General features: G+C 40.4%; 199 protein-coding genes, 1 tRNA gene and 1 pseudogene (1 of these 201 only partly in view). 117 read left to right on the top strand and 84 right to left on the bottom strand.

The window, feature by feature from the left end; genetic code table 11:
• The 3 genes from DCO56_RS29555 to DCO56_RS12045 all read left to right on the top strand — a co-directional run.
• Nucleotides 1-576: hypothetical protein (locus DCO56_RS29555; RefSeq protein ID WP_219929378.1), on the top strand; the 576-nt coding region annotated here is incomplete at its 5' end.
• A 13-nt stretch (nucleotides 577-589) separates the two neighbouring features.
• The gene (locus DCO56_RS12040) at nucleotides 590-1,207 is read left to right on the top strand and encodes a hypothetical protein (protein WP_219929379.1); all 618 of its coding nucleotides are present in this window, start codon (nucleotides 590-592) and stop codon (nucleotides 1,205-1,207) included.
• Complete coding sequence (locus tag DCO56_RS12045; RefSeq protein ID WP_108634022.1) at nucleotides 1,204-1,614, top strand: hypothetical protein; 411 nt, start codon at nucleotides 1,204-1,206, stop codon at nucleotides 1,612-1,614. The genes DCO56_RS12040 and DCO56_RS12045 overlap by 4 nt, the downstream gene beginning before the upstream one ends.
• 12 nt (nucleotides 1,615-1,626) lie before the next feature.
• Here the strand turns inward: DCO56_RS12045 and DCO56_RS12050 are convergent, their stop codons facing one another.
• The 7 genes from DCO56_RS12050 to DCO56_RS12080 all read right to left on the bottom strand — a co-directional run bounded on the left by DCO56_RS12050 (nucleotide 1,627) and on the right by DCO56_RS12080 (nucleotide 7,923).
• Complete coding sequence (locus DCO56_RS12050; protein WP_108634023.1) at nucleotides 1,627-2,403, bottom strand: DUF4241 domain-containing protein; 777 nt, start codon at nucleotides 2,401-2,403, stop codon at nucleotides 1,627-1,629.
• 346 nt (nucleotides 2,404-2,749) lie between these two features.
• Nucleotides 2,750-3,466, bottom strand: coding sequence for a GNAT family N-acetyltransferase (locus DCO56_RS12055; RefSeq protein ID WP_181390531.1), 717 nt, complete (start codon nucleotides 3,464-3,466; stop codon nucleotides 2,750-2,752).
• Between the two features lie 224 nt (nucleotides 3,467-3,690).
• A complete protein-coding gene (locus tag DCO56_RS12060) occupies nucleotides 3,691-4,236 on the bottom strand; it encodes an HAD family hydrolase (RefSeq protein WP_108634025.1) in 546 nt (181 codons plus the stop codon).
• A 36-nt stretch (nucleotides 4,237-4,272) separates the two neighbouring features.
• On the bottom strand, nucleotides 4,273-4,950 hold the full coding sequence (locus DCO56_RS12065; RefSeq protein WP_108634026.1) for an SMI1/KNR4 family protein: 678 nt from the start codon (nucleotides 4,948-4,950) through the stop codon (nucleotides 4,273-4,275).
• Nucleotides 4,951-5,026: 76 nt separating this feature from the next.
• Nucleotides 5,027-5,611, bottom strand: a complete 585-nt coding sequence (locus DCO56_RS12070; protein WP_108634027.1) for a hypothetical protein — start codon at nucleotides 5,609-5,611, stop codon at nucleotides 5,027-5,029.
• Between the two features lie 642 nt (nucleotides 5,612-6,253).
• The gene (locus DCO56_RS12075) at nucleotides 6,254-6,877 is read right to left on the bottom strand and encodes a riboflavin biosynthesis intermediates N-glycosidase (protein ID WP_219929380.1); all 624 of its coding nucleotides are present in this window, start codon (nucleotides 6,875-6,877) and stop codon (nucleotides 6,254-6,256) included.
• A gap of 5 nt (nucleotides 6,878-6,882) precedes the next feature.
• Complete coding sequence (locus DCO56_RS12080) at nucleotides 6,883-7,923, bottom strand: phosphoribosyltransferase-like anti-phage protein (RefSeq protein ID WP_146191043.1); 1,041 nt, start codon at nucleotides 7,921-7,923, stop codon at nucleotides 6,883-6,885.
• Nucleotides 7,924-8,227: 304 nt separating this feature from the next.
• Between DCO56_RS12080 and DCO56_RS12085 the strand changes: the two genes are divergently transcribed.
• From DCO56_RS12085 to DCO56_RS12115, 8 genes and pseudogenes are all read left to right on the top strand, one after another.
• Entirely contained in the window at nucleotides 8,228-8,485 is a 258-nt protein-coding gene (locus DCO56_RS12085; protein WP_108634030.1) for a heavy metal-binding domain-containing protein, read from the top strand.
• Nucleotides 8,463-9,248, top strand: coding sequence for a hypothetical protein (locus DCO56_RS12090; RefSeq protein ID WP_108634031.1), 786 nt, complete (start codon nucleotides 8,463-8,465; stop codon nucleotides 9,246-9,248). The genes DCO56_RS12085 and DCO56_RS12090 overlap by 23 nt, the downstream gene beginning before the upstream one ends.
• 184 nt (nucleotides 9,249-9,432) lie before the next feature.
• On the top strand, nucleotides 9,433-9,801 hold the full coding sequence (locus tag DCO56_RS12095; protein WP_108634032.1) for an SMI1/KNR4 family protein: 369 nt from the start codon (nucleotides 9,433-9,435) through the stop codon (nucleotides 9,799-9,801).
• Between the two features lie 33 nt (nucleotides 9,802-9,834).
• Nucleotides 9,835-9,882: pseudogene (locus tag DCO56_RS30170) on the top strand (hypothetical protein); the annotation flags it as partial.
• Between the two features lie 40 nt (nucleotides 9,883-9,922).
• On the top strand, nucleotides 9,923-10,546 hold the full coding sequence (locus DCO56_RS12100) for a hypothetical protein (protein WP_108634033.1): 624 nt from the start codon (nucleotides 9,923-9,925) through the stop codon (nucleotides 10,544-10,546).
• A gap of 765 nt (nucleotides 10,547-11,311) precedes the next feature.
• On the top strand, nucleotides 11,312-12,019 hold the full coding sequence (locus DCO56_RS12105; protein ID WP_108634034.1) for a DUF4304 domain-containing protein: 708 nt from the start codon (nucleotides 11,312-11,314) through the stop codon (nucleotides 12,017-12,019).
• A gap of 53 nt (nucleotides 12,020-12,072) precedes the next feature.
• Nucleotides 12,073-12,633 carry a hypothetical protein gene (locus tag DCO56_RS12110; RefSeq protein WP_108634035.1) on the top strand — a complete coding sequence of 187 codons (561 nt, stop codon included), beginning with the start codon at nucleotides 12,073-12,075 and terminating at the stop codon, nucleotides 12,631-12,633.
• Between the two features lie 115 nt (nucleotides 12,634-12,748).
• Entirely contained in the window at nucleotides 12,749-13,198 is a 450-nt protein-coding gene (locus tag DCO56_RS12115) for an ATP-binding protein (RefSeq protein WP_281259385.1), read from the top strand.
• A gap of 234 nt (nucleotides 13,199-13,432) precedes the next feature.
• On the opposite strand, the gene DCO56_RS12120 is transcribed toward DCO56_RS12115, so the two are convergent.
• The 4 genes from DCO56_RS12120 to DCO56_RS12135 form a co-directional block, all read right to left on the bottom strand.
• Entirely contained in the window at nucleotides 13,433-13,756 is a 324-nt protein-coding gene (locus DCO56_RS12120) for a WapI family immunity protein (RefSeq protein WP_108634037.1), read from the bottom strand.
• A gap of 30 nt (nucleotides 13,757-13,786) precedes the next feature.
• The gene (locus tag DCO56_RS12125) at nucleotides 13,787-14,026 is read right to left on the bottom strand and encodes a hypothetical protein (RefSeq protein WP_108634038.1); all 240 of its coding nucleotides are present in this window, start codon (nucleotides 14,024-14,026) and stop codon (nucleotides 13,787-13,789) included.
• Between the two features lie 262 nt (nucleotides 14,027-14,288).
• The gene (locus DCO56_RS12130; RefSeq protein WP_108634039.1) at nucleotides 14,289-14,903 is read right to left on the bottom strand and encodes a DUF4304 domain-containing protein; all 615 of its coding nucleotides are present in this window, start codon (nucleotides 14,901-14,903) and stop codon (nucleotides 14,289-14,291) included.
• A 54-nt stretch (nucleotides 14,904-14,957) separates the two neighbouring features.
• Nucleotides 14,958-15,752, bottom strand: coding sequence for a DUF2711 family protein (locus tag DCO56_RS12135; protein WP_108634040.1), 795 nt, complete (start codon nucleotides 15,750-15,752; stop codon nucleotides 14,958-14,960).
• 392 nt (nucleotides 15,753-16,144) lie between these two features.
• On the opposite strand from DCO56_RS12135, the gene DCO56_RS12140 reads away from it, so the two are divergent.
• From DCO56_RS12140 to DCO56_RS12155, 4 genes are all read left to right on the top strand, one after another.
• Nucleotides 16,145-17,035 carry a sce7726 family protein gene (locus tag DCO56_RS12140; RefSeq protein ID WP_108634041.1) on the top strand — a complete coding sequence of 297 codons (891 nt, stop codon included), beginning with the start codon at nucleotides 16,145-16,147 and terminating at the stop codon, nucleotides 17,033-17,035.
• 7 nt (nucleotides 17,036-17,042) lie between these two features.
• On the top strand, nucleotides 17,043-17,981 hold the full coding sequence (locus tag DCO56_RS12145; protein WP_108634042.1) for a sce7725 family protein: 939 nt from the start codon (nucleotides 17,043-17,045) through the stop codon (nucleotides 17,979-17,981).
• Nucleotides 17,982-17,991: 10 nt separating this feature from the next.
• Nucleotides 17,992-19,056 carry an RES family NAD+ phosphorylase gene (locus tag DCO56_RS12150; RefSeq protein WP_108634043.1) on the top strand — a complete coding sequence of 355 codons (1,065 nt, stop codon included), beginning with the start codon at nucleotides 17,992-17,994 and terminating at the stop codon, nucleotides 19,054-19,056.
• Between the two features lie 611 nt (nucleotides 19,057-19,667).
• Nucleotides 19,668-20,474 carry a hypothetical protein gene (locus DCO56_RS12155; protein WP_108634044.1) on the top strand — a complete coding sequence of 269 codons (807 nt, stop codon included), beginning with the start codon at nucleotides 19,668-19,670 and terminating at the stop codon, nucleotides 20,472-20,474.
• Between the two features lie 498 nt (nucleotides 20,475-20,972).
• On the opposite strand, the gene DCO56_RS12165 is transcribed toward DCO56_RS12155, so the two are convergent.
• From DCO56_RS12165 to DCO56_RS12180, 4 genes are all read right to left on the bottom strand, one after another.
• Complete coding sequence (locus DCO56_RS12165) at nucleotides 20,973-21,395, bottom strand: hypothetical protein (RefSeq protein WP_108634046.1); 423 nt, start codon at nucleotides 21,393-21,395, stop codon at nucleotides 20,973-20,975.
• A gap of 174 nt (nucleotides 21,396-21,569) precedes the next feature.
• Nucleotides 21,570-22,004 carry a hypothetical protein gene (locus tag DCO56_RS12170; protein ID WP_108634047.1) on the bottom strand — a complete coding sequence of 145 codons (435 nt, stop codon included), beginning with the start codon at nucleotides 22,002-22,004 and terminating at the stop codon, nucleotides 21,570-21,572.
• A gap of 144 nt (nucleotides 22,005-22,148) precedes the next feature.
• Nucleotides 22,149-22,331: an ATP-binding protein gene (locus DCO56_RS12175; protein WP_108634048.1), complete on the bottom strand. Its 183-nt coding sequence runs from the start codon at nucleotides 22,329-22,331 to the stop codon at nucleotides 22,149-22,151.
• Complete coding sequence (locus DCO56_RS12180; RefSeq protein ID WP_108634049.1) at nucleotides 22,304-22,789, bottom strand: hypothetical protein; 486 nt, start codon at nucleotides 22,787-22,789, stop codon at nucleotides 22,304-22,306. The genes DCO56_RS12175 and DCO56_RS12180 overlap by 28 nt, the downstream gene beginning before the upstream one ends.
• 214 nt (nucleotides 22,790-23,003) lie before the next feature.
• On the opposite strand from DCO56_RS12180, the gene DCO56_RS12185 reads away from it, so the two are divergent.
• The 3 genes from DCO56_RS12185 to DCO56_RS12195 all read left to right on the top strand — a co-directional run bounded on the left by DCO56_RS12185 (nucleotide 23,004) and on the right by DCO56_RS12195 (nucleotide 26,412).
• Entirely contained in the window at nucleotides 23,004-23,597 is a 594-nt protein-coding gene (locus DCO56_RS12185) for an SHOCT domain-containing protein (protein ID WP_108634050.1), read from the top strand.
• A 123-nt stretch (nucleotides 23,598-23,720) separates the two neighbouring features.
• Nucleotides 23,721-24,128: a hypothetical protein gene (locus DCO56_RS12190; protein WP_108634051.1), complete on the top strand. Its 408-nt coding sequence runs from the start codon at nucleotides 23,721-23,723 to the stop codon at nucleotides 24,126-24,128.
• Between the two features lie 289 nt (nucleotides 24,129-24,417).
• Entirely contained in the window at nucleotides 24,418-26,412 is a 1,995-nt protein-coding gene (locus DCO56_RS12195; RefSeq protein ID WP_108634052.1) for a glycosyl hydrolase family 28 protein, read from the top strand.
• A 47-nt stretch (nucleotides 26,413-26,459) separates the two neighbouring features.
• Here the strand turns inward: DCO56_RS12195 and DCO56_RS12200 are convergent, their stop codons facing one another.
• Nucleotides 26,460-30,398 carry a hybrid sensor histidine kinase/response regulator transcription factor gene (locus DCO56_RS12200; protein WP_181390532.1) on the bottom strand — a complete coding sequence of 1,313 codons (3,939 nt, stop codon included), beginning with the start codon at nucleotides 30,396-30,398 and terminating at the stop codon, nucleotides 26,460-26,462.
• A gap of 238 nt (nucleotides 30,399-30,636) precedes the next feature.
• On the opposite strand from DCO56_RS12200, the gene DCO56_RS12205 reads away from it, so the two are divergent.
• The 7 genes from DCO56_RS12205 (at nucleotide 30,637) to DCO56_RS12235 (ending at nucleotide 39,922) form a co-directional block, all read left to right on the top strand.
• Complete coding sequence (locus DCO56_RS12205; RefSeq protein ID WP_108634054.1) at nucleotides 30,637-33,753, top strand: SusC/RagA family TonB-linked outer membrane protein; 3,117 nt, start codon at nucleotides 30,637-30,639, stop codon at nucleotides 33,751-33,753.
• A gap of 10 nt (nucleotides 33,754-33,763) precedes the next feature.
• Nucleotides 33,764-35,362, top strand: a complete 1,599-nt coding sequence (locus DCO56_RS12210; RefSeq protein WP_108634055.1) for a RagB/SusD family nutrient uptake outer membrane protein — start codon at nucleotides 33,764-33,766, stop codon at nucleotides 35,360-35,362.
• A gap of 28 nt (nucleotides 35,363-35,390) precedes the next feature.
• Entirely contained in the window at nucleotides 35,391-36,470 is a 1,080-nt protein-coding gene (locus DCO56_RS12215) for a fibrobacter succinogenes major paralogous domain-containing protein (RefSeq protein ID WP_181390533.1), read from the top strand.
• 16 nt (nucleotides 36,471-36,486) lie between these two features.
• Entirely contained in the window at nucleotides 36,487-36,921 is a 435-nt protein-coding gene (locus DCO56_RS12220; protein WP_108634057.1) for a hypothetical protein, read from the top strand.
• Between the two features lie 20 nt (nucleotides 36,922-36,941).
• Nucleotides 36,942-37,577 (top strand): SGNH/GDSL hydrolase family protein, encoded by a 636-nt coding sequence (locus DCO56_RS12225; protein WP_181390534.1) that lies wholly within the window; start codon nucleotides 36,942-36,944, stop codon nucleotides 37,575-37,577.
• Between the two features lie 18 nt (nucleotides 37,578-37,595).
• Nucleotides 37,596-39,347 carry a right-handed parallel beta-helix repeat-containing protein gene (locus tag DCO56_RS12230; RefSeq protein ID WP_108634059.1) on the top strand — a complete coding sequence of 584 codons (1,752 nt, stop codon included), beginning with the start codon at nucleotides 37,596-37,598 and terminating at the stop codon, nucleotides 39,345-39,347.
• Between the two features lie 131 nt (nucleotides 39,348-39,478).
• Entirely contained in the window at nucleotides 39,479-39,922 is a 444-nt protein-coding gene (locus tag DCO56_RS12235; protein WP_108634532.1) for a GNAT family N-acetyltransferase, read from the top strand.
• A gap of 346 nt (nucleotides 39,923-40,268) precedes the next feature.
• Here DCO56_RS12235 and DCO56_RS12240 read toward each other — a convergent pair whose 3' ends face one another.
• Both DCO56_RS12240 and DCO56_RS12245 read right to left on the bottom strand, forming a co-directional pair.
• Nucleotides 40,269-41,615 carry an SWIM zinc finger family protein gene (locus DCO56_RS12240; protein WP_108634060.1) on the bottom strand — a complete coding sequence of 449 codons (1,347 nt, stop codon included), beginning with the start codon at nucleotides 41,613-41,615 and terminating at the stop codon, nucleotides 40,269-40,271.
• Nucleotides 41,612-44,278 (bottom strand): DUF6493 family protein, encoded by a 2,667-nt coding sequence (locus DCO56_RS12245; RefSeq protein ID WP_146191045.1) that lies wholly within the window; start codon nucleotides 44,276-44,278, stop codon nucleotides 41,612-41,614. The genes DCO56_RS12240 and DCO56_RS12245 overlap by 4 nt, the downstream gene beginning before the upstream one ends.
• Nucleotides 44,279-44,407: 129 nt before the next feature.
• On the opposite strand from DCO56_RS12245, the gene DCO56_RS12250 reads away from it, so the two are divergent.
• The 3 genes from DCO56_RS12250 to DCO56_RS12260 all read left to right on the top strand — a co-directional run bounded on the left by DCO56_RS12250 (nucleotide 44,408) and on the right by DCO56_RS12260 (nucleotide 46,158).
• Complete coding sequence (locus DCO56_RS12250) at nucleotides 44,408-44,686, top strand: integrase core domain-containing protein (RefSeq protein WP_181390535.1); 279 nt, start codon at nucleotides 44,408-44,410, stop codon at nucleotides 44,684-44,686.
• A gap of 271 nt (nucleotides 44,687-44,957) precedes the next feature.
• Entirely contained in the window at nucleotides 44,958-45,851 is an 894-nt protein-coding gene (locus DCO56_RS12255) for a hypothetical protein (RefSeq protein ID WP_108634063.1), read from the top strand.
• A 22-nt stretch (nucleotides 45,852-45,873) separates the two neighbouring features.
• Nucleotides 45,874-46,158, top strand: a complete 285-nt coding sequence (locus DCO56_RS12260) for a hypothetical protein (RefSeq protein WP_108634064.1) — start codon at nucleotides 45,874-45,876, stop codon at nucleotides 46,156-46,158.
• On the opposite strand, the gene DCO56_RS12265 is transcribed toward DCO56_RS12260, so the two are convergent.
• Nucleotides 46,144-46,875: an SMI1/KNR4 family protein gene (locus tag DCO56_RS12265; RefSeq protein ID WP_108634065.1), complete on the bottom strand. Its 732-nt coding sequence runs from the start codon at nucleotides 46,873-46,875 to the stop codon at nucleotides 46,144-46,146. The genes DCO56_RS12260 and DCO56_RS12265 overlap by 15 nt on opposite strands.
• Before the next feature lie 497 nt (nucleotides 46,876-47,372).
• Between DCO56_RS12265 and DCO56_RS12270 the strand changes: the two genes are divergently transcribed.
• On the top strand, nucleotides 47,373-48,083 hold the full coding sequence (locus DCO56_RS12270) for an SH3 domain-containing protein (protein ID WP_108634066.1): 711 nt from the start codon (nucleotides 47,373-47,375) through the stop codon (nucleotides 48,081-48,083).
• A gap of 82 nt (nucleotides 48,084-48,165) precedes the next feature.
• Here the strand turns inward: DCO56_RS12270 and DCO56_RS12275 are convergent, their stop codons facing one another.
• Entirely contained in the window at nucleotides 48,166-48,864 is a 699-nt protein-coding gene (locus DCO56_RS12275; RefSeq protein ID WP_108634067.1) for a DUF1963 domain-containing protein, read from the bottom strand.
• Nucleotides 48,865-49,190: 326 nt separating this feature from the next.
• Here DCO56_RS12275 and DCO56_RS12280 point away from each other — a divergent pair, with 326 nt between their 5' ends.
• The 3 genes from DCO56_RS12280 to DCO56_RS12290 all read left to right on the top strand — a co-directional run bounded on the left by DCO56_RS12280 (nucleotide 49,191) and on the right by DCO56_RS12290 (nucleotide 52,311).
• On the top strand, nucleotides 49,191-50,084 hold the full coding sequence (locus tag DCO56_RS12280) for a hypothetical protein (protein WP_108634068.1): 894 nt from the start codon (nucleotides 49,191-49,193) through the stop codon (nucleotides 50,082-50,084).
• Nucleotides 50,085-50,426: 342 nt separating this feature from the next.
• Nucleotides 50,427-51,398 (top strand): DUF6985 domain-containing protein, encoded by a 972-nt coding sequence (locus tag DCO56_RS29560; protein WP_219929381.1) that lies wholly within the window; start codon nucleotides 50,427-50,429, stop codon nucleotides 51,396-51,398.
• 463 nt (nucleotides 51,399-51,861) lie between these two features.
• Nucleotides 51,862-52,311: a GNAT family N-acetyltransferase gene (locus tag DCO56_RS12290; protein ID WP_108634069.1), complete on the top strand. Its 450-nt coding sequence runs from the start codon at nucleotides 51,862-51,864 to the stop codon at nucleotides 52,309-52,311.
• A 259-nt stretch (nucleotides 52,312-52,570) separates the two neighbouring features.
• Here DCO56_RS12290 and DCO56_RS12295 read toward each other — a convergent pair whose 3' ends face one another.
• Nucleotides 52,571-53,020, bottom strand: coding sequence for a GNAT family N-acetyltransferase (locus DCO56_RS12295; protein WP_219929382.1), 450 nt, complete (start codon nucleotides 53,018-53,020; stop codon nucleotides 52,571-52,573).
• A gap of 166 nt (nucleotides 53,021-53,186) precedes the next feature.
• Between DCO56_RS12295 and DCO56_RS12300 the strand changes: the two genes are divergently transcribed.
• Both DCO56_RS12300 and DCO56_RS12305 read left to right on the top strand, forming a co-directional pair.
• Complete coding sequence (locus DCO56_RS12300; protein ID WP_108634070.1) at nucleotides 53,187-53,429, top strand: hypothetical protein; 243 nt, start codon at nucleotides 53,187-53,189, stop codon at nucleotides 53,427-53,429.
• Nucleotides 53,408-54,157: an ATPase gene (locus tag DCO56_RS12305; RefSeq protein ID WP_108634071.1), complete on the top strand. Its 750-nt coding sequence runs from the start codon at nucleotides 53,408-53,410 to the stop codon at nucleotides 54,155-54,157. The genes DCO56_RS12300 and DCO56_RS12305 overlap by 22 nt, the downstream gene beginning before the upstream one ends.
• Nucleotides 54,158-54,243: 86 nt before the next feature.
• On the opposite strand, the gene DCO56_RS12310 is transcribed toward DCO56_RS12305, so the two are convergent.
• From DCO56_RS12310 to DCO56_RS12320, 3 genes are all read right to left on the bottom strand, one after another.
• Nucleotides 54,244-54,738 (bottom strand): GNAT family N-acetyltransferase, encoded by a 495-nt coding sequence (locus DCO56_RS12310; protein WP_108634072.1) that lies wholly within the window; start codon nucleotides 54,736-54,738, stop codon nucleotides 54,244-54,246.
• Nucleotides 54,739-54,961: 223 nt separating this feature from the next.
• On the bottom strand, nucleotides 54,962-55,678 hold the full coding sequence (locus DCO56_RS12315) for a LytR/AlgR family response regulator transcription factor (RefSeq protein ID WP_181390536.1): 717 nt from the start codon (nucleotides 55,676-55,678) through the stop codon (nucleotides 54,962-54,964).
• 1 nt (nucleotide 55,679) lies between these two features.
• A complete protein-coding gene (locus tag DCO56_RS12320) occupies nucleotides 55,680-56,687 on the bottom strand; it encodes a sensor histidine kinase (RefSeq protein WP_108634074.1) in 1,008 nt (335 codons plus the stop codon).
• A gap of 168 nt (nucleotides 56,688-56,855) precedes the next feature.
• On the opposite strand from DCO56_RS12320, the gene DCO56_RS12325 reads away from it, so the two are divergent.
• Nucleotides 56,856-59,288: an outer membrane beta-barrel family protein gene (locus DCO56_RS12325; RefSeq protein WP_108634075.1), complete on the top strand. Its 2,433-nt coding sequence runs from the start codon at nucleotides 56,856-56,858 to the stop codon at nucleotides 59,286-59,288.
• A gap of 364 nt (nucleotides 59,289-59,652) precedes the next feature.
• Entirely contained in the window at nucleotides 59,653-60,153 is a 501-nt protein-coding gene (locus DCO56_RS12330) for an HD domain-containing protein (RefSeq protein WP_245935829.1), read from the top strand.
• A gap of 9 nt (nucleotides 60,154-60,162) precedes the next feature.
• Here DCO56_RS12330 and DCO56_RS12335 read toward each other — a convergent pair whose 3' ends face one another.
• On the bottom strand, nucleotides 60,163-60,894 hold the full coding sequence (locus DCO56_RS12335; protein ID WP_108634076.1) for an MBL fold metallo-hydrolase: 732 nt from the start codon (nucleotides 60,892-60,894) through the stop codon (nucleotides 60,163-60,165).
• A gap of 298 nt (nucleotides 60,895-61,192) precedes the next feature.
• Between DCO56_RS12335 and DCO56_RS12340 the strand changes: the two genes are divergently transcribed.
• Complete coding sequence (locus tag DCO56_RS12340) at nucleotides 61,193-61,573, top strand: YbjQ family protein (protein ID WP_108634077.1); 381 nt, start codon at nucleotides 61,193-61,195, stop codon at nucleotides 61,571-61,573.
• Nucleotides 61,525-61,851, top strand: a complete 327-nt coding sequence (locus tag DCO56_RS12345; protein WP_425444073.1) for a transposase — start codon at nucleotides 61,525-61,527, stop codon at nucleotides 61,849-61,851. The genes DCO56_RS12340 and DCO56_RS12345 overlap by 49 nt, the downstream gene beginning before the upstream one ends.
• Before the next feature lie 49 nt (nucleotides 61,852-61,900).
• On the opposite strand, the gene DCO56_RS12350 is transcribed toward DCO56_RS12345, so the two are convergent.
• From DCO56_RS12350 to DCO56_RS12380, 7 genes are all read right to left on the bottom strand, one after another.
• The gene (locus DCO56_RS12350; protein ID WP_181390537.1) at nucleotides 61,901-63,310 is read right to left on the bottom strand and encodes a leucine-rich repeat domain-containing protein; all 1,410 of its coding nucleotides are present in this window, start codon (nucleotides 63,308-63,310) and stop codon (nucleotides 61,901-61,903) included.
• 13 nt (nucleotides 63,311-63,323) lie between these two features.
• A complete protein-coding gene (locus DCO56_RS12355) occupies nucleotides 63,324-64,103 on the bottom strand; it encodes a DUF4241 domain-containing protein (RefSeq protein ID WP_108634079.1) in 780 nt (259 codons plus the stop codon).
• Between the two features lie 24 nt (nucleotides 64,104-64,127).
• Nucleotides 64,128-64,676, bottom strand: coding sequence for a hypothetical protein (locus DCO56_RS12360; protein ID WP_245935830.1), 549 nt, complete (start codon nucleotides 64,674-64,676; stop codon nucleotides 64,128-64,130).
• 113 nt (nucleotides 64,677-64,789) lie between these two features.
• On the bottom strand, nucleotides 64,790-65,002 hold the full coding sequence (locus tag DCO56_RS12365) for a WapI family immunity protein (RefSeq protein WP_108634080.1): 213 nt from the start codon (nucleotides 65,000-65,002) through the stop codon (nucleotides 64,790-64,792).
• 30 nt (nucleotides 65,003-65,032) lie between these two features.
• Entirely contained in the window at nucleotides 65,033-65,422 is a 390-nt protein-coding gene (locus tag DCO56_RS12370) for a hypothetical protein (protein ID WP_108634081.1), read from the bottom strand.
• Nucleotides 65,423-65,434: 12 nt separating this feature from the next.
• Nucleotides 65,435-66,373: a hypothetical protein gene (locus DCO56_RS12375; protein ID WP_108634082.1), complete on the bottom strand. Its 939-nt coding sequence runs from the start codon at nucleotides 66,371-66,373 to the stop codon at nucleotides 65,435-65,437.
• Nucleotides 66,374-66,548: 175 nt separating this feature from the next.
• Entirely contained in the window at nucleotides 66,549-67,226 is a 678-nt protein-coding gene (locus DCO56_RS12380) for a DUF6904 family protein (protein WP_108634083.1), read from the bottom strand.
• Nucleotides 67,227-67,601: 375 nt separating this feature from the next.
• On the opposite strand from DCO56_RS12380, the gene DCO56_RS12385 reads away from it, so the two are divergent.
• The 9 genes from DCO56_RS12385 (at nucleotide 67,602) to DCO56_RS12425 (ending at nucleotide 75,097) form a co-directional block, all read left to right on the top strand.
• Nucleotides 67,602-68,663 carry a YbjQ family protein gene (locus DCO56_RS12385; protein WP_108634084.1) on the top strand — a complete coding sequence of 354 codons (1,062 nt, stop codon included), beginning with the start codon at nucleotides 67,602-67,604 and terminating at the stop codon, nucleotides 68,661-68,663.
• 96 nt (nucleotides 68,664-68,759) lie between these two features.
• Nucleotides 68,760-69,302, top strand: coding sequence for a toll/interleukin-1 receptor domain-containing protein (locus DCO56_RS12390; protein WP_108634085.1), 543 nt, complete (start codon nucleotides 68,760-68,762; stop codon nucleotides 69,300-69,302).
• Between the two features lie 2 nt (nucleotides 69,303-69,304).
• The gene (locus tag DCO56_RS12395) at nucleotides 69,305-70,765 is read left to right on the top strand and encodes an SIR2 family protein (protein ID WP_181390538.1); all 1,461 of its coding nucleotides are present in this window, start codon (nucleotides 69,305-69,307) and stop codon (nucleotides 70,763-70,765) included.
• 2 nt (nucleotides 70,766-70,767) lie between these two features.
• Nucleotides 70,768-71,454: a TIR domain-containing protein gene (locus DCO56_RS12400; RefSeq protein ID WP_108634087.1), complete on the top strand. Its 687-nt coding sequence runs from the start codon at nucleotides 70,768-70,770 to the stop codon at nucleotides 71,452-71,454.
• Nucleotides 71,455-71,640: 186 nt separating this feature from the next.
• Entirely contained in the window at nucleotides 71,641-72,228 is a 588-nt protein-coding gene (locus DCO56_RS12405; RefSeq protein ID WP_108634088.1) for a toll/interleukin-1 receptor domain-containing protein, read from the top strand.
• 8 nt (nucleotides 72,229-72,236) lie between these two features.
• A complete protein-coding gene (locus DCO56_RS12410; RefSeq protein WP_108634089.1) occupies nucleotides 72,237-73,397 on the top strand; it encodes a Thoeris type III anti-phage system protein ThcB4 in 1,161 nt (386 codons plus the stop codon).
• Nucleotides 73,379-73,975 (top strand): Thoeris type III anti-phage system protein ThcA, encoded by a 597-nt coding sequence (locus DCO56_RS12415; RefSeq protein ID WP_108634090.1) that lies wholly within the window; start codon nucleotides 73,379-73,381, stop codon nucleotides 73,973-73,975. Before DCO56_RS12410 ends, DCO56_RS12415 begins: the two co-directional genes overlap by 19 nt.
• Before the next feature lies 1 nt (nucleotide 73,976).
• Complete coding sequence (locus DCO56_RS12420; protein ID WP_108634091.1) at nucleotides 73,977-74,468, top strand: TIR domain-containing protein; 492 nt, start codon at nucleotides 73,977-73,979, stop codon at nucleotides 74,466-74,468.
• A 386-nt stretch (nucleotides 74,469-74,854) separates the two neighbouring features.
• Nucleotides 74,855-75,097 carry a hypothetical protein gene (locus DCO56_RS12425; RefSeq protein ID WP_146191046.1) on the top strand — a complete coding sequence of 81 codons (243 nt, stop codon included), beginning with the start codon at nucleotides 74,855-74,857 and terminating at the stop codon, nucleotides 75,095-75,097.
• A 482-nt stretch (nucleotides 75,098-75,579) separates the two neighbouring features.
• Here DCO56_RS12425 and DCO56_RS12430 read toward each other — a convergent pair whose 3' ends face one another.
• Together DCO56_RS12430 and DCO56_RS12435 are read right to left on the bottom strand one after the other, a co-directional pair.
• Nucleotides 75,580-76,671, bottom strand: a complete 1,092-nt coding sequence (locus DCO56_RS12430; RefSeq protein WP_108634093.1) for an RES domain-containing protein — start codon at nucleotides 76,669-76,671, stop codon at nucleotides 75,580-75,582.
• Nucleotides 76,672-76,781: 110 nt separating this feature from the next.
• Nucleotides 76,782-77,348 carry a hypothetical protein gene (locus DCO56_RS12435; RefSeq protein ID WP_108634094.1) on the bottom strand — a complete coding sequence of 189 codons (567 nt, stop codon included), beginning with the start codon at nucleotides 77,346-77,348 and terminating at the stop codon, nucleotides 76,782-76,784.
• Between the two features lie 564 nt (nucleotides 77,349-77,912).
• Between DCO56_RS12435 and DCO56_RS12440 the strand changes: the two genes are divergently transcribed.
• Genes DCO56_RS12440 through DCO56_RS12450 form a run of 3 tightly spaced genes read left to right on the top strand, consistent with a single transcriptional unit; the run spans nucleotide 77,913 to nucleotide 83,912 of the window.
• Nucleotides 77,913-81,299 (top strand): SusC/RagA family TonB-linked outer membrane protein, encoded by a 3,387-nt coding sequence (locus tag DCO56_RS12440; RefSeq protein ID WP_108634095.1) that lies wholly within the window; start codon nucleotides 77,913-77,915, stop codon nucleotides 81,297-81,299.
• A gap of 7 nt (nucleotides 81,300-81,306) precedes the next feature.
• Nucleotides 81,307-82,665, top strand: coding sequence for a RagB/SusD family nutrient uptake outer membrane protein (locus DCO56_RS12445; RefSeq protein WP_108634096.1), 1,359 nt, complete (start codon nucleotides 81,307-81,309; stop codon nucleotides 82,663-82,665).
• A gap of 2 nt (nucleotides 82,666-82,667) precedes the next feature.
• Complete coding sequence (locus tag DCO56_RS12450; protein WP_108634097.1) at nucleotides 82,668-83,912, top strand: TlpA family protein disulfide reductase; 1,245 nt, start codon at nucleotides 82,668-82,670, stop codon at nucleotides 83,910-83,912.
• A gap of 64 nt (nucleotides 83,913-83,976) precedes the next feature.
• Here the strand turns inward: DCO56_RS12450 and DCO56_RS12455 are convergent, their stop codons facing one another.
• From DCO56_RS12455 to DCO56_RS12470, 4 genes are all read right to left on the bottom strand, one after another.
• Nucleotides 83,977-84,198 (bottom strand): hypothetical protein, encoded by a 222-nt coding sequence (locus DCO56_RS12455; RefSeq protein WP_108634098.1) that lies wholly within the window; start codon nucleotides 84,196-84,198, stop codon nucleotides 83,977-83,979.
• A gap of 38 nt (nucleotides 84,199-84,236) precedes the next feature.
• Nucleotides 84,237-84,542, bottom strand: a complete 306-nt coding sequence (locus DCO56_RS12460) for a hypothetical protein (protein ID WP_108634099.1) — start codon at nucleotides 84,540-84,542, stop codon at nucleotides 84,237-84,239.
• Between the two features lie 91 nt (nucleotides 84,543-84,633).
• On the bottom strand, nucleotides 84,634-85,188 hold the full coding sequence (locus tag DCO56_RS12465) for a cyclic nucleotide-binding domain-containing protein (RefSeq protein WP_146191047.1): 555 nt from the start codon (nucleotides 85,186-85,188) through the stop codon (nucleotides 84,634-84,636).
• Between the two features lie 95 nt (nucleotides 85,189-85,283).
• Nucleotides 85,284-85,715 (bottom strand): hypothetical protein, encoded by a 432-nt coding sequence (locus DCO56_RS12470; RefSeq protein WP_108634101.1) that lies wholly within the window; start codon nucleotides 85,713-85,715, stop codon nucleotides 85,284-85,286.
• 516 nt (nucleotides 85,716-86,231) lie between these two features.
• Between DCO56_RS12470 and DCO56_RS12475 the strand changes: the two genes are divergently transcribed.
• A complete protein-coding gene (locus tag DCO56_RS12475; RefSeq protein WP_146191048.1) occupies nucleotides 86,232-87,098 on the top strand; it encodes a hypothetical protein in 867 nt (288 codons plus the stop codon).
• Nucleotides 87,099-87,147: 49 nt separating this feature from the next.
• On the opposite strand, the gene DCO56_RS12480 is transcribed toward DCO56_RS12475, so the two are convergent.
• Entirely contained in the window at nucleotides 87,148-87,342 is a 195-nt protein-coding gene (locus tag DCO56_RS12480; protein WP_108634103.1) for a hypothetical protein, read from the bottom strand.
• A gap of 598 nt (nucleotides 87,343-87,940) precedes the next feature.
• Here DCO56_RS12480 and DCO56_RS12485 point away from each other — a divergent pair.
• From DCO56_RS12485 to DCO56_RS29285, 4 genes are all read left to right on the top strand, one after another.
• On the top strand, nucleotides 87,941-88,696 hold the full coding sequence (locus tag DCO56_RS12485) for a hypothetical protein (protein WP_108634104.1): 756 nt from the start codon (nucleotides 87,941-87,943) through the stop codon (nucleotides 88,694-88,696).
• Nucleotides 88,697-88,703: 7 nt separating this feature from the next.
• Nucleotides 88,704-89,108 carry a DUF5675 family protein gene (locus DCO56_RS12490; protein WP_108634105.1) on the top strand — a complete coding sequence of 135 codons (405 nt, stop codon included), beginning with the start codon at nucleotides 88,704-88,706 and terminating at the stop codon, nucleotides 89,106-89,108.
• A gap of 371 nt (nucleotides 89,109-89,479) precedes the next feature.
• The gene (locus DCO56_RS12500; RefSeq protein WP_146191049.1) at nucleotides 89,480-89,707 is read left to right on the top strand and encodes a hypothetical protein; all 228 of its coding nucleotides are present in this window, start codon (nucleotides 89,480-89,482) and stop codon (nucleotides 89,705-89,707) included.
• A complete protein-coding gene (locus tag DCO56_RS29285; protein WP_165306949.1) occupies nucleotides 89,694-89,864 on the top strand; it encodes a hypothetical protein in 171 nt (56 codons plus the stop codon). The genes DCO56_RS12500 and DCO56_RS29285 overlap by 14 nt, the downstream gene beginning before the upstream one ends.
• Before the next feature lie 81 nt (nucleotides 89,865-89,945).
• Here DCO56_RS29285 and DCO56_RS12505 read toward each other — a convergent pair whose 3' ends face one another.
• A complete protein-coding gene (locus tag DCO56_RS12505; RefSeq protein WP_108634108.1) occupies nucleotides 89,946-90,314 on the bottom strand; it encodes a winged helix-turn-helix transcriptional regulator in 369 nt (122 codons plus the stop codon).
• A gap of 199 nt (nucleotides 90,315-90,513) precedes the next feature.
• Between DCO56_RS12505 and DCO56_RS12510 the strand changes: the two genes are divergently transcribed.
• Nucleotides 90,514-91,398, top strand: coding sequence for an NmrA family NAD(P)-binding protein (locus DCO56_RS12510; protein WP_165306948.1), 885 nt, complete (start codon nucleotides 90,514-90,516; stop codon nucleotides 91,396-91,398).
• Nucleotides 91,399-91,781: 383 nt separating this feature from the next.
• On the opposite strand, the gene DCO56_RS12515 is transcribed toward DCO56_RS12510, so the two are convergent.
• Nucleotides 91,782-92,102 (bottom strand): nucleoside triphosphate pyrophosphohydrolase family protein, encoded by a 321-nt coding sequence (locus tag DCO56_RS12515; protein ID WP_108634110.1) that lies wholly within the window; start codon nucleotides 92,100-92,102, stop codon nucleotides 91,782-91,784.
• A gap of 156 nt (nucleotides 92,103-92,258) precedes the next feature.
• Here DCO56_RS12515 and DCO56_RS12520 point away from each other — a divergent pair, with 156 nt between their 5' ends.
• Complete coding sequence (locus tag DCO56_RS12520; RefSeq protein WP_245935831.1) at nucleotides 92,259-93,263, top strand: Rpn family recombination-promoting nuclease/putative transposase; 1,005 nt, start codon at nucleotides 92,259-92,261, stop codon at nucleotides 93,261-93,263.
• Between the two features lie 74 nt (nucleotides 93,264-93,337).
• On the opposite strand, the gene DCO56_RS12525 is transcribed toward DCO56_RS12520, so the two are convergent.
• On the bottom strand, nucleotides 93,338-94,150 hold the full coding sequence (locus DCO56_RS12525) for a helix-turn-helix domain-containing protein (RefSeq protein WP_108634111.1): 813 nt from the start codon (nucleotides 94,148-94,150) through the stop codon (nucleotides 93,338-93,340).
• A gap of 124 nt (nucleotides 94,151-94,274) precedes the next feature.
• Nucleotides 94,275-95,267, bottom strand: a complete 993-nt coding sequence (locus DCO56_RS12530; RefSeq protein ID WP_108634112.1) for an SDR family NAD(P)-dependent oxidoreductase — start codon at nucleotides 95,265-95,267, stop codon at nucleotides 94,275-94,277.
• Between the two features lie 222 nt (nucleotides 95,268-95,489).
• Here DCO56_RS12530 and DCO56_RS12535 point away from each other — a divergent pair, with 222 nt between their 5' ends.
• Complete coding sequence (locus DCO56_RS12535) at nucleotides 95,490-96,326, top strand: SDR family NAD(P)-dependent oxidoreductase (protein ID WP_108634113.1); 837 nt, start codon at nucleotides 95,490-95,492, stop codon at nucleotides 96,324-96,326.
• A 95-nt stretch (nucleotides 96,327-96,421) separates the two neighbouring features.
• A complete protein-coding gene (locus tag DCO56_RS12540; protein WP_108634114.1) occupies nucleotides 96,422-97,372 on the top strand; it encodes a helix-turn-helix domain-containing protein in 951 nt (316 codons plus the stop codon).
• 60 nt (nucleotides 97,373-97,432) lie between these two features.
• Here DCO56_RS12540 and DCO56_RS12545 read toward each other — a convergent pair whose 3' ends face one another.
• Nucleotides 97,433-97,936: a hypothetical protein gene (locus tag DCO56_RS12545; protein WP_146191050.1), complete on the bottom strand. Its 504-nt coding sequence runs from the start codon at nucleotides 97,934-97,936 to the stop codon at nucleotides 97,433-97,435.
• A gap of 515 nt (nucleotides 97,937-98,451) precedes the next feature.
• On the opposite strand from DCO56_RS12545, the gene DCO56_RS12550 reads away from it, so the two are divergent.
• From DCO56_RS12550 to DCO56_RS12560, 3 genes are all read left to right on the top strand, one after another.
• A complete protein-coding gene (locus DCO56_RS12550) occupies nucleotides 98,452-101,445 on the top strand; it encodes a SusC/RagA family TonB-linked outer membrane protein (protein WP_245935832.1) in 2,994 nt (997 codons plus the stop codon).
• A gap of 11 nt (nucleotides 101,446-101,456) precedes the next feature.
• Nucleotides 101,457-103,088 carry a RagB/SusD family nutrient uptake outer membrane protein gene (locus DCO56_RS12555; RefSeq protein ID WP_108634116.1) on the top strand — a complete coding sequence of 544 codons (1,632 nt, stop codon included), beginning with the start codon at nucleotides 101,457-101,459 and terminating at the stop codon, nucleotides 103,086-103,088.
• Nucleotides 103,089-103,350: 262 nt separating this feature from the next.
• Nucleotides 103,351-106,290: a M16 family metallopeptidase gene (locus DCO56_RS12560; RefSeq protein WP_108634117.1), complete on the top strand. Its 2,940-nt coding sequence runs from the start codon at nucleotides 103,351-103,353 to the stop codon at nucleotides 106,288-106,290.
• A gap of 222 nt (nucleotides 106,291-106,512) precedes the next feature.
• Here DCO56_RS12560 and DCO56_RS12565 read toward each other — a convergent pair whose 3' ends face one another.
• Nucleotides 106,513-107,424, bottom strand: a complete 912-nt coding sequence (locus DCO56_RS12565; protein ID WP_108634118.1) for a helix-turn-helix domain-containing protein — start codon at nucleotides 107,422-107,424, stop codon at nucleotides 106,513-106,515.
• A 64-nt stretch (nucleotides 107,425-107,488) separates the two neighbouring features.
• Nucleotides 107,489-108,292 carry an SDR family oxidoreductase gene (locus DCO56_RS12570; protein WP_108634119.1) on the bottom strand — a complete coding sequence of 268 codons (804 nt, stop codon included), beginning with the start codon at nucleotides 108,290-108,292 and terminating at the stop codon, nucleotides 107,489-107,491.
• Nucleotides 108,293-108,547: 255 nt separating this feature from the next.
• On the opposite strand from DCO56_RS12570, the gene DCO56_RS12575 reads away from it, so the two are divergent.
• Nucleotides 108,548-108,808, top strand: coding sequence for a hypothetical protein (locus tag DCO56_RS12575; protein ID WP_108634120.1), 261 nt, complete (start codon nucleotides 108,548-108,550; stop codon nucleotides 108,806-108,808).
• Nucleotides 108,809-108,932: 124 nt separating this feature from the next.
• Here the strand turns inward: DCO56_RS12575 and DCO56_RS12580 are convergent, their stop codons facing one another.
• On the bottom strand, nucleotides 108,933-110,351 hold the full coding sequence (locus DCO56_RS12580; RefSeq protein ID WP_108634121.1) for an SDR family oxidoreductase: 1,419 nt from the start codon (nucleotides 110,349-110,351) through the stop codon (nucleotides 108,933-108,935).
• A gap of 268 nt (nucleotides 110,352-110,619) precedes the next feature.
• Between DCO56_RS12580 and DCO56_RS12585 the strand changes: the two genes are divergently transcribed.
• On the top strand, nucleotides 110,620-111,003 hold the full coding sequence (locus DCO56_RS12585; protein WP_108634538.1) for a YidH family protein: 384 nt from the start codon (nucleotides 110,620-110,622) through the stop codon (nucleotides 111,001-111,003).
• Nucleotides 111,004-111,147: 144 nt separating this feature from the next.
• Here DCO56_RS12585 and DCO56_RS12590 read toward each other — a convergent pair whose 3' ends face one another.
• Complete coding sequence (locus tag DCO56_RS12590; protein ID WP_108634122.1) at nucleotides 111,148-111,747, bottom strand: DUF4142 domain-containing protein; 600 nt, start codon at nucleotides 111,745-111,747, stop codon at nucleotides 111,148-111,150.
• Between the two features lie 147 nt (nucleotides 111,748-111,894).
• Nucleotides 111,895-113,094: an FAD-dependent monooxygenase gene (locus DCO56_RS12595; RefSeq protein WP_108634123.1), complete on the bottom strand. Its 1,200-nt coding sequence runs from the start codon at nucleotides 113,092-113,094 to the stop codon at nucleotides 111,895-111,897.
• Between the two features lie 87 nt (nucleotides 113,095-113,181).
• Between DCO56_RS12595 and DCO56_RS12600 the strand changes: the two genes are divergently transcribed.
• The 6 genes from DCO56_RS12600 to DCO56_RS12630 all read left to right on the top strand — a co-directional run bounded on the left by DCO56_RS12600 (nucleotide 113,182) and on the right by DCO56_RS12630 (nucleotide 121,641).
• Nucleotides 113,182-114,147: a helix-turn-helix domain-containing protein gene (locus DCO56_RS12600; protein ID WP_108634124.1), complete on the top strand. Its 966-nt coding sequence runs from the start codon at nucleotides 113,182-113,184 to the stop codon at nucleotides 114,145-114,147.
• 357 nt (nucleotides 114,148-114,504) lie between these two features.
• Nucleotides 114,505-115,155 (top strand): transcriptional regulator, encoded by a 651-nt coding sequence (locus DCO56_RS12605; protein WP_146191051.1) that lies wholly within the window; start codon nucleotides 114,505-114,507, stop codon nucleotides 115,153-115,155.
• Between the two features lie 358 nt (nucleotides 115,156-115,513).
• On the top strand, nucleotides 115,514-116,890 hold the full coding sequence (locus DCO56_RS12615; protein ID WP_108634126.1) for a L,D-transpeptidase family protein: 1,377 nt from the start codon (nucleotides 115,514-115,516) through the stop codon (nucleotides 116,888-116,890).
• A 371-nt stretch (nucleotides 116,891-117,261) separates the two neighbouring features.
• Nucleotides 117,262-118,647 carry an MBL fold metallo-hydrolase RNA specificity domain-containing protein gene (locus DCO56_RS12620; RefSeq protein WP_108634539.1) on the top strand — a complete coding sequence of 462 codons (1,386 nt, stop codon included), beginning with the start codon at nucleotides 117,262-117,264 and terminating at the stop codon, nucleotides 118,645-118,647.
• A 24-nt stretch (nucleotides 118,648-118,671) separates the two neighbouring features.
• A complete protein-coding gene (locus tag DCO56_RS12625; protein ID WP_108634127.1) occupies nucleotides 118,672-121,167 on the top strand; it encodes a cation-translocating P-type ATPase in 2,496 nt (831 codons plus the stop codon).
• Nucleotides 121,168-121,200: 33 nt separating this feature from the next.
• Nucleotides 121,201-121,641, top strand: a complete 441-nt coding sequence (locus tag DCO56_RS12630) for a pyridoxamine 5'-phosphate oxidase family protein (RefSeq protein ID WP_108634128.1) — start codon at nucleotides 121,201-121,203, stop codon at nucleotides 121,639-121,641.
• 12 nt (nucleotides 121,642-121,653) lie between these two features.
• Here DCO56_RS12630 and DCO56_RS12635 read toward each other — a convergent pair whose 3' ends face one another.
• Nucleotides 121,654-122,004 (bottom strand): winged helix-turn-helix transcriptional regulator, encoded by a 351-nt coding sequence (locus DCO56_RS12635; protein ID WP_108634129.1) that lies wholly within the window; start codon nucleotides 122,002-122,004, stop codon nucleotides 121,654-121,656.
• Between the two features lie 221 nt (nucleotides 122,005-122,225).
• Here DCO56_RS12635 and DCO56_RS12645 point away from each other — a divergent pair, with 221 nt between their 5' ends.
• The 10 genes from DCO56_RS12645 (at nucleotide 122,226) to DCO56_RS12690 (ending at nucleotide 144,406) form a co-directional block, all read left to right on the top strand.
• Nucleotides 122,226-123,023 (top strand): DNA alkylation repair protein, encoded by a 798-nt coding sequence (locus tag DCO56_RS12645; RefSeq protein ID WP_108634130.1) that lies wholly within the window; start codon nucleotides 122,226-122,228, stop codon nucleotides 123,021-123,023.
• Nucleotides 123,024-123,294: 271 nt separating this feature from the next.
• The gene (locus DCO56_RS12650) at nucleotides 123,295-124,158 is read left to right on the top strand and encodes a helix-turn-helix domain-containing protein (RefSeq protein WP_108634131.1); all 864 of its coding nucleotides are present in this window, start codon (nucleotides 123,295-123,297) and stop codon (nucleotides 124,156-124,158) included.
• A gap of 230 nt (nucleotides 124,159-124,388) precedes the next feature.
• Nucleotides 124,389-125,342 (top strand): cation diffusion facilitator family transporter, encoded by a 954-nt coding sequence (locus DCO56_RS12655; protein WP_108634132.1) that lies wholly within the window; start codon nucleotides 124,389-124,391, stop codon nucleotides 125,340-125,342.
• A gap of 390 nt (nucleotides 125,343-125,732) precedes the next feature.
• On the top strand, nucleotides 125,733-126,593 hold the full coding sequence (locus DCO56_RS12660; RefSeq protein ID WP_219929384.1) for a heavy metal-binding domain-containing protein: 861 nt from the start codon (nucleotides 125,733-125,735) through the stop codon (nucleotides 126,591-126,593).
• Between the two features lie 122 nt (nucleotides 126,594-126,715).
• On the top strand, nucleotides 126,716-127,447 hold the full coding sequence (locus tag DCO56_RS12665; RefSeq protein WP_108634133.1) for a LytR/AlgR family response regulator transcription factor: 732 nt from the start codon (nucleotides 126,716-126,718) through the stop codon (nucleotides 127,445-127,447).
• Between the two features lie 10 nt (nucleotides 127,448-127,457).
• Entirely contained in the window at nucleotides 127,458-130,685 is a 3,228-nt protein-coding gene (locus DCO56_RS12670; protein ID WP_181390539.1) for a sensor histidine kinase, read from the top strand.
• A gap of 178 nt (nucleotides 130,686-130,863) precedes the next feature.
• The gene (locus DCO56_RS12675; RefSeq protein WP_108634135.1) at nucleotides 130,864-132,435 is read left to right on the top strand and encodes a hypothetical protein; all 1,572 of its coding nucleotides are present in this window, start codon (nucleotides 130,864-130,866) and stop codon (nucleotides 132,433-132,435) included.
• Nucleotide 132,436: 1 nt separating this feature from the next.
• A complete protein-coding gene (locus DCO56_RS12680; RefSeq protein WP_146191052.1) occupies nucleotides 132,437-134,149 on the top strand; it encodes a hypothetical protein in 1,713 nt (570 codons plus the stop codon).
• A complete protein-coding gene (locus tag DCO56_RS12685) occupies nucleotides 134,146-142,425 on the top strand; it encodes a carboxypeptidase-like regulatory domain-containing protein (RefSeq protein ID WP_108634137.1) in 8,280 nt (2,759 codons plus the stop codon). The genes DCO56_RS12680 and DCO56_RS12685 overlap by 4 nt, the downstream gene beginning before the upstream one ends.
• A 10-nt stretch (nucleotides 142,426-142,435) precedes the next feature.
• Entirely contained in the window at nucleotides 142,436-144,406 is a 1,971-nt protein-coding gene (locus DCO56_RS12690; RefSeq protein WP_146191053.1) for a fibronectin type III domain-containing protein, read from the top strand.
• A 165-nt stretch (nucleotides 144,407-144,571) separates the two neighbouring features.
• Here the strand turns inward: DCO56_RS12690 and DCO56_RS12695 are convergent, their stop codons facing one another.
• The 5 genes from DCO56_RS12695 to DCO56_RS12715 form a co-directional block, all read right to left on the bottom strand.
• On the bottom strand, nucleotides 144,572-145,999 hold the full coding sequence (locus DCO56_RS12695) for an MFS transporter (protein WP_108634139.1): 1,428 nt from the start codon (nucleotides 145,997-145,999) through the stop codon (nucleotides 144,572-144,574).
• A gap of 34 nt (nucleotides 146,000-146,033) precedes the next feature.
• Nucleotides 146,034-147,386: a TolC family protein gene (locus tag DCO56_RS12700; RefSeq protein ID WP_108634140.1), complete on the bottom strand. Its 1,353-nt coding sequence runs from the start codon at nucleotides 147,384-147,386 to the stop codon at nucleotides 146,034-146,036.
• Nucleotides 147,387-147,410: 24 nt separating this feature from the next.
• Nucleotides 147,411-150,512 (bottom strand): efflux RND transporter permease subunit, encoded by a 3,102-nt coding sequence (locus tag DCO56_RS12705; protein WP_108634141.1) that lies wholly within the window; start codon nucleotides 150,510-150,512, stop codon nucleotides 147,411-147,413.
• Nucleotides 150,513-150,518: 6 nt separating this feature from the next.
• Nucleotides 150,519-151,592: an efflux RND transporter periplasmic adaptor subunit gene (locus tag DCO56_RS12710; protein ID WP_108634142.1), complete on the bottom strand. Its 1,074-nt coding sequence runs from the start codon at nucleotides 151,590-151,592 to the stop codon at nucleotides 150,519-150,521.
• Between the two features lie 331 nt (nucleotides 151,593-151,923).
• Nucleotides 151,924-152,499, bottom strand: coding sequence for a helix-turn-helix domain-containing protein (locus tag DCO56_RS12715; RefSeq protein ID WP_219929385.1), 576 nt, complete (start codon nucleotides 152,497-152,499; stop codon nucleotides 151,924-151,926).
• A 202-nt stretch (nucleotides 152,500-152,701) separates the two neighbouring features.
• Between DCO56_RS12715 and DCO56_RS12720 the strand changes: the two genes are divergently transcribed.
• Nucleotides 152,702-152,968 (top strand): hypothetical protein, encoded by a 267-nt coding sequence (locus tag DCO56_RS12720; RefSeq protein WP_108634143.1) that lies wholly within the window; start codon nucleotides 152,702-152,704, stop codon nucleotides 152,966-152,968.
• Between the two features lie 10 nt (nucleotides 152,969-152,978).
• Here DCO56_RS12720 and DCO56_RS12725 read toward each other — a convergent pair whose 3' ends face one another.
• The 5 genes from DCO56_RS12725 to DCO56_RS12745 all read right to left on the bottom strand — a co-directional run bounded on the left by DCO56_RS12725 (nucleotide 152,979) and on the right by DCO56_RS12745 (nucleotide 157,959).
• Nucleotides 152,979-154,049 (bottom strand): iron-sulfur cluster-binding domain-containing protein, encoded by a 1,071-nt coding sequence (locus DCO56_RS12725; RefSeq protein ID WP_108634144.1) that lies wholly within the window; start codon nucleotides 154,047-154,049, stop codon nucleotides 152,979-152,981.
• Nucleotides 154,050-154,091: 42 nt separating this feature from the next.
• Nucleotides 154,092-154,463, bottom strand: coding sequence for a helix-turn-helix domain-containing protein (locus DCO56_RS12730; RefSeq protein WP_181390540.1), 372 nt, complete (start codon nucleotides 154,461-154,463; stop codon nucleotides 154,092-154,094).
• A 123-nt stretch (nucleotides 154,464-154,586) separates the two neighbouring features.
• A complete protein-coding gene (locus DCO56_RS12735) occupies nucleotides 154,587-154,832 on the bottom strand; it encodes a heavy-metal-associated domain-containing protein (RefSeq protein ID WP_108634146.1) in 246 nt (81 codons plus the stop codon).
• Nucleotides 154,833-154,936: 104 nt separating this feature from the next.
• The gene (locus DCO56_RS12740; RefSeq protein WP_108634147.1) at nucleotides 154,937-155,431 is read right to left on the bottom strand and encodes a hypothetical protein; all 495 of its coding nucleotides are present in this window, start codon (nucleotides 155,429-155,431) and stop codon (nucleotides 154,937-154,939) included.
• Between the two features lie 209 nt (nucleotides 155,432-155,640).
• Nucleotides 155,641-157,959 carry a GAF domain-containing protein gene (locus tag DCO56_RS12745; protein WP_108634148.1) on the bottom strand — a complete coding sequence of 773 codons (2,319 nt, stop codon included), beginning with the start codon at nucleotides 157,957-157,959 and terminating at the stop codon, nucleotides 155,641-155,643.
• Nucleotides 157,960-158,104: 145 nt separating this feature from the next.
• On the opposite strand from DCO56_RS12745, the gene DCO56_RS12750 reads away from it, so the two are divergent.
• From DCO56_RS12750 to DCO56_RS12775, 6 genes are all read left to right on the top strand, one after another.
• Nucleotides 158,105-158,722: a hypothetical protein gene (locus tag DCO56_RS12750; protein WP_146191054.1), complete on the top strand. Its 618-nt coding sequence runs from the start codon at nucleotides 158,105-158,107 to the stop codon at nucleotides 158,720-158,722.
• Between the two features lie 127 nt (nucleotides 158,723-158,849).
• Nucleotides 158,850-159,296 (top strand): hypothetical protein, encoded by a 447-nt coding sequence (locus tag DCO56_RS12755; RefSeq protein WP_146191055.1) that lies wholly within the window; start codon nucleotides 158,850-158,852, stop codon nucleotides 159,294-159,296.
• A 165-nt stretch (nucleotides 159,297-159,461) separates the two neighbouring features.
• Nucleotides 159,462-161,678, top strand: a complete 2,217-nt coding sequence (locus DCO56_RS12760; protein ID WP_181390541.1) for a glycosyltransferase — start codon at nucleotides 159,462-159,464, stop codon at nucleotides 161,676-161,678.
• A 187-nt stretch (nucleotides 161,679-161,865) separates the two neighbouring features.
• The gene (locus DCO56_RS12765) at nucleotides 161,866-162,741 is read left to right on the top strand and encodes a helix-turn-helix domain-containing protein (protein ID WP_245935833.1); all 876 of its coding nucleotides are present in this window, start codon (nucleotides 161,866-161,868) and stop codon (nucleotides 162,739-162,741) included.
• Nucleotides 162,742-162,818: 77 nt separating this feature from the next.
• Entirely contained in the window at nucleotides 162,819-163,535 is a 717-nt protein-coding gene (locus DCO56_RS12770; protein WP_108634152.1) for an FAD-binding oxidoreductase, read from the top strand.
• 9 nt (nucleotides 163,536-163,544) lie between these two features.
• Nucleotides 163,545-163,901 carry a hypothetical protein gene (locus tag DCO56_RS12775; protein WP_108634153.1) on the top strand — a complete coding sequence of 119 codons (357 nt, stop codon included), beginning with the start codon at nucleotides 163,545-163,547 and terminating at the stop codon, nucleotides 163,899-163,901.
• A 69-nt stretch (nucleotides 163,902-163,970) separates the two neighbouring features.
• Here the strand turns inward: DCO56_RS12775 and DCO56_RS12780 are convergent, their stop codons facing one another.
• Entirely contained in the window at nucleotides 163,971-164,441 is a 471-nt protein-coding gene (locus DCO56_RS12780; RefSeq protein ID WP_108634154.1) for a hypothetical protein, read from the bottom strand.
• 464 nt (nucleotides 164,442-164,905) lie between these two features.
• Between DCO56_RS12780 and DCO56_RS12785 the strand changes: the two genes are divergently transcribed.
• Nucleotides 164,906-167,080, top strand: a complete 2,175-nt coding sequence (locus tag DCO56_RS12785) for an ATP-binding protein (RefSeq protein ID WP_108634155.1) — start codon at nucleotides 164,906-164,908, stop codon at nucleotides 167,078-167,080.
• A gap of 68 nt (nucleotides 167,081-167,148) precedes the next feature.
• Here DCO56_RS12785 and DCO56_RS12790 read toward each other — a convergent pair whose 3' ends face one another.
• On the bottom strand, nucleotides 167,149-167,511 hold the full coding sequence (locus tag DCO56_RS12790) for a response regulator (protein ID WP_108634156.1): 363 nt from the start codon (nucleotides 167,509-167,511) through the stop codon (nucleotides 167,149-167,151).
• 160 nt (nucleotides 167,512-167,671) lie between these two features.
• On the opposite strand from DCO56_RS12790, the gene DCO56_RS29290 reads away from it, so the two are divergent.
• Complete coding sequence (locus DCO56_RS29290; protein ID WP_165306893.1) at nucleotides 167,672-167,824, top strand: hypothetical protein; 153 nt, start codon at nucleotides 167,672-167,674, stop codon at nucleotides 167,822-167,824.
• 90 nt (nucleotides 167,825-167,914) lie between these two features.
• A complete protein-coding gene (locus tag DCO56_RS12795) occupies nucleotides 167,915-168,091 on the top strand; it encodes a histone H1 (RefSeq protein ID WP_108634157.1) in 177 nt (58 codons plus the stop codon).
• A gap of 97 nt (nucleotides 168,092-168,188) precedes the next feature.
• Here the strand turns inward: DCO56_RS12795 and DCO56_RS12800 are convergent, their stop codons facing one another.
• Together DCO56_RS12800 and DCO56_RS12805 are read right to left on the bottom strand one after the other, a co-directional pair.
• Nucleotides 168,189-168,884 (bottom strand): response regulator transcription factor, encoded by a 696-nt coding sequence (locus DCO56_RS12800; protein WP_108634158.1) that lies wholly within the window; start codon nucleotides 168,882-168,884, stop codon nucleotides 168,189-168,191.
• Between the two features lie 17 nt (nucleotides 168,885-168,901).
• Complete coding sequence (locus tag DCO56_RS12805; RefSeq protein WP_108634159.1) at nucleotides 168,902-170,566, bottom strand: sensor histidine kinase; 1,665 nt, start codon at nucleotides 170,564-170,566, stop codon at nucleotides 168,902-168,904.
• A gap of 186 nt (nucleotides 170,567-170,752) precedes the next feature.
• Here DCO56_RS12805 and DCO56_RS12810 point away from each other — a divergent pair, with 186 nt between their 5' ends.
• The 10 genes from DCO56_RS12810 to DCO56_RS12855 all read left to right on the top strand — a co-directional run bounded on the left by DCO56_RS12810 (nucleotide 170,753) and on the right by DCO56_RS12855 (nucleotide 191,762).
• On the top strand, nucleotides 170,753-171,598 hold the full coding sequence (locus DCO56_RS12810; protein ID WP_108634160.1) for a GLPGLI family protein: 846 nt from the start codon (nucleotides 170,753-170,755) through the stop codon (nucleotides 171,596-171,598).
• Nucleotides 171,599-171,606: 8 nt separating this feature from the next.
• On the top strand, nucleotides 171,607-174,234 hold the full coding sequence (locus DCO56_RS12815; RefSeq protein WP_108634161.1) for a peptidase associated/transthyretin-like domain-containing protein: 2,628 nt from the start codon (nucleotides 171,607-171,609) through the stop codon (nucleotides 174,232-174,234).
• Between the two features lie 181 nt (nucleotides 174,235-174,415).
• Nucleotides 174,416-174,991 carry a Crp/Fnr family transcriptional regulator gene (locus DCO56_RS12820; RefSeq protein WP_108634162.1) on the top strand — a complete coding sequence of 192 codons (576 nt, stop codon included), beginning with the start codon at nucleotides 174,416-174,418 and terminating at the stop codon, nucleotides 174,989-174,991.
• A gap of 64 nt (nucleotides 174,992-175,055) precedes the next feature.
• Entirely contained in the window at nucleotides 175,056-176,066 is a 1,011-nt protein-coding gene (locus DCO56_RS12825) for an NAD-dependent epimerase/dehydratase family protein (RefSeq protein ID WP_108634163.1), read from the top strand.
• Between the two features lie 244 nt (nucleotides 176,067-176,310).
• Nucleotides 176,311-180,321 (top strand): two-component regulator propeller domain-containing protein, encoded by a 4,011-nt coding sequence (locus tag DCO56_RS12830; protein WP_108634164.1) that lies wholly within the window; start codon nucleotides 176,311-176,313, stop codon nucleotides 180,319-180,321.
• A gap of 183 nt (nucleotides 180,322-180,504) precedes the next feature.
• Nucleotides 180,505-183,369, top strand: coding sequence for a glycoside hydrolase family 31 protein (locus DCO56_RS12835; protein ID WP_245935834.1), 2,865 nt, complete (start codon nucleotides 180,505-180,507; stop codon nucleotides 183,367-183,369).
• Between the two features lie 29 nt (nucleotides 183,370-183,398).
• A complete protein-coding gene (locus DCO56_RS12840; RefSeq protein WP_108634165.1) occupies nucleotides 183,399-186,536 on the top strand; it encodes a SusC/RagA family TonB-linked outer membrane protein in 3,138 nt (1,045 codons plus the stop codon).
• An 11-nt stretch (nucleotides 186,537-186,547) separates the two neighbouring features.
• Entirely contained in the window at nucleotides 186,548-188,176 is a 1,629-nt protein-coding gene (locus DCO56_RS12845; protein ID WP_108634166.1) for a RagB/SusD family nutrient uptake outer membrane protein, read from the top strand.
• Between the two features lie 52 nt (nucleotides 188,177-188,228).
• Nucleotides 188,229-189,164 carry a hypothetical protein gene (locus DCO56_RS12850; protein ID WP_146191056.1) on the top strand — a complete coding sequence of 312 codons (936 nt, stop codon included), beginning with the start codon at nucleotides 188,229-188,231 and terminating at the stop codon, nucleotides 189,162-189,164.
• Between the two features lie 192 nt (nucleotides 189,165-189,356).
• A complete protein-coding gene (locus tag DCO56_RS12855) occupies nucleotides 189,357-191,762 on the top strand; it encodes a glycoside hydrolase family 2 TIM barrel-domain containing protein (RefSeq protein ID WP_181390542.1) in 2,406 nt (801 codons plus the stop codon).
• A 91-nt stretch (nucleotides 191,763-191,853) separates the two neighbouring features.
• Here DCO56_RS12855 and DCO56_RS12860 read toward each other — a convergent pair whose 3' ends face one another.
• The 4 genes from DCO56_RS12860 to DCO56_RS12875 all read right to left on the bottom strand — a co-directional run bounded on the left by DCO56_RS12860 (nucleotide 191,854) and on the right by DCO56_RS12875 (nucleotide 195,843).
• The gene (locus DCO56_RS12860) at nucleotides 191,854-192,219 is read right to left on the bottom strand and encodes a response regulator (protein ID WP_108634169.1); all 366 of its coding nucleotides are present in this window, start codon (nucleotides 192,217-192,219) and stop codon (nucleotides 191,854-191,856) included.
• Nucleotides 192,209-193,774, bottom strand: a complete 1,566-nt coding sequence (locus DCO56_RS12865; protein ID WP_108634170.1) for a PAS domain-containing sensor histidine kinase — start codon at nucleotides 193,772-193,774, stop codon at nucleotides 192,209-192,211. The genes DCO56_RS12860 and DCO56_RS12865 overlap by 11 nt, the downstream gene beginning before the upstream one ends.
• 229 nt (nucleotides 193,775-194,003) lie before the next feature.
• Nucleotides 194,004-194,309, bottom strand: a complete 306-nt coding sequence (locus DCO56_RS12870; RefSeq protein WP_146191057.1) for a hypothetical protein — start codon at nucleotides 194,307-194,309, stop codon at nucleotides 194,004-194,006.
• Between the two features lie 181 nt (nucleotides 194,310-194,490).
• Entirely contained in the window at nucleotides 194,491-195,843 is a 1,353-nt protein-coding gene (locus DCO56_RS12875; RefSeq protein ID WP_108634172.1) for a DUF3472 domain-containing protein, read from the bottom strand.
• A gap of 235 nt (nucleotides 195,844-196,078) precedes the next feature.
• Between DCO56_RS12875 and DCO56_RS12880 the strand changes: the two genes are divergently transcribed.
• Together DCO56_RS12880 and DCO56_RS12885 are read left to right on the top strand one after the other, a co-directional pair.
• Nucleotides 196,079-196,537: a GNAT family N-acetyltransferase gene (locus tag DCO56_RS12880; protein ID WP_108634173.1), complete on the top strand. Its 459-nt coding sequence runs from the start codon at nucleotides 196,079-196,081 to the stop codon at nucleotides 196,535-196,537.
• A 115-nt stretch (nucleotides 196,538-196,652) separates the two neighbouring features.
• Entirely contained in the window at nucleotides 196,653-197,225 is a 573-nt protein-coding gene (locus tag DCO56_RS12885; RefSeq protein WP_108634174.1) for a hypothetical protein, read from the top strand.
• A 4-nt stretch (nucleotides 197,226-197,229) separates the two neighbouring features.
• Here the strand turns inward: DCO56_RS12885 and DCO56_RS12890 are convergent, their stop codons facing one another.
• Together DCO56_RS12890 and DCO56_RS12895 are read right to left on the bottom strand one after the other, a co-directional pair.
• Entirely contained in the window at nucleotides 197,230-198,588 is a 1,359-nt protein-coding gene (locus tag DCO56_RS12890; protein ID WP_108634175.1) for a hypothetical protein, read from the bottom strand.
• A gap of 170 nt (nucleotides 198,589-198,758) precedes the next feature.
• A complete protein-coding gene (locus DCO56_RS12895; protein ID WP_108634176.1) occupies nucleotides 198,759-199,478 on the bottom strand; it encodes a DUF3575 domain-containing protein in 720 nt (239 codons plus the stop codon).
• 380 nt (nucleotides 199,479-199,858) lie between these two features.
• Between DCO56_RS12895 and DCO56_RS12900 the strand changes: the two genes are divergently transcribed.
• The 4 genes from DCO56_RS12900 to DCO56_RS12915 all read left to right on the top strand — a co-directional run bounded on the left by DCO56_RS12900 (nucleotide 199,859) and on the right by DCO56_RS12915 (nucleotide 204,091).
• On the top strand, nucleotides 199,859-200,107 hold the full coding sequence (locus DCO56_RS12900) for a hypothetical protein (protein WP_108634177.1): 249 nt from the start codon (nucleotides 199,859-199,861) through the stop codon (nucleotides 200,105-200,107).
• Between the two features lie 89 nt (nucleotides 200,108-200,196).
• Nucleotides 200,197-201,438 (top strand): TolC family protein, encoded by a 1,242-nt coding sequence (locus DCO56_RS12905; RefSeq protein ID WP_181390543.1) that lies wholly within the window; start codon nucleotides 200,197-200,199, stop codon nucleotides 201,436-201,438.
• A 14-nt stretch (nucleotides 201,439-201,452) separates the two neighbouring features.
• Entirely contained in the window at nucleotides 201,453-202,499 is a 1,047-nt protein-coding gene (locus DCO56_RS12910; RefSeq protein WP_108634179.1) for an HlyD family secretion protein, read from the top strand.
• 2 nt (nucleotides 202,500-202,501) lie between these two features.
• Nucleotides 202,502-204,091: an MFS transporter gene (locus DCO56_RS12915; protein WP_108634180.1), complete on the top strand. Its 1,590-nt coding sequence runs from the start codon at nucleotides 202,502-202,504 to the stop codon at nucleotides 204,089-204,091.
• 12 nt (nucleotides 204,092-204,103) lie between these two features.
• Here DCO56_RS12915 and DCO56_RS12920 read toward each other — a convergent pair whose 3' ends face one another.
• Nucleotides 204,104-204,889, bottom strand: a complete 786-nt coding sequence (locus tag DCO56_RS12920; protein WP_108634181.1) for a helix-turn-helix domain-containing protein — start codon at nucleotides 204,887-204,889, stop codon at nucleotides 204,104-204,106.
• 496 nt (nucleotides 204,890-205,385) lie between these two features.
• On the opposite strand from DCO56_RS12920, the gene DCO56_RS12925 reads away from it, so the two are divergent.
• Nucleotides 205,386-205,886 carry an RNA polymerase sigma factor gene (locus DCO56_RS12925; RefSeq protein WP_108634182.1) on the top strand — a complete coding sequence of 167 codons (501 nt, stop codon included), beginning with the start codon at nucleotides 205,386-205,388 and terminating at the stop codon, nucleotides 205,884-205,886.
• A gap of 249 nt (nucleotides 205,887-206,135) precedes the next feature.
• On the opposite strand, the gene DCO56_RS12930 is transcribed toward DCO56_RS12925, so the two are convergent.
• On the bottom strand, nucleotides 206,136-207,020 hold the full coding sequence (locus DCO56_RS12930) for an SDR family oxidoreductase (protein ID WP_108634183.1): 885 nt from the start codon (nucleotides 207,018-207,020) through the stop codon (nucleotides 206,136-206,138).
• Nucleotides 207,021-207,482: 462 nt separating this feature from the next.
• Here DCO56_RS12930 and DCO56_RS12935 point away from each other — a divergent pair, with 462 nt between their 5' ends.
• Complete coding sequence (locus DCO56_RS12935; protein ID WP_108634184.1) at nucleotides 207,483-208,289, top strand: inorganic diphosphatase; 807 nt, start codon at nucleotides 207,483-207,485, stop codon at nucleotides 208,287-208,289.
• Nucleotides 208,290-208,401: 112 nt separating this feature from the next.
• On the opposite strand, the gene DCO56_RS12940 is transcribed toward DCO56_RS12935, so the two are convergent.
• The 4 genes from DCO56_RS12940 to DCO56_RS12955 all read right to left on the bottom strand — a co-directional run bounded on the left by DCO56_RS12940 (nucleotide 208,402) and on the right by DCO56_RS12955 (nucleotide 212,237).
• Complete coding sequence (locus DCO56_RS12940; RefSeq protein ID WP_108634185.1) at nucleotides 208,402-210,594, bottom strand: hypothetical protein; 2,193 nt, start codon at nucleotides 210,592-210,594, stop codon at nucleotides 208,402-208,404.
• 210 nt (nucleotides 210,595-210,804) lie between these two features.
• Nucleotides 210,805-211,194 (bottom strand): hypothetical protein, encoded by a 390-nt coding sequence (locus DCO56_RS12945; RefSeq protein WP_108634186.1) that lies wholly within the window; start codon nucleotides 211,192-211,194, stop codon nucleotides 210,805-210,807.
• A 59-nt stretch (nucleotides 211,195-211,253) separates the two neighbouring features.
• On the bottom strand, nucleotides 211,254-211,739 hold the full coding sequence (locus DCO56_RS12950) for an adenylyltransferase/cytidyltransferase family protein (RefSeq protein WP_108634187.1): 486 nt from the start codon (nucleotides 211,737-211,739) through the stop codon (nucleotides 211,254-211,256).
• A gap of 12 nt (nucleotides 211,740-211,751) precedes the next feature.
• Nucleotides 211,752-212,237 carry an adenylyltransferase/cytidyltransferase family protein gene (locus tag DCO56_RS12955; protein ID WP_206531947.1) on the bottom strand — a complete coding sequence of 162 codons (486 nt, stop codon included), beginning with the start codon at nucleotides 212,235-212,237 and terminating at the stop codon, nucleotides 211,752-211,754.
• Nucleotides 212,238-212,408: 171 nt separating this feature from the next.
• Here DCO56_RS12955 and treY point away from each other — a divergent pair, with 171 nt between their 5' ends.
• From treY to DCO56_RS12980, 5 genes are all read left to right on the top strand, one after another.
• On the top strand, nucleotides 212,409-216,638 hold the full coding sequence (gene treY / locus DCO56_RS12960) for a malto-oligosyltrehalose synthase (protein ID WP_108634189.1): 4,230 nt from the start codon (nucleotides 212,409-212,411) through the stop codon (nucleotides 216,636-216,638).
• A 6-nt stretch (nucleotides 216,639-216,644) separates the two neighbouring features.
• Nucleotides 216,645-218,762, top strand: a complete 2,118-nt coding sequence (glgX, locus tag DCO56_RS12965) for a glycogen debranching protein GlgX (RefSeq protein WP_108634190.1) — start codon at nucleotides 216,645-216,647, stop codon at nucleotides 218,760-218,762.
• Nucleotides 218,763-218,787: 25 nt separating this feature from the next.
• A complete protein-coding gene (gene treZ, locus DCO56_RS12970) occupies nucleotides 218,788-220,605 on the top strand; it encodes a malto-oligosyltrehalose trehalohydrolase (RefSeq protein ID WP_108634191.1) in 1,818 nt (605 codons plus the stop codon).
• 297 nt (nucleotides 220,606-220,902) lie between these two features.
• Nucleotides 220,903-221,451, top strand: a complete 549-nt coding sequence (locus DCO56_RS12975; protein WP_108634192.1) for a YciE/YciF ferroxidase family protein — start codon at nucleotides 220,903-220,905, stop codon at nucleotides 221,449-221,451.
• A 17-nt stretch (nucleotides 221,452-221,468) separates the two neighbouring features.
• Complete coding sequence (locus DCO56_RS12980) at nucleotides 221,469-223,658, top strand: catalase (RefSeq protein ID WP_108634193.1); 2,190 nt, start codon at nucleotides 221,469-221,471, stop codon at nucleotides 223,656-223,658.
• 55 nt (nucleotides 223,659-223,713) lie between these two features.
• Here the strand turns inward: DCO56_RS12980 and DCO56_RS12985 are convergent, their stop codons facing one another.
• The 4 genes from DCO56_RS12985 to DCO56_RS13000 all read right to left on the bottom strand — a co-directional run bounded on the left by DCO56_RS12985 (nucleotide 223,714) and on the right by DCO56_RS13000 (nucleotide 225,883).
• Nucleotides 223,714-224,202, bottom strand: coding sequence for an ankyrin repeat domain-containing protein (locus tag DCO56_RS12985; protein WP_108634194.1), 489 nt, complete (start codon nucleotides 224,200-224,202; stop codon nucleotides 223,714-223,716).
• Between the two features lie 142 nt (nucleotides 224,203-224,344).
• Nucleotides 224,345-224,863 (bottom strand): YciE/YciF ferroxidase family protein, encoded by a 519-nt coding sequence (locus DCO56_RS12990; RefSeq protein WP_108634195.1) that lies wholly within the window; start codon nucleotides 224,861-224,863, stop codon nucleotides 224,345-224,347.
• 72 nt (nucleotides 224,864-224,935) lie between these two features.
• Entirely contained in the window at nucleotides 224,936-225,664 is a 729-nt protein-coding gene (locus DCO56_RS12995; protein ID WP_108634196.1) for a DUF72 domain-containing protein, read from the bottom strand.
• Nucleotides 225,665-225,809: 145 nt separating this feature from the next.
• Nucleotides 225,810-225,883, bottom strand: a tRNA-His gene (locus DCO56_RS13000).
• Between the two features lie 201 nt (nucleotides 225,884-226,084).
• Between DCO56_RS13000 and DCO56_RS13005 the strand changes: the two genes are divergently transcribed.
• Nucleotides 226,085-226,645: a DUF4230 domain-containing protein gene (locus tag DCO56_RS13005; RefSeq protein ID WP_108634197.1), complete on the top strand. Its 561-nt coding sequence runs from the start codon at nucleotides 226,085-226,087 to the stop codon at nucleotides 226,643-226,645.
• A gap of 146 nt (nucleotides 226,646-226,791) precedes the next feature.
• Here the strand turns inward: DCO56_RS13005 and DCO56_RS13010 are convergent, their stop codons facing one another.
• Nucleotides 226,792-227,007, bottom strand: coding sequence for a hypothetical protein (locus DCO56_RS13010; RefSeq protein WP_108634198.1), 216 nt, complete (start codon nucleotides 227,005-227,007; stop codon nucleotides 226,792-226,794).
• 233 nt (nucleotides 227,008-227,240) lie between these two features.
• Here DCO56_RS13010 and DCO56_RS13015 point away from each other — a divergent pair, with 233 nt between their 5' ends.
• On the top strand, nucleotides 227,241-227,897 hold the full coding sequence (locus DCO56_RS13015) for a response regulator transcription factor (RefSeq protein ID WP_108634199.1): 657 nt from the start codon (nucleotides 227,241-227,243) through the stop codon (nucleotides 227,895-227,897).
• Between the two features lie 14 nt (nucleotides 227,898-227,911).
• On the top strand, nucleotides 227,912-228,115 hold the full coding sequence (locus DCO56_RS13020; RefSeq protein ID WP_108634200.1) for a hypothetical protein: 204 nt from the start codon (nucleotides 227,912-227,914) through the stop codon (nucleotides 228,113-228,115).
• Between the two features lie 39 nt (nucleotides 228,116-228,154).
• Here the strand turns inward: DCO56_RS13020 and DCO56_RS13025 are convergent, their stop codons facing one another.
• Nucleotides 228,155-228,403, bottom strand: a complete 249-nt coding sequence (locus tag DCO56_RS13025) for a Rho termination factor N-terminal domain-containing protein (RefSeq protein WP_108634201.1) — start codon at nucleotides 228,401-228,403, stop codon at nucleotides 228,155-228,157.
• A 107-nt stretch (nucleotides 228,404-228,510) separates the two neighbouring features.
• Nucleotides 228,511-229,050, bottom strand: a complete 540-nt coding sequence (locus tag DCO56_RS13030; protein ID WP_108634202.1) for a type 1 glutamine amidotransferase domain-containing protein — start codon at nucleotides 229,048-229,050, stop codon at nucleotides 228,511-228,513.
• Nucleotides 229,051-229,178: 128 nt separating this feature from the next.
• On the opposite strand from DCO56_RS13030, the gene DCO56_RS13035 reads away from it, so the two are divergent.
• Nucleotides 229,179-230,183, top strand: a complete 1,005-nt coding sequence (locus DCO56_RS13035) for a glycosyltransferase family 9 protein (RefSeq protein WP_108634203.1) — start codon at nucleotides 229,179-229,181, stop codon at nucleotides 230,181-230,183.
• Here the strand turns inward: DCO56_RS13035 and DCO56_RS13040 are convergent.
• Nucleotides 230,101-230,686, bottom strand: partial view of a glycosyltransferase family 9 protein gene (locus DCO56_RS13040; protein ID WP_108634204.1) — the 3' portion only. The gene runs 515 nt beyond the window's last position; the window shows 586 of its 1,101 coding nt (coding positions 516-1,101); the start codon falls outside the window, past its right edge; the stop codon is at nucleotides 230,101-230,103. The genes DCO56_RS13035 and DCO56_RS13040 overlap by 83 nt on opposite strands.

Genomic DNA, 230,686 nt, shown 5'->3' on the forward strand with positions numbered 1-230,686 from the left:
CTGAAGTTTATCACCATCAATAACTATAAGATTGATAGTAAAAATCTTGATGCATTAAAAAAGTATAAGGATAATTTAATAAATGTTAGCCATTTACATATTTGGAACATCAAACAAAATGATCTGGATTTAATTTCATTGTTTCCAAATTTGACACATTTATTCATTTCACATGTCAAAAAAGCTGACTTTTCATTTAACCGCTTAGACGAGCTAACGAATTTGAACACGCTTTGTCTTTTAAGTCTAAACAAAGTAGCAGACTTCAATTTCTTGCCAAACGCTACAAAATCTAGAATTAAAAACCTTTCGTTAACTTATACATCAAATCTTAAAAGTTTGAATGGGATTGATAAGTTCGAAAACCTTGAACACTTATCGCTCTTTGCATCAACAACAGAAAGTAACAAAAAAGTAAGCCTTGACGATTTATCAGGAATTGAAAACCTAGCAAAACTTAAAACATTTGAAATTGCTTATTTTCGGTTTGACAATAGGGAAATGGCCAATAGACTTTCGTTTTTAAAAGAATTAAAGGAGTTTGCAATTGATAATATCAAATATAAAAATAACTAACAAATACGTTTGAATGAAATTATTAGACTTTTTCAAAATATTTAAACGAAAGACAACAGCAAGAAGGAACCTTGAGGCAGACGGTTATTTACCACTTCTCTGGGAAGACGATTATTGTCAAGTTGTAATTGTTCCATTAGAAAATACAGCATATGTATTAAAATCGATCGCAGAAATAAAACCACTTTCTGAAGCGTCACGAACGGATTTTGGATTTACTGAAATATTTGAACATGGAGAAATGCCTATAACCACCATTTCAAAAGAAATCCGAGAAGAGTATTTAACGTGGCTATTAAAAGGTTTTGGATTTGAAAGAGCAACGCACATAGATTATAATTGCGATAAAATTATTGACTGCACAACAGGACAGACTAAAGCGTATGGTTTCTCAAACTTCACTCTTTTCTTTGAAACAGAAGGGGAGTTCGTCAAACACATTTGGATTTCGATTAGCACGCTAGTTTCATTAGCGGAAATTTCGGTAGAAAAATTTGAATTGATCAAGTCAGTTTTATATAGTTTAGGTGAAGAATGTGAAATGATTTTGGTCGATTGGAATAGGATGGAATTAATCGATTTGAGAAACCGAAATAAGATAAATAATTACTTAAGTTATTTTTGGAAATGATAGATAAATACGAAAATTGGGAAATTGATTTACCCCTGCCACAAGATCTATTTTTTTATAAAATGAATGTGGAGTATTATGAGATAATTATCCTGTTGAAGAGTTTGGTTGACCATACACAAATAGTTGAGATAAAATTTGAGTATTTTCTTTCCTATAAAGTCACGGTAGACTTGGCCTTAATGAAAATGGTTAACGATAATGCAGATTTTAGAGGTTTTGCCCGATCCACTTCTTCGAGTTATCTAAACTCAATCATTGAGGGAAGTTATGACATTTTAGAAAGGAAAAATATCGAACATTTTGTTATTTACAATTTAGACAATGCAATTGAGATACTATCAGATGAGCCAGCCACCTTTCGATGGCTTAGTAAGGATGAGGTTAGAAGTTTTGAAGATTCTTGACAGGTATGAATGCTACCTTGCAACATTCCGCCACAGTACAATATCAAAGTCAGTCAACAGCTGACAGATCTTACCGTCACTGTCTCTTCCGATGTAAGTAGCATAAAAACCATCTCCATACCCCGTGGAGAAAAAGACAGCATTGTGATTTTGAAAATCATAATTTAAATAATCCTTGAATTTTTCGGAGAATATATTGTCCCAATTTTTATCAAGAATATCATTTAAGCTATTCCTTGCTACTTGATCGACGAAGAGACCTAGTCCTGCATCTACTCCATATCCATATATTTCTTTGGATTTGATGGGAATTGGAGTCCGTCCCGGTAATAACGCAAACTCCCATTTACGGATAGGCTTATCTGAGAATTTTATTCGTGCAAATGCGATCCTTCGATCCTTATTGGCGTTGATATTTGCCATTGCCAATTCGACTGGGAACTCACCAACAGGAAAATTTTCGCTAAAAGCTATCGCATAATTTAACGTAACAGGATCGGTTGCGATAATCTTGCCCGATGATACTTTTAGATTTCCTACAGCTATCTTTTCAAAAGTTATCTCCGTGCCAAATTGCGCTACTTTTGTACCCTTCACGAAACTGCCCTCAAACAACTGTGGGAATGCCAGTGATGTGTCCTTAATGGTTATTTTCGGTATGGTATCTGTCAGATCAAATTCGGATGTTGGTACAATAAAGTCGTTAGTATTACCTGGAACTTTATTCTTCGAAGTACATGAAAATAGCACCACGACCATTATAAATATTGCTATTGTTCTTTTGTGCATATGGAATAATTTTCCTTGTCTAATTCATGACTCTACAGGATGACCTATTTCCTTAAAGAACTTTCGAAGCATTCCATAGGTGGTGTAATCCGCGACAACCTGATTGTAGCTATCCATTGCATTTCCAATACTTTTCATCGTTAAAACTGCACGACCATTTTTCTAAATATTAACAATAAAAGTATAAAAAAGGGTTAGTATTAACTAATAAAATTATAACAACTGTTATCAATTAGAATTTTAAGAAATCCGCTGAATTGTCCGTCTTACTTTTGGGCCATACATAAAATCATAATTTCTTTACTTCATTTTTCCTTTCAATAACTTTATGAATTACACGTTTAAATTAACCATAATTACCGCCAATTCTACTGAAGATTAGTTTTGGCTGCCACATTAAATCCTCTCCTAAAGTCATTCTTATAGCAGTTGTATTTTGTGTTTCAAAACCAATCCCAGACAAAAATTGAAGGCCGATGGTGTTATCCTTTGGTAAAACAGCTGAATCTATTGTGGAATATTTAAGTGCCATTAATCCTAAGCCTGCTTGTTCAGTCTTAGCATAAATCGGTCCATGCCCAAGCTTTGGAAGATAATAACCTTCAACCAGCTCGTCTTGTTCAAAAACTATGGCCTGTTTAAGATGACTTTTGATCAACGACTGTCGATTCTCACCAGTTATCTCCTGATCCAGTTTAATAATTTGTTGATAAAATGCAGGTTTGGCAGGCTTCAATTGCCCAGCTAAAGTTTTCGGTAACCAGTTTTGCTCTCTTTTCAGAAAATGATAAGAACTCACTACTCGAAAGCCAGCTTTTTTATAAACCGGAGCTCCTAGATCTGTTGCGATCAGATTTATGGACAATGCCCCCTTATTAGTTGCCGAATCTACTAGATATTTTACAATCTGATAGCCAATTCCTCTACCACGGTAGGATTCGTCAACAATGATGTGCGCTAACCAAGCCGAATTTTTATGTAAAATCAAAGCACCAATACCGATAATTTTGTTTTGCTCGACAACTTTGACAGGTTCACAAAAAGATTGAAGGCAATATTCCATCAGTGATACAGTTATATCTCCCCATCCTTGGGGCTGAATCCGTCTAGTAAAAGGTATGTCTTGTAGGAGCAAAGGCTGTATATTCATTCGAATTTCTAATATAGTATAACAATCCTTATTTAGTACTTATTTTAGCGGTTAAATGTCCAGATCCATTTTGCGACCACAAAAATAAAATTTCGCCTTAAGTTATAAAATTTTAAGTTAATCGTCATATTCCTAAATTAACTAGACCTCTCTTGATTCCTCCAATTTCTTTTGTCAATTTGTCGCACATTTTCAACATTTTTAAATTTCTCTAAATAAGATGCCAATAGGAGTAACTCATCGTCGTTGGCGTTCCCTGTGAATTCAGCGATTTGGATTGCGTTGCCATAGTTCAACATTGATTTTTCAGCGGTGTCATCTATTATAAGCGTGCTTTCCAATAGGAAGCCCTTCCGTTTTACTTTGGATAACCTTTTTACGTAATAGTATTCATCAGTTACACTTTTCCGTTTTTTTGTCGTGCGAGATCGCCCCCAGATAAACTCAAAATCGACAGCGACCGGTTTTATTTTACCAACGAGCTCTTCCACATATGCATCATCCGCGGAGCTCCAAATGGCCAGTTTAAAATCTTGCGCAACCCGTGATAAAAAATAGTCTAAATTTGGACGGACATATACATTATATGCTCCCACAACAAAGTCTTCCTGCTGTATCAGCTTTTCTTTTGTAGCGTACAGCAATGTCTCGTCCAGATCCAATACCAAAAGAGTTTTTTTCATATTATTTTTTACAGGTTCATTTGATGGATTTTGACTTTAATATCCAAATTCTTCAAAGTTGGCCCGGCCCATTTCTATCCAACCATCCCAATATGACCGACCAGTAGACCCAGCTCCGTCTGGATCGATAGTATAAAAGTCAGCGATTACTTCAAAATGTTTTCTTGTATTAGTTTCGTTTAGGAAATGAGTTAAGCATGCCAACATCTTGTTGAATGACGAAAAGATAATATCGCTCAATCCCTCAAGCTCGCCATCATATTCGTGGTCATACACTCTGATCGCATAATCATTTTTTTCGACGGAGCCTCTCGTATCAAATACCAGTGGTCCAGTATCATTGCCTTCACTCGCAAAAGGAATCAGGCCAAGGGGGATAAGTTGTTCAGCGATGTACGAGTCAAGATTGGATATTATTTCCGCTAGCGGTTGGGCAGGCAAGGAGTGAGGAAGTCTGGCTATTGAACAGTCACACTCAGCAAAGAAATAACGCTTATGCCATTCAATAAAGCTAACAGGCAACGAAGCACCAAATTCTGATTCGAGCTTTTTATAATCATCATCAGTCAATGATCCGGGGATAAGTTTCCATTCATACCAGCCATCTTCGTTTACCTCGGATGCCATCATTTCTTTTGGAACATCCTCTGTGTAAACTGAACTTACATCTCTGGTCAAATACGCATTAAAAAATTGTTCGATTTTGTCGGCCATTTGCAGTCAGTTTTATCGCTTTAAAAGTATCACTTTGCATTTAATATTAGTCAATTAAAAATTTGAAAAATGCAGTCTATTTAATCTGCGCAACATTAAAAAAATACTTGTCATCCTGGCGGGGATCTTTATATCCTTGAAATTCTTCAACATGGTCTAATGTAAATAAATAGCCGTAGTTCGGCTCAGGGAATTCTCTTTCAATGGTTCGTCTGTAGCCTTCGATCTTAACCGTGTATTTTCCGGAAGGGTAGTGGAACTTGAAACCCTGATAAAGCTTATTGCCATCCAAAGTTTCATAGGAAATGTTTTCCGCATTAAAACTCTCTTTAGCAAGATCGGATAGAAGACCTATACTGGCAATCCATAAACTATCTTCGACATTCAGGTTGAAACCTTGTTCTTCCACATTCTTTTCCCATTCATCCCCAAAAGCTTCGCCAAGGTTTGAAATTTTAATGCTGTACTTGGTTGAATCTATCGGTAAAATTGGAATCCAAACTCCTTTGGCTAGTGAATCGAGATATAATGTTTGATTTTCCTGAAAAAGTTTTAGGATTTTTTTGCTCCTGATTTTATTTTCCTTTAAAAATGCGTTTACTACATTTTCGGAAAGTAATGCTATACCATAACTCGAAACCGTAATTACCTTATCTGTCATTGTCTGTATTAAAAAAGTAAAATATCTAGTTTGTTATGGAGATTAATATAGTAAAATTCCATATTTCAGGAAAGCTTCTTCCACTTTTTATCTAACGTTTTAAGAATATTAAAAGCCATAAGAAAAAAATAGAAAACTCTTAAATTGCATTGAGTGCATTGGCTTTTCATCACAATAATTGGCTTAATTAAGTTGAAGCTAAACATATAGATTCCGATGTTGACCTGGGTTTCGCTGTAGAATAAGCAAGTGGATTTACAAAAGCATGAGATATTGAATCCATTATATCAGTAGAAGCTACATTAGCAGGATTAGAAATATACAATAGGATAAAACAAAAGTTAAAGAAACTGGGTGCAAATATAAAGCTTCTATATCCTGAACCTCAAAAGAAAATTAGTACATATATAGAATATCATTATAGTCATTGGAACCTGAAAAAGAATTTTTCTGGGCTATCTATAGAGAGCTTTTCTAAACAAGAATTATTACTTATTCATGAGCTTATACAAGGAGAATTATGGATTGAAGAAGAATCCTTTGACTTGGAATTAATGATAAATAAAGTAGTAAAGTCCTAATTTCAAAACAGCTTAGTTGATAAAACAAGGGTAGCCTTTTTGAAAGTATCCTTACCTAAAATCAGGCAAACAAATACAGCTGATCCTCTTCATCACTTAAAAAATGACCCTCATTGCAGATGGTGTCAATCTCAAAATCATATAATCTGAAACCAGCTATTTTTAACGGATCGACACATTCTAGCTTTTGATCTTTGAGAACATATTTTTCGCGGAGATCCATCCAAAGCCTACCAAGGTAATTGCTTCCGACAAGATCACCATTTCCCATATTCTTTACACCCCAATATTGATCCTTATGAGATAATTCTACAATTGACTTACCTGCTGTTTCCTTTAGAATTGGAGATAATTTATTCCAATGTTGAGAGAGCTTCACTTCTAAAACCCATCGCATTATCTTTAATTTAATCAAATCCCAGTCTTGTCTCGTATAATAAAGATATTTTTTGCTGATCATTTTAGCCGTCATAGGGCTTTTCTGAATTAAGATCTCATTTTGGGCCTTTGGAAATAAAGAATATCTCATGGCTTGATAGAGGGCCTCACTACTTGGAATAATGATATCATTAATAAAAAGAGGAAATTTGGAAGACATATTTGATAATTCCCCAAACTCTTCATTTGTTTTAGAAAACATAACCACACTATCGATGTGATAAGTATTATATTTATTTGATTCCATTGACATTATCGCACTCCTCTATTTTTTAAAACGAATAACGGTCTCCAATTATTATTTCCCCACCAAAATACTATAGGAGAATTATTGGGAATATTTCTATATGTGAAGAACAACGTTCCAAGGCCAAATGTTTTATGTGATTTCACAGTATAACCTAAAGGTCGGATTTGCTCTACTCTTAATTCTCCTACTCTGGAAAGGATTTCGATGCCTTTTGTCAAAAATAAGATTTCTAATCTATTTCTGGCAACAGTAGAAGAAAATAAATTTTCTTCATGGGGTTGAGTAGACAGACGAAACGCATGTTCCGATTTGCTAACAGCCTTAAGAGAATTCAAATACTCATGTATTACAGGGTCTTGATTATCAACGGGAATCATGTTGTTGAGTTTTGGGTTATATTGTTTAATATTATTTTCAATTATATAGTACGCCTGGATGTGGAGAATAGCTTCGACTTCAATGCCAATATTTTTGATTAATCCATATTTGGTATTATAAATACCCCAAGAGTGACCACACAGCAGGCATACATGAATTTTGATTTGCTTATCTTTGAGGTAATGAAAGTTAGTTTTCGTTTTGTCGAACTCATTTGATAAGTTAAACCATTCATTGAAGTTTCTACCAATAGTTTGACCAGTTGAAAGTACATCATCTAAATAGATGTATTGTTTGGCGACTAGTCCTGATGAGCCTAAATTACAATTATAGAATTTAACTAAGATTTCGTCCAATAAGTTCAACAATTCACACTGACTTTTATGATCTGGTTGGAGTTTAAGAAACACAGTTTCCGCAATAAAAGTGGGCACGTCGGGGTACTTAAAAACTTTAATCCATTGCTCAATATAAAGTTTTAAAATTTGTGCGCATTTGGCCTTGGAATAATATGTTTTTTGAAAAATATTTTGAAGTTCTTCCAATACAAAACCTTGATCGGGTGCATTAAATTGACTTACCCAATCCAAGACATGCTCACTTGTAAAGTGATTATTTTCATAATCAGACAAGATATTGGTTATATTTTGTGCAACATTTATCATAAATAGGAGCATAATGGCTGTATACAACTTATCTTTTTAAGTTATAAATATAAATATCGTGAAAAATCAGTAAACTTTATAACTCCTTTGACTGAATAAACTAATAATCTGTGTTAGATTTTAATTTTGGAAGTGTAATAGCAACTACGGTTTCCCGTAACCAATCTTTTTTATAAACCACTAGCTTAGCCTTACAAAGTGTGTAATAATCTAGATAGTTAATATTGACAAACATATTCATTCAGCATAAATAATGTATAATAGGTTTGGATATTAACCTTGCCCGATTGAAAAGAGTAAAGCCATGATAGTAACCACGACCAATTCCATCGAAGGGAGGGGGATTTCACGATATAATGATCCAATAGTAACCAATGTTGTCATCGGCACCACTGTCTTTAGCGATATAGCAGCGAGCTATGTGGATTTCTTTGACCGTCGCTCCACCAGCTATGAGAAGAAGATGCAGGAAATGTTTAAGCCATCACACTTATTTCAATGGAAATTTGGTAAGTTTAGAGCTAATAAAACAGCAACATATGCATCAGTTGTTTCTTTGTAAATTTAAAGGAGAAGAGTATGTATCAATCAGTAGCTTAGAAGATATGATGGCTATCGTGGAGCGTTATAAACCAGAAAACTGGAATGAATTTGAAAGATACCTACGACGTAATGATGCTCCAGGCTATAATGAGTATCTTGCTGAATTGTATGATGTAAGCTTGCCGTTCAATAAAAGAAATTTAAAAACATTAGTAATAGATCGTTATAAGGATAAGGTTTTTGATAATCGTTTGTTTGAACAGTTGAAGCGCCTTCAATTTCAAAAAATTAGCTTCTCAGAATCCTTACTGGATATTGAGCTGCCTAAGAACTTACTGGAGGTAAGACAACTCTACTGCAGTGGGAAATCGACAAAGGGAACCATCGATTTAGGCAAATATAGTATGCTAGAGGAAATCCATATTTTGGATTTTAATAAGAGCATTAAATTCGAAAATCACAGTAATTCTGTAAAGCATATTACATTATGGTATTTCAACCCTACAAGCAGATCCATTGAATGGATCGTGGATGCTTTTCCAAATGTGGAAGAAATATTGATCCATCATACTAATGTGCAAAGTTTGGAAGGTATCGAGAAGCTCAAAAATCTAAGAACACTTCGTATCGACTATGGAAGAAACTTACGATCTGTAAAGGAGGTAAACCAGTGTGAATTCATCGAAAAGGTTATTTTTAATAATTGTAGAAAAATAGAAGATTTTGAGCAGATCGAAAAGAGTCCAGGTCGAATTGTTCAACATGCCAGATTTTCCGGTTAATTTTATCAGTTTTGCACCTCCAATCTTTCGTCCAACTTTTTCCGTTCATCACTACCGGTCGTATGACATTGAAGTGGGATGAGTGCCAAAGCGGTAAATGCTGTACAACCTGGTTAATTATGCTCAGCATTCGCGATACACTAATTTTGGAATGATTTAATGAGATATACTAAACAATAAAACGATGGCAACGATTGATAGAAACATAGCCCCAATAAAGCAAGAAGTTGAAAATTTTTTGAAACAGATCGATTTTAAGCTTCCAGAGGGATTTATTGAATTTTTTAAGGATTCAAATGGTGCAGATATCAGTTCAGATGAGAACTATATAGTTTTATGGGCTTTAACGGATATGATACAACTTAATAGAGATTATAACGTTGACGAATATGCTCCTGATTTTTTTATTTTTGGTTCCAATGGTGGTGGTACAGCCTATGCAGTTAAAAAAAGCACAAGTGATATTTATGAAATACCATTTATTGGAATGTCAAATGAAGAAGCTGTTTTTAAAAATAAAACCTTTTCAGAATTTATTGAGGGGCTTACCTAATGTTTAGAAACAACTTAAAGTTTAGTTATATGGATAAATAGACATAAGTTAACAGGAGTTTTAACAGAATATCCAATTGACGAAGGAGTGTCCAACAATTTATTTCTGCAAAAAAGAGCTTATGAAAGAAATCAACAAACATCACAATATGCGCACGCTAGCCATTGCACTATTTTCGGTGGTATTTATTTTTTCGTGTATCTCTTGCACTTCCATATCGCCCAAGTATTTGGCCCAAACTGCTGCGGCACATAGCGTTTCGAAGGTAGAAATGAAGAAGACATACATCTTTGATAATTATCCCCAGAAGATAATAGGCCATAATCATGGCAGCCAGGAGAAGAGTGCAGCCTATAATGAATATTGTCTATGGAACTATATTGAACCTAATTATTATAAAACTGATAGTCTGCACTATCTTTACAAAACTTCATTGGAGCTCACCAAAAAAAATAAAATCCATTTCAAACTAATTGATACCTTGGGAAACGTCGTGCGTGAAAGGACGAGGAAAGTCAAGTCCGAACCGCAAAACTTTGTTTCTTTCAGAAATACAGACCTTGACATCTATGTATTGGTCAATAGATTCTTTACCCAAACTATTTGCTTTGCACTAGATAATCATGGGGATTTAGTCGTGCCGAGTGAGTCGACAGCAGGCGGTTTTCTTATTCTCTTTCCGCTCGCCAGCGCCCTTAACCATGATGTATATACTTATTGTCGTGTGGATACAGTGGCCAATTGAAAGGATATGTCTGAATTCCGTTCCAACTATTGTGGTGTTGTGCTCGATCTTATCGGGGACGGTAAAGACCTTTAAAAGCAGATAGAAGCAGGGGAGGACTGCCGGGCCTTTTATGAATGCGAAATGGCAAACCTTCAGGAGATGCAGTATCCCTATAAATCCCGTTTCAATCAAACCAATACCTTAGCTAAAGTTGTCATCGGCACCAATTTGAGTTGAATATAGGAGAATCCCTCCAAGCCATTATATACCCCATAAAGCAAATATAAATGTTAGGGCCAAGCTCCCATTGTTTTGATCTAAAGCATAGAGATAAAATTAAAGCAAAATGAGGTTTCTATTTTAACAGCTCATTTTTTGATTTTAAACCTCATAGGATAGAAGATAACGAAAAGTAATGAATACACTTTTCAAAGGCAATACAGGAAGCCAGTCAGACAGACTACGAAAAAGTTGTGGTGACCAGTAGGATTACGGAACACGATTCTATGATTCCGAAATCGGAAGATGGAATGTTGTTGATCCGTTGGTGGATATGGGAATGCAGAAGCCGATGACGGCTTTTCTCGAGACTATACTTACGAAGATGCGTTAACTTACCATCAACAAGAGGGAGGGAGCAGAACGCCATTTCAAAGACAATTTAGAGGTGGAACATTTGTAGCATTCTCCATAAAATCTATTTGTTAATTTGGTGAATTGCGTATATTTAAGAATTAGCGGTCAGGCTAAACAGACACTCCGTAACAAACAGAAAGAATAAAATTGGGACTACTTGATATTTTTAAACGACAAGACAAATCCAAAAGTGAAACTGAACAATCAGTAACACGGACAGATTTTAAAACTCAACTTGACATAGTTGAGAAAGATATTTATGCTAAACTAAAACCAGTCGGCTTTAAAAAAAACGGTAGGATGTTTAACAGACGGCTTGACGATGGAATAATTCAGGTAATCAATTTACAAAGTGGACAATATCCCATTGGTCAGGGGTATGAAATACCGGGGTTACGGGAGAATTTATACGGAAAGTTTGTTGTAAATCTTGGAGTATGTATCGAAAGCCTTTACAAATTTCAATCACCGACAGAAAACAAAAAGTATTACAAGGAATATGATTGCCAAATCAGGGACAGGCTTGGAACCTTATTAACAGGACAAGACTATTGGTGGACTATTACCGACGACAACAATAAAATCACACAAGAAATTATTGAAGGAATTGAAACGATAGCATTTAAGTGGTTTTCAGGTTTAGAAACGAAAGAAAAAATAATTTCTAATAATGGACATTTGCCGTATGACGCTACACCAAGAGCAAAGTTGGACATAGCACTAATTGTATGGTTTGACGATAAAGCGAAAGGTTCTAAATTATTCAAAGATTATTATCACAGCATTCAACCAGCGAAATCAGCACACAAAGAGTATGTCAGAGATTTAGCAAAAGAACTAAAAATTGAGCTTTGACGACAAAAGCCCAAACCGTTGTATGCAATTTTAAAAAGACTTCCCTATATTTTATGACTCTTGAAGAAATAATTAATCATCATAGAAATACCTACATCAATCAATTAATTTCCTTTTATGGAAACAGAGGTAATGGTGCAAAAGAAATATTACTAAAATTAAGTTCTGATGAAGAAACCTTATTATTTAATTTAACAAGACCTGATTTTTTGTCAAATAATGATGGAAATTATGGTATCGAAGAATTATACCCAGATACATTTTCAAATCATCAGCCTATAAATTTTGTATATAAAAATTTAAATATCGAATTACACCCTATATTTTGGCACGGAGTTGAATTTATTTTGGATACAAAATTTGCAGAATTTGAGTGGTTAAAAAGTTGGACTACTACAGCTCTGAAAGAGAACAATGATGAATCTACTAATGAATTAGATTTGCTTGAGGCTATACATAATGTATCTATTCCCAGTATTTCGGAAAAATCAACGATTTTCACAGTAGACTTTGGCACTTCAACATCCGAAACATTTTTCGCGTTGTTGGATACTATTAACGAAATTGGAGCTAAAAACATTATAATAAATTCCTTTGATTTAATTGAAGAATAAAAACTGCATACAACATTGTATTGGCAATTTCTAATTCTATTGGGCATTTGTTCAAGGTTCAACTTTCGTTGCGCTGGTACATAGGGACTATACCAAAGTTTCCAGTACCGTACACATTTCTATTTATTCGAATCGCATGGTTGTTTCCAATACGGGTACGCTTCCAGAAGGACTACGTATTGCAGATCTTAAAAGAGAGCATACTTCCATTTTGCGTAATCCGGACATTGCCCGTATATGTTTTGTACATGATCTAATTGAAATGCTAGGTAGTGGAACACAACGGATGGTGAAGGATTGTAAGACTTATGGCCTAGCAGATCCTAATTGGAAAGAAGACGGCGATCATCTTGTACTTGAGTTTCCAGGGCTTGGAATAGGTGAGGGTGTAAGCGAGGGTGTAAATGATATTGTTATAGATGGTGTAAGTGAGGGCGTAAATGGTGTTCTTAGCAAACTTATTACTCTTATAAGCGCTATACCTGGTATGAATGCAAAGCAACTTGCCATTGCTATCGGTAGAGGTCATTCCACTGTTGAACTTTATCTTAAGCTACTCCGATAAAATATGTTAATTGAATTTCGCGGTGCGCCAAAGGATGGGGGATATTTTATTTTAGATAAATAAATAGATCGAGGGAGGCTTTCTGTTATTGGACTTGGGTATTAACTATACAACAATTAGTATAAAACCGGATATTTATTTATAATGTTATTTAACTTCTGAACGATTGGCTTGATATAAGTCTGGTCAAAATTAAGTTCGAAATTCAACGTAGCAGCGTTGATTCCAGCATCATCAGCTTATTTCAGCATTGATGTTACCTAGCCCATTCCCTTTAATTTTCATACATAAATAACCTTCCAAATCTTTAAATTCAATCTCGGAATTTAAATTTTCATATAGCGAATTCAGATCCTGTTTAAAATTCTCAAAGTCAAATGTTGTTAGGTCTGCATCGTAGGTGCCACCGAAAGCGCCAGCCCGCACTGAGATTTTAGTCCTTAACCAATTCTTATCCCAGTTGCTAGCCGCATCAATAACTAATAATCCAATTACTGTAATTGAAATTGATTGGCCCCCTGAGTGCAATCCAATCGTAAAATCATCAAGCTCGTCCATTTGCGACTGTTAAATTATATTATCCATACATTACTTTGACTCCGATTCATTCCATTGTGGGATACCGATAAACATTTCATTTATAAATTGCTTAGTATATCGCTGCATCCCAGCTTCCTCCTTATCAAAGTAAGTCTTTATTTTTGAACAAACTTTAGCATTGTAGCAAAGTTTGACGCGGAGCTGTTCAACCCATTCCGCCCGGATTACAATCGTAATTAACCTTTTTGTGTCTCGGGCCAATCCAATTACCGTAATATCTTTGGTCATCCCTGCGAACCAATCGATAATATATACTTTGGCTCCAGGACTAAACTATTTCGTACCGATACGGGTTTGTCGTTTCCCTTCACCATAGCTAATTTCCCGTTTTATGTTAGCTACTAATGTCCATAATGGTGCAGGCTCCAAATGATTCATATCGATGCTAATTAATCCAAAGAGTAGACTGAATTTGCTTTTACGTAACCTTTGGACATATATAAATTAACCCTATAGTTATCTCAAATGTAATTGGATAATCCCTTTATTATTAAATTAAACCCTGCTTTTCTGCATATTCTTTGAGTCTTGCTATTTGATATTGATTATAATTTTCTTTTGATATTTTCCTGTATTCAGTTCTGGCTTTATCCAGGAGCTTTAGCTCTGCGAAAAATGTCATTTTAGCGGCGGTGTGCAGTAAGGTATGTTCGGAAGTTTCCAGTTCGTTGATAAGCTTTTGTTCGGTGTTTAATTTTTCCAAGAATGGTAAAATAAAGCTTGAAATATTGTATTTCATTTCGACAATTAGTTCTTCAACATCTGTTGTCGTTGTTATATTATACCAAGTATCAGGTAGACCTCTCATACAGCCAATTCTTTCTCTTATCATACATTCAGGTTCAGTGGGAAATGCCGGAACATCTTTGTTACTATAGTTAAAGCGCGCTAACCAATACTCGGGTGAAAATATCCCGACATTTATGGTGAAACGGATATCGTCTTTGGTGCTATAGTAACTTTTTTGAATATTTATGATGTGACCGATTTTATCAAGCGGCAGATAAAAGTTGTTGGCCTTCTTTTTAAAACCAAGCGGTTTTAAGATTTCAATAAAACTTTCTTTTATGATTCTGTCAAATTTTTCCTGGGTTTCTGTTTTCATATATGACTGTTGTACTATATTATACTAAATTTGTTTCAGGATATAATTCTTATTTTATATCTCAACCGTGTATTCCCAATAATGTTCTATCTTGTCATTACAGAGAAAACCCTCAAACAAATCGCTAGCGATAAGTTGATCCATTTTTTTATGATCCGTTGCGATGAGAAAGAAGAAGCTATCCCACTCAATGGTAAACAGAATTTCTTTATCAGCCGAATATAAGTAATAATCTTTGCCGCCGATCTCATCACAGAATTCATATTCCGTTAATCGATCAAGATCCATGGTTGTGGTGTTTTCATAAAACTCGTCGGTTATCATGATCAGGCTCTTTCCCAGGAGTTTGAACGCTTTATAGATAGCCATCTTTGAAAGCATGCCAAAGGCACCTTCGGTCGGATGGTAGATACTTTCGCTATCCGTATAATTGTCAAGCTTTTCCATGAGGTCCGGTCTCGTAAAATTTCGGTTTAAGGCACCTATTGAAGTTCGTAGGGCTGTATTGAGTTCCGCATAACCTGCAAGACCAGAACCTTTCACGATATTTTCCCAAAGTATTGATTTGCCCTTCCGAAAAATGTCTTCATCGGCAGGGTATCGGTCATTGTCGTAACTATAGATTTCCCTATTCGCCTCGGGAAGGTTTTTTAATAAATCAATTTCCTTCAGCGCTTCTTCATGCGATAGTAGCTTAGCCTTTTTTAGATTAGCTTTATCAGTTTCCTTTCTGTCAAGTTGAAAGAAGGGGAGGAATGCGATGAAAACACTGTCATAATGATCTTTGAAATGCTCTTTTATTGCCCCTTCATAAGGGTATAACTTTTCCTCGTCAAATATGTTGCCCATAAAATATTGGTTAAATATGAATAGCCTTTATTTCAAATCCAATATATGTAATTTTATGGATAGCTGAAAATAGGAGAAGGCCGCCCGAATCTTTCTTTATTAATCTTATATGCGCTACATGACGATTGAAATTCATGGTCCGCCAAAAGATGGAGGATTTTTTGTTTTGGAAAAATGGAAAGCAGGACCGTCTATCAAAATGAAAATTTCTCGCAATTGAATATGTTCACGGCCCACCATAGCCGACCAGGCTTAAAAAAGGAAAATAATGAACTGGTTAGTGCCACTACCCAACTGAAAATTGTTGCTCCAGAAGGAAAAAAAAGAATTGGCTTATGTATATCACCACTTATCATTTTCGTTAAGTCGCGATAAGTTTTTAAATTTGCTATATGCAATCCGATCTCACATACGACAAAGCGAAATTGCGAGAATTGGCTTCTTTGGTGTCCCATGCGTCATTCAAGAAGCTTTCAAGCAGCACCAATCAGTCTTCTTATATTAGGAAGATGAAAAAGTATGTGGGCTGGTATGAGATGACTGGAGATAAACCCACGCAATTAGGAGATCTGATCGCATATTCTTATCAGATTCTGGAGCAGAATTACAGGCACGAATATATCTATAAAAATAAGTTGCTCAATGAATATGTCCTGAAGCATTATTCGCTAGACGACACCATACTGCTCAACGAGTTTCGGGTAGGGCAGTCCATTGCTGATACTGTTTTAGTCAACGGGACAAATAAAGTTTTTGAAATCAAGACGGAGCTTGATTCTCCTGAACGCTTAGAAAGTCAGCTGAACGACTATTATAGAGCTTTTACCGAGGTTTATCTATTTACGCACATTTCCTTGCTAAACAAATATCTACGAATACTTCCTGCTTACGTAGGCATATTGATTTATACAGAAGAAGGAAAGGTGTCTGAACATCGGCCTGCGGTCAAATACACTGCATCTCTTGATGCCAGCTATATGATGTCGTCCTTGCGAAAACCTGAGTATAGCCGGCTTGTAAAAGAACTGGTAGGATTTCTACCAGATGTTACACCTGTATTTTATTATCGGGCATGTTTGGAAATATTAGCGGAGCTGCCAATTGAGGAAGTCCAAGCGATGTATTGCCATATCCTAAAAAGCCGTATCGATCGACAAACTAATTTATATTTGACTCTTGGTGATGTACCTTCATTCGTCAACTTCTCTTTTTATCAGGCGAAATACAATAAAAAGTCGTATCTTACTATGATTAATAATCTAAGTAAGAACCTATTATTATAAAGTGCTTATGTATTTCCCTTATCTTCGAGGTAAGCAATTTGAGTTAATTGCATTACGTGAACTTGTAGGACTTCCATTAAATCCAGAGCGGATCATTCCTATCATTGAACCTGTAAAGAAGAATGTCTCGTCACTAAAGACAGCGCTTAAAGCTTTAAGCGGGGCTGAAATCCGTGTACAGTTGGTGGTAAATGCTGAGCATGGAGAATTAAAAGGTGATAGTGAATCCATTTTTACTTTAATTGAAGAACTTAAAGATCTAGGTGTCACATCCATTATACCGACCTATTTAATTAAGACGGATCGTGATAGCTTCTTTGCGCAAGAAAGCATTAGGCAAAGAGGCTTTTCCGATAGCGGTTATGCATTGGTTCATCTTAATAAAACGAATGATATTCAATCTTTAAGCGATTTCACAAAGAATACAGCCTGTCTTTATAATACCATTCATATAAACAATCTTTTTGGTCTTAAGCGGAAGTATGATAACAGAGCGTTATTGAGTGATAATTTCAATAAACTTACTAAGAATACGGACTACATTGCGATAAAAGAAGAAGTATTTTCTACTGATTACCTTTACTTTCCCGATGAGGGATGCATCGCTTTTTCAGATTACCAAACTATCGGAAGTTCTTACAGTGAGGGCGGAGGTCCTGCTTATGCGGTCGCCATACATCTAACCTATAAATTGGAAGGAGATGAAGATATCCGTATTGCACACTTTGTATCTAAATCAAATGATGATGCATCCGATCCGGCGAGGAAGTATTTTGAAGCCTTAGAGGATTTAATACAATTTGTTGACGAAAAGAATATCCCCGACACAATAGCATTAAGAGAGTTTCGCAGACATTACCAGCAGCAATCTTTTTCGGGTTTGGGTGTTGTCAAAAAGCTTTCCATCATGCACCACATCGAATTGATCCAAGGGTTAATTTCCTAATCTCAAAGCTATGAATTGTTGTGTAAACTGTTTCGCAGACCAAGGGTTGCGGAATAGGATCGAAGCGGAATCCAATGGAAAGGGACTTTGTGATTTTTGTGAGAGCAAAGATGTTTTTGTTATAGCCTGTGAGGAACTATCTGATATCTTTGATGCACTTTTCGAACTTTATATCAATCATCCAACAGCTGCATTATCCCTCAAAGATGACAGGCCGGTTTCAATGCATGAACATTTAATCTGCTATTGGCCTAAATTGTTCGATAGCAACAAATTAAAATCCAAAGATGTAAAACAGTTACTCAACCAGATTGGTCGGGGTTGGGTAGGATTCAAGGAGTCATTATTTGAGGAACCAGTAGAGTTGCAGATCTACCTCAATGGAGAAGCTAACGACGATTCCCATCGGATGCAATGGGAGAAATTTGCATCCGAGATAAAAGAGGAGAACCGATTTTTTATAACCAATACCTTAGATTTAGAGCTGCTGGAATCCACCTTTAGCCGATTTGCAAAAACCTATCCTGCAGGAACGCATTTTTACAGGGCAAGAATCAGCGATCGCCCACTTGAGATCGATGAGCTGGGTAAACCACCCAAGCAGTTTACAACACCAGGCAGGGCCAATCCAGTTGGCATTCCGTATCTATACATCTCTGAAAGTGAGGAGACGACCTTTTATGAAACGCGAGTTTCTTTGCATGAGTCCATTAGTATCGGCCGTTTTACATTAATAGCCCCTTTACAGATCATTTCATTAAAAAATATTGAAGACTATGGACCATTTGAAATTCAGGATCGAGGGTTTGATATCGAAGAGTTTATGTTGGTTCGATCTTATTTATTAAAACTTGAAGAAGAGCTGTCAAAACCAGTTCGGAAGCAAGATGTAAACCTTGATTATCTGCCTACTCAATATCTTTGTGAGTATATTAAGTCATTAGGATTCCATGCGGTAGAATATCGAAGTGCGATGAAAGTCGGAGGCTATAATTTAGCTGTCTTTAACGATGCTGACTTAGTTTGCACGGGAGTAAAACATTATCATGTAAAAGGCTTAAAATACGATTGGTAATATACACATGTCCAGCTTTTTAAACATAGATTTAATAAGGGTACGGTTTCCCGTAACCAACCTTTATTATAAACCACTAGCTTAGCCTTACAAGTTTGTAATAATCTTGAAAGTTAATATTCACAAAAATATTAATTCAAAATAAATAATGTATATTAGGCTTGGGTATTAACCTTGCCCGATTGAAAAGTAGCATGCCATGATAGTAACCACGACCAATTCCAAACTTCCAATGCTGCCCATGTTGTTATCGGCACCAATGTCTTCGATATAGGAGCGAGCTATGTAGATTCTTTTGGCAGTCGCTCTACCAGCTATGAGAAGAAGATGCAGTAACTACGAAACAATACGTTTGCGCAAAAAATGATATTCCACACTAGGACGGTCGAAGTTATCAAGACACTAAATGTGGCATTTTTCAGCGAATCTTAATTTTCTGTTCACGGATTTTAAATTGGAGGACATAGGTATTGCCGAATACTGTATTTTTATTTTGGGAATTTAGAGATTAACCGACATAAAAATGGAAAAAAATTAATTAACATAACTGTCAATGAAATAAGACAAAGAAGTTATTGCTATGCATAGTCCTTAATTCTAAATAAATTCTTATGAAATCAATTAGGAAATTTCTTGAATGGTCGTTGGCCGCGGCCTTTATCTTTGCCATCGTTTTCTGGGGCAACAGTTACCGTTATTTTATTTATGCGCTAGTATGCTCTTCCTTGCTTTATTTGCTTTTGCAAAAATTAATCCTTAGCAAAGTAGCTAACCGGTATGCCCGGGTGGAAGTCCGATGTGATGTGAATGGAAAACGCATGACAACGCAAGGTGGCAAGAGGATTGTGTTTGTTGTTCTGTTGGCAGCTGTTTATGCTTTGACAATTTCCGTTTTTTCTGTAAGTCCATCTTTGGAGCGCAAAGAGTTTGCATTGACTCATCCGAGCTGGGCTGCAACAGCACCCTATATCATAAACTTTGAAACTAAAATACATAGAGGAAAGACAAAATACACGTATGTAGATATCGAATACCGATATGCTGCCAATGGACAGCTGTACTCGCGGAAATTAGATAAGGCTGAAAAGCACTATGCATTTTTACCTATTATGAGCCAGCGACGTTTTGAAGAAATGCGGGCTGAACTGTTTGACAGAGTAAACAGAAAAATAGCTGATAAGGAATATGTATTGTTTTACCATCCACAAAATCCTGAGCAGCAAACGTTTTTTCTGGCAGATGATTCTTTTTATTTGGAAGGATCTATGCTCTACGATATATTGTTTTTCTATTCATCATTGTTCTTGATCATTGTAATTATAGCGTTGCTGTTTAGAAAAGACTATAATAATAGGATGAAGAAATTTAATTCGACCATTCATTATTACCGTCGCACACATTATTATGACAATAGATAAAGTTTGCATACCACAGGATTTATCTTAGAATATTTCTGCTGGTATTTGTTTGGCGGTTTCTGTTGAATGTAAGCAAAACTGCTGTAATAATTACGAATCATCATGTTTGGCAAGTCATCCTCCAGACAATAGATAATAATAAAATTGTCTTCAGATTTACGCATAATTATACGATTTGGAATAAGAATTTCCATGTATTTTATCAGAAAGTCAATCAAATTAACCCTTCTGCAGTTAAATCAAAATGGAGCGTTTGGACTATGTAGTATAGTTTTTTGCAAAATAGTTGGAGTTGGAAAAAAATAAAGCAGATCTATTTTTTTTATAAAATAATAGCTAGCAGCTATAAAACAATTGATTGAAATTAAAATGATGAGCAAGGTAATTGATACCCTGAAAATGATATGTTTTAAAATGCTTTTTTTGACCATATTATAAATTTTACTTAGATCCCATTACCTACTGTTATGTTTACGATGTATTGTTCAATAGTTTATGCTAATCAGATTTCAGTTTGGGTATTTCTTCTATATTTTTATAAGGTAATTTATAAATAGGATTAAAATAATTGTAATATCTCCAAAAAGCAAAAGGATTCATCGGAAATAATCGGTATAACGTAGTATCATTAGAATTTACATTGCCCTTTTTCAAATACTCATGCCAACGTTCCTCTATCCCTTCGAAGTTTTCAGCACTAGTCGCTCTTATATAGAAGTCACCGGAGCTATTTGCGAATTTGTAATGGTATGTATCTATGAGCCAATCAAAAAGAGGTCTCAATGGATTCAAATTAAATACTACAATTATTAGAAGTACAGGGATTAGATATTTTATTATTTTTTTCATATTAATTACATCCTGTGTTGGATTGAACTTTAACGGATTTATTGTTGCACCAGCGACTCCAGCAAAATCCATAGTAGTTTTTATTGAATGGATCTTTATTACTCTTTCCAAATAGATGAATCGCAGTAATAGCGATGGCAGAAGTCAATAGTCTAAGAACTAAAGTTTTAATGAAGACATAACTCATCGTCGTTGGCGTTCCCAGTGAATTCAGCTATTTGGATTGCATTGCCATAGTTGTAATTACTATTCATAGGTGAAAAATCTACTCATTACCTGTTTTTGAGGATAGATCTCGATTATTACACTATCGCCTAATAAGCCTAATTTATCAATAAAGAATCCAGTCGATATTGACGGGCTGCTCACAAAAATATCATAACTACTTCTTTTTAGTTTTATAGAAAATTTGCCTTTTCTATCGCAATAAGCTGTCTTATCCTTCTCATATATAGATTGACCTGCGCTTCTAAAGTTCACAGATACTACTTGAGTGATATCATTCGGTTGAATTACACGTCCTGAAACAGTAACAGAATCTTTTTTATAATATTCTTCTGCCTCCTTAAAGGTAGTTGTATACCAGAATGTGTAGCTTGCTCCATAACTATAAATTTTGCTTTTTGTTGCGCAAGCAGTAAACAGTAATGATACCAGAATTACACTTATTATATTTTTCATTTTATTTACATCTAAGTGATAATTTATTCCCTACCGGATACATGTGTAAATGGCAATTAAGAATACAGCATAATTGGCAACTTGGCTTGCAGCACTTTTGGCACTAATAAATACACAATCCAGTTCAAAAGTATGCTATAAAATTTACTTGTCCAAGAACGTTTTTCTATTCTCCATTCTATAGCTCTCTCCTGTTAGATTTATGATTTCACAGCGGAACAATATCCGGTCTAAAAGTGCCGTTGCAATAACCTCGTCTTCGAGCATCTTGGCCCATTCTGTCGGCTTCTTATTGGCGGTTACGATAATGGAAGTCGATTCATAGATCTGGTTGAAGAAGTGGTCATGTTATAAAAGCCAAAGTCTACCTGGGCTTGGTTACCATAGGGAAGTTCGGGGGGCATCTGAAAATCACGGCCGGTGGTTTCTTTGGGAATATTGTACTCCATGCGGATACCCTGTACCAAGTTAAAAACAGTCCTGGCGCTGACCTGAGGGAAGTTGGAATCATACTCTTTGAGCCAGTCACACATCTTGGCTGCCGAGGTGTAGTTGTACAGCTCCAGTTTTTCCCTTACGAAATCACGGTAGGGATCCAGTAACTTTTTCTTGGAAGAGGGGGCTTCCAGTTCTTTTTGGTAACTTCGGTCATCTTTGGACAGAAGCTTTTTTACGGTGCGCCAGTTCAGACCGAGATGATAGGAGATCCTGCGGATCGAATTGCCTTCCCGGTGCATTCTGTGAACCTCATGATAGGTCATAAATTTACTTAAATAATAGTTCATAATAACTTTGTCTTTATACTAAAACAAAGCTTGTTTTTTCTTTTGGAACTCCGTGTTCCAAAAGATGAACTATGTATTTATTAGTGCCATTTTTGCTGCACTCTTATTTGCCAAAAGTTGTGTATTCTGATTTGCCGATTACATACGGTTTCCCGTATAATTTCATCCTAAATCAGCTTTACCTTTGTCAAAGGTTATTGTAGACACATAGACAATGGATATATTTTTGGGATGGATTATCTTTTCGTTAGCAGTAGGTGCTATCGGTGCCAATAGGAATATAGGTTTTGCAGGAGCATTCTTTCTTTCATTATTCCTATCTCCGGTTATTGGACTCATATTCACACTGGTATCTAAATCAGACGATCAGGTTAAATTTGAAACAGAATTACTATCCAATACGAAAAAGCAAACTGACAGGGTCTTAGAAGCAAGAGGCAAGTCCTTTACAGATGAATTATTTAAACTTAAGAGTTTGCTCGACTCAGACCTGATTACCCGGGAGGAATTTGAAATGGAGAAGGAAAACTTAAGAAGTAACTTATCACAAAAGAAGACCGTGTTATCACTTTATTGTTCGTCCACCTCCAGCATTTCTGGAAGATTGATGGTCCGGGTAGGAGACAAAGGAAACTTTATAGATTTGCCACAGGGACGGGATAATGCCTTAGATTTCGATGTACATGCAGGCGAGGTTAAAGTGGTAATCAGCCCGACTGGAATTTTTGCCAGCGAAAAAAAAGTCTATCTAAAAACGGTGATGAATGAAAGCATTCTATATGATATATCTGAAATTTATATGCAGTAGAGAGACATTTAATTATTACATCTGGATTATCACAAGTAATGTTTGACTTTGAAACTAGCTTTCCAATTTGGCAAATTGCGTATATTTAAGAGTTATCTGAAATTGTTATAAATCAGTTGCTAAATGGAACAAATAGAATTTTCGAAATTAATACTTAAGTTTCTGGAAGGAAATTATCCACAGTTTACTCAGACAATAAAATTTCATGATGACGGATCTTTTGATTGTGAATTGAAAAGTGAATCCGGAATATTTTCAATTTGGATTGCAACATATAATACTGAAATCACTATTGGAATTGAAGATCCAAATGGAAAAACAGATATTCATAATCATATTCCATGTTATGGGTTAGATGATTTAGGAGCTTGCGTCGCAGAATTATCTTCAATCATTGAGGATATTAAAGCTGATAATTTAGTTTTATATCAAGATGAGGATGGAAAATATGATTGGATAGAATCATTTGAATCTGAAAACCTTGTTAACTGTAAAAAGTTTTCCTGGAAGATTAATCCCGACGTCACATAATAGCAGTTTTTCCTTCCACCGAGACTGTAACGCAAACTGTAACAGAAAAATAATTCAATGAGATTATTTGATACTAATTGCATGAAATTTTTAAATCGAAGCCTCCGTCCATAACGCTATAAAAATTTAATCAAAAATTAGTGGAGGTCAGATTTTTTGGGAGACGTCAATCTAATATCACTATTAAAGTTTATAGTGCTACACTTTTGTTCAATAATTGATCAGTTGGTGTCAATTTTTCGCAGAGATTCCTATCTTAACCTAACAATTAACCACTTATAGATCAACTATGAAATTATTTATTTTGCCATTTGTATGGCTATGTTTTGTCGCATGCGACAAAATAACACCTTCAAAAGAAGAAGCTGCGTTGTTGAAATCAGAAAACCACAGCACGCGCGCCAGTTTAAGTACAGCAGTAACAACCTATCCTTTGCCCAGCAGTCTGCCAAATCAGTATAGATCCGCGGCCTATACAGTCAGCGCGGGCGGGAATGCAATCGGCCTCTATCATGCTGGAAATAACAGTTGGGGAAATAGTGTAAGTTATGGTTACTTCGATTTCAGCGGCACAGTTTCGGTATCAATCACTCCCTCCAGCGGCTTTAGTACATTCAAATTAGTTCCTGCGTCATTAGGCATCACAGGGGTGAGATCCGGCAACACAATTACTTTCACCCTCTCTCAGCCGACCAATATATCACTGGTATTGGACAACAACTACCAGGGAAAGGTGCTGCATTTATTTGCACAGGAGCTGGAAAGTAATATTCCATCTACCACCGACCCGAATGTACTGTATTATGCTCCGGGATATTACGATCTGAGCTCGCAGCCACCGTTGACCTTGAGTTCCGGAAAAACATTATATATCGCCGGCGGAGCAGTTATTAGAGGAAGAGTAAAAATAGATAATGCATCAAATGTGACAATAAGGGGTAGGGGCATTCTGCTTAACGATTACAACAGTCCGACAGATGATATTGCCCTAGCATTAGGGACAGTAAGTAACTCAACTGTGAAAGATATCATTGTCAATCGAAACATCGGAAGCTGGACTGCTGCCATGCATAATTGTTCATTCGTCAACGTATCAAATTATAAGGCTGTCAGCCCATATTTTGCCAGTTCCGATGGGTTCAATATCAATAGCAGCCACGATATTACTTTTGATAAATCCTTTATCCATTCTGCTGATGATGCAGTTGCCATCAAAGGAATGTCGGATCAAATTCCGGCCAATTCCCTACCTGTATACAATATTATCTATAAAAATGCGCAATTGTGGGCTGACGCAAATAATACAATCGGTATCGGTGCGGAGACACGTGCGGCCTATTTTCAGAACATTAAGTTTCAAAACATCGATATTTTATACAATTACGACGACAAAAATCATCCAGATGTGCTTCCTGATCGCTCCGCCATCAATATTTTTGCCCTACATGGCACCTATTTTAATGATATAACCTTTGAAGACATCCGTGTGGAAAAAGCAAAACGATTAATAAATGTACAGATGGATGAAACATTTTATTTCGGTTCATTGACAGGAAACTGGAGCTGGCCCGGAGCAATGACAAACATTCTCTATAAGAATATTACATCTACCTCCGGAGGCAGCAACGAAGTTAAGCTGGTTGGCTGGAATGATAGCCATCGCATCGAAGGAGTAACCTTCGAGAATGTGAAGATAAATGGCAATTATATAAAGGATTTTAAGGATAGTCATCTGACGCTGAATCAGTATGCAAATGCGGTCAAGATCATCAGTCCATCGGGTACAGTTAATAGTGATGTATATAATGCATCGACCGATTTTTCCACTGCACAGGGAACACGCAGATGGTATTATAAATACTGGCAAGCTGGTATAGGTACAAGTTTGATGAGCTGGAATCCGGACGGATCCAATCATTGGCGCGGTTCGGGTAGCTATGACGCCATATGGAATGGTGGCGGTAACATCTATATTCATCCCGATAATAGCCAGCCGATACTCGCATGGAATGCGCCAAAATCTGGTACCGTAAAAATTACTGGTCTGGTTCGTAAAAATGATACCGGGGGCGGGGATGGCGTCAACGTGAGTATTTGGAAAAATAATGCAATGATCTGGCCATCCGGCAGCTGGCAAACGATTGTTTACAACAATACCACTGGATTTTGGCATGATATCAATGTGCCTGTCACTTTTGGAGACGAATTATCCTTCCGTGTGGACCAACGTTCCAATTCGGGCTGGGATACTACATATTGGAATCCAGAAATTGCTTATCAATAAGCATTTGTGCTATCCATTTCAATCCTTGGTATTGAAATGGATAGTGATTATTTAGCCTTTCTATATTGGCTTGGCGTTATACCGAAGAAATCTTTAAATTGTTTGCTGAAATAGTTTGCATTGGAATAGCCTAACTTATATGCAATTTCAGAAATGCTAAAAGATGGGTCTTTTAATAAGGTTTTAGCATAATCAAGTTTGACTTTAATAATGAAATCAGTAGGAGTGAGATCTGTTATTTTTTTCAGCATTAGATACAATTGGGTTCTGCTAATGCGCATTTCTTGCGCTAGTTGATGGACTGAAAAATTATTCTCCGCGATGTTTCTAACGATAATCTCCTGAACTTTTAAAATAAAAGTTTCCTCCTGTGAGTTTGCTTCTTCTTTAATTCGTAAAGGCTCCGCCTGACTGTAGTAATGGCGTAGCGTAGCTTTATTTTTTAATAAACTACCCATTTTAGCCAGTAGCTCCTGCGTGCTGAAGGGTTTATTGATATAGCCATTTGCGGCTAATTCATAACTTTTGATTTTATTGGCAATCGTATCATAAGAAGTCATTAGGATAATCGGGATGTGTTTGGTCTTCGGGTTACTTTTCAAATGCTTGCATAATTCATATCCATCCATGATAGGCATCATAATATCGCTGATCACCATGTCGATCGGATTATTTCGAATGTATTCTAAAGCTTCTTGTCCATTGTGAGCGATGATGACATGGTAGGATTCCAGTAATTTATTTTTAAATAGTTCTGCCAGATCAGTATGATCTTCTACCAGAAGAATTTTATGCGTATTGCCTTCCGACGGAACATCAAATCTTATTTGGCTGTTATCAGTGTAAATCACGTCGTCTATGAGTTCCATTGTTGCATGTAATTCGAGATCTGGGTCATCCGGAAGCTCGGACGCAAAATTATCCACCGGTATAGTTAGTGTAAATTGTGTTCCATCTTCAATACTGCTATTCACATCAATTTGTGCGTTTATACGTTTGGTGAGTCCTATGACCAACGCTAGACCAATACCGTTATTATCGTAATAATCGCCCGTAGACTTTTGTCTGAAATAAGGTTCAAATATTTTTTCAATCTGTTCTTGTGGTATATAGCTACCCGTGTTACTTACATGAATAACAACTTCATTGCTGCCTGTGGAAGCAGCCAATACCAGTAGTATCCGACCACCCACCTCACAGTTTTTAAACGCATTGCTCAGCAAGTTGCTGATTATTTTTTCCAGTTTGTCAAAGTCGAGGTCGACATTTACTTCCGTCAATGGGTGATCAAATCGATATTCAATATGTTTACGATCAAATAAAGGAGCAAACATCGAAAAGATATTTTGACAAAATGAGACCAGGTCTCCATTCATGGTATTTAATGGCATATTGCTGCTTTCAATCTCCCTAAATTCCATCAATTGACTTATCAGGAACGTGAGCCGTTTAATATTCTTTTGGGAGATTTCATATTCCTTGATGTTTTCAATCTTATTATTTGAGAAAAGATCTTCCTGTATCGCCATAATAATGGCTAATGGAGTCTTAAGTTCATGGGACATGTAGGTGAAAAAATCAAGCTTACTTTTATTCAGTTCCTCTAATTTAGACTTTTCTACTTCAGCCAGTTTTATCTTCAAGATTTTCAAATGTCGTCTTTTTAAGAACTTTCTAAATAGGATGAGCGCCACAATCACCAATGCCCCATATACGCAGAGCATAATATTGCTCAGCAGGAAATGGGGTTTGATTTTGATCAGCAATTTTTTTGTCGCAATGATATTATTGTTCAGATCAACTAACTTAATATGTAGTTCGTAATTTTTTGATTTCAAGGAAGTAAAAGTTATTGTTCCTGAAGCTTTCGAAAGTTCATACCAACGCTTATCAATGTCTTTTAAAGTATAAAATATGCGATAGTTTTCGCGGCTTTGCGGATCGAAATTTACTTGGTTCACCTCAATCGAAATCATATTTTGATCATAAGGCAGCACGATCTCATTCGTGTGATCAATACCTTTTTCAAAATACTTTTTGTTTCTGAGTTGGCTGATATTAAATATTTTAAAATCAGAAAAGTAGAGTAAGGGTTTATGTGCAGGAAGAGGATCAAGCTGTGGCGCCTTAAAAAAACATATTCCATCAACAGATCCAAAATATAAGGTATCATTGTAATAATAGGCGGAACGCTCGTTAAACCAAGACGTGTTTAACCCCCAGCTGACATTGAAATTCTTAATGGACCGGTCGGTATCAATACAGTATAAACCATTTGTTGTTGATAGCCAATACCGCTTGGAATTGTCTTTCTTGATGCCATGTATTTGAATATTTATTTTTCCTCGACCGGGATAAGGCAGTAGATGACCATTGCTATCAATAAAATAAAGATAGTTTTGCTTTGTTCCCAAAAGAACATTTTCTCCATCAAGGAGCATGGAGAGGAATTGTACCCTATTTCCCTTATCAAGTTCTTTCTTATATATTTTAGTTGTCTTTTTGCTCCAGTCATAACATATGATCTCATCGAGGCAGCAAATCCATATTAAATTATTGTTTACCGCGATATCATTGATCGTCGAGGTCGTTTTAATTAGGGTTGTAAAATTATCTTTATGGCGATCATATATGCTTACAAAACCATCTGTCCCCACAAGTAGATAATCCTGGTTGAAGTTTCGGATGGAGAATATTCTATTATTTGGCAGGGATGATGCTTTGTTCTTATCATATTGGTAATGCTTGATTTTGTTGCCCTGATCAGCTAGGCAGTACAGACCGTTTGATTCTGACCCAGCCCAAATATTGCCCTGAGCATCTCCTTCCAGTGATATGATATTATCACTGATGTTGCTATTTTTCTGATTGAACCTTTTTATTATCTGCGATTGCCCATTGTATACATTTATCCCGATGGCGTTGGTTGCCACCCAAAGCTGTTTTTTAGACGACATGAGTATATTGTTTATCACAATCCCACGGGCTCTTTCCGGATTGGTGACATGTAAAAAATCTAGCCAAGAGTCATTTTTTGAAAGACAGAATGCTCCATTAAAATAAGTCCCCAATATCATGTCATCGAGCTTACTTTTGTAGATCGCACAGACAGTTGAATTAAGCTCATTGTCAAAGTTCTCTATTAACATCCGATACTCTGTATACTGGTTGATATAGTCAAATACGGCCACGCCTTTGTTATGTCCTATCCAAAGTCTGCCCTCTGCATCTTCGGCAATACTGCATACATTTTGGATCTGTGTGGGCTGCGGTAGCTGTGCCTTAAATTTATTTTGAATAGGATCGAAGCGCAGGATACCATGCCTTTTGGTTCCTACCCAGGTCAGATTTTTACTATCACAGTACAGAGAGGTAATCAGCACATCCCTGTCATAGCTTTCCGCGAAATTAAAACTGGCTAAAACATTCCCTTTTTTGTCACATTTGGCAACGGTGGTGAAAGTAGCTCCCCATAGGTTACCTTGATTATCTACCTGAATCCTATTAAAGTATACATTGTTATTGAGCACAGTAATCTTTTGTTCAGCCCATTTATATAACGTATTGTTGCATAGTATTACAACGCCATCTATCGTCAAGGCCAAGGCTTTCGACGTATTATGCAATTCGGTTTTGATCAATAGCCTATATTTGTTGGTGCTGAAATCATATCCATATATGCCATTATCCGCAGCAATGATCATTTGCTGTTTGAATGATTTAATTTCGATGATTTTACCCGGTTGAAAGATTGAGTCGCTAATGGACTTTGGATTGTCCATGACGTGGGCGCCATCATATAGGTTAATGCCATCACTCGTTCCGATCCAGATACGTCCTATGGGGTCTTCAGCGATTGCGGTTACCCGATTTGAGAGAAGGCCATTTTCTTGTGTGAGCTTATTATATTTTCTGATATGCTGTGCCTCCAGTGATAGACAGGTAAACAGTAGATAACAAAATATGAAAAACGTTTTTTGAGTCATTTTCTTTAGGCTTTGCTTATTCATCAAATAAACAACTATATATAGATTATTAAATATAATATCGTTTATTTAATTGTAATATCGTTCAGCTTCTTAAAAAAAAATGATGAAAAATTAAATTCATCCATATTTAAACCATATTATCTTTTTTAGTTAGAATAACTCCTTATTTTCGGGACGAAGTTGCAGATCACCTTGTTCTGCGGCACATGTAACCAATTACCAAATTTAGGAAGAGATGAACCGAAAAAAGTTAAACCATAATGTGCTCTATTTTCTCGTTGTTTTTCTATTAGAGCCACCTGCCGTTCATGCGGCGTGGAGAGCGAAAGCAATTTCTGTGGATCGCTATTGCGAACAGGAAATCCGCAGCGGACGTGTCATGGACCAGCAGGGAGCTCCACTTGCTGGTGCTAATATTAAGATAACGGGAACGCAGATAGGTACCAAGACCGATAGTGAGGGACGGTTTAGTATCAACGTTGGTTCTGGACAGAGCCTGCAAGTTTCATTTTTGGGTTATAAACAGACTGTTGTCCAGGTCGAATCTGGGATGGGCGAACTGATGATCAAACTTGAGCAGGACAGTTTTGGACTGCAGGATGTTGTTGTCGTAGGATTTGGAAAGCAAAAGAAAGTAAATCTCACGGGAGCAGTTACCTCCGTTTCCATGACTGATATAGAAAGCCGTCCCATTACCAACGCTTCCATGGCGTTAGCTGGAAAAGTGGCCGGACTACAGGTTACGCAAAATTCAGGACAGCCCGGTGCTGACGGCGGCACCCTAACGATCCGTGGTATCGGTACATTGAACAATGCGTCGCCCTTAGTCGTCATAGATGGGTTTGAAGCAGCAATTAACGATGTAGATCCCAAAGATATCGCCTCCATATCCGTACTAAAAGACGCTGCATCGGCATCGATATATGGCAATAAAGCCGCTAATGGTGTTATTTTGATTACGACAAAAAGAGGGCAGGAAGGAAAACTGAAAATAAAATATGATGGATATGCCGCAGTTCAACAAGTTACGCGGTATCCAGAATTGTTGAATTCCTATGATTATCTAACGCTACTGAATGAAGCGAAAATAAATTCAGGTTTCCAGCCGCAGTATGATGATGAATACATAAGCCATTATAAAGAGATCAAGGATCCAGTACGCTATAGGGATTACAATTGGGCAGATTTTTATTTTAAGCCTGCATTACAGCAAAACCATTATTTGCAGCTTAGTGGCGGTAAGGAAAATATTGTTTATGCCATTTCCGCAGGATACCTCAGTCAAAAAGGTATTGTTGAGGGTACGAATTATGATAGATATAATTTCCGATTCAATACCCAGCATTCATTTTTAAACAATAAAGCACATTTGGGCCTTACTGTCTCGGGATATATCGGTAAGTCAAAGGACCTGATCGAAGGGGCTGGGGCGACGATTGCCCGAATTACCCAAATGGCACCATTTGTCGTTCCAAAGATAGAAGGGTACGGATGGACAGACTGGTTCTATAGCGATGCGATTAAAGAAGCAGGAGGAGGGCAGACCTTCGACAATAGCAATTTGAATACAATCGCCAATTTGACCATTAATCTAACACCGCGGCTGACTTTTGAAAGTGCGCTGAGCTATGTGACCAACAACGACCGGCAGCTATCCTATGCGCCAAATGTAGATCTATTTCTGGTTACTAGGGCAGCCGACGGAACCAGCATCATTGGAAAAAACAATTCCAGAGAATCTTCCATCAGCAAAAGCTCAAATAAATATGGTACTATTTCCAGCTGGGCAAACCTTAGTTATGCCTATGACTTAGCAAAAGATCATCATTTTAAAGCGCTGGCAGGTTTTCAGCAATTTCAATGGAAAGGCAATTATTTCCAGACATCAATCAAGCGGCTGTCCGCCAATTTGCCTTACTTTAGTGTGGGTGACCCCTCCTCTGCCAAAAATAGTGATTGGGGAAGCAAGGAAACCTCCATAGGTTTTTTTGGCAGGTTGAATTACGACTATAAGGGTAAATATCTATTTGAGGGCAACTTGCGGTACGATGGCGCCTCGAAATTTGCGCGAGGCCACAAATGGGGTACATTTCCTTCTTTTTCTGCCGGATGGCGCCTATCTCAAGAACGTTTTTTCAAGGGACTTACTTTTGTTCAGGATCTAAAGATAAGGGGATCTTGGGGGATCCTGGGCAACCAAAATATCGGCAACCCCTATGCTGGTGCTGATATATTAGCGTTAGGAGGAAGGCAGAACAACTATATTTTTAACAATCTCGACAACGTAGGCGCAGCCGTTTCGGTGATCGCCAATAAGGGGCTTACTTGGGAACAGACGACACAGACTAATATCGGTCTTGACCTACAGATCTTCAAGGATTTTAACATAACAGCAGATTATTATATTAAGAATACAAGCGGTATTCTGCTACAGTTACCTATTTCCAGCACTTTTGGTTTTACAGATGTTCCCTTCCAGAATGCAGGAAAAATGCGCAACAAAGGACTGGAGCTGGCATTGGGATACCATAAAAAAGTCAATGAATGGCTCTTCAAGGCAAATGTTGCTGTAGCCCACAATCGAAATCGTGTGACTGACCTGAAGGGAATGAGCCCGATCATTTACGATGGCGCTATATTAAAAGAAGGCGTAGAGTCCACTTCGTTATTTGGATACGATACCGAAGGTATATACCAGAGTGAAGGGGAGATACAACAGCATCTCCGTACTTTCGATGGAGATGGACACTCCCTATTAAATTCTTACGCAGGCCTGCGGGCCCAACCCGGAGATGTCAGGTTGAAGGATCAGAATGGTGACCGGATTATCAATGATAAGGATAAGGTCGTATTGGGACATACCGCTCCTGATTATGTGTTTTCTGCGGACCTGAATGTTCAATACAAGGGATTTGAGCTGCGCGCTCTTCTGGAGGGCACATCTGGTGGCAAAGGATGGAGTGCAGGGCAGTTGGTTACACCATTCTTTAATGGCGGATATAATGGCGCCAGCTGGCTTATAGATAGATGGACGCCTGAACGGCCCAATAATACCTATCAGCGTGTCTATTTTGACAATCAGCGCAGCAATCTAAAGTCTAGTTATTTCGTAGAAGACCTCTCATACCTTCGGGTCAAGAATCTCGAACTGAGTTATAACCTCGCTGACCAACTACTTCGTAGGCTCTCTATCCAAGGATGCAGAGTTTTTATCAGCGGACAAAATTTGCTGACGTTGACAAAGTATAAAGGCTTTGACCCAGAAGCTTCGGGCAATCCCAGAGAGGGGACAAGAATTGGAAACTATCCGCAAGTGAAAACCTACACCGTTGGCGTGAATTTGACATTCTAAACTAATCGACATGAACTCAAAACTATTGCTTTATACATTTATTATTTCAGGAATGCTATCCGCTTCCTGCCAAAGTTATCTGGATACGGTTCCCGAAGACAAAGTAACCCCTGAAAGCTTTCTGACAGGAGTAGAGCAAGCTAACACGCTATTAAACGGAGTATACAATCAATTGTACTATGACAGTCCTGATAAGATGGTTCCTTATGTCTACGACAATATGAGTGATAATTCCTTCAATTCGCATTCTTGGGATCCAGCGCCACAATTTGCATCCGGTACACAGACGGGTGACAGTGATTTTACCTTGGTCAAATGGAAATATAACTTTAGAGGCATCTCACGTGCAAATTCATTGCTCAAAGGGCTCGCTGGCGCAGATGCGATCGCTAATTCGGACAAGGCTAAAATAAGTGCTGAAGCGCGTTTTTTAAGGGCGTACTATTATTTTGATCTAGTCTGTTTTTATGGCGAGGTACCCATTTTGGACGAACAGACCGTTTTAAACAATCCCGAACGGGGCAAATTGGATGCGGTACTATCGTTTATAAACAACGATCTTGATTATGCGATAGATCAGCTTCCGGTCGCATTAGGAGGAGAGCGTGCATCCAAAGGTGCAGCTTTGATGTTGAAACTTCGGGTGGCCGAATGGATGAATAAGCCCGAGCTTGTCATTTCCCTGGCCCAGCAGATACAAAAACTCGGTTATCAGCTGTATCCGAATTATTTTGAGCTTTTTCAGCCAGCGGGTATTGAGCAAAAAGATAACCCCGAGATTATCTTTAAAATAAACTACGCCAAAGATCTGCAGAGCAGCGAAGTCTCTAAAATTTTTGGGAATTGGAACAACTTTACGCCGACTCTCCAGATGGTTGATAGTTATTATACTACGAATGGATATCCAATCCGTGACATCCGTACCACCGATGGTGCATATATTGCAGGCGACCCTAGTTATAATAAAGACCGCCCTTTTGACAATCGTGATCCGCGGTTGCAGCTATCCATCGTTGTTCCCGGTTCCGAGTTTAGATTAGATGGCCAAGGTTGGTATCAGGCACATTACATACCTGCCAACTGGGATGTTGCCACATCTTTTACTGTCCGTAAATTTGTTGATCCCTATCTCAAGACACTGACCAATGAAACCACAGACCGAATTGTGATGCGTTATGCAGAAGTGTTGCTTGCCTGGGCAGAGGCGGAAAACCAGCTCCATGGCCCTTCTGCTCAAGTTTACGAACTGCTCGATAGAGTAAGATCACGTGTCGGGATGGTGAAAGTTTCAAAGGCCATGCCTAATATTTCCCAGGCCGTTATGACAGAGGTAATTCGCAATGAGAGACGTGTAGAGTTTTTTGCGGAGGGGAGACGATGGTTTGATATCCGACGTTGGAAAATAGCTGAAGCCGTTATGGTCGATGCATTAGGTTATGATAAATCCAAGCTTTCCTGGTACTCGGATGGCAACATTACAACCTACTGGCAGTATATTCCTATTGTCGTTGACCGCAGGTCTTTTAATCCCAACAGGGATTATTTGTGGCCGATACCCAATGAAGAACTAAATGCTAACCCGAACATTAAACAGAACTCAGGATATTAATCATTCAAATATTGTAAAACTGAAACGAATGAAGACACAATATATCTATTTTTTCATACTCCTATTATTTATGTCCTGTACAGAAAAAATCGAGTATGTTAACCCTACTTGGGTACAACAGCTATTACCAGTGAATAGCACGCAAATTAAAATTGATTATTTTGACAATGAGACCGTGCAGGAGTTTAGCTGGGTACAGCGGGAGGGAGCTACCTACACCTTAATTCTGGGCATTGACGAGAATTTTGGCAATCCAATTCGATATGAAGTGGGAGCAAAAGCCAGCTATAAAATTCCCAATCAAGAATTTTTGGATGATCTGAAAAAACTAAATCCAGCGTTTAAAAATTCAGGCCGATTTTTTTGGAAGCTAGAACAGCGAAATCAAGGAAAAGTCGAAAGCGTATGGCGCTATTTTGATGCTTTGGTTTCAGTATCCAGCTTTGTCGACCCTCGGGATCAAGAACATTACAAGGCATTGCAATTTGTCTTGCCCGGAGGCAAACTTGTTACCATGATGTCTGAGAATCTCAGGGCAACAGTATATTCGGATGGCACCAAGTTACCGCTACCTCGAAAACTAGCACCAGATGACAGTCCAGCTGCCGTTCGGAATATTGCAGGTGGATTTTATTCATGGGGCACAGTGGTCCGTGATGAAGCCATCGCAAGGGAGAAAACCCTGGCTGGCGAAAATATTCAGGGCATTTGTCCCGATGGCTGGCATGTTCCTGCGTTTGCAGAGTGGAAAGAAGTCATCAATTACCTCGGACCAAACTCAGGCAATAAAGTCAAAAACCCACAGTTCTGGATTCAAAATGGGTCGATTACCGATGAGGTCAAATTCAATATTGTGCCCTCGGGATTTTATTGGAATGAAGGACTTTCATTTCTCACAGATCCGGGAACAATGTGTGGATTCTGGACCTCGTCACCAGCCTTAAAAGGATATCAATATTCCTGGGAAACACTTTCAGCGGACCGTACTGGTGAGGCGTCAGCTGTCATTATTTACAACGATCCCGGTAATCCAGATATCAATACACAATCGAGGAGCAGCGCAGGTGGAGGCAACTTTCACTATAATGTACGTTGTATTATGAACTAAATTTAAGATAGCCATTATGAACTATAAAATATATATCAGTTTCGTTTTCATTAGCGTAAATCTGTTTTTCTCCTGTAAAAGCGACAATGAATTTTATGAGGTCGGCTTTCAGCCGACTATATTGCTCAAACCGGTGGCAGATTCACTGGTTATATTGGATAAGAATAATCCAAGTATGTTGGTCGAATTCGAGTATTTTTCAAAAAGACCCTATATAGATTACAACCTTCTTCTTGCTGTAGACCCCACGTTGACCACTGAAAGAAAAGTGATATCTGCCGGAGTAGGAGAGAAATACTTTCTGACCCATTTTGTTCTGGACTCACTGATGAATACCATGCATTTCAAGCCTGGTGAGCAAGCAGCCATTTACTGGAAAGTAGAAGCTAAAAATTCCGAATTCAGTACGACCGATGAGATTCGCCGTCTGAAAGTACAACGGTTTAAATAATGATTAACAATAGTGAAAAAATGACAACTATCAACAGAAAGTATATCCGACAGATACTTATATTATTCGCAAGCTCAGTTTTACTGACGGGGGTCTTAACAGGTTTTAAATGGATTTCCGAACAGGACGACGACAAAGTACAGATTGTCATGTTTGGGGATTCGATCACCAAAGGTGGTGATTGGATAGCATTATTAGGAAGGGGAGACGTCAAAACCAGCGGCTTCCCGGGGTTTACCACCTCACATCTTGTCTGGCTATTAAAGGAAAACGTCATTGATCTGAAGCCCCGTGTATGTTTTCTCGAGGGCGGTATCAATGACATAGGCGTAGGGATCCCTTTGGATCGAACCAAGAGCAATTACCGTACACTCATCGATGGACTGCTGGAACATCAGATTATTCCCGTCGTCCAGTCGATCCTCTATCAGCGGGATAATCCAGAGAGCAAGATCCAGGTAGATAGCATGAACAGCTATTTGAAAGCCTATTGTCAGAGCAAGGGAGTTTACTATTTGGATATAAACGCCAAGCTTAGTTCTTCTACAGGTCTCAAAGCGCAATACACGATCGATGGCACCCATATCAACCAGGATGCCTATGAGATTTGGGCAGCGGAAATCAAGAACCTTTTAGATTCCAGATTAAAGTATTGAGCTCATTAGACGTTTTTTATGATACGATTAACCCTTTTCAAGCTCGGAATGCTGGTTCAATTACTATTAGGTTGGACAGCTTTAAGCGCAAACATCATCAACGTAACCGAGTTTGGAGTGATACCAGATGATGGGCAAGACGACCGTCAGGCTTTACAGTTGATTTTGGATTCCCTCAAAGACGGAGATAAGGTATATTTTCCGTCAGGTACCTATTCATTTTCATCGGCTTTGAGACTCTCCGGTAAGATTGGTATTGAGATCTATGGTAGCATTGGTACGAATACGTCCACACTTATGGCTACCGGATTTGATCCTTTCAGTTCCAAGGTTAGCTGGACGAGTTTATTGGAGGTCCGAGACTGTAAAGACCTTGTCATACGCGACCTTTTTATTGACGTTGATAAGCCCGTCAGTATCAATGGTACGATCGCCGATATAGGCAACAGTTTTGAAGGAAATTTCTATATACTCGACCTTTTACCTGAATTTGCTGAGTACGCAAGCCGTTTAGCCGATCTCAAGATCATGCATCAGCTCAGCTATGATGCAGATGGAACACCCAATTATCATATTTCCACCCATTTTGAACTTGCGAATGGAAACTATCCCCGTATAGAAAAGCTAGGCACACTACGTTTGAAAATCTATAATGATCATGCTAATAAGCTCACTAGAGGTGAACATATCAATCTGAGACTAAAAATTACGGGAAATCCCTGTTTTAGTTTTTTAGGTGTCAATACATTAACAATACGAGATATTACCATCTGGCAATGGCCTGCTTTTGCGATGTACGTATCAGACCTAGCAGACAGTCGTCATCGATCCAGCGATATGACACTACAACGTATTCAGATGAAACCAAAGCCCACATCTGGGCGTTTAATGTCCATTAGCGCAGATGGCATACATGTAGCCTCTATGTCGGGTACGTTTAAGGCCGAACGCTGTGAATTTGTTGGATTGGGCGATGATGCCATTAATATACACAGTCGTTTGTGCACTATCGGCAAGATCAGTGCTGACTCGGTTTTATTGATCAATGGTTGGACGAAAGCTCCCGTCGAAGATGATTGGGCCTTCAAGGATGATATTATCGAATTTTTGGATGGCAAGACGGGCCTGCCAAAGGGCAAGTCAAAGGTGAGATTTCGTGACAAGGGACATTATCAATTACAATCAATTCCAAAGAATATCTGTGTAGGCGATTTCGCTGCAAAAGACACACGTACACCATCGACCATTATACGGGATTGTATGGTTTCAAACAGTCGTGCCCGAGGATTTGTGGTCCAGTCCAATAAAGTTGTTGTTAGCAATAATAAGATATGGAATATTTCGGGACCAGCTATATTATTGTCCTGCGATATGGATCGTTGGTTTGAAGCAACGACGGTGAAGAAGGCATTAATAACGGGTAACAGGATAAATAACTGTGGCAAATACCTCAGGTGGGGTGATACCCTGACAGGTTATGGCGCCATAGCCGTTAAGACAGGGCATGAGATAGGAGGGATTGATAAGCCCGCTGGTGTACATCGTAATATAACCATTCGAGCAAATACGATCAGCGACTGTGCAAATTCAGCAATCTTTGTATCTTCGACTGATGGTGTTAAAATATCAAAGAATCGAATCGAGAATAGCAGCCATGGTTCCAGTATTCCATATTACGGAAATTATGCTATTTACCTAAAAAATTGTGTCAATGATCAGGTTTTTGACAATAGCTTTAATCAGGTAAAGAAATTATTAGGAAAGGATTGACCTATAATAACACTGCGAATGTGGTTTATTTAAAGAAAGGATATGCGCCAGTTGGGAAGTTTATTTTCGAAAGGGAAAATTCTATTGCTATGAGAAGGCTATTGAAAGGAGTTAACAAAGAATCTAAAATTATGAATTTAAGGGAAGCTAAAGTAGAAGATATACCGCAAATACAGGTAGTAAGAAATGCTGTAAAAGAAAATACACTATCAGACCCTAGTCTGGTAACGAATCAGGACTGTGAAGATTTTATTACAAAGCGGGGCAAGGGTTGGGTATTTGAAATTGATAACAGCATAATTGGTTTTTCAATTGTCGACCTTATCGATAATAATATCTGGGCCTTATTTGTACATCCTGACTATGAGAAGAATGGAATAGGGAAACAGCTGCATGATATCATGATTGACTGGTACTTCTCAAAAACAAAAGAAACAATCTGGTTGGGGACAGCACCCGGAACAAGAGCAGAAGCATTCTATAGAAAAGCAGGATGGACGGAGATAGGCATACATGGCATGGGAGAAATTAAATTTGAAATGCTGTTTGAAAAATGGCTGGCTATTCGAGTATAATTAATTTGGGTATTGAAGAGCTTTCAAAACGGCCACCATGCGGTTATAATATTGCTGAAACAAAAACAGCCTAGCGAATTAAAAATAAGAATCGAGCAGCAGGCTTCGCAGAAATTGGAAGAGGCCGGGTTGAATGTTTCGGAGATTCGTGAGCGCGCGATCTCGAATTTTAGCTAGGGGAGGAACTTATCTGTTATAGCTGGGGTAGAGATCAGTAGGTAGGTCCAATCATTTTTCTCGTTATTCACAAGTCCGTTAATGAGGCCTTTATGCAAAATGAGAAAGCATAGATAGCTTAATAATTTCTAGTTGAACCTGACTTTTACCATGAACAAAGACAAGTAGACTATTCACTCAGCTTCATCTTTACCGCCATGATATGTTTGCAGAGCCCTCTATTCGTCCTGTTATTCGTAAACCAGGTACAGGTACATTGCAGATCATTACCTCTACCGACGACAATATAACTCAGGTCAGCACTGCCTTTCACTTCAGCCCTAATACCATTTTTGTCATTCTGCAGGAGTCGCACAGCATCTCCATCAAACAACTTAATTGCATTTTGCAACCTTGGATTAAAGCGTTTTAAGCGTGAAAGCTTAAAGGGAAGCTTTCTGTAAAAATAATTGTTGTTTAATAAATCGTAACCCAATAATCCCATACTGGAAAGTGAGGCCTGCATAGTTTCCATTGTCCCCAGCTGAATGTCATGTTCTATTGAAACTAGCGTGGGTTGAAAAACCTCATTGGTTTTAAAATAATTATTGATGCCCAAAAGCCATTCTTCTGGCAGTTGAACCAGTAGGTTTTCGATATGCTTACTTTCACCGGAAAATCCCCGGTATACCCCATCCGAAAGTAAAAACAGCATTTGTATGTCCTTGAAGTCAAGTATTACCGCTGTACTTTGCTGATCTTCGTGTTTATAGAAGGAAATACTGTCTATATGCACCAATAGGTTTTCAAGTAGATTGAGCCTGTGAACACCACCTATCTTTAAACTATTGGGTTTGGCAACGGCGGAAAAAGTATAGCTGCTCCCAGATCTAAATAAAAAGTACTCGGGCTTAACCGCTGTTTTAGGTATGGCTTTAAAGAGTTGCAAGGCTTCAATTTTGTTCAATTTAAAAGCAAGCTCCATTTGCGCTAAGTAGACCTGGACATTTCCTAATCCTTTAATCCAGCGATCAGGCAAACTCACTTTTTTCTCGGTACTCTCCGTGCGCGCAGTAATGACCTTCAGCTCATTGGCACCTACGCCAACGATCAACTTATCTGTCCGGCCGACGGTATTGAAAGCCCGGATCGTCAGATCGTTAAAGTCAACATTGGTACAGCCCGATTGAATAAACTCTCCGTCAATTCCTGTTTGCTGTACGTCAATGCGCGCGTAAACACTGTTACAGGATGAAAAAGCTTCAAAATGAAGCTGACCATTACCGACAGAAACGATCGGATCCCGCATATTGATGCGCTGATCTGGGCTAATCGCAAAATGGGAGCGTACTGTTTTACCGAGTGTACTTAAACATTTTGAAGCGACAAATGAATTGATAATGTTGCCATGAAAGAAGCAAGGAACCTGATTGTCCTGCTCAACTTCAGAACAATGCGCTAGGATAAACGATTTATCCCGCCCTTCCATAGCGATCGTAGAAGTATGTTGATACTGATATTCAAAGTCTACATTCATTTGCGTTTTACTTTACTTAAAAATGCCTGATTTGCTTCCTTATTAAGTTGGGCCGAAACCTCTACATAATAAGTGACTAATTTCTTGCTGTTTATAGGGAGCCGCTCACCATCAAGGTGTTCTAGGGTCTTTTCTAAGCATAATAACTGGAACTCTTTGACCTGCTGTGAAACAAAAGGACGATCTAAATATTCTATAAACCTATTAACAGGTGCATATCCGCCGGCAATTAGTTTGCCGATAGCATGAGCAAGGTAAGAAAGATCCCTTTTTCTATCTATCAGTGAAAACTGAATATATTCTGCGGCAAGATCCCTCGAAATTTTCTTTTCAAACAATAAACAAACAGCAATATATAGCCATCCGCTACCATGTATCTCAAGGCGTTGATCCATCAAAAACTGCATTGGGTAGAGGCAGTGTTCCATTTTCCTTACTTCATTTCCCGAAGCTGTATCTGGGATATACCGACATAGCAGCGGACCAATGTATTGTGGAGTTAAACTGAGTTGAAAAGCAATGGCCTCCCGAAATGCCGTTGAAAAAGGCGCTGTATTATAAAAGAGTGGGGGATAATATTTGGTTTCTTCCCTTTTAAACCAACTATAATTCCAATTATGTTCCAGCAACATCCTGTGCCAGGTTGAGTATTCGTTTTTGTCAATGATAATTTCGAATGAAATCTCAAATGGGGTAGCGACAGCCGGATAATTTTTGGCCGCTGTATTTTCAAATTCCGGAAATATATGATCCAGCTGTTTGATCCGTGTTACCTGCGTCCAGAGTGCCAATACATCCGCTGTGGGTTTAACCTCGTCTGTAGCTCCTAAATAGTATTGTATTGCTGCAGCATAATTGCCCTTTAAGGTCTTCACAAGGCGAATGGTCTCTTCATCTGTTTGTTTATATAACAGTCTATTACAGGCCACGATCAGATCTTCCATTTCAATAGCTACCTTTTTTTGCTCATACGCGAGCAGGCGTTTTACCAGTACTTTAGGGTGCAGATAAAATGGGCGGTGACTCGGCGTGGACAGAAATGGCAAGCTGTTGTTACTTTTGAGCTTTTGCTGCATCCAATCCAGCTTGTGCTGTGTAAAGGGAATGCTGTCATTTTCATCGCTTGATTTTTCCAGATTATCATCGCCAATCCAATAATGCATAAAATTAGCGAAAAAGCCCATGTAGTCAATATCCCAAAACCGGCTGAACAGCTGCTTGCAATAGGGTTTTAATTGTTTTTTGTAGTCTTTAGGGATATCGTTCTGCAACTGATTCAGCCCTTCGAGGAAGAGGTCGAAATCTAAGGCAGACTTCGTTCTGATGAAATCACCGATCTGAAATAACAGAGCATCCCAGGTCGAAGGAATCGTGACCTGTTCGAGTTGTTCTGCCTCCTCTTCAAAAGCGGCGTCCGCTTTGTGGGGAGTCGCATGCGCTAAGCCGAGAATTTCGAGGGTCTTGAGTTTTAAATTACTATGGTGCGGTTCAACGAGATCTTTCAGTATTTCCGGGTCAGCCTGTCCCACTAAAAGTTGGGCGCCTTTTTCCTGTACTTTTGAATCAGTCTGGAGTAGCAGCATGGATAGCTCTGTGGAAATGTCAAGCGTGCTATATTCTTCTTTTTTCAGAATGTGATCGAGGATATCCAAGCACAGCAGCAGTGATTTTTCTATTTTCTCCTTTGGGAAAATAGTACTCACATGATCAATAAATCCATTTTCATCAAAACCATCCATTTTATAGATTGTCTTGATCTGTTTGACCGAAAAATTTATAAGGCTGGTATTACCGGTATTTAGTAGCGAAAACAAGAGCTGTTGCTGCTGCAGATAATCATATTGTGTGGTATTAAACAAGCTCAACAGTCGGATATGCCAATCTAAGTGTGGTTTCTTCCAGTTGTTGAGCAGCGATTCCATTAAACAGGGAATAATAGCACGGTCAAATACATAACCCTTCTCCTGCATGATCTGTATAACTTCCGTCCAATATTCAGTCACCTTTTTACACACAAATCCCTCACGGGCTTTCCATTTAGAAATGTCGAGCACAGGAATCTCATATTTGTGGAATCGAAGAAACACCTTGTCGATGGCATCCGGATTTGTCAATAAAAAATCAGCTTCCTCTTCCGTATCTCTGTCAAACATTGTTAGCGTAAACAAACGAGTAACAAAATAGCTTTCATCAAAAGCGATCCAACCTTGTTCGTAAAATGCCCATAGTACCTTGAAATCAATACCGCGGAATCGGTCCTTTTGTGATGCCTTAACTATTTTACCTAGATAGTCGGACGGGAATAGCTGATAAAAAGCCAGTAAGGGTTCTACACCAATAGCAGGATTGTTTAGGTAGGAGGTTAACGGGCTCCAACGCCATTCTCCTTTTAAGTATTCAATCTTTGCGATGTCCTCGAATTGGCGGGTACAGGCGATAAGTGCAAAATTTAGCGTGGCATAAACCCGTTTACGGTTCTCATAAAAATCAAGTCGAGCCATTACATCTAAGCTATGGCCATCCTTTTCTAAAATATCGCGATCAATATCCAACGAATGCAAGTATTGTATAGTTGCTGCACGTTCATCGGGATTCAGCACTTTACATTGATTTAGCACTTCTACCCAATTTTTGTCTTTGATATACTTTTTGAGTTTATTCATACGGTTAATTAAATATTCAAAAATATCATAAATCTGATGCGCTCCTATAAAAAATATTTTTTTCTTTGTGATAACTATAAGCATAACCTGTAAGCATTTTATACTCAATGCTGTCAAACTATGTATGGCTTGGGGTCTAAAGCCCTACACAGAGCATGCGAGGTATCTCTGCTGAGCACCTCAGTTTGGTATTATAAGCACAATAGACGCGATGACGGTCCGTTACGCCTTCGCATAAAAAGCATTGCTGAAACACGTGTCCGTTACGGTATAGAAGGGATAGATGCCAAGGAAAAAATTGAAGTCTGGAAGGTGGAATACAACACCTTCAGACCTCACAGCTGTTTAGGAGATTTGACACCGGAAATGTTTATCGGGCGGATACGTAACAGAAGAATAATTCAATGAGATTATTTGATACTTATTGCATGAAATTTTTTAAATCGAAGGCTCCGTCCATAACGATATAAAAATTTAATCAAAAATTAGTGGAGGTCAGATAGCCCTACGATCTAATGTTTCCAGGACGTAAATTAAAGCGTTATTCAAACTAAATCCTATCTCATTAGGCGAAATACAATAAAAAGTCGTATCTTAAGCTAAATTAAAACCTATTATTTTCAAGCGTTCACGTATTTATATTATACTAAGTACCGCTTTAACTTTATTTTTATTGCGAATGAAAAGATTTCCTGATTTTGATCTTTTGCCTTATCAACCTATAAGTGTTGAAGAAGTAATTGCCATATTTTTTTCATTAAAAGACGAAGTCCCATCTATCGTTAAAACACTGGGAGCAAGATCATTTAACGAAAGTATTTTTAGAAGAGACATAAATTTTGTTCGTGAGCTAGACGATTTATCCTATCTGATCCATTACGATCTTTCGCTTTCATCACAGGACCCAAAGCCCCTAGCTGCAAACGATCTTATCCAAAGTGAACAGTTTATCGCACGTATTAGCAGAGATAAGAAAATAGCCCCCGATACTGACAATAATGAGCAAACGGTTTTATATATTCTCACAAAGATCGTTACAGAAATCAGTTTTTTTTGGAACATGGTCGATGTCCATCAAATGAAAGTCGCCATTTTGGACGAAGATATATATAAAGCACTATTCCCGGTATTCTTAGATCAGGATCGTATTGCTTTGGGTAAGGATTTGCGCGAATACCATTTATTGGATATCCCTTCATTCAGCATGAATTTTGATCTGGCTATTTTTTACAGGGCAGTTTTCCGGGCCTTAAAAAGAATTGGATATGAATTTGAATTCCGTTCCAACGATTGTGCCGCTATACTCGAACATATACGGGAATGTAAAGACCTTCAACAGCGGATGGAAGCAGGGGAGGATTGTCAGGCCTTATATGAAAGCGAAATGGCAGAGCTGCGGGAGATATTAGATAGCTTTAAGATCTCTGACATTGATCCATTGGATGAAGAAGCATTTTGTGCTGCCTTGAGCGAAGCATTGCCAAAAACAGAACTTGCCCCTTATTTTGATGTGTATGGTAAGTATCCCTATAAATACCCGCTGCGGGCCAGCGATTATAAACCAATATCGTAGTCTTACAGAAAGTTAATAGCAGATGCACCAGTTATTTCTTTGTCAATTTAAAGGAGAAGAGTATTTATCAATCAGCAACTTAGAAGATGTGATGGCTATCGTGGAGCGTTATAGACCAGAAAAATGCAACCAAGATATGAAGATACAATTGACAATGATTGTCCTGCTGACAACATTAACTTTGACCAGCTGTGGACAAGATAATGATCATAAATCAGTACATCGTTCAGCAGATAGCGTTTTTATAAAATCATTGAAAGAAAGAAAAATTTTCAGATTGCCTATTTTATCATTATCGTCCAAATAGTTTTGATAAAAATCCTTTTTTTATTGGCTTTTCAATTCCCCACATTAATTCCGTTTCGTGTCGTTTTGCTTTGTCAATGTTAGGCCCAAATTTGCCCCACGCAAATCCGCTTTGAATTTGTTTGTGTCTCAAGTCTGCAATTACAAAATTGTCAGGAAGTGATAATGCAAAGTTTTTCAAAGTTGTGTCGTTAGATTGTCTTGCGTTTTCAAGTTCAATAAATCCATCTCCTTTGCTCCAAATATCCATGACCACTTTTTCGTGAATAATGTCAAGGTTTGACTTATTCCTATTTTTTCCAAAATCGTTAATGTGTTCTATAAACTGAGTTAAGTTGTCCGAGTGTTTTACGATTACTGCTGGATCGTGGCACACATAAAACACGCTTCTCCAACCTCCATTTTTGTCAACATCTAAAATCCAAAAATTCCCAAATCCATCTCCCGCTAGCAGAACTGAATTAGGAAAAAACTCTTCAAATCCAAATTGACCTACTCCGTCAAATGTGACTTCTTCAAGTCCGAAAAATTCAAAACCGCTTGCAAATTTTAGCAATTCTCTTATCTCTGTCGGAATTTGTCCTGTCGGCAGTCGTGTGGCTAATTCGTCGATCTCTTGGTTGGTCAAACCTCCTTTTAGTTCTACTTTATATTCGTCTCCATCTTCTGAAATATACTGTTCGGTCAAAATGGATGTTAGTTTTTCTGTCGGTGTCATATATTCAATTTTATTGTCTTGATGTATCGTATTATGCTTGCAGATAACTGTCGCGGTGACTTGGCGAAGTAAACGTAGCCGTATCCAAGATACGAAAGTGGAGCTGTTTTGTCAAGTCGCTTGTTGTAAGTCTATGACTTGTTGAAGGAGGAAAACTTCACGGAACGTTTCCCAAAGCTGACCTTATAAATGAATCACTTCTTCAACTTTATTCCGGTATTGATGGTTTGTCTGGCGTTCCATCTTTCTTCGAATCATTGGGAGATAGTACTGAAGAACTTTGGTCAATTTTGACTATCATGCTGAGAAGTTTAAACTAAATTTTATTTACTTTTATGTTTTTATTTAAATTGGTCAATTTGCTTCAAAATCTCCTGGGCCGGAATTCGTAATTTGCAATACGAGGTTCCCGTATATAGGAGCCATTAGTTTGGCAGATCGTTTGACGTAATTGTTTAGGAATGGGAGCTAATATCTTGATAACTATTTTATAGCAAATGAACCATAGATATCTATTAGCATTATTTTTTCTCGCAGCAAGCCAATTAGCTAATGCACAGTTTGCAAAAATCATTGACAAAGATGGTTATGTAAATGTGAGGAAACAAGCCACAGCTAATAGCGCAATTGTTTCCAAAATCGCTGCTGATGAAATTGTCTATGCCTTTCCCGATCAAAAACTCGACGATTGGGTAAGTATTGATTACATCAACAGTCAAAACAAAAGTGTTACTGGATACGTACACAATACAAGAATTAAATTTATTGAATCTTATAAGCATATTCCCAATATATCCTTTGATGAAAGCAGGGCAACATTTAGATCAAATGATGTCACTGTGGAAATGAGGTCCGACAAGTTCGATTACGAAAAAAATAAAAGTTACTTTTCATCGACTAAATATGAAGGCTATACCGTTGTAGACAAGTTTAAAGGGCAAAAGCTATGGGGAACAGATGGTGGAATCCCTTCAAGCCATTACATATCCATAGAAGCAAAAATAAAGGGTAGGACTGTCCTAGTTCCGGAAAAGGAAATTGAAAACCTCTTTAATGTCAACAATGAATTTGCAGCATGTTACTATGATGATTTAAATGATATTTTATATATCACTTCTGTAAATAGTGATGGAGCGGGTGGATATGCGGTTTTATTTACGATTGAAAAAGGTAAATATAAAGCACGAGTGGTGACAATGCCTTTTTAGGTGATAACAAGGGGTATTCAAACTCGATGATTTGTGTTTCCACTCAGTACTCAGTTGTGCTGAGCTAAGCTCTGCTGTTTTTTTAATAAAAGTCACAGTAGAAATTCCATTCTTCTGTTTTCGCATTTTTAGCAAAATACATCGTTCCGCTATCAACTATATTCAAGTTTGCTTTGTCGTCGGATGCAATTTGAAATACAAATTCAAAGTCGTTGCCAAAATAAACACCTGGTTGACAAAAGCTTGGATAACCTCCAAGTTTGTGTCCATATTTATTTGCAGCTATATCATAATAACCTTCAATTATTCCCGAATCTTCAAGTTTTAATATTTCATTTTCCATTTCACTTGTTAAACCACCACCATCCCACACAGGATAATCTTCTTCTATTTTTGAAGGTTTTAGGGGAAATGGTTTTAGTCCTGAATCAGGATTGTTTAATTCTTTAATTATTAATTTGTCTGATTTTTTATATTCTCGCAATACCCATTCATCTCCGTTGGCTGTTATATCCATTGGAAGTTCTTCTGCTATAAAAACAGTAATTACCATTGTATCAGCTAAAATATCAGGTCTAATTTCAATATCTTCTAAGCAAAGTTGGAACAAAGGCAACATTAGATTTCCATTTTTGTCTTTCGGAATTTCTTCATCTTCTTTGTATAAGTAAACTTTTCCTATCCAACTTTCAGAAATGGAATTTGTTGGCCTAAAACCTCCTGTTTTAAATTCTATAGCTTTTCTTACAATCTGTTGCTTTATTTTTTCTACTTCATTCATTGTGAATCGCTTTTGGGAAATTTCAGATAATAACTGTATTAGCGAAACTAATATACTAAAAGTTTCGCCAATCCATCCTTAGTATGTGTATCTCCATTACCGTCCATAACGATATAAAAATTTAATCAAAAATTAGTGGAGTTCAGATAGCCCGACGATCTAATGTTTCCAGGACGTAAATTGAAGCGTTGTTCAAACTAAATCTCATCTCATTAGGCGAAATACAATAAAAAGTCGTATCTTAAGCTAAATTAAAACCTATTATTTTCAAGCGTCCACGTATTTATATTATACTAAGTACCGCTTTAACTTTATTTTTATTGCGAATGAAAAGATTTCCTGATTTTGATCTTTTGCCTTATCAACCTATAAGTGTTGAAGAAGTAATTGCCATATTTTTTTCATTAAAAGATGAAGTCCCATCTATCGTTAAAACACTCGGAGCAAGATCATTTAACGAAAGTATTTTTAGAAGAGACATAAATTTTGTTCGTGAGCTAGACGATTTATCCTATCTGATCCATTACGATCTTTCGCTTTCATCACAGGACCCAAAGCCCGTAGCTGTAAACGATCTTATCCAAAGTGAACAGTTTATCGCACGTATTAGCAGAGATAAGAAAATAGCGCCCGATACTGACAATAATGAGCAAACGGTTTTATATATTCTCACAAAGATCGTTACAGAAATCAGTTTTTTCTGGAACATGGTCGATGTCCATCAAATGAGAGTCACCATTTTGGACGAAGATGTATATAAAGCACTTTTCCCGGTATTCTTAGATCAGGATCGTATTGCTTTGGGTAAGGATTTACGCGAATACCATTTATTGAATATCCCTTCATTCAGCATGAATTTTGATCTGGCTATTTTTTACAGGGCAGTTTTCCGGGCCTTAAAAAGAATGGGATATGAATTTGAATTCCGTTCCAACGATTGTGCCGCTATACTCGAACATATACGGGAATGTAAAGACCTTCAACAGCGGATGGAAGCAGGAGAGGATTGTCAGGCCTTTTATGAAAGCGAAATGGCAGAGCTGCGGGAGATATTAGATAGCTTTAAGATCTCCGACATTGATCCATTGGATGAAGAAGCATTTTGTACTGCCTTGAGCGAGGCATTGCCAAAAACAGAACTTGCCCCTTATTTTGATGTGTATGGTAAGTATCCCTATAAATTCCCGCTACGGGCCAGCGATTATAAACCAATATCGTAGCCTTACAGCTTATAATAATCTTGAAAGTTAATAGCAGGTAGCATAAACAATGTATATTAGGCTTGGATATTAACCATAGCCTATGAAAGAAATTGAAAAACATCACAATATGCGCACGCTAGCCATTGCACTATTTTCGGTGGTATTTATTTTTTCGTGTATCTCTTGCACTTCCATATCGCCCAAGTATTTAGCATAAACTGCTGCGGATTAGCGGGGGGATGAAAAGGCATTTACGGTGAATAGCTGATGTGTCATGCAGGACTTTTCTTTTGCCAGCCAATAGCGAAAAATTTTATTTTTTAGTAACTTTGGGGTAGTATCATTAATATATAATAAATAATGACTGGATGGGAACTTGAAAAACCGGGAGAATTGCTGCAAACTAGCCGTAACAGGTTAAACAAAACATTGAATGGTTTTTTAAAGCGATACCCGCTGGCTACCGTAAGCGCGGACCATAATATTTTGCTTATCATACGTAAGTACCACCCTTCCCTAAATTGCAGTCCCAATAACGAAACTTATCAAACAGATGATTTCCGATATTGTATGGCGTGTTATACCATAAACGCCTATACATATTTTGAACTGCCCACTTATGATTATCAATATGTCTCTATGCAATATGATGCTGCTATAGGGGATTTTACTATCAGGATATCCGCAAAAGGAATAACCCGGATCACTAATATCAAGGAACTGTCACAGCAGCTCAATAATTTTATCGAGCGTGATGAAGCAACAAAACGTACTATTTTTGAATCACTGGCCAACAAGGTGCCAATTGTCACCAAACCGGCTCCCATCACCCAAACCGAGATACAGTCCGCCGTTGTCGGCAGATTAACTAATACGGAGTATGATGATTGGTGGACGGCCATAGATGAGGTCGACATTCCCTTCTTCAACAATGAAAAAATGCCGGTTTCGTTTACGGATTTTAATCCAAATGAAGACCATTCTTTTATCGAGGAAGCGGATGAACTGTTACGTAACTTCTTGGCACAGGATAACAGCCAACGCCTTACGGTATCGGCATATGTGTACCAAAATTGCATGGATTTTTTGGACGCCATTGGTTACGATGATGCTGATGATGCGATGTGGAAGATGAAGCAGCCTGAAGAGGTGTGGCAGTTTGTAAAATTTACCGGGCTATATGTAAGCCGCGAGCCGTATGAAGATAAAGGTGTATATCTGCAACTGCTTTGCGATTGCGATTGGGAGCAGGAACATGGGCTGCAGCTGGTGTACAATAAACAGGGGAAGCTCGTTCGTGTAAGTGCGCAGGACGGACATATTATAGGCTAGAAAAGAATTATATTTAACTATGCATATTAATCATAATGACAAACATTCACCCTTTTGGAAACTGCTGCCGATGGTCGGTCTTGGACCTATACGTTTCCTGATGCCCAGTCGGAGGTAGATAACTATCAGCATGAGCTGGGTTCGATTGTCGGGTAGCGGAGTGATAATTTGGATCAGCAGCTAACCAATAGCGCTATTTAAGGAATGTAATCCACCTTCCGTTAAAGCGCTGAAAAATTACAAACTTTTTCCATCTTTAAGGTTTGTGGATTTATTGGTCATAATATTTTTATTCGATTATATTGAGAAAGTTGTTTCTTCAAATATATATATTGGGTCAAATCCTTGTGGTATTAATTTTTCTTTGATAATATTTTGTGAATATTAACTATCCATTTGCTGAATATAATTATATTGGCACGCTCAAAATATTTAAAAATTGAATTATTAGCCTTTTATAACCATGAAATTTAGAGAAGCAAAAATTGAAGATATTAAACAGATCCAGATCGTTAGAAATTCTGTGAAAGAAAATACGCTTTCTGATCCAACACTGGTAAGTGATAAAGACTGCGCAGAATTTTTATTTGAGCGGGGAAAGGGCTGGGTTTGTGAGATAGATGACCAAATTGTAGGTTTTGCGATTGCAGATTTAAAAGAAGATAATATCTGGGCACTTTTCTTAGCACCAGAATTTGAAGGACAAGGAATAGGCCGCAAGCTCCATCAAATGATGCTTGACTGGTATTTTTCTACAGGAAAGAAATTTGTATGGCTGGGCACAGCTCCTAATTCAAGAGCAGAAGGGTTTTATCTGAAATCAGGTTGGGAGAGAAACGGAATGCACGGCAGTAAAGAGGTTAAGTTTGAAATGACAAAAAGCACTTGGGAAAATATTAGGCAGGAGGCTTAGGCAATTGGAAATGTCAGGAAGGAATATTTTGTTTGAAGTTTTGATCCTCAAAATTTATTATTTTAAAGACTTATCTATTCCAGCGAAAGTAGTAAATGAATTACAAAAAAAAGAAGGTTTCTTTAGATTACAAATACGATTAAGGTGTAATAGCCACTAGAACACCCAACTGTCAGATCAAGTAGTGGCTATTACAGTTTACGCTACAGTCTCCATAAAACTGTCAATTTAATTTAGGTACGTTAAAAGTTCAGCATTTTTATGATGGTCTGTACTTTTCAAACAACATCAGGTAGGAATCATCGGTCTCACCAACAATATTGAAACCAACATTTGAATAAAGATTTTTAGCTTTATTTGTCTTTAGGACACTCAATGTTATCGTTTTTTCTAATTCAATAGCTTCTTCTATCAAATCACTTAATATTCTCCTACCGATTCCTTTGCCCTGATAGGGGGCAGCTATCTGAATTTGTATCAGCTCGATATTATCCGCTTGCCTCACTATTTTTAATAGCCCTATAGCACGTTTATCTATCTCAATTATTAGGGCGTGTTCAAATTGATAATTAATTCTTTGCAGATGAGCTTCGTCTGAGACCGGTAAAGAGCTAGCTATTAAATGCGCATTCATCGTCTGTATCCTGAGATCCAACAGAAACTCTAGATCACTTTTTAATGCAGGTCTGTATTTGATTTCCAGTATCATGTGTTCGCAAATTTAAAAATATAAGCCGGAAACTATTGGCCGAAAAAATTCTATAAATGCATTTGCAAAAATTCATAATTTTGTTTTACGAGATTTAGTTCTAAATATATCCTTATCCTAAACAAGTATGGTGAATATTTTGTATATTTAGACGACGGAGGTTATTATGGCATCAACATTAGAAATGAGAGAAGAACGCAAAAAGTTAAATCAAGCAGCGAAACAGGCTTCTGAAATTGCGAATAAGGAAAACCGGGCTTTAGATCTATCGATCCAGGTTGTCGAGGACGGATATGTCGTTGAAAAACGTGTGGACGGGAGCCGTCAGATTATAAAAAAAATAGATCGGATAAAGAGTAAAATTAAATTAAAAAAAGGTATTGTTTTATGCCTAGAGCCAAAAGGTTAAGGGTATTTGCCGGTCCAAATGGTTCGGGTAAATCAACTTTATACAAACAGATCAGTAGCCAGTTTAATACTGGCTATTTTGTTAATTCGGACGAGATTGAACAGGAGATTGGTAAAACAGGCTTTATAAATCTTAGTCGCTTTGGATTGAAGCTTACTCAGGAAGACTTGGATCGATTTCTTGGCCAGGATCAATCTATAACCTTATTACAAAAAGCCGAAAAATCTGGACATCCTATATCCATTGCTATTCGCGAAAATATGATCGTGGACAAGTCTAGGGATACCCATAGTTATGAGGCTTCACTTATTACCTCTTTTATACGTTATCATTTACTCGAAAATGGTATCAGCTATTCATTTGAGACAGTAATGAGCCATCCATCCAAACTGGAGGAAATTGATGAAGCAAGTGAAAGAAAATTTAAGACCTATCTTTATTTTGTTTGCTTGGATGATCCATTGATTAATATTTCCCGGGTTGAAATTAGAAAGGAAAAAGGCGGCCATGGTGTGCCACAGGATAAAATCGTCGACAGATACTATCGTACACTTACTAATTTATTACCTGCAATTAAAGCTTGTGAAAAAGCTTACTTATTTGATAACTCTGGTGAAACAATGGTTTTGATAGCGGAAGTATTGCACGGCGGGATCACCATTTTATTGCCGGAAAACAAGCTTCCAAATTGGTTTATCAAATACGTTGTCAACAAAATTAATGAATAGGCTTTCCTTTTATGCTATTTGGCTTACTAAAGACAAGGTTATCTTTTGTGAACTCTACGTGGTGTAATTCTTCAATCGTTTCTAACTCAATTAGATCTTTGGGATATTAAATAGTAAATCCAATTCCTCTCAATCTGTGAATTAGAATCTAATAGGGAATTACTATATGATATTTGTAATGTTTGTATCATCCTATTATTACTGTCGAGCTTTATTGTTTCCTCAAATTTAATGATCAACACCAGAATAGATCCACATCGGCTCTGTTTGACCAGCTCGTTCAAAATCGTTCTTTTGTAAAAGTCGATAGCATTTCCATCAGCAATAAACATCTGCATATGAAAACCCTTATAAATCTCTTGCATTTTATCGATAATCAAACGCCCAACCCCTTTGTCTTGATAGGAGGGGAGCACTAGTAGAGGCGGATAATAAATCACAACATCCCCATCAAAGACTTCAAAAATAGCCTCATCATTGGTATCATAAATACCCCACGGGTTTTCAAGAGATATTTTAACGATCTTTCTTTTTATTTCTTTTCCTGTTTTGCTAATTGATATCTCAACACGGCTATTCAATATTTGTCCAGGAACAAGTGTCCAAAAAGGATAGGGTGTATAAATACGAGTTAGCTGTTTTTGTTCTTCAATTCTTTGCCACGTGTTTTAAGATTTGTTTAAATTTAACATAAAAAAGCAGCGTTAACTTTATCATTGTTGTTTGTAATAAAGTAATGTAAGCGTTTCAGGTCAAAAACAGGTAGATTTTCTATTTGTGAATTTACCTATTCATGTAAAGCGTTTATAAGACCTTTAATTTCCATAGTTGAAAAAAATCTTTTTTATAGGAAGAACCGATAGGTATTACCTCATTAGAGATCTTAACGGTATCTTTTTCAACACATATGATCTGATCAATTGAAACAATAAACGATCTATGTATTCGACAAAATTTATGTGACGGTAAAGTGGTTATAAAATCCTTTAGATTCATGTATGTAATAATGGACTGTGTGGTTGTATAGACACATATATAATTGTTTAAGCCTTTTATATACAATATATCTTGTAATTTTACCTTGAAATATTTCTGTTTAGAGTCCCCCTTAATCAATATGTAATCTTTTCGAGATTCGGTTTCCTGGTTTGAACCAATCTGTAAAATATGTTGAAATTTAGCTATTGATTTTTCGAAGCGTTCAAAAGTTATCGGTTTTAATAAAAAATCAATAACGTCGTTTTCATATCCATCGAAAGCATATTGAGAATAGGCAGTAGTGAAGATGAATTTGCTTTTATTTTTACACAATTTTAAAAATTGTAAACCATTCATGTCAGGCATTTGTATATCAAGAAAAATCAGGTCTATTTTTGAACTTTCAATAATTCTTAAAGCCTCATATACATCGGTGCCATAATATGCTAATGAAAACTCTGGAAAATGGAGTAAGTGATTTCTTAAAATGTCTACAGCAAACATTTGATCATCTATTATTACGCACTGAATACTATTTTTCATGTTATAAAAACATTTTGAGGTGAACTGAATAGAGATCATTCTCAGCGGAAATCTGAAGAATATGCTTGCCAGGTAATAGGAGTGCTAATCTACGTTTCACATTAGCTAATCCAATGCCGCCAGTAGGGTCTTTTAAATTTTGATTAATATAGTTTTCAATCTCAAATTCTATCTTATTTTTCAGTGCGGTTATTTTGATCTTAAGAGGAAATCTGGGGTCATCAACAATTCCATGTTTAAAAGCGTTTTCAATAAAAGTAACTAAAACCATTGTAGGAACCATTATATTATCATTATCTGTTGCCCTAATAAAGTTATAATGTATTCCTTGATCAAACTGAGTTGATTGTAAGTCTATATAGTCTTGAACGAATTCGATTTCCTCATTTAAAGGAGAGGTCTGAACCTCGGACTTCGTTAAAGTATATCGCATTGTACTTGCCAACTTTGAGATGGTATTGGTTAGTGTTGGCGAAAGGGGTAAGGAAATAGAATACATATAATTAAGTACATTGTACAGAAAATGTGGGTTAATTTGAGATTTTAGTAGATTTAGCTCCGCTTCATGTACTGAAACTTTTAATTCACTATTACGTTTTTCTATCGTGAAAGTTCTAAAAATGAGAAATGTAATGAAACCAATGAAAAAGCTTGGTAGCGAGTAATAGAAGTTATCATATACAAAAAATAGGGGATTTAAATTCTGGCTTTTGGGAAAGCCTAAAAAGCTTACAAAGATTTCCTCTTCCATCACATATTTAATTAGCACACATATCAGATTTAAGCCTATTATCTGAATAGCTATTAGCCCCCATCGTTTTCTTTCCCAATTTTTCGGAAAAATATACGTTGCAGTCAACAATATTATAATCAATAAAATAATTTGAGATTCTACTATTAAAGTTATGCCTATCAAAGAAGCCTTATTAAATACAAGAGCGCCAAATAGCAGATACACGAATGACAAGACCCAGACTAATAATATTATTTCATATTTTTTTCGATTCATAATTACAGACGTTGTTTCATAAATTAATAGCGGTAAGCATATGGAAGATATCGTTTTTAAAGTTAATAGGAAAAATATAATTCAATTAACGATTTGCGTAAAATATCAAGGTGTTAACGTAAAAGATTTTAATCCTAGGCATGGCCGGAGCTAATTTTAAAATAAAAAATGGCTATCAGATTTATTTTTACTTCTTTACTGCTTGTTTTATCTATTGTTTTCTTGCCAGTAAGCTCCTTTTCGCAGCAACGGATGTCTAAAAAAACAGAAAAGGTAGTATACGGACAAATAAAGGATTCGATATCTTATCAGTCTCTAGAGTTTTCAAATGTAACTGTTTTTCATAGAGGGAATCGTTTAATTTCTTTAGTGGCCGATAAAAATGGTAAGTTTCAATTTAGATTAGATTCACTCGAGTACGTCGATGTAAAAATTAGTTTAGTTGGTTATAAGGATAAATATTTGGAAAATATAAAAACACCAAATGATAGCATTGAACTGAATTTAGGTACGATATATCTTGAAAAAGGAAATGTGTTGGAAACAGTTTTGGTGACGAAAAGCGTTCCAGTAATTGAGAACAAATTAGATAAAATGATTTATCATGTCTCAAACGACCCTTCTTTATTGGGCACGACAGGTGAGGATGTTTTTAGAAAATTACCAATGGTTTCACTTGGTTATGATGGAAAAGTTGCACTTCGGGGTAATCAACACGTGAAGATTCTTATTGATGGTAAACCATCAGGAATTATGAGTGGAAATATAGCTGATGCCCTACGCATGATACCGTCTAGTCAGATTAAATCAGTTGAAATTATGACCAATCCTTCATTGAAATACGATGTTGAAGGGGGAGGAGGAATAATTAACATCATTACAAACCGGTTAACGGTACAAGGATTAAATGGCGGCGTGGGCGCAACATTTGGAACACGACAAAGCAATCAGAGCAGTAATTTAGCAGGACGAATAGGTCGTTTTGGAATTACAGGGAGTATCGGTAATTCATGGAGTTATCCAATTGCAAGTGTTATTACGACGGAGAATTTAACAGCCCAGGGAGAACCAATATTTTCTCAAAAAAATGATAGTAGAAATCGAAGAAATGGAACTCAGTTCGCTGTTGCTATGGATTTTTCTTTGGATTCACTTCAAATGTTTGTTGCGAATGTAAATTTTAATAATCTAGTTATTATGACAAACAACAACATTCATAGCCACTATGCAGAAAATGAATTTGTCGGAGCTGTAGATAATAAACAACCTATAGGCAATTTTGATTTTAGTACAGATTATATTAGAAAGTTCGGATCTAGTGGTAAAGAAATGACCTTGTCATTTCAATATTTAAAAGGTAAGAACGACTTAAAGTACCATTCCAATTATGACAATCACATAGAATCTGGCAGAAATCTTGGCAACAATCATGAATATACAGCTCAATTAGACTTTAAATATCCCATTAGCTCACTTTCGCTAGATTTTGGTGCAAAAATAGTAGATCGAAATATTAATTCAGTCGTTAACATTGATACCTCGGGCACAGATGGAAGTATTCAGCATGATAGTAACCGAAGTTACTCGTTTAAATATCATCAAAATTTCATAGCAGGATATGCTATAGCTGGAATGCCTATTGGTGAATCATTTAATATTAATGGTGGAGTAAGATGGGAAAAGACTATTTTGAAAGGGGATGAAACCAGTAGCTCATCTGATTTTTCCAACAAATCAGATAACCTATTTCCCAACATAGCTTTTTCTTATTCATATTCGAAGAATTCAACTTTTAAAATTCTATATGGAAAAAGAATTCAGCGACCAAGCTTATACTATCTAAACCCTTTCAGGAATAATACTGATAGAACAAGTCAGATCCAGGGCAATCCAAGACTTAAATCAGAAATTATCAATAATATTGAGATTGGTGGTGATTTTAACTTCTTTAAGAGTACTGGACAAATTAATGTTTCTCTTTATTATAAGAGTACAAACAATATAATTGAGCCAGTAGCACAGCAGATTATTGAAAATGGTAATATAGTCATGTTGCAAACATTTGAAAATATTGGAAGGAACAAAAGTTTTGGAACCAATTTTTATGGATCCTTAAAATTTCTCAAACGGTTTAATTTAAAAGCTAATCTGGATGTTTATACATATTCAAATTCTCCATATAAAGATTTTTCTAATTCCATTAAAGAACCGAATAAAACCTCTATAATGTATAAGACCTTTGTAGGGATGGATGTAAATTTAGGGAGAGGCTATACCTTTGATTCATATCTGTTTTATGATTCACCTCAAATAACATTTCAGGGAGAGTTTGCCGCATTCAACTTATTGAATATCTCATTCAAGAAAAAGATTTTGAAAGATGCAGCAGTTGTTGGGATTTCAATTGTTGATCCTTTTAATAATATTAAGAACTTAGGAAATTACTCAGCCTCACCAAATTTTATTCAAACAGGGAATTTTTCCATACCTTTCCGCTCTTTTGGGCTTTCGCTCTCCTGGCAATTTGGTAAAAATAAATCCAATGCCTATCAATCCAAAGAGAAGCAAATAAGAAATGATGATCAAAAAATATCAACATAGTCTATTTGAAAAAATGATGCACTATATGACAGATAAGTATGGTAACGCAGCAAGTAGTTACACCACGCCCCGCTGTTGCTAGGCAGATTTGTTTTTTCGTCGTGATGAATTATATGTTCATCGAAAAACAGTATCGTTCATGCGTCGAATTTAGTAGATTAGTCGTGCTATTTAACCGATAGATATCAAAATAGACTTACGTATTATATATTACTATGATGAGTGATCAAATTAAGCTACAACAATTGGCTGCGATAATGGATGTGCTGCAGCTGGCTGAGAAACTAAAGTTCGAACTACGGCATAGCTGGTTGTCCATGGGAGACAGGAGAGTGTTGCCGAGCATACCTGGCGCATGTCGCTCATGGCGATATTGATTGAGCCGCTTTTGGATCAGGAGGTAGATTTAGCCCGTCTGTTAAAAATGATCATTATCCATGACCTTGTTGAAGCAGAAGCGGGAGACGTCTCCGTATTGGATCAGATCCGCAATCGGGAGATCAGAAAGATCAAACAGCAAAATGAAGAACAGGCCATTCTCAAGATCAGGCAGATGGTGGCCACAAGTAACGGACAAGAGATCTATGATCTTTTCTATGAATTTGAAGAGAAGAAAACCTTTGAAGCCAAGGTCGCCAATGCCATTGACAAGTTAGAGGTACAGCTACAGCACAATCATGCGGATATCTCTACCTGGGAAGAAGTTGAGTATGATCTTTCTTTTGTAATTGGCAAACACGTCCAATTTGACCAGACCTTAGTCCTGTTAAAGGATTTAATCGAGCAGCAAGCCTCGCAGAAATTGGAAGAGGCAGGGTTGAATGTCTTGGAGATTCGCGAGCGCGCAATCTCAACTTTTAGCTAGGGGAGGAGCTTACTTGTCATAGAGGGTAATTATTTTATTTTCAATATCATGATAAAGAAGGATTTTCCATTGTCCTTCTTTTGCTCTTTTCTTCCAAATGATTCGTTCTTCCATCGCTTTTTTGCCATCATAATCAGTTTTAAATGCTATTTGATAGTTTAAATATCCCATTTGAGGAAGATTGTCCGCACCATAAAAAGCTGTCCCTCCATTATCTTTAATCCAGAAAACCTGATGATAAGGGGTATGTCCGCCGGTAACTTCGAAATCAATCTCTGAAGTAATACTTCCTTTATCAGAATCCATCCAGATAATATTGGCATTCTCAACAATGAACTTCAAAACATCCAAATCAAAAGAAGGGCTCCCATCTTTTGAAAGTGCAAAATCATATTCACGCTTTTGTATATAGACTTCAGCATTTGGAAAATTAAGCGTCCAATCATTTTTCGCTCTATTCACAAGTCCGTTAATGTGGTCTTTGTGCAGATGAGAAAGCATAGCTAGCTTAACATCTTCTGGTTGAAATCCTGCTTTTATAATGTTATTATGAATTTTTGGAATTCCGTTTTCCGTCCAGCCTAATCCTGCATCTAGCAATACTAGGTTATCAGCTGTTTCAATAAGGAAAGGCTGCACAGCGATTTTTAAATTTTTATCGTTTTCAGTATCTTCCAGATAGGTGAAATTTTTATTCTTATCGACACTGAAATCACCGTCTTTTAGAGGATATATTTTCATGTTTACTATTATATTAATCTCACTTATTCTTCTGATTGATAACACGTAGGATAACAAAACTACGCATCCAAAAGCAAAATACTATATCCGTGTTTTTACGGATATCAATATAAGGAAAATCTCCATTTTATAGAATTACTTACGGTTTCCCGTAACTAACCTTTTTTATAAACCACTAGCTTAGCCTTACAAAGTGTGTAATAATCTTGAAGTTAATATCTGTAAACATATTAATTCAGAATAAATAATGTATAGTAGGTTTGGGTATTAACCTTGCCCGAATGAAAAGTATCATGCCATGATAGTAACCACGACCAATTCCATCAAAGGGAGGGAGATTTCACGATATAATGATCCAATAGCAGCCAATGTTGTCATCGGCAACAATATTTTTAGCGATATAGGAGCGAGCTATGTAGATTTCTTTGGAGGTCGCTCTACCAGCTATGAGAAGAAGATGCAGGAGATGTACAAGCGTGTTACCGAAACGCTCAAGCAGCGTGCACAGGCGATTCGTGCTGATGCTATTATTGGGCTTAGTGTAGATATCGACGAAATCTCAGGAGAGGGGAGTCAGATGTTTATGATTACTGCGGTGGGTACACCAGTAAACAGGCTGCACAAGCCGCACTGGCAGACTTTGCCGATAGATGGGAATCCAAGTATCCTTATGCAGTAAGATCATGGAAGGAGAACTGGGACGAACTGACCGTCTTTTACGACTTTCCACTTGAGATCCGAAGAATTATCTACACGACCAATATCATCGAAAACATGAATGGGAAGATTCGTAAATACACAAAGAATAAACTGTCATTTCCCAGTGATGATGCCGTACTAAAATCTGTATATTTGGCTTTGAGAGAAATCTCTAAAAAGTGGACTATGCCTATTCATAATTGGGGCATTATCCTAAATCAGTTCCTAACTTTATTTGAAAAAAGAGTCCAGTTATAAGGAACATAACTGAACTCCGCACTATTTACACACTTAGTGGGACAGTCCCTCACTTTTGGAGCTCAAGCAATTTTTCATTTCTCGTCTGGTAATTAATTTCACAATTTGGTAGCCATTTTTTTAAGTTGTCCTTGTCCGTCTGTGTTAAGTAATCGTCATCTATCCGTATTGACTTCAAATTTTTCAACTGGGATATTTTTGGTGAAATATATTTTATGGGGTTGTTCCAAATTTCAAGCTTTTCTAAATTTTTAAGATCAGAAATATTATCAGGTATGCGTTCTATTTCGTTGTCAAATAGCAAAAGTTCTTTTAAATTTCCTAGAAATATTGTTTCTGTTGAAATGTTTTTGATCTTGTTGGTATATAAATAGAGTATTTCAAGCTTCCTTAGTCTACCATCGATAAATGAAAGATCCGAAAGCTGGTTGTCATTTAATGATAGCCAAGTTAGCTTTGGTATCGATTTAATTAGTTCTGGGAAAAGTGTCAGTTCATTCCCTGACAAGTCAAAATGTTCCAAACTATCCAATTGAGAAAGATCGCAGTCGACTTGTTTAATTCCTGTCTTTGCAAATGAAACACTTTTAAGGTATTGTAATTGTGTGATTTTGCAAGGAAATTTATTGATCGGATTATCAGCCATAATCAAGTCTTCAAGGGATTTAATCCGGAAAATTTGTTCTGGAACCTCTTTGAACTTATTACCTGACAATATCACCTTATAAAGGTTAAATTTTTCAAGACCGTTAGGAAGCGATGTCAAACTATTTGAGTTGAGCCATAGATACGGCCCCCTGCTGTCTGTTTGTATCGCAGAACTTATACTTTTGTAAGCGCTTGTCATTTTCCTTGATGCTATTTCATTGCACAAAGAAGTCATAATATCCTTAACCGCTGATCCTTCGCTGCCTGTTTGAAAGAGCCAAGTTTCTATTCTACTATCACAAACAATACAGTCTATTCCAAAGTTAGGATCCCAATTGATACTGGTGTTATCGAATTCAGGACTGTCGGCATAAGCATAACGGATAGTATTTGGAATATCTTCCATTTTTGTCGAAGTGATCAGGACTCCATCATTAGGCATAACAATTGTCTTTTTCCAAAACTTTGTTTTAGGCAATTCGGGATAACCTGCTATTCCAAAAATAATCCCTGCCTGACCTTTAAAGTTTTTCGGAAAAATGATATAATTGTGTTCTTGCCATGTCATATAGGTAACAAAGACGGAAGATATATACAGGATTGCAAAAATAGATTGCAATGCCCAAAAGGATTTCCTATCTCTCAAAAATCTTTTAATTCCATAATCAATTAGGTATAGCATCAATCCGACTCCAACAAAGATCAATGCTAAAACAATGAGGTAACCATATGTGAAAACTACAATCAGCAATCCGAGTAGGATTGTCAATAAACCTAGTATTTTCAAAGGTGAACTTATGAGTCGTTTCATTATTGGCATCTTTTTAATACTCCCCAACATTCCGCCACAGTACAATATCAAAGTCAGTCAACAGCTGACAGATCTTACCGTCACTGCCTCTTCCGATGTAAGTAGCATAAAAACCATCTCCATACCCCGTGGAGAAAAAGACGGCATTTTGGTTTTGAAAACTGTAATTTAAATAATCCTTGAATTTTTCGGAGAATATATTGTCCCAATTTTTATCAAGCAGCGTATTCAGACTATTTTTTGCTACTTGATCGACGAAAAGACCTATTCCTGCATCTACTCCATAGCCATATATTTCTTTGGATTTGATGGGAATTGGAGCCTGTCCAGGTAATAACGCAAGCTCCCATCTACGGATAGGCTTATCTGAGAACTTTATTCGTGCAAATGCGATCCTTCTATCCTTATTAGCGTTGATATTTGCCATTGCCAATTCCACTGGAAACTCACCAACAGGAAACTTTTCATTAAAAGCTATCGCATCGCTTAGCATAACGGGGTCGGTAGCGATAATCTGGCCTGACGATACCTTTAGATTTCCTAAAGCTATCTTATCAAAAGTAATTTCCGTGCCGAATTGCGTTACTTTTGTTCCCTTCACGAAACTGCCTTCAAACAGCTTTGGGAATGTCAGCGATGTATCCTGAATGGTTATTTTCGGTATGCTATCTGCGAGATCAAATTCATTTGTTGGTCCAAGGATGTTCTCAGTATTACTTGTAACTTTGTTCTTCGAAGTACATGAAAATAGCATCACGGCCATCATACATATTGGTATTGTTCTATTGTACATATGGAATAATTCTTCTTCTTTAATTCATGACTCTACAGGATGACCAATATCCTTAAAGAACTTTCTGAGCATTTCATATGTACTGCAATCAGCGACAACCTGGCAAGAACTACCTATCGCCATTACTTCACAACTTAAACAGATATTCAAAGCAGATACAATTTCGCCCGAGCTTTTATAGAATACGATAGCATCCCTATAAATGGGGGCACACATCCAATTGGACACATCAGTTGTTTTTGTAAGCAAAATATTCTTTAGTAGACTGATTGCCTCATTACCATACTGAAAAGTATTGGTTCTTTGACTAGAAAAATGAAATCGACCTGTATCATCAATTAAGTACTGGGTTACACTTAATAGCGCGTCCAGTTCGTTCAATCGAATTTCTTCGGTGTCGGTCAGATTATTGCGTTTCTCTTTTCTTACTTTTAAATTATATAGTTCCGGTTTTAGCACTTGAATAGCAGCTTCATATTCATCTCCTCTTTGAAGAGAGTGGGTTTCAACGTAGTCAAATGCTAAGCTCTTAATATAATGAGAAGATGTGATTGAATTCGTGATACTTTTCATTGTTAAAAGTGAGCGGTTATTTCTCTAAATATTAAAAATAAAAGTATAAAAATGGGCTATTAATTGCTAATAAAAATGTGATTTAGCGAGATCAATCAGAATTTTAGAAAATCCTAAAGGCCCTGTTTAAAATTCTCAAAGTCAAATGATGTTAGGTCTGCATTGTAGGTGCCACCGAAAGCGCCAGCCTGCACTGAGATTTTAGTCCTTAACCAATTCTTATCCCAGTTGCTAGTCGCATCAATAACTAATAATCCAATTACCGTAATTGAAATTGATTGCCCCCCTGAGTGCAACCCAATCGTAAAATCATCAAGCTCGTCCATTTGCGAATGTTAAATTATTTTTTCCATACATTACCTTGACTCAGGTGTATTCCATTGCGGGATACCGATAAACATTTTATTGATAAATTGTTCTGTATATCGCTGCATCCCAGTTTCTTCTTTATCAAAGTAAGCTGTTATTTTCGAACAAACTTTAGGGTTGTAGCAGAGTTTGATGCGCAGATTTTCAACCCATTCCGCCCGGATTATAATTGTAATTAATCTTTTTGTGTCTCGGGCCAATCCAATTACCGTAATATCTTCGGTCATCCCGGCAAACCAGTCGATTATATACACCTTGGTACCAGGGCTAAACTGTTTCGAGCCGATACGAGTTTGTAACTTCCTTTCACCATAGCTAATTTCCCGTTTTATGTTAGCTACTAATGTCCATAATGGTTCAGGTTTTAAATGATTCATAGAGATTCAGTTCTATTTGAAATATGATGAAATGGGTGTCTGGAGGAATGTTTTAGTTTTCAATGATAATGATGTTAAGTCATCAATTATGATTTCATTGTTCTGAAAATCTGTGATTATTTTTTCTTGAATATTTGCATAATCAAAAGAATCGATAATTTCCCCAGTTGGGATATCGAAAATATATAAAGTCCCTCCTGCGTAGGCATTTTGGTCACTCGTTGGAGTAAACCCTTGAATACATCCCAAATTGCTTTCAGTCGTTATAATCTTGTAACACCAAATTCTATTATCTTTTTTCAATTTAGAAAAATTTATTGTCCAAATAGGTTCGGCTATGTTGTCGTACGTAAAACAATGTAATGAGTTTTTTTTGTCACTTATCAATACGTGGGTTTGAGCATTATTAAATTTGATCCAACTCGTCCCACCTATATTTTCAAGTTTTATTTCATCAAAGAAATGCTTGCTAAAATTATATCTCAGAATAGATTTCTTTCCTGTTGGAATATGAACTACATTGCTCTCAAGGTGTAAATCTGCATTGTAAAGACTTTTGTCAATCTTGTCTTTTTTGAAAACAATCTCACCATTTTTAATATTGACACAACATAATCCACTATAATATTCAAGTAGAAAATAGTTGGACGAATTATCAATTAGACTTCTATAACCCAAAAATTTGTCGGTAGAAAAAAGTTGTTGTTTAGTTTCAATGTCAATGGCTGTAATCGTAGTTTTATTTGTATTTCGTATTATCTGCCAATTTTTTGATTTCAAAAGGATAATATTACCATTAGGGGCAAAATCTAGAAGATAGAAGTCTTCGAAACCAAGATTACTTAAAGCATTTAGGTTAGAATCTGTCAAGATTAAACCTTTGCTATTATCTTCTATAATAGCCTTATTAATCTGTCCTCTAATGACAACTCTCTTATTCTCAATTCTCATGTGTTTTTTATTAGGTCAATAGTATTTGAATACATCCCCAGATCAAAGTAAAGCGTTCCGTTTTGTCCACAGCTTTAGCCCCAACATAACTTTCTATATCGTTTTTTTTGACCTGCAGCCACTTATAAGGGGCCTCGTTCATAAATAGATCCGAATTTTCATCAGTGGTATGATTTTACCATTTAACCGTTTCGTAATCAAAATCATTGTCACTTAATTCCAGATCTGAAATTTCGCAGTTAAGTCTTTTAGCTTCCGCGGTCAGGAAAGCCTCATAATCCCTATATTCGTCAGTATAATAAACAGCTCTTTTCAATAGATCAGGTAATTTTCGAAACGCTTTTTTTCCTCCTCCTAATTGGAAGAAATCAAGATTTATGCTCCTCATATACTGATAAATGTATTTATTGCCGCCATAAATTGCATCCTCGATAAAACCTGTGAGATGTGCAGCACCAACTACATCATAAGAGTACATGGCCTTTTCAAGCCAAAACTCTATGAGTAAGATCTGTGCTACGTCAAATTTATTAGTTTCTGCATAGTGCATATTAAATTTTAGAGCGGTTAGAGAAAATAGGAAATGAACCCAAGAAATCTGAACACCCAAGTACGCACCTTCTTCATAGGTTAAATGATTTCTGTCTGTTTTCAGACGGCTTCCTTCTTTTGCTTTACGGATTTCATAGGAAAAACCGCTGAGCAAAGTATCTCTATTTTCAAATCCTTTCTGATTTATTTTGTCCTCGTTGTTCCAGAATTTGGCGACGACCTCATAAAAATTGTTGAGATCATCATAAGATCCCCATATCTCTAAGCCTAACCCATGTTTTGTTGGTACGATATATAACATTGATGTGTTTTATAAAATAATGTGAGTGTTGTCGCATGCGCAATTTACGGTGGATATTTAATATGATCGATCCGTAAATGTTAGCACATACCATAAAATTAACACTTAATTTTTATCAGAGATTATGGGAAACCAGAATTGTTTAAAAATAATATGAAACTCATTGTAGATAGAAATTATCATTATGTTTTGGTGAGTGGCATAATTGTTATATCAGCTACGGTTTCCCGTAACCAACCATTCTTTCAAAGCCATATCTTAGCCATACAATTTGTAATAATCTTGAAAGTTAATATCTGTAAACATATTAATTCAAAATATATAATGTATATTAGGCTTAGGTATTAACCATGCCCGATTGAAAAGTACAATGCCATGATAGTAACCACGACCAATTCCATCGAAGGGAGGGAGATTTCACGATATTATGATCCGATAGCTGCCCATGTTGTCATCGGCACCAATATCTTTAGCGATATAGGGGCGAGCTATGTAGATTTCTTTGGAGGACGCTCTACCAGCTATGAGAAGAAGATGCAGGAGATGTACAAGCGTGTTACCGAAACACTCAAGCAACGTGCTCAGGCAATTCGTGCTGATGCTATTATTGGGCTTAGTGTAGATATCGACGAAATCTCAGGAAAGGGGAGCCAGATGTTTATGATCACCGCCGTGGGCACACCAGTACATCTTAAAGAAGTTGCTCGCGTTCCGATGGAGAAGCAGGATGATCTATTGGACGGTGAATTGATTCAACAGAAGGTCCGAGCAGATATCATCTTAGAAAATTATAAAACAGTAGAGTCTATTAATAGAGAAACAGCTGAATTCATCGCTACATCGGGGCTAAGAGAATTTGAACCACTTATCTTCAGAGCAATGAATGAGGATTATGATTCTGGCATAGATCAATCTCCAAAAGATAAACAAGAAATACTATTTCGCTATTTTGATTACTTACCAGATGAGGAAGCCATTGCTATTCTTTATAATGCATTATCAGAAGGCAATTTGACAACCTTACAAGTAAAACGTATCAATGCGATTATCACTTCATCCAATTTTATAGATTACACAAAAGCCGTTAACCTTTTAAATAGTAATATATATGCTAGACGTATTGCGCTGAAAATATTCTCTTTGGACAAAGATTGGTATTCAAAAGAAGATATAGCTATACTGAAAAGTTTAGAAGGAGATGCTTTAGCAAAGTTCTTTCCTGAAATTGTGCAAGTTGAGGAATCGAAGGGAATGTTTTCGAGTGGAAAAGAAGTGTGGCGATGTGGATGTGGTCATACAAATAAGCTCGACAACTCAAACTGTGGCTCATGCACACGAGATAAAAGAGGTTTTAAGGAGAAAAGTTTGAAACCGGAAGAAGTGCAAGGGATGGTAAATAGGAGAATACAAGTCATTGAAAGATTAGGTACTATTTGAATAGTCTATTTACTGAATTACGAAAACCGAAGCGATTTTCAACTATCTGTTACGAATCAAACATAATAACAACAACGGTATTACAAAAAACATAATATGGCAATTTTTACAAAAGAACAGTTCCAGACTATTGCTTACAATAAGGCAAAAATCAAAGGACATACCACCTTAAATGAGAATAGAACTTTTTCTCAATCTTCAGCGAAAACTAGTGTGTTTTTATCGCATTCTCACCATGATAAGAAATTAATAGCCGAAGCAAAGACTTTTTTCGAAAACTTAGGTATTTCTATTTATGTTGATTGGGCTGATGAAACAATGCCACAACGCACTAGTGGCGTAACAGCACAGAATATTAAAGGTCAAATTAGAAAAAATGACAAGTTTATTTTACTTGCTACAAATGATGCTATTACTTCCAAATGGTGTAATTGGGAGGTTGGAATTGGCGATACATATAAATTAGCAAACGATAAGATTTGCATTTTACCGTTAGCAGATAATAGGCTCACTTGGCAAGGTAACGAGTATCTTCAGATTTATCCTCGAATTGAAGAGAGTGAATATACAAGAGATTATTTTAAAATAATCTATCCTAATAAATCTGAGATTTCATTGTATGATTGGTTAAAACAGTAAATATGGAACTTACACTACAACAAAAGAAATTTATAAAAGATTTTGCAATAGAAATAAATAGTGGTGATGCTGCAATTTTTGCTGGAGCTGGTTTTTCTGTAGCGTTAGGTTTTGTCAATTGGAAAGAATTATTGAGAGATTTAGCTTTAGAATTGAAGTTGGACATAGACAAAGAGCACGATTTGATTTCTGTTGCACAATATCATTTCAACAAGTTTAAAAGAGGTAAAATAAATAACAAAATTATTAATGAATTTAGTACACTCACAAGTGGGGGCGAAAACCATAAAATTCTATCTCGTATTGGTATCGATACATTTTGGACAACAAATTACGATCAACTGATAGAAAAATCCCTGGAAGCAAATGGTAAAACAGTTGAAATAAAAATTAGAAATGTAGATTTCTCAAGAAACATCAAAAAAAAGGATGCTATTGTCTACAAAATGCATGGGGATAAAAACTCACCAGACGAAGCCGTCTTAACAAAGGATGATTACGAAACATATAATGACAAAAAAGAATTATTTTCTACTGCTTTAAGGGGTGATTTATTATCAAAAACATTTCTATTTGTAGGATTTAGTTTTGATGATCCAAATTTGGAGTATATTTTAGGGAGAATAAAAATTTTATTGAAAGAGAATACTCCTACTCACTATTGCTTCTTCAAAGAAGTTCAAGAAACCGATTTTAACGAAGATTCTAAAACACCAGAACAAAATAAGGAAGATTACTTGTATGCAAAAATTAAGCAGGAGTTAAAGATTGATGATTTAATTAGGTATGGTATTCATGCAATAATGGTTAAAGAATATTCTGAAATAACAGAAATTTTATACGAGATAGAGAAAAGACTAAAAAGAAAAAACATTTTTATATCCGGCGCGGCACACCATTATCTACCTTACACAGTTGACCAAGCGATTGATCTTATTCATACTTTGAGTTACAAGTTAGCTGAAAACGATTACAAAATCATTTCGGGCTTTGGGCTGGGAATTGGAAGTATAGTAATAAATGGTGCATTAGATTTTAAATTAAATTCAAACTATAGAAATTTGGATGATTTATTGATTTTACGTCCCTTTCCTCAAACACAATCTGATGATACTAATATTTCTAAAATCCGGACTGATTATAGAAAAGAAATGATTTCCAAAGCTGGTATAGCGATTTTCATTTTCGGTAATAAAAAGTCAGGTGATAATGTCATAAATTCAGATGGAATGGAAGAGGAGTTTAAAATTAGTCAACAATATAATGTGATACCTATTCCAATAGGAGCAACAGGTTATGTATCTAAATCTCTTTGGGAAAAAACAACAAGTGATTTAAAGTTATATTACCCTGATAACGCGGCATTGCATAATGCTATAAAAGCGCTAGGAGAAGAGCAACTTACCAAAGAGGAAATGATCAAAAATACAATTGAAGCAATTAATATTTTGCAAGAACTATAATTATGGGAAGAAAGATTTTTGTATCATATAAGTATGGAGATACTCATGTTGAGGATTTAAATATATATGAATCCAATTGGCTTGGCCAAAATGTGAAAGTTCAAACAAAGGCCCGAAACTATGTAAATGAATTAGCTACCATTTTGAATAGCGAAGATCATATTTACAAAGGAGAAGAAGATGGTCAAAGCTTGGCAGATTTCTCCGATGAATGTATTGCTTCTGCATTACGGGATAGGATATATGATAGTTCAATTACAATTGTTTTGGTTTCAAAAGGCATGAAAACATTTGAGAGAGAAAAAGATCAATGGATACCTTGGGAGATTTCGTATTCTTTAAAGGAATATACTAGAAATGAGAGGACTAGTCTATCCAACGGTATAATTGCTGTTGTTTTACCCGATGAATGGGGTAGTTATGAATATTATATTACTCCAGACACTGAATGTAATTGCCGAACCTTAAAAACTGATTTCCTTTTTCAAATACTTAGAGACAACATGTTTAATATTAAAATACCTGACAAAAGATTATGCAATGGATCATGGGTATATTCAGGTGACAGCTCATATATACAATCCGTTAAGTGGGAAGATTTTAAATCAATACCAAATTATTATTTAAACAAGGGAATTGAATTAAGAGACAAAAAGGATGATTACAACATAATTAAATCCATAAAATAAGTGTTTATCCAAAATATGTGATAGAAATATCATCGTTAAAAGCTTAATAATAGCTATAACCAAATTCTTGGGGCATATTGTTTGGATAGACAAATTTTCAGAAAAAGGACGATTATGACTAATTTAGTGGATATTTTCAATAATGCTAAGCTAACCATATATTAAAATTTAAAACTAATCAAGAATATGATATTTGAAAGAGGACATTTTAAAACGAGTAGATTTATAAATCTAAATGAATCCCTTAAAGCAACGCGAAATTTTAGCAAATCGCAACCCCAATACAAACCAACTGTTTTTGTTTCACATAAGCATAGTGATTTAGAAGATCAGGAAGAGATGAAAGGAATATTTGAATTGCTTCAAGATTTTGGCGCGGAAGTCTACATAGATAGTATGGATAAAAAAATGCCTACAGAAACTTCTGGCGAAACTGCGCTTCGAATAAAAGAAGTGATAAAACACACCAACAAATTTATATTGGTAGCTACAGAAAAGGCAATAGAATCATTTTGGTGCAACTGGGAACTTGGAATAGGAGATACTCATAAATATATTGATCATATAGCAATAATACCAATAAAAGAAAAAGGGGAAAGAGATTCTCAATATAAAGGGAATGAATACCTGCAAATTTATCCATTAATAGAATATAATGAGGCATTTACAAATATAAAAGGACACCATTTTGTTGAAGGGTATTACGTTTCTAAACCTGAAAACAAAGAGGGAATAAAATATATTACTTTATTGAAAGAATGGCTTAAACAATAACTGAAACTATGTTTAAATATCAATTAATTATTTTAGGTACTATCAAACCATTTATTAGTGATATAATTTCATTATATCATAAAAGAATTGAAGATTTAAAACTTCAAAAAGAATTCTATGAAATATATTTTAAGGATAATTTGAAGTCTTATAAAGGCAATCAACCTGCATTTGTCATATACCTAGGTAATGAGAGTGGAGATTTTGAAGATCTAGAGCAAATCGAAAAATTATTAGACGAAGGGAATATTGTTCTTCCTATTTTCTTTAATTCATTTGGAAGAGAAATTCCAAAAATACTAAGTAATCAGAATGGATTGAAATACGAAGATTTTAAAAATGAAAAAATTGTTAACTTAATACTTGAATCTTTTGGTAAATTAAGAAATACTAGAAAAGTCTTTATAAGTTATAAGAGAGATGAGTCGACTTCTGTAGCTATTCAGCTCTATGAAGCACTAGAAAATAATAATTTCGATGTTTTTTTAGATACTCATTCAATAAAACAAGGAGAACCATTTCAAGACGAATTATGGCATAGAATGACAGATTGCGATGTGATTCTCCTCTTGAATACTCCAAAATTTATAGAAAGTGAATGGTGCGAAAAAGAAATAGCAGAAGCATCAGTAAAGCAAATTGGCATCATTCAAGTTATTTGGCCAACTCATAAATTAGAAAGAATTGCAGAGATATGTTTTCCTTATCAACTTTCTGAAGCAAATTTTGTGAAAGGCATTTATGATAAAAAAGATATTTCAAAACTGAATGATGACACGGTTAATGCTTTAGTAAAGCAAGTTGAATCAATTCGAGCTAGAAATTTAGCTTCTAGACAAGATAATCTAATTACTGAATTTCTTAATACTGCACAGAAGTATGGCAAAAATATGGCCATACAACCTGAAAGATTTATTACTGAAAATATTACAGAAAAAAAACGAAGGCTTTTTATTCCCTCTGTGGGAATTCCGCAATCATTTGACTGTAATACTTCGTCTGAACTAAAAAGGGAAATTAAAGAATTTTCTGTTGAAGAGGTTTATCTAATTTATGACGATGTAAGGATTAGAGAAAAATGGTTAAAACATCTTAGCTACTTAAACGAATACCTGGATGTAAAAACAATCAAAAAACAAGAATTTGACACATGGTTACAAAAGAATTAAAAAATATATTTTTATCTGCCAGCATTCCATTTAAAGAAAGGCACGAGAAATATTATAACACAGCTGATATAATAGCAATTAGAGATTCAGTAATTGCTTTAGCTTCACTGGTAATACCCAAGTACAGGTTGATTTGGGGAGGACATCCATCTATAACCCCGATTATATATCATGTTTTAGAAAAATACGAAATAGATATTCAAAGTCATGTAAAATTGTATCAATCAAAATATTTTGAAAAGATTTTCCCTATAGAAAATAAAGAATTTGAAACGGTGGTAATAACAGATGACTTAGGGGAATTAAAACCAAGTTTGCGCCTAATGAGGGAAAAAATGTTGGGAGAAAATACATTTGAAGCTGGTATTTTTATAGGCGGCATGGATGGTATTGAAGACGAGTATAGCCTATTTAGAGAACTAAATCCAAAATCAATAATATTGCCTATTGCAAGCACCGGAGCAGCCGCAAAAATTATTTACGATAACAATGTTGACGAATTTAAAAATGAAAAACTTATTAATGACTATGGCTATATGAGCTTATTTCAGGAACTATTAATCGATAAACTCAATTAATATGGCAAAAAGACAAATATTTTACAGTTTTCATTATGACAATGACGTTTTTAGAGTTCAACAAATTAGAAACATTGGAGCTTTAGAAGGCAATGAACCGGTTTCTATAAATGCTTGGGAGATAGTAAAAAGAGGCGGAGATACTGCAATTAAAAGATGGATAGATGAAAACTTGTCTTACAAAAGTTGTTTAGTTGTCTTGATTGGATCTGAGACAGCCAATCGTAAATGGGTCAAATATGAAATTGAAAAAGCTTGGAATGACGGAAAAGGTGTATTAGGGATTTATATTCACAATCTGAATTGCCCAAGGAACGGAAAGTGTTATCAAGGTTCGAACCCTTTTCAAACATTTACTATGAAACGAGATGGTAAATCTTTAGCGTCGATAGTAAAATGTTATAGCCCAAGCTACAATAATGCGTATAACGAAATAGCATACAATCTAGAAGATTGGATTGAAGAAGCTATTAAAATTAGAGCTAATTATTAAGATCCTTCAATAGAAAATTAGAATAATGAAGTAAGGAACCTTTGTAACTATTTCCTAGCATTTTGGGAGTGGTGTAACTCAAACTGTGTCATTGGCTGAATTACCCCCCGCCGGGGCGGTAATTCAGCCACTTTGCTTATTGCAAATCTAACACCATTCTTCCCGGAAACCAAATTGCTAATTTCTGAGCTGTAGTTCCCCAATTGTCCATTTGCATATTCCGGAGTAAATTGACTCCTTAATTCCGGCACGTTGCACTGGAGTATATGCGCGATTCCATTGAGTTATCGCATGCCATTCCGGCAGATGTTGACCCCCTTGTTTATTTTGATTTATTTGGGATAAGATTTTTAAGAGTTATTCCAATGGCTGGTAAATCAAGCCCCATGAGTCAGATAAAACAATTGATAAGATTGAAACAGCAGGGCTATAGCTTGGCCAGCGGAAACAGGTTTAGAACTTTTAATGTGATGGATGACTGTTCCCGTGAGATATTGTGTATCGAAATAGCTACTTCAATTTCTTCTTTGCGGGCAGCTCGGACACTTGTCTTTCACTTTGCTACCACTGTAAGTACCCCATTTTCCGACAGCTGGGATTGGACTTTTCTAATTTTCGTTACTAATTGATTTATTTGTTGTTTGTGTCTAATATTTTTTGATAATTCCGTTGGTGTAAGATTCCCAAGTGCAGAGCGAGCATACAATAAAGTGTTGACAGGTGTGGTTCAGGGGTATACGAATTTTATCAATACTATAAACGATAATATACTGAGATATAAATAATATGGTTCTGAAAATATCATTATGGAGTCATTTCCAAAGGTAGACTTACCATTTTGGTAAGTCTACAAAATCATTAAGTTTGAAAAGTTAATACAATCCAGTTGTAAAATAGCTCGGGTTATTGGTCACTAAATCTGGTGTACTTTTGTCGGAATATTCATTTACCTTCGTAAAGACCTTGCATGGCTTCAGCCTTGAAACATTCAAAGTCGAATGGGTCTTTTTCTTTCATGACCGTGTCGTTTGAATAATTGAATATAAATAATCTTATTGAACTATTCCTTTGACACAGTTTGCGTTACAGTCTCATGAAACTTAGAAATAATCTATTCTGCCAATGGGCTAGTATCTATAATTTCGAGATAATATTCTAGTTTACCAAGAGTCGAATAAAAATATGGATATTTCTTTCCTTCTATAATTTCAAGATTTGGAATTTTTTTATTGACAATTTCTGCATCCTTATCATTATAAATGAATATTTGTCCGCCAGTTGCAAATTGATATAAATTCCAAGAAATCACATCAGTCCCTTCGAAATAATTAACAAGGTTTTTACAAACACCGTTATTTAGATTGGATTTCACGGGCATTACAATATTGATTAACTCAGTGTTTTCATTAAATACATCAGTATTAATATGGGTAGATTTATATTGAATTCCATCAAGATCGTCATTATTTCGAATCCATTGAAGCAGTAATTGTGGAATTATGTACTCAGGCTTAAAAGGGTCATATGCGTCCTTTACTTTCACACTACAACACATTATCAATGGGAAAGTCATAAAGAACCTATATTTTTCATCAAGATCATTACAATCCTTGGCTGGGGGTGTTAAGTCAATTAAGTTTATTCGTTTTATATTTTTATATCTTATCGCTTGAATCTTGTCAATCGATGGCCTATTAAGTTCTTCCCAGCATATATAAATTGTTCTGCCTAAATATAAACTTGGGAAGCCGGGTATACTAAATCTTTGAGTTGTCACTTTATTTCTCAGTTCAAAAGGGATATGAAACATCTCATTCTTTTTATATGAGTAATTCTTGTCACTTAATCGAATACGGAAAAAACTTTCATTCAAATCATAAACTTTCTGTTTCACTATCGCATATAAGTCCTTAACATTATTACGAAGAACATTATTTATATGCTCATAGGCTTTGTATGGATTACCATTGTAGTAATCCTCAATGCAAGCAATTAGACTTTCAATAATACTAGTTTGTGTTTCTTTAACAAATTCAGTAGAAATGTGGTGTTTATCAGGATGAATGGGCCCCTGGTCTAAACTATTAACAAGCTCAAGAAAATATTTAAGCTTGGTAATTATAAAAGATTTGAAATCTTCATTTGAAGTTTGACGTAATGGTAGCTTAAAAATTTTATCTCTCAATAATTGCTCGAATTCCATGCAGAAAAATTAGGCGTGTTTAAAATTTTAGTTATTTAGTAAGAATCTTTTGATATTGTGCAGATTAAAGAAATCATCCTTAATAGTATACTCTGTTTTTTTTCGTAAAATCAACTGACCCAATAAACATCTACCTGTCTTTTCCCTAAGTTGCCATTCGTTAACATGATTGATCTCTTTTCACTTAGTAAGACACCTTTTCTTACAGAATATCTAAGTGCCTTGGACAACTGGTCACCGATATATGTCTTTGAGTACTGTGATTCAATAAAAGCCTCAATCTCATTTAAATAACGTGGAGTTTTGAGAAAACTCGATCCAACAAGAACTTCTGATATAAAAGCATCAATACTTCTGTCATTCTTCGTATCCGAAAAATACTCAGGTACATTTGTGTATTCTTCTTTAAAACTAACAACGGATTCAACCTTGGCGATGTTTTGAGAGATAGAAATATTTAAATTCAGTATTTTTGCTCCAGTTGTATTGATTTTTTTTCCTATATGATCCGCAAGTGCGTGACTAAATGTTCTTTTAGATTGTAAAATTCCATAAATATGGGAGGGAGACCTGCCGATAAATTCAGCAAATCCAGATACTGTCATTCCTAAAATATTCATAATTTCACGCAATCTGTTCGCCAAAAGCTCATTATAAGTTTTGTCTTGGTTTGTCATAAGACAAATTCCGTTAAAAACTTACGCTAAAAATTATCATTAATTTACTTTTATTGTAAAATATTTATACCTATATTTGTTATAATATTTTACTGACTTATAATTTATTAAGTCTATTAGTGTAATTTAAGAGTCTCGTTTCCCAAGTCTCACATTTTAATCGAACACGAGAGCGATAGATTGCACCCATATGCCTTTATTTGCTATATTAGCAACGGTAAAGGCGTGGGTACTATCGTCTGCTGAGTTCGAAGGAGTGAGACCCGGGGAATAATGCAAGGTAGTAACCCACGTTTTTACCTTATTTGAGACTCACCAAATAACCTTAAAAGGTGAGTTATGATTATTAAAAACAAACATTCAAAAAATCCCAATCCGCCTTAGTTCTATTAAGGCTAGAGGTCTGTATGACCATCCGAAAAAAGTGTCATTGTAAATATATCATCTGCTTTGTAACCAATTAGAGACTACTATATCGGAACATTTTTACGAGTTATTCTAATGACCTGATCCAGCGTCTACGCGAGGAAAGGGAAAGATTATGACCATTTTTAAAACCTTAAAATGAACAATTTTATAAGGACTGGGAAAAGTATTGCCTGTTCAAAACAGGCAGCCCAGTATGTAAATTTAGTAAATTCACAACCTACGTGTATTGAAGGTAAAGCATATAGCTTAAGAGAACTACTAATCCTAAGGACTCTTTTAGTAATTGCTACTGTATTTCATATGTTTAGTTTATCTGCTCAGACGCCCCGCAAGGACAGCGGGGCTAATGGGCCTTTAACAGTATCTGGTACGGTAGTATCAATAATAGATGGTAGACCGATACAGGGTGTATCGATCCGTATAGAAGATGAAAAGGGGAGAGTATCCACCAAAAGTGAGGGCTCTTTCTCAGTGCCAGTGCTATTATCTACAGGGACTATCAAATTTAGCCATGTTGGCTTCAAGCCCTTACAGCTACCTTATTCTGTTGGGGTATCGTTAACAGTAAAGTTGATACCATTGGAGAATCAATTGGATGAGGTGGAGGTGGTCTCTACAGGATACCAAAAGATACCAAAGGAGCGGGCAACGGGAAGCTTCGAGTTTGTGGACAACAAACTGCTCAATCGTAAGGTGTCGACAGACTTTGTAAGTAGGCTGGAGGATGTGGTGCCAAGTATATCGAGTGGAAAAATGTTTTCCGACAATCGTGGGGCGCTTATGAATATCAATGTACGTGGAGTAAGCACGCTCGGTAAAAATATCTGGCCGTTAATTGTGGTGGATGGTATTCCATACGAAGGTAAGCTTGCAGAATATGGTCTTGGTAATTTTAATAATATTAACCCCAATGATATAGAGAGTATTTCAGTGCTAAAAGATGCTGCGTCGGCCTCGATCTGGGGAGCACAGTCTGGAAATGGGGTTATCGTAATTACGACAAAGAGGGGGAAATTTAATGAAAATACACAGGTTTCCTTCAATACCAACTTTACACTGATAGACAAACCCGATCTTTATTATTATAAATTGATGAATACATCAGATTATATCGATGCACAAAAGTTTTTGTTCGATAAAGGCAAGTATAAATCTGTTTTTACCAAATATAACGCAAATCCTGAACCTATTTTGTGGGTATTCAAAGATCATCAGGCTGGTAAAATAACACAAGCTGATCTAGATTCTGAGTTGAATAAATTGCGAACCATAGATAGCAGAGATGATTTCTTGAAATATATTTACCAGAAGGGCTTTAATCAGCAATACAATGTTCAGCTACGTAGTGGTGGTGAAAAGGTGAATACACTATTTTCCGCTGGTTATGATAACAATAGGGGTAATGTGACCCGAAATTCTTATGAACGCTTGGTGCTGAAATCTACATCACAGATTAAACCTACCAAGAATTTACTTTTGGATCTGGGAATTACATATACGGATGCCCGAAATAAAAAACCTGTTGACCCCGTCGAATTTCAATATATGGGCTCCGGGCTGACCAATTACCGTTACATGAGATTGGTTGATGAAAATGGAGATCCTAAGAGCTTAAATTTCAGTGGAAAGAATATAAATTTTATTGACACCGTGGCCAGTGGGCGCTTGCTCGATTGGTTTTATACCCCATTAAAAGAGCTGGATGCGTCGAGGGAGACGCAAAAAGTACAGGAAATAGTCGCTAATCTCTCAGCTGCATACAGTTTTAATTTTGGACTGTCTTTAAAAGGGCTGTATTCTTTTCAAAGGACCAACAATCCGATTGAGCTATGGCGTGGACTGGGATCCTATACCATGCGGAACGAGCTTAATTATTATGCAAGCTGGAATCCAGCTAAAGTGACCTGGGCATTGCCTGTTGGCGATTTTATGTTGAATACGATCAACGAAAGCAAAGCGCATCAAGGAAGGCTAAATGCCGAATATGGGAAGAGGTGGCAGGACAAACATGAACTAAATGTATTGGTCGGCTATGATATAAGGCAATTGAGGAATCAAATGCAGGTGTCACAGTATTATGGTTATAATCCCGAAACAGGTAGTTTTCAATCTGTACAATATGGTAAATCTGTTCCCGTCATGAACGGTAAGATGGGGACAAACAACCTGATCGATCGGAATAGATATGAAGCAACAGTGAACCGTTACGTATCCTATTATGCCAATGCTTCCTATAGCTACATGGATCGATATGTGTTGAGTGGAAGCTATAGAAAGGATGCTTCCAACCTTTTTGGGGTGAAGTCCAATGATCGTGGTCAACCGTTTTGGTCAGCCGGTACCGCATGGATATTGAGTAATGAACAGTTTTTACAGTCATTACCATTTCAGTTTTTAAAACTGAGGGCTACCTATGGTTACAATGGCAATGTCAATAATACGGTCTCTGCTTATGCTGTATTGAATATCTCAAGTGATCCACATTATATAACCGGACAAAATTACGCGATGATGAATAAACCGCCCAATCCATCTTTGAAATGGGAGAGAGTAAGCAATTTGAATTTTGGTCTGGATTTTAATTTGAAAGGCAACAGATTAAATGGAAGTATAGAATACTACCATAAAAATAGCCAAGACCTGATCTCAAATGCACCTGTTGATCCAACTTCTGGTTTTACAACGCTAAGTGTCAACTATGCAAACCTGAAGGGGAGAGGTTGGGATATTTCCTTGCACACCATTCCGCTAAAGTCTACAAATTGGCAATGGGACAATAACCTTGTGTTTTCCTATAATAGGACCAAAGTTACAAAAGCCTACGCTGATCCCTCAGATCTGTCTTTTCTATATATTGGATGGCCGGGGGGGCAGGCGAGCACACCTTTTGAAGGAATGGATCTTTATAGTCTGTTGACGTATAAATGGGCCGGCCTTGATCCAATAGATGGCTCTCCACAAGCGTACTTGAATGGTGAGATTTCAAAAGACTACATTGGCATCACCTCTCAAAGTGTAGACGCGTTGGAAAATATGGGATCTGTCAAACCATTGTATTTCGGTAGCTTTCGAAATTCTTTTCGCTGGAAGGATCTGGAGATGTCCTTTAATATAAGTTATAGTCTGGGGCATGTTTTCTTAAGGGAATCTTTTAATAATGCTGATTTTATTAATAGTTACTTAGGTCATCAAGACTATGCTAAAAGATGGCAAAAGCCGGGAGATGAATTGTGGACCGATGTCCCTGCGTTTGTATATCCTGCAAATAGCTCTTCAAGTAATGTATATAGACATTCTTCGGTACTGGTATCCAATGCTGGGCAGATTAAACTTCGCGATATCCAGCTAAGTTTAAATCTGGATATCTTAAAGCGATATGGTTTGAAAAATAGTAGGATATACGCTTATGCGCAGAACATTTGCAGCATATGGCGCGCGAATAAATTTGGAGTTGATCCAGAATACGGGGCGTCATTACCCGATCCGCGTACTTATTCGATCGGATTAAACTTTAATCTATAAAATATTTATGATGAAAAAGAATCTAATAATTTATTCGCTGTTTCTGTTGTTGCAGGCCAGCTGTACCAGCTTTTTGGATGAAAAGCCTGACATAAAATTGGTCGTTCCCAAAAGTTTAAATGATCTGGAGCTTTTGATGAACGATTATTCAACAATGAATGCAAACTATCCAAATTTTGGAGAACTTAGTTCAGATGATTATTATCTCACAAAGGACCTTTGGGAATCTGCCTCTGTATTGGATCAGAGAAATGCCTATATATGGGCCGATCTACCGTATGAGGATGCTAGTCAATGGCGCGCTGCATACAAAGTGGTAAATAATGCTAATCAAGTCTTAGATGTATTGAAAACGCTTGACCCGATGAATGATAAGGCGCAGTACAGTAGGTTAAAAGGGGAGGCTCATTTCTTTCGTGCTTTTGCTTTTCAGCAATTGGTAGGTACATTTTGCAATGGCTATAGGGAATCTGGCGCTGCCGCGGAACAGGGCATTCCATTAAGGCTTAATCCTGAGGTCGATGAAAATGTTTCCCGGTCATCGCTAAAAGATAGTTACAAACAGATCCTAAGTGATTATCAAGTAGCTATTCGTTGTCTTCCAGTCGAAAATCCTTACATCGGAAAGCCTTCTTTGAAATCTGCTTATGCAGCGATGGGGAGGGCTTACTTGGATATGGGGGATTTTGAAAAGGCTTTTCTATATGCAGACTCGGCTATTGCACTATATCCTGATCTGATAGATTTTAATACGGTCAATCGTACAGATGAGCTTCCATTCACTCGTTTTAATAAAGAAGTTTTGTTTCCGGCAGTGAGCAAATCTGTTGGTATCATGAGCGCTAATGTATCTTTTGTAGATTCAGTATTGTGTACATCGTATGCATCAGATGATCTGCGCAACGTCTTATTTTTGGAGTCCTCTACGATTAAAATTGGGGCTAAGCATTTTAAAGGAAGCTATGATAGCTCCACCGGAAATTTATTTGTGGGGCTAAGTTCGAGTGAACAGTATTTAATCAAGGCCGAAGCAGCGGTACGTTTAGGTAAGATAAGTAGTGCACTTTCTACCATAAATACTTTGCTTAAAAATAGGTGGAAGACAGGCACTTTTGTGGACTGGACCGAAACGAATGCGGATCAATTGCTGCCCATGATTCTGGAGGAGAGAAGGAAAGAACTATTGTACCGCGGTCGGCGGTGGTCGGATCTAAAACGACTCAACCTGGACAATAGGTTCAAAATAACATTAAAGCGCGTATTGGGAAATAATATTTACACACTCGAGCCCAATAGCCCAAAATATGCTTTTCGATTACCAGAAATTGCTGTAAACCTTGGCGGAATTCCCCAAAATCAAAGATAATTATGAAAAATAGAAAATATATTTGTCGAATTTTATTATGTGTCCTATACTTCTATAGTCCTTATATGGTCTATGCTCAAAACAATAGTGTGGCTACAAATCCATTACATATTGGAGATCAATTCAATGGATTTGAAACCGGGGATTTAATGCGCGGTATTGAAAAAAACTTGAACTGGGATGCCGTCAAAAATAAGATAGTCATTTTAGATTTCTTTGATACTTATTGTACTGTGTGTATTGCCTCTATGCCTAATATGCAAATGCTGCAAAACAAGTTTTCCAAAGATCTTCAAATCTATAATGTTGCATGGCAGGATAGAAAAACACTTACAAAGTTCTATCATGGTAATGCCTTTTTAAAAGAGAAAAAAGTCTATTTGCCCGTAATTTACAATGATAAGTATCTAAAATCATTGTTTCCTCATGAGTCTGCACCGCATGTGGTAATTATTTATAAGGGAAAGGTACAGGCCATTACTTTTCACAGGGTAGTGACCGAAGAGAATATCAAACTCCTTTTGCAGAATGGACATATTGACTTGCCTATTAAAGATGACTTTGGTACGGTCGATCTGGCAGAGGATAATGCCAAAGCTACTTTAGGGGTTTGGCTTTCCGGATATCAAAATGGCGTCAAAGTGCAAGCTTTGAAAATCGTAAAAGATAGCTTAAGCAATAATGTAAAGACATCTTTCTATAATCGATCTGTATACAGGTCTTTAATTAATGCATGGAACAAAATCCAACGCTCAAATTCCATTTTGCGTAATTCACAGATTATATGGAAAGTAAGGGATTCCAGTATATATGAAAATTTTACTAAATCAGGAGAAGCTTGGGATGTAAAAAATGCTATAAGCTATGAAAGAGTGGATAACATTCAATATCCAGATTCGGTTATGGGCAGATTGGTGCTTGGCGACCTCCACTCATTTTTAGGTATAAAATCATACTGGACTACCAAGAAACAAAAATGCTTATTATTGGTAGATTGTCCACCCGTAAAAATGAACAAAACTATTGAAAATAAGATGCAATATGCAGGAACTGATGTTTTTACAAAATTTATGTCAATCAACGAACAAATGCCCTTGATAGCTGATCAAAAGAAGTCAGATAAGATTTTGGAAATAGGCAGTTTTAAAGATATTGACGAATTGAATATGCAATTGCGCCAATATGGATGTGTTTTGGTAGAGGGTGAGGCAGATTTTGAGGCTATTGTTATAGAGGAGTTTAAATAATACGCAATAAGGGTACGGTTTTGGCCGTACCCTTCTACAGTTGGCGATTGCCTATGTTCTTCTATTATCTATCCTTCAGCTTGACATTGTCAGAGGGAGTCTGATCATGCAACGCATCAACCATTTCTGCATATAATGCAGTTGTGATAACTGGTTTATTGTTGCTGTCGGCACTTGCTTGAATGGCACAGATCTGTTCTGTACCAGGACAAGAAGGCTGAGCCCCCTGTAATGTATAGCTATTTGGATTAGAAGCTTGTGATCCGGTTAATGAAAACCATGCCATTTGACCTCCTTATTCTATATCATAATTTATTTAATTGGTCACATCTCACTTTGCAGTTTGATGGCCCCGGCTTTCGCATAGAAAGCTTGATGGTACTGGCGGGGACTCCTTATTTGCCAGACCAATATCTTCGGCACCCACATTGGGGGGAAGAGTGCAAACTTACGTCTATACCTTGTCAGGGCAGACTCTTTGCGAACTCTTTTTTCCATCACACACAAATACAGCTTGGTAAAATCCTGTCCCCATTGGGAATTGCCAGCTCCGGAATAGCGGAGTACGAGCACTGCGATATGGATTGACCGTACTATTTGTTTTGCGATATATTTAAAGTAACTCACCATTTTTTTCTTTTGTAATTGTCTATTACAAAGGAGCGGATACTTTACAGCTTAAAATCGGGCATGTGGGTAGTATTTTACTTTTTTTGTGATTTCATTTTCTATTTCGATAGATAGTCTTGGGATCTATATATAAAAATTGGCTCAGCAATTTATTATTCAGACTATGCCATAGTGCAGGCATTAGTTCTTTAAGCTTCGCCGACCTGTCACGCGCCTCCTGCGCCATAATAAGTCCCTTTTTATTGAAAAAATCTGATTTCCGCTGCCGCATGATGCTGACAAAGTGATGCATGCTCGGATATTGATCTTGCAGTTCCTGCAAAACAGTCAGCGGGATACAGGCAATGGTGCTTTTTTTGAGGAATTGAATATTCAGGTCCTGGCTGTTAAAACTGTACTCATGCTTGGTGCCGGTAAAGTAATTTCCTTCGGTCGCGATCCAGTGGAGATAGGGCTTTTTGAGTTTCGTCTCATAGGCACCAATCCTGCCATCAAGCACATAGCACCAGTAGGGACGGCTTTCATCCTCCCGACAGTAGATCTGTCCACGCTTCCCCTGGCGTAGTTTGGTATGCTTGATTAGCTCATCGCGACATGGATCATCCGCATTGAAATAGGTATCTAAATGTTTGGTAAAACGTTTCACGGTTAATATAGTGTAAATGAAGAGTTCATAAAAAAAAAGAAACGCCATGAGAGAGATATGGCCCATGGCGTTTTTGTTGAATTATTTTAGTTAATCTATAGAAGCGTGTAGTAAATCCTGACGATTAAATGCCCTTCTAAGCGGCGACTAAAGATCTCATTCGCTTCAGATTCGACGGGAATTTCCGACGTATCTGACTGGATCTTGTTTGACTCATATTCCGTTACCTTGACCGAATCCCGGGGAAAGGTACTGGTGTTTTTTTCATTGGTCTGCTTGTCCAAAGTGATCTCTGTCTGATTATTAATGGCAAAAGCAATCTGTTGTGCAAGATTGTTTTTGAAGTCGGCTGACAACGATAGTATATACTCCAGTTGTTCTTCAGAAAGTTCAAAGCGGGAATTAAGCCAGCTGTATAAACAGAGCAGAATTAACTTTTGCTCAGACATCTGGAATTCGATGGTCGAGCTGTACAAGTTCCGGAGCCATCGTTTGACTCCTGGGTCATCAAGTGTGTATTTGTTCATTTTTTTATTTTCATTTTTTTAATGCCCCACAGTAGATAGTGGCATGCCTGTACTATAGCTTTGTTAATTGCGGCGCACATGTGTTAAAAATTAATTTATTTTATAATTCGATCGAAGAACGAAGCTAAGGCCTAATCGTTAAATAGTGAAGAAAATGAAGGCCCAAATCGACGAGATTGAAATCCTCTTCGGCGAAGCGAATGTAAAACACGTTTTAAAGCCGTTTAGGACAGTTTTGAAAACCATGAAGGATTAAATAAAATCTACTATAAAAATGTAAAGGAAATGTTACCTGTATTAATTATATATTTTATTAACTTGTGGATTAATTATTACCAACCTATTATGATGACATTCAAACCTTTCTTTCGGTCGTGGTATGGGAACATGTGGATTATATTATTATTTGCAGGTATTTCATCTTGTTTCATCACTTTTTATACGACGTACGAGTCTTTTTTTTGGAGTATAACCATGAAAAAACATGGCGTGATATTTCTTTTCAGTTGGGTATTAATGCTACTAGCGATAACGCCTATCGCCTACATTGTATACAAACTGGATACGAGTACTCTCTTGGGGCAAAACGATAAATTACGTTATCCGATCCAGTTTGTAACCCTTGTACTTCTATTGGGAGCTATTGCGCTCCGGGTAGTGTATAAAATCTATTTAGCGCTATTCGGTGTGGATTTGCAAAAGCGGGATTATTTTGAACGGGATTTTGTCGTCGTTATGTTCTGCCTGATCATGGTTCAGTTTTATTATGCTTTCCGAAGGGAAAGAAAAATTAATAACTATAGGAAGAAGCGGGGAAAGGTAATGCAAAAATGGCTCTTGCAGAAAGATGAACAGATAAAAGCGCAGGAAATAAAGAGTAATGAGCTGCTTATGCATTATGAGCATGAGTTGGACGAACTGAAAAGTCGGAAACAGCGATTGCGTGCAAACCACGATCGTTTAAGTAGCCATGAATCCAGGTTGAAAGCTTGCCTCAAAGAGGCCACCCAACAGTTTGAGGTAATGATTGGAGCTGTAAGTGAATCTATCAGAATTCCCCAGGTTGCGTATTTCCACCTGAAGGAGGGGTCTGCCAGATCTAAGCTGGTCGACGTTCGCCTACTGGATGGCCGCGAGGGTACCGTCGATATAGATTCGCTAGCCAAAATTGAAAAAATGTGGCCCAACCTATTTTTCCGTGCTGGTCGGGGGATGCTGATACAACATATGGCGATCAAAGATCAATATAGAGATGAGAATGATTATATCGTTGAACTATTTGGCGAATCCAATGAACGGCTAAAGGTATCAGGGGAAACATACGACAGGCTCTTGGAGATAAACCGTGAGTGGATGCAAATATTACCCCGGGATAAGGATTAAAATCAGGGGACGGTAGGCCGTCCCCCTGTCTATATAGCTGTTCTGAGACTCAAAGTCTTTCGATGACTTCCGCTAGCGGTAGGTCGTAATAGGCTGCAAACTCCTGTACGGTGAGGGGCTGATGCCTGGCTTTTCCATAGGCATCTTTTGCCTGTTGATATTTGCGCTGCGCCTGTCTGGGGCTAAGGTCGAGTACGGATGCGACATCCTTTGCACTGATACACAGTCGGTATTTTTTAGTCATTGGAAATAGGGCTACGGATTGTCGTTGGGCATAGCATGAGCATGCCGAGGACAATACCTAATGGTACCATGATTCTCCTGTCAGCTGGATACCTCTCTGTCTATAGCTGCACAATGCCTGCTTCTAAAGACAGCCCTTAAGAAAAAAGTTAATAATCTACATTTAACGTTTGTGCAATTGTTTTGTTTTAAATAATTGTATTATAATAATTTGACCAAGGTTATTTGATCTATTACATAGGGTAAGAAACCGATATAACGGCACATAGATTCTTCCGATATCCGGGTACGTGGCCTTCGTCAGGTGGATACGGTTCATTCTCATTTTACATACTGCTACGCTACTGGTTACTGTAGCTCTTTGGTAGCTTTTTAGTAGCTCTTTAGTACCTTTTTGGTAGGGTATTGGTACCTTTTCAGTACACTCCCGGTACACTCCCCGTACCTTTGCCCTGTCTTTTGATGGACATATTGTGCCATATTCTGCCGTTCTCAGCCTTATGCTGTCTATTTAAGCCATGTTGGCCTTATCCGGCCATTTTGGACAGGGATCAGTTTGGTGCTCAGCATCTTTGTCATGTCATCAAAAACTTAATATCATGGCAAAACAAGAAAGTTTAATCAAGTTTAGAGGCAAGGTCGGGGACCTTTCCTTTAGCAAACACCGCAACCGCGGTTACGAGGTCCGCATGAAAGGCGGCGTGGACAAAGCGAGAATCCTGAATGATCCCAATTTTCAGCGTACCCGGGAGAACATGTCCGAATTTGGTACCGCTGCGGGCACGGCCAAACTATTGCGGATCCAGCTGAACAACCTGCTGCGCACATTTGCAGACAATAGCCTTCGCAACAGGCTGACTTCGCTGATCCACAAGATCCAAAAGTCGGATTCGTTGAATGCGCGTGGCGAGCGCATTTTTCTGGAGGAAAATAGTGCCATGCTCAAAGGGTTTGAGTTCAACCAGGCCAGTAGCCTAAAAATGCTGCTGGGTGAAAAACTGGACACGGCCTATGACCGTACCGCTGGCGAAGCGACACTGATCATTCCAGAATTCAATCCGCAGAAAGACGTCATGTTGCTGCCGGGGGCTACACATATGCTATTCACCCTGGCTGCCGCAGAGCTAAGTTCCGAGGAGGTTCCGCCACGTCCGGTCATGGAAAAATCGGGATATATTCCGCTTATCGGCGTACATGCCGAGCAAACTATCCGGGTGCCGTTAGTGGTGGATCCAACAAAGGTCGTGTACATCATCGTGGGGATCTCGATGTATCAGGAGGTCAATGGGGAATTCTATCCGCTCAAGAACAATCCCTACAACGCGATGACTATTGTCGAGGTCGATATTCCATAGTAAAGCCATGAGTAACAAACATACCCTTAAGCTCCTCCGGAAATATGGGGCTGAGGGAACAAATGGAACAATTACCTTCGAGGGCGAGCATATCTGCCACACGATCGAGCTGCCGGATCGCAATAACATTAAGCGGATCAGCTGCATCCCGATCGGCCAGTACAAACTCGAGAAGATCCGCTACCAGCGACACGGGGAGCAGATCGGTATCCCTCATGTGCTGAACCGTGAAGGGATCTTGATCCACGCGGCAAATAACGCTAAGGACGAACTGCTCGGCTGTATCGCTCCGGTCATCAGCCTGACCGGCGAGGGGCAGGGCACTGAAAGTGGTAAGGCCCTGGCCAAGCTCAAAGCGCTGGTGTATTGCTTGTGGGATATGGGTGATGAAGTGTATTTGAGTATTCGATAAATAGAAGGGCGGGAATAATCATTGCTTTCTTTTGTGTCATCTTTTTAGTTCTCTGGCTATATGAATCAAACTCGCTGCGCTCAGACAGTGATTCATATCTACGCCAGATCCCGTCAAAGCTTGACAGTCAGAAAGCTATAATTTTTATTCCTTGCCCTTCGATGTTTATCGAAAGCTGTGTGGTGGTAAACGACATGATGGTGGTCATTCGCTATATTCCTTGGTGCAATTTGTTTATTGCCCAATGGCTAAATGAATTCAAACTCACTATGTTCAGACAAGAATTCATTTTTAACGCCATTTGGCTTCATCAATTTGCAATCGGAATATCTTGCTTCTGACCGCACATCATGTCTATTTCGCGTAACAAAATGAAAAAGATCTTTAACAAAATAGGACAGGTGCTGCAGCTGGTGCTGGCGGCTCCTGTTAAACTACCGGGTAAGGTGGGGAATGTATTGCGGTATGTGGCTATTGGATTGGGAATATTGGAGACCGTATTGGATGATGACGAGCCACCGCCAGAAGTAAATAAGCCATCTGTCGATAGTCCCCCTGACTTTAGCGAAGAAAGGAGTGGTGCCGATGAAGCTGAATGATCTCCGTATCTCCACTATCGGTGGAACAATCTGCTCCATCTGGGCGAGTATTTCCCTCGGTGATGTACTGCAGACTGTCCTTACGGCTGCTTTGGGTACACTGGTAAGTTTCGCGACAAGTAGGCTATTGGCCAAATTAGGTAAACGGAAAAAATGAGTTGGTTAAAAAGGCGCACAGGGTCGTGCGCCTTTTTTTAAAAAATTGACTATCGACTACTGACTCTGATATAAAAGATCTTTAAACAGACAAATCAGTTGAAGACACAATTTTTTGCCTGTGAAATTCGCCCCACTTACACATTGCTGTAATTAACTCTGATAGTGTCTTACTGTATTCCGTCAGTTCATACTCAACGGTGATCGGTTTCGTATCACAAACTCTTCGATTAATAAGACCGTTAATTTCCAGCTCTTGTAATTCTTTGGATAATATCCTGGGACTTATTCCAATCTCCTTGGATATTTGATTGAACTTCTTTTTACCATCAAAGAGTACAAAAAGTAAAATCAATTTCCATTTTCCGCCGACAACATCCAGTGTATCGCGAATTGATGTCAGGGCATGTTTACAGGTCTGTTCCTCCTTCACAATCTTCTCTTTTTTCATTATTATATTTTTAATAGCTACTATCCTTTTTGTAATAGATAACAAAAGTATAGTATTTTTCTAATAGTTTTGCTAAAGAATATGAACAATGATAATTATAATAGAAAATTAACAGAATTAGGCATTTGTTTAAGATAATGAGAGAAGAATTCGTGTAATGTATATTATAAACAGTTTAAACATTTTAAATCTATTTGTTATGGCTAAAAGAGAGGCTAAAGTACTCATAATTGGAGCTTCCGGACGTGTGGGATCTCATGTTGTTAAGGAGCTGCGTAAGGATAGTACGGGTGTGAGCGTAAGGCTTTCAACGACGCGAAACGATTTGTTGGAGAAATGGAAAACAGAAGGTAATGAGGCCGTAATACTAGATCTTGATAGGCCTGAAACTTTCTCAGCGGCATTAACTGGAGTGGATAGGGTATTTTTATTGACAGGTTATACCTCAGATATGCTTCGTCAAAGTAAAATGCTTGTTGATGCTGCAGAGGACGCAGGAGTAAGTCATATTGTGCACTTGGGGGTGTTTACTTCCCGTCGCGATCGTATACCACACTTTATCTGGCATGATCTTATCGAAACTTATATTGAAACTAGTGGAATTTCATGGACACACCTTCACCCGAATGTTATAAGTGACACTACACTGGTGGTTGACCCTCCCATCACTGAAGTAGGATCATTTTCGATTTTCTTTGGTGAGGCCAAACAAGGTTGGGTGTTCGCTTCGGATATTGCTGAAGTTGCGGCAGCTGTCTTGCGCGAAGGACCACAGAAACATGGGGGAGCTAACTATTTCTTAAGTACAGAAGTGTTGACTGGACCAGAAGTAGCAAACATTTTATCTAAAGCTACAGGAAAAGATATAAAATGTAATGTGCAAGGACCAGAAGCTTTAAAAGCTTATATTGAACAGATCCCATCGGTACCAGTGAAAGCTTATATGGAAAGTGCACTCATTACCATGGAGCTGGCAAAAAGCGGTAAAATGGAAGCTCAGACAGTAGTTAAGGATGATGTAATGACGGTATTGGGACGCCCTGGGCTTACCATGGAACAATGGGCAAAACAAAATTTGATTTGACATTAGTATAGATCAACTGAAATTGTATTGCTAAGAAAACAAAAGGGTTGAATTTTGATAACGATCAATAAAATCATCGCTTTTTGCAATGGAACAATCTGCTCCATCTGGGCGAGTATTTCCCTCGGTGATGTACTGCGGACTGTCCTTACGGCTGCTTTGGGTACACTGGTAAGTTTTGCAACCAGTCGTTTACTGGGTCGTTATAGTAAGCGAAGACGTCCATAATGGATGACAAGGCGCACCCAAACGGTGCGCCTTGCTCATTTAGATGAGGTCGGTGATGGATATATATAGGAATATCACGAATCGTGATTAAGAATTGAAACCTTAATGAAGGAAGGCGTAGTAAAGACATTTAGCTAATGAATGAACTTATATACTTATTTTAAAACGGCCTCCGTTTTGATTAAAAATTGATCAACAGCCTTCCTAATATCAATTCCAGATCTTTCCGCCAAGACAATCAGCCACCAAATGTTTTCACCAAGTTTATGTTCCAATTCTGCTTCAGAACCGGCTTTCGGCCAACGTTGTTGTTGCGACATAACGTTTCTGCCCACTAAACCAGCATCCGTTAAATAAGCCAGCGCATCCTCTTCCACAGTCCATTCACTTCCATGGTGCAGCAATTCCAGTTCGCGATATTTTTCTCTAATTTCCATACTGCGGCGAATGATTTCATCAAAATTTTCTATACTCATATCTTTACTATTGTTTAGTCCACATTGGATTTGTTTCTAATATAGTCATAATCCGTAGATAATTCTCACCGTTAGTTTTGAAACTAATTCAAAAAGTGTCAAACTTATTTTTTACTAAAAATATTAGTTTTATTGATTTGTTTTTACTATATTTACATGCAACAACCAATTATTGAATCTATGAGCGAGCCAGTTTATATAGATCTAGTTTCAGACTATGCTTTTAAGCGCATTTTTGGATCCGAACCCAATAAGGATTTATTGATTTCACTATTGAATGGGTTATTCCGTGGACGGAAATCTATTGTCGATTTATTGTACGAAAAGAATGAACATGTAGGAGATAGCGAGGAGATCGGTACCGTGATCTTTGACCTTATCTGTACTGCTGATAATGGTGAGAAGTTTGTGATTGAAGTACAACGTACTGCACAGATAAATTTGAAAAAGCGTATGCTTTACTACAGCAGTAAGTTGATTGCGGATCAGGCTCCCAAAGGAAAACGGCGAGCGTGGAATTATGCGATAACCGAAGTATACATTGTGGTACTCATGGATGGATTTACTTTTTCACAAGCAGAAGAATCCAGCGCTGTTATTCACGATATCTGTTTGTGTAACAGGGAGACAGGTCGAGTTTTTTATGAAGAGTTGGGGTTTATTTACGTTCAATTGCGTAACTTTACAAAAGTAGAGGCAGAATTAGAAAATGATCTTGATCGTTGGCTTTATGTTTTACGTAATATGTCAAAACTGAACAAGATCCCGGTCTATCTGAAGAAGACTATATTTGAAAAATTATTTAAAATAGCGGAATACGCAAAGTTGAATAAGGAGGAACGAGCAATGTATGATGTAAGTCTAAAACGTAAATGGGATGCTGAAGCTGTGCGCCAATATCAGGAGCAACAGCTTAGCGAGGCTATTCAGAAAGGCCTCGAAACAGGTATTGAACAAGGTATTGAACAAGGTATCGAACAAGGTCTTAAGAAAGGGATTAAAGAAGGAATTGAGAGGGGTGCTGAGGCGAAAAGCTATGAGGTAGTGGAAAATTTGATTAATGAACTTAAGCTTACCGATGATATTATTGTGCGTGTTGCTGAGGTTTCGCTTGATTTTGTACAGAAAGTACGGGCTGATCTAGCCAGAGACAAAAAGTAAGTATTCCCAATATAGACGAAGACCCGATTTGTAGGCAATTGTATCTTTTGGACCTACAGGAAGAACGCCTGAAACTACGATAGGGGATCGGCCAAACGACTGGGAGCCAATCCAAATTGCTTTTTGAAAGCAAATGAAAAATGGGAGAGATTTTCAAATCCTACCTCATAACAGACTTCCAAGGGCTTTTTTTTCTTTTCTGTAAGCTGATAATAGGCAAGTTCCAAACGTTTACGGGTTAACCAACGTTGTGGAGTCATGGTGAAAGCCTTTTTAAAGTCCCGCTTAAAGGTTGTAAGACTTCTGCCTGTGAGGTAACCAAATTTTTCCAGTGGAAGATTGAACATAAAATTCTTTTCCATATAATCGACAAGGTTGATTTTTCCGGGCTCCTCAAAATTAGCAAGCACATGATCGATCTCTTGGTTCAGCGTTCGGAGAATACTGATGGCTTCGGTAATTTTAATGGAAGCAATATCCACAGGGATATCCTTCATATCGAAATATGGGATAAGCGATGCCAGGCAACTTTCCAGGAGCGGGTGATTATTGAAACAAAAAATCTTCGGTGAATTTTTGGGTTGGGGATTTATATTCTTGCCTGCATAGAAATTCTTTAAAGTCTCTAATGATAGATGCATGACAACAGTTTTATGAGGCTCACCGTCTTTAGGATAATTAATAATAGTCGCCAACTGATTTCTGGGAATTAGAAAAATATCCCCTTTTCCAAATATATAGGTAGCATCAGCCTGTACAATCTTGGTTTCTCCGGAAAGAAACCAGACCAGCATATGCTGGTCAAACATAATATCTGATTTGAAAAACTTGTCTTCGTAGCTTGAAAGCTTTATATCTTCGGTAATGTATCGGGCTTGGTATTCCATGATTTTTGCTTTTTTATGAAGGAAATTAATAACTTAAAGATAAGAAATAATAGCATTTACTTTGTTTAAAAGTTCATTGCGAAATTGGGGCAAAATGCAAATCCTGCCCCAGTAGTAAGCTGATTTACGGATTGAAGCGAATACCCGTCATCTCTTCTGTCAGTTTCCATAGTTTCTTCGCATTGGTTTCATCAAGTGAATAAGGATGTACGCCTTTTTGGTCGGTCATATCTGATGATAGTACTGCAATGTCCCCATCCTCACAATAGACTCCTCCAATATGCTCCAGTAAAGGGCTTGTAGCACACCATACTGTTGTAGCTGCTCCTTGTGGGATCGTTTTTAATAATGCCGCTACCTCAGGCAACATGTTGCCATTTACATCCACAAAACCCATTTTTTGAAATAGTTCCAGGGGAGCTTCTCTGCCTAATTCAGTTCCACCAATAGAACCTGGATGAACGGCATAGCTTCTGATATTGGAAGATTGTCCCCGCACATCCAGTTCCATTGAAAAAAGATTGACAGCGGTCTTGGATTGTCCGTACCCCTGTAACGTTTCATATGCTCTGTGGAGGAAATGGGGATCATCAAAATTAAAAGGCGCAAAATGATGACCGTGGGAAGAAACATTGATCACGCGTGCTCCATTGGCTTTTTTTAGTGACGGCCATAATCTGGCACTGAGCTGGAATAGGGCTAAATAGTTGGTCGCCAGTTGGGATTCTATACCCCGTGCATCTCTGCGAAGTGGTACCCACATAATACCTGCATTGTTGATCAGTAAATGTAAGGGCCTTCCTGAGGCTATAAAATTTTCCGCGAAAGCATCAATAGATGTGGGAGACATTAAATCAATTGCGACAATTTCGACATTTCTAATTCCTTCCAGATTCTTCCTTGCCTTTTCAATATCGCGTGCAGGTATGACTACTGTAGCTCCGGCTGCGGCGAGAACTTTTGTGGTTTCTAACCCAATTCCTGTGTTGCCACCAGTGACAATAGCGATTTTTCCGGTAAGATCGATGTTTTGAATGACATCATCAGCTGTTGATTTTGCATTGAAGCCCGAACCGATAGGCTGTTGTTGAACTCCCTGATAATTATTCTTTTCCATTTTGAATACGTTTAATTGTTATTACTGAGACAAAATTAGGACGGATTAACATGCGCCGTTTTGTTCAAAAGTCCTAATTAGCTTTGTTCAAAAGGGCAGGTGATTTTATAACAATACCAGTAGTTCGTTTTTCTTTGTTTTGGTTAGGATAATCCTCATTCTGGCAACGTAAGGTATAGCTATTTAGGAGCAACTTTGCATTAAGATTAATACAATTAACAAATGAAAAATAAACAGAAAGAAAAAGTTTGGTTCATTACAGGATCTTCAAGAGGATTTGGAAAAATATGGACAGAAGCCGCCTTGAAGCGTGGAGACAAAGTGGCAGCTACAGCGCGTAATATCGATAGTATTTTCCCATTAAAAGAAAAGTATGGCGATCAGGTTTTGATTCTCGAAGTGGATGTAACTAATGCCTCGCAAGTGCAAAACGCTATTAGCAAGGCCAATGAATATTTTGGAAGGTTAGATATTGTATTCAATAATGCCGGATATTCTTTGGTAGGAACCATTGAAGAGGGCAGTACTGATGAGGTAAAAGCGATGTATGAAACCAATATTATAGGCCCTATCCATGTAATTCAGGCAGCATTACCTATATTGCGAACTCAAGGTTATGGCCATATTTTGGGGACGTCGAGCGCTGTTGGTATTTATAGTAATCCTCTTATTGGGTATTATTGTTCTTCAAAATTTGCGTTTGAAGCGATATACGATAGTTTATCTAAAGAAGTCGCGGCCTTTGGCATCAAAGTAACGCTGATTGAACCGGGGGCTTATCATACTGAATTTGGAAGTGCTGAATCCCTAAAAATAGCCAGCAAAAAATTGTCGGAGTATGATGCTTTAAAGAGCAGTTTGATGGAAAATTTACAAAAGCTGGAACGAGGAAATCCTATTGCCACTATCGAGGCTATATTTGCTGTTGTAGATGATCAAAATCCACCATTGAGATTACTACTGGGTAAAAACGATTTGCCACATATTCAACAAATCTATGCTGAACGCATTCAGGAATGGGAAACTTGGAAAACTATTTCAGAAGCAGCCCAAGGTTGATCCATCTATGATGTTTTTGACATGCTTTTATTCGCTTTTCTTTTTTGTGAGGAAAAGCGAATATTGCCTAACTTGTAATCTGGAATTTTTATAACATGGCTTCAAAAAAATCGAATCATTCCTTAAAAAGATTTAATACACTGGCTGACGTAATGGAGGCATCTGGTTTTCCGCCCCCAAAGCACCCTTTAATCGTTTTGTTAAACGGTGTAGACAAACCACTTAAAGGTCGTGCACCTAATAGATCGCACGTACTGAATTATTATAAAATAGCTTTTAAACCGGATGCTGGAGGAGAGTTAATGTATGGTCAGACTAAATTTGACTTTAAAGAGGGAGGTTTGTTTTTTGTGGCTCCACAACAGATTCTCTCTTCAATAGAAGAGAAGGATAAAGAGGAAACTGTGGAACAAACAATACTTAGTCCGCAGGTCACACTCCTTATAGATCCTGACTTTTTACTGCAATACCCACTGGCACAAAAGATCCATCAGTACCACTTTTTCTCTTATGCGACCAATGAAGCGCTGCATCTTTCGACCAAAGAAAAGGAAACCATGCTTTCGCTATTCAGAGCTATAGAAGACGAGCTTGAAAGCCGTATAGACGACATGAGCCATAATGTGATCATCTCCCAGATTGAACTGTTGCTAAATTATGCCCAACGATTTTATAACAGGCAGTTTCTGACCAGAAAACAAAATTATCCTAGTCTTACCGACAGTATAGCTCAGTTGCTGGAAGGTTATTTTAATAGTGATAAGGGCATGAATGCCGGAGTTCCAACCGTCAATTATGTAGCTGATCAGCTGCATATGTCAGCAAGTTATTTAAGTGATCTATTACGAAATCTTACAGGGCAAAACACGCAGCAAATTATCCATGATAAAATGATTTACCGGGCTAAAAATAAGTTATCTACTACAGCGCTAACTATTTCCCAAATTGCGTTTGAATTAGGTTTTGAACAGCCCCAATCCTTTAGCAGATTATTTAAATTGAAAACAAACCAGAGTCCACAGCAATATAGAGCTCAATTCAATTAATTTTTTACAGCAATTGATTTTGCTGGAGGTTCAATAACCGAGGAGTACACTTAATAGGAATTATTCTTGCCGATAGACCAGGTCTTTGCTGATGCAATGTTCTTCCCAGGGCATTTCTATAAGCCGGCTATGCGCGTTTTGTGGAATGATGCTTTTTGATGTCGGCAGGTAAAAATGGTTTTTATTTCCACTTCTCAAGGTATCGCGTAGATCAGGGATCTTTTTGAGGTTGCGCTGCAAGGCCGCAAAAAATGCTTTTGCGGATTTGTCAGCTTGCTTCATGATCTGCCGCAGGTGGATGATTTCTCTTGTCTGATCAGTTTCATACCCGCCGCTTCCTGCGATTGTATATTCGGCCACAGGCGAATCGTAGAAGAGACCAGAGCTTGTTATATCCTCCTGATCTGAAAAGGGATAAGTGGTTAGGAAAAATCCATAATAATCCGTAGATGAAAAGCTTTCCAAAAATTCCGACTGATTTTCCTTGCTATATTTCACATAATTCCGCTTGCCTGAACGACGGTTTATCATTTCTATATAGGCGTGTGCATGATATTTTTCCATCGTTTCTGCGCAATACCGAAAAAACAGCTGTGCAGGTATTGCAATCCAAAAGTATTGACCCATTTTCTTTCTTGTATTTAATTCGTATAGTTCTCGTCCATGCTGGTCTGAATGGAAGTTGTTAATGAAATTTCGGATAAGCTTTAAACGCTAGTTCTGCCAGATTTTGTGTTTATAAGTGCTAGATCATATTTGACCAGGGTTAAGTAGTCCAACAAAACTACAAAAATAATCAAATATTCAAGATCAACTTTTACCAAATGGATTGAAGATTACCCTATTGTGCTGTTTGCTTTCTATCGTATCAAGCCTTAGCAAGAGGATATGTTTCATCAATAAATTCTAACCTGAGTCGAAGATATCCAAAGCCAGATACACTTGGAGAACTTTTCCGTCTTGCCGGCAACGATTGCGTAAATATGTTTAGCAGTTTGTATGATAAATACTTAATTTCAAAATGCAAGCGGTTGCACGACCGCAAAGGGAAATAATTAAATTATAAACTTAACAACCTTATGAGACCAAAGATTGAATGGGAGAGTAGGATCCTACTGCCTACTGCCCTAAGCGCGATGCTTGTTTTGTCCGCGCCCAACGCATGGGGACAGGAACAAAGTGTCAAAGGGACAGTGAAAGATCCCCAAGGGAAACCGCTGTCTGGAGCGACAATTCGCTCGGTGGGCAACAACTCTATATCGACATCATCGGATGCCAATGGAAATTTTTCACTCAAACTGCCCAAAGAGGTCAAACAACTGTCTGTCACCTATCTGGGGGCAGATGCCCAGAATGTGGCGATCGTGCCTGGAAAAGCACTCTCGATCGTCCTCCAGTCCAATGATTCACAACTCGATGAAGTCGTTGTCGTAGGCTACGGTACGGTTAAGAAACGTGACCTGACGGGCTCTGTTGTCTCGGTCAAGGGGGACGAAATTGCCAAAGTACCATCGGCAAATATGCTGGAGTCCGTCCAGGGCAAAGTCTCGGGGATGGATGTGACACGCAGCAGCGGATCGGCATCCTCAGGAGTCAATATCACAATCCGGGGCAACCGCTCCATAACGGCTCAAAATGGCCCCTTGTATATTGTGGATGGGATCCAGTACAGCAATATTCAGGATATCAACCCAAATGATGTAGAATCGATGGAAGTGCTCAAAGACGCTTCTTCTACGGCGATCTACGGTTCCAGGGGAGCCAATGGTGTGATCATTATCACGACAAAAAAGGGTAAAACCGGAGCTGCACAAATTGCTTTCAACGCATACGCTGGTATATCCAAGGTAGCCCGCTATCCCGAGGTCATGAACCTCGACCAGTGGGTGAAACTTCGACGCGAGGCTTATCGCACCACAGGTAAATGGAACAGCGAGTCGGATGATGCTGCCATCTTTAATACCGCCGAGCTCGATGCGATAAAAAATAACGAATACACCGACTACTTCGATCTTTTGGTCAAGGATGGATTTCAGCAAAATTATCAGGTCGGCATTAATGCCGGGACCGAGAAAACGAAGGTCTACTTCTCCGGAGATTTCCTAAATGAACGGGGGATCTTTGAACAGGATCGATCAAACCGGTTTGGCGGCCGGCTGAATATTGATCAGGAACTAGGTACCAACTTTAGGGCGGGGATGCAGTCGCAGGTGACACATTACAAAATTCAGGCAGCCCGCGATCCCTTAAATCAGGCCAATAAGATCAGTCCGCTGGGAAAAATCTATAACGATGACGGCAGCTTGATCCTCTATCCACTAAATGGCTCGGCCATCAATCCGCTGGCCGACCTCGAGCCGAATGCATATGATGCGCAAAATATTGCGACCCGCACCCTCATCAATGGTTATCTCGAGCTAAAGCCCTGGAAAGGATTTTCGGGTAAATCAACGATTGGGGTGACACTGAATAATAACCGCGAAGGTTCCTTTGCCGGAATGTACACCATTGACCGTAATGGATCGGCGTCCAAGGCTACTTATGGCACCGAAAATAGCCATTTAGTCAATTGGGAAAATGTATTGTCGTATCAAAACTCATTTGGCGACCATAATTTGACGGTCACGGCGGTCAATAGTATCCTCTGGAACCGATCTGACCATATTGATGCATCGGGTGAAGGCCTCATCCTGGATAGTCAGCTTTTCTATGCCTTGGGCAATGCGTCGAAAAACCTGGCCACCACCACGGGATATAGCATGAATAATTTACTTTCTTTTGCTGGACGGGTCAACTACAGCTACAAGGGAAAATACTTGCTTACAGCCACGGGGCGCTCTGACGGATCGTCCATATTGGCCAAGGGGAGTAAATGGGCCTTTTTCCCATCAATCGCTGCGGGATGGCGCATTGTGGATGAATCGTTTATGAAGAATCAAACCTTGTTTAGCGAATTAAAAGCCAGATTGAGCTGGGGTAGAGCAGGTAACTATGCGGTGTCGCCTTATTCGACACAGAGCAACTTAAGCCGGGTCGCTTTTGCCTACGACGATGCCTCGGCAACGGGATACACCTTTGCGCCTCAGATCGGAAACGCCAATCTGGGCTGGGAGATCACCGCGACGACAAACGCGGGATTGGACTTCGGCTTCATGAAAGGACGTATCTCCGGTACCATCGATTATTACGACTCCAAAACCTCAAAATTATTGCTCGAACGAGGACTTCCGCCTTCGACAGGCGTAAGCAATGTGATCCAGAATATTGGAAAAACCCGGAATCGCGGTTTTGAAATAACCGTAAACGCGGATATTCTGAAAGACAGCAACTTGAAGTGGAACACCTCCATTTCTTATACACGTAATAAGGAGGAGATCGTCGAACTGGTGACCAATGCCGATGACATCGGAAACGGCTGGTTTATCGGTCAGCCAACGACGGTATTCTATGATTACGACAAACTAGGCATTTGGCAGTTGGGTCAGGAGGAAGAAGCTGCTAAGTTCAACCAGAAACCAGGCGATATCCGTGTAAGGGACGTCAATGGTGACGGAAAGATAGATGCGAGCAACGACCGCGTTATCATAGGTACGCCAAGACCAAAATGGTTCGGCTCCTGGGACAATACCTTTAGCTATAAGGGCTTTGATCTCAATATATTGCTTTTTGCACGTTGGGGCCAAACACTACAGCCCAATTTTTTGCGGCGCTATGATCCGCAGGGGCTAGGGCAAAGTACAGCCATCATCGACTATTGGACTCCGGAAAATCCGACTAATGCCAATCCTAGGCCAAACTCAGGGCTCTCACTGGCGAGCACGCTTTACTCCAGCTCCCTGGGTTATGTGGATGGGTCTTACCTGCGCATCCGGAACATATCACTGGGCTACAATTTTCCGCAATCCATATTAAAAGATGGCTTTATCAAAAAATTAAGGGTATATGGTACGGCCAAGAATCCTTTTACCTGGACAAAATCGGATCTGCTGAACTCATACGATCCTGAAAGGGGTGGGTCGGAGAATTTCCCGATGACCAAATTGTTTGTTTTCGGTGTGAATGTTGGATTTTAATTGCTAAAAAAATGAAAAGAACTATTAAAAATATCCTGTTAGCTGCTGTGGTCGTGCTCGCTTCGTCGAGTTGTTCAAAAATCCTGGATGAATACAATCCGAGTGGGCTGACCTCAGAATCTGTTTTCGCGACGCCCGAGGGCTTTGAGTCGCTGGTAAATGCTGCCTATGCTTATCAGCGCTGGTGGTATGGTAAGGAGGAGGGCTACAGCATGTCCGAAATGGGCACGGATCTTTGGATGAGCGGCGCCGGCGATACCTTTCCGGATCTGATGAAATATATTAATCTTCAGGGTAATAATGCAGCCCTGGAGACCGAATGGAAAGCATTGTATTCGGCTGTCAATGTCTGTAACGCAGGTATTGGCCGTATTGACGCTGCTGGTCTAGCACCGGACACCAAGGCTATCCGACTGGCCGAACTACGTTTTCTAAGGGCATTTTACTATTGGCATATCCTGCAGACCTGGGGCGGCGTGCACCTAAGCACCACGGAAACCGCAGGCATCATCACGACGGCTAATAAAACGGCGCCCGAAGAGTTTTATGCCCTGATTGAATCGGACCTGCTCGCAGCGATCAAGGATTTACCTAACACAAGCAAAGATTATGGCCGCGTTACCAATCCAGCTGCCCGCGCTTTTTTGTCGCGCGTGTACCTGTCGGAAGGGAAATATAAAGAAGCCAACGACTATGCATTGTCGGTCATCAAAGGCAACTATGGTTTTGAACTGCTCAAAAACTATGCGGATCTCTGGAATATGGCCAATCTGAAAAATAAAGAAGTGGTCTATACAGTCAATTATTCGACCGACCTGGCGTTGAATGATAAAAGCGATGAAATATTGAATCCCCTCGGACACAACCGGGGCAGCAACAACGGCCACCTGCTATTTCTCATGAAATACGACACGGAGACGGGCATGCAGCGCGACCTGGGAAATGGCCGGCCATTCAACCGGTATATGCCAACACGTTTTCTACTGGATCTGTACCCCGAAGGGGATAGCAGATACGCAGCATCGTTTAAAGAGGTCTTCTATTCGAATAACCCGACGGCAACCGTCAAACTGGGCGATACCGCCGTGTATGCTACGCGCCGGACGGTAAGCAATGTGGGCAAAGCCTATAAGGTATACGACCGAAACTATATTTATGCCAGCGACGGCAAGGTAAAAGATCAATTGCGGTATCCGACACTGAGCAAATTTTTGGATCCGACGCGCCCCTCGTCCAATGAAGCGCAGAGTGCGCGGGACGTCTTCGTGATCCGTTTTGCCGAGCTCTATCTCAATGCGGCCGAAGCACAGTTGCGTCTGGGCAATAGGGATTCGGCAGCACACTGGGTCAATATCATCCGTGCCCGTGCAGCACAATCCGGTAAGGAAGAAGACATGAAAGTCACAGCACCACAGATGACGCTTGACTTTATCCTGGATGAACGGGCAAGGGAGTTTGCCGGCGAACAGATCCGCTGGTTTGACCTCAAACGTACCGGAAAATTGCTTGAACGCGTGAAAGCACACAACCCCGATATCGCTACCTATATCCAGGATTACCATCAGGTAAGGCCGATACCGCAAACGCAGCTGGATGCCATTACCAATAAAGATGAGTTTACACAAAACCAGGGTTACCAATAACAACAACAGAAAAAGGGTCTATCCAAGTTGGATAGACCCTTTTCTGTTTTATAGACAATAGGTTGGGTGTGAGCTGAAAAAAATCTTCTTTTTTATAACATGCTGATGAGTTTTCTGAACATTGTATCGCTTAATATTAATATTTCTATAAATTTTATTGTTTTTAAGCTATTACATTGACAATTGTTTGGTTAAAGTTTAATATTGTTGAAAATATTATTGCCAACTATTATCAAGATTATGTTCGCTAAATTGTTTATCTATGAATAGAAAAATGAAAACAGTAGCTTTCCTGTCGCTATTGTTTATAACGACCGGTATTCAGGCGCAAGTCGGAAAATACCAATGGAAAGAGACCTCAGAGGGGGGCTATACCTATAAATATGTGACCAACGACCCGGTTCAAACGCGGTTTTACAAATTGAAAAACGGATTGACCGTTATTTTAAGCCCCAATAACAAACAGCCTCGCATACAGGCTTATATCGCAACAAAAGCTGGTAGCAAAACAGATCCAAAAGATCATACTGGACTGGCACATTACCTGGAGCATATGCTCTTTAAAGGAACCGACAAGTTTGGTAGTTTGGACTGGTCCAAAGAAAAACCGCTGCTGGACGAGGTCGACAACCTCTATGAAAAATACAACCATAGTACAGATGCTAATGAACGCACGGCTATCTATAAAGAAATCGACCGTGTATCGGGGGAGGCATCAAAATATGCCATTCCGAATGAATATGATAAACTGATGAGCAGCATGGGCTCCAAGGGTACGAACGCGTTTACCTCCTTTGAGCAAACGGTCTACGTGGAAGATATCCCCAGCAATGTCATTGATAAATATCTGACCGTACAAGCGGAGCGATTCCGCAATCCCATCCTCCGTTTATTCCACACAGAGCTTGAATCAGTCTACGAAGAAAAAAATATCAGTTTAGATAACGATAACAGAAAGTCGATCGAAGCTATTTTTGCGGCCATGTTTCCCAATAACAACTACGGCAAGCAAACCGTTTTGGGATCTGTGGAGCACCTTAAAAATCCATCGCTCAAAGCAATCCGCGAATATTACAACACCTATTATGTTCCGAATAATATGGGTGTGATTATGTCGGGTGATTTTAATCCCACCGATGTGATTAAGCGCATAGACAAGGCGTTTTCGGGCATGCAATCCAAACCCGTGCCGGCATATACCTTTGAGCAAGAGCAGCCCATCACAAATCCAATTTCAAAGACTGTCAAAGGCCCTGCTGCTGAATACGTCTTAATGGGTTTTCGTTTCCCCGGTGCAGCACATCCGGATGCACAGATCCTCAATCTAATGGCTAATGTACTTACCAATGGATCTGCCGGTTTGATCGACCTGAACCTTGTTAAGTCGCAGAAATTATTGGGAGCAGGTGCTTCTCCTTATGTTCTAAAAGATTATTCGATGCTTATTCTTCAAGGTAATCCAGGTACCGGTCAGAGCCTTGAAGATGTCAAAAAATTGCTGTTGGCTGAATTGGACAAATTGAAAAAAGGAGATTTCTCTGCGGACTTGTTGACATCTATCATCAATAATGAAAAAAAATCACAGATTAAGCTCTTCGAAAACTACTCCAGTACCGCCGAGCAGCTGATGTCTGGCTTTAATTCGGAGTTGGATTGGGCAAAAGAGTTGGCTTATACAGACCGCTTGTCTAAGATTACGAAAGAAGATATTGTTCGCTTTGCCAATAAATATATTTCTGACGTCAATTATGTGACCGTTTTCAAGGAAAAAGGGCAGGACGCCAATGTAGATAAAGTAGTCAAGCCAGCCATTACGCCTATTACGGTCAATCGGAATGTGGAGTCTGCATTTTTGAAACAGATTAATGCTATGCCGGAGCAGAATATCAGTCCTAAATGGTTAGATTTTGATAAAGAGATTTCCAAAGCAAAACTGAAGGATTTGGATGTATTAGCTGTTCAAAACAAAGATAACGAACTATTTAGCCTGACTTATCATTATGATTTTGGAAGCTGGGACAACAAGTTACTGGGCTTGGCCGTCGGATACCTGGAATTTTTGGGCACGAAGAATAGGAGCAGTGAAGAGTTTAGCAAAGCATTCTATAAGCTGGCCTCAGATTTTTCAGTTTCTTCCGGAAATGAGGAAAGCAGTGTTTCTATTTCTGGTTTGGGCAGTAATTTTAAGGAGTCAGTCGGTCTGCTGCAGGATCTGATGCATAACTGTGTAGCGGATGAGCGCGCTTTTACCGCATTCATTGACCGCGTTAAAAAATCCCGGGCCAATGCCAAGGAGAATAAAGCTTCTATCATGGAGGGGCTAAAAGCCTATGCGCGTTATGGTGCCAAAAACCCATTTAATTACACCTATACCGATCAGGAACTGGATGGATTGAAAGCGGCAGACCTAGTCGCGGTATTGCATAAGTTAGCGAATGCGAAACACCGTATTCTCTATTATGGACCGGAGCCTGTAAATACGTTGGTGAAAAATCTTACACCGCTAAAAAATAACAACACGGCCTATGCAACCATAGAAAAGGGCGTAAAGTTTGTAGAAAAGCCGACCGACGAGAACAAAGTATTCTTTGCGCAGTATGGTATGAAGCAGGTTGAAGTATTCTGGATCAGAAATTCAGGGTTATTTGATAAAAACCAACTGCCGACGGTTGCATTTTTCAATGGCTACTTTGGTGGCGGTATGGGCAGTATTGTTTTCCAGACGCTTCGGGAATCCAAAGCATTAGCCTATACGACTTATGCCTACTATGCACAACCACAAAAGAAAGAAAACCATGGTATGGTCGGTGCTTATATCGGAACGCAATCGGATAAGTTTAAAGATGCTGTAGGTGGTATGAATGAGCTTTTGAATGAACTACCAGAATCAGCTGTAGGCTTGGAATCGGTACGTACAAATTTATTAAAATCATTGGCTAGTGAACGTATTACGGGGACCGGTATCCTTTCGAGCTATATGGCGGCACAACGCCGTGGACTTACCGAAGATTCAAGAAAAATGATCTTTGAAAAGATTCCTCAATTGTCATACAGCGATCTTAAACAATTTCACAGTGATAATATCAGCCGCAAACCCTATAGCTATTGCATTGTGGGCGAGGAGAAGGACCTAAACCAGGACCATATCACAGCGCTTGGTAAAATCACTAAGCTTAGCTTAAATGAAATCTTTGGATACTAATCCAAACGGAGGAAATATTTTTAATAGTTTATAGTTTTATTAGGGACCGCGTTGGCATACGTCGGTCCCTTTTTTATAAGTGGCTTATTGCTTAGCTCATGTATTGGGTTCTGAAGGTATTGTATTCCTCTCTCCAGACTTCATGTCGTACCATTCAGCTCTACGGCGGGAAATTACCTTTAAACGCAAAAATAGGAAATCAAAAGAACCCCTGAGGAGAGGTCAATGAAATAATTGTCTGAATGCTAAAGGTGAAACGTTGGTCTTTTTCTTAAACAGTTTGTTGAATGACTGTGGATGTTCAAAACCGAGCTTGTAGGCAATTTCTGCCACTGAAAGGCTTGTCGCCGTGAGCTTTTCTTTGGCTTCCTCAATTAACTTGTCATGAATGTGCTGTTGGGTGTTTTTACCGGTCAGTGAACGTAGTAAATCGCTTAGATAACGTGCTGAGACATGGAGGCTTTCTGCTAAATACTCTACCGTCGGAAGCCCCTGCTTTAATGTTTCTTCGCTGTCGAAATATTCATCCAGCAATTTTTCCAATTGTATCAGAAGCGCATTGTTAACAGCTTTTCGTGTAATGAATTGACGCTCGTAAAACCGATTGCTGTATTGCAATAGCATATCAATTTGTGACAAAATAATACCTTGGGTATGTTTGTCGATATGTTGATACTCTTTTTCGATTTTAAGAAAAATTTCTACAATGTCTTTTTCTTCCCGTTCGGAGAGATGTAATGCTTCGTTAAGGGCATAGGAAAAGAAATTGTAATTTTTTATTGTGCTTGCAAGTGTGTGCGTATACAAAAAATCAGGATGAAACATAAGCATGTAACCTTTTCCGCATTCGATGTTCATTTTTCTGATTTCAGAAATCGTTAACGACTGAATCTGTTTGGGCGCAATAAAATTCATTGTTCCTTTGTCAAAATCGTAATATTGTTGGCCGTACTTTATTTTTGCGGTAACATCTTTTTTGAGGGAAATGCTATAAAAATTGACGCAGAACTGCTCCCAAATGTTGCTTTCATCCGGTTTTATTCCAGCGACATCAATTACACTGATGAGCGGATGTAATGGCGCCGGCAATGACAATTGCTTATGAAATTCGGATATGGAATTGATAATGTACATCCTGTTTTTATTTTACAAACTTACAAAAAACAACTGCCCGTAAAGACAGTTGTCGATTTAAAAATTAAGCCTCAAATTGTTTCGCGATTTCTTGCCTGAAAGCTTCTTTACCGATTGTTAGACGTCTTTCATATAATGCATTTGCATCTTCGCCTGCCAAATAGCGTACCTGATCTTTATTGTCCGTTGCGGCTTCATACACCACCTGGGCAATTTGCTCTGCCGTGGATGCGTTTTGCATCATCAGATCCATTTGTTCTAACAGTTTGTTTTCGATGTCTCCATAGTCGGAAGATCGATTCATATCCAATGAACGACCTGCAAAATCTGTCGCGATTCCTCCTGGAGCAACAGTCTTGATCGCTATCCCAAATTTTTTCAATTCAAAGGACATACTTTCGCTCCAGCCTTCCAAGGCGAATTTTGTTGCATGATAGATCGAATTTAGCGGGAATCCCATAAATCCACCAATTGATGTGGTCGAAATAAATAAACCACTTTGCTGTGCCCTAAAATATGGGATAAATGCTTGTGTAACACGCAATACACCCAACAGATTGGTGTTGATTTGACGAAGTATTTTTTCGTCGCTCAAGGTTTCAAACGCGCCCATCAATCCATAACCTGCATTATTGAAAACGACATCGATTTTGGCCAAAGAGATTGCTTTTTCAACAGTTTCTTTGATCTGTGCAGGATCGGTTACATCTAATTTTAATAGCGTAACGTTTTCGATTTCAGTAAGCTCGGTTTCATTTTCGGGATTTCGCATTGTTGCGATAATATTCCAGCCCGCTTGTTGGAATAGCTTGGCAGTTGCTTTTCCCAACCCGGAAGAAGCTCCTGTAATGAAAATTGTCTTTCTCATAGTGTTATTATCTGATTCAATAATACAAATGTCTAAAGAAGGCACAGGGTATTTGTTGCCATATTGAGCTTGGTTGTAGCCAAAATGACGAAATCAAAATGGGGAAAAAAATCATCGACTTTGGCACGATTATTTGTTGATATTCGTTATAAAAATTATGCACTGTTAAGCTGATTTTTGCTCGATTAGTAACTTTTTAGCGTAATCATATTGGCGTAATTGCTGTATTTTAAAAATTTTAGAAGATCTATATTTATGCAAGGCACGATTGACGGGATAAGCGGCGAGCCACATCGTTCACAGGTGTTCCGTTTAACTTACAAAGGACAGGATTATCAGCTGGTGTTGTTGAAAAAGTCTTTATCAAAGCTCGATACGGAATTGCCAATTTTGCTCGACGGAATTGATCAAAAACTAGTAAAAAGGGGCGACTACTGGTTTTTTGAAAACAGGCATTCGGATCAGCACTTTGCGACAGAGATTTGGCGTAATTTATCTCTTCGATATCGCCTTTAAAGCCAAAAATTCTACTGTATCGTGGCCCGCACTCCAAGAGATTAGAAGGGCCACGTAATGGTATTGAGATCAATACTTAAGGATTGCATTTTCATTATAAATCATAACGTGTGAATTCTTATTTTTAAGGTTGAGCTATCCTGTTTATCATGCCCCTGAATATAAAGCCATGAAATGGCCATACAGCGTACCAATAGAGTCTTCCAGCAATACCCAGGGGTCTAAAGGTCGCTGTTTGTATCAGCATATTATCTTCGATTTTAAATTCTAGCCATGCTTCTCCCGGCAGTTTCATCTCTGCATAAAGCAATAATCTTTTTGTCTTTCTATCTGCTATTAGCACGCGCCAAAAATCAAGTGCATCACCGGCAGCCAGATCGCTTTTATTTTTTCGTCCCCTTCGCATACCCACGCCACCGACTAATTGATCCATGAACCCACGGATTTTCCAGAGCCAATTGCCATAATACCAGCCCGAATTTCCACCAATGGACCAGATTTTGGTCAACGAAGCTTCACTATCTTGGAGCGGAGCCTGACGGATATCCTTAAAGCAACCATAAGTGGGTACTTCGAGTAGCCTGGTGAGCCCGCCCGATAAAATTTTACTGGTCTGTGCATCTTTCCAGCTGGACACCACATTGTCGCTTTCAATTTTTTGAAAAGCTAATTGTATCGATTGTCTGTAATTGATCAACTTAATACCGAGCTCATCCGCTAGAGTATTGGGCTTACAGATCACTTCGACTTTCATGCTATCGACCAGGTTTTTCGCCAGGTAATAGGAAGTCGAAGTAACAAAATAAAGCCAGTAGGAGGAGAGCCTCGGTGTCATCAGTGGGATGATATAAATCTGTCGCCTCAGTTTTCGTTCGGCAGCGTATTGCAATAGCATCTCTTTATAGCTCAGGACGTCAGGACCGCCAATATCATAGCTCTTTTTAAATGTATGTGGGTTAGCGATGACACCGATCATAAATTCGATCACATTGCGTATGGCGATGGGTTGACATTTGGTTTGCAACCATTTGGGTGTAATCATAATAGGGAGTTTTTCGACCAGATCTCGTATGATCTCAAACGATGCACTTCCTGAGCCAACGATGATACCAGCCCGTAGGGTGGTGATTGGTATCCGCCCGCTTGCCAATATGCTTTCAACGTTTCTCCGCGAGTCGAGATGTTTGGATAATCGATCGGAATTGATTATTCCACTCAGATAGATAATCTGTTGCGCCTTGGTTTTTTCAATAAAGTTGCTAAAGTTGGTCGCGCATTCGGCTTCCATCTGTTGGAAATCACCTGATTGCGTAGCCATCGAATGGATCAGGAAATAAGCGATATCTATTTCAAGCGGAATATTTTTTAGGCTTTCCTTATCCAAGAAGTCGACTTCAACGACTTGAACATGATCCGAGATTGCCGCTGGATCAAAACGATCCTTATCCCTGACACAACAAATAACTTCATGTCCCTGTTCCAGCAACACAGGCAAAAGACGTTTTCCGATATACCCTGTAACACCGGTTAAGAGAATTCTCATATCCTGAATTGTTTATTGCAGATACATATTGTATATAAATATACTAAAATAGCAAGAAAATTGTTTTATTTAGTGCAATTTTATTCCATTAAAACAAAATCATACCTTTGAAAAACTAGGGGTAATGCCGTTATGAAACCTGAGTCAGTATAATCAGAAGTTACTCCATAATCGCGGATCCCTTTTTTTAGTTTGCTGCTGAATCATAAATTTGAATGGTCAAGTTTTTAAATTTCCTAACTTAGTTATTGAAAAAAATAATTCTTATATGGCAAATACTATTGTGCAAAAAAAAGTGGCTGACCACCTCGCTAACGAAAGGACATTTTTGGCGTGGATCCGGACAAGCTTGGGTATTATGGGCTTTGGATTTGTGGTTGTTAAGTTTTCGCTTTTTATTCGTCAGATCGAGCTGGTTCTGAAAACCGGAGCGGTCACTCAATCACATCATGGCTATTCGGGCGTTGTAGGTGTATCCATTGTGATCATTGGCGCATTGACAGTTATATTGGCGTTCTTTAAGTTCCGTAAGACAAAAAGGCAAATCGAAGATGAAAGTTTTGCTCAGGGCTCTTTCGGAATCACTATTACAGCAGTATTGATTTTTATTATTGGAGTTATTCTGAGTTGGTATCTTATCGATAGTTTGTAAGAAATAGTCATTCAAATACATCATGACTTTTGTCCAATTCATCCATAGTTTATGATAAATGCCACGAATAATCGCTATTCGTGGCATTTATATAATAAACACTTTAAAACTTGACTTAGCTTAAAGGCTGGGCACCAAATAATATTATTTCAATTTGTCTTTTACAGCTTTACTGTGCTCCAAATGTGTCCTTAAAGTCGGTAGGGTCTTATCCACAAATGCCTTTAATTCGGCATCTTTCAGATTTTTACTGGCGTCCTCAAAAAGCTTGACGTCTTTTTCGTGATCCTCCACCATCTCATCGATATAGGCTTTGTCAAATTCTCTTCCTGTCTTTTTAGCCAAATCATCTTTTACTTTTTGCTGTTCAGCGCCTACTGTAGCAGGGACAGTAATGTTTTTTGCCTTGGCGAGTGTAGTCAGTTCGTCATTGGCCTTGCTGTGATCTTTGATCATCATTTCTCCAAAAGCTTTGACATCGGCATGCTGTGCTTTTTGCTGTGCCAACTCCCCGAGCTCTACTTCGGCCATACCGCCATTTGCCGCTTCGGTTACAAATTTAGCATCCTCTTCACTGACGGATAGAGGCGTCGCTGCGACCTGATTATCATCCATATTTTCAGGCGCCTTTTCTTCGTTGATACTGTCTGCCGTTTCCTTACTGTCATTCTTTGCACCGCCGCCGCAACTTTGGACGGCAACAATCGAAAATGCAATTGCTAGGGTCAGAAATATTCTTTTCATATGCTTATGAGTTTGATTTCAAAATAAACAGTACTCAAAACAATATGGTTCAAAAAAAGTGATTATTGCTGCTCGTCAAGTGTTTAGGATATAGACCAATTGGACTTAAAAAATCCTTTTGTGTATAAATATGCTCTATCTAGATTATTATACATCGCCAGCTGCGGCTGAGATCGCCAGCTTTGATAAATCTTCTTGCTCCTTTGTTAGCACGATAGGATCTGTCATTATTTTTTGAACATCAATAGCGCTAGCATTCCGAAAGCTTTCAACAAATTTCTCGAGATCAGCTTCGCTTTTGGGTAGGAAAGATGCCGCATTATTCTTTGCGTTGGTCTGAAATTTTTCGATAATCGGTTGCATCAAGGTGTTATAGTTTTTACAGGCGGTTAGTATGTCGTTTGGATATTCTCCAATAAAATGTGCCATTGCCTTTGCACCATAAATAGACAGCGAAGCGCCCATTCCTGATAGGGCGGTGGGACAATATCCGGCATCGCCCAACAATACCACCCGGCCGTTCACGAGATTTGTTGCATGTACCATACCCATTTTATCAATGAAAAATAGGCCATCATCCAAGAGGCTGTCCAGTAGTTGCTGTACCTCAGCATTGTAATTACCAAAAGCATTTTTAAGGATCGATGGCGCATTATTTTTTAGCGTGCCAATGTCTTCGGATCTGCGTATGTAGCATTGGATAGCGATTTCGTCCTGTGCGATCGGATAGATAGACAGCATTCTGTCGACATCAATATAGACCTTAAAAACGCCTACTTGCTTATTATGTCTTTGCTTTAATTTACCGCCCACGTAAAGGGTATTGAAGTCTTCCAATTGCGCATTACTAAAATACCTTTCTCGTGTAGCAGATCGTAATCCTTCCGAAACAATGACTAAATCAACCGTTAGCGTACTTCCATTTGAAAGTGTAACATTCGTGTAGTCTTCCCGTTCTTCGAGTTGTGAAATCGTTGTATCAAATAGTATATGGACATCGTTTTTGATGGCTTCGTACAACACCTGATGTAAACCGCCCCGCGATATAAGAACAGAACGTTCAATGTTTTTATTCATTTTATCGTAATCAATGCTTCGAATGATGTCCTCATTTGTTTCTACGAAATGAACGGTTTCAGAAGGCGATGATGCTGCCTGTAAGTTTTTGGTTAATCCCAATTCTTCCATGATTTTTACACCAAAGCTTTTTAGGGAAATCAAGAACCCTGCTTTATCGAACGAAGTCGACCGATCGATTACTGTAATGGTGTGACCTTGTTTTGCTAAAAAATTTGCTGCCGTTAACCCAGCAATTCCTGCGCCAGTTATTAAAATATGTTTTTTCATTTCTTTTATTTTTTTATTGATAGTGCAAATTTATATATACTTTTAATGCTAAAATAGTTCAATAAAAAGCAAAAATAGTCTGATAAAATGAGTGGCATACATAGAAAAGAGGAAATGGGCTATTGGGTGGAGCGCTTGGGTGTTTCGCTTGCACCAGCTGACTCCGCATTAGAAAAACTTGACCTGAATGAGCTTAAAATTATAGATTTGCTACCCGAAATGCTGGTCATGATCCGTTCTGTGGTGGCCAAGGAAACGTTTTGTTTTCGAAGGAAACCAATAAAAATTATTGAAAACGGAATATCCATTTCTTTCCAAAATATTATCAATTCGCCTTCAACAATCAATAGCGCAACTAAGAAAATGATACCACAGGCAGGACCACATGTTCGCATTATACCATTGCATGTAGAAAGTGAGGTGAGCTTTCCAAAAGATATCAATATCCAGCAGGTAACCATTATCGTAAGCCTTGATTATTTAAAAAGTTTTATCGGAAAAGACCACGTTACGTTCGATTATCTATTTGATAATGAAAAAACGCTTTGGATCGAGGAATTCATGTCACCGGAAATCGCAGAAGTAACCAATGACATTTCGATCGCACAATTCCCGGATACGCTATCAGATGCCTACTATAGGCTAAAATCGCTGGAACTACTATTTTATCTGTTTAAAAATTTATCCTTAAGAACGCATGTTACGCATCAGCATATATCAAAATATGAACTGGAATCGGTATATCGCGTCCGGGATAGAATTGCGACTTCGATAAACAAACCATTTCATCAGGAAGAATTAATAAAAATAAGTGGTATGAATGTCATTAAACTTCGGAAACTTTTTACGCAAGTCTTTGGTAAAGGTATGTATCCTTATTACCAGCATATACTTATGCAGGAGGCCGCAAGACTGTTAAGGGACGAATATTTATCGGTTTCTGAGACTGGTTACCAATTAGGTTTTAGCAATTTAAGTTATTTTGGACGATTATTTGAAAGGCATTTTGGATCCACACCGAAGAAATGGGCTCAGCAGAATCGGAACACATAATTTTCATACTCAAATAGTCCAAGCCGATCAATGGTGCCTTCAGCCCCCAGCTGCCTATATTTCTTGTTTTCAAGCACTGCGGGCGACTAGCTTGCTCTTAACTGCTACGTGGGACAGCATGTGCCGCATCTTATGAATTTGACTATTGGAATGCTGGAAATGGTGGATGGATTCCCTTGCATGTCAAAGTAAAAGTAGAAAGAGCAGATCCAGATGCAGTGAATATGGATCCATACGTTACGAATTGTAAATGATTGCTGTTAAATATGAAATGGAAGTAGATAGCCGCGCAGAAAACACGTAATTTACAGGAAAATTAAGGTCTTAGTACCATTAGACGGCTAGATTAATAAAATCATGATGAGAAAATATTCTTGTATAATGCTTCTTTTTGTTGCTGCAATGGGTAGCCTACGTGCGCAGACGGTGACAACTAAATTGGTCCCAATCAAATTAAAGGCAAGTTTTGAACGTGTAAAAGAAGCTATCCCCGATATGACTGGTCAGTATCTTGATACCAAGATGCAAATTACGCCGCTGGCCCATACAGATACGACGGCTAGCTTTGAAATCGAGGAGGGAGGTTTAAATATTGAAATTCTTTTGGATAACGAAAAAGAGTATAATAAATTGGTTGCAGCAGCGGCAAAAGACGTTTCCAAACCAAGTATTCATATGCTGTATACTTTTGCGCTAAAGGCTAAAAAGCTGAAGGTACCACCACCGAAAAAAAACTTTTTCTTTCCTGAGTTTGGGTTAATATGGACGGTGACCATAAAAAAAATAGCAGAAATGGAAACCGAGCTTTTATTTTCCTATAAATCGCTAGCTCCCGAATTCGCAAAGAAAATTGAGCGTGAATTTGAAAGCGATGTCTATTACAACAACAAAATTATAAAAATTTCTGTCAATGATAAGCGAATGCGCCACCTGTTCAACGAGATTCTGATCAATAACATGCATGTTGACAGGGATTATCCGGCGCCAAAATATCCAGCGCGCAATTAGTTTTTTTGCTTTGGGCCAACTGCCCGAGCTCTACTTCGGCCATACCGCCATTTGCCGCTTCGGTGACAAATTTAGCATCCTCTTCGCTGACGGATACCGGCGGCGCCGCGACCTGATTAAAGTACTCAAAACAATATGGTTCAAAAAAAGTGATTATTGGCAGGGAACGGTTTTCTCAGCAGTCCGCCCATTATTACAAATAATATAAAAATTAACTGATATTATACCTTTTATATTCGTTTATATTTCAGAACTTTGTAATAAGTTGATGTTGTCGTTTGAGGGTTTGGCCATCCGAAAATAAATACAGCAATAGCATCAGGTCGGTATTAAAATTTAAACAAAAAAATTTGATATCATGAAGGCGCTTTCATATTTCGTCGTTATTTTATTCGCTGTTTCCTACACGGCGACCTACGCGCAGGATGTAAAAATAGGTACGGAAATTACCACAGCGTTAAAGGACAATACCTATCTTTCAAAACTGAATTATCCAAAATCGGTCATCAGGTTCTACACGGACAATTATTCGGGGGATAGCTGGACTGATAGTCAGCATGGGTGGGATCAATCGGAAATAGCCCTCGCGCTGCTGGCACAGGCCGACCATTATGGACTCTCGCTGTCCGATTATCATTTAGAAAGCCTTTCATTTAAAAAATTAAAACAATGGCGGGATTTTCCTTCCGAAAAGAATCAGCGGGAAAGAGTACTGTTTGATATACTGCTGACCGATGGCCTGATTACGTTTATTAATAACCTTCACTTTGGAAAATATAATCCGCTATACAACTCGTCTCGCATTGACAGCAGTAGGACAAATGGTTTTTGTGCGGATGAGATATTGTCTGTTGCACGATTGCAGGCAGATTTTCAGGACGCTATACTTCAGGCCCAACCAACGATCAAAGCTTATGGTGATTTTCAGGCCTATCTGGATAGATTTTATGCAGTGAACAAGGGGCTGCCTTCTACAGCGGAAATGGCTAAGATCATCCTAAATATGGAACGCCTGAGATGGATCAGCACGCAAGGTGAAAACTATATCATGGTCAATATCCCTTCCTATATGTTGGAATTTCATCAGGGGGATGAGGTGTCCAACTTTAAGGTAGTGGTCGGAAAGCCAACGACAAAAACACCCGTTCTGGAAAGTGAGATCGAATATTTTTCAACAGCACCAGACTGGCGGGTACCCAGCAGTATTTTCCGCAATGAAATACTGCCCGAAATTTTGAAAGATCGGGGCTATCTCACTGATCACCATTATACTGTCTATGACGGATCGGGCAATGAAGTCGTCGTGAATGCATCAACACGAAGAAAGATCAGGAACAATCCTACTAAGTATAGTGTAAGGCAATCATCGGGAGAGGACAATGCCTTGGGTGCCGTTGTATTTAGATTTCAGAATCCGCATGCGGTATATGTTCATGATACTCCGCAGAAACAATTTTTTAAACGCGGGAAAAGGGCGCTCAGTCATGGCTGTATACGTGTAGAAAATGCGGATCGCCTCGCAGCTATGCTATTATCATATGATGATTCCGAATACAGAATTTCGGAGCTGGAAGATGCAATACACTCCTACGAAAAGAAAGATTTCGTCCTGAACAAGCCTCTGCCCATTATAATTACTTACCTGACCTGCCTTATAAAAGAGGGAAAGCCTATTGTATACACTGATATTTACCAATTCGACAAATCGTTGGAAGACAAGGTTAATCAAAATTAAGAATGGCATCGGGACAGCATAGTATCGTTGCTCAGATTAAATGTATTTAAATCATTGTTAATTTAGCATATCCTCCTGGAGAACATATTTTGAAAAATATTGTTTCTTATACAGTCAGTAGATAAAAGGAGAAGATCCGCTGTTTTCAAATTAGATTGTATTTCTGCTGCTGGAAATAAAGTGATGAGGATCATAATATCCAATAGCAGTGATCATGACCTGAATATTAGTATAGATCTAACTTTGACGTATCAAACCATAACATAAATTTATTATGAAAGCCAGAGAAAACTCCAATCAGATCGTTCAATATTCGCTTTTATCGCAAGTCAAAGGCCTTGTCGTACAAGGGCTCCATTAAAAACATGAAGATGGAAACTATTTTTATAAAATCTCTCGGAGGGGCCGGAACAGTGACCGGATCAAAACATTTATTAAAAACTCCCGAACTTACCATATTAGTCGATTGTGGCTTGTTTCAAGGTATTAAATCCTTGCGTGAACAAAATTGGGAATCCTTAAATATTCCGATAGGAGAAATTGATCTGGTCATTCTTACCCATGCCCATCTGGATCATTGCGGCTATCTACCTTTGCTCATAAAAAACGGATTTAGAGGTAAGATCTACATGACCGAGCCTACCGCGGAACTGGCCAAACTGATCTTGCTTGATAGCGCGAAGTTACAGGAAGAGGATGCGAAAAAGGCTAATCAGCATCATTATACCAAACATCATCCTGCAAAACCGCTATATACTAAAGTGGATGCTGAACAGGCTTTCGAGCATTTTTATACTGTTCAGGAAAATACCAGTATTAAGCTAGGCAATCAGATTCAATGCCAGTTCAAACCTTGCGGCCATATCATTGGCGCCTGTTCGGTAGCAATTACCTGCTTTGACAAAACGATCGTATTCTCGGGTGATATCGGACGAAGCCATAGCGAGATTCTGCCTATCCGTGACTTTTTTACCGAAGCGGATTTTTTGGTCATGGAGTCTACTTATGGTGACAGATTGCACGACAAGACCGATTTGTATGATAGTCTGGCACATTGGATCAACCTTACGGTTAAAAACCACGGTAATATCATTATTCCTAGTTTTGCTGTGGGTAGGGCACAGGAGCTGATCTATATGCTCTTTCGTTTAAAGGAACAAAACAAAATTCCGCACGATCTGCCCATCATCCTGGACAGTCCTATGGCTGCTACCGCCACAAAGATTATGGTTGATTATGCCGAATACACCAGTATTGATAAAAGAAAATGGTTGAAAATTGTTGAAAGTATTGAAATTAACAGAGATTATATGAATACTGCGGAGATTATTCAGGATAAAGCAAGTAAAATCATTATTGCCGGCAGTGGTATGATCACCGGAGGAAGGGTGCTTGAATATTTGAAACATGATATAGGAAATAGCCGGAACACGGTATTGATCGTAGGATTTCAAGCCGAAGGTACACGTGGCAGAGCTTTGCTAAATGGGGCTTACGAGTTGAAGATTCATGGCAGTTATTATCCGGTAAAAGCAAATATCGTAGAATTGACAGGTTTATCGGCACACGCTGACCAATACGAACTGCTGGAATGGATCAAAAAATATAAAATTCCTCCTCAAAAGATCATGCTGGTACATGGAGAACCATGTGCATTGGAGGCATTGCGCGTAAAGATTCAAACAGAACTAGAAATACCTGTAAAGATTTTAGTCAAAGATGAGCGATTTGCGCTCACGCATCCCCCTAGGTTCTAGTTTTAACGATCTAATATCCACTTTATGACATATAATATCCCCAATCATCTCAAAGGTCTCAGCCAGGACGAAGTAAATCAGGCGAGGGCAAAATATGGGTATAATCAGTTGGCGGAAACGCATAAAAGTACTTGGCTGGAATTGCTGCTGGGTATTTTAAAAGAGCCTATGCTGATCTTGCTGATTGTTATTTCACTGATCTATGTGATTGTGGGCGACTATGCTGAAGCAGCTTTTATGATGGTGGCGATCGTGGCGGTCACCGCGATCTCCTTTTATCAGGACAACCGTAGCAAGAAAGCATTGGAAGAGCTTGAAAAACTCAATGAGCCCCTGAGTGTGGTCATCCGGGATGCGCAGGTGGTCAAGATTCCTACGCGGGAAATTGTTGTAGGCGATCTTTGTATCACAGAAGAGGGGCGCATGATTAATGCGGACGGAGTAATCGTACACAGCAATGACTTTTCTGTCAACGAGTCATCACTCACAGGAGAGAGCTTCTCCGTGTTCAAGGATAGTACGACAACCGATAATTTCGTTTATAGCGGCACAGTAACGGTGTCGGGACTTGCTGTCTTTCAGGTGCAAAAGATAGGCAAAGAGACGCGTGTAGGCAAAATTGGCGAATCCATACGAACGATTAAAGAGGAGATCTCGCCCTTGCAGGTCCAGATCCAGAAATTTGTCAAAGCAATGGCAATCGTCGGAATTGTTATTTTCCTGCTGGTCTGCATGTTCAGTTACCTCGATACGCACAATATCGTAGTGAGCCTGCTCAATGGGCTCACCTTGGCAATGTCTGTACTACCCGAAGAGATTCCTGTCGCATTTACAACTTTTATGGCCCTGGGGGCATGGAAACTCATGCGCGAGGGTATTATCATCAAAAGGAGCAGTATCGTAGAAACCTTGGGGAGTACCACGGTAATCTGCACCGACAAAACAGGTACCATTACTGCCAATATCATGCAATTAAAAAACCTGTATGATTATCGTTCCGACAGGGTGTATGCCGAAGGTGAATTTGAGCATGAAGCACTTCATGAGCTTATTGACTATGCTATGTGGAGCAGCGAGCCCGTGCCTTTTGACCCTATGGAGATCACGTTGCATAAAGTATACGAAAAAACACAAAAAAATGATTTAAGACGGAGTTATCAGCTATTTCATGAATATCCGCTCGAAGGCAGGCCGCCAATGATGACACACCTTTTTGAAAATAATGAAAAGCAGCGGATCATCGCGGCCAAGGGTGCACCCGAGGCGATACTTAGCGTTTCACAGCTCTCCGATGCCGATCGAGATAAGATAAGGGCGGTGATTAAAACTTTTGCTCAGCAAGGATATCGGATTCTGGGTGTTGCCAAATCACATTTTGAAGGAAATGACTTCCCTGCAAAACAACAGGATTTTACGTTTGAGTTTTTAGGGCTCACGGTGTTCTATGATCCGCCCAAAGAGGGGATAAGGGAGGTCTTTCAGCAAATTTATGCTGCCGGAATCAAGGTAAAGGTGATTACGGGCGATAACGCCGAAACAACAAACGCGATTGCATTGCAGGCAGGAATTGTCAATGATACGCCGGCTGTAAATGGTAGCGAAATCATTGGGAATACCGAAGATGACATCATAAAGCTGGCTGAGCGGACCACGCTATTTACCCGCATGTTTCCAGATGCCAAACTTGCGGTCGTCAATGCACTGAAAAAGAGTGGTGAAGTTGTGGCCATGCTCGGAGACGGGGTAAATGACGGTCCGGCGTTGAAAGCAGCGCATATTGGTGTGGCCATGGGAAATAAGGGAACAGAAATCGCTAAATCAGCGGCGGCACTGGTCATCACCAACGATGATTTGCAGAAACTCATCGTCGGCATCGCTGCTGGTCGCCGGATTTATACCAACATCAAAAAGGCTGTGCAGTATATTATTTCCATTCATATTCCCATTATTCTGACAGTATCCTTGCCCTTGTTTTTAGGCTGGATCTACCCGCAGATATTTACCCCTGTGCATGTGATCTTTCTGGAACTGGTCATGGGGCCTACCTGTTCTATCGTTTATGAAAATGAACCTATCGAAAGAAATACGATGAATCAGCCTCCAAGAGCGATGGGGAAGACTTTTTTGAGTATCAGTGAACTGGGCATAAGCATCATACAAGGGGTAGTGATCACGCTTGGGGTCTTATTTAGCTATCAATTTACGGTCCAGCATGGCGGGAGCGAGGAAAAAACAAGGGCGATGGTGTTCTGTACCTTGATCTTTGCGAATATATTGTTGAGCTATGCCAACCGCTCGTTCTATTATAGTATCATCGAAAGCTTTAAGAATCGTAATTTCTTATTGTTCGGGATCTCTTTAATTGTGTTGATCTTGCTATTTGTCATCTTGTATTGTGGGCCAGTTGCTGCTTTCTTTGAGGTAACAGCACTGAGTGGATCTGAATTGGCGATAGCGCTGGTCGTTGCAGGTTTATCTGTACTTTGGTTTGAAATTTACAAGCTCATGAGGAGAGCATAGATTGAGTTTTTATATAATTTAATACGAATCATTATGTTGGGAGAATTGAGTAAAAGAGAAATTATCACTTTATTGGAGAGCCAGTTTATAGGCCGGATAGGCTGCCACGTCAATGGCGAGACGTACATTGTCCCGGTTAACTATGTTTACCAGAATAATGCGATATATGCTCAGGCAGGAGAGGGTAAAAAAATTGAAATGCTACGCGCAAATCCTCGGGTTTGTTTTCAGGTTGACGAAATTGACAGCATGTTCAAATGGAAAAGTGTCATTCTGTGGGGAAATTTCGAAGAACTGAAGGATATGGAGCGACAACAGGTTATGCAGGGCTTGATCCTGCGCATTATGCCCAATACAAATGAGGCTGGACGCCATCCTGCGCATGCAATAAATCCACAGCTTCATGATTCGCTAATCGTATTTCGCATCAACATCGAGCAAGGAAGCGGACGTTTCGAATCGCATGACGATTGAAGGGAGGGCGGACTAGAGCCGTTCGCCCTTTTCAGCATCCTCCAATAAAAGCTTTCCCCAATCGTTCAATTTCCAAAGCACCGCTACTAATTTTTCGCCCAGTGGTGTAAGTGAATATTCGACACGTGGTGGTAATTCATTAAAGTTCTTTTTACACAAAATTCCGTCCCGCTCCAATTCTTTCAAATGCTGGTTTAAGACACGTCTGTCTACCTTGGCGATACCCCGTAGCATCTCGCTTGGCCTTTTCTCGCCTTCATTGATTCGCCATACAATCGGGATTTTCCATTTTCCGCTGATCGCATTAACGGCAAATTCCAATGGACAGATTTTTTCTTCTATTGCTCTTTCCTCTAATTTCATAAAATTGACTTTTTTATCCCATAGGGATAATTATATGCGGTATTGTGGTTCTGATTTTTCTTTCAAAACTTTGCAAAAATATAAAACAATATATGAAAAATTTAAAACAGCAAATTGAAGAACTGAACGAAAACTTGATAAATCAACTACCCACAGAAGTTTTAGCGGTATTCTCTAGATAGATTGGATATTCAGGAATTGATTGAACAAGTGTAAACAACATGAAAAGAAAAGGCGCAAGAAGCACGAAAGATATTCCAAAAGATATTTTGGACCAATTAAACCGTGGAGAAATGGAGACGGTCAACCTCGTGGAATGGCTAGCTGTAGACCAACAACTTTTATTGGAGAATTTACTTGCACAAAATGGAAGATCAGCTTATTTAAGCCCTCTTCGCACAAAAATTGATCAGCTGAACAAACAAACCGTAAATACCGTAAACGAGGCTATCGGGATAGGGCTTTTTGAACAAACGATGCAAAATAATGATAAAGAGTTTTTAGCAATCCTGTCAGATCATCGTGCTGACCTTGTTCGCTGCTGGGCAACATATACAATCGGAAAAAATAAAAATCTGAACCTTTCCGAAACGCTTAAACAGATTCAGCCTTTTGCCGCTGATAAACATTTTGGCGTAAGAGAAATCTGTTGGCTGGCCGTGAGAGCCAAAATTGCTGAAAATCTTGATGAAAGCATCAGTCTGCTTTCCGGTTGGACATCAGATCAGGACGAAAATATAAGAAGATTTGCAACAGAGGCAACCCGGCCAAGGGGAGTCTGGTGCGAACATATCGAAATGCTCAAACAACATCCTGAATTAGGCCTGCCTATATTGGAACGGTTAAAATCCGATAAAGCAAAATATGTACAGGATAGTGTGGGGAATTGGTTAAATGATGCAAGTAAAACGCAACCCGCATTTGTTCAGCAACTTTGCAAACGTTGGGAAGAAGAGAGTGATAGTAAAGAAACAAAGTACATCATTAAAAAAGCATTGCGGACGATCAATAAGCAATAGACGATAGGCATTGGTTTTGTCCTTGGCGCGCGGTATATATCGGAGGCGCCCTGAAAGATGCAGATGTAAGTCTTTCGATCACGTACAAGGTAGTGGCCATCGGATTGCTCGTGGCAGCACTTTCGCTACTGTTGGTGAAGGTAAAGAACAATACAAACAAAATAAAATAGATGAAAAGAAATTAGGATTGTATGCCCCGAGACACCAAAAGAGCTATATTTGTGGTGGTTGGTAGCCAAAAATAACGAAAGAATATCGTTAAAAGGTCAGGATGAAAAGAGACAACAAACATATTCCCATAAATAATTTAACCGATAATCCCCAAGTGGGGATACTGGTAAAAAGAAGGAAATTTCAAAAGGATCTTCCTGATGACAGTGAACATATAGCGCATCGGCATGACGAGCACCTCTTTTTGGTCATTGAATCAGGCGAAATACAGCTTGAATTGGATTTCCAGCAGTATATACTCAGACAAAACACTGTCGCCTATATCCACCCCAGCCAGGTGCATCGGATTTTGGACCTTCAGCACTCGTCATTCGCAATTATCGGCATTTCGAGCGTACATATCAAGGATGAATATTTCAATATCCTGGAACAGCTTTTTTTACCGGCCAAACCGATTTTTGTCTCAGGAGAGCATGCCAAAATATTGTCGGGTACTGTTGAGCTGTGTGAAAGCATATACAACAGTACAGTAGATAGAGCCTATAGTTCCTTATTATCCGATTATCTGAATGCTTTTATTGGCTTATATGTATCCCAATACTTGCGGAATGTACAAAGTTCGGAGAAGTCAAACCGATACCAGATCGTCACCAAAGCATTTCGGGAACTGTTGGAGAAACATTTTTCGAACATGAAAAAGCCGGGAGAATATGCCAATATTTTGAATATCTCCCCATCGTATCTACGCGAGTGTGTCCGGATAGCAACCGGAATGTCTGTGACGGACCATATCCAGAACAGGATTATATTGGAAGCCAAACGGCTGCTTTGCCATTCGAAGAAAACGATCAAGGAAATTGCTATTTACCTCGGTTACGATGACCATTCTTATTTTTCAAGGCTTTTCAAAAAGGCAGTAGGCATCACGGCTCATGAATTTAGGAACGAAAACCACCTTTTCTGATCGATCGGCCTGATTTTCTGACAATAACACGCGTGATGTATAAACACTTCGATTTTATACATCGTTTTATCCCTTTTTTATTTTTTATACACGGCTCTTTCTCCCAGTTAATCTTCAGCATAGGGATCCCAGCATCGTTTCGTCCTATAGATACCGCTTTATATCCAATAAATTGACTTCTTCTATTTCGTTTCTTTGTGCTATAGATTTGAACACAAGAAATTACAATTATGGAAGATATCAATCAAGAGACCGTACACCGACATGATGCCGGATGTGACGGTCACGGTCACCATCATCACGATGGAATGCATATCCATCCCGTAGCAAACAACATGAAAGTAGCGCTCGCTCTCAATGTCAGCTTTACGATCATTGAGTTTTTTGGAGGATTGTTTACAAATTCGGTGGCCATTATTTCAGATGCCATTCATGACCTGGGAGACAGCTTGGCCATCGCTTCGGCACTTGTGCTGGAAAAGGAATCCGAAAGGGGCAGAACAGCGACTTTTACTTATGGCAAGCGCCGGTTTTCAACTTTAGCGGCGTTGATAACCTCGCTGATCCTTTTCGTAGGATCGGTTGTGATCACAATAAATGCGATACCACGTTTTTTCCATCCGGAGGAAGTTCATGTTCAGGGGGTGCTCTGGCTGGCCATCCTTGGACTTCTGTTTAATGGTGCAGCGGTATTGAGGTTAAAGAAAGGGAATAAGAGCTCACTGAACCAAAAAGCAGTAATGCTTCATCTTATGGAGGATGCTCTGGGTTGGATCGCTGTTTTGATTGGAGGTATCGTTATGTACTTTACGGGCTGGTATTGGATCGATCCATTGTTGTCACTTGGAATTGCTGCATTTATCCTTTTTAACGCTGTAAAAAACATCAGTAATGGCCTCTCTATTTTTCTACAGGCAAAACCTCATGGGATTGATGAAGGTAAACTGCTCAATGAGCTCCTTGCGATACCGCATGTATCGGATATCCATGATCTTCATATCTGGACAATGGATGGAGAAAAGCATATTCTGACTTCCCACATTGTTGTACCGGCGGATAGTGATATTACACTCATGCGCCGGGTACGGGAAGATGTCCTGCAAAAATTGAAAAATTTAAATATTCAGCACCCCACCATTCAGATCGAAACATCAATGGAAACGTGCCGGTTTACAAACTGTTGATGCAGATAGATTATGGCTTTGCCAAATCCCAGTGATCGCAGTAGCTGAAATGCCATTAAACAGTGCACCCATGGTAAGTAACAGTTTGATCGAAGCGGAAAAAGTAAATCCGTAAATCTTGCAAATCAAACAAGAAATTGCACAATAAAGCGGGGCGCCCTGTGCCTAAATTTGCAATATAGATCTGTATTACTCATGTCGCAATTGCGATCATGACCGTGCCGTGAATGCAAAAGTTGAGCAAACCGTGAAAAATAATAAGTATGATCTATAACTAATCTTAAATGGAATAAAATGTTTAAATCGTTTAAAGCACCAGTACTAATATGTTCACTCGTTGCAGGGATATTTTTTACAGCCTGCAACAATATAGAAAAAAAAACTTCAGCTATGAAAAATCATCAACACAGCAACAGTGACAGCGTTTACACCTGTTCTATGCATCCCGAAGTTAGAGGGAAGGAAGGCGACAAATGCCCTAAATGCGGAATGGATCTAGTACCTATTTCCGATGAAAATTCTGTAAAAATAGACGTTAAGCTCCTGACGGATCCACAAACGATTAAAGCAGGAACAGCAGCGAAGCTGATATTCGCTTTTCAGGAAAACAACAAAAACATACCATTGGATATTTCGCATGAAATGAAGGTGCATCTAATGGTTGTGGATGAAAACCTTTCGTGGTTTCGTCACATCCATCCCAAAGAACAGGCAGATGGCTCATATAGCATCATGGAAACATTCCCTGATAGCGGTAAATATCTTCTGTTTTCAGATTTTAAACCACATGGAGCAGCGCCGTTAGTGGACAAAAAGGAGATTATCGTAAGCGGGAGCGGGGGGAATGACAAGATGGATTTTTCAACCAAATTTGTTTCCCTGGTCGACGGCTATACCGTTACACTAGAAAATGGTGATGATTTAAAAACCAACAGGTCGCAGCCGCTGGAAATATCGGTTGTAAAAGATGGTAAAAAATTAACTGAAAACGACATAGAACCTTACTTAGCTGCTACTGCCCATATTGCGATGATTAGCAAAGAGGAGAAGGAATTCCTCCATATTCATCCTGTATCAGACAAACGCTTCCCGATTTATGCTGAAACACATATTAAAAAAGCAGGTATTTATAGAATATGGGTGGAGTTCCAAACCAATGGAAAGATACATACTGCCGATTTTACGGTACATACAAAGGCGGGTGAAACAACTAAAAATGCTAATGGACACCATGATCATCATGCGCATTAAAATGGGACAGGATAAGCTAACAGCTATGGTTCACTCATTTATAACGCTTATTCGCTCATCGGTACAGTATATATTCTAAAAAAAAGAGTAGATTTAGTTGAGATTAATTTATTACGCCAATTATGATTCGAGCGATAATAATTGATGACGAAGTGAAGGGAAGTACTTTACTTCATCATAAACTAAAGGATTTTGCCGAAGACCTGATCGTTGAGCACATTTTCAATGATCCGTTAATTGCGTTGCGTGAGATTACGGCACTCCAGCCGGATGTGGTTTTTTTGGATGTGGAGATGCCGGTAATGAATGGCTTTCAATTATTGGAAAATATTGGACAGTTTGAGTTTGAAGTTATTTTTGTAACAGCCTATCAGGTATATACCCTGGAGGCTCTCCGGGCCAACGCATTGGATTTTTTGTTAAAGCCCGTTGATCCTGAAGAATTGAGCTGCGCCGTTCATAAACTTAAAATTAAGATACTTACTAAAAGAAAGCTCGCGGCCACAACAACCCGGTCCGGTACGAATCACATGAAAATTTCGCTGCCCACGATAGAAGGTATCTATTTTGTTAAAAAAAGTGATATCATCAAGGTCGAAGCCATGAGCAACTACTCTGTATTCTATCAGGTCAATGGAACCAAAATAATTGTTTCCAAAACCCTGAAAGAATACGAACCGCTATTGGAAATGGACAGCTTTATTCGGGTCAATCGGAGTGTTATTGTCAATCTGGATTATGTGTTGCGCTATAAAAAAGGAGACGGGGGAACTTTGGAACTCGAAGACGGCTCTGAAATCGAAGTCTCTTCTTCAAAAAGAAGCCTGGTCATCGAACGGCTTACCGGACATTAAACCTGATGGTATGAAATGGACATCTCTTATAGCTTGCTTGTCTATTGCCCTGATGGTGTTCTCAATTTCATACGCCCAACAGAGGACTTATAATCTATACAATTTTTCCTCGGCATCAGGCTTGCCGAGCAATGATATTCGGGGATTGGCCGTAGATGCACAAGGTATCGTCTGGATATCAACCAACAAGGGATTGGCATACTACGATGGTACGCAAATACAGCATATTCCATTCAATCAGGCAGCCTTGGGATTTACCAATGATCTCGGAAAGATCGCTGTAGATGCCATAGGACGGGTGTGGATGGCAACTGACAATCAGGGCTTATTGTGCTATGATAAACGCAGACCGCTGTCCAAGTCCATTACTTATTTCCCCGTCCGCCTGGACCGGTCGATACTTAAAAATGAACTGTATGAGGTCTTTGCAAGTAAATCGGGATTGATCTATTTCGGTGGGCAGGAAACGGATCTGCAGGTGCTGGATCCAAATACGGGCGAGATAAACCAAATTAGATTTCCACTGAGCAAAAAAAATGAAGTCCTGAGTATTTATACGATTACCGAGGATAACCATGGTATATTGTGGATAGGAACACGCTATGAAGGCTTCTTTAGCTATGACCCCCGCACTAAAATCGCGAAAAATTTTAACTTGAAGCAAGCGGATGAAAATGCAGCATCCAGTTTTGTTTTTCGAAAAGGCGAAGTCTATTGCATGTATTATGACAATGATCTAGTCAAATATAATCCTGCAAAAAATGCATTGCAGACCAAACTGCTCGGCGAACAAAAAAGCAAAAAATTTTATGACAATACTTACCCGTGCATGATATTCGATCCGGTTAGGGATGAAATCATCGCTGGCCATGTGTCCAGGGGAATCACGGTATATCAACCTGCAACGGGACATCAGCAGCAAATAAAATGGAGTGAATTATGTCCTAAATGTGAACTTCCGATCAAAGTAAATGTGATGCTGAAAACAGCAAACGGGTATTGGCTGGGTACCTCAAACGGGCTTTTTTGGTATGAAGAATCGATGAATAAGGTTAACCGGCTGATTCCGGCCGATAGCGATCCCATTATCCATGTTTTTAAAGTGGGCGATGATCTCTGGTATAGGACCCAGAATAATTTTGGCCGATTGAGTGCCGATTTAAAGCGGAAAATATCCACTTTTTCTTTAAATGGTGTTAGTATGAGCCAAGTCAATGTAATTGATCAGGTCATTTATTTCTCCAGTTATTATAATGGATTATTTTATTTTGACACTACGAAAAAACAGGCTATCCGCTCCCTGGCAATTACTGGCGATAAATATGGTTTTGACGTGGCCGACTGCAATACGGTATTGAAAGACTCAATCGATGGTAAGCCTTTTTTGTGGATTGGCACCTGGAACAATGGTTTATATCAGTATAATATATCCGATAAAACCATTATCCGTTACGACAAAAGTAAGGGGCTGCCCAGTAACAAAATTATTAATCTTGGCAAAGATGGAAACCAGACCATCTGGATGGGATTAGATGGAAACGGCTTGTTGCAGCTATTGGACAAGCAAAATTTTCGCTGGCGGCAGTTTACGCAACAAAAGGAGAATGGCGGCTTGCGGTCCAATAAGATTGTTGCTTTTTCGCAGCACAACACGGATACCCTCTGGTTCAGTACGGGCGGCAGTGGATTAAGTGCTATTACCCAAAATCACAGGAAAATATTTATTCAGTATTATCGGGACAACAATGATTTTCCGCATAATTCCATCAATGATATAAAAAGGGATCAGCAAGGGCGCCTGTGGCTACGCAGCAACGATGGATTTATGGTATTTGACCCCCGGACAAAGGCTTTTATCCAGTTGCATAGTGGAAGGGGGATAATCCCGCCATTGCCGACAAAGACCTATGATTTATCGCTGATCGACAACAATTTAATAATATGTACCTCGATCGGTCTGCTATGGACGGATGTAACCGGGCTGGATTTTTCCTCCAAACTTTCAGAAAAACCAATATTTAGTAAATTTTACATCGCCAACAGGAACCGCAGTGACCTGTTATTCGGTCCTGCGACGATAAGGCTGCAACCCGAAGAAAATAATTTTGTCATTGATTTTTCGCATCCCGCCGCCGCCTTGCGGGACTATATCTTTGCCTATCGTATGAAAGGGGTAGATCCGGACTGGGTAGTGACGAAAGAAGATCCACAGGCCGTATACAACAATTTACCGGGTGGAGATTACGTATTCGAAGCTAGACTCGGTAATAAATATGGACAATGGTCTCCGCAGATTGCAACCTTAGGTATCCATCTCCAATCAAAATGGTTTCAAACCACTTGGTTTAAAGCCTTGGCCCTGTTAGTGGTCATCGGTACCGTGACCGGTCTATTTCTATATCGACTGCGCCAGCAGAAAAAAATCAACGCTCTCCAATTGGCCTATACGGATCGGTTACAGGATGAATTATCTGCGAATGAAAGGAAGATCAAAGAACAGACTAAGATTCTGGAAAGGGAAAAAGAGGAGAAACTGGAAGCTGATTTTAGAAAAAAGTTGATGGAAAGCGAGCTGAAGGCCATCCGTTCACAAATGAATCCTCATTTTATCTTTAATGTATTTAACTCCATCGAAGCCTATGTCATTGAAAATGATTCGAAAAGCGCCAGCAGCCTTATCCATAAATTTGCCACCCTGAGCCGCATCGTATTGGAGAATTCGCGTTACGCCCTTGTAGGAATTTCCTCCGAGCTTCATCTGATCAAATTGTACCTCGAATTGGAGCAGGACCGCTTTGCATACAGCTTTTCCTTTGAGATAGCTGTTGATCCACAGCTGGATATCCATAACATGAAGATACCCTCTATGCTGATACAGCCACTGGTGGAGAATGCAGTCCATCACGGTATCCGCCATCTCGTCGATCGCCAGGGTATGATCTGTATCAAACTGCGGCAGACTGCGGCATCTCTTGTGATTGACGTATTGGACAATGGTGTTGGTTTTGAACATAAAGAGACGTCAAGACTGCAAAACTTCAGAACTACTTCCTTTGGCCTAAAAGGGGTGCAGGACCGGCTCAATCTACTCAATGATAAATCGCCCTATCCCGTAGCTTCGTTGACCGTCCGTTCTTTGCCTGCCGCGGAGGAGTTTAGTACAAAGATCAGCATTACTTTACCTATTATTGGCTTCGACCGGGATGATAGCGATCTACAAGATCGTGGACAGATCTGATTTTTAATGTGCAACCCGGCTGTCACTTACTCAAAAATGCCCCTGCTTCACTCATTTTAAACCCCTCCTCACTCATTCTCCAAAAATGACGTGGATTAAATTATTCTATTTGTTTGGAAATACAATTGGCCGAGGCCACTGAGTTTATCACCAATTAGTAACTATAATTTAATCATATATGAAAACGTTATCAGGTAATCGATTTTTTCTATTCAATTTGATATTGGTCTTTTTGCTTTCCTGTACCAAAGAAGGAGATGTGGGACCACAAGGACTGGAAGGTCTCAGTGGGACCAAGATTTATACCGGCAATACAATTCCCGCAACAACGCTGGGCATCGCCGGGGATTTCTATTTTCAATTGACAAATAGTGATTTTTATGGCCCCAAGACCACAACAGGATGGGGTGATCCGGTCAATCTGCGCGGTGCCACAGGAGCTGTTGGCGCTACAGGTGCACCGGGGACTCCCGGAGTTCCTGGAATACCTGGTTCTAAAATACTGAACGGCACTACCGCACCCACCGCTAACTTGGGACAGATCGGTGATTACTATCTCAACCGGAGCAACACGGATCTATATGGCCCCAAAACAGGATCAGGCTGGGGAATTGCACTCAATCTAAAGGGCGCCAATGGTACTAAAATCTACAATGGCACCGCCGTACCCGCTGCGGGTATGGGGATCAATGGTGACTATTATTTCCAGACCACGACGGGGCAGCTTTATGGCCCCAAGACGGATGCTGGCTGGGGTACCCCCATTAGCTTGATCGGTGCCAAAGGCGCAGATGGCACAGATGGTACCAATGGTACGAACGGGGCTACGATCCTCGCCGGTACAACGGTGCCAGTAGCTGCCATCGGCAAGTTGGGGGATTTTTACTTTCGGAGCAATACAGGTGATTTCTATGGACCTAAAACTGCAGCCGGCTGGGGAAATGCCACCAGCCTCAAGGGAACCAATGGACTGAATGGTGCTCCGGGATCGCAGATCTTGAGCGGCATCAACGTGCCTGATATAGCGCTGGGCCGAATCGGTGATTTTTATTTCCGTACCAATACCAGCGATTTTTACGGACCAAAAACGGCCACAACCTGGGGTACACCCGTTAATTTAAAAGGTGCAACAGGCACCGCGGGAACCAATGGTACCAATGGTGCGGCAGGATCCAAAATCCATAATGGCTATGGTACTCCGCAGGATACGCTCGGCAGGGCAGGCGACTACTACATCAGTATTGCTACCGGAAATTTGTATGGCCCCAAAACCACAACAGGATGGGGGGATCCCATTATGAACTTAAGAGGTCCTGCCGGACCACAAACGGATGTTATCTACAGTGAATGGCGGACGCTATACGGCAGTTACCAGTCGCCTAGCTCGGGAAATATCTCCGGAGATTTTTTTGTACGCGAATTTTACGATAACCCCAAATTACTCGATGAAGCCGCGGTACTGGTTTACGTACGGGAGGATGTGGGGGAGAAGGGCTCTTTTATTAGCCAGCTCAATTGCAAAGGACGCCTATACGACTGGGTGGACTATAGCTTCCACCTAGATCAAACGAACGCACTGATCCGCATATTAATCTCAAATACGGGATTCGATATCGGGCGGAAAGAGGTGGAGGAAAATTTACTGTTCCGCTTTGTGATCATTCCCGGAAATAAGAATGCCCAGGGACTGGCCAAGGCATTGCCGAAAGATTACAATCAACTTAAAGTCATGTATAAGATCGCTGATTAGCATGAAAACCATCATCCATTTCGTAATCGTTGTCTGCTGCCTGGGGATGTTAAGACCTATACAGGGACAAGAGCTTAGTAATATTACCAAGCAAAAACCGTTTCGGTTTGACGGAAATCTGGAGCTCCGGGGCATGTTTTACCATGCCTCCGGAATAGCCGACCGCATGGAACCTGTTAATTATCTGATCAGCGGAAGTCCAACGATTTCATTGTATGGATGGAGTATTCCATTTAGCTTCACATTGAGCAAAAAGCAGAGTTCCTTCCAGCAACCTTTTAATCAATTTGGCCTCAGTCCGACCTATAAGTGGATCACCTTGCATGCCGGATATCGAAATATCACTTTTTCGCCCTATACACTGGCGGGGCATACCATCTTGGGGGGCGGGGTGGAGCTTAATCCCGGTAAATTACGCTTTGGGCTCATGTATGGTCGTTTGAATCGGGCAACGGTCATTGATACGGCCTCGATGTCGCTGGTGCCTTACTCTTTTACCCGCAAGGGACTGGCGGTAAAATTGGGATACGGCACCAACGCCAATTTCTTTGACCTGAATCTGCTCCACGCCAAAGATGACAGTAGCTCAATCGCGGGGATTGTCAATAATACAAATCGAAAAGTAACTCCGGCGGCCAATTCTGTGCTCGGCTATGGTACCCGGTTTACGATTTTCAAACAGCTCTATATCGAAAGTGACGGGGCCGTAAGCTTGCTGACACGCGACATCAATTCGACCTTGTCGCTGGATTCCATAACGGACAAGACGCTCCGAAAGTTAGGTAAGATGTTGGATATTAATGGTACTTCCGAATGGTTTTTGGCTTTTAACGCCGGCGTTGGCTATCAGGCCAAAAACTATGGCGTTAAGGTAAATTATCGTCGTGTGGAACCCGGATTTACCTCAATGGGCGCTTATTACTTTACCAATGATGTTGAAAATCTGACCATTATGCCCAACTACAGTCATCCTTCGGGCAGATTTCGTTTTAACGGAAGCCTAGGAATAGAACAGGACAATGTCCGGTTGCAGAAAGAAGCAACCTCCAAACGTGTCATCGGTACAGCAATGCTAACGGCCGAATTGACAAAACAGCTCGGAATTGATCTCAACTTCAGCAATTTTTCCAATAATCAGAAACCAAATACGCTGCGCTTTGCGGATTCCCTCAAAATAGTACAGACTACCAGAACATTCGGTATTATGCCGAGATTTACCCTATCTAGTCCGACAAGGGTACAAATGATCCTGCTTTCAGTCAATTTCAATAGCATGAATGACTATAACAGTTATTTTGATGCAAACAATGCTCCGAGCAGGGACATCAACTCCAGTCAATACCTGCTAAATTATACCTTGTCACTTCCACAGGAAAAACTCAGCTTTAACTCGAGCCTGAGCTATACCATGCTAAAATCCAGTGGCAATCGGAATAGCTATAAGGGGATTTCGGGCGGGGCTACCTATTTGATCGCCAACAATAAACTCAGTACGGGTACCAACCTGAGTTACATGCGGGGTAATAGCAATGGCAATAAAAGCGGCATCTTCAATGGCTCTCTAAACCTATCCTATACCATTAGCAAACTGCAAAGTATCCGGGCAATGGTCTACTTTACCAATAACAATCCGGGGTCTGTTGTGACGGGTGTAAATCCGTCATTTTCAGAAACCCGTGGAGAAATTGCTTACCAATTGAATTTTGGATTATGAAACCGATCGCATCTATCAGACGAAATGTATGTATCCTACTTGGGCTTTTGCTCCTATGCTTTGCTTCAAAGGCGCAGATACAGATCACATCGCACGTGTTGCCTCCTTATTTGAACCGTATAGCTGATTATTCTTCGCACCCCGAACTGATGGTCGTGACGGTGACCAATACTTCCACGGTCGAGTTGTCGATACAGCTTACGGCCAAGGTAACCGGGGATAACGGGATTTCGGCCTGGGTCAAACCCGGCTACCGTAGTCCACGCCCGATCATCATTGGGGCGGGTCAGACAGTCAATCTGAACGGCAATGACATTGCGGCTCTTTTTGACATCAATAAAATTGAATATACGGGCATCAGCCGGGCGGATATGAACCGTGGTGTTGGCCTCTTGGAGGGTAACTATATGTTATGTATCCGTGCTTTACAATACAATAGCCTGGAACCGATCAGTCCGGAACAACCGCTGGGCTGTACCAGTTTTCGGATCTCAGACCTGGAGCCCCCGCGCATTATCAGTCCTTTTAATGAACAGAAGGTGGACGTCCGAGGCGTACAGGCTTTGCCGATCACCTGGACCACACCGCCCGGATCTTCGCCCTTTACCCAGTACAAACTACGCATTGTCGAGCTGATCGTCCCACGTAATCCCAATGATGCTTTTTTGTCCAGCAGACCCCTATTTGAGGAGACACTGGGATCCAATATGCTATTATATGGACCCGCACATCCTGCCCTCATACCCGGCAGGCAATATGTCATGGGAGTACAGGCAACGGATCCAACAGGAAAATCTACTTTTCGGAATCGTGGCTGGTCAGAGGTGAGCTCCTTTATCTATGCCGGAAATATGATTGCGGCCCCATTGATCGTGAGTCCCGAAAATCAAAGTACATTTAAGGGCGTAGAACAATTTAAAGTGGTCTGGAACCCGATTTTGAACGCTGCTCCAACAACAGAGTATACAGTCAATTTTTATAAAATCAGCACAAGCAAGTCCAGCAAGAATTTAAGTAGCACATTACCGATGTATACCACCAAGATCATCGGAAAAAACGAGCTCCTATATGATTTTGTAAAGATGCCCGAACTTAAAAAAGGGGCGCGCTATCAGGTACAGGTGATTGCCAATGACCCCATGCAGCAGCAAATTTTCGAAAATCAGGGTAAGAGCATCCCGGTAGATTTTCTGTTTGATGCCAAAATACACCGCGATACCACCAAGATCAAAGGACGACTGGTTTACCAATTTAAGGATGATGCAAAAGGAAACGTATTTCCCATTGCCAATCAAAAAGTCTATCTCTCAAAAGTGTATGCCAAGGTGGCCCAAGATAGCAACGGCGTGGCACAAAAAACAGAATTGACAGGCAATATCGCCAGTTTTTTCAATAAAGAAGATGTTTTTGGGGGACAATATGTCACCACAGATAAGGATGGAAATTTTGAAATCACCTGTTTCTTTTCATCTCAGGACAGCAGCGGTATGATCCCCGACGACAAATGGGATAACAATATCGGTGGCCAGGGCGCTTCGGCGATGCCTGCCAGTCTGCGATATCATATCGAAAATATGAAAGGTAATGTTGGGCTTTACTATAAAATTGCTGTGCTCAATCCGCATTTCAAAGCAAGCAGCGAATTATTTTCCTTTAAATCGGGCACTGAGCAAAGCGTTAGCCAGATTACCTTGGATGCCAATGCTTATAGCTTGAAAATCAACGTTCGTGAGATCTTTAATAACCTTAAGGGGGATTATGTTGAAAATGCCAAGATCAAAATCTATAGGCAAAAGACGAACAAAGAAAATCCGCAATACGGAATCCCACGATACGAGGGTGATCTGCTTAGTGAGCGTTTGTATGAGCAAGCAATACAGGGCGATAAAATTTTGATCGCCGAGCGCACAACACCACAAATAAGGGATAAGAAAAACGGTAACGAAGCGTATGTAACGATCAATTCCTTATTTAAAAATCTGCCCTCGGACAGTTATAATTATAAGATCGTATTACTCAATGGCAGCACCGTATTGCGAGAAGTGTCGTATGGCACTATCGCTGCCGGGCTCACTGTCAACGGAAATAAAAACAGCAGCAACTTAAAGCTGAATGATCCAGAGCTGGTCAGCTATACGAATGGAAATGCGTTTGAGCATGCTTTAAAATCGCAGGAGGGGTCTGCTAAGTTGAAAATGCTGACCGACAATGGTCTCAAAGTGTCCAACAAACAAGTCAATGTTATCCCAGCTAAAAACGGCAATACGAAAAAGGGCGAACAGCTCGCAGGTACAGATAAAAATGAACCGGGACTAAACCTGGGAAACAGTCTGGCCAAAGGGGGATCGCTCTATGGCAATGGTGTCACCAAAAATGTGCTCGGCAAGGACAAATGGACAGATTACCGGTACAACGACCAAACAGAAGAGGCTTTTCTGACCTTGGAAAAGGAATTGGCAGTGGCACCGCGTACCAAATTGACGGGAAACTTAAAGTATGCCTATAAAAATAAAGCGGGACTACCCAAACAGCCTTACGCAAATATGCCGCTAAAACTGGTGGTTACCTATGATTTCGTGGAATCGAAATCTACCGCCGGAACTATTCCTGATATGCAACACGGTGCCAGATTAGCTTCGCAAAACGGCGGTCCTCGGGCAGAAGCTGTTGACGTACCTCTCGGAACCGGAGCCATGTCAGCTATGCGCAATGCATCGGCAGTACCATTGCTGCCAGATCAAACGGCTAAGGCTGGCTACGTCGGAGCTATTTCCCCTATAGGAAACTACTACAACAGCATCAGCACACAGCTGGCAAGCTTTGGATATACCAATTTTGCAAAAACAGAAGTTGTAGAACAAGGGATATCCATCAATAGTGACAATGGCAGTGTACAGGACAACTACAAAGTATTGCAAACTGTAATGACCGATCAGGATGGAAATTTTGAATTTGATTTTCCGAATGCGGACGCCGCCGGTCAATATGTCGATGGAAGCGTAACAAGGGGGGAAGGCGATCTGGCCGCTACCCGTGATGGAAAATTCAGGCGAGTCTTTCGTCTGGTGCCCGATGTAGCTTTCTATTGTGCACCTGATGAGGCCATTGTGGTACAACCTTGGGAGAGTAAAGATATCGGTGCCTATACCTCTTTTGTAAAGACCCAAAACATTCGGGTACTGGTAGGACGTGTGGACCGGGCCGAACAACCACAGACAGCAATTTCATTTGCCAATGTACCCGTGAATCTGTATTATGATCTGAGCAATAAGGACCACCGTTATATGCCCAGTATCCCGGGACTGGATAAAAATATAAAAAAGAATATCAATACCTCCACGCCCAATTCGGGATACAATAATTCGGCGACACCGATTGCCGCAGCTGGATCAGGTATGTCCATCAAAGGAATTGCTGCCAGCAACTTAAGCTATACCGCCAATATAGGAGCCAACTATTCCGGTGTATCGCTCAGCAATGGAACTGTGGTTCAGTCGAATAATCCGGCGTTGGATAATCAATATCAGAATATATTGATGCGGGAGGGAGATCTCAGCAACGACGGTGGTTATATTGAGTTTAAGGATGTGCTTCGCCCGACAACATTGAATATGGCCGGTACGCTGAACTACATTTTGGAAGCTGACGACCGGGGCCGGGAGAACGACGTGGCCTTCTATAAGGATTACTTACTGAGCAAAACCCATGTATGGACCAATCGCAGGGTAGCGGCGGATGGGCCACAGGGTATCGAAGGCTTTATCCCAGAATCGGATATCCTGTTTAACAAAGATCTGAATCCCGATAATGTGGTCGAATATAAATTTAGGGTCGTTCCCAAATCTACCTTGATCAGAGGCCGGGTCACTGATGATTTTACCACCCTGGGTATAAAAGGGGTACAAGTCAAAGCTAGCGTGATCTTAAACGGGAAATCATACAACAATCAACGTTATAATTTCCTTTTTGAAGAAGTTGTGACCACGGATGATAATGGTTATTATTCATTCCCCACAATAGAAAAACGGATCGAATCTTTTAACCCTGAGACGATTAATTCAGGAACGGTCTCTACACAGACCAGCAATGTGGTCAAAATACTCTATGCGCCCGGTTACGAGAAGCAGGAGGTGGATATCGGGGCGCTCGAACCCGGCCTGTCCGGACGGCAGATCGTGCGCAACTTTGCCATTAAACCGCTTGGAAGAGGAGCTTATGGCTATGTGATGGATGCAGAGAACGATGCGCCGGTAACCGCGCGGGTCAAGCTGAAAATGAATGGAAGATGGGTGGATACCGAAGGTGCGCTAAGTAGGAAGGCGGGTACGGGAGCCTTGAATCATTCATTAAATCAATTTGCACTCAATAATTTTCAAACTTTGGTCGATCGGACGGTAAGTGATAAAAAGGAAATTTTGTTTGGCACCAGTGGTAGCAAGATACAATCTACCAAGAATGCCAAAGGCGAAATCAATACGACAGTTTTTATAGCAAGCAAAGCAGATCTGAATACGGGAATAGTGGCTGCTGCCACCCAATCCAAGACAAAATTTGGAAATAATGTCAATTTCGTTTACGCAGCAAATGCGAAAACAACAAACACTGCGCTCACTTCGGGCATCAGTAAAGAAATTCAATCCGTCGGATTGGTTAACTCACAATTGAATATGCCTTACCAGCGTTTTGAAATTGATCTTCCGACAAGGCCTGATTCCATTATGATCTTGCCTTATGATCCAGCTTATATGCCTAAAACTGCGGCCGTATTTGCTCAGGAACCCAATGCAGATCTTGGAGACTTCAAACTGACCCGCAGAAAACATCGGATCAATATTGTCGTCAAGACGAAAGACGGCTCGCGTGTGACCAATGCGAAGGTCTATATTGAAGGAGCCGGTGATGATTTCAAGCGGACAAACACGCAGGGTGAGGCACGGTTTGAATTTGTCAATAATTCGAAGACCAATTTCAATGTTTTTGTCACCAATGATATTGCAAAATATAGGGCTAAATCTAAGGAAAATTCAACAAGTCCGATCGTCGGTGCACAGGCTGGTATCGCCTTTATGCCCACTAGCCTCAACAATGTAAATAGCGAAGACGATCAGGTACTTCGCACGGTTGTGGTCGAAGTGGACCGTGCTAATCTCTTAGCTGGAAAGGTTACGCTAGCAGCAGACGGAACAGCCCTTCAGGGGGCACGCGTCTACCTGGAGCAGGGAGCCGGCGCAAATTCAGAAAGTGAAACGGAGACGGATGCCAATGGTGATTATTCCATTTTGGTTCCTCAACCAAGAGCGGCAAGTCCACTGTTACCTGGCAACGCACTGAAAATCAAAGTGACGGCCAGTTACCATGCACAAAACCGGACTTTTGTGGGCGAAAGCAAATCTATTGCCGTGCAAAGAGATGTCACGGAGCAGACCCTCGATTTCAAGATCAATGAGCTCAATGATATCGACCTCAGCCAGCTGTATGGTTTTAATGTTCGAATCAATAAACTGGAGCAACGACAAGAGGGGGAATATCTAGTTTCGGGCGATCTTGTCGATCTGCCGGAAAACTCTGATTTCAAAGACGATAAGTTTGGGGGACAGGAGCTGCAGCTGAGGTTTAAAAATATTGTCATTAAGAAATCAGGTCTGGTCAATAACCGTCAGGTCGCTAAAGGGGTACCAGCAGATGAAAAGATTGACCTGCTGGAAAAGAATATCCGGATAGCCGCATTTAAGTCATATAAAGCACAATTGCTCGGAGCCGAACAATTTATCCGCATACGGCGTGGCGAAAACGATACGACAGGTTCGATCGAAGGGAAAGTTCGGATTGTCGACAACTCGTTCAACTTTCCAAGTAGTTATATGACGATCAGCAACCAGGATTTTTATTTGGGCAGATATGCCGACGGCAGTCCTGCAAAGATGAATATAGAAGTTTTCAGATCGAACGCAAGCACCAAAGGACGAAAGTATACGATCAGTAAAGATCAGGGCAAGGCGATACAGTTTAAATATTTGGGTTTTGATGGTGAAAGTGGCATTGACGGAGCTAGGGAGTCCTATATGAAAGAAGATAGTATTCATCTCTTCCTTACCTTAAAAACCACGATACAGGGTAATATACCTCTGCGTATAATTGCAGGGAAAGCCATTATTACCAAAGATATGCTGTTGCCTGTCCGTAGCAATGAACCCTTGGAATTTCAACTGGAAAAATGGAAGGTGCAGAGCAGATCTTGGGTCTTGGCGCCCAACTCGGGCGGTATCGTGCTGAATGAAGGTAAAATATTTACCAATAAAGCAGACCTGAATATGCGGAAAATGTCGATAATACCGGGGGAACTTATTTTTGACAAGACCGACAATGTATCACAGCAGCTGACTGTAGGTGGCAAAGCCAATATACCACTTCACCTCAATCAAGGTACAGAGTTGGTATTTTCCTACGATGCCGATGTGGGCAATATCCCGGGGAAAGGTCATTTTAAATTTACCTTACGAAATGACAACGGTGAAGCTGCTTTTTTGGAGAAACTTCCGGGGATGACACATCAGGGTGACCGCATTCAAATCGGGTACATCTCCGTATTGAGTAATGATGAGGAAGTCTTTGGTTTTAGTCAATCTGCAAAGCCTATTACATTGCAAAGTCAATTGTCTTTTACTCCGGGATCTTTCTTTAGCAGACCTGATGGCTTAACAATGAACGGAACTGTTAACCTTCATTTACCCAAGCTGTTGGACAATATCAATGGAAGCATCAGTTATACCGCAAGTGAATCCGGTGTACCTAAATTATCTATTGCTCCTTTGAGTTTCTCCTTTACAGGAGACGGAGGGACGCGTTTCAAAACCATCGCGGCAGCGGGAGGGCAGCTTTATGGCGGCCGTGGACTGGGGATTGCAGGAATGATACAGATGCCGGGTACGGATATTGGTATCAAGGCCAATCTGGTTAGCATGGTTACATCTTCGGTACAAGGGGAAGGAGCACCAGCGGGAGTGGCAGGTGAGGCTAAAGCCTTTGCAGAAGCAGTTGTCTCACAAGCCGCAGACGAGGCCAAGAAGCAGGCGGAAATTGTTATTGGCGAATACCGCAAACAAGGGGAGGAGTATGCTGCCCAGCTATTGGACGAAGTGATGAAGGATGAAAATGTGCGGCAAACCCGGGAATTTATTGAAAATAATCTTAAAACTGCCAATGACACCTATAATGAGGTGATGAAATTGGGTGAAGATGGAAAACAGTATTACGATCAGATCGCTGCTAAGATGCGGTTGGCGGGTACCGGAATGAATGCCATCAACTCCATGATCGATGGCAATCCAATCGGTGGATTTTTGCAGCTCAACGGTGTTCTGCGCGGAGCGCTCGGTATTGATATTGTCGATGTTGCCAAGCAAAAAACCAAACAGGTCGCCATGCAAGCGGTAAAAGCCATACAAGAGGAATTGCCGGTCGATAACCTGGCCGATGGAATGGCAAAGAATGGCGGTGGTTTCTCGGGAGCAAAATTTGACTATGATTTCAAGACCGGACGTATGTTTGGTGCACTGAGCATGCCAAGGTTGGTGGCCGGAGCCGTGATCCTAAGTAAGGTGGAGCTTGAAATGCTTTTTGAAAAAGAAGGCTGGTACTTTTTCGCAGGAGCGGATGTCCTGGCACCGGTACCATTGATTTTCCCATTGGCTGTCGGTATCGGCATCGGCGATCATAATACGGTCACTCCACAGATGGAAGCGAAGTTTACAAGTCAGTCTTATGTGAAGAAACTGCCGAAAATATTTAAGGAGAATGGCTTTCACGGATTCTTGTTTACGGGAAGAAAGGACATTATCCCCGAGACGCATTTTGCGGTCAATTTTGTTGTAGCAGATTTTGAAGTGGGATTCGGCGCTGGTTTTGATGCCCGTATCTATGGCAGTTTTAACAAGGCAAGTCAGGAGATCGGTGTCGGTGCGATGTTATTTGCCCATGCTTATGCACGAATGGCTGTACTGGGCGGTGTCTGTGGCGTGAGCGGTTCGGTAGATGCTGAGGTAGGCGTGAAAGCCAAGTTTGCCAATACCGGTGGCAACCCAAGTTTTCAGGTGATGGGCTGCTTTTCGGCCAATATCGGGGCAAGGGTATGGTGTGCCTTCGTGGATGAAAGCATTGACATTGGCGTGATGGGCAAACTGACCCTGTGTGCGGGATCGAGCTGCAATAAAGGTGTTGAATTTGAATTTACAAGAAATAGTGGATCTTGTAGCAAAGATCCTGACTTTGATTATTAATAAACGGATTATGAAACATACCGCATGGATTCTTTGGTTATTGCTTGTATGCAGCTCGTCGTATGCACAGCAGGCAAAAGTGGCTATGACAGGCACACCAAAGGGGATTTATATTGATGTCAATGATTTGGAAATGGCAAAGCAGGGCTATCTCGTCCTGCGAAAAGGAGCCGGGGACAAGGAATTTTTGCCCATCCAACACATTAGTGCCCTGCAATCGTTGGAAACTGTTCGGCAGCGGATTAAAGATCTCCTGTTTATTTTTCCGGAATCGGGTAACCTTTCGGATAGTTTATCACAGGGCCTGTGGCAGGCTTGGGAAGATCCCCTGAAACAGCAACAGTACCTGACCTTACAGATTCCGCAGATTCGGATAGGATTTGGATTGGGACTTATGGATACCACAGCCGTACTGGGCCAAAATTATAGTTACAAAATAATCGCTACGGATGGGAGTGAATACAATGCAACGATGACCTATAATTTACCTAAAGTCGACTTTGCAGCAATCAAAAGCATTGAGGTAGACCCCGGCGAGGCCTATCCGATACTCCGCTTTCAGTCGGCAATCACGCAGGCTGCCCCTCTGTTTGAAATTTATAGACGGGTGCGTGGCTCGGGCTCAGATTTCAGGCCCGTATACAGTACACGGGGCTTGAGTGGGAATAGCCAGAATGATTCGGTCATTTACTACCTCCAGGATACCACAGCATTGCAATCTGTCCGTTATGAATACTATCTTATTGGAAAGGATCTTTTTGGCAATCAGGGCACGAGTTCGGACACCGTTACGCTTCAAGTTGGCGGATTTCGAAATATCAACCGTGGATTTAACGTCCGGACAGCAGCAATAGATGGCGGCATAAAGATCTATTGGGAACCATTGGAGCAACGATATGCCTTACAAAATATCTTGTTGTATCGCAGCGATAATTACGATACAAATTATCGGTTATTAGCTACCGTTCCTGTAACTGATACCCTCTATGTTGACCAATCCGTTCGTGCCGGGAAGAATTATTATTATCAGTTGCTGATGCAGGGGGAGTCTGCCATATCCTTTCCCACGGCACGGGTTTCGGGGATCGCGACAGGAATTGTCAATATCCTGCCGCCAACACAGGTACATGCGTATATGAAGGGTAATTTGCCGACCCTGGAATGGCAACATGTTGATAGCCTTAATGTGGCGGGATTCTATATCTACCGAAGCTTTGATGCAAATGGAGAACTGCGTCAAGTAAGCAATTTTATCCCTTATCAAACGAAAGAACAGTTCTATCACTATCAAGACAGCTCGGCAACCATCGGCGATGTCATCAGCTACTATGCCATCGCTGCGGTATCACATACCCAGTCATTGAGTCCATTATCTGAGGTCGTTAAACTATCTATTCCCAAGGGACAGCAGGTGGAGATCGCCTCCCCCAAGCAATTGCGCTATCTTTGGATGGACAAAGAAAAGGTGTCTATTACCTGGTATGATATGGACAAAATCGTGAATGGGGTCAATTATTATAACGTGTATAGAAAATCAAAAGACGAACCTGCATTTCCGACAAGTGTATTTGCCAAGGTAGAAACCAATGAATTTGTGGACACATTGCGTCGGGCAGGTGTCTATGACTATGCCGTACAAGTGGTCATCGATTCGACCAAGACCAGTGCCTTGAGTAGCCCTATTCAGGTAGAAAGAATACTCGAGAAGCCTTTAGCGCCACTGAAAGTTCGGCTATACGCTGTTGATGATACCAGGTTGCTCATTCAATGGGATCATAGTGCGACAGCAATGAAAGCTTATAATATCTACCGAAGTTCAGGTAAAGCTGATCCACAATTATTAAAAACGATCTTGGGCGATCAATTTGAATATGTGGATACAGAGCTAATAAAAGGAAATAGTTATTACTACTTTGTCACTTCAATAGATACGAACAGTATAGAAAGCGATCGAAGTCAAGAGGTGTTCTATAGCGAATAGCCAATGGCGGATCAACGCTCGGGAGTGAAAGTAAAAGGTACTTGACGTTGATTTTCTTCGTTCCACACCTTTAAACAAAAAACTCAGCTACCGAAAGATTTTATTTTATCATTCGGTAGCGGAGATCTGCCAGAGTTCGGAGGCATAGGCCATACCAGAATTTCTTTACGATTGTTTAGCGGTCCTGATATAACCAACGACTATTAAAATGGCTACGATACATAAGAGTCCGGCTGAGAAAAATGCTGTTTGAAAGCCTGCATTTAATGCGTCGGCATCGGAGATGGCAGCCATTTTCAAGGTATTGGTTTTCGCCGTGGAAACAGCAACGATAATGGCCAACCCCAAAGCCGATCCAACCTGATAACTTGTATTTACCAGCCCTGAAGCTAGTCCCGTCTCATCCGGCCCGGCACCTGAGATGGAGGCTATCGTCCCGGGGATATAGGCCAGGGACATCCCCAAAGCCGCCAATAGAGAAGCCGGCAGTACATCTCGAAGGAAAGAACCATCTGTCGGAATCGTGCTAAATAGAAATAGTGATCCCGCAAGGATAACCAGTCCCGCTATAATATTGGTTTTGAATCCGAACCTAGTGACCAGTTTTCCAGTAAAACCTACCATCAGGATCATAATGGCTATGGTCATCGGCAACAGGGCGAGACCGCTGTGGAAGGCTGAATAATGCAGGATCTGCTGTAAGTAAAGGTTAAGGAAAAACCATAAAGGTATCCATGCCGCAGCCAATAGCGACATCATCAGGTTACCCGCGGAGAGATTAGGGACCTTAAAAATAGCCATGGGTACAAGTGGATCCCTTTTCTTCTTCTGCAGCATAATGAACACCATAAATAATAGGATCGATATGCCCAGCAGGCTTATTGTCTGTAAGGAATCCCATCCGGCATGCTCCGCAGATACAATGGTGTACACCATCAGCACAAGTGCGGTGGTGGCCAGCAATGCGCCGGCAAGGTCGATCCTCCCTTTTTTCGTATCGCCCTTGAACAACAATCGCTTGCTGAACAGCAGGACAATAAGTCCAGCAGGAATGTTAATCAGAAATATCCAATGCCAGGAAAGCCATTCGGTAATCACACCACCCAGAAAAACTCCGGCCGACCCACCGGCTGCTGCCGCGCCCCAAAACCCGAAAGCGCGATTGATCTCTTTTGGGTCGGTAAATTTGGACATGACGAGGGTCAGGGCGGCAGGCGCAATCAGGGCCGAACCCAGTCCCTGTAGCCCACGGCCAATATTTAGCGCCAGTTCAGACCAGGCGATACCGGCCAAGAATGATGCCGCAGTGAGAATACCAAATCCCCACATAAAGATCCTACGCGCCCCAAAGAGGTCAGACATACGCCCTCCGAGCAGCAGGAAGCCGCCAAATAGGATAACATAAGCGTTGAAGATCCATTGCAGGCCAGATTGTGAATAGCCTAGATCGGCCTGAATTGCCGGCAGGGCAACTCCGATAATGGAGGTGTCCATAATGACGATAAACTGTGCGGTACAGAGTAGGAAAAGTGCCGCCCAGCGTTTTGGATAGGGCACTGTCTTACCCTTCGGTTCTATTGATTTCGTATTCATTTTGTACGTCTTCTTTTAATGATCTGTGTAAAATTTAATGGTCTGTTTTTGAATGCAGATCCAGCAGTCCCAGGGCATGTTGCATCTCGGTATGGAGCATTCTCAGGTTGTAAGTGGCCCGTAGCCGATTTATCCGTGCCTGTGTCAGCGCTAGGTCGGCATCCGTCAGCTCAAGGCGTGAACCTAAGCCATTTTTGAAACGGTCTTCATTCATCTGATAGTTAAGTTCTGCTGAACTGACGGTTTTTTTCTGTATTTCCAATTGCGCAATGGCTTCTTCCCATTTGCTGATGATCGTGGCCAGCTGGGTTTTGATTTCATCTCTAAAATCGTCTAAGCGTATCTGTTCCTGTTTTAATTTAATATTTGCCTGATTGATTTGCGATCGCGTCCTGTTGCCGTTGAAAATCGGTATGGAAAGCTGCAATCCCAAGAATGACGTCCTGGGCCAGGCATAGTCTCCCAGCCGGATATTATCTGCCTGTGCCTGTACCTGATATTGACCTACCAGGGCGAGTCTGGGCATTAGCCCGGCCTCATTGACTTCCTTTTTTTTCTGTTGAAGATCAATGAGCAGTTGTTTGATCGCGAGATCCTTCCGGTTTTGTGCGGCAGTTTTCAATAGCTCGTCCAACAGATAGGGTTCGTGCTGGCCGCTAAATTCCAGTTTATCGCTCAATACAATACGTTGGGATTCATCCATTCCAATTAATCTTTTTAATTCGATAAGTGAAACATTGATACTGTTTTTTAGATACGAAACAGATGACTTGATGTTTTCTACCTCGATAAAGCTGCGCAAAGTATCGGATTTCAGTGCCCTGCCTTGTACAAATAGGGAGCGGGCATCATTCAGGGATCTGATATTTCGGAGCAGATTTTGTTCAAATAAAGCAAGCTGTTCATTCATAATCAAAATGTTAAGATAATCTACCGAAACCCGAAGTGCAACCTTGCTTTTAAGGTCGGCTGTTTTTTGACGTTCGATCTGCTCATTGATCAATGCCGTTTTCTTTTGTCTATTGAGATCGGCCGCAAAAATAGGTTGATATAAGGTCAGCATGCCGTTAAATGCATTTTTCCCACCAACAGCTACATCTTGCACGGGTTTACTGGTGCCGGCAAAATAACCCGGTAGAAATATTGTTTGTCGGTCAAAGTAGTAGGAATAGGATACATTTGCTGAAATGGTAGGCAGCAGTGCCCCTTTACTCTCCGCTGTAAGTGCTTTCGCGTGTATTTCCTCCAATAGCTGTGCCTGTACTGTTCTATTTCCTTTCTCTGCGATTTCCAGTGCAGCGGACAGGGATAGCGCTTTATGCTGTGCATGCAGCTTGCCCCCGTACAGCAGCAGCGTGATAATACATGTATATACTGTTTTTCTCATGGTAATGAACTTTGGAATTGATAATTAGTGCGTTGCGTTTTCATGTAGGCTTTCGGTATCTGCTTCAACAATGACTTCCCTGCGCTTATTGCTTGACAGGTAGGAGTAGACGGCCGGAATAATGAATAATGTGAGTATACCGGAGAACACAAGTCCGCCGGCAATGACAATACCCAGAGACTGACGGCTGTTTGCCGTCAGCGCAATAGGCAAGGCACCGAATATCATGGCCAGTGAGGTCATCAATATTGGACGAAAACGTTGTTCAGCCGCAGTAATCGCAGCATCATACTTTGAGAGACCGGTATCTTTGAGGTGATTGGCAAATTCAACGATTAGAATACCATTCTTGGTGATGAGTCCAACGAGTGTAATGATGCCGATCTGGCTAAACACATTTAAGCTCTGACCAAACCAATGTAGGCTGAGGATCGCTCCCGTTACTGCCATCGGTACGGTAAGCATAATGGTGAGCGGATCTCTTAGGCTTTCAAACTGGGCGGCCAATATCATATAGATGAGCAGGAGCGCCAGTATCAGTGTGAAGGTGATATTGCCCTGACTTTCACTGAAATCGCGTGACTGCCCAGCTAAGGAGGACTTGAAATTTTCACCCAACACATCGGCTTTTATTTTTTCGATCTCCTGTATAGCCTCAGCAAGGCTTACACCCGGCATGGGTGCGGCAGATATGGTAGCGGAAGTGTATTGATCGTATCGGTAAATAGCCGCCGGGCTTACGGCTTCTTTCGTGGTAATCAGGTTACTCAACGGGATCATCTGGCCGTTTGTTGAATGCACATAAATACCATTTAAGTCATTGATATCATTTCTGTAAGAACGTGACAGCTGTCCGATCACTTCATATTGTCGATCGTCGCGCAGGAAATACCCATAACGTTGCCCGGAAAGGGAAAGCTGTAGGGTACGGGCGACTTCTTCGATGGATACGCCCATCAGCGCGGCCTTCTCACGATCTATCGTTATTTTTACCTCCGGTTTGTTTATTTTAAGATCCGAATCGGCAAACATCAGTTTTTTGCTCTGACGTACCGCACCCAAAAATTTAGGCAGCACAGCGGTCAGGCTGTCCAGATTTTGCGCCTGCAATACAAATTGGACGGGCATACCGCCGCCATACCGTGTGCCGATGGTTGGCGGGAGGTAGGGAAATAGGAGGAAGCCCCGGAAATTGCCTGATGCCGCGCCATATTGGTTATACAGATCCTGTATTGACGCTTTCCTTTCTTTGGGGTCTTTTAGATAAATACTTTGCACCGCGACATTCACCGGGGCGGGAGCAGGGATAAAGGAAATGGCCACCATGGAGTAGGTCTGATACAAGCCATCGGTGGAGTCATTCACATATTTTCCAACCTCGATCATATTCTTTTTCATGTACTCGAAAGAAACTCCCTCCGGAGCGACTGCAATCAGGTTCATATTGGAACGGTCTTCTACAGGAGCAAGTTCAGATGGCAATTTTTTACCAACGAAATAGATCAGTCCTGTAGTAACGGCCAGAAACACCCAGGCGAGCCAACGTACCCGCATAAAAAGAACCAGCAATTGCGTATAACCGTTATTTAAACGGATGAAAAAAGGTTCGGTCACGCGATAGAACCAGCCCGGACCGGCTTTCTTTTTGAGGAAATATGCACTCAGCATCGGCGTCAATGTCAAAGCCACAAAAGCAGAGACCAAGACGGATCCGGAAACGACGATTGCAAACTCGAGAAAGAGCTGACCGCTGATACCTCCCATAAATACAATAGGTAAGAACACCGCCGCCAGGGTAATTGTGGTTGAAATCACGGCAAAATAGATTTCTTTGGAACCTTTAAAGGCAGCCTGAATCGGGGACATCCCTTCCTCAATTTTCTTGTAAATATTCTCCAGTACGACAATAGCATCATCGACCACAAGTCCTATTGCAAGCACGAGTCCCAAAAGTGTAAGTATGTTGATGGAGAAACCAGCAATATACATAATGAAAAATGCAGATAGGATAGATACCGGTATGGCCAATACCGGAATAATGGTTGAACGCCAATCGCGAAGGAAAAGAAAAATAATAAGCACCACCAATCCGAATGCTATAAATAGGGTTTCTTCTACCTCTTTGATGGATTCGCGAACAGAGCGCGTGAAATCAAATCCTACAATAAGACGATAATCGGAAGGTATATCTTTTTTGAGCTGGGCCAGGCGCTTGTAAAATTCGTCCACCACCTCTATGGCATTGGCATCACGTTGAATCTGGATCGCAACACCGATACCGACACGGTTCAGATTGCCCGTTTCATTGATAATGGCGGTACGTTCATTCATTTCACCGAGCTCTGCCACACCGATATCCTTCAGCTTGATAACGCTATTGCCGGTTTTTTTGATCAGCATCTCATTAAAATCTGTTGCACTGTTGAGGCGTCCGAGCGTCCGGACGCTCAATTCACTATGATTGCCTTCGATTCGCCCCGAGGGCAGATCAATATTTTCTCTGAGCAAGGCGCGTCTCACATCTTCGGGGGTAAGCTGATAGGAAGCTAATTTAACTGGGTCGAACCGGAGCCGCATGGCATATTTATGCTCACCGACGATAGCGACGTTATTGATTCCCGGAATCGACTGCATCCTGTCTTTGATCACTGTGGATGCAATGTGACTGACCTCCTTGATGTCTTTTGTATCACTTTCTACTTCAAGAAAGGCAACCAGGTTGTCTGCGGAAGAGGCTTTCTGGACAATGGGTGGATCTACATCTGCCGGCAACTGCTTCCGGGATTTGGCCACTTTATCCCTGACGTCATTCAACGCATCCTCAATGTCTGTCTGGCGGTTAAATTCGACCGAAATAACGCTCACTTGCTCACGCGATTCCGAAGAGATCGTCCGGATCCCGCCGGCTTCGGCAATAGACTCCTCCATGGGACGGGTAAGTTTAGATGCAATGACATCCGGACTCGCGCCTGGATAGAACGTAATCACGGAGATGACAGGAGGTTCGGTCAGCGGGAACTCCCGCACGCCCAACTGTTTCCATCCGACAATTCCCAATATGACCAACAAAAGAGAAAATACTCCCGCCAGTACGGGTTTTTTTATACTTAGTGACGATATACTCATGGCATCTTATTTAGTTGGAATAATGGCTTTTACGGGGGTACCATCCGTAATGCGCAACATATTGGACACGATAATACTGTCTCCGGTGCTCAGACCGGATGTTATAACGGCATCCGCTTCCGTGCGGTTACTGATAGTGACTGCAACAGGCTTTGCTTTTCCGTCGACGATAACAAAGGCATTGTATCCGCCGTCACCGGGCATAAGGGCCTCTGTGGGTACCTTGACACCTTTAGCATCCTTGCCATTGCTGTCAAAATGTATTTTGGCGGACATACCCGGCCTGAATTTTTTATCGGAATTATCCACGCGTGCCTGCACTTCCAGGCTGCGGCCCGAAGCATCCAGTCCCGGCTCCGTGGCGAGCACGGTCGCCTCGAGTTGTGCTGCGGAAAGGGCAGTGGTGAAGCGCACTTTTGTCCCGTTATTGATCAAAGGCAGATGCTTCTCGGAAATAGAAAAGTTAATCTTGAGGCTGAGCTGATCCTGCAGGGTAACCAGCGCTGTACCGGGGATGACATAGGCGCCCACATGCACTTTTGAGATACCGATTTTTCCGGAGAATGGAGCTCGGATTATCGTCTTGGCCAGTTCGACACGAAGCAGTTCCTGCTGGGCGGTCAAAGAACGAAAATGCATAAGTGCCTCGTCGTATTCCTGCTGTTTTATCGTTTCGGTTTTCAACAGGTTCTGTAAACGCTCTTTATTCAGTTTTGCGAGCTCCAATTCAGCGCCCACCTGATTGAGACGTGCCCTGATATCGGTATCATTCAGGATATAAAGTATCGCTCCCTGCTCCACGTAGCTACCATCCTGAAATGCGACCCGGGCAATTTTTTGAGACAGTTCGCTCACAATGGACACTTCCCGATAAGGCATCATGGTTCCTATGACGGTCTCGTCCTGACGGAGTTCCTCCTCCTGCGCGATCAGTATATCGACTGGTAACCGGGTGGCATCAGCCTTGGCGCCGCTCGATGCCGCAGCTGTTTTTTCGGGCTTGCTCTCACAGGCTATTAGTATAATACCCAGTAGGGGAACTAACATGCCCGTTCTGGATTTTGTTAATTTGTATAACATGGTCTTGCTTTTTAATTGTGCAATAAATGATTGAACGCTACTATCTTTATCAATTGATCATTGGAATTTTCTTGGCATTGCGCCAGTGGTTTACCCAAATACAAAATTGACGATACTCGTGCAGGCGCAGCGTACGCAACTCCTTATTCGATTTATAAGATTTACTGATTTCCACGGCAATTCTGATACCCTCGCGAATGCTGTTAGATGCTACACTCTATTGCCCGCGCATCAGATGGTAAAGCTCTCATTGTCGCCAATAGATTAAATGCGCAGGTAGGGTGTATAAACGTAGGGAAGTATAAAGGTAAAGGGGGATAAACAAGGCGAGCTACTGGTGTTTCCGTAGCCCAGTTGATTTTCTGGCCTGTTTAAAATGGCCAGACGTGAAGCCTGTGTATTTTTTCAGTTGGTTGGATAAGTAGGCCTGACTACTGTACCCCATGGCATAGGCAATTTCAGTCAGGGACATTTCGGTATAAATCAACAATTGCTTTACCCTTTCGAGTTTCCTAAAAATAATGTATTTTTCAAGCGTTATCCCCTCAATCGACGAAAATAGGGCACTCAGGGTATCGTAATGCTTGTTTAGCTGATCGCTGATCAAGGCCGCAAACCGGGTCGGAACCCCACTCGCCAGCTGCATGTCAATACCTTTTTCAACATACTCTTTTATGCCATTGATTACCTTCTGTTTCTTTTCGTAAAGCAATTCGAAGCCGTTTCCTTTCAGCATCAGTTCCATTGTATCCATCTTTTGAGGAAAATCATCTGTAGCCTTTAGTACGACTTGCCCCAGCATAATGTCCAGTACCTCAAAACCCAGAATCGTCATTTCTCTTTCCAGTACATATATACATCTATAGCACACCATTCCTTTTATTAACAGAGTCATAGTTTTCATCATGTATTTGTCCCTCTTTTTTATATTCGGATAAAATTCAGCATTTGTGCTAAATATGATTATATGATATTCCGTCTTAGATTTGCGAAATTTTAGGTTATTCCTTTTGACTACGTAAAATGTTATAACATAAAGGGGGAAAAAATATATAGCCGGTCCCATTGATCTTTCGGAACTTTGAAACAGATCATAATAGGTTAGCAAGATGAAGAACAGAGCAAGTAATGAACATCAGATCAGCAAGGTGCTGAAAGACTATAATTCGGGAAAAAGTGGCCTGGAGCTTTTTGATAAATATGGGGTATATGGCGCAACGGTTTACGAACTGAAAGATAAATATAAAGATGTCGCAACGGATATTCTGGCGGTACTGGTAAATTTGAACGAGGAGAACAACAGGTTGAAAACGATGTATACGGAGCTGTGTCTCCAGCATCGGAATCTTAAGGAACTGTTGAAGGAAAATTTTTGAGCCGTATGTGTTACTGTAGAGTAACACATACATCCCCGTTTTGGGGATAACTTTGACAGAGCAAAACTATTCCCGCTGCAATATCCTGCTCGGGCAACGCATCATGACGGAGCATATGAATTGTACCCATTGTTTTGACCGCCCAGCATGTACCGCAAGTTCCGTTGTTGCAAGAACTTGGCACATTGATATCATGTATCTTCATGGCCTCCAATATCGATTGCCCCGATTTAACGCTGATAAGGGAAGTGCATTCGAACGTCTGTATTTCATCACCGACATAGGTATCCTCGAAATGTGTGACAATAACCTCATTTGTGCAGCCATCGGTTTCAAAATTGACCGCATTTCCGGATATCGCATTGAAATATTCCATATGGATATTTTTCTGCGGAATTTTTAGGCCTATCAATGCATCCCGGTAGAGATCCATCAACGCAAGCGGACCACAGATATAATATTGCGTGTCATTAATTGCCGAAACAAGCCTTTTGATAACTGATCGGAGCACAAGTAAAGAAAACCTCCCGGGGATATGGTTCATTTTTGTGGAAACAAATTCCGGATCCGTAAAAGAATAGCAAATATCCAGCCTGCGATCCGCTTCAAGTGATGCTAATGAATTCTGGAAAATAGTCTGTTCCGGTGATTTGCTACTGTAAATCAATAAGGGATTATGTTTTGTAACGCCGATACTCTTCAACATCGAAAACAATGGTGAAATACCGCTTCCCCCTGCGAGCAGAACAACCTGCTGTTGATCTGCTATCTTTTGATCCAAAATAAAATTCCCAAATGGCCCCTCTATATTCCATGTCCCAATATTCGCTGCATGATCTACAATATAGGAACTTACCTTACCGCCTTCAACTTTTTTAACCGTAATCGCAGGATAGTGATCCGAAGATATGGAACTCAATGAATAAGACCGTATGAGCGATTCGCCGTTGAAATTAAACCGGACATTCAGGTACTGTCCGGGCAGATGGGTCATACGATGCCCTCCTGTATCGAAGTATATTGTTACGGTATCGTCTGTTTCCTTTACAATTTTATGGGTATGCCAGATATATTTTTTCATACTATGATTCCTTGTGTGACAATGCTCATAAGTGCCAAACAGCTATATTTTGTTCTGTTGCCGACTGATGTTCTCAAGTTTGATTTTTCGGATACGTTTGAAGTGTGCCGATGTTAACCCGGTATAGTGCATTAATTGCTCCGATAGATCATTTGACGTTTCGTAACCTAGTGCTTTTGCGATCTGTGACAGTGGCTGTTCAGTATACACAAGCAGCTCTTTTACCTTCTCGACAATCTGTTTTAGAAAAATCGCTTCCAGACTCATATCACATCGGGCAAGGAACAGACGGTTCAATTCCTGATAATCTGTTTTTAGTTCGTTGCTAAGTTCCAGGGCGAATTGGACGGATTTTCCGGTTTCCAATTGCGATTGAATGATCTGCTCCGCTACGCGATAAACTTTCGTTATCATATACGGCCATTCATCTGAATTGTACATATTTATCATAACTTTTTTATAAAAAGGGACTTTTCGCAGAAATTCCTATCAGAAGCGTAAAGAAACAGGTAGTCTGCTTCTTTACGTTTTTGGGCACTAACCACAGCAACCTGTTGTGCAGCTTGAAGATTTTTCATCACGCTCAGCCATTACAGTATAACCTGCGTTCGTGATCGCGGACAGCAGTTCTTCTTCGATTTCATTGCGTCCAATTAAGACAGTAAGCTTTCCTGCTTCCAATCTTTCGATTTTGACATCATCAAACGTGTTGATCACAGCGTTCACTCTTGCTTGACAGTGTGTGCTCTGCATATCGGGTATGCTCAATGCTACATTTTTCATCTTGAATTTATTTTAGTCCTACAAATTTCCTGATTACATATCGGGGAATTACTATAGTATTCCGTGAAAGAGTTGTGAAATTTACTGATATGCAAGGATAGCGACTATTGGTTAATTGTCTTATCTTGAAATAATGGCAGTAGTTTTATCGGGCTGGGGTCAGCTGCCATATGATTCTTTTGTTTTGACAAGATACTCATATACAGTTGCTGCTCCTTTGTTGTGATGGCCTGTATTAATGTACCATATCTTTTGGGAAGGGAAAATATGCCATTGTAATAATTATAAAGTATACTATTCTTCCTGAAATAGATTGCCCGAAGAAGATTGAGCTCGGCTATCAGATGCGGATTGTCCGGACCTGCCAAAAGAGTACGCGCGATAAGCTCGTAACTGCGCTCAAGCTCCTCTGAGATGACCAGTTCCAAAATGATATTCATATTTCCAAAGAAACGAAAGAACTTACTTCTGGAGAGATTCAACGCTGAAATAAGATCTGATACTTTGAGCTGTCGTATTTTTCTGGTTGATAAAAGATCCTTGGTATGTGCAATTGACTTTCGAACGAGATTCGTGTTTTTTATATCATTTTTATCCATAAGAAATTTCTGTTAGTACAGTTGAAATTAATCCTGTCAGAAACTTGGGGTATAACAAGTTTAATCACAGGTAAAATTCGCAATATTAACATATTTGCGCCTATGGAATTGTTGAGGTGATTTGTAAGATTTTGTTTTTGGGAAAAATGTTTCTATGTCTTTTGGCATAGCAGCGGTAGACCTACATCGGAAGATACCGCTAATCTATCCTATGCCCGGAACCCCACGCGGATAGCTTTGAGACCGATCAGCCCCTGTAAATCCTCCACCTCAAATTTTTCGATATCTTCGTTTAATAAGCCTTTGTGCTGCAACAAATTGATATAACCTAAATATTCGGTTTCTTCATGTACATGAGAATAGACGATGACCAATTTCCCTTTTTGGGTAATACGCTCGGTAGACCCTTTTATTTTGGCTTTGTCGATGCGTTTTTTAGCAATTTCGTAACGTACGTTGTAGGATCCGTCGATATCAAACTGTTTTTCATCCATTTTGAAACGGATGGAAATCGGGGTGGCGAAGACCAGAACTAAGGAGGTCACCTCCAGCTGGTGCGGGAGCTGGGGTTGCAATATCCTAAACTGACTTTCCATTTCGCACATGACCTGCAATTGCCATAAACGTAAATTTTTGAGGTAATAGAGCTCAAAATTTTTATCGGGTGCAATGGAAGCACCGATATAAAGGTTATGCTCAATGCCGTCGGTCTTATAACGTTCGTAATAATGCGGGAAATACTCCTGTGCTTCAACCTGCTTTTCGTCAAGAATAGTCACCAGCTTTTTATTGATCAGCGTGATCGAGTTGTCGTAATCCTGTCGTGCCTCATAAAATCCGCCTATGGCAAGGTTTATACGTTCGAAATAGGCATCAATCGCCTTTGCAATGTCGCTGTTTTTATTGTTTTTGCGGAAGTTGTCCAGAATGGGATGCACATCCAGATTAAAATGATCCAGGATGACCTGTTCGGTATCGGTTGTGAGCGTATGATCAAGCGTTTCCAGGTTTCGCTCCAGGTCAAAGATTTTCTGTTCAAACAGGGGTAAGCTGTGCTCTTGGTTGATGGCGGTAAACAATGCGATTAGGTCGGTCGCCTGATTGATCAGATCCTGCTTAATGGCCTGATTTCGGGATTCCGAAGAGCCTTGCACGTCAATCTGACCATAGAGTGGATACACGTTTTCAAAGATGATCTCCTGTAGGGTATAATCCTTTCCAAAGGCTCGGTCATTCAGGTAGTGGATTGCCTCTTCCTGAAAACGCCATTTGACACTGGGGTGGATTGACGTATATTCTCTTTGAATGATCGCTTCAATCTGGTTCTCCGTTTCAGAAAATGCTTTGGATACTTTGTCCTTGATAAAAGGTAAAATAAAGTTGAGTTTGTTGGCATTGACCGAATTCAGTGCGCGGACTTTGGAAGAGGACATTTCCAAGATGCCGAGCACTTTATCGTCTTGTATCAAAGGGGCAAAGATAAAGCTCTTGACCTGTTGCTGTTTGAGTTTGTTGATAAAAAACTCTTTTTTCGGATCTAACGTGGGCAACTGGTCAATATCCGGAACAACCAAAAGCTCCTGGGTTTTTAGCATGCTTTCTAAGGTTTCATTACAAAGCATTTCTTCACACTCGGCTATCGTTGAATCGTAAAGCAGGTGGCTGTACAGCTGTTTTTCGACGATTCTCAGATTAAAGTCTTCCTTGATTTTTTCAAATGAGGTCAGCCCGATCCGCAGATCGTCTATTCTGTAAATGGATCTGAAAATGTCCCGAATTTCTTCCAGCTGGGCAGGCGTATCTTCACGTAGCAAGTTGCTTTTGAAGCTGGATACAGCGTTCTCCGTCGTTGCATCGAAAAGGGTCATCAGGGAAAAACCCTTCATGATCCAGCTCTGTTCAGGAAATTTAGATTTCCACAGGGCGATATCCGAAAAATTATCAATCAGCTCAATAATGTCCTCCGAGGAAAGTTCCACTGCACGGTCCGTAGGAATAATATCTACAAAATCGGCATTGAACAGCACCCGGTAATGATGCATGATGTTATTTTTATCCGGAATATCCAGAAATATCGGCATATCCATGGCATCTACTTTAATGCCATAATACTGACTGATGATCATGCAGCAGTTTAGAATATAGTAGGTATCCGGAGAGAGGTCGCGGTAATTAAAATCATAATGATCACCGGCATCGCGGAGGATATTGTCCAGGCGTTCAGTATGATTGAAGGTGTATAGGTAAAAGGGGATCGTAACAGCCTTGATCTCATTCCTAGTCAGCGACCTTGGAAAAAGATCCGCCAAAAGGACTTTGATAATAGGCTCATATTGACGTAAATCTTCCTTTTTTTCGATCCCATCTGTCAGCATTGGGTATTTTTTAATTTCTTCCAGTAAAGATCGGGCATAGCTAGCCTGAAAATCAACTTCGGACAGCGCCGTCTCCTCAAAAGATCCGATAATCTTATGAAAGGCGATAAGAATCTTAAAAGGACTGGAGTCAAAGTTGAAGTTAAATTGCATAATGCGTTTTGCTGACTAAAATGTGCTTGTTATTAGATTCACACAAAAGTATAAAATAATCGGGTATTGCAGAGCTACTTTTTTACAGCATCCGGTTTTTCCTAGGGATTGAATTGATGTTATGTATAATATTTATTATTTTCGAATGAAACAGATTATGCAGCATTCATTTCCCGTATACTATCATTACATCGCACGCAACAGAAAACGGATCAGCTGTTATCTGTACGAAGATAGCATATACTGTAAGGTGCGGACAAAAAATGGGCTGACAGAACAACATAAATTCCGGTATGAAGACATCCATAAAATTCATTTGGGGCTTCAGGATATCTCATGGCATACCATCGATATTTATTTTAAAAACAGGAAACATATCCATCTCAAAAGCGTGACGTTCTTTATCGAAAGGAACGGAGAAGAACTAGAGCGTCCTAAGACAAACGAAATAGATATTGCCTCGGTAAAAGCCAATAGGATGGCTTATAGTAATTTTGTGACGGCTTTACACGAGCGCATCAGTAGGGATGGCACAGGTCATCCCATTATCTTCACCCATGGAAACTCATGGAAAAAAATCCTGATCTGGATCCTGATGTCGGTCATCCTTATTTTGTTGCCGCTTACCTGGAAAATAGGATTCTATGGCTGGAGTCTATTCTTCGCCGTCAGTTTCCTGTTACTCTTGTTATTTAGCCGGAAGATAAACTTCAAAAAACAATATAGACCTGATCAGCTGCCCGAAAAATATTTGCCCTTTTAAACTCTTATAGGAGATATACTGTGGTCCGAATAGTGCGATACAAACTGAACTATTTTGCATCGCCCGATGTTCTTCAAGTAATCCGCCTCTAGATGTACAGGAGGTTGAGAAACTAATACAAGATAAAATGAATGTATTTAACAAAAATATGTTAGGTGGACTAATCGGCGCGATAATCCTCAATGTGATCCACAGCGCAGCAAAAAGATTTGGTACCGAAGCGCCAGCAATTGATGAAGTGGGCGAGGAGGCAATGAAAAAGACGGTGCAAGCTGCCGGATTTGAACCACCAAAGGGAAATGCATTGGTGGCGGCTACCTTTGGTGCTGATATTGCTTCAAATGCGATGTTATACACCATGATCGGGTATGGCGGCGATAAACATATCCTTCTCCGCGGGGCGCTGCTCGGGACAGTCGTCGGCCTGGCGACATTGACAATCCCGGAGCAAGCCGGACTCGATGCCAAGCCTATAAAAAAGACTGAACGCACAAAAATAATGACCGTCTCCTGGTATATTATCGGCGGAATGGCAGCGGCGCTAGCCATAAAAGCTATGCGGAGAAAAGGATAAATATTTCGGGAATCTGGATAAATGGAAACATTCTTTTGGATTATACCATCCATCCGGTTTTAATTCTGTACATTTATAAAACCTCCCTACGTGCAGCACCTTGTTCAAGATACAAGACGATCGTATGCAAGGACTTCACATAAATAATCGACGATGATTTCAACAATGAAAAGAGGAATTGCATTCCTGTCAACTTTTCCCCCTCGCGCCTGCGGTATTGCCACCTACACAACAGATCTGATGAAGGCTATTTCAAGTAAATTTCGGGATTCATACGAGCTCATTCCCATACCAATTGTAGCACCTCAAGGTCTTACAAATTATGACAAGGCGCCTTTAGGTCTATTGCAGATTGCCGATCCACTTGCTTTTGATACGCTATTTGAAAACATTCAGTTCCAAAGGAATATTGATTTAGTCTGTATTGAACATGAATTCGGTTTATTCGTCGGTCAGGAAGTGAAATTCAGATCTTTCCTTTCCGAACTCAATGCGGCAAAGATCACCGTTGTGGTCACTTTTCATACCATATTGCCGAGGCCAGATGGCAGGTTGCTTGAACAGGTAACTGCTATTGCGGCGTACTGTTCACAGATTATCGTCATGACACAAAATTCTGCTGATATTCTTATGAGTACCTATGGGATCTCCACAGATAAAATCACGGTGATTGCACATGGCACGCATCTGGCTCCCGCAAATAATAAACAAGAAACACTGGAGCAGTATAATCTATTGAGCAAAAAGGTCCTGAGCACTTTTGGCCTTTTGGGTCCAAGCAAGAGTATCGAAACAACATTACATGCGCTCCCGGCTATTATCAGGCAAAATCCTGATGTGCTATTTCTTATTCTGGGACAGACACACCCGACATTGCTACTTCAGGAAGGGGAGGCTTATAGAAATCTACTGGAAGAAATAATTGAGCGGTATGAACTTTCGGAACACGTCAGGTTTGTAAATGAATTTCTTTCGATCGAGTCGCTGTTAGCTTATCTATCGATCACGGACGTCTATCTTTTTACGTCAAAGGATCCCTTTCAGGCGGTCAGTGGAACCTTTTCTTATGCGTTGAGTTCGGGTTGTCCCATTGTTTCGACACCGATTCCCCATGTCAGGGAAGTTCTGAAGGCAGACATGGGAACAATGATCGATTTTGAAGCATCGGACCAACTGGCTGAGGCTGTCAATCAAATTTTGGACGATGCACCGAGGCTGGAGAGAATCCGTCATGTGAACCTCCAAAAAATGGTTAAAACTTCTTGGCAAAACGTGGCTATTGCCCACGTCAATCTATTCGAACTGCTCGTCGACGAAAAAAGGGACATGATGTATTCTATGCCACCGCTCAATCTGGACCATATGTTTCGGATGTCAACGGAGCGTGCGTTTGTCCAATTCGCGGACATCAGTATGCCCGACCTGAACAGTGGTTATGCGCTAGATGACAATGCCCGGGCCCTTATTGCGATGTTACATCACTATAAGTTATATGAATCTCAGGAAGACCTCGGACTGATCAAGAAATACCTGGATTTTATAGGTTATTGCATGCAGGAGGATGGTACATTTTTGAATTACGTGGACAGTGACGGTCATTTTACCGAACAGAACGAGCAGGAGAACCTGGAGGATGCCAATGGACGCGCGGTATGGGCTTTGGGCGAAGTGGTCGGATTAGCCCATCTTTTACCGGAGCGAATAGTCAAACCTGCGATTGAACTTTTGGAACGAGCTTCCGCACATGCTTTGCTTTATTATTCAACTCGGTCAATGGCCTTTACAATAAAAGGCTTAAGTTTTATGAGAGGCAAAAATTATCAAACTATCGTAACTGTACTGGCGGACCGCCTGGTCGCGATGTTTACGCATGAAAGTAGGGGCGATTGGCAATGGTACGAATCCTACTTGACCTATGGCAATAGCGTAATTCCAGAAGCATTGTTGGCCGCTTACGAGACAACCGCCGATACAAGATATCGTGACATCGCTTACCAGTCCTTCGACTTTTTGTTGAGTAGAATCATTGTTGATGATGAGATCCATGTTATCTCCAATAAAGGCTGGGCGCAACGTGAACAGCCGCGATCTGAAGCTAAAGGCGGAGAACAGCCCATAGATGTGGCCTATACCATTATTGCGCTGGACAGGTTTTACAGACATACAAAAGATGAGCATTATAAAAACACGATACGGACAGCGTTTGAATGGTTTCTGGGACGCAATCATATCCAGCAGATCGTTTATAATCCGGTGACGGGTGGTTGTTTCGATGGTTTGGAAGAGCGTACCGTAAATATTAATCAGGGGGCAGAATCGACCATAAGTTATCTATTGGCAAGGCTCAAGATGGAGGCTTATTTGCCTGAGCATGTAAGCTAGCCTATAACACCCTGATGGAACTGGGATACCTATGTGAATTATCAAACTCGATCTTTTTCATTTTAGAACTTTGCGCACGCGTACAATGTTCTTGGGGAATCAAATTTTCTATTTGGCGGACAGCTTGGAATTGTTTATCCTTGGGGATGAGTTATTGCTGCCGTTTTAATCCGGAAAATAAATGTCAATGGTAAAATTCAAACAAGGTATGCCCCTTAAAAAAGATATTCCCGTCAGGACGCTACCCAAAGAATTTGGGAATGGTATTGCTATCGCAAAAGTCTCACCCGATTCTTTCTGGGAGGACGAGGAAACGATGCAGGCCCATCGACACGATTATCATTTTTTTGTTTTGCAGAAAAGTGGTGTCACCGTCATGGAAGTAGATTTTAAGCAGTACCGCACAGATAAGCCCACCATCCATTATCAATCGCCCAACCAGGTACACCGCGCATTGAAGGTGGAAAACATCGAAATGTTTATGCTGATCATGAGCAATGAAAATATTCCCGCCGACTACCTGAATATTTTGCAGAGCATCTCGCCTCTAGAGCCTCTGGAGATCGGACCGGAAGATCTTGAGATTATTGAGAAGAGCTATAACCTCTGCGTTGAGTTATATGAGCGGACGACAGACAAGCTGTATCCTTCTTTGCTGCGCGACAGCTGCAATGCATTGATCGGGTTACTGATTTCCATACATCTAAAATATACCAAATCGGCGGATTCACTTTCGCGATTTGAACGGATCAATAAGGCCTTTTTCCTAGCCTTGGAACAAAACTTCCAAACGCTGAAACGTCCCGCTGACTATGCCACCAAATTTAATATTTCTGTTTCCTATCTCAACGAATGTGTAAAAAATGTAACCGGCTTTTCGGTTTCCTACCATATTCAGCAGCGCGTGATTCTCGAAGCTAAACGATTACTATATCACTCAGACAAATCGGTTAAAGAGATTGCCTTTGAATTGGGTTATGAAGATTATCCTTATTTTTCCCGTCTCTTTACCAAGATATGCGGCATGAGTGCTAAAATGTTCCGTAGCAAAAACCACGATTAGTCCAATCAATACAGCTGTCCATTCTTTTTTTTGCTGCCGCTGCTGGCTTTCTTTGTATTGAATAAAAATAGAAGATTATGCCAAGCGCTCCAAAATGGGTTTTTGATACCCTGAATCTTTTCGTACCTCAAATTCCCAATGTACGGGTAAGCCAGATTGAACATTTATCAAGTTCTCTCAAACGAATCAGTTTACAGGGGAATTTTGAAAAACTTCATTTTTCGGTAGGTGCTTTTTTTGACATACGCGTCTCTGATACAGACGCCCGAAGATATACCATTGCCGAAATAAACAACGAAAAAGACAACTTAAAATTAATCGCACATATCCATGGACATGGCCTTGGCAGTGACTATATGAACCGGCTGCAAATAGGTGATCGTATCATGCTCAACAAACCACGGACAGAACAAAAGTATTACGACCATTCGGCGGAGAAAATCGTATTCTTTGGCGACGAAACGTCACTGGCATTAGCCTGCTCTTTTTTGCCGGTGATGCAAGAACAAAAAAAGCAGTATCTGTTTCTTTTTGAACTGGATGCTGAGAACAATATTATCCCTGAGCTGCTGGGACTGGAAAACAGTATCATCTTTCCAAAATCAACGGTATTCGCTCATCTCGAACAGATCAATGACTTACCCATTTTCAAAAATGGGGACTGGTCCGATGCTTACTTTGTGCTTACCGGAAATGTGAAATCGGTACAAAATTTTAGAAAAGTGATAAAAATACATACGAAAGCGCGGATCAAGCACCATGGCTATTGGCTGCAGGGAAAAAACGGACTTTAACCTTGAACAATGCATTATTTAGTAATAGAAAATAAACAACTGCAGGAATTGACCTATGACATCGTAGGCTTTTTCTGGGACAATGGAAACGAAATATCCATACAGGAAGGGTATACAGGTAAAAACAACAACTACCAGCGCATAGATTTTATTGTTTCGTTGGACAATTGCTGCTTTTCGGAACCACATATCTTAAAAACAAAACAGTTTATCCATTTTTGTAAGGATGGGGTGTACTCCAATGTCATTCCTTTTCCCTACAGGATATTTGAATTTAAAGACCTGAACAAACATACACTCGCGGCTTTCTTTTCCTGGAGCAAGCGTCTGAATCTTTTTAAAAGTAGTCGAGAGCTAAAGCTGTAAAGAAAATACACTGATCTATTGTAAGATCAGTGTATTTTCTTTCTGCCTCAGGCATCTAATCTGTTGTTATTAAAGAGCAGCTTTGATTGCAGCCAAACAGTCAGATTGATATTTCATGATATTATCTTTTTCCGTGGCTGTTATTTTTCCATCGACCGCGTTTTTGTCGATCTCATTTTTAATATCTAGCAACGCTTTTTCCTTATCTACTGCTTTCTCATGTGAGTCGGCATTGATACGGTCCACCCAAGTTTTACCTAATTTCGTATAAAGCTCTTTCGCTTTGTCATTCGTTAGGGTTGGGGCAGGTACCGATGCAATAGCTGCATTGGCAGCAGCCTTATTTGAATAAACAACGGCTTCAGCATCTTTAGTCGCTGCATCTTCTGAAGTTTTCATCGCTTCTTCAGTCGCATCAGCAGCTTTGTCCTCTGCATGTTCCATGCTGTCGGCTGCTTTTTCCTGTGGTGTTTGATTGTTACATGAAAATAAGATTGCTGCGGTCGCTAATGATGCGAAAAATGTTTTGTTTAAATTCATATATATATATGTTTAGTGAAACTAATTAAATAACAAGTTACTTTGAGAATTCGTTTGTTATAATTTATTTTTTTACTTATCCAAACTTATTCTTCTATTCTTTTGGCAATTTTTGAACTAAATGAAATTATTTCAAACAGTTTTTAGCTGGGTATTGTTGGTTATATATAGAATGCTTGTCCATTCATGAAGAATTTTTTTTAAAAGCTAGGCTCCTTTCCAACCTGGCTTTTTTTAAGTTTAAAGGCTAGTGAGGATTACCATTGGAATAGGAAAAGCAAGATTCTGAAAGATAATAGGATTTAAAACAATCGTTTAATTTAACTCAGATAAATATTTTTTTGATATATTTAGCGATCAATATGATTTGTTTGAAGAGGGGTGCAGGATTTAACTATTTGTGGCAAAATATCTCTTGGAAGATTTCCTATGATGAGCAGATTTAATTACTAAAAATTAGCATTATGCGGCAGATAGAATGCCATGAAGAGGAGATTCATCTATGTGGTAAGATTCAGTTTTTTGGTTTCTTATTTATTTTTGATGACAGTGGATGTATCGCCGCAAGTGAAAACCTAGTTGAGCTCCTAGGGACACCAATGAAGAATATTTTGGGATTGCCAATGAACAGGGTACTCCCGCTATTGTCGACAGAGGTGGAATGGAATCTCGTAGAGATTGACAAGCAGATCAATGGCGAGATATTCGTTCGTTTTGTGGAGCGGATACGTGTCAAGGAAGTGGATTATTACCTCAGTATCTATCGATATGACAGGAAAACATATCTTGAAATCGAAATATGTAATGAGGATCATTTAAAAGCAACCCGTTTATTTTACTATGCCAAATATTTAGAAGAGCAGCATGGCAATGCCTGGCAGTCATTAACGGTGCTCATCCGACAGATCATTGGTTTTGACCGCGTGATGGTCTATCGTTTTGAGGAAGACAGTAGTGGCCAGGTCATCGCCGAATCGTTGGCCGACGATATGGACTCGTTGATCGGTTATCGCTATCCGGAATTTGACATCCCGTCCCAGGCAAGGGCACTCTACACCAAGTTTCTTGCGCGGCATGTAGCGGATATCGATGCCCCCACAATAGCTGTGCAGGGACGTGATGCGGCCGAAATTGATCTGACCCGCTGTAGCCTAAGGGCACTATCGCCTGTACATTTGCAATATTTACGCAATTCGGGGGTACTTGCCAGCGCCAGTTTTTCCATCGTTATTGAAGGTAAACTTTGGGGATTAGTTGCTTGCCAGAATCGTAAACCGCTCAATGTGGATCTAGCCCAACGACATTTATGCGCGTTTTTGACACAATATGCAATAAATTATTACCTTTCGGAACATCAGAAGGAAAACCTTGTTGCACAGACAATAATGGGCGTCATGGAGCGCGATTTAAAATCTGAATTGCTCGTAAATCACGATATAGCAGTGGTGCTGGAGCGCTTTGCTCCGCAGATCATGGAACTCGCAGTAGCCGATGGACTGATGATCAAACATGACCGTGGTTTCAAAACTTGGGGCGATGTTCCAACAGAGCAATTTCAACAGCAAATTGACCGCTATCTGGATCAACTGGGAGACAACGAGCTATTCGCTACATCAAATTTTGTTTATGACGTAAATGAAGCGATGGAATCCACCATATTCCCGGGGATTATTCGAATAAATATTTTGCCCAGCAATACCTGGTACATTTATCTTTTCCGAAAAGAACATGTATACGAGGATGTTTGGGCAGGCAAACCGGAGAAGATCTATCAGTATGATCCCGAACGAAAAGTAGAATTTCCGTCACCGCGGACTTCCTTTGAAGCGTGGCGTGAAATTATGAAAGGTAAATCCACCAAGTGGAGCAGGTCCGAAATTGCTTTTGTAGAAAAAGTTGCACAAATAACTCAACAAGCTATCGCACAGAGAGGAGGTGAGATCGCGCAACTCAATAAGGAACTAATGCGCTCGAATAACGCATTGGATACCTTCGGGTATACATTGACACACGATCTTAAAAATCCATTGTCATCCATTAAACTTGCGGCGCAGATGATGCTTTTAAAGGATGATCTGCCCAAAGATCTGCTGCGTAAAATGGCAAACAATATCATGGATGCCACAACACTGATCACCGAAATGATGGATAAGGTCTATCAATTGACACAATCCAATTCTGTTTCTTTTAAATTGGAGTTGATAGATCCTCAAATAAAAATCATGAACATCGTGGAAAGCTGCAAGCAACAGTTTGGGGTGACGCATCTAGAGTTTGTCCTGGGACAAACTTTACCGGTGCAGGCCGAGCGGACCCTGCTGTACCAATTGTTTTTAAACCTGATCGGAAATGCGATTAAATATAGCAGCAAGAAAGAGCAGCCATTGGTGGAGGTCTATAGTGAAAAACAGGATAATTCAGTCTGTTATTATATCAAAGACAATGGGATAGGCATGGATATCCAGGATAAAGCAAATATCTTCGAGATTTTTAAACGTTTGCCCAACTCACAGGCATTTGAAGGATCGGGTATTGGCCTTTCCATCGTGAAGCGTATAGCCAATCGACTTTCCGCAAAAGTATCCGTAGAGAGTGAGCTGAATGTAGGCACGACGTTTTGTGTTAAATTCAAAGGATAATAAGAGCGGTAATTCAAAATGCTATCACCGGGACTGACGGGCCATGAACAATAAACGTGATGAAACGGTCAGGAATTTTTCTTGACGACATCAACCATATGATCGAGATCAAAAGGTTTTTCGATAAAATCATCTGCTTTGCAGGCGTTTGCTTTCGCCGGTAAATCAAAAGATGTAGAAGTTAATACCGCCGATATATCCTCGGTGTCCGGATCCGATTTCAGTTCTTCGATAACTTTGGCTCCTTTTTTAGTGCCCTTGATATGCTCATCAACAATGACGAGATTGGGATCAATTTCGTCAATTTTTTCTATGGGCTCGGTGGTCAAAGATGAAGTGACGTCATAGCCTTCGTCTTCCAGCACTTCATCCATAATATTTAGAATATCTTCGTTATCCTGAATAAGCACAATCTTTTTCTTCTTCATCATTTTAAAAATTTGTTCAAATATATAAAATAAGAACACTTGTTTTATGTGAATTTTTCAGGTCACTTTTTACATGATAGACCAACGATTTTGCCCTTGCTTTTGTTATGTATAAAGTTGATCCGCAAGACTGATAAAACATTAATTATTCAAGTATTAAATTATGGGTATAAATAACAATGGTCCTAAGAGAGGCATAGAGGATGCAAAGGACGAAGAAAAAGAATTGAAAAAAGAAGGTAATGCTTTTGCAAATACACCCGATACGCGGCCTTTGTCCAAAGCTATTGTGAAGGAAAAGAAAAAAAGAAACTGATATGCTCCATGGGGAAATATTTTCTGAGCGACAAAAAAGGCATAATTCTTGCTAAAATGAAAAAAGTTTAACTCAATAAATTATAATAAAATGGATAAGTATAATCAGCTGAAAGCTCTTATCGAAGGAGCAGAAAAAGATGCAGAAGCATTCTTTAACAAAAACAACAAAGCAGCAGGCACACGTTTGCGCAATGCGCTTCAAGAAACAAAAGCTCTTTCACAAGAGATCCGTAACGACGTTACTGCTAAGAAAAACGCAAAATAACTCCCCATTAGTTTGTTACATGAAGCCTGTTCTCCATATGGATATAGGCTTTTTTAATTTTAATAATTGTCCTTTTCATCTTAACTCCGCATATAGGTTAAGCAATAACCAGCTTAAACCCCTTGCCGCGGATATTGACAATCTTAATCGTGGGATCTCCTTCTAAAAATTTACGCAGTTTGCTGATAAAAACATCCATGCTCCGGCTATTAAAATAACTATCATCCCCCCAGACATAGTCCAGCGCCACCTTACGGTCGAGTACAGCATCCTGATGATCAACCAGCAGCTTCAACAATTGGGCTTCCCTATAAGAGAGCTGCTGCTGCTTATTGCCGATGGTGAGATGCAGATTTTTGAAGTTAAAATGGTATTTCCCGATAGCATATTCTTCAGCCGTGGGGCTTTCAGTACGTTTTAGGGAGGATCGCCTATTGAGGAGGGCATGCATACGAATAATTAACTCTTCCATGCTGAATGGCTTTTTGATATAATCGTTGGCACCGACCTCAAAGCCCGTGGCCAGATCCTGAATCGCTGACTTTGCCGTCAGAAATATAATTGGAACTTCGCTGGTTAGTCCACGTACTTCCTGCGCCAAGGTAAATCCATCCTTGTAGGGCATCATCACATCAAATATACAGATGTCAGGCCGCACCACACAGAAGGATGAAAAGGCCTTAAGACCATCAACAGCCCAGATTACCTCAAAATCACGGAGCTCTAGAGCTTCCTTGATCAGCTTACCCATCATGGGCTCGTCTTCGGCCAATAATACTTTAATTTTGTTCATACGATGATAAAGACGGATTAAAATTTAAGAGGAATGTGAAGGATAAACGTGGTCCCCATGTCCAGCTGACTCTCCACTCGGATTGTCCCCCCGTGTAGCTCCACGATTTTTTTAACATACGATAAGCCCAGACCAAAGCCTTTTGTTGCATGAACATTGCCCATGGGCACCCGAAAGAACTGATCAAATATACGGTCAACATAGTCCTTGGGAATGCCGATCCCATTATCGCGAAATGACAGGCTGAAATACTGTTTTTCTAGGCTAACAAGCAGCTGGATATCCGGTGCCTGACGGCTATATTTTAGGCTATTGTCGAGCAAATTATAGAGAATGTTTTCCAAATGAGTCTTATCCACCACGACATTCGGAAAATCGTCAGCAACTGTGAGTGTCAACGTTCCTTTCACTTCATCTAGTTTAGACTTTGTCTGGCGCTGAAAATCATGCAGGATCTGACTGAGATCTGTGGGCTCTTTTTCCAAAATATAAGGATCATCCTGCGCCAGCCGAAGTACGGTTTCAATCATGCTGGATACACGTTTGAGTTCAGCTCCACAAATATTGAGGTATTCATCGAGTTTTTCAGGGTTGTCCTTTATCCCAAATTTGCTCATCAGCTCCACAGCCAGGCTCGCGGTGGCGATCGGTGTTTTGAATTCGTGAGTCATATTGGAGATAAAATCGTTCTTGATCTCGGTCATTTGCTTCTCACGATTGAAGGAATTAATGAGTGCTAACGCGGTATAAAAAAGCATGCCCAAAATAAGCAACGACACGAAGAAAAGCCATTTCATACTTTGTAAACTTGTCAATACATCAGGCTTTACAGTAATTTCGGCATTATACACGGGGCTGATGGTACTCCGCACCAAAAGGTAATGATCGACGGAATCCAAGCGCTGTTTTGTGCTATCTGCAAGAGCTGAAAAGGCAACTTTAAATTGATTTTTAAACTGCAAATTCTCAAAATTGGTCTTAATCAGCGAGTCCAATAACCGGCCAATGGCTAATGTATCCATTTCACTTTTTGTGGATCTGGTATCATTGGCGTAAACCTTAACCGCAGACCGGGTCGATTGCGCTATTGATGAGAGTTTTGTCGGCTGAACCTGTTTTTTTAAGCGGCCTGTATTAGCAGATCGCAGCTCCATCTTGTGAGCGCTGCTCGAAGGGATCTGAACGAAACTGTCTTTGACGAGACGTGTGCTGACTTTGACATTCTTGGGCCGCTTGCCCCCGGAGGTGGCCGCTAAGACTGAATCAACCAGTTTCTTCTCCATATCCTTGTCGCGTTCGGCGATATCCATTCGAAATTCATGTGCAGTCTTTTTCGGGCCGGCCGCACAGGTATCACAGTTTTTCTTTGCCGTGGAATCCTTCGTAATCTGTCGCCGGATCTCAACACCTTTCAGCTCATTATTGGAAACCTGATCGAGTATGCCTCCCATGGCACGCAGAATCGAGGACTGTTCTTTAGAAAGAGAGCTGTCAATACCGAAATATGTTTTGAGGCGAACGACATCTATCGCATCTTTGACTGCCCCCTGAATCATAATCTTCTCCTTTTGCTGATTGATACGAAAGGCATCGGATAGCCAAAATACCTGCATCACAATAACAGCTATAGTACTGGCAATGAGCAAGGTAATGATAACGCGTGTTTTCCTGTGTGTGGTCATTATAAAATTCTCAGCTACAATGCTAGCTAAAATCTGTGAAAAACGGGGATTTGCTAACAGTTCATAACACTACTTAACAGTAATTAACAATCCAGCATCTGGTTAACAGTATTTAACAAAGCGATTATAGAGAGCGCTGTTCCGCCCCGTTACTTTTGATGCATTGATAAGATAAAAATAATAAAAATGAGCACAACAAAATTTTTACTGACCGTTACTATCGGTCTTTTTTTCTTCGTACAGAAGTTATTTGCCCAAGACAATCAGGTAAATATGTTTATTAAATATGATCTTGAACATATTGCTGACAGCACAAAAAAGGACAACCTGATTAAACGTTCCATGTACCTATATATCGGTAATGGAGGTTCCTTCTATTCGATGACCCCGATGGAAAAAAATCAGGAGCAAGGTGCACTCCATATCAGTATGGATGCTGTCGATCAGTCTGACGCACTGGTCAATCTTTATACGCCCTTCGGAACAGACGACAGTCCATGTTTAGTGACGATGCTCGGTCAATTGTATAAGGTGTATCCCAACAAGAATTATAAAATAGATTGGGCCATCACCGAAGAAAAACGAGATATCGGAGGATATGCCTGCATAAAGGCAACAGGACAATTCGGTGGACGTAAATATGAGGCTTGGTTTACCGAAGAAATCCCTTTTCCGGTCGGCCCTTGGAAGCTGCATGGCCTGCCAGGTGCCATCCTTGAAGCCAGCGATGTGGCCAATGAAGTTCGCTTTCGTTATGCCGGACTGGATAAGGTCACAGACAAGATGCATCTGATGGAGATCGACAAATTACCCGAACTTTCCTACGAAAAATATCGCAAAGCACTTGAAAACAGCAAAGCGGACAAACTAGGAGCGATGATGGCTCAGTTACCGCCCGATGCTACAGTAAAATTCAAGACACAGGACGGAAGGGAAATCACGCGTGAACAGGCTGAAGCGTTGATGAAGGAAGCTGGAAAAGACAAACAAAAATTTCAGCTGAATAACCCGGCTGAACGTAGCATCAATTAAGAATCCCGATGAAAGAAATCTTTTGCAGTCTATGCCTGTCCATACTGTCCACACTTGTTTTCGCACAGGAGAAAATCGATGGTATCGTCAGCAGCGACAAGCAGCCAGTAGCTTATGCAACCATCGTAATCGGCTATGCCAACAGTAGTCTCCATACGGTCAGAAGCAATAGTATGGGCCAGTATACATTTCATCTGACGAAAGAAGAAATGTCCAGGGTCCAATGGATCGAGGTGAGTCATATCTCCTATGAAAAAGTCCGGAAGGAATATAAAGACCAGAACCAGAAAGTGAACTTTGAGCTGGTCAAAAAGTCTATTCAGCTGGCGGATGTCACTGTCAGGAGCAGACCGTTGGCCGTACGTCGAGCCGGTGATACCACGCGTTACGCAGTCACTAACTTTGTCTCCGCCGAAGACAGAAATATCGGGGATGTGCTGCGACGCATGCCCGGCATTGAGGTGGACGAGAATGGTGTCATCAAACACAATGGCAAGACCGTCAGCCGCATGTACGTGGATGGCGATAATATCTTTCAGAATGGCTATGGCGTCGGCACCAGGACAATACAGCCCAAAGCGATAAAAGACGTGGAGCTGGTCCAAAATCATGAACATAAAAAAATCAAACAGGGGGTAAGCAACTCCGAAGATGTCGCATTAAATCTCGTTCTGAACGAAGATGCTAAAATGATCTGGTCAGGGGAAGCTACCATTGGTATTGCGGCGCCAATAGATGGTTTTATCAACGGGAATACCATGAGCTTCAAAAAGAAGTATAAAACCCTGAATACGTTGCAGTATAATTCTATAGGAGAACGCATAAACAACGATGTGGAATCCATTGCGTCATTGAACCTGACTGAACCGATTGCAGCAGCTACTCCTTCTGTACCGACAAATAAGTATTACAACAACAGGTCTGTAGCCTTTAATACCAATCAGTTTTATAAATGGACCGAGGGCTGGAGCTCCAGCCTCAATGGTAATCTGTGGGCCGACAGGGAGCGACTCATAAGTGATGGTACGCAAAGATATCTGTTAGCCGATGGCAGTGAGGTTACCTACAATAATTACTATAATACTACAAAAAAGCCTTTTTTTGGGCGAAGTAGCTTTACGCTGGAGGGCAATGACAATCGTTTTTATTTTAAAAATACCATCGATTATAAAGCGGAGAACCACCATCACCATACCTGGCTGCTGGATGATGAAGCACGTTTTGATCAACGGGGCCGGGATCAGCTGAATTTTATTTCCGAATCCATGGAATATACGCCCAAGTTAAAAAACAAAGACCTGATCACCTTTAATCTGGATCTGGAACGCAAATGGCATAAAGACCGGCTGGAAGTATCTCCCGGTGTGATGTCGAATTATTTAAATGAAAATCAGCCCTACGATGCTGTTGGGCAAGCCGTTTCTTTGCCACAGACCAATGGAAATATTCAGGTCGCCTATACACGTAACAATACACGCTTAAAACGGACATATTTTGCTCGTTTGAATTATCTCGATAAGGAGCTGAATTCAGCATTGAACTTGGTCACAGGTGGATCCGTATTTGATAACGAAAGGTTTCCCGACAACAATTTACGCTGGAAACAACAACAAATGTCTGCTGGTGTAAAGCTGGACTGGAAAAACAAGGATTTTATCTTCTCCGGAGCTTTTCCTCTGACCTGGAATGGATGGGATATTGCTGATCGTCTGCTAGGATCAGCGACAACAACAAAGAAATTGTTGTTTACACCATCTGTCTCCCTGCAAGCTTACCTGCCCAATAGGGATTACTTCCTGTTATCATTCCGTTTTAATCAGGAAAATTCGGACCTCGATCAGCTTTACCCGAATCCAATCCTGAGTAATTTTAGGGAAATAAAAAGTTTTGCTGCACCGTTGTATTTCACTTCCAGTCAAGCTTATGTATTGCGCTATAACATCGAACGGCCAATCAGTTTATTTTACCTGAATGTAACAGCTTCGCATTTACGTACACAAAATGATTATCTAATCGGTCAGGATATAACACAACAGGGGATCATCAGCAAATTGCTTCCCTATGATAATCAGGCAACGACCAATAGTCTGACACTGGGTATGTCCAAATCCCTATTGAAAGAGGGGATTTATTTAGGGTTCAATGCAAGTATAAATCAAAATAGATACAATCAACTTCTGAATGGTCAATTTACGGCAGCCACTGGTACTACGATGACCTTAAGTCCGCGGCTTGAATATAAGGGAATCTCCCATACGGCATTGACCTATCAGTATAGTTATAGCAGATTTTTGAATAAGCTTAGCGGCGAACAGGAACAAAATTCCAACCGCTATACCTCAAATACCCATAGTCTAGGTGTGCTTTATGTCGTTGGTACCTACCTCTTTGTGAAAGGAACCTGGAGCTATGGCACTTATCAAAGCAGTACGCTTGATCCCATTACCAATAGCTTTTTGGACGCCTCCATTCGGTACAAACCTCTTAAAAGCAAACATAGCTTGGAACTCAACATTAATAATATCCTCAATAAAAAACTATACTCCAGTTACAGCTTGACTGCGAACCTGGAAAATCGGCAAACCATTCCGTTACGTGGGCTACAGTCCGTATTGAAATACAGTTTTCTGTTTTAGGTTAACGTGTGCCGCGGGCCATTACGGGTAGCAACAACCTCAAGTCGGAGCCGGATAGGTATCCAATTTGATTTGAGGTTCATCTGAATGAGATTGGATCAGCTGTGGTTCTCTTCCAAAAAAACATCGTTATGATACATGGATTTATTCCCTATATTGCAAAAAAAATAATCGGTAGGAGATGCACGCGAAGTTTATTGAACTAATTACACAACGGGTCACACTTTCAAGTCTGGAAAAGGATTTGTGCCAACATTATCTGGAACCGGTAAAGTTTCCTAAAAACCATATCATCGAGGAGGAGGGGAAGGTGCCCGCTTATCTGTATTTTGTTGTATCGGGCTTTGTCCGATTGTTTCATTATAATGATAAAGGCGATGAGGTAACTACACATATCAACTGTCCACCGGGATTTATCACTTCTTTTGTAAACTTCAATAATCAAACCCGATCGGATGAAAATCTGGAATGCATCACAGAATGTGAACTACTGCGAATCGGCAAAAGTAATCTTGACCTTTTAACGGAACAATCACCCGCATTTAAAGATTTCAGTATCTATGTATTTCAACTGTCGCTATCCTACAATGAGAAAAGATCAAAGGAACTGGCTACACTTACGGCTGAAAAACGTTATCTGAAATTGATGGCTGAGCAGCCGGAATTGCTCCATAACGTACCAATGCAGTATATTGCATCTTTTCTGGGCATGAACCCCAAAAGTTTGAGCCGCATCCGTAAACGGATCATTAGGTAACATTTGTGAAGTGATTTTAAATCGCAAGGGCAGAACTTTGTCGTAACATTTAAAATCAACGCACATGACAACTAAAAATTTGGTATTGGTGTCCGGAGCAAACGGACATTTAGGTAATAACCTTGTCAGATTACTGATAAGAAAGGGCTTTCAAGTACGCGCCTCGGTGCGGAATATCAACCGCAGCGACAGTCTAAAAGGATTAAACTGTGAAGTCGTTCAGGCAGACATCGAGGATAAAGCCGCATTTAAAAATGCGTTACAGGGCGTCGAAACCTTCTATGCTGTGGGCGCCGCTTTTAAACTATGGGCGAAAGATCCACAAAAAGAGATCTACGAAGTGAATATGCAGGGGACACGAAATACTATTGAAGCTGCCGCTGAAGCTGGTGTCAAAAAAATCGTCTATGTAAGCTCCATAGCCGCGCTGAACTATAGTTACACGCCCACCAAAGAATCCAACGGTTACAGTCCGGATCGCAGGGATGCCTATTACAATTCGAAGAATGACGGGGAAAAGCTGGCATTCAAACTGGCAGAAGAACTGAATATCGAATTGGTCTCCGTGATGCCCGGCGCCATGATCGGCGCTGAAGCTGCTCTTCCCCTGAATGTCTCCTATGATATCCTAAAATTGATATTAAACAAACAGATTCCCGTCGACACCGGTATTGCCCTCAATTGGGTGGATGTCAAAGACGTCGCCGAAGGCTGTTACCTCGCTGCTATGAAAGGGAAATCGGGGGAGCGCTACATACTCGCAAACGAAAAGTGTATGCGCATTACTGACACCACCAAAATAGCACAAAAACTATACCCTGAGCTCAATTTACGTATTCCAATGTCAGTGCCCAAGTTTGCGCTCTATGGAATTGCTGGACTGATGCAGTTGTCAGCGAAGTTAAAAGGGAAACCACCCATAATCACGACAAAAGATATTGCAATGTTCTCAGGTCTTCAACAGGATTTCGATATTTCTAAGGCAAGAACGGAACTGGGATTTAACCCCAAAAGCAGCGAACAGGCAGTCACCGAAGCATTGGCCTATCTGATGGAACACAAAATACTGCTTTAGCGTTTGCGCGAAATAAATGCATCATAAATTGATTTATGATGCAATTTTTATTGTATGATGCATAGCTTGTCAACATATAGCCAACAAGCTTGTCTTTATATGATTGAGCTCTTAAATTTTTATCTGCGGTATATGGTTTTTTTATAAGCTACCTTAAATAAAGATGCATTGTTCGCATTAAAAAAGCATATTGGGATTTGCTGGATCTGCTCAATTTTTTGTATCATTGGGGAGATCATAACCAATGCAGCAGCTTAAGTCTTTTTTATACGCGTATATCCACCTCATTTTTCTCCTTTTGTTAGGGCAATCTTCGGCTTGGAGCCAGGTCAATAGCTATGCTTTTAAAACCTTAACTTCTGACCAAGGCCTGGTTCATAATCACGTCAATTGTGCACTCCGGGATAAGTATAATTACCTTTGGTTTGGTACCGAATCGGGCTTGAGCAGATTTGATGGTGTACAATTTACAAATTTTCGTTATGCAGCCAGTAAACGTACAGGACTGAGTGGCAATGTCATTTCTGGGCTCTTTGAAGGGCCCGAAGGAAATGTATGGATTCGTACCGCGAATCGGATGAATGTATATGATCAACACTCGGGCATCATTATCCAACAAATAGATTCCATATTGACTGCCCTAAAGCTGCCTGTGATGGATGTCTATTCCATCAGGCCTTTGGATGAGCATTGCTTTGCACTTTTGTATAGCGATCGTTCTCTGATCTTGTTCGATTATCTAAAGAAAACGTATCGCAAGGTGCCGCAGTTGACCAAGGACAGCAGAATCACCGATGTAATTCCCGGCAGAGGCCAAACCATCTGGGTAATCTACGAAAACGGCCTACTTGGCAACATCGATACAAAGTCACTGCAAAGTATAAAGACCAGCAGGCTGCCAATGCCGAACAAACTGATAAATTATAACCTCTTTACCGACCGCGATGGCGCAATCTGGATCTTCTCAAAAGATATTCCGATCGGCGTTTACTGGCTTGATCCCAAAGACGGACAAATTCATCATCTACAAAAAGAACTGTCCAATCCTTTCGTGGGTAATATTGTTCAAGACGATCAGGGACAGCTTTGGCTGGGCACCGATCATGGCGGCATCAACATCTATGATAAGAAAAATAATAGCATCCAGCGAATTGGCAATGATAGATATGACTTAAGGAGCCTGCCTTACAATAGCATTACGTCGCTATACCGGGATAAATCAGGAATTATCTGGGTCGGAACTTATAAGGGCGGGATCAGCTATTATCATCCCAATTTGTTGTTGTTCTCCCTAATCAAAAATTATCCCGGACTCCCCAAATCGCTCCCTTTTGATGATGTCAATAAGTTTGTAGAAGATCGTAAAGGCAACCTCTGGATCGGAACAAATGGGGGTGGATTGCTCTATTATGATACCAAACAGAAGACTTTTACTCAGTATCTCCATGATCCAGCTAACCCAAATAGTCTGAGTAGCAACGTGATCGTCTCCTTATTTTTGGATGCAGACGATGTACTCTGGATAGGAACTTATCGAGGTGGTATGTGCCGTTTTAATGGCAAAGATTTTCAGGTTTTCCACCGAGATCCGGCTCCCGGAGGGCTAAACGACGATAGTGTATGGGAGATCTATGAAGATAGTCAGCATCGTTTTTGGGTAGGAACACTGAGCTCGGGCCTTTATCTTTTTGATAAAAAAACGCAGCGCTTCGCAAAAAAACATACCCGACGGGGTGAAACTGTCAATAGCAATTATATATCGGTGTTGTTTGAGGATTCAAAAAAACGCCTGTGGATCGGTACAGCGACAGGTCTGGCGCTGCTGGCGCCTGACGATAAGATCAGCTATATCAGCACCGTTAGTTCTCCGCTAAAACTTCGTAACGATCTAATTTATGATATAAAGGAGGATAAAAAAGGTCGTATTTGGGTAGCGACACAAGAGGGACTGCATGTGATAGATGAAAAAAAAATTAGCTACCTGACACAAGCAGATGGACTCAGTGAGGATGCGATCCTGGCCTTACTGGTCGATAATCAAGGTGATATTTGGGCATCAACCAATAAAGGACTGTCAGAGGTCGTCGGTACGGGGCAGGCACAAAAATTTATTATCCGCAACTTTACACAGGAACTGGGCCTTCAAGGGAATGTATTTAATGAGAACGCTGCGTTAAAATTGCAGGATGGAAGACTTGTTTTCGGCGGGCCAAAAGGATTTAACTTTATCGATCCTTCAAAAATCAGGGACAAAAGTGAACTGATACTGCCGGTTTTATCTAATCTCTACTTATTCAACAAACGGGTGGCAGTAGGTGAGGAATTTGCGGGTCGTGTGATTTATGGTCAATCCTTAAATAATCTCAAGAAGCTGACTCTCCCGTACACCCTGAATGCCATCTCCCTGGAGCTCTCCACCTTTGATTATCTGCAACAGCATAACGGTCTCTACCAATATCAGCTTAGTGGCCTAAGTGATAAATGGTTTGATTTTGAACCGGGGACCATGCGCGCCAATTTTACCAATCTGGACAGCCGGACCTATAGGTTGTACATCCGGCATGCCATCGCTTCGAATAGCTGGTCGGAGGGAGTGCTCCTCCTAACAATCGACGTACAACCGCCGCTTTGGCGTTCAACATGGGCCTTCCTTTTATATGGAGGCCTGATATTGGTCGTACTTTGGACGTATATTTATTTAACCAAGCTGCGTGCCAAGACGCGCAATCAACTCTACCTGGCGCAGGAACAGGCCTCACAAGCCAAAGAACTGGATGCCTTAAAAACGCGATTCTTCACAAATATTAGCCACGAGTTTCGGACACCGATCAGTTTGATTCTGACACCAACGCAGCAGTTGTTGGATGGCGAACAACATCCGGATAAAAAAGCAGACTTAAACTTGATCAAGAAAAATGCAGACCGTCTACTCAAACTCGTCAATCAGCTCCTGGACTTCCGAAAGCTGGAAAAAAGTGAATTGGAACTGAGCGAAGAATATGGAGACCTTATGGGTTTTATGCGCGAACAGCTCGATGCTTTTATAGGACTGGCACAGAGCAACCAAGTTATATTGCAGGTTAGTCTCGCCCCACAGGTGTATTCGGTCTGGTTTGACAAAAATAAGCTGGAAAGCATTATTTTCAATTTGATGTCGAACGCAATCAAATTTAGCCCACTATCCGGCATCGTGACATTCAAGGCCAAAATAGGTGAAGAAGGTATGGCAAAGATATTGTCTATTGAAGTCCAAAACCTAGGGACAACAATTCCCGAAGCCCTTCAATCCCGTGTTTTTGAACGCTATGTTCAACTGGACGTTCCTAATGGTAAACTGAACCAGGGTACAGGTATCGGGCTTTCTATCGTCAAGGATTATGTAGAGTTTCTGGGAGGTAACATCAGACTGAACAGCAATGCGGGACGGACAACATTTTACGTGGAGTTGCCTATACACAGCGTGGAGACGAGCAGCGATAGCAACGAAAGTAGCACGCGGGATAAACCTTGTATTTTATTGGTCGAAGATGATGCTGACTTTCTTCACTACCTTGAGCGAATGCTCAGATCAACCTATCTAATTACTTCTGTACAAAGTATCAATGAAGCAAAGCTGATTCTAAATAAACAACAGGTTGATCTGGTGATCACTGATTTTAGCTTGCCCGGCGATACTGGATTGGATCTCTGTCGCTATATAAAAGCTCATACCAAGCTGGTCCATATCCCTGTACTTATCATAACCGCCATCGTCAATCAGAAAACTGAACTGGAAGCCCTACAAGCTGGCGCCACAGATTATATCAACAAGCCTTTTAATGTGAGTCTGCTGCGTTCTAAATTGGCCCAAATACTTAGTCAGCAGCAGACCTTGGTGAAACGGTACAAAAAACAGATTAACGTACAGCTGACGCAACCCGATATCGAGTCTGCCGATGAACAGTTTATCCGTACGCTTGTAAAGGAAATTGAACAGGACATCAGTGACTCGTCGCTTTCTGTCGAACTGCTAGCCAAAAGAATGAATATCACGCGCGTAGGACTTTATAAAAAAGTGCTTGCCATTACAGGCTATTCACCGATGGAATATATCCGTCATATCCGGCTTAAACGTGCTATGCATCTGGTTCAAAACTCAAAATTATCGATGGCCGAAATTGCGTATGCAGTCGGATTCGGAAATCCCAAGCAATTCAGTAAATATTTTAAATCTGCTTTCGGTAATTTGCCTTCATTCTACCGTAAACAGCTGTAAAACTACTATTTAAGTATAATCAATGCCCTGCATTATATTTTGTATGTTAACAAAACAACCCCTAAAAGTTAACAAATCATAACCTTTATACAACCGGTTGCACCCTATATTTGATTTGTTCTTTCGATGGGAAAGGACACGTAATAACCAAGGGAAATATAGTAACCAATAATCTTATTTTAAATGCGCAACTTAACGTATGCTTTAAGTGGTTTGATGCTCTTCGCAATGCTGCAGCAAGGGCTCGGACAGGCCAGCAAAGCTCATTATGAAAAAACACCAACCGGTATCAAAGTCAGCTTCAAAAATTCGGAAACTTCCATCGATCAAGATGTCTATTTGGATGTCGTAACGGATAAAATCGTGCGTGTCACGGCAGTTCCGGCTGGTGCCACCTTTCCAAAACAAACGAGCATGGTGATTATTGATTCATTGCGTCGGCAAGTGAAATCACTGGTTGTCAGTTCAAGCGATTCGACGGTAAATGTGCAAACAGCAAATATAAAGGCAGTCGTCTCCTTGGTAAGTGGCAAAGTAGAATTCTTGGATCTCACGGGGCAATCCATCATTAAAGAGGCGAAGCGGAATTCAAATTCCTTTTTACCGAACAGTTATCAGGCTGATGCATTTTATCAGATCAACCAAGACTTTATCGTCAATTCCGAAGAAGGGATTTATGGGCTTGGCCAACATCAGAATGCCGTCATGAACTATAATCGTGGGAAGCAAGTTTCTTTGCTGCAATACAATACGGAAATCGGGATCCCTTTTTTGCTATCAACCAATAACTACGGGATCTTATGGCACAATTACTCCATTACAAAGGCGGGTGACGTCAGGCCATTGCTGCCCTTAAATGCCTTCAAGCTTCTGTCAAAAGAAGGTGAACCGGGCTGGCTTACCGCGACCTATGTAAATCGGAACCAGGCCGACGAAGTGTTCGTATCCCGACCGGAATCGATCATCGATTATGGTTATCTAACGGATCAGCACAAGTTTCCAACGGGGATAAAGCTGGCTGACAGTGAAGTCATCTACGAGGGCAGCCTTGCTTCGCCCTATACAGGCAAGCATGTGCTGCATTTCAAATATTCAGGTTATATGAAAGTCTGGATAGACGGTGAACTTGTAGCCGACCGCTGGCGGCAATCCTGGAATGCAGGTACTTTTGAAATCGAAAGGAATATGAGCAAAGACCAGCCGCAGCAAATCCGAATGGAATGGATACCTGATGGCGGTGAATCTTATTTTACCTTAAACTGGCAGAGCCCTATTCCCGCAGCGCGTGAAAATATATTCTCTTTTAATTCGGAAGCTGGTGATGCCATTGACTATTACTTTGTTCGGGGTACATCGATGGACGAAGTCATTTCGGGCTATCGCCAATTGTCCGGTAAGGCACCTATTATGCCACTTTGGAGCTTTGGGTTCTGGCAGAGCAGGGAACGTTATAAGACCCAGGAGGAAATTGAACAGGTGGCTGCGGAATTCCGGAAGCGTAAAATTCCGATTGACAATATTGTTCAAGATTGGTCTTACTGGTCTGAAAACGACTGGGGGAGCCAAAAATTTGATCCGAAACGCTTTCCGGATCCTCAGGCAATGATCAAAAAATTACATGATCAACACTTTAAAATCATGATTTCGGCATGGCCCAAAATCAATGAGGAGTCTACAGTATACCAAGAATTTAAAGCCAACAAATGGATCTATCCACGCAATATCTATGATGGCCGTAAAGATTGGATAGGAAAAGGGTATACGTCTACTTTTTATGATCCTTTTAATAAAGGAGCGCGCGATGGATTTTGGAAGTTGTTGGACGATAACCTCTTCAAAATTGGAATTGACGCCTGGTGGATGGATGCCAGTGAGCCGGACATCCATTCCAATATCGATTTAGATGAACGCAAATCGGTCTTTCAACCCAGTATAGGATCATCTGTTCGCTACTACAATGCATTCCCTTTGCAAAATGCCAAGGGTATCTATGAGGGGCAGCGTGTGACAGACCCCAATAAAAGGGTTTTTATTTTGACACGATCCTTTTTTGCCGGACAACAACGCTATGCTGCGGCAGCCTGGAGCGGTGATATTGCCTCCAGATGGCATGATATGAAAGATCAGATCGCTGGGGGGATAAATTTCTCGATGTCAGGCACGCCCTATTGGACAATGGATGCAGGCGGCTTTTTGGTCGAAAACAGATTTCACAAACCGAATGCAACTGATCTGGAAGAGTGGCGCGAACTCAATAGCCGATGGTACCAATACGGCGCATTCTTACCTTTATTTAGGGCCCACGGACAGTTTCCATATCGGGAACCGTACAATATTGCTCCCTCGGATCACCCTGCTTATAAAAGCATGACTTATGCAATCAACCTGCGTTATAAATTGCTATCCTACAACTACAGTCTTGCGGCAAAAACATTTTTTGAAGATTATTCGATGATACGTGGGCTCGCCATGGATTTTCCACGGGACAAAAACGGCTTTAACAGCAACGATCAATACCTCTGGGGGCCATCCTTACTGGTCAATCCAGTCACCGAAAAAGGAGCGACATCCCGCAAAGTACATTTCCCGAAGGGTACGACCTGGTATGATCTATATCATGGCAAGCAGATCGAAGGAGATCAGGATCTCCTTGTTGCAGCACCTTATGAACGCATGCCAGTCTATGTCAGAGCGGGCGCAATACTACCCATTGGGTCGGTCATGCAGTATACAACAGAGAAAAAACAGGATATACTGGACCTTTATGTCTACGATGGAGCAGATGGTCATTTTTCACTTTATGAAGACGAAGGAAACAATTATAATTATGAAAAAGGGAAATTTAGCCGCATAGATTTCAACTATGACAACACGACAAAAACGCTGTCCCTGCAAGAACGTAAAGGTGATTTCGACGGGATGCTGACCAAAAGGAAGTTTAATATCATTTTTGTCACTGACAAGAATGTAGTCGGGCTGGATGTACCATCAAAAAAATCAACAGCAGTATCCTATACGGGTAAAGCTGTACAGATCAAATTAAAATAAATAAAAAACCAACTTATAAATCAAGACGTATGATAAGCAAACAATTGTTGAGCAGGGGCGTGGCCGTCGTGGTCATGACCAGCGTGACCTCTTTGGTCTGGGCACAATCCTTCACAGGATCGGTTGTTTCGGCTGATTCGGGCTTGCCAATCGGGGGAGCGAGTATCAAAGTAAAGAATCAGAAGATTTCAACAAGTAGCGATGAATCGGGCAAATTTTCATTGACGGTCGGTACCGGAACAATTTTAACGGTCTCTTATGTGGGGTATAAAACCGAGGAAATTACAGTTACTGGTCCCAATATGGTGATCCGCCTACAACCACAAGCTTCCGATCTCGAAGAAGTAGTTGTCATTGGCTACGGTGTGCAAAAGAAGAAATTGAATACAGGAGCCAATTTGAAGGTAGAAGGTGAAGAACTGCAGAAACGCAATCAGTTGAACCCCCTGCAATCGCTTCAGGGGCAAGCGCCGGGGGTATCCATCACCTCCACTTCCGGTCAGCCAGGAGCAGATATGAAGGTCGTCGTCCGCGGACTGGGAACAATCGGCAATTCCGGTCCTCTATATGTCATTGATGGCGTCCCCGGTGGCGATATTTCGGTCTTGAATGCCGCCGATATCCAATCCATTGATGTTTTAAAAGATGCCGCCTCCGCAGCCATCTATGGCTCGCAGGCAGCAAATGGGGTTGTCCTCGTCACGACAAAGATGGGGGCCGCAGGTAAAAATGTACTTTCGTTCGATGGCTATACAGGCATTCAGAATGTTTCGCGCAAAGCGAAGTTATTGGATGCAAATCAATACAAGCTGATCATGAATGAGCAATCGCTGAATTCGGGTGCGTCGCCGATCAATTTTGATGGTATGGAAGGCTTAGCTAACACAAGATGGCTGGATTACATGTTCAAGGACAATGCAAAAATGGACAATTACAACGTGGCGCTTACGGGCGGATCGGAAAAATCCACCTATGCCTTGTCGATGAACTATATTGGTCAAGAAGGAATAGCAGGTGGTAAAGAGGTGTCCAATTACCAGCGTTATGGTTTTCGAACAAACTCGGAGCATAAACTCTTTGATAATTTTGTAAAAATCGGCCAGCACCTCAACTTTAACTATATAAAAAATCGGGGTATTGGTGTCGGCAATCAATACAACAATACGCTACGCGGCGCATTTGCCACGTCGCCCTTGTCACCGGTCTATTCGGACAATGGCCTATATGGCAGTCCTTTCAATGACACCTCCAACTCGCCCTGGTATAATGGGGACAGTAATCCATATGGTGTCATGATGACCAATTCGAATAACAATAACGATGGTCAGAAATTGCTAGCCGATATTTTTGCAGAGATCGAACCGATCAAGGGGTTAAAAGTCCGCTCGCTATTGGGGTTCAACTATTATGCCTCAGAATATCGGAGTTTCACGCCTTTGTACCGCTTTTCGATTTATACCTACAACCAGGATCATACGACTACCTCGCAGAATATGAGCAAGGGGCATACGCTTACCTGGACAAATACCGCATCCTATGACTTTGATATCAACACAGACCATCGCTTTTCGGCCATGCTGGGTATGGAGTCGTTACGTTATCAGGGAACCTATCTGTCAGGATCCAACTGGAACTTGCTTTCCCAGTTTAACGATTTTGCGCACGCTTACCTTGACAATACCACGGGGCAGGCGCATTTGGATGAAAAGGGTAATGTCGTGGAGACCAGGACGGTCTCGGGAAAGCCTGAAAATATCTCCCGAAGGGTTTCATATTTCGGAAGACTGGGTTACAATTACAAGGAAAAGTACCTATTGAATGCGACAATACGGGCAGATGGGTCCTCCAAATTTTCACGTAGCAACCGCTGGGGGTATTTCCCTTCGGTGTCGGCTGGCTGGGTCATTTCTTCGGAAGATTTCTTTAAGGAGAATTTAGCTGGTGTAAACTTCTTCAAACTGCGTGCTTCATGGGGACAGGTGGGCAATCAGGATATTGCTGATTTCCAATATGCAGCGCCCATTAGTACCTCAACAGGTATCACCTCATCCAATCCCGGAGCGCATTATGTCTTCGGAACAAGCAACAACAATATTGCTGGCGCCTATCCAAGCCGTTTGTCCAATCCAAATTTGACCTGGGAAACCTCCGAGCAAACCAATATTGGGTTTGATGCCAAATTTGCGAATAACCGCCTGGATGTGGTTGCCGACTTTTATGTCAAAAAGACTAAAAATTGGTTGGTTACAGCTCCAGTCTTGGCAACGACAGGAACACTGCCTCCATTTATCAATGGGGGTGATGTAAAGAATACAGGTGTGGAGCTTGGGCTGAATTGGGCTGACAAGATCAATGAACTCAAGTACCGGGTGGGGGTAAACGGAGCCTACAACAAAAATAAAGTTGGCCAGATCCCTACCGAAGACGGCATTATTCACGGACAGACGGCCATGTTGTACGATAATTCAGAGGAATTCTATCGTGCTGAAAATGGCCTGCCCATTGGTTACTTCTGGGGATATAAGACCGACGGTCTATTCCAAAATCAATCCGAAATTGATGCTTGGCGAGCAGCTGGAAAAGGTATCCTGCAAGCGGATGTAAAGCCTGGCGACGTAAAATATGTAGATCAAAACAACGATGGCATTATCAATGCCTCAGACAAAACAAATCTGGGAGTAGGCATGCCTGATTTTACCTATGGTTTTAATATTGGTCTAGATTATAAAGGTTTTGATTTATCGGTGAACGCCTATGGTTCCCTCGGGAACAAGATTGTACAGTCCTACCGTAATCATACCAATAAACAGGCAAACTATACAACGAGAATACTAGATCGATGGACCGGGGAAGGTACTTCCAACAGCATCCCGCGCGTCACTGAAACGAACGTCAACTGGCAGTTTTCAGACCTTTATGTTCAGGACGGGGATTTTCTGCGGATCAGCAATGTTACCTTAGGCTATGATCTTTCCAAACTTATCAAGTGGAAGTATGGCAATCAGATCCGTTTCTATGTACAAGGACAAAATCTGTTCACATTCACCAAATACGACGGTATGGATCCCGAGATTGGCTATGGTACGGACGGCTGGGTATCGGGCATTGATCTGGGCTATTACCCAAGACCCCGGACAGTTCTATTTGGCCTAAATGTTAAATTCTAAATCAAGAAATCATGAAAAAAACGAGCTATATCTATCATTCCATGTTATTGGGATCCTTACTATTAGGGTCATGTTCATCCAATTTTTTAGATGTCGAACCGATGACAAGCGTTTTGGAGAGCAATTTTTATAAAACAGTGGCCGATGCTGAAATGGCTTTAGTCGGCTGCTATGACGGTTATCAAAGGACGACGTCCAACGGCAGCCAAGCCTTTTATATCACGTCGGAGATCGCCTCGGACAACTGTTTTGGCGGTGGGGGGACAACAGACGGCCGAGGGTTTCAAGCAATAGACCGTTTTGATATTGCACAATCCCAATCGGACAATAATATCTTTGACGGCACCTGGTCAGATTACTATGCCGGTATTTTTAGATGCAATACGCTACTGGGGAAATTGGATGGCACCGACTTCTCGGGAAGCACAACCGCACGCGCGCGAATTGAAGGTGAAACCAGATTCCTACGTGCCTTAATGTACTTTGATCTTGTACGCCTTTTCGAAAGAATACCTTTGTTAACGAGTCCGACCAACGAGAATATTCCGCAATCGGATCCTAAAGCGATTTATCAATTGATTGTTTCGGACCTCAAATTTGCGGCTGCGAACATTCCGGAGACAGCTTATCCGAAATCGGCAGCCGCCACCAATGACGGTCGGGCTACGACATTTGCTGCAAAAGCGCTCTTGGCCCGTGTTTATCTCTTTTATTCGGGATACTATGGCAGCGAGGACATCGGCGTATCCAGAGCAGAAGCCCTGACGGGGTTGGAAGACGTGATCAGCAGCGGACAGTTTGCCCTGGTGGCAGATTTTAAGAATCTATGGCCAGCAGCAAGTTATATTCCAAATGCCAGCAACAATACACTAGATATTTCCAAATATGCCGGCAAGGGAAATTCTGAGGTCGTATTTGCGCAGAAATTTAACAATACCTCTAACTACAGCGGGTATGTCGATGGTAATCGCTGGGTAGTATTTCTAGGCCTGCGGGGCAAAAATTGGTCGCCCTATGGACAGGGATGGGGTGTATGCACGGTAAGTAAAAACTTCTTCAATGAGCTTGACAATAACGACACACGTAAGACGGCGTCCATCATTGATATCGAGGGCGAAAAAATAACGGGTTTTGACCTCAAAGATCAGCGCGAATACACGGGATACGCCGTAAAAAAATATGCACCCACCGCATTGCCGGATGGCACCACGAATACGGGTGGAGATAAGGATATGCAATTATCACAGGATCAGGATTACTTTGTGATCCGCTATGCCGATGTCCTGTTGATGGCAGCCGAACTGGGTTCCGTAAATGCACAAAAATATTTTGACGAGGTGCGGAAAAGGGCTTATAAAGCCAATTTTGTAGCGCTGCCCGTATCAAAAAGCAATATTCTAAAGGAAAGAAAATTTGAGTTTGCATTTGAAGGTATCCGCTATTGGGACGTGCTGAGACAAGGGCTGGATATGGCAGCAACCACGCTACAAACATCAGAAGATGTGCTTAGTGGTTCGGTGCCTGAGAAAGTTATTGTAAACCGAGAGCGTTTTTTGACAACAAGAGGCTTTATGCAAATTCCAAACAAGCAGATCACCCTTTCCAACGGTATATTGAAACAGAATGCGGGATGGAATTAAGCGTAAACACCGTACAATGGACTATTGGTTTAACTATAATAAATTGATAAAAATGAAAAAGATACTAACAGTTATCATCTGTTTTTTTGCGGGGATGATATTCTTTGGGAGCTGCACTCCGGAGAACTATACACTGGGTGACATCGATGTCACATCGACACAATTGGCAGAAGGAAAGGCCTATACCGTTGAGCATGACGCCAATAATCCGAATATTGTCTATTTGACCAGTTTAATGGATCCCAAATATACGCCTTTATGGGAACATCCACAGGGACGCAGCCAGGAAAAAAAGGTAACGCTGAAAATGCCTTTTCCCGGGGAATACACGATCAAGTTTGGCGTCGAAACCCGAGGGGGAATTGTCTACGGAGAGCCGGTGTCATTTAAAATCGATCAGATGTATGCCGAATTTATCAGCGACGAGACCTGGACTTTGCTGACGGGTGGCGCAGGAGAGGAGAAAACATGGTATCTGGATCTAGACGCAGATGGCATCTCCCGCTACTTTAAAGGCCCCCTATATTTTTACGGCACAGGAGACTGGTGGGGAACGATAAACAAAACCGGTGAGCCGCTCAATAGTGACAGCTGGAGCTGGGAGCCCGATTGGAAAAGCAACAGCTGGCTTATGCCCGCGGGTGACTATGGTAGCATGACTTTCGACCTGAAAGGCGGGGCAAACGTCAACGTGAAGCACGCGATGTTGGGTAAAGTTCAGAAAGGGACTTTTAATATTGATACCGAAAAGAAAACCATGCGTATGACAGGGGCTTCACCTTTGCACGGAAAGCCGCAAGATGGGATCGTCGTCGACTGGGGAGATGTACGTATTATGTCGCTGACGCAAAATACCATGCAACTGGCGGTACTACGGGATCCGGTGCTGTCGAATGACGGTGCCGCCATGCTGACCTTCAATTTTATCAGTAAAGCCTATAAGGAGAGTTTGACTGAAAATGGAGCGGAAACCAATAACGATAAATAAGATAATTGATCCTGACTATTTACCTAAAGCTTATTCAATACATACCATTTGTACGATCTATCACCATCAGGATAGGTCCATGTAAGTAAATATGCATGAGACAAATGAATATATGATTGATCAAATTTGGTGCCTACAACGGGAGATAAATTTATGTGGAAACGACTATTTTATAAAGGATATTGCCAAATAATGAGCCTGCTGTTCCTAACATTGGTAACAACAGGCTCTTCCATCGGGCAATCCAGACAGGTTATTAATTTTAATCCGGGCTGGTGGTTTAAACTGGACAGTAGCCAACAATATACCGATGACCGAAGGGGAGAAGGCTGGCGCTACGTTGACCTACCGCACGACTGGAGCATTGAAATGCCATTCAGCGCAAGCAGCCCTGCGGCTAGCGGCGGGGCTTACCTCGATGGTGGAATTGGCTGGTACCAAAAATCATTTAAGCTGCCTAAGGCTGAAAGGGGACAACGGATATTTATTGCATTTGAAGGGGTGTATGAAAACAGTGAAGTATGGATCAATGGGCATTTCTTAGGCAAAAGACCCAACGGTTATATCGGATTCGAATATGAAATGTCACGCTATCTGTTCCAGGATGGCAGGGAGAACCTGCTTTCGGTCAAAGTAAATAACAACAACCAGCCCAACTCGCGTTTCTATTCAGGTTCCGGGATTTATCGGGATGTAAAATTAGTTGTCCGAAATCCGATTAGCGTAGCCAGCAACAGTACCTTTATAAGAGCCTCACAGCTCAATGAAAAACATGCCGTCGTAAACCTGTCGCTGGAAATTGAACAGACCCTTAAGGAAGCAAAAACGATCACGGTACTGACGCAATTGCTTTCGCCAGACGGCCTGTCTATTGCAAGTGAACATACGATTTTGTCAAAATTAAAAACGGGGCTTCACCACATCCAGCAGCAAATATCCATTGACAATCCTATTTTGTGGAGTATTGAAACGCCGCGGCAATATACGGCACGCGTACAGTTGATTGCGGATGGCCAGGTGCTGGATGAACAGAATAACAAATTTGGTTTACGTAATTTTAACTTTGATCCTCAACAGGGTTTTACGCTAAACGGGAAGCGTCTTAAAATCCGAGGTGTGTGTCTACACAGTGATCTCGGTGCACTGGGTATGGCATTCAACCGTTCTGCAGCATTACGTCAACTACGATCCATGAAAGCAATGGGTGTCAATGGGATACGCACATCACACAACCCTGCAGCACCGGCATTTTTGGATCTCTGTGATAGCTTGGGTTTTGTGGTGATGAGTGAAACATTTGACGTTTGGAAGGGGCACAAAAACCCGTATGACTATCATTTATATTGGGATCAATGGTACAAACGGGATTTTGTGGACCATGTTAAACGCGACCGTAATCATCCGTCGCTGTTTATCTGGTGCCTGGGTAATGAAGCGCAAGAACAGTGGCATTCAAAACCGGATGGAACAGCTATTCCAATCGCTCTGGCCTCGATAGTCGACAGCTTGGATGGAACCCGTCCGACTACCATTGCAAACAATGAACTTTCCAAAGCGAATCCGGTGCTGATGAGTTCTGCAGTGGACCTGATAGGCTATAACTATAACCATAAAAAATGGGCAAGTTTTCCAGAAGATCATCCTGGCAAAAAGTTCATCGTAACGGAAAGTACTTCTGCATTGGAAAGTCGTGGACAGTATGATTTGATTCCTTATGATTCCGTTCGCATGTGGCCCGAAAGATGGGATATCCCTTTCGATGGAGGCAACAAGGATAAGAGTATATCGGCTTATGACCATGTATTTACGCCTTGGGGATCAGACCATCAGACGAGTTTGAGGTTAATGGAAAAGTACGATCATATCGCGGGCATGTATGTATGGACGGGATTTGATTACCTTGGTGAACCCACACCTTATACTTGGCCGGCAAGAAGTTCGTACTTTGGAATTGTGGACTTAGCAGGCTTCCCGAAGGATATATATTATTTGTACCAAAGCGTATGGACATCGAAGCCTGTCCTACATGTATTGCCTCATTGGAATTGGAAAAAAGGAGATAAAATAGATGTGGTGGTTTACTTTAACCAAGCAGACCGGGTAGAACTTTATCTCAATGGCAAAAAGATAGGCGATAAGAAAAAAGATTCCGACCGTTACGAACTCGTTTTTAAGGGTATAGCATTCGAACCCGGCACGCTTGAGGTTATCTCTTATCAGCAGGACAAAAGAGTCTTAAGTAAAACAATCCGTACAGCAAAAAAAGAACAGCGCATAGCACTGATTGCAGAAAACGACTCACTTAGTGTCGCGACAAATGAACTTTCTTTTGTACATGCCTATGTTGTGGACGAGTTTGGCACCCTTGTTCCCGATGCAGCAAATAAAATTGATTTTGAGGTGGAGGGAGATGGGGCAAAAATTGTGGCGACGGATAATGGGGATACAACAGATCATACGCGTTTCCAGTCGACATCGCGACGGACATTTCATGGTAAAGCGTTGGTTATTGTATCAAGTAAAAATAAAGGCCAAATTGTCGTAAAAGCAAAAAGTAAGGGGCTTATTTCGGGGGATGTTCGCATCAAGGTTGAATAGGGGAATCAGCCCTATTTTTGTTGGACTGTCGGCAATGCCTTGTCATCTTACTTAGCAAAGCATTGCCCACTAGTCCATTCGAATAATCCTGTTAATTACTTAATATTGTATTGATTTTGGAAGTAATCTCATCCAGATCAAAAGGTTTAGCAATAAAACCATTGGCACCTAAATCGTCTGCAATGACAGCTCCATCGACACTCGCGGAAAGGATAAGAACTGGCAAGTCTTTCACTTCAGGCGTATTTCGGATAATTTTTATGACCTGATCACCCGATAGCAACGGCATCCATAGGTCCAATAACAAGAGATCTGGCCGGTGCGTCGTGAGCTGTTTAATGAGATTGGTACTGTTGATCTCGCATATAACATTAAATCCTTCTAATTCGAGAAATAGCTCAAGCATCTCTACTATTCCTTGATCGTCATCACAGATCATTATTTTTCTACGCTCCATGGCTTTCGTCGTTATTTGTAATTGGTAATGTGAAATTAAATGTAGACCCTTCTCCGGGTTCACTTTCTACCCATAGCGTTCCATTATGATTGGCAATAATCTCATGCGATACATAGAGCCCGATCCCTAATCCGGGAAATTTTTTCTGTATATGGCTAGCCCTGAAGAATCGTTCGAATATTTTCAGTCTGTCCTGATAATTGATACCCATGCCGTAATCTCTTATGGAGATTTTTACAAAATTGGCAACTTTGTGCATCCTTACTTCCACCTTATTTGAATCGGGTGAGTATTTAATAGCATTGGATAATAGGTTATTAACTACTTGGATGATCTGTAGCTCGTCCCCTTGGACAATGGCGCCTGTAGTACCCGATAGCTGGATTTCATAACCGGGCACAGCGAGCGTAATATTATCAATTGCCTCGCGAATTGTCTGATCAATATCAAATGGCTCCATATGCAATTCAATATGACCGGACTGTATTTTTGATGTATCCAACAGTTTAGTGATTAAGAGATTCAAGCGATCGACATAGGCCGACATCTTATCGAGCGTGCTCACAAACTTGTCATTCGAATGATCTGGGCTCATGCGCTGTAAAATTTGAACCAAACCTTTAATCGTCGTGAGGGGCGTCTTGAGCTCATGGCTAGCAATGGACAAAAAATCGTCTTTTCGCTGGTCTTGCTCTTTTTTCTCCGTAATATCTTCGAAAGCAATCAATATGCGATCTTTGTAATGCCCTTCAAATTCAATGCGATAAGCATTTATTAACATCACTTTACGGCCTATATGGGGAAATATATTGTCGACCTCGTAATCAATAACAGGATTGTTGGTCGGTAGAATCTGGGTCAGGAGCTCTTTCAAAGATTTGATATTCCACTGTTGCATCCCAAGTTCAAAGAGAGGTTTTCCTAACGTTTCTTCGGAGGAAACCTTAAAAGAATTTAAAAAATGTTTATTCGCACTCAACACGATATAATTGGCATCTAATACCAATAAACTCTCCCGGACAGTTTCAATGATACTGGAGAGAAAAATTTCCTTTTCCTGTAATTCTTTTGTTCGTTCCTGTATTTTAAGTTCGACATGCGCTTTCTCTTCCCTAAGGTCGTACTCGGCTTTCTTGCGCGCCGTTATATCATTTTGTACACCTATAAAATGGGTTACCTGTCCCGCTTCGTTTTTAACTGGAGATATAAAAAGCTCATTCCAAAAAAGTGTACCATCCTTGCGGTAATTACGAATTTCGACTTTACATTCTTCACCCCGCTGGATACTTTCTTTTAAAAGCTGGCGTTGCGGCTGTGAACGATCCTGAGCCTGCAAAAAACGGCAATTATGCCCAATAATCTCGTTGTGCGAATAGCCACTGATAGTTTCAAATGCTTTGTTGCAATAGATAATCGGATTGTCGTATTGCATATTATCTGTAATAATAATGCCTGAATAGGCGGAATTTAAGGCTTTAAGATAAAGATCGAGATCATTGCTCGAATTATGAATGGTATGTTTTGATTTATCAATATACGTGTTTTTTTCTTCCATATACGTTTAAGACCCTAACGAATTAATGTCCTACAATTTAATTTTTAATTTGAAAACTAAATGCAAACCATATGCCTTTTCTGTATTGACCGTATTTTTTTAAACAAAATGGGTATTTATCCCTATAAGGCATGTGAAAGAGCGGATCAGAAGTTAAGCCCTTCCAGGTGTTCTTTCTGAAGAATTCGGCCAGTGACCTCATTGACAAGGAACATTGACTACACGCCACTTAGTGATGCCGATTTCCTTTTTGATGGTAGGGTACATGCTGAGGTGAATTTATCACTTGGGCATGTTTGTTGTCGATGACCACCTGCGGATCAGCATGCTGCAAGGCAACAATATCTGGATTAATTTCCGTAGCCAGATCTTTAAATGGCCGATAACCGATAGGTTTATTTTGTTGTTTACCTTTTGATTTATTTTTGGCTTTCTTTTCCTGTTCTTTATGTTTAACTTTTTCTGTATGACGCTTGAATAAAATCAATGCTGCTCCAGTAATCAGGGCAATAGCAAATTTGAATTTGAGATGCATAATAATTCTTTTTAGTTGATCTTTTCTGAATGAACAAAGCCAGGACATAAATCGTTTACCTTTTAACACAGGCATTCCTTGAGGCAAAGTTGTCTATAAATCACAAAGAGCGATATGGTTGTAGCCATATCGCTCTTTGTGATTGGAATATTACAAGACACCCTTACCCGGAATTATATAGCTATGGTAGGGTAGTGAAGTCAATTGCAGGAGCGGGATTACCATTGTTGAACGTAAATAAAGTGCCCGGGCTAACAACAGTATTGAAAAATCCACCATTTTTAAGGAAGAAACTGCTTCCATTGGTACCGCCCATGGCATCTATACGCTGGTTGATGGAATAGGTGCCGTCTACGGTAAATTTGGCCTGAACCACCGGCAACCAGGTGCCGGATGCGGTGCGTACCCATTGATTTTTATAATCCGCCGAGCGTCCAAGATAGCCGTTATCCGCATTGAAATTTTCCAAAAAACTGTGGAAATTGGTCAGATAAGTTGCTATTTTAGGTCGTTTCCAGCTTGCAATCAAGGTCCAAGTATTTACCGTCGGATCATTGAACCAGGCTGTAAAATCGGTCGCGCCGTTGCCATCGGGTTCACCCTTGAGTAGGAATTTATAGTTCTTGCCGCTTGTCCAACCATACTTCATATAACTTTGTCCACCGGAACCTTCACCGCCAAATTCGCCTGTTGTAGTATTTGCCCCCTTACGGTTAAGGGTAATGCGGTCCTCAACAGGTATTTCCGCCGGATTGTCGGTGCTGTAGGGACTCCATACCGAAAACAGAATGCGGCGCTCGCTGGCCGAATTAACCTGCATGCCAAAATAGCCCTGACCAAATCCATTGGCCATAAAGTAAGAACCTATTTTGTCTTCGCCCGTAGGAACATTGATTTCGCTATAGTAGTAGGAAACCTGCTGGTTGGTCGGCACCGAATAACTTAAGTGACAGGAAGGCCCGCGTCGTGACCAGTAGTAAGTATTGTCGACATTATTGTCGCTATAGATGGTAGTTCCGCTAGTAGCGCTTCCGCTCAAAATAAGGTGCGAAACATCCGCAAAGTAACCCCCAGTCTTGGAGACACCCTGAAGGTCCATTTTTACGTAACCAGCAGCATTTAATGTGTAGTTGCCCACTGCATAATCCTTCACGGTACCGCCTTTTAGACTAATTTGTTTGCTGACGCCATTAATGGTTAGCTTGACCACGCTACTGTCCCCATTTGGCAAGACTTTAGCCCGGATTTTTACGGTTAATGTACCTGCCTGCGGCAGCTTGGCGTAAGTACTTACGATGCTATTGGCACTGGTCCAGTTGGCTAGGCCATTGCTATTGATCACTTCAGCAGCGCCGATAGGTGCCGATGTGACAAAGGCATTTCCTCCAAGGGGAACTTCATAACCGTTAGGCCCCGGGGTGGCCGCCCGCAGTGATAGTTTTTCTTCGGTCTCCGTTTTCTCCACAGTCTTTTTGCAGGAAACAAAACAGACCAATGCAGCACCGAGCAGTGCTAGAAATTTGATTTTTCTCATAATTTATTTTTAATTGTTCAGTACGAATTTATTAAACAACTTTCATATTGTGAAAATTAATTAAATGTAATCGATTGTGCTATTTACTTTTGTAACAGAATATACAATTCAGGGTAATTTACAGACAGCTGACATTTGCGCAGTTCATTGGGTTGCTGATTTTTGTATATTGCGCTAACCGCTATTAGCCCAAATTTAAGCGGATATCATTACACATTATAAAAAAGCATAAGGAATGGATTTAAAAATCAGACAGGCACAGGAACATGAAATCGATGTATTATTGGAATTTGAACAGGGAATCGTGGCGGCAGAACGCCCTTTTGACGATACATTGGAAGAAGGTGAAATTCACTACTACGACCTGCTGGAACTCATAAAATCACCAGAAGCAGAAGTATTGGTCGCTGTGGTCGGCAGTGAGCTTGTCGGATCTGGCTATGCGAAAATAGTCGATGCCAAGCCATATCAAAAGTTTGCCCGATATGTGCATTTGGGATTTATGTATGTCAAACCAGATCACCGTGGGCAGGGGATCAATAAATTGATTCTGGAAGCATTGCTAAGCTGGGCAAAAGAAAGAAATATCTCGGAAGTGAGGCTTCAGGTTTATGATCAGAACGACAGTGCAATAATCGCCTATAGTAAAGTCGGGTTTAAGCCCAATTTACTGGAGATGAGAATAGAAATTTAGAGATTCCCCTGGTCAGAAGTGTCAAGGGAAGATATTAAGGGGCTTATGCTTTTCTTTTCATCCAGGACGGGACCAGAAACAGAAACAAAAGAAGTACAATACTGTTATACCAGGCATGAAAGTCTTGATCAGCATATTTTTTATTTTTCTATACGTTTCCGTTATTGGACAGACGGGGACCTATCGGCTTGTGACTACCACTGGTGCTTCAAGTACGATGGTGATCAGATCCATGCAATCCACTGTAGTTGCCGATGTTTTCGCCTGGTGGAATATTCCTTCTGGCACCCATGGCACTTTCTCAGGGAAGGGTACCTGCACTGGCAATAGCTGTATCTTAAAAGAAAAGGACGATCAGGGCTGCACACTGAAATTGACTTTTGTGGGAAAGCAGCTTAAAGTTCAATTTTCGGGTTGCAACAGACAGAATATACCCGAGGATTTTTCGGGTAGTTATAATCAACTGACACTACGAACGCATGGCACCTATCGGACCAGACCGGCTAAAACCTATTTTTATAAATATCCAAGACTTACTAAAACACGGAAAAATTATCTCCGGAAAGGGACTACGGTCCAAGTGAATATTGAAAATATCGTCGACGACCGTTGGGTTTACATCAATTGTCGTGACAACCTAGGCAAGGTATCCAGCGGTTATATTTTATGGTCCAGTCTAGGACAATAAAACGCTATTTGCTATTGTAACGTCTGCTTTCAAATCGGCCCGTATCAACCCCGTGCTTCCCAAAGTTTGTTAAGACCAGCATTTTTATTTTTTCGAACTGTTGTGCAGAGAGTCCATCCTGTTCTTTGGCAACCATATAAAAATAGGTCCCTTTGTATTTCTGAAGTATAGAACGGACGGAAGCGAAGTCCATATTATCGAGGATTTCCGATTTCGGTTCTCCAGCGCGCGGCATTGCAATTGAAGTACTATACCGGATGGGTCTAAAAGTCGAATCTACGGCTTGCTGGCCAAATGGAGTAGGCAGAGATTCTTTGGGGTTATAGACTGTGAGGTAAATCGGTATGGCTAAACTATCATCGCGGCTAAATATGCTCTTATTCATCACGGCGTAAAATTTTTCGGCTGGATTGACTACTGTCAGATCGTAGTTTACACTATCTGGATGTTGGATATACTGTTCCAACAGTTTATTATCTTCGACATGCCGCAGGCCGATCACATCGATTTCGGCACCGTAAGGATCCTGGGGAATATCGGGGCTAAATACCACAGTAGCGCGAGGGTCATTGGTCCACAAAAATATAGGGCCGAATGTAAGTCCGTATTCCGCGGCCACATTTTTGGCTTTTTGCACATTGTTTTCGTAGTCTGTTTCTATGCTAAGAATCCCATCTCGAAAACCTGCCATTTCTTTGTCCCGTTGTTGCTGAATAAAATCAGCGCCACAGGTGCGAATGAGCATGACGAGTGCAAATACCGCAGATATGGGTAGTGCAATGTATTTGTAGTCACGTTTTTTAGATTCTTCGAGTTGGGAGACAAGCGCTTTTGCATTATTTTTTTGCTTGCTACCTACGGCGACACCGCTGGTAGCGATATTCTCTTTAAGGTGTTCATTCTGCAGCACTACAGCCTGCTGTCCAAGATGACGCAAAAGCTCTTCCCTGAATGCAGTAAAGATAATGATATCGGCGGCTGATTTTGGATGATCAGGATTAAACAGCCAAACCAGCTTTTTACCATTATTGAGTTTGATCCGCATAGATGGTGGGGGAGCCTGAAGCAGACCATAGGGTGGAATACTATGAATATCTTTGTAAAGAACACGTCCATAACTGTGGGATGTAAACCCATTCTCATCCAGACTGATGGTATCCATTGCCCTAGATTTCTTGACAAAACGCCAGACACCAAATCCCATCATGCAAAGCATAAGTATAATATTAGGCCAAAAAATCCACTGCACATAATTCATAAGCCATACCGTCGGCAGAATAATGCCGAGCGGTATCCCAACGAGAACCAGTATTAGATAGAGAAGTCCGCTGTTATTCTGGTATTTGAATGTATATTCTTTCATTGTATGTCCTTTCCCAAGTTAACTGTCTATTTTTGTGGGGTGTTTCCCCAAAACTACGACAAATAACCAGGCAGAAAAATCCATGAAAACAGGGATTTCATAGTCTAATAGGGCCGAAAAATACCTGATAAAGCTCGGCTGAATAGCGAAATGTAGGAAGTCGATCGACTTTAAAACCGATACCCTAAGGATAAGGCGGTACGAATTCCAGCGAATGGGCCTTTCGTCTTGAACGTGACTCCTTCGGAATCAACTTCTTTTTTGAGGTCTAACACATCAATGTCAAAATCCTCCAACTGTTTACGCAGTTCCTCTTGTTCATCGGAATTTAATTGGGTTTTCCCCTCAAAGGTACCGTTATTAAATCCGTAGTTGGGACCAATAATTCGCCAATCTAGATAGATATGCTCGCCAAGACGCCATTGGCTACCAATAGCTAGTCCAGCTGTCAAGGCATTCAAGGCACCCGAAATCGGAACTTCCTTTTGGTAATCTCGCTCTTCAACCGACAATATGGTGCTAAGGCTATAACGCGCATATTTTACGAAAGGAGCAAAGTAGAATCCTCTGAAAGCATCATTATTACCGAGATAAAAGCGCACTTCCGGTGTAAAGGAAAATGCCCCAAATTTCGCTCCAACCAGAATGTCACTTGGATCATCAATAGCAGATTCCCATATCGAGCGGAAGGGAAGACCAGATTTAGGACGAAGACTTAATGTCGCATTTAGTGATAGGCGTTGTTGAATCGCCTTTTCATATTCGAACGCAACATTGCCAACCGCCAATGGCAAGATATTTAATTTGATTAAATTGGTATTTTCCTGTGCTTTTAATCCCGACATCGCCAATATTCCGATGATAAGTGTAGCTTGGTAGTGATGTTTCATATTGATATTTTAAACTGATCCGGCCTATTGGCGTAGATGAACAAATCCAAGCTGTAGCATGTATAAATTCCTCTACCCCAATAACGTTATTTAGTAGGATTTATTTTATCTCATTAAGAACATCAGAGGTCGATATAAGGTTTTACTAAAGATCTGCCGATCTAAGTGAAATTTTAGCCAAAGCATTGGGCTTGCTGGACAATCTTGGTGACCCGATCTATGACGACCCTCAGATGATGACCTGGCGAAAGCGCCTACGGGTAGTGGAACAAAAACTGAAATAATATATTGGCCAGATTCGGCCAAATTTAGGCCAATTATATAAAATCCCACAGCATCTTTCCCGATAACTTTGTCAAATAGCGTTAAACAAGGTTATCATGAAAGAAAAAGTACAAAAAATTATTGCGAAGGTCGTCCATGAGAAATCGGCTGACCCGATTGCCGATGACGATAGACAAGTGAACAGGCTATACTTCAACTACGCAGGTATGTATCTATTCCCCCTATTTCCTATGGGGGATCTGTCTGTCGTTCTCCATGAATTGAGGCGAACCTGGAAGAAATATGCCGAAAAACGGCATAGCGCCAAGCAACAGCATGTTGTTTTTAAAGGAGTAAAGAAATGAGGCGGGATCTTTCTTTTGTTTCTATTGGAGTGGGCATATTTTTCTTTTTACGGTCTGCCAACGGCCAGGTAAGAGATACAATACAGCCTATGAACCTGGTAAAAATATGGGAGTCAATAGCCTCCCATAACCACCAGCTAAAGTTACAGGGTCTCAAGGGTGTAGCTGCTTCACTTGCCATTATTGAGGCGAAAGATCAGTATTTACCAACGATTTCTCTCAACGGGGATTTTAAACTCAACACTAAATTCCTCCTGTATCCAGAAGGATTGTTCTCTGCTGCACAGGATGTGCCGGTATCCGGTTATGGCTATGGGCTGGGTTACAACCTAAACCTCAATCTTTACAATGGTGGCCTCGATAAAAGAAATATTCAGCTAAAAAAGGAAGAAAAGTTGGCCATGCAATTTGAATACGAATTGCAGCACAGCAATCTAAAATATATAACTGCTGTCGCTTATTATGAACTATACAAATTCATGAAATTCAAGGAATTTATTTCTGCCGAAATATCCGCTGAACAACGCCAGCTATCGACAATCGAACATCTTTACAAGAATGGAATTGTCTTAAAGAGTGATGTGCTGCGAATCGCTGTTAAATTGGACAATTTAGAACTCCGCCGGTCTGAAGTACTCAAAAGAATTGACCTTACGAAACAGAAACTGAATGTGCTCATGGGTCGCGGCGAAATGGAATCACTCCAGATAGCACTTCAACAAGACTTGAACCCTGATCTGCAGGATGTACATACATACGGTGATTATATTGGCATTGCCCAACAACAGTCTCAGGAATTTAAAATCATTGAATCCACGATCAAAACCAGTGAATTAAAACTAAGACAGGTGAAATCTGCCACACGGCCAAAGCTCTACTTATACTCGACCTATAGCTACACCTATCCGCAGATCTCATTCTATCCATATAGCAATAATTTATGGGGATTTGGACAGACAGGGCTCAAAATACAATGGTCTATTGACAATGCATTCAAAAGTAAACATGCTGTCGCACAGGCCAACATACATATTGAGGAACAAAAGTCAGTCATGCAGATCAAACAGGAAGAAGTTAACCTGAAGATCAGACAGGCATTCCTGCAGCGCGAACAGGCCCAACAACAGGTAATAACAGCTGAGAAAAACATCGCGCAAAACACCGAAACTGTCCGTGTCATCAAAAACAGTTACCTCAATCAGGAATCCTTGCTGACGGATCTGTTAGAAGCAGAAAATGCATTGCTTGAAGCCAAGTTTAACCACATATCTGCGTTGGTCGAATTAAAACTAAGCCACATCCAATTGTTGGCGATAACAGGGATACTTTAAAAAGATATCAGATAATGAATAAGAATAAAATAGATAAGGTCGTGGTCATCTCCACGAAGTACTTTGGTATTGTCTTGCTTACGGGCATGCTGGGCTGGGCCGTGCTATATCTATGGCGAAATTTACAGTATGAGCAGACAAATGATGCACAAATAGATGCTTACTTATCGCCCATAAGTGCCAAAGTGGGTGGATATATCAGTAAAATTTATTATAACGATAACCAACAGGTACATCAAGGCGATACACTTGTATTGATTGAAAAAGATGAGTATCGACTCAAACAGAAGGCCGCTGCAGCCGAGTTGTTAAGTTCGCGTGCGAAACTGCCGATCTTGGCGGCAAGTGAAGAGACACAATCCAAAAACATAGCTGTAATCAGTGCACAATTAATGGGGGTCCAGGCAAAATTAGAGCAACAACGCAAAGAGTTTGAACGATATAAAAGCCTGCTGGCAGATGAATCGACCACACAACAAAAGTTTGACCTCGTGAATACAACACTACTGAGCCAACAATCTGACTATGCCCAAACAATAGCTTCTCTGGAGGCCGCCAAATCAAGACTCAAGGATATACAAGCTCAGCGGGCTGCAATTGCCGCTGAAATAAATATCAAAACGGCGCTATTGGAGCGACAAGAACTTGATCTTCGGTACACCGTAATAACGGCACCTTTTGATGGTCGTATTGGTAAGAAAACCATTCAACAAGGACAGCTTGTGCAACCGGGGCAAACATTGGCTTTTTTGCTCAATGAGGCCGAAAAAAAATGGGTAGTCGCCAACTTCAAAGAAACACAGATCAAGTCATTTCATATCGGACAGCGGGTTGCTATAGAAACAGACGCTTACCCCGAAGAAGTATTCTCTGGAGTAATCGAATCGCTTTCGCCAACGACAGGAGCACGTTACTCGTTGTTGCCACCGGATAACGCCACTGGTAATTTTGTAAAAATTATCCAACGCATCCCCGTCAGAATTAAATTGACCGATAATTCGGAGATGCTATCTAAGCTCTCTCCCGGAATGAATGCCAATGTTTATGTTTTAAAGAAATAACTATGCAAGCACATAAAATACCTTTATTTAAACACTGGGTCTCGGAAGGTCTCGCACGGGCAGTCATCTTTGCGATATTGATGACATCACTTTGCTGTTTTGCCTTATATAGCAGTCCTGTAACCATTATGGGATTCTACGGTATCGATGCTACGGCCATGCAATACGGAATGGTGGTTATTTATGGCTCGACCGTAACTTTCCTGGCGCTAGATGTGCGCATCGTAAAACGCTTTACTTCGCGAGGCTATTTGCTCCTGGCCCTCGCCATCAATGGAATATGTGCCTTGATCTGCTTCTATAGCAGAAATTGGACAATCTTTATAATCGGCCAATTTTTACAGGGGATGACATGTGCTCTTTTGTCAGGTATCGTACTCAACCTAATCTTTCCACGGCTGGAGTCGACCAGAGCAAAGGTAATTGGCTACACAATTTTATATGCTGGTATACAGATTTCAGTGCCACTATATGCCATATTCTGTAGCGCTATCCTGTATGTCAGGGATTTCAATTGGCTATTTTATGGTATTATCATGCTACTTATACTACTTGGGCTAAGCGTATTGATTACCATGCATCCAAACGCCAGGCTTCATAAAAAGCTACCATTATATCAGGTCGACTGGATCGGTTATATCTATTACACCTACATTACCTTAGCTCTTGGATATATTCTTGTATATGGGCAACAGTTGGACTGGCTGGATAATCCGTACATTAAAACACTAAGCCTTATTTTAGGTCTTGTGCTTATTTTATTCGTCCTACGGGAAATGCGACTGAAACGACCTTTAATTGACCTTCACATTTTTGGAACCAAAAACTTTGTATTGGGACTATTATTACTAGTGATTTTCTACCTCTTTAAGGGAAGTACAGGACTGACCTATAGCTATGTGGAGAATGTTTTGTCCACCGATTCCCTACACACAATCCCGCTCTGGCTCGCCGTGATTGCAGGAACCTTACTAAGCATGTTTGTGACGGCCCGCTTTGTCTTAAGTGGGACGAATCTGATGCAGCTCATGCTTGTGGGATTTATGATTATGGCCATGTATTACGGCTATATGCTCCTGTTTGTCTCCGTGGTAGGGGAGAGCTTAGATTTTATCCTACCCATGTTTATTTATGGTCTTGCCACTGGAGCGCTGTTTGTACCAATTGTTTTTTTTACAGCTTCGGCAGCGCCACAAGGGATGGCACTATACGCCTCCCTATTAGGTATCTTCGCCCGATTCGTTGGATTCTGCAGTAGCATTGCCCTTAATAACCAGCTACAGCTCTATACAAAGGGAGCTATCCGCGAAAAACTACGCGAAACGCTGACGGAAACAAACCCGCTTATCCCTCCGGTATGGCAGGATATTCAAAATACTTATATAAATGCCGGGAACGATATGTATGTGGCTAAAAACGCATCGGATTTTCTTTTTAATAAGCTAATCAAACAGCAGTTATTTGCACGAGCGGTGCGGGATTATTATGATGTAATGCTTGTTATACTGCTTTGTGTCATTATCGCTTTGTTGTTGGTACCAAGGATCCGCAATATTGTCCTAAAGCTTGGAAAGAATAATATCCCTTATTGAATTAAGATAGCCTTACTTTAACTTAGAACGAAAATCTGAAGGGCGGATATTTGTCAGTTGGAAAAAAGTATTGCTGAAAGCCGAAATATTAGAATAACCGACCTGATAGGCAATCTCACTTATGGAAAGACTCGTATCTTTGAGTAGTTCCATCGCACGTATGACGCGGAGCATTTTGAGATATTGAACAAAGGAAAGGTGCAAACACTGTTGAAAAAGCCGAGTCAAACTGCGGACACTGAGACCGAATTTTTGGGCAGACTCTTCCAAGCTTAACGGCTCGCCAATACGATGGCGCATATCATCGGTGATGGCACGTATACGGCTATCGTCCGTGGTAGGTAGTTGAATAGAAAATTTCTGCAAATTTTCATGTGCGAGCAGCTTTTTCATGGTAGACATCAATTCATACTCCCAGCAGCCAGCAAAATAATTGCCCTGCCAGGTCTCACTAAAGGCAAGCAGTTCAAACAATAACCTGCTGACGGGATAGATGCCAAGTTCTTTGTAAAAGGCCCCATCATCAGCCGCGGGGAAATAGATATTGATGATATGAAGATCTTGTGCATTATACATCAGGTTGTGCGCATAATCTGCTGGGATCCAAATATAATGATTCGAGGGAATGTAATAATCACGCTCCAGAGTTTGAAGATAGGCTATACCACCAAATACCAGCAGCAACTGTCCTTTGGTATGCTGATGGGCCGGCAATTTCTGCTCTATCTGTTGACGCATCACTAAAATGGATCCGGGATACTGGTCAATGGTTTTTGAAAGCTCGTTTACGTATTCCATCAATGGCTTAAATTTATCTTATACTGCTTGATAGCCTGTATGTAGAGTTTTGATCTATATGCTATCAATATCTTGATCATCCGGTTGACTTAGTTTAGAATCATTATAAAGAATATACAATTATACAGCTTTGTAACGAATAAGTCAAACGACCTAATTTGACTGCGCACAAAACCACATGAAAAGCGTTTACATTTTTGTACAAAAGATATGGATAACGTTTTTTGTTTTTTCACCCTAAAAACGTACTTCTTACAATTTCGATCCGATTTATTACCTAATCTATTTTTTTTCCTATTCAATTAATTTTTGAACAATATGAAATAATTTACTCGAAAAGGGCTTTAATAGGACTTGTATAACCATTCTCAGCGAGAATACGTATTTCTACCCCTGCCACCAGTATAATTATTTTCGAGGTAACACCCATTTAAAATTAGCATTCTTCTTGTTCTACGCTATTAGGATCAACTTTAAACAACAAAGAGGATAAATTATGAACAACTACAATTTAAACGTACTAATTAAGGAGAAAAGAGGGTTGCTAAACCATTTTGCTACTAAATTTACAAACGACCCAGATGAAAAAGAAGACTTGATCCAAGAAACGTGGATCCGGGCATTAAAATCTATAGATAAATTTGTGCATCACCCCAAATTAATGAGCTGGTTATATGTAATTATGAAGCATACATATATTAATAAATACCGTAAGGCTAAACGTGTAGGGGAAATCCAAGAGACCTATATTGACCTAGAACGTTCCAATAATACTGTTCATAATAGGGGAGTAAGCAAATTTGTGGCGGAAGACATCGAAAAGGCAATGTGTAGTCTGACGCAGGATAATTATGAGATCTTCCGATTATATTTAGATGGGTACAAGTACCATGAAATTGCCAGTTACTTTAACATGCCGGAAGGAACAATAAAAACAAGAATTCATATGGCCCGCAAAAAATTACAGAAACAGCTTAAAGCTTATAAATTGAATTGATCGTACACTATTTTTTATAATTATATCCAGAGCCAAACGGAATCTCCTTTTGGCTCTTTTATTTTTACCTTCCATCGTGCACGTTGAAATGCTCATGAAGCAGGACCGAGCGAGCGACAAAAGTACTAGCCAGATCAAATTAAATAAATAAGCGCACAGACTTTGTGCGCTATATATAATCCTTCGCAGTTTACCAGAGATAGAGTGGCTATTGCGTTGTCTTTTTTAGCTCTTGCAGTATTGACAATTTTATATTGCAATTTTACCGCCTGTTACGGCGATAGTGGCTCCAGCAATGTAACTGCTTTCCTCTGATGCCAGAAATACGTACGCAGGGGCAATTTCCGCTGGCTGTGCTGGCCTTTTAATTGGACTATCCTTACCAAAGTTCTCAGGTTCGGGCATTGTGGATGGAATTAAAGGTGTCCATACTGGACCAGGGGCGACGGCATTGACGCGAATTCCCTTATCCTGCTCAAGCAGCATCTGTGCAAGATTGGCTGTAAAATTTTGAATGGCACCTTTTGTGGCTGCATAATCCAATAGCACGGCGTTGGGATGGTAGGAGTTTACGGATGCTGTATTAATAATGGAACTGCCTGGTTTCATATAAGGAACTGCGGCTTTACACAAGTAGAACATACTCCGTATATTGGTTTCGAAAGTACGATCCCATTCTTTGGATGTAAGCTCCTCCAAGGTTTTATGAGCCATTTGATAGGCCGCATTGTTAACCAGAATATCAATACCACCTAGTTCCTTGACACAGAGAGCAATCAATTCGTTAGCATAGGCTTCGTCTCGTAAATCACCTTTGGAAATAATGGCCTTACGACCTTCGCTTTCAACAAGACGTGCAGTTGCTGCTGCATCCTCATCCTCGATATCATAACCATAGTTAATAACCACATCTGCACCTTCACGGGCAAAAGCGATCGCTATCGCACGACCTATTCCGGAATCAGCACCAGTGATGATGGCTTTAGCATCCTTTAATTTTCCCGTGCCAATATAGCTCTCTTCGCCGTGGTCAGCTTGTGGCTTCATTTCTAGTTCTACTCCCGGTACTTCTTGTTTCTGCTTTGGAAATGGGGGCACCGGATATTTTGTGTGTGGATTTTTGAATTGTGTCATAGCATGAATTTTATAGTGACATTAAATATTTCTTTTAAGTGGTCCAATGTTATAGCAAACATCCTCCCGGAAACAATAACGGTTGAAGTATTTATAACAATTTGCCTACTGATTACAGTGCGATTTTTGCATCTATTTTATCTTTCCTTTACACTTTTAGAGTGTTTAAGGAATGTAAAAAGTTTTCTTCATTGCTTTATGAATTAGTTTTTAAACTGAACAGTAGTGAACCGCGTATCGTTCAAAAAAAATAACGATATACCTCAACTGATCGGTATAGATAGCGTGAAGATAAACCTCAACATTCTACGATCGCCAGCCGCTTACGTTTCCCGATGGCTTCGGTTTTCACTTAAAATACAGCGCACACCCTTTCGGTAGGCAACTATTATGGCGGTAGCGTTGTTCAAGATACAGTTAGAACCTGTTTAATATCAGGACACAAGTAAAAACAACAAAACAATGATCACTATAAAGCATATCTTTTGTACAGCCGAAACACCAAAAGGTTCAAATGCCAAATACAATTACGATCCGAATTGTGGAGGATTTGTACTTGCTAAGTACCTACCTCTGGGATTTGTTTTTCCCTACGATTTTGGTTTTATTCCAGGAACGGAGGGTGAAGATGGAGACCCACTGGATGTTATTATAATAGCTGAGCAGGGAACTTTTCCGGGCTGCATGATGAAATGTAGAGTCATAGGCGCAATAAAAGCTGTACAGCAGGAGACCGGTGAGATGGTGGAGAATGACAGGTTTCTGGTCGTTCCTGAAACTTCAATGATCTTTGGAAATATTCATAGAGTGGCACAATTGCCCGACACGGTGCTAGAAGAGTTGCAAAATTTCTTTATCAGCTATAATAAACAGGAAGACAAACTCTTTCGGCCCCTCAAAATAATGAGTGCGAAGGATGCCCTTAACGCAATAGAAATAGCAAAGAAAAAAATGAAACCGGCCAAAAAGATTGAGATTTTTGTACCGTTAACAGACAGAAAAGGAAAGCCTTTTCCAAATTACCTTTATAAAAATATTAAGAAGCAACTCACAAAAGATTTTGGTGGGATGACCGCTTATATACAAGCTCCCGCCGAAGGAATATGGGCGGATGAGGGGCAAGAAGTGGTCAAGGATCGTATGATTGTTTACGAAGTCATGGTACCTGTCGTTGACCAGTCCTATTGGCGGGAGTATAAGCACAAATTAGAATACCAGTTTGCACAGAAAGAACTGGTGATAAGGCAAAGTGACATTGCCGTGTTTTAAACTTTCGGGACTGGCCCTTACAATATCTAAGACCAATGGATGCATGATATACTTAAAAGTATGTAGTACAGCTGCTAGATGCCATTGTTCAAATCATAGCAGGCTAAACAGCTTACCAACTTATTTTGATCATTCCTGCAGCGTCCAACGCGAAATGCCCAAGGCTTATCGCCTTTATCTCCCGATATGCTGACTTAATTTTTTGTTTAACTTTGATTGTTGATAAGACCGTTTGAGACAGCATAAGAAGCTGCATTTCTGCTTGGAGCAGGTGACTGCCCTCCATATGGAAGGTGGCTGAGTTTTTTCCTACTCTAAATCCGGTAATAGGATAGTTGACAAAGACAATCGCACCAAGCCCTTGAATTGTGAAATATTGTCTCGGTATAATTCCGAATGCAAGTCCTGCACCATAGACTTCCTGACCAACTGACCCACTTTTTTCCCATCCGTCATGTATGTCTTCCAGCGGAACCCAAAGATCTTTCTTGATTTCACCGGTCTTGATTTCATCGGCGATCATCTCATCAGGTAGAAGGGGTGGATAGTAATAAGCTAATCTTCCGATTGCATATTTGATAAATTCAGGTAGCAAAACTTTTAGGGAAGGCAAAATCGCCATATCTTTAGCGACTTCCAAATAATGATGGAGGGCAGCAAATACTTCTAGTTCTTCATAAGCCGCGGTGTAAGGCGCATCGTTCAAAGGGAACACGGCGAAGAAATAAGGAAAATTCGTACCATGACCGTAATTGCAATCCCATAGCTGACAATTTTTAAAAACCCCGGCTAGACAGCAATAACTAAGTTCCAAATAATGTTTTTCTGCTGTTTCGCGATATAATTCAAGTAGGGCTGCTGCTGCAAACGCGGTATTATTTGCCTGATAAAAGATGTCGAAAGCCAGTCCATCAAGACTTTTAACTGCTTTTGCAGCCTCATTCAAAAATCTCTTTTCCTTTGTCAATTGCCAGGCCATGAACATTACATGGGCATAGCTCCCGGGAACATCCTTTTCGCCACCCTTGCCGGGTTCGGTTTCTGCTTTTAAAACCTCCAATGTAGTCATTTTATAGAACACAGGCCAGTTATAATCGAAATGCTGAGCCACCCTAATTGTATAGTCTATTGAATCAAGAAACAATTTTTTAGCTTGTTTATCACCACGCAACGCTAATCTGGATAGATTTAAAAGGGGATGGTGAAGGTACCAGGAATCCATTACCATTTCGCGCTTCTGCTCCTCCGATCGATCTAAACCGTGTTGCAAAGCTGGATGCCATCTGACAATACTCTCTACGGTCTGATCGTAGAAGGCCTCGAGACCACTACTTATGTCTTCATAAAGCGGATGCGCTTTGCCTGTCCAGCTTAGATACTCATGCAGGGGCAACAATACTGCAAGCTGTACCATAATCTCAGAAGGTGTATCATAATCACTTACATAGGCATTGAGATAGGGGACACCACCTGTTTGTGTCCAACAACCTTTGTTTCTATAGAGATCTATCAGCACTTTCTCAGCCGTAGACAACCAATCGTGCTTGGCAGGTGCTGGCTTTGGCAACAATAAGTAAATATTTGCAAGATGTTCAAGGAACTGTGTTGTAATAGCCAGATCGCCACCAGGTATATCCTCACGCAAGAGAACAAAAGCATCAGAAATTATAAATTCGCGATTAGCAGGCAGTGGCTTTTCAGCATTGACAGGAAATTGAAAGCCGATTTCGGGCCATTCCCCTCCAACAGTGTCACGCAGGGAAACTTCGGCAGCTTGACAATACGAAGACATGGCACTTAAATTCTGAAAGTAAAACACTGAGCCGACCTGAGGCTTTGTCATACTGAAAAAGAGCTGGCCGGAGCGCGCCCCCACTTGCTTCGCATGGATCAGTCCATTGGTATTTTCTATTCTTCCTTCTTTGGTAAGTGGAACTATATCCCGCGGCCAAAAGGGTATAAGCAACGGAAACTTAACTTGTAGTGTCACCGTATAACGAAAGATGGTAGCTGGGCTTTGGGGGATGAACAGAATAATACGATAATATGCTAACCGAGTTGAAGCGGTGACGAGTATCTCATCTGTGGCTTCTGTAATCGAAGCTTTTTCAAACTGACTATTCATTCCAAAGGCAAGCCTGAAAGCTATGCTTCCCCCTTCCGGCCATGAGACTACCAGCCAAATGCTGTCGCCAATGTTATAAAATCGAAGTAAGTATGCCTCCATAGCCATCTCATAGATAGGCTCGCTGTCCGAAATGTCGGATTGGACTGTTACGGACCAGGGTGTGACCGCGTTTATCATATTCAATTGTTGAATTAGTTATCAAATAGCCTTTTAGGCCTTAATATGCTAGTAACTATAACCGAAAAAGTTGTGTGACTGACCAATAGTTTTACAAATGTGTGAATTTGCTATACTTCGATAGAAAAGTATTTAAAAAGCCTGTCCGTGACGATGGCACATGCACGCTAAATAGGAGCGCGAATGGACTTTTGAGATTGGCTCGACAAGCTAAAAATAACTGTGGCATTTTGCTGTTTCTCTTATCGATGAAAACAGTTGGGCTGGATGAAGATCTGTCGATAAAAAAGCTTTAATATAGTTTGTGCATCGCTGGGCCTCTTTGAAGTGTTGCTTGTCAACTATAAGAAAAATGGGTGTTCGAGGAAAATAGTCGTTAAGTAGAGAAAAAAAAAGCGCAGTATTATTCAGCACGAGGCGATAATCTAAAAATAGGAAGTCAATTTTCCCCAAGCTGTCAATCTTGCCCCCAAAGGTTTCAATTGAAGGCCCTTCAAGAACTATCCTTGCAGGGCTTTGAGCATCTTGATCAAAAAGTATCCGGTAGGCACATCTTAGCTTACGAACGTTGGAAATTATAGCGATATTAACCTTTTCCATAGGAAAGCAATTGATTCATTTCTGATTTAGCAGACCACAAAAAGATTGAAACTATAAGATCATTGACGAATTTTGTGTAATGCCTGTGCGTTTGATTGTATCTTTTCGACAGCAAAAATATTTTGCTTCTTTTGGAGTTCTTTTTCACTTACCATTTCACGTAATGACTGGCTCGAAAAGCGATTTTTGCGCTTAGTATATACAATTTCAATACCTTCAGCGATACAAAAGTCTCTTCCAGCAAAATCCAAGGTCTTATATTCCTCGCTGACGAATAGTTTGTGAATTGGTAAGGACTGCAACATATCTGAGAGATCATCTTCAGACTCATACGGAATAATTTCGTCTACAAATTTACACCCTTCCAATTTGATAAATCGCTCGACCATCGTTTGCGCAGCAACGTATTCCTCTGTTAATTGGGTATTTGAATCCGTCTTAAGCCCTACAATTAAATAATCACATTGTTGTTTTGCTTCCTGCAATGCCACGATATGCCCAACATGCAACATATCAAAAATCCCAAATATTATTCCTATAACCATATCCTGTCTGTTTTAAGCATTAATCCTTTTTAACTTATAATTTGTTTCATCATTCAATTTAACAATGGCACCTTGTGGATTTTCCTGTTTTTTTGCAATGATCTTGCGCAGTGAAGAACTTGAAAATCTATTTTCGCGTCTATTAAAATAGAGCTCGATACCTTTCTCCTCACAATATTTACGTCCAGTGAACGCCTTATCAATATATTCATCACCCAGAATGCGAACATGTATTTTATAAGACCGAAGCACGTCTTCCAAATCCTGCTCAGTGGCATAAGGTATGATCATATCCACATGTTTGCAGGCCTTTAATTGCATATAACGTTCGAAAACACTCTGCGTTGGTTTATTTTTCTCTGGCCTGTCTAAAGTGGGGTCTGTCTGAAGCCCGCAGATCAAAAAGTCACATTGCTCTTTAGCATCCTCCAACATTTTGACGTGACCAGCATGTAAAAGGTCAAACGCGGAAAATGTAATTCCTATTTTTCTCATCATATTACGAATAAACTGTTTTTAAAATTTCCATTGTTATAAGCAGAACGTCCCTTAAAATGGAATGGTTTTAATTTTAAATTATTTTTTTACCAAATTGTGATTTCATATTTTGTGTATTAAATTTTTTGAAGACAGACAGAACTAATTTTATCGAGCAGCGTTCTGATGTAAATGAAATCAATCAACACCATGCACACAAAAGGACTTAGAACGATATGCCCGCATACTTTACCACATACAACCTATAGAATCCAATTTCATAAAGATTTTAATTTTAATGCCTTAGAATCTATCCTACCATATTTGCATGAATTGGGCGTGGATACGATTTATGCATCTCCGATCCTACGCTCAACACTGGGAAGTATGCATGGTTACGATGGTACAGATATGCAACAGATTGATCCTGAACTCGGGACTGTCGCTGATCTAAGACGGATTCGAAAGCAGCTCAATCTGTACGGTATAAAATGGTTGCAGGACATTGTGCCTAATCACATGGCCTTTCACCCAGACAACGCTTGGTTAATGGATCTACTCGAGTTTGGTCCCTCCTCGACTCATGCTAGTTTTTTTGACACCTGCTTTGTCGGAAATATGTTTGAACCTGGGAAATTAATCGTCCCTATACTGGCAAAGGAAGTACATGAGGCTATCGATGACGGCGAAATAACGATAGCATTGGTAGAAAGAAGATTATATTTAAAGTATTTTGACAATTGCTATCCATTAAGCCCAGAGTCATATTGTACCGTCCTAGAAGACCAACTCAGAAAAGTAAAAAATGATTTTAGCGGATTTTTGGTTCGAGTAAATACCGCACAAGCGAACGGAAATCAGCAAGAGTGGCAAACAATTCGTGACGAAATACTTGCTGATATTTCTGATATTGACCTCCAAAATTATTTAAACAATGTAAATAATATAAAATATAAACTCAAAGAACTTATTGAAACACAGTTTTATGAACTTTGTCCCTGGTGGACTACTAATCGTCGTATAAATTACCGCCGTTTTTTTACAGTTAACGGATTAATCTGCATTAATGTCCAACATCCGGAGGTGTTCCGGGAGACACATCGGTTTATCAAAGAACTTATTGAAGAAAAGCTAATTGATGGGTTGCGAATTGACCATATAGATGGGTTATACAGCCCCAATCAGTACTTGAAGGATCTGCGTGACTATATTGGACCTGATATTTATATCGTGGTGGAGAAAATATTGGAAAGGAATGAAGATCTACCTCAAATATGGCCAATACAGGGCACCACAGGATACGAATTCCTGTCGGCCTGCAACAATCTAATAACCTGCGCGAAAGAAAAGAAACAATTTAATTTTTATTATAATCAGCTAACAGGAAATAAGCGTCCCCTTAAAAAGCAACAATTAAATAAAAAAATGCAGATCCTTACCAAGTATATGCAAGGTGATGTTGATAACCTCGTCAATTTGCTTGTTCGATTAATGGACGATAGTATCGGCGTGGATCGCCAACATTTAACGGCTGTGCTGCAAACTTTCTTGGCAAACTTTCCAATATACAGAATTTACGATGAAAACTTTCCTTTATCAGCAGCAAGTTATCGAATGATTGTAAATCTCTTTGAACTATTAAAAAAAGACCAGAGCTTAAATAAGCAGGCTATAGAACAGTTTTTCTGTCTTTTCAGCGACGCGCAAGAAGGAAGGAATCCAACTAGAATCCCAGAAACAATTCGGTTATTAAAACGTTGTATGCAATTTGCCGGGCCGGCCATGGCCAAAGGGGTAGAGGACACGTTGATGTATACCTACAACCGGTTTATAGGCCATAATGAGGTGGGAGATCACCCGGGTAATTTTGGTATTAGCATTAAAAACTTTCATAGGCTGATGCAAAAAAGGCAAACGCAATGGCCACTCTCACTCAATACGACGGCGACACATGATACAAAGCGCGGAGACGACACACGCAGTCGTTTAGCTGTGCTCACAGCAATGCCCAATAAATGGGTTAAGCAGGTACAAATATGGCAGGATATCGTCTGGAATGAATATCGAGGTGATCTCCCACATCCCAATGACGAATATTTTATTTATCAGGCGTTATTAGGATCTTATCCACTTGGCTCTCAAGAGAACGCCCAGGACAGTGAATTTGAAACGCGTTTTTTGGATTACCTGATCAAATATCTCCGTGAAGGAAAAGAACGTTCTAGTTGGGAAGAACCGAATGAATCTTATGAATCTGCGGTGCGCAATTTCGCAGGTTTTCTCCTTAATAAAGAACGCCCTTTTTTCACGAGCTTCTACCAATTTTTGCAGCGTATTTCTGATTTTGGAATAATCAACTCTTTAGCTCAGCAGTTACTTAAATTTACTTGTCCTGGAGTGCCTGATATCTATCAGGGGACTGAACTATGGAACCATAGCTTTGTGGATCCAGATAACCGCCGCGCAGTAGATTATCGACGTTGTAAAGAACTCCTGGCCCAAATAGCAAAAATTCCCGAGAACGTGATAATTAAAACATTGTGGCGCGAAAGGTACGATGGAAAAATCAAACTTTGGATGGTCAACAAGCTAGTGAAGCTGCGCAAAACTCATCCTGCGTTATCGTTTAGTAGCAGCTATATAAAGCTTAAAGTAAAAGGTGCTTATAAAAAAAACATCTTGTCTTTTGCACGTAAATACGGGGATGATTGGCTCGTGATCGTCATTCCGCTGCACCTTGCCGAACTCGGAAAATTTTCACAATTTATTCCGGGCAGCTTTGCATGGGAGGATACGCGTATATTATTGCCGACCAACCGTCCTTTAAAATGGGAGCATTTACTTTCTAATGCTGAAGGCGAAGAAATTGAAATCGGCATTGACAAGTTATTCAGCGATTTGCCCTTGGCAATTATACAATATAAAAACGAGCCTAAAAAAAGGAGCGCAGGCATATTAATGCACATTAGTTCATTGCCCTCTCCATATGGCATCGGTGACCTGGGCAAGGAGGCCCGACGCTTTGTCCGCCGACTGCAGGCAAGTGGACAGTCCTGGTGGCAAATGCTTCCGCTGGGTCCAACCGCAGAGACCCAATGTCACTCTCCTTATAGTACACTGAGTGCATGGGCTGGAAATCCTCTATTTATTGACCTAGAAGGGCTTGCCAAAGTAGACTTATTAACGGAAGAGGAATTGCACGCCGTAAAAAGGCCCTATTCCACCGAAATTAATTTTCAGGAGGTAAGCTCGATTAAATATAGACTGTTGAAAATGGCGTATAGTCGATCCTCGGTTGAGGAAGAAACGGCTTTTGTAACGTTTTGCAACGATGAATCCAACTGGTTGGAGGATTTTGCTTGCTTCATGTTATTAAAGGAAAAACATGATAATCTTCCGTGGTATAAATGGCCCGAGAAATATAAATTGAGAGATAAAGATGCACTCAATATGCTTAAGAGCGAACATAACGCTGATATCCAAATGATAAAATGGTGGCAGTATGTATTCTATCATCAGTGGCAAGAGTTGCATCATTATTGTGGGGATCATGGTATTAGACTATTGGGCGATATTCCTTTTTACGTGAGCTATGATTCAGCAGATGTGTGGGCGAATCCACAATTTTTCACACTTGATCAAGCTGGCAACATGACCAAAACCGCCGGCGTACCCCCGGACTATTTCAATGATCAGGGTCAGCTTTGGCGTATGCCTATATATCAATGGGAAGTACTCAAAAGAGATGACTACAGGTGGTGGGTAGCCCGTCTGCGACATAATTGTAAATTATTCGATCAGTCTCGATTAGATCATTTCCGCGCCTTTTCTAGCTTCTGGCAGGTGCCTGCAGAGGAGCAGAGCGCAAAACATGGTGCATGGTCACCGGGGCCTGGGGCAGATTTTTTTGAGCATATAAAGAACGAACTAGGACATATGCCATTTGTCGCTGAAGATCTTGGGGACGTGGATTCGGCGGTTTATGCATTGAGGGATCAATTTGGGATACCAGGGATGAAAGTACTACAATTTGCTTTTGGGGAAGACATGCCCCGCTCGCCACATATTCCGCATCAATACGGTCAGAACTTTGTCGCTTATACAGGCACTCATGACAACAACACGTTGCTCTCCTGGTATAGCCAAGATGTTGATCAGTCTACAAGAAATAGAATAGATCACTTTGTAGGGACGTCTATTGATCCTTCAAACATTAATAAGTCATTTATGCGTCTCTTGTATGCTTCTATCGCCGATACAGTCATCATTCCGATGCAGGATATTTTGGAACTAGATGGTTCATGCCGGATGAATAAACCCGCAAGTACCGCAGGAAATTGGCTGTGGCGTATGAAAAAGCAAGCATTTCAAAAAAACGTTCAAAAACAATTATGGCAATACACGCAATTATATAATAGATAATACACAATGGAACCAAAAATTTATACTGGAACACCTTACCCGCTCGGCGCTACATTTGATGGACAAGGGGTTAATTTCGCCTTGTTTTCTGAACATGCTGAAAGTGTAGAACTCTGTTTATACAACGATACCGACGAGGAAGTTGAAGTCCTAAAAATCAAAATAAAAGAAAAAACACATCAGGTATGGCATATCTATCTAAATGGAATAAAACCCGGACAACGTTATGACTATCGTGTACATGGACCTTACCGTCCTCAAGAGGGGCATCGGTTCAATGCGAACAAATTACTCATTGATCCTTATGCTAAGGCAATTTCTGGTACAGTGCAATGGAATGACGCGCTCTTCGGCTATCGTATTGGAGCGCCAGAAGCGGATCTTAGTTTTGATGACGCAAACAGCGCTGCATATGTACCCAAGTCAGTTGTGGTCGATAATCGATTCGATTGGGGAGAAGACCAACCGATGCGCATACCTATGCATCGCAGTGTTATCTATGAAGTCCATGTGAAAGGTTTTACTGCCTTGCACCCCGATATCCCGGAAAACATACGAGGAACTTATGCTGCTATGGGTCATCCAGTTACTATTGCTTACCTCAAAGAATTAGGAGTCACTGCTGTTGAATTATTGCCCGTTCACCATTTTTTAAGCGATCGCCACCTCATCGATAAGGGGCTTACTAATTATTGGGGATATAACTCAATTGGCTTCTTTGCACCTGATATACGCTATGCTTCAGGTGGGACTCAGGGTGATCAAGTGACCGAATTCAAAACGATGGTCAAATCTCTGCATGCAGCAGGAATCGAAGTAATCCTAGATGTAGTATATAATCATACTGGCGAAGGAAATGAAATGGGGCCAACACTCTCATTTCGGGGTATTGATAACGCATCCTATTATCGCTTGACAGAAGACGGCCGTTATTATATGGATTTTACGGGAACGGGAAACACGTTGAATGCACGTCAACCAAATGTATTGCGAATGATCATGGATAGCTTGCGTTATTGGATCCAGGAAATGCATGTGGATGGATTTCGTTTTGACCTAGCATCGGCGTTAGCGCGGGAACTTCATGATGTCGACAAATTAAGTTCCTTTTTTGATGTAATTCATCAAGATCCAATAATTTCGCAGGTAAAATTGATCGCTGAGCCTTGGGATATTGGCGAAGGAGGTTATCAAGTGGGGGAATTCCCTCCGGGATGGGCGGAATGGAACGGAAAATATCGTGACTGTATGCGTGATTTTTGGATTGGTGCTGACAGCATGATTGGAGAATTTGCCAACCGACTGACCGGATCGTCCGATCTTTATCAGGGCGACAACCGGAGACCATCGGCTAGTGTTAACTTTATCACAGCCCATGATGGTTTTACCCTTCAGGATCTTGTCTCTTACAACGACAAACATAACGAAGCTAATGGTGAAGATAACAATGATGGGGAAAGCCACAACCGTTCATGGAACTGTGGTGCAGAAGGTCCGACCGACAACATTGAGATCAGCCACTTGAGAGCAAAACAAAAACGGAACTTGCTCACCACATTATTCTTATCTCAAGGTGTGCCTATGCTGCTTGCAGGCGATGAATTTGGGCGAACACAACAGGGAAACAATAATGCCTACTGTCAAGATAATTCGATTTCTTGGCTTGACTGGAAAAACATGGATAGTTCATTGCTGACTTTTACCAAAAGCCTTATCGCATTTCGAAGAGAGCATCCCAGTTTGTGCCGGCGGAAATGGTTTCAAGGATTACCCATAAGGGGTACTGGTGTTGAAGATATCGTATGGTTTCTTCCTGATGCTACTGAAATGGATGATTTCCATTGGGAAGATGATTTTGCACGTTCCTTAGCTGTTTTTTTAAACGGCGAAGGGATAAGATCAGTAAGTCAAGATGGAACAAAAATAACAGACCATCATTTTTATCTCCTTTTCAATGCCTATTGGGAAGACGTCGAATATCAGCTCCCTGATCAACGCTATGGTACGAGCTGGATTAAAGTTATCGATACAAACTTGGATACAATATCCGAGCATGCTATCTTCGAGGCAAACAGTAGAGTTAGTGTTCCCTCGCGTTCAATTTTGGTACTCATGTCAAGTTAGGAAACAGCAGATTTAGTTCAACATTATGCAGAAAACTGGAGTTACACAGCTCGGGGTACGCTGGGAGGGGGACTTGGCGCAGATACGAGTATGGGCGCCAAACGCAAAGACAGTAAATTGCGAGTTAAGCAAAACGTACCATTCATTGCCGCTCGAAAAACAAGAATATGGTTATTGGTATACCGAAAGTCGGTTGCCACAACGGGGAGATTACTATAAAATCATCATAGATGGGGTCCCATATCCCGATCCAACATCGCGATCCCAGCCAGAGGGCGTGCATGGGCCATCTGCTATGGTTGATCTCGCTTATCCCTGGACCGATCAAAGATATGTGCCGCCATTGCAACGTGATTTAATCATTTATGAATTACACGTAGGGACATTTAGCACAAATCACAATTTCGCAGGTATAATTGAAAAAATACCCTATTTAAAAGATCTGGGGGTAAATGCGATCGAAATTATGCCTATAGGGCAATTTCCAGGTGAAAGAAATTGGGGTTACGATGGTGTTTTCCCTTTTGCGGTGCAGCATTCTTATGGAGGAGCCCATGAATTGCAGCGACTGGTGGATGCATGTCACCACGCAGATATTGCGGTCATTTTGGATGTTGTGTATAATCATTTTGGACCTGAAGGAAACTATCTCTCTTATTTCGGACCGTATTTGACAGATAAGTATCATACTCCATGGGGCCAAGCTATTAATTATGACGATCAATTCAATCATGGGATTCGTGATTTTGTAATGTCAAATGTACGGATGTGGTTTGAAGATTTTCATATCGATGGCCTACGCATGGATGCGGTACATGCAATAAGAGACTTTGGTCCTATACACATTCTTCAAGATATACGCAAGGAAGTGAATGCAATTATCAATAGCACTAGAAAACAAAGATACTTATTTGTTGAATGCGATCTTAATGACCGTAGATTTCTAGATCCTCTAGAAAAGAATGGATTTGCAATGGATGCACAATGGCTAGACGAGTTTCATCATGCTTTGCGGGTAACAGTAGGTGAAGAAAGAAAAGGCTATTATAAAGAATTCGAAGGGATAACTCATCTTGCCAAAGCCTACGAGCAGGCTTACGTATTTGACGGTTGCTACTCTAGTCATCGTCAAAAGTTCTTTGGTACTGATGCCAAAGGCATCTCGGGAAATAAATTTATTGTATTTAGTCAGAATCACGATCAGGTAGGTAACCGCATGCTAGGTGAGCGAAGCGCCTCGCTCTATAGCGATGAAAAAATAAGATTAATGGCTTTGGCAGTGTTCCTATCGCCGTATATTCCCTTGTTGTTTATGGGAGAGGAATGGGGAACTAAAAAGCCCTTTCAGTATTTCGTCAGCCATAGTGAGCCTGAATTGGTGGAAATGGTGAGAGCGGGAAGGAAAAGTGAATTTGCTGATTTCCAAGGAGAAGGACAGTTTCCAGATCCACAGGATCTAGCTACATTCGAACGTTCAATATTGGACTGGAGCGAACAGCATCATATTTCCAACCAACAGCATTTGGCTTACTACAGGGATTTAATCGCACTTCGTAAAACCCATCCCGCCTGGAGTAACATCCAGCGCGAAGACTTAACAGTTGACTGCTTGCCAACACAGAATACCTTGATTTTACGTGCCGGAAATGGTGCGGCCAGGCTCCTGGCAATTATGAATTTCTCGAATGAAATACAGCATATTTCTATCAATGAACACCAAAAATGGCAGTTAGTGTGGGACACGGGAGATGCGAATAACCATAAGTATGAGCTGGGATCTGGTCTGTTGACCAAAACGTGCTCAATACCCGCCCTGAGTGGACTCGTTTTTTCGACAATATGATCCTATTAAATGTAGTTCAAATGAATGGAAACTCAAAAAGGTTAAAAAGTGAAATGATACAAACTAAGTCCTTTCATAGATTGTACTTAACCAAAGACTGCTTGTCCCAGTCGTGAAGAAAGTTTTTTAAAAGCTAGGTTCCTTTCCAACCTAGCTTTTTATTTTATACATTAAGTGTATTAGCCTACAAATTTATTTTACGAATATTCTGCTTATTTATATAAAAAACAAACGATTTGTACTATGGACTAGTTCATAAAATAAACTTAAGTTATTTACATTTCTAAACATTGAATTATGAAACATGAAAGCGGAACTACCGCTAAGTTCAAAACTAAGACACTTTTAAATGGAGAATCGTCATTGCAAGAGCTGTTTTTGGATGGGATTATGGATTTGTATTGGGCAGAAAACCATTTGGTCAAATCTCTTCCAAAAACGATAAAAGCTGCAAATTCGTCAGCTTTGATAACTGCTATCGAAAATCATCTCAAGGAAACCGAGCAGCATTTTGTGCGATTGGAGCAGATCTTCAAGCTAATGGGTAAGGAAGCCTTGGAAAAGAAATGCGATGCGATGGAAGGATTGACCAAAGAAGCAGAGGAGATAATAGGAAGTACCGAGGCCGGCACTGTGGCCCGCGATGTGGGCATAATCTTAGCTTCGCAAAAAGTAGAGCATTACGAAATTGCAAGCTATAGTGGATTACTTCAGCTCGCCTTTACACTAGGTTTGCAAGAAGTCGCCTCGCTATTGGAACGGACCCTGGAAGAAGAAGAAGCCGCTGATGCATTGCTGTATGAGGTCGCAGAAAACCAAATCGAATACACTGCTCCAGAACAATAAATTTTAATCTTATTACAATGAAAAAGAGAGACACACAAGTTAAAATGGTTAAACAGCCAGAAAATGAGAAAATTAAATCATTAAATCAACATATATCCGATGCTAGTGGTGAACTAATGACAACAGATCAGGGAGTTAAAATCAATGATGATCAGAACTCACTACGTGGCGGTGACCGGGGCGCTACATTATTAGAGGATTTTATTCTGCGTGAAAAGATTACTCACTTCGACCACGAACGTATCCCCGAACGTGTAGTACATGCAAGGGGATCTGGCGCACATGGTGTATTTAAATTGTACAAACCATTAGGTGAGCTTACAAAAGCGGCCTTCCTGAATGATACAGAAACGGAAACGCCGGTGTTCGTACGCTTTTCAACTGTCGCTGGATCTAGAGGGTCTACGGATCTAGCGCGTGACGTACGTGGATTTGCTGTAAAGTTCTATACACAGGAAGGTAATTTCGATCTGGTCGGGAATAATATGCCCGTTTTTTTTATACAGGATGCAATGAAATTTCCAGATTTGGTACACGCAGTAAAACCTGAGCCTGATAATGAAATTCCGCAGGCGGCATCCGCACACGACACTTTTTGGGACTTTATTTCACTAATGCCTGAATCTACCCACATGATAATGTGGCTCATGAGTGACCGCGCTATTCCGCGCAGTTACCGTATGATGGAAGGATTTGGAGTCCATACTTTCCGATTTATCAATAAAAAGGGGGAAGCACATTTTGTGAAGTTTCATTGGAAACCACTATTGGGCGTGCATTCCGTCGCATGGGATGAAGCGCAAAACATTTCTGGAAAAGATCCCGATTTTCATCGACGCGATCTTTGGGATGCCATTGAATGTGGTGCATTTCCGGAATATGAATTGGGTGTGCAGATTATCCCTGAAGCTGACGAATTTAAGTTTGATTTTGATTTATTGGACTCAACTAAAATTATTCCAGAGGAACTAGTTCCCGTTCAAAGAATCGGTAAAATGACGCTTAACCGAAATCCAGATAATTTTTTTGCTGAGACTGAACAAGCTGCTTTCCATATTGGGAATGTTGTTCCTGGTATTGACTTCACAAATGACCCCTTACTGCAAGGTCGTTTGTTTTCCTACACAGATACTCAATTGATTCGATTGGGTGGTCCTAATTTCCATGAGATTCCAATTAATCGTCCGATCAATTCTTCCTATAATAACCAACGTGATGGATTTATGCGACAACGAATCGATCGCGGTAAAACGAGCTACGGTCCGAATTCACTTGGAAACAATGATCCAGCACAGGTGAAAGAAGCTGAAGGCGGATTCACCAGCTACCAAGAACGCATTGATGCACGAAAAGTCCGCGCTAGAAGTGATAGCTTCCGCGATCACTTTAGCCAGGCTAGATTATTTTTTCACAGCCAGTCGGAACCCGAAAAAAACCATATTATCGATGCTTTTAGCTTTGAACTTGGTAAGGTTAAGGCGGTAGCAATAAGACAACGGATGGTCGGCATCTTATCCTTAGTGGATAAAGGGCTCGCGGCTGAAGTTGCTTTTGCTTTGGGGATTGAAGTACCACAACAGCTCGAAAAGCCGATTAACCGCAGCATCCCTGCTGACGGTGATCCTTCAGATTATGAACCCATCCAAGTTGAAGGAAAGTTAAAAAAATCAGATGCGCTGAGTATGATGAATACGACTAAAGAGAGTATTTTAAGTCGAAAAGTAGCTGTGCTCGCTGCCGACGGTGTGAATGCGGCCACCCTACAGGTAGTCCGTGATGCCATACTGGCTGCTGGCGGAATAGTCCATGTAATTGCGCCAAAACTGGGCGAAATAATTGCATCGGACAATACCGCTATTCCTGTGGAAGAGAGTTTTTTGACAGGGGCCTCTGTACTTTATGATGCTGTGTATGTACCAGGTGGTAAAAATAGTGTGGCCACTCTGGAAGCGGAAGCAAATGCTGTTCATTTTTTGAATGAAGCTTTTAAGCACTGTAAAGCTATCGGAGCTGATACTGAGGCGAGTCAAGTGTTGGAAGCCACCTATTTCTTTGATAAATTACCTGAAGAGTTTTCAGAAGAAACTGTACTATCTGAAGGAGTTGTCATCGCGGAGAAACCGTCCGAACTAGCAGACAAATTTATCAAAGCGATTGCACAGCATAGATTCTGGGAACGCGAAAAACCTAGACAGGTGCCCGCTTAGAATTACTGAAATCTCAAAAAATTAAAGGAAAGCCTGGCAATAGCCGGGCTTTCCTTTAGTTCATATATTGTTCGCTTTGAAGCAGTGATATTGCTGCTTCGTTGCCCTGTTGTGCTGCTAAGTCCACAACGGAGAGTCCACGACTATCGACCAATGTTCTATTTGCACCGCTTTCGAGTAAAAGTTTTAAAACGTCATTTCTACCAAACATCGCTGCAAACATTAGGGCGGTACCACCATTTCCATGTTGCAGATTCAAGTCAGCACCATGGAGAATTAATAATTCGGCAATATCCTTGTACCCTTTGAAGGCGACACCCATTAATGCCGTATTACCGCCGCTGTCCTGTGCATTAACATCAGCGCCAGCTTGAAGCAAAAGCTTTGCTGCTGCAAGCTGATTGTTGTAACAGGCAATATTCAAAGGTGTATACCCCTTCACGTCACGTGAATTCAAATCTACGTTTTGTCGGATGAGCTCCTGTAACACTTCAAGGTTGCCCAACCGGGCAGCGTGAATCATGACTTCTGTCGTTTGTATCATAAATAATTTTTTTAAGAGATTAGGTTACAAAGTCTTACTCGTGGATCATCTAAATATGGTCGATTACTCCAGACCGATGGCATTAGGTGGCAGGGTTTGCAATTTTAAAATAGAATGCCCGAGGATTCGGGCATTTCTAATACTATGATGCAGATTCATTTACACCTGACATCGCAATTTCTGTCAGAAGACTATCAGTCTGTTTTTCCTCGTCTAAAGTTTGCTGAAGTAATTGCTCGGCCTCACTATGTTCCATAAGTTTTGCATAGGTCACCAAACAACCATAACTGGCAATTTCATAATGCTCTACCTTTTGTGCGGCCGAAATAAGTGCAGCATCCAACGCTGGGTCACCTTCAAAGCTCTCAACGATTTCGTCAGCTTCTTCAAGAAGACCTTCCATAGCTTTGCATTTTTTACCACGTGCGCTCATTTCCATCGATGTAAATACTCCTTTCAGGCGCTCAATGTGACCTTCAGTTTGGCTATAATGTTGCTCAAATGCTTGTTTTAACTCGTAGCTTTCAGCTGCCTTACTCAGCTTTTTCAAGCCTTTCAAAAGTTGTTTCTCTGCCCCGAGCATATCCTTTAACTCGTCTATAAATAATTCATGTAAATGCGCATTTGGCATCTGTTGATTGTTTTGCTTTGATGTTGCCATAATTTTGATTTTTTTATAAGAAGAACAGCAGTGGAAATGTGATGGTTTGAATGTTTTTTAAAAGTTTTGCGATTATTTCAATATCTTCATTAATGTCTGCCCATTATGCGGCGCGTAGCCGTTTTGATCATTATCAAAATAGAAATAAATATCCTTTCCTTCGTCTTGCCAATAAGTACATTTTTCTACCCAACTGATCAAATTATTTTTTGTATAGCTGCCTTGATATTTATTTCCTGGACCATGCAAACGTATGTAAACAAAGTCTGCCGTGGTAATAACTGGATTCTGGTACCCGGCGAGATCATAAATGCAATAAGCACAATTATAATGTTCAAGTAGCTTATAAACTTCCGGAATGTTCCAACTAGAATCGCGAAACTCAAACACAAATCTATGGTCGGTAGGTAACATCTCAAGAAAGTTATAAAGCCTTTCGGTATTAACATGCCATCTTGGCGGCAATTGAAATAGGATAGGACCCAGCTTTTCTTTCAAATGGGCTGCCCGTTGCATAAATTGATCAATCGTATCGTGATCAACATGCAATTTCTTTACATGTGTGATGAAACGGCTGGCTTTTACAGCAAATATAAAATCCTCTGGCACTTGTTGATACCAATTGATAAACATATCGTCAGTGGGGAGCCTGTAAAAGGAATTATTGATTTCAACCGTCGGAAAAATGTCGGAAAAATACCTCAATTGATTATCATTTTTCAACTTTGCTGGATAGAATGTTTGTTTCCAATGCTTATAATGCCAACCAGATGTCCCTATATATATCTTTGCATTCTTCATATTATTTTGGATAAAACCTACACCAAAAGAACAGCGACATGGACCGAATGGTTGACAAAATTTAGGGGATGCTACAGGCGCTTATAAAAACAACGAATAGCCTAAAACGTAAAAAAGGCAAACCATTCTACTGATCTGCCTTTTGGGTAAGTAATCGGGCTCGAACCGACGACCCCTAGAACCACAATCTAGTGCTCTAACCAACTGAGCTATACCTACCGTGATTTTGATGTCACAAAAGTAGTACTATAGGCCATATCTTCCAAATGTTTTTTAAACTTTTTGATTAACCGATTGTCTATCAAATGGTATATTTTTGCCGAGCGATATTAGAAAGTAGTATAAGATAGTGTTCGTACAACATTTTCGGTCCAAATATCTATAATTGCAGCTTGGTCTATTATTTGTATTATAATATTTATGGGAAAATTTTTAAAATTTTTATTGATCGTGGCCGTTTTGGCAGTAGGGGCTTGGTTTGTCTATCAAAAATACAACAGCGGGCCTAAAGTAGAAAGCAAGCACCAGCTGCTGGTCGATCGCATTGAAGCGATGGGTAAATTGGAGCTTGTTAAATATCGTTACAGTGATGTTGTTGAACATAAAAACATCAATACTTTTTTGCCTACAGCAAGCGTATTACTCATTGTCAAGGCAGATGCTGTAGGTTGTGTAAACTTGACTAAACTGACGCCTGAGGATATTAAGGTAATAGGAGATTCTGTTTCCATCAAATTGCCGGCGCCAGAAATATGTTATATTAAGATTGACCATGAGGCATCAAAGGTTTATGATACCAAAATGGCATTTCTTAGAGAGGCTGAACTGGTTGATGAAGCCTATAAAACTGCTGAAAAAGCGGTAGCAGACGATGTGAAAAAATCGGATATTCTGCAACAGACCAAAGCAAATGCGACCACGGTCTTTAAACCTTTATTACAAGGATTGGGATTTTCAAAAATCAACCTGACATTTGAATAAATTCATTGGTAGGTGGGCACAATAAAAAAGCTAGACACTCAGGTGTCTAGCTTCCTACAATAAATCTATCTCCGGCCGTCTCCCGACGGGAGAGCACATAATTATGCTATTATCACAGGATGAACAACAATCAAAACCATATCGTTTTATTTTTTTGAAGATGTGTCTGGTTGAGGTGTAGGAGGAATATCACCTCGCGATTCACTTGAATTTGTATCTCTATATTGGATTGTTGTCGTGTCATTTGGTACCGAATCCCGCATTAATTCATTTGATTTTTGCTCATTGGTTTTACCATTACATCCATACATTGCCATTAAAATGGATGTTATCACCATAAGGGTTTTCACTGTCTTCTTCATAAGCTAATCTTTTGTTTAAATTTTCTAACAGGGTTTAAATCCTGTCATTGTCTTTAATAGAACAGTTTCGACTTAAGAGTCGTTTAACTTTTTAATTTTAGTTTTTTTAATTACCTATTTAACAATAGACCATCTTGACGCCCACTGTTAACGATATTGTTTTGTAAAAAACTTTTTACAGTTTACTTATGTTCCTATTAGTATAGACAATAAGTTCATGTAAATTAGAAATTATGATACAGTTAATGCTTGTGGACGACCATCATTTAGTGAGAAATGGTTTTCGATTAATTTTGGAATCTCAAAAAGATATGGCTGTATTGGCTGATGTCGAGAGTGCAGAGGGGGCTTTGGATATGTTGGCACAAAATATTCTACCGGATATCATTTTAACGGACGTTAAAATGGAAGAAATGAATGGCATTACATTCATAGGACGTCTCAAGGAAAAATATTCGCAAATCAAAGTGCTTGCCCTTTCGATGATGAATGATATACAGACTGTTTTTGAAGTGTTACGTGCTGGTGGAGACGGTTATCTCGTCAAAGACAGTTCCGCTGATGAGGTAGTCTTTGGAATCCGCCAGATTGCGAACGGAGAAAAATATCTCAGTGTTTCATTAGGTCTTTCCTGTATAGAGAATTACAGACTATACATAGAAAATAATCCGGATAAACGTATTATAATGACTAAATATGATATCTCAGAACGGGAATTGGCCGTACTTGAATTGATTTCAGAAGGTTATACCAATGCCGAGATCGCTGATCGTATATTTTTAAGTAAACGTACAGTGGAAGGGCATCGGCAGCGCTTGATCGAAAAAACGAGAACAAGAAATACAGCTGAATTGGTCAGATTCGGTTTTCATAATATGCTCTTACATTAATAAATTAAATAATTATGGCGACAAAAAATGAAAATAGATTGGTCGGAAAAGAAATGGAGAAAAAGAAAAAAGTTAAACTTGGCACTGATGGTGAAGTGCTAAAAGATGTAGGTCATAAGGATAGGGGTGATGCTGAAGCAGGTGTGGATCCACAGGTTGACCAACTCAATGATATGCCAAATGATCCCACAGACCGGCCCAAAGAGAAAAGGAAATAAAGAAAGTCGCTTTAGTAGGCGACTTTCTTTATTTCCTTTCTAGTTTTTCCCTTGCTTTTCAATAGCCTTGATCAGCTCATCCTTGGTCATATCATGTCGGCCAGTGATTTCGAGTTTTTTGGCCATTTGCAAGAGTTCATCTTTTGTTTTACTGGCGTTGCCATTTTCGGTGCTTCGTTGAGTCGATGAACCCTTTGTGTTACTTTTATTCATACTTTTTGCTTTGTCGGTGTTACCATGTGACTGTCCTTTGGATGTGTTACTGGCAGTACGTTTTGCTGTGTTCATAATATTTTGATTTATGTGTTACTTATTAGCTGAACAGCTTCGTGAGTCTAAACGTTGACCGATTTACTACGTGAAGATCGTGTACTTCTACGTTTTTTATAGGAGATCTATGTCCTTGCAAATACATTAATAATTGCTTTATTGAATGCAGGTAAATCTTCAGGTGTGCGACTACTTATCAGTCCCTCGTCAATAACAACCGCGGCATCTTCCCAAATGGCGCCCGCGTTGATTAAATCTATTTTTATCGCTTCTACCGAAGTCATTTTCTTACCTCTGACAAGATCTGCGTTGATTAAAAGCTGAGGACCATGACAGATGGCCGCAATTGGCTTATTACGCTCCCAAAAAGCGTTAATCAATGCTATGGCGGTTTTGTTGGTGCGAAGTTTATCGGGATTGATGACGCCACCAGGTAACAGAAGGGCGTCGTATTTATTTTCCTCGGCCTCCTGAAGCGTGACATCGACAACATACTCTTTAGACCATTCATCACCTTTTTTTGAGCGAACCTTAGTTTTCGAAGGTGATATAATATGCGTTTTGGCACCTGCATTTTCCAATGCTTCTTTCGGACTGCTCAATTCGATTTCTTCAAAACCATCGGCAACCAAGATGGCGATCTTTTTGTCTTTTAATTTTTCCATGTAAAGAAATGTTTTGTTCTTATATTGAACGGTTGTTCTTTATGGAAAGTTTGTATTAATCTCAAATTAAGCTGTAATTCCGCAAACTCTTTCTCCATTAACATTGTCCATTTATAAACCATAATATAATGCATAAAATCGCTGTTTTCCGCGCGCTTCAATTGGGTGACCTGCTTTGTGCAATGCCGGCAATCACCGCATTAAAGTATAATTATCCTGAATCTACGCTATATTTTATTGGCCTTCCGCATATGGAGGCGCTGCTGGAGCGCTTCGATTGCGTGGATGAATTTATACCCTTTCCCGGACATCCAGAGCTGCCGGAAATACCCTGTAATCCATTGGCTTTGGCGGATTTTATGAAAAAAATGCAAGCCGAAAAGTTTGATCTCCTCCTGCAGTTGCAAGGAAATGGTACAATCGTAAATGATTTCTTAAAGAATTTTGGAGCCAAGCGGTTGGTTGGCTTTCGGCCGAGTGGATCACCGGGTGACAGCGACTGGCTAGAATATCCCGATAAGCTGCATGAAGTAGATAGGCATCTGGCACTTATTGATTTCTTGGGGCTCCGGATAACAAATAGGGCCATGGAATATCCTTTATTTAGCTCGGATTGGGCTGACTTCGAAGTAATAAAAAATAGTCTTACTTATCCTTTTGTTATTGTCCATGTTGGAAGTCGGGATACAAAGAGGCAGTGGCCGCTTGAAAAGTTTGTATGCTTAGCCGAGTATCTTCATGACCGGGGGTATCAAATTGTGCTTACAGGTGTCTTGGGAGAGAAGCTACGGATTGCCGAGTTTGAAAACCTGCTGACCTTTGGTGCGCTCAATCTATGTGCTCAGCTAGATTTGGGTGTCCTGGGCTGTCTTGTCCGGCAAGCTTCCTTGGTCATCTGTAATTGCACGGGAATCTCCCATATCGCGGCTGCCTTAGAAACCAGAAGTATTGTGATTAGTATGGATGGCGAACCCGAAAGATGGGGACCCCAGAACAAGCGCCTACATAGAATCTTTGACGCAAAAAAATCCATTCAAATAACCGATATTTTTAGTGCAATTGATTCCCTTCTTGAATTTCAGTTTCCCGTCGGCCGAAACGCAGCAGCAAATCCGAAAATTTCTGAAGAATAGCATCCACTGTAAACGGAGCATGCTCAGCCTGACTATATTGCTGATCGACAAAAATATTGATCGAATTTTTTGACTGTTTGCCAGCACTAACTGGGTATAGAATAAAGGCAGATTCCTGCGACCAAGGGATATGTTGAGGATTTGTTTGCGCATAAAGTACAAGGGTGGGCGTCTTTAAGGCACACGCCATATGAACCAGCCCGGTATTGACTGTGATCACGGCTCTGGCACGCTGGACAAGTGATAGTAGATCTGAGATAGATGTTTTACCGATCAGGTTGATCAATTGCCGTGATTCGATATTTTTTTGGCACGCAGCTAAGTAGTCGTTATCATTCTTACCCACCAGTAGCACCGGATAATCAAGGCCGAGTAACTTTTGTATAAGTTCCTGCGCGATTTCTACTGGGACTCGCCGCTTTTCTTCCGAAACATCATAATTAAGGACGATACAATGGCTTAGTGGGGCTGATAATTCCAAATTCCAGGGGTGATCCGGTAGT

This window comes from Sphingobacterium athyrii, from assembly GCF_003071065.1.
Taxonomy (GTDB): domain Bacteria; phylum Bacteroidota; class Bacteroidia; order Sphingobacteriales; family Sphingobacteriaceae; genus Sphingobacterium; species Sphingobacterium athyrii.

Excerpts from the sequence above, each read along its gene's own strand:
- DCO56_RS12040 (WP_219929379.1), top strand. The coding sequence starts at position 590 with ATGAAATTATTAGACTTTTTCAAAATATTTAAACGAAAGACAACAGCA.
- DCO56_RS12045 (WP_108634022.1), top strand. The coding sequence starts at position 1,204 with ATGATAGATAAATACGAAAATTGGGAAATTGATTTACCCCTGCCACAA.
- DCO56_RS12050 (WP_108634023.1), bottom strand. The coding sequence starts at position 2,403 with ATGCACAAAAGAACAATAGCAATATTTATAATGGTCGTGGTGCTATTT.
- DCO56_RS12055 (WP_181390531.1), bottom strand. The coding sequence starts at position 3,466 with ATGGAATATTGCCTTCAATCTTTTTGTGAACCTGTCAAAGTTGTCGAG.
- DCO56_RS12060 (WP_108634025.1), bottom strand. The coding sequence starts at position 4,236 with ATGAAAAAAACTCTTTTGGTATTGGATCTGGACGAGACATTGCTGTAC.
- DCO56_RS12065 (WP_108634026.1), bottom strand. The coding sequence starts at position 4,950 with ATGGCCGACAAAATCGAACAATTTTTTAATGCGTATTTGACCAGAGAT.
- DCO56_RS12070 (WP_108634027.1), bottom strand. The coding sequence starts at position 5,611 with ATGACAGATAAGGTAATTACGGTTTCGAGTTATGGTATAGCATTACTT.
- DCO56_RS12075 (WP_219929380.1), bottom strand. The coding sequence starts at position 6,877 with ATGGAATCAAATAAATATAATACTTATCACATCGATAGTGTGGTTATG.
- DCO56_RS12080 (WP_146191043.1), bottom strand. The coding sequence starts at position 7,923 with ATGATAAATGTTGCACAAAATATAACCAATATCTTGTCTGATTATGAA.
- DCO56_RS12085 (WP_108634030.1), top strand. The coding sequence starts at position 8,228 with ATGATAGTAACCACGACCAATTCCATCGAAGGGAGGGGGATTTCACGA.
- DCO56_RS12090 (WP_108634031.1), top strand. The coding sequence starts at position 8,463 with ATGCATCAGTTGTTTCTTTGTAAATTTAAAGGAGAAGAGTATGTATCA.
- DCO56_RS12095 (WP_108634032.1), top strand. The coding sequence starts at position 9,433 with ATGGCAACGATTGATAGAAACATAGCCCCAATAAAGCAAGAAGTTGAA.
- DCO56_RS12100 (WP_108634033.1), top strand. The coding sequence starts at position 9,923 with ATGAAAGAAATCAACAAACATCACAATATGCGCACGCTAGCCATTGCA.
- DCO56_RS12110 (WP_108634035.1), top strand. The coding sequence starts at position 12,073 with ATGACTCTTGAAGAAATAATTAATCATCATAGAAATACCTACATCAAT.
- DCO56_RS12120 (WP_108634037.1), bottom strand. The coding sequence starts at position 13,756 with ATGGACGAGCTTGATGATTTTACGATTGGATTGCACTCAGGGGGCCAA.
- DCO56_RS12125 (WP_108634038.1), bottom strand. The coding sequence starts at position 14,026 with ATGACCAAAGATATTACGGTAATTGGATTGGCCCGAGACACAAAAAGG.
- DCO56_RS12130 (WP_108634039.1), bottom strand. The coding sequence starts at position 14,903 with ATGAAAACAGAAACCCAGGAAAAATTTGACAGAATCATAAAAGAAAGT.
- DCO56_RS12135 (WP_108634040.1), bottom strand. The coding sequence starts at position 15,752 with ATGGGCAACATATTTGACGAGGAAAAGTTATACCCTTATGAAGGGGCA.
- DCO56_RS12140 (WP_108634041.1), top strand. The coding sequence starts at position 16,145 with ATGCAATCCGATCTCACATACGACAAAGCGAAATTGCGAGAATTGGCT.
- DCO56_RS12145 (WP_108634042.1), top strand. The coding sequence starts at position 17,043 with ATGTATTTCCCTTATCTTCGAGGTAAGCAATTTGAGTTAATTGCATTA.
- DCO56_RS12150 (WP_108634043.1), top strand. The coding sequence starts at position 17,992 with ATGAATTGTTGTGTAAACTGTTTCGCAGACCAAGGGTTGCGGAATAGG.
- DCO56_RS12155 (WP_108634044.1), top strand. The coding sequence starts at position 19,668 with ATGAAATCAATTAGGAAATTTCTTGAATGGTCGTTGGCCGCGGCCTTT.
- DCO56_RS12165 (WP_108634046.1), bottom strand. The coding sequence starts at position 21,395 with ATGGATTTTGCTGGAGTCGCTGGTGCAACAATAAATCCGTTAAAGTTC.
- DCO56_RS12170 (WP_108634047.1), bottom strand. The coding sequence starts at position 22,004 with ATGAAAAATATAATAAGTGTAATTCTGGTATCATTACTGTTTACTGCT.
- DCO56_RS12180 (WP_108634049.1), bottom strand. The coding sequence starts at position 22,789 with ATGAACTATTATTTAAGTAAATTTATGACCTATCATGAGGTTCACAGA.
- DCO56_RS12185 (WP_108634050.1), top strand. The coding sequence starts at position 23,004 with ATGGATATATTTTTGGGATGGATTATCTTTTCGTTAGCAGTAGGTGCT.
- DCO56_RS12190 (WP_108634051.1), top strand. The coding sequence starts at position 23,721 with ATGGAACAAATAGAATTTTCGAAATTAATACTTAAGTTTCTGGAAGGA.
- DCO56_RS12195 (WP_108634052.1), top strand. The coding sequence starts at position 24,418 with ATGAAATTATTTATTTTGCCATTTGTATGGCTATGTTTTGTCGCATGC.
- DCO56_RS12200 (WP_181390532.1), bottom strand. The coding sequence starts at position 30,398 with ATGACTCAAAAAACGTTTTTCATATTTTGTTATCTACTGTTTACCTGT.
- DCO56_RS12205 (WP_108634054.1), top strand. The coding sequence starts at position 30,637 with ATGAACCGAAAAAAGTTAAACCATAATGTGCTCTATTTTCTCGTTGTT.
- DCO56_RS12210 (WP_108634055.1), top strand. The coding sequence starts at position 33,764 with ATGAACTCAAAACTATTGCTTTATACATTTATTATTTCAGGAATGCTA.
- DCO56_RS12215 (WP_181390533.1), top strand. The coding sequence starts at position 35,391 with ATGAAGACACAATATATCTATTTTTTCATACTCCTATTATTTATGTCC.
- DCO56_RS12220 (WP_108634057.1), top strand. The coding sequence starts at position 36,487 with ATGAACTATAAAATATATATCAGTTTCGTTTTCATTAGCGTAAATCTG.
- DCO56_RS12225 (WP_181390534.1), top strand. The coding sequence starts at position 36,942 with ATGACAACTATCAACAGAAAGTATATCCGACAGATACTTATATTATTC.
- DCO56_RS12230 (WP_108634059.1), top strand. The coding sequence starts at position 37,596 with ATGATACGATTAACCCTTTTCAAGCTCGGAATGCTGGTTCAATTACTA.
- DCO56_RS12235 (WP_108634532.1), top strand. The coding sequence starts at position 39,479 with ATGAATTTAAGGGAAGCTAAAGTAGAAGATATACCGCAAATACAGGTA.
- DCO56_RS12240 (WP_108634060.1), bottom strand. The coding sequence starts at position 41,615 with ATGAATGTAGACTTTGAATATCAGTATCAACATACTTCTACGATCGCT.
- DCO56_RS12245 (WP_146191045.1), bottom strand. The coding sequence starts at position 44,278 with ATGAATAAACTCAAAAAGTATATCAAAGACAAAAATTGGGTAGAAGTG.
- DCO56_RS12255 (WP_108634063.1), top strand. The coding sequence starts at position 44,958 with ATGAAAAGATTTCCTGATTTTGATCTTTTGCCTTATCAACCTATAAGT.
- DCO56_RS12260 (WP_108634064.1), top strand. The coding sequence starts at position 45,874 with ATGCACCAGTTATTTCTTTGTCAATTTAAAGGAGAAGAGTATTTATCA.
- DCO56_RS12265 (WP_108634065.1), bottom strand. The coding sequence starts at position 46,875 with ATGACACCGACAGAAAAACTAACATCCATTTTGACCGAACAGTATATT.
- DCO56_RS12270 (WP_108634066.1), top strand. The coding sequence starts at position 47,373 with ATGAACCATAGATATCTATTAGCATTATTTTTTCTCGCAGCAAGCCAA.
- DCO56_RS12275 (WP_108634067.1), bottom strand. The coding sequence starts at position 48,864 with ATGAATGAAGTAGAAAAAATAAAGCAACAGATTGTAAGAAAAGCTATA.
- DCO56_RS12280 (WP_108634068.1), top strand. The coding sequence starts at position 49,191 with ATGAAAAGATTTCCTGATTTTGATCTTTTGCCTTATCAACCTATAAGT.
- DCO56_RS29560 (WP_219929381.1), top strand. The coding sequence starts at position 50,427 with ATGACTGGATGGGAACTTGAAAAACCGGGAGAATTGCTGCAAACTAGC.
- DCO56_RS12290 (WP_108634069.1), top strand. The coding sequence starts at position 51,862 with ATGAAATTTAGAGAAGCAAAAATTGAAGATATTAAACAGATCCAGATC.
- DCO56_RS12295 (WP_219929382.1), bottom strand. The coding sequence starts at position 53,020 with ATGATACTGGAAATCAAATACAGACCTGCATTAAAAAGTGATCTAGAG.
- DCO56_RS12300 (WP_108634070.1), top strand. The coding sequence starts at position 53,187 with ATGGCATCAACATTAGAAATGAGAGAAGAACGCAAAAAGTTAAATCAA.
- DCO56_RS12305 (WP_108634071.1), top strand. The coding sequence starts at position 53,408 with ATGCCTAGAGCCAAAAGGTTAAGGGTATTTGCCGGTCCAAATGGTTCG.
- DCO56_RS12315 (WP_181390536.1), bottom strand. The coding sequence starts at position 55,678 with ATGAAAAATAGTATTCAGTGCGTAATAATAGATGATCAAATGTTTGCT.
- DCO56_RS12320 (WP_108634074.1), bottom strand. The coding sequence starts at position 56,687 with ATGAATCGAAAAAAATATGAAATAATATTATTAGTCTGGGTCTTGTCA.
- DCO56_RS12325 (WP_108634075.1), top strand. The coding sequence starts at position 56,856 with ATGGCTATCAGATTTATTTTTACTTCTTTACTGCTTGTTTTATCTATT.
- DCO56_RS12330 (WP_245935829.1), top strand. The coding sequence starts at position 59,653 with ATGGCGATATTGATTGAGCCGCTTTTGGATCAGGAGGTAGATTTAGCC.
- DCO56_RS12335 (WP_108634076.1), bottom strand. The coding sequence starts at position 60,894 with ATGAAAATATATCCTCTAAAAGACGGTGATTTCAGTGTCGATAAGAAT.
- DCO56_RS12340 (WP_108634077.1), top strand. The coding sequence starts at position 61,193 with ATGATAGTAACCACGACCAATTCCATCAAAGGGAGGGAGATTTCACGA.
- DCO56_RS12350 (WP_181390537.1), bottom strand. The coding sequence starts at position 63,310 with ATGAAACGACTCATAAGTTCACCTTTGAAAATACTAGGTTTATTGACA.
- DCO56_RS12355 (WP_108634079.1), bottom strand. The coding sequence starts at position 64,103 with ATGTACAATAGAACAATACCAATATGTATGATGGCCGTGATGCTATTT.
- DCO56_RS12360 (WP_245935830.1), bottom strand. The coding sequence starts at position 64,676 with ATGAAAAGTATCACGAATTCAATCACATCTTCTCATTATATTAAGAGC.
- DCO56_RS12365 (WP_108634080.1), bottom strand. The coding sequence starts at position 65,002 with ATGGACGAGCTTGATGATTTTACGATTGGGTTGCACTCAGGGGGGCAA.
- DCO56_RS12370 (WP_108634081.1), bottom strand. The coding sequence starts at position 65,422 with ATGAATCATTTAAAACCTGAACCATTATGGACATTAGTAGCTAACATA.
- DCO56_RS12375 (WP_108634082.1), bottom strand. The coding sequence starts at position 66,373 with ATGAGAATTGAGAATAAGAGAGTTGTCATTAGAGGACAGATTAATAAG.
- DCO56_RS12380 (WP_108634083.1), bottom strand. The coding sequence starts at position 67,226 with ATGTTATATATCGTACCAACAAAACATGGGTTAGGCTTAGAGATATGG.
- DCO56_RS12385 (WP_108634084.1), top strand. The coding sequence starts at position 67,602 with ATGATAGTAACCACGACCAATTCCATCGAAGGGAGGGAGATTTCACGA.
- DCO56_RS12390 (WP_108634085.1), top strand. The coding sequence starts at position 68,760 with ATGGCAATTTTTACAAAAGAACAGTTCCAGACTATTGCTTACAATAAG.
- DCO56_RS12395 (WP_181390538.1), top strand. The coding sequence starts at position 69,305 with ATGGAACTTACACTACAACAAAAGAAATTTATAAAAGATTTTGCAATA.
- DCO56_RS12400 (WP_108634087.1), top strand. The coding sequence starts at position 70,768 with ATGGGAAGAAAGATTTTTGTATCATATAAGTATGGAGATACTCATGTT.
- DCO56_RS12405 (WP_108634088.1), top strand. The coding sequence starts at position 71,641 with ATGATATTTGAAAGAGGACATTTTAAAACGAGTAGATTTATAAATCTA.
- DCO56_RS12410 (WP_108634089.1), top strand. The coding sequence starts at position 72,237 with ATGTTTAAATATCAATTAATTATTTTAGGTACTATCAAACCATTTATT.
- DCO56_RS12415 (WP_108634090.1), top strand. The coding sequence starts at position 73,379 with ATGGTTACAAAAGAATTAAAAAATATATTTTTATCTGCCAGCATTCCA.
- DCO56_RS12420 (WP_108634091.1), top strand. The coding sequence starts at position 73,977 with ATGGCAAAAAGACAAATATTTTACAGTTTTCATTATGACAATGACGTT.
- DCO56_RS12425 (WP_146191046.1), top strand. The coding sequence starts at position 74,855 with ATGAGTCAGATAAAACAATTGATAAGATTGAAACAGCAGGGCTATAGC.
- DCO56_RS12430 (WP_108634093.1), bottom strand. The coding sequence starts at position 76,671 with ATGGAATTCGAGCAATTATTGAGAGATAAAATTTTTAAGCTACCATTA.
- DCO56_RS12435 (WP_108634094.1), bottom strand. The coding sequence starts at position 77,348 with ATGACAAACCAAGACAAAACTTATAATGAGCTTTTGGCGAACAGATTG.
- DCO56_RS12440 (WP_108634095.1), top strand. The coding sequence starts at position 77,913 with ATGAACAATTTTATAAGGACTGGGAAAAGTATTGCCTGTTCAAAACAG.
- DCO56_RS12445 (WP_108634096.1), top strand. The coding sequence starts at position 81,307 with ATGATGAAAAAGAATCTAATAATTTATTCGCTGTTTCTGTTGTTGCAG.
- DCO56_RS12450 (WP_108634097.1), top strand. The coding sequence starts at position 82,668 with ATGAAAAATAGAAAATATATTTGTCGAATTTTATTATGTGTCCTATAC.
- DCO56_RS12455 (WP_108634098.1), bottom strand. The coding sequence starts at position 84,198 with ATGGCATGGTTTTCATTAACCGGATCACAAGCTTCTAATCCAAATAGC.
- DCO56_RS12460 (WP_108634099.1), bottom strand. The coding sequence starts at position 84,542 with ATGGTGAGTTACTTTAAATATATCGCAAAACAAATAGTACGGTCAATC.
- DCO56_RS12470 (WP_108634101.1), bottom strand. The coding sequence starts at position 85,715 with ATGAACAAATACACACTTGATGACCCAGGAGTCAAACGATGGCTCCGG.
- DCO56_RS12475 (WP_146191048.1), top strand. The coding sequence starts at position 86,232 with ATGCTACTAGCGATAACGCCTATCGCCTACATTGTATACAAACTGGAT.
- DCO56_RS12480 (WP_108634103.1), bottom strand. The coding sequence starts at position 87,342 with ATGACTAAAAAATACCGACTGTGTATCAGTGCAAAGGATGTCGCATCC.
- DCO56_RS12485 (WP_108634104.1), top strand. The coding sequence starts at position 87,941 with ATGGCAAAACAAGAAAGTTTAATCAAGTTTAGAGGCAAGGTCGGGGAC.
- DCO56_RS12490 (WP_108634105.1), top strand. The coding sequence starts at position 88,704 with ATGAGTAACAAACATACCCTTAAGCTCCTCCGGAAATATGGGGCTGAG.
- DCO56_RS12500 (WP_146191049.1), top strand. The coding sequence starts at position 89,480 with ATGAAAAAGATCTTTAACAAAATAGGACAGGTGCTGCAGCTGGTGCTG.
- DCO56_RS29285 (WP_165306949.1), top strand. The coding sequence starts at position 89,694 with ATGAAGCTGAATGATCTCCGTATCTCCACTATCGGTGGAACAATCTGC.
- DCO56_RS12505 (WP_108634108.1), bottom strand. The coding sequence starts at position 90,314 with ATGAAAAAAGAGAAGATTGTGAAGGAGGAACAGACCTGTAAACATGCC.
- DCO56_RS12510 (WP_165306948.1), top strand. The coding sequence starts at position 90,514 with ATGGCTAAAAGAGAGGCTAAAGTACTCATAATTGGAGCTTCCGGACGT.
- DCO56_RS12515 (WP_108634110.1), bottom strand. The coding sequence starts at position 92,102 with ATGAGTATAGAAAATTTTGATGAAATCATTCGCCGCAGTATGGAAATT.
- DCO56_RS12520 (WP_245935831.1), top strand. The coding sequence starts at position 92,259 with ATGCAACAACCAATTATTGAATCTATGAGCGAGCCAGTTTATATAGAT.
- DCO56_RS12525 (WP_108634111.1), bottom strand. The coding sequence starts at position 94,150 with ATGGAATACCAAGCCCGATACATTACCGAAGATATAAAGCTTTCAAGC.
- DCO56_RS12530 (WP_108634112.1), bottom strand. The coding sequence starts at position 95,267 with ATGGAAAAGAATAATTATCAGGGAGTTCAACAACAGCCTATCGGTTCG.
- DCO56_RS12535 (WP_108634113.1), top strand. The coding sequence starts at position 95,490 with ATGAAAAATAAACAGAAAGAAAAAGTTTGGTTCATTACAGGATCTTCA.
- DCO56_RS12540 (WP_108634114.1), top strand. The coding sequence starts at position 96,422 with ATGGCTTCAAAAAAATCGAATCATTCCTTAAAAAGATTTAATACACTG.
- DCO56_RS12545 (WP_146191050.1), bottom strand. The coding sequence starts at position 97,936 with ATGGAAAAATATCATGCACACGCCTATATAGAAATGATAAACCGTCGT.
- DCO56_RS12550 (WP_245935832.1), top strand. The coding sequence starts at position 98,452 with ATGAGACCAAAGATTGAATGGGAGAGTAGGATCCTACTGCCTACTGCC.
- DCO56_RS12555 (WP_108634116.1), top strand. The coding sequence starts at position 101,457 with ATGAAAAGAACTATTAAAAATATCCTGTTAGCTGCTGTGGTCGTGCTC.
- DCO56_RS12560 (WP_108634117.1), top strand. The coding sequence starts at position 103,351 with ATGAATAGAAAAATGAAAACAGTAGCTTTCCTGTCGCTATTGTTTATA.
- DCO56_RS12565 (WP_108634118.1), bottom strand. The coding sequence starts at position 107,424 with ATGTACATTATCAATTCCATATCCGAATTTCATAAGCAATTGTCATTG.
- DCO56_RS12570 (WP_108634119.1), bottom strand. The coding sequence starts at position 108,292 with ATGAGAAAGACAATTTTCATTACAGGAGCTTCTTCCGGGTTGGGAAAA.
- DCO56_RS12575 (WP_108634120.1), top strand. The coding sequence starts at position 108,548 with ATGCAAGGCACGATTGACGGGATAAGCGGCGAGCCACATCGTTCACAG.
- DCO56_RS12580 (WP_108634121.1), bottom strand. The coding sequence starts at position 110,351 with ATGAGAATTCTCTTAACCGGTGTTACAGGGTATATCGGAAAACGTCTT.
- DCO56_RS12585 (WP_108634538.1), top strand. The coding sequence starts at position 110,620 with ATGGCAAATACTATTGTGCAAAAAAAAGTGGCTGACCACCTCGCTAAC.
- DCO56_RS12590 (WP_108634122.1), bottom strand. The coding sequence starts at position 111,747 with ATGAAAAGAATATTTCTGACCCTAGCAATTGCATTTTCGATTGTTGCC.
- DCO56_RS12595 (WP_108634123.1), bottom strand. The coding sequence starts at position 113,094 with ATGAAAAAACATATTTTAATAACTGGCGCAGGAATTGCTGGGTTAACG.
- DCO56_RS12600 (WP_108634124.1), top strand. The coding sequence starts at position 113,182 with ATGAGTGGCATACATAGAAAAGAGGAAATGGGCTATTGGGTGGAGCGC.
- DCO56_RS12605 (WP_146191051.1), top strand. The coding sequence starts at position 114,505 with ATGATGAGAAAATATTCTTGTATAATGCTTCTTTTTGTTGCTGCAATG.
- DCO56_RS12615 (WP_108634126.1), top strand. The coding sequence starts at position 115,514 with ATGAAGGCGCTTTCATATTTCGTCGTTATTTTATTCGCTGTTTCCTAC.
- DCO56_RS12620 (WP_108634539.1), top strand. The coding sequence starts at position 117,262 with ATGGAAACTATTTTTATAAAATCTCTCGGAGGGGCCGGAACAGTGACC.
- DCO56_RS12625 (WP_108634127.1), top strand. The coding sequence starts at position 118,672 with ATGACATATAATATCCCCAATCATCTCAAAGGTCTCAGCCAGGACGAA.
- DCO56_RS12630 (WP_108634128.1), top strand. The coding sequence starts at position 121,201 with ATGTTGGGAGAATTGAGTAAAAGAGAAATTATCACTTTATTGGAGAGC.
- DCO56_RS12635 (WP_108634129.1), bottom strand. The coding sequence starts at position 122,004 with ATGAAATTAGAGGAAAGAGCAATAGAAGAAAAAATCTGTCCATTGGAA.
- DCO56_RS12645 (WP_108634130.1), top strand. The coding sequence starts at position 122,226 with ATGAAAAGAAAAGGCGCAAGAAGCACGAAAGATATTCCAAAAGATATT.
- DCO56_RS12650 (WP_108634131.1), top strand. The coding sequence starts at position 123,295 with ATGAAAAGAGACAACAAACATATTCCCATAAATAATTTAACCGATAAT.
- DCO56_RS12655 (WP_108634132.1), top strand. The coding sequence starts at position 124,389 with ATGGAAGATATCAATCAAGAGACCGTACACCGACATGATGCCGGATGT.
- DCO56_RS12660 (WP_219929384.1), top strand. The coding sequence starts at position 125,733 with ATGAAAAATCATCAACACAGCAACAGTGACAGCGTTTACACCTGTTCT.
- DCO56_RS12665 (WP_108634133.1), top strand. The coding sequence starts at position 126,716 with ATGATTCGAGCGATAATAATTGATGACGAAGTGAAGGGAAGTACTTTA.
- DCO56_RS12670 (WP_181390539.1), top strand. The coding sequence starts at position 127,458 with ATGAAATGGACATCTCTTATAGCTTGCTTGTCTATTGCCCTGATGGTG.
- DCO56_RS12675 (WP_108634135.1), top strand. The coding sequence starts at position 130,864 with ATGAAAACGTTATCAGGTAATCGATTTTTTCTATTCAATTTGATATTG.
- DCO56_RS12680 (WP_146191052.1), top strand. The coding sequence starts at position 132,437 with ATGAAAACCATCATCCATTTCGTAATCGTTGTCTGCTGCCTGGGGATG.
- DCO56_RS12685 (WP_108634137.1), top strand. The coding sequence starts at position 134,146 with ATGAAACCGATCGCATCTATCAGACGAAATGTATGTATCCTACTTGGG.
- DCO56_RS12690 (WP_146191053.1), top strand. The coding sequence starts at position 142,436 with ATGAAACATACCGCATGGATTCTTTGGTTATTGCTTGTATGCAGCTCG.
- DCO56_RS12695 (WP_108634139.1), bottom strand. The coding sequence starts at position 145,999 with ATGAATACGAAATCAATAGAACCGAAGGGTAAGACAGTGCCCTATCCA.
- DCO56_RS12700 (WP_108634140.1), bottom strand. The coding sequence starts at position 147,386 with ATGAGAAAAACAGTATATACATGTATTATCACGCTGCTGCTGTACGGG.
- DCO56_RS12705 (WP_108634141.1), bottom strand. The coding sequence starts at position 150,512 with ATGAGTATATCGTCACTAAGTATAAAAAAACCCGTACTGGCGGGAGTA.
- DCO56_RS12710 (WP_108634142.1), bottom strand. The coding sequence starts at position 151,592 with ATGTTATACAAATTAACAAAATCCAGAACGGGCATGTTAGTTCCCCTA.
- DCO56_RS12715 (WP_219929385.1), bottom strand. The coding sequence starts at position 152,499 with ATGATGAAAACTATGACTCTGTTAATAAAAGGAATGGTGTGCTATAGA.
- DCO56_RS12720 (WP_108634143.1), top strand. The coding sequence starts at position 152,702 with ATGAAGAACAGAGCAAGTAATGAACATCAGATCAGCAAGGTGCTGAAA.
- DCO56_RS12725 (WP_108634144.1), bottom strand. The coding sequence starts at position 154,049 with ATGAAAAAATATATCTGGCATACCCATAAAATTGTAAAGGAAACAGAC.
- DCO56_RS12730 (WP_181390540.1), bottom strand. The coding sequence starts at position 154,463 with ATGATAACGAAAGTTTATCGCGTAGCGGAGCAGATCATTCAATCGCAA.
- DCO56_RS12735 (WP_108634146.1), bottom strand. The coding sequence starts at position 154,832 with ATGAAAAATGTAGCATTGAGCATACCCGATATGCAGAGCACACACTGT.
- DCO56_RS12740 (WP_108634147.1), bottom strand. The coding sequence starts at position 155,431 with ATGGATAAAAATGATATAAAAAACACGAATCTCGTTCGAAAGTCAATT.
- DCO56_RS12745 (WP_108634148.1), bottom strand. The coding sequence starts at position 157,959 with ATGCAATTTAACTTCAACTTTGACTCCAGTCCTTTTAAGATTCTTATC.
- DCO56_RS12750 (WP_146191054.1), top strand. The coding sequence starts at position 158,105 with ATGAAACAGATTATGCAGCATTCATTTCCCGTATACTATCATTACATC.
- DCO56_RS12755 (WP_146191055.1), top strand. The coding sequence starts at position 158,850 with ATGAATGTATTTAACAAAAATATGTTAGGTGGACTAATCGGCGCGATA.
- DCO56_RS12760 (WP_181390541.1), top strand. The coding sequence starts at position 159,462 with ATGAAAAGAGGAATTGCATTCCTGTCAACTTTTCCCCCTCGCGCCTGC.
- DCO56_RS12765 (WP_245935833.1), top strand. The coding sequence starts at position 161,866 with ATGGTAAAATTCAAACAAGGTATGCCCCTTAAAAAAGATATTCCCGTC.
- DCO56_RS12770 (WP_108634152.1), top strand. The coding sequence starts at position 162,819 with ATGCCAAGCGCTCCAAAATGGGTTTTTGATACCCTGAATCTTTTCGTA.
- DCO56_RS12775 (WP_108634153.1), top strand. The coding sequence starts at position 163,545 with ATGCATTATTTAGTAATAGAAAATAAACAACTGCAGGAATTGACCTAT.
- DCO56_RS12780 (WP_108634154.1), bottom strand. The coding sequence starts at position 164,441 with ATGAATTTAAACAAAACATTTTTCGCATCATTAGCGACCGCAGCAATC.
- DCO56_RS12785 (WP_108634155.1), top strand. The coding sequence starts at position 164,906 with ATGCGGCAGATAGAATGCCATGAAGAGGAGATTCATCTATGTGGTAAG.
- DCO56_RS12790 (WP_108634156.1), bottom strand. The coding sequence starts at position 167,511 with ATGATGAAGAAGAAAAAGATTGTGCTTATTCAGGATAACGAAGATATT.
- DCO56_RS29290 (WP_165306893.1), top strand. The coding sequence starts at position 167,672 with ATGGGTATAAATAACAATGGTCCTAAGAGAGGCATAGAGGATGCAAAG.
- DCO56_RS12795 (WP_108634157.1), top strand. The coding sequence starts at position 167,915 with ATGGATAAGTATAATCAGCTGAAAGCTCTTATCGAAGGAGCAGAAAAA.
- DCO56_RS12800 (WP_108634158.1), bottom strand. The coding sequence starts at position 168,884 with ATGAACAAAATTAAAGTATTATTGGCCGAAGACGAGCCCATGATGGGT.
- DCO56_RS12805 (WP_108634159.1), bottom strand. The coding sequence starts at position 170,566 with ATGACCACACACAGGAAAACACGCGTTATCATTACCTTGCTCATTGCC.
- DCO56_RS12810 (WP_108634160.1), top strand. The coding sequence starts at position 170,753 with ATGAGCACAACAAAATTTTTACTGACCGTTACTATCGGTCTTTTTTTC.
- DCO56_RS12815 (WP_108634161.1), top strand. The coding sequence starts at position 171,607 with ATGAAAGAAATCTTTTGCAGTCTATGCCTGTCCATACTGTCCACACTT.
- DCO56_RS12820 (WP_108634162.1), top strand. The coding sequence starts at position 174,416 with ATGCACGCGAAGTTTATTGAACTAATTACACAACGGGTCACACTTTCA.
- DCO56_RS12825 (WP_108634163.1), top strand. The coding sequence starts at position 175,056 with ATGACAACTAAAAATTTGGTATTGGTGTCCGGAGCAAACGGACATTTA.
- DCO56_RS12830 (WP_108634164.1), top strand. The coding sequence starts at position 176,311 with ATGCAGCAGCTTAAGTCTTTTTTATACGCGTATATCCACCTCATTTTT.
- DCO56_RS12835 (WP_245935834.1), top strand. The coding sequence starts at position 180,505 with ATGCGCAACTTAACGTATGCTTTAAGTGGTTTGATGCTCTTCGCAATG.
- DCO56_RS12840 (WP_108634165.1), top strand. The coding sequence starts at position 183,399 with ATGATAAGCAAACAATTGTTGAGCAGGGGCGTGGCCGTCGTGGTCATG.
- DCO56_RS12845 (WP_108634166.1), top strand. The coding sequence starts at position 186,548 with ATGAAAAAAACGAGCTATATCTATCATTCCATGTTATTGGGATCCTTA.
- DCO56_RS12850 (WP_146191056.1), top strand. The coding sequence starts at position 188,229 with ATGAAAAAGATACTAACAGTTATCATCTGTTTTTTTGCGGGGATGATA.
- DCO56_RS12855 (WP_181390542.1), top strand. The coding sequence starts at position 189,357 with ATGAGCCTGCTGTTCCTAACATTGGTAACAACAGGCTCTTCCATCGGG.
- DCO56_RS12860 (WP_108634169.1), bottom strand. The coding sequence starts at position 192,219 with ATGGAGCGTAGAAAAATAATGATCTGTGATGACGATCAAGGAATAGTA.
- DCO56_RS12865 (WP_108634170.1), bottom strand. The coding sequence starts at position 193,774 with ATGGAAGAAAAAAACACGTATATTGATAAATCAAAACATACCATTCAT.
- DCO56_RS12870 (WP_146191057.1), bottom strand. The coding sequence starts at position 194,309 with ATGCATCTCAAATTCAAATTTGCTATTGCCCTGATTACTGGAGCAGCA.
- DCO56_RS12875 (WP_108634172.1), bottom strand. The coding sequence starts at position 195,843 with ATGAGAAAAATCAAATTTCTAGCACTGCTCGGTGCTGCATTGGTCTGT.
- DCO56_RS12880 (WP_108634173.1), top strand. The coding sequence starts at position 196,079 with ATGGATTTAAAAATCAGACAGGCACAGGAACATGAAATCGATGTATTA.
- DCO56_RS12885 (WP_108634174.1), top strand. The coding sequence starts at position 196,653 with ATGAAAGTCTTGATCAGCATATTTTTTATTTTTCTATACGTTTCCGTT.
- DCO56_RS12890 (WP_108634175.1), bottom strand. The coding sequence starts at position 198,588 with ATGAAAGAATATACATTCAAATACCAGAATAACAGCGGACTTCTCTAT.
- DCO56_RS12895 (WP_108634176.1), bottom strand. The coding sequence starts at position 199,478 with ATGAAACATCACTACCAAGCTACACTTATCATCGGAATATTGGCGATG.
- DCO56_RS12900 (WP_108634177.1), top strand. The coding sequence starts at position 199,859 with ATGAAAGAAAAAGTACAAAAAATTATTGCGAAGGTCGTCCATGAGAAA.
- DCO56_RS12905 (WP_181390543.1), top strand. The coding sequence starts at position 200,197 with ATGAACCTGGTAAAAATATGGGAGTCAATAGCCTCCCATAACCACCAG.
- DCO56_RS12910 (WP_108634179.1), top strand. The coding sequence starts at position 201,453 with ATGAATAAGAATAAAATAGATAAGGTCGTGGTCATCTCCACGAAGTAC.
- DCO56_RS12915 (WP_108634180.1), top strand. The coding sequence starts at position 202,502 with ATGCAAGCACATAAAATACCTTTATTTAAACACTGGGTCTCGGAAGGT.
- DCO56_RS12920 (WP_108634181.1), bottom strand. The coding sequence starts at position 204,889 with ATGGAATACGTAAACGAGCTTTCAAAAACCATTGACCAGTATCCCGGA.
- DCO56_RS12925 (WP_108634182.1), top strand. The coding sequence starts at position 205,386 with ATGAACAACTACAATTTAAACGTACTAATTAAGGAGAAAAGAGGGTTG.
- DCO56_RS12930 (WP_108634183.1), bottom strand. The coding sequence starts at position 207,020 with ATGACACAATTCAAAAATCCACACACAAAATATCCGGTGCCCCCATTT.
- DCO56_RS12935 (WP_108634184.1), top strand. The coding sequence starts at position 207,483 with ATGATCACTATAAAGCATATCTTTTGTACAGCCGAAACACCAAAAGGT.
- DCO56_RS12940 (WP_108634185.1), bottom strand. The coding sequence starts at position 210,594 with ATGATAAACGCGGTCACACCCTGGTCCGTAACAGTCCAATCCGACATT.
- DCO56_RS12945 (WP_108634186.1), bottom strand. The coding sequence starts at position 211,194 with ATGGAAAAGGTTAATATCGCTATAATTTCCAACGTTCGTAAGCTAAGA.
- DCO56_RS12950 (WP_108634187.1), bottom strand. The coding sequence starts at position 211,739 with ATGGTTATAGGAATAATATTTGGGATTTTTGATATGTTGCATGTTGGG.
- DCO56_RS12955 (WP_206531947.1), bottom strand. The coding sequence starts at position 212,237 with ATGATGAGAAAAATAGGAATTACATTTTCCGCGTTTGACCTTTTACAT.
- treY (WP_108634189.1), top strand. The coding sequence starts at position 212,409 with ATGAAATCAATCAACACCATGCACACAAAAGGACTTAGAACGATATGC.
- glgX (WP_108634190.1), top strand. The coding sequence starts at position 216,645 with ATGGAACCAAAAATTTATACTGGAACACCTTACCCGCTCGGCGCTACA.
- treZ (WP_108634191.1), top strand. The coding sequence starts at position 218,788 with ATGCAGAAAACTGGAGTTACACAGCTCGGGGTACGCTGGGAGGGGGAC.
- DCO56_RS12975 (WP_108634192.1), top strand. The coding sequence starts at position 220,903 with ATGAAACATGAAAGCGGAACTACCGCTAAGTTCAAAACTAAGACACTT.
- DCO56_RS12980 (WP_108634193.1), top strand. The coding sequence starts at position 221,469 with ATGAAAAAGAGAGACACACAAGTTAAAATGGTTAAACAGCCAGAAAAT.
- DCO56_RS12985 (WP_108634194.1), bottom strand. The coding sequence starts at position 224,202 with ATGATACAAACGACAGAAGTCATGATTCACGCTGCCCGGTTGGGCAAC.
- DCO56_RS12990 (WP_108634195.1), bottom strand. The coding sequence starts at position 224,863 with ATGGCAACATCAAAGCAAAACAATCAACAGATGCCAAATGCGCATTTA.
- DCO56_RS12995 (WP_108634196.1), bottom strand. The coding sequence starts at position 225,664 with ATGAAGAATGCAAAGATATATATAGGGACATCTGGTTGGCATTATAAG.
- DCO56_RS13005 (WP_108634197.1), top strand. The coding sequence starts at position 226,085 with ATGGGAAAATTTTTAAAATTTTTATTGATCGTGGCCGTTTTGGCAGTA.
- DCO56_RS13010 (WP_108634198.1), bottom strand. The coding sequence starts at position 227,007 with ATGAAGAAGACAGTGAAAACCCTTATGGTGATAACATCCATTTTAATG.
- DCO56_RS13015 (WP_108634199.1), top strand. The coding sequence starts at position 227,241 with ATGATACAGTTAATGCTTGTGGACGACCATCATTTAGTGAGAAATGGT.
- DCO56_RS13020 (WP_108634200.1), top strand. The coding sequence starts at position 227,912 with ATGGCGACAAAAAATGAAAATAGATTGGTCGGAAAAGAAATGGAGAAA.
- DCO56_RS13025 (WP_108634201.1), bottom strand. The coding sequence starts at position 228,403 with ATGAACACAGCAAAACGTACTGCCAGTAACACATCCAAAGGACAGTCA.
- DCO56_RS13030 (WP_108634202.1), bottom strand. The coding sequence starts at position 229,050 with ATGGAAAAATTAAAAGACAAAAAGATCGCCATCTTGGTTGCCGATGGT.
- DCO56_RS13035 (WP_108634203.1), top strand. The coding sequence starts at position 229,179 with ATGCATAAAATCGCTGTTTTCCGCGCGCTTCAATTGGGTGACCTGCTT.